The organism is Paenibacillus marinisediminis (assembly GCF_054343325.1).
Map to the genome: position 1 here is coordinate 634,386 of NZ_JBTGUH010000001.1, position 230,686 is coordinate 865,071.

The 230,686-nt window shown below is 47.5% G+C and carries 205 protein-coding genes, 7 tRNA genes, 1 pseudogene and 3 riboswitches (2 of these 216 only partly in view); of the genes and pseudogenes, 65 read left to right on the top strand and 148 right to left on the bottom strand.

Going from position 1 to position 230,686, the window contains the following annotated elements:
• The 7 genes from ACXX53_RS02850 to ACXX53_RS02880 all read right to left on the bottom strand — a co-directional run.
• A protein-coding gene (locus tag ACXX53_RS02850) for a GldG family protein (RefSeq protein WP_458567082.1) crosses the window boundary here: on the bottom strand, positions 1–214 show its 5' end (the start). It extends 1,178 nt beyond the left edge of the window; the window shows 214 of its 1,392 coding nt (coding positions 1–214); the start codon lies at positions 212–214; its stop codon lies beyond the left edge, outside the window.
• A gap of 4 nt (positions 215–218) precedes the next feature.
• Entirely contained in the window at positions 219–935 is a 717-nt protein-coding gene (locus ACXX53_RS02855) for an ABC transporter permease (RefSeq protein ID WP_458567083.1), read from the bottom strand.
• Positions 922–2,013 (bottom strand): ABC transporter ATP-binding protein, encoded by a 1,092-nt coding sequence (locus ACXX53_RS02860; protein WP_458567084.1) that lies wholly within the window; start codon positions 2,011–2,013, stop codon positions 922–924. Before ACXX53_RS02860 ends, ACXX53_RS02855 begins: the two co-directional genes overlap by 14 nt.
• 262 nt (positions 2,014–2,275) lie before the next feature.
• Positions 2,276–2,352: transfer RNA gene (locus ACXX53_RS02865), tRNA-Pro, on the bottom strand.
• 87 nt (positions 2,353–2,439) lie between these two features.
• Positions 2,440–3,084 (bottom strand): response regulator, encoded by a 645-nt coding sequence (locus ACXX53_RS02870; protein ID WP_458567085.1) that lies wholly within the window; start codon positions 3,082–3,084, stop codon positions 2,440–2,442.
• On the bottom strand, positions 3,053–3,913 hold the full coding sequence (locus tag ACXX53_RS02875; RefSeq protein WP_458567086.1) for a sensor histidine kinase: 861 nt from the start codon (positions 3,911–3,913) through the stop codon (positions 3,053–3,055). The genes ACXX53_RS02870 and ACXX53_RS02875 overlap by 32 nt, the downstream gene beginning before the upstream one ends.
• A gap of 200 nt (positions 3,914–4,113) precedes the next feature.
• Positions 4,114–5,085: an aldolase catalytic domain-containing protein gene (locus tag ACXX53_RS02880; RefSeq protein WP_458567087.1), complete on the bottom strand. Its 972-nt coding sequence runs from the start codon at positions 5,083–5,085 to the stop codon at positions 4,114–4,116.
• Positions 5,086–5,310: 225 nt separating this feature from the next.
• On the opposite strand from ACXX53_RS02880, the gene ACXX53_RS02885 reads away from it, so the two are divergent.
• The 3 genes from ACXX53_RS02885 to ACXX53_RS02895 are packed head-to-tail and all read left to right on the top strand — an operon-like array spanning position 5,311 to position 7,820.
• Complete coding sequence (locus tag ACXX53_RS02885) at positions 5,311–5,571, top strand: FeoA family protein (RefSeq protein WP_458567088.1); 261 nt, start codon at positions 5,311–5,313, stop codon at positions 5,569–5,571.
• The gene (gene feoB, locus ACXX53_RS02890) at positions 5,568–7,592 is read left to right on the top strand and encodes a ferrous iron transport protein B (protein ID WP_458567089.1); all 2,025 of its coding nucleotides are present in this window, start codon (positions 5,568–5,570) and stop codon (positions 7,590–7,592) included. The genes ACXX53_RS02885 and feoB overlap by 4 nt, the downstream gene beginning before the upstream one ends.
• 30 nt (positions 7,593–7,622) lie before the next feature.
• Positions 7,623–7,820 carry a FeoB-associated Cys-rich membrane protein gene (locus ACXX53_RS02895; RefSeq protein WP_458567090.1) on the top strand — a complete coding sequence of 66 codons (198 nt, stop codon included), beginning with the start codon at positions 7,623–7,625 and terminating at the stop codon, positions 7,818–7,820.
• Positions 7,821–7,900: 80 nt separating this feature from the next.
• Here the strand turns inward: ACXX53_RS02895 and ACXX53_RS02900 are convergent, their stop codons facing one another.
• Positions 7,901–8,797: a LysR family transcriptional regulator gene (locus ACXX53_RS02900; RefSeq protein WP_458567091.1), complete on the bottom strand. Its 897-nt coding sequence runs from the start codon at positions 8,795–8,797 to the stop codon at positions 7,901–7,903.
• Positions 8,798–9,013: 216 nt separating this feature from the next.
• Here ACXX53_RS02900 and ACXX53_RS02905 point away from each other — a divergent pair, with 216 nt between their 5' ends.
• The 3 genes and pseudogenes from ACXX53_RS02905 (at position 9,014) to ACXX53_RS02915 (ending at position 11,199) form a co-directional block, all read left to right on the top strand.
• Positions 9,014–9,994, top strand: a complete 981-nt coding sequence (locus tag ACXX53_RS02905) for a DMT family transporter (RefSeq protein WP_458567092.1) — start codon at positions 9,014–9,016, stop codon at positions 9,992–9,994.
• A gap of 302 nt (positions 9,995–10,296) precedes the next feature.
• Positions 10,297–10,479, top strand: a pseudogene (locus ACXX53_RS02910) (transposase); the annotation flags it as partial.
• Between the two features lie 36 nt (positions 10,480–10,515).
• The gene (locus ACXX53_RS02915; RefSeq protein ID WP_458567662.1) at positions 10,516–11,199 is read left to right on the top strand and encodes a transposase; all 684 of its coding nucleotides are present in this window, start codon (positions 10,516–10,518) and stop codon (positions 11,197–11,199) included.
• Between the two features lie 550 nt (positions 11,200–11,749).
• On the opposite strand, the gene ACXX53_RS02920 is transcribed toward ACXX53_RS02915, so the two are convergent.
• The 3 genes from ACXX53_RS02920 to ACXX53_RS02930 all read right to left on the bottom strand — a co-directional run bounded on the left by ACXX53_RS02920 (position 11,750) and on the right by ACXX53_RS02930 (position 15,360).
• Positions 11,750–13,264, bottom strand: a complete 1,515-nt coding sequence (locus ACXX53_RS02920; RefSeq protein WP_458567093.1) for a leucyl aminopeptidase — start codon at positions 13,262–13,264, stop codon at positions 11,750–11,752.
• A 44-nt stretch (positions 13,265–13,308) separates the two neighbouring features.
• Entirely contained in the window at positions 13,309–14,742 is a 1,434-nt protein-coding gene (locus ACXX53_RS02925) for an ATP-binding protein (protein ID WP_458567094.1), read from the bottom strand.
• A gap of 210 nt (positions 14,743–14,952) precedes the next feature.
• Entirely contained in the window at positions 14,953–15,360 is a 408-nt protein-coding gene (locus tag ACXX53_RS02930) for a hypothetical protein (RefSeq protein WP_458567095.1), read from the bottom strand.
• Positions 15,361–15,690: 330 nt separating this feature from the next.
• On the opposite strand from ACXX53_RS02930, the gene ACXX53_RS02935 reads away from it, so the two are divergent.
• Both ACXX53_RS02935 and ACXX53_RS02940 read left to right on the top strand, forming a co-directional pair.
• A complete protein-coding gene (locus ACXX53_RS02935; RefSeq protein WP_458567096.1) occupies positions 15,691–16,290 on the top strand; it encodes a DUF4912 domain-containing protein in 600 nt (199 codons plus the stop codon).
• On the top strand, positions 16,253–19,120 hold the full coding sequence (locus ACXX53_RS02940) for a 1,4-alpha-glucan branching protein domain-containing protein (protein WP_458567097.1): 2,868 nt from the start codon (positions 16,253–16,255) through the stop codon (positions 19,118–19,120). Before ACXX53_RS02935 ends, ACXX53_RS02940 begins: the two co-directional genes overlap by 38 nt.
• Positions 19,121–19,237: 117 nt before the next feature.
• On the opposite strand, the gene ACXX53_RS02945 is transcribed toward ACXX53_RS02940, so the two are convergent.
• The 8 genes from ACXX53_RS02945 to ilvB form a co-directional block, all read right to left on the bottom strand.
• Positions 19,238–19,777, bottom strand: a complete 540-nt coding sequence (locus tag ACXX53_RS02945; RefSeq protein ID WP_458567098.1) for a peroxiredoxin — start codon at positions 19,775–19,777, stop codon at positions 19,238–19,240.
• Between the two features lie 255 nt (positions 19,778–20,032).
• A complete protein-coding gene (leuB, locus tag ACXX53_RS02950) occupies positions 20,033–21,127 on the bottom strand; it encodes a 3-isopropylmalate dehydrogenase (RefSeq protein ID WP_458567099.1) in 1,095 nt (364 codons plus the stop codon).
• Positions 21,128–21,333: 206 nt separating this feature from the next.
• On the bottom strand, positions 21,334–22,371 hold the full coding sequence (mnmH, locus tag ACXX53_RS02955) for a tRNA 2-selenouridine(34) synthase MnmH (RefSeq protein ID WP_458567100.1): 1,038 nt from the start codon (positions 22,369–22,371) through the stop codon (positions 21,334–21,336).
• A gap of 208 nt (positions 22,372–22,579) precedes the next feature.
• Complete coding sequence (gene selD, locus ACXX53_RS02960; RefSeq protein ID WP_458567101.1) at positions 22,580–23,647, bottom strand: selenide, water dikinase SelD; 1,068 nt, start codon at positions 23,645–23,647, stop codon at positions 22,580–22,582.
• 205 nt (positions 23,648–23,852) lie between these two features.
• Positions 23,853–25,400, bottom strand: coding sequence for a 2-isopropylmalate synthase (locus ACXX53_RS02965; RefSeq protein WP_458567102.1), 1,548 nt, complete (start codon positions 25,398–25,400; stop codon positions 23,853–23,855).
• 118 nt (positions 25,401–25,518) lie between these two features.
• Complete coding sequence (gene ilvC / locus ACXX53_RS02970; protein ID WP_458567103.1) at positions 25,519–26,511, bottom strand: ketol-acid reductoisomerase; 993 nt, start codon at positions 26,509–26,511, stop codon at positions 25,519–25,521.
• A 143-nt stretch (positions 26,512–26,654) separates the two neighbouring features.
• Positions 26,655–27,152 carry an acetolactate synthase small subunit gene (gene ilvN, locus ACXX53_RS02975; protein ID WP_458567663.1) on the bottom strand — a complete coding sequence of 166 codons (498 nt, stop codon included), beginning with the start codon at positions 27,150–27,152 and terminating at the stop codon, positions 26,655–26,657.
• Positions 27,152–28,897 carry a biosynthetic-type acetolactate synthase large subunit gene (ilvB, locus tag ACXX53_RS02980; protein WP_458567104.1) on the bottom strand — a complete coding sequence of 582 codons (1,746 nt, stop codon included), beginning with the start codon at positions 28,895–28,897 and terminating at the stop codon, positions 27,152–27,154. Before ilvB ends, ilvN begins: the two co-directional genes overlap by 1 nt.
• Positions 28,898–29,459: 562 nt before the next feature.
• On the opposite strand from ilvB, the gene ACXX53_RS02985 reads away from it, so the two are divergent.
• Positions 29,460–29,897, top strand: a complete 438-nt coding sequence (locus ACXX53_RS02985; RefSeq protein ID WP_458567105.1) for a GNAT family N-acetyltransferase — start codon at positions 29,460–29,462, stop codon at positions 29,895–29,897.
• Positions 29,898–29,977: 80 nt separating this feature from the next.
• Here the strand turns inward: ACXX53_RS02985 and ACXX53_RS02990 are convergent, their stop codons facing one another.
• The 6 genes from ACXX53_RS02990 to ACXX53_RS03015 all read right to left on the bottom strand — a co-directional run bounded on the left by ACXX53_RS02990 (position 29,978) and on the right by ACXX53_RS03015 (position 34,556).
• Positions 29,978–30,337, bottom strand: coding sequence for a hypothetical protein (locus ACXX53_RS02990; protein ID WP_458567106.1), 360 nt, complete (start codon positions 30,335–30,337; stop codon positions 29,978–29,980).
• Between the two features lie 268 nt (positions 30,338–30,605).
• Positions 30,606–31,673: a nucleoid-associated protein gene (locus ACXX53_RS02995; RefSeq protein WP_458567107.1), complete on the bottom strand. Its 1,068-nt coding sequence runs from the start codon at positions 31,671–31,673 to the stop codon at positions 30,606–30,608.
• Positions 31,674–31,864: 191 nt separating this feature from the next.
• On the bottom strand, positions 31,865–32,224 hold the full coding sequence (gene rplT / locus ACXX53_RS03000) for a 50S ribosomal protein L20 (protein WP_458567108.1): 360 nt from the start codon (positions 32,222–32,224) through the stop codon (positions 31,865–31,867).
• Between the two features lie 77 nt (positions 32,225–32,301).
• On the bottom strand, positions 32,302–32,502 hold the full coding sequence (gene rpmI / locus ACXX53_RS03005; protein ID WP_458567109.1) for a 50S ribosomal protein L35: 201 nt from the start codon (positions 32,500–32,502) through the stop codon (positions 32,302–32,304).
• A gap of 70 nt (positions 32,503–32,572) precedes the next feature.
• Complete coding sequence (gene infC / locus ACXX53_RS03010; RefSeq protein ID WP_458567110.1) at positions 32,573–33,070, bottom strand: translation initiation factor IF-3; 498 nt, start codon at positions 33,068–33,070, stop codon at positions 32,573–32,575.
• 247 nt (positions 33,071–33,317) lie between these two features.
• A complete protein-coding gene (locus tag ACXX53_RS03015; RefSeq protein WP_458567111.1) occupies positions 33,318–34,556 on the bottom strand; it encodes a glycosyltransferase family 2 protein in 1,239 nt (412 codons plus the stop codon).
• Positions 34,557–35,302: 746 nt separating this feature from the next.
• Here ACXX53_RS03015 and ACXX53_RS03020 point away from each other — a divergent pair.
• Positions 35,303–35,833, top strand: a complete 531-nt coding sequence (locus tag ACXX53_RS03020) for a phosphatase PAP2 family protein (protein ID WP_458567664.1) — start codon at positions 35,303–35,305, stop codon at positions 35,831–35,833.
• A gap of 143 nt (positions 35,834–35,976) precedes the next feature.
• Complete coding sequence (locus tag ACXX53_RS03025; protein WP_458567665.1) at positions 35,977–37,221, top strand: MGDG synthase family glycosyltransferase; 1,245 nt, start codon at positions 35,977–35,979, stop codon at positions 37,219–37,221.
• 88 nt (positions 37,222–37,309) lie between these two features.
• On the opposite strand, the gene trmB is transcribed toward ACXX53_RS03025, so the two are convergent.
• Together trmB and ACXX53_RS03035 are read right to left on the bottom strand one after the other, a co-directional pair.
• Complete coding sequence (gene trmB, locus ACXX53_RS03030) at positions 37,310–38,032, bottom strand: tRNA (guanosine(46)-N7)-methyltransferase TrmB (RefSeq protein ID WP_458567112.1); 723 nt, start codon at positions 38,030–38,032, stop codon at positions 37,310–37,312.
• A gap of 206 nt (positions 38,033–38,238) precedes the next feature.
• Positions 38,239–38,415, bottom strand: a complete 177-nt coding sequence (locus ACXX53_RS03035; RefSeq protein WP_458567113.1) for a hypothetical protein — start codon at positions 38,413–38,415, stop codon at positions 38,239–38,241.
• Positions 38,416–38,741: 326 nt separating this feature from the next.
• Here ACXX53_RS03035 and ACXX53_RS03040 point away from each other — a divergent pair, with 326 nt between their 5' ends.
• The 3 genes from ACXX53_RS03040 to ACXX53_RS03050 all read left to right on the top strand — a co-directional run bounded on the left by ACXX53_RS03040 (position 38,742) and on the right by ACXX53_RS03050 (position 41,344).
• On the top strand, positions 38,742–39,683 hold the full coding sequence (locus ACXX53_RS03040) for a TIGR01212 family radical SAM protein (protein ID WP_458567666.1): 942 nt from the start codon (positions 38,742–38,744) through the stop codon (positions 39,681–39,683).
• Between the two features lies 1 nt (position 39,684).
• Positions 39,685–40,272, top strand: a complete 588-nt coding sequence (locus ACXX53_RS03045; protein WP_458567114.1) for a class I SAM-dependent methyltransferase — start codon at positions 39,685–39,687, stop codon at positions 40,270–40,272.
• Positions 40,273–40,375: 103 nt separating this feature from the next.
• Positions 40,376–41,344, top strand: a complete 969-nt coding sequence (locus ACXX53_RS03050; protein WP_458567115.1) for a type I phosphomannose isomerase catalytic subunit — start codon at positions 40,376–40,378, stop codon at positions 41,342–41,344.
• A gap of 384 nt (positions 41,345–41,728) precedes the next feature.
• Here the strand turns inward: ACXX53_RS03050 and ACXX53_RS03055 are convergent, their stop codons facing one another.
• Entirely contained in the window at positions 41,729–42,442 is a 714-nt protein-coding gene (locus tag ACXX53_RS03055; RefSeq protein ID WP_458567116.1) for a M50 family metallopeptidase, read from the bottom strand.
• Positions 42,443–42,622: 180 nt separating this feature from the next.
• On the opposite strand from ACXX53_RS03055, the gene ACXX53_RS03060 reads away from it, so the two are divergent.
• Positions 42,623–43,300 (top strand): TIGR00266 family protein, encoded by a 678-nt coding sequence (locus ACXX53_RS03060; RefSeq protein WP_458567117.1) that lies wholly within the window; start codon positions 42,623–42,625, stop codon positions 43,298–43,300.
• Between the two features lie 262 nt (positions 43,301–43,562).
• Here ACXX53_RS03060 and ACXX53_RS03065 read toward each other — a convergent pair whose 3' ends face one another.
• The 5 genes from ACXX53_RS03065 to helD all read right to left on the bottom strand — a co-directional run bounded on the left by ACXX53_RS03065 (position 43,563) and on the right by helD (position 50,418).
• The gene (locus ACXX53_RS03065) at positions 43,563–43,685 is read right to left on the bottom strand and encodes a hypothetical protein (RefSeq protein ID WP_458567118.1); all 123 of its coding nucleotides are present in this window, start codon (positions 43,683–43,685) and stop codon (positions 43,563–43,565) included.
• Positions 43,686–43,694: 9 nt separating this feature from the next.
• Positions 43,695–43,907 (bottom strand): NUDIX domain-containing protein, encoded by a 213-nt coding sequence (locus tag ACXX53_RS03070; protein WP_458567119.1) that lies wholly within the window; start codon positions 43,905–43,907, stop codon positions 43,695–43,697.
• 184 nt (positions 43,908–44,091) lie between these two features.
• The gene (locus ACXX53_RS03075; protein ID WP_458567120.1) at positions 44,092–45,861 is read right to left on the bottom strand and encodes a B12-binding domain-containing radical SAM protein; all 1,770 of its coding nucleotides are present in this window, start codon (positions 45,859–45,861) and stop codon (positions 44,092–44,094) included.
• A 274-nt stretch (positions 45,862–46,135) separates the two neighbouring features.
• Positions 46,136–47,974 carry a DNA helicase RecQ gene (gene recQ, locus ACXX53_RS03080; RefSeq protein ID WP_458567121.1) on the bottom strand — a complete coding sequence of 613 codons (1,839 nt, stop codon included), beginning with the start codon at positions 47,972–47,974 and terminating at the stop codon, positions 46,136–46,138.
• A gap of 95 nt (positions 47,975–48,069) precedes the next feature.
• The gene (gene helD / locus ACXX53_RS03085) at positions 48,070–50,418 is read right to left on the bottom strand and encodes an RNA polymerase recycling motor HelD (protein ID WP_458567122.1); all 2,349 of its coding nucleotides are present in this window, start codon (positions 50,416–50,418) and stop codon (positions 48,070–48,072) included.
• Positions 50,419–50,754: 336 nt separating this feature from the next.
• Here helD and ACXX53_RS03090 point away from each other — a divergent pair, with 336 nt between their 5' ends.
• Positions 50,755–51,804, top strand: coding sequence for an RluA family pseudouridine synthase (locus tag ACXX53_RS03090; protein ID WP_458567123.1), 1,050 nt, complete (start codon positions 50,755–50,757; stop codon positions 51,802–51,804).
• An 89-nt stretch (positions 51,805–51,893) separates the two neighbouring features.
• Here ACXX53_RS03090 and ACXX53_RS03095 read toward each other — a convergent pair whose 3' ends face one another.
• On the bottom strand, positions 51,894–52,613 hold the full coding sequence (locus tag ACXX53_RS03095) for an SGNH/GDSL hydrolase family protein (RefSeq protein ID WP_458567124.1): 720 nt from the start codon (positions 52,611–52,613) through the stop codon (positions 51,894–51,896).
• A 176-nt stretch (positions 52,614–52,789) separates the two neighbouring features.
• Here ACXX53_RS03095 and ACXX53_RS03100 point away from each other — a divergent pair, with 176 nt between their 5' ends.
• The 6 genes from ACXX53_RS03100 to ACXX53_RS03125 all read left to right on the top strand — a co-directional run bounded on the left by ACXX53_RS03100 (position 52,790) and on the right by ACXX53_RS03125 (position 57,125).
• Positions 52,790–53,326 carry a DUF1836 domain-containing protein gene (locus tag ACXX53_RS03100; protein WP_458567125.1) on the top strand — a complete coding sequence of 179 codons (537 nt, stop codon included), beginning with the start codon at positions 52,790–52,792 and terminating at the stop codon, positions 53,324–53,326.
• A 147-nt stretch (positions 53,327–53,473) separates the two neighbouring features.
• Entirely contained in the window at positions 53,474–54,277 is an 804-nt protein-coding gene (locus ACXX53_RS03105) for an AraC family transcriptional regulator (protein ID WP_458567126.1), read from the top strand.
• A 64-nt stretch (positions 54,278–54,341) separates the two neighbouring features.
• Positions 54,342–54,701, top strand: coding sequence for a VOC family protein (locus tag ACXX53_RS03110; protein ID WP_458567127.1), 360 nt, complete (start codon positions 54,342–54,344; stop codon positions 54,699–54,701).
• Positions 54,702–54,953: 252 nt separating this feature from the next.
• Positions 54,954–56,192 carry a GGDEF domain-containing protein gene (locus ACXX53_RS03115; RefSeq protein WP_458567128.1) on the top strand — a complete coding sequence of 413 codons (1,239 nt, stop codon included), beginning with the start codon at positions 54,954–54,956 and terminating at the stop codon, positions 56,190–56,192.
• A 28-nt stretch (positions 56,193–56,220) separates the two neighbouring features.
• Positions 56,221–56,688 (top strand): N-acetyltransferase family protein, encoded by a 468-nt coding sequence (locus ACXX53_RS03120; RefSeq protein ID WP_458567129.1) that lies wholly within the window; start codon positions 56,221–56,223, stop codon positions 56,686–56,688.
• A 74-nt stretch (positions 56,689–56,762) separates the two neighbouring features.
• Complete coding sequence (locus tag ACXX53_RS03125) at positions 56,763–57,125, top strand: YccF domain-containing protein (protein WP_458567130.1); 363 nt, start codon at positions 56,763–56,765, stop codon at positions 57,123–57,125.
• 157 nt (positions 57,126–57,282) lie between these two features.
• Here the strand turns inward: ACXX53_RS03125 and ACXX53_RS03130 are convergent, their stop codons facing one another.
• On the bottom strand, positions 57,283–57,486 hold the full coding sequence (locus ACXX53_RS03130; RefSeq protein ID WP_458567131.1) for a zinc ribbon domain-containing protein: 204 nt from the start codon (positions 57,484–57,486) through the stop codon (positions 57,283–57,285).
• Positions 57,487–58,880: 1,394 nt separating this feature from the next.
• Here ACXX53_RS03130 and ACXX53_RS03135 point away from each other — a divergent pair.
• From ACXX53_RS03135 to ACXX53_RS03145, 3 genes are all read left to right on the top strand, one after another.
• The gene (locus ACXX53_RS03135) at positions 58,881–59,870 is read left to right on the top strand and encodes a phosphotransferase enzyme family protein (protein ID WP_458567132.1); all 990 of its coding nucleotides are present in this window, start codon (positions 58,881–58,883) and stop codon (positions 59,868–59,870) included.
• Positions 59,871–60,052: 182 nt separating this feature from the next.
• Entirely contained in the window at positions 60,053–60,652 is a 600-nt protein-coding gene (locus ACXX53_RS03140) for a DUF2087 domain-containing protein (RefSeq protein WP_458567133.1), read from the top strand.
• Positions 60,649–61,389 carry a GNAT family N-acetyltransferase gene (locus ACXX53_RS03145; RefSeq protein WP_458567134.1) on the top strand — a complete coding sequence of 247 codons (741 nt, stop codon included), beginning with the start codon at positions 60,649–60,651 and terminating at the stop codon, positions 61,387–61,389. Before ACXX53_RS03140 ends, ACXX53_RS03145 begins: the two co-directional genes overlap by 4 nt.
• 93 nt (positions 61,390–61,482) lie before the next feature.
• On the opposite strand, the gene ACXX53_RS03150 is transcribed toward ACXX53_RS03145, so the two are convergent.
• Both ACXX53_RS03150 and ACXX53_RS03155 read right to left on the bottom strand, forming a co-directional pair.
• On the bottom strand, positions 61,483–62,370 hold the full coding sequence (locus ACXX53_RS03150) for an ROK family protein (RefSeq protein ID WP_458567135.1): 888 nt from the start codon (positions 62,368–62,370) through the stop codon (positions 61,483–61,485).
• A gap of 43 nt (positions 62,371–62,413) precedes the next feature.
• Positions 62,414–63,103: an N-acetylmannosamine-6-phosphate 2-epimerase gene (locus tag ACXX53_RS03155; protein ID WP_458567136.1), complete on the bottom strand. Its 690-nt coding sequence runs from the start codon at positions 63,101–63,103 to the stop codon at positions 62,414–62,416.
• Between the two features lie 342 nt (positions 63,104–63,445).
• Here ACXX53_RS03155 and ACXX53_RS03160 point away from each other — a divergent pair, with 342 nt between their 5' ends.
• The 5 genes from ACXX53_RS03160 to ACXX53_RS03180 all read left to right on the top strand — a co-directional run bounded on the left by ACXX53_RS03160 (position 63,446) and on the right by ACXX53_RS03180 (position 69,039).
• On the top strand, positions 63,446–64,702 hold the full coding sequence (locus ACXX53_RS03160; protein WP_458567137.1) for an MFS transporter: 1,257 nt from the start codon (positions 63,446–63,448) through the stop codon (positions 64,700–64,702).
• A gap of 12 nt (positions 64,703–64,714) precedes the next feature.
• On the top strand, positions 64,715–65,836 hold the full coding sequence (locus ACXX53_RS03165) for an ArsR/SmtB family transcription factor (protein ID WP_458567138.1): 1,122 nt from the start codon (positions 64,715–64,717) through the stop codon (positions 65,834–65,836).
• Between the two features lie 149 nt (positions 65,837–65,985).
• Positions 65,986–66,897: an ABC transporter permease subunit gene (locus ACXX53_RS03170; protein WP_458567139.1), complete on the top strand. Its 912-nt coding sequence runs from the start codon at positions 65,986–65,988 to the stop codon at positions 66,895–66,897.
• Between the two features lie 14 nt (positions 66,898–66,911).
• Entirely contained in the window at positions 66,912–67,814 is a 903-nt protein-coding gene (locus tag ACXX53_RS03175) for an ABC transporter permease (RefSeq protein WP_458567140.1), read from the top strand.
• Between the two features lie 187 nt (positions 67,815–68,001).
• A complete protein-coding gene (locus tag ACXX53_RS03180; protein ID WP_458567141.1) occupies positions 68,002–69,039 on the top strand; it encodes a glycoside hydrolase family 18 protein in 1,038 nt (345 codons plus the stop codon).
• 141 nt (positions 69,040–69,180) lie between these two features.
• Here ACXX53_RS03180 and ACXX53_RS03185 read toward each other — a convergent pair whose 3' ends face one another.
• The 8 genes from ACXX53_RS03185 to ACXX53_RS03220 all read right to left on the bottom strand — a co-directional run bounded on the left by ACXX53_RS03185 (position 69,181) and on the right by ACXX53_RS03220 (position 80,133).
• Complete coding sequence (locus ACXX53_RS03185) at positions 69,181–70,428, bottom strand: Gfo/Idh/MocA family protein (RefSeq protein WP_458567142.1); 1,248 nt, start codon at positions 70,426–70,428, stop codon at positions 69,181–69,183.
• A gap of 95 nt (positions 70,429–70,523) precedes the next feature.
• Positions 70,524–72,206 (bottom strand): response regulator transcription factor, encoded by a 1,683-nt coding sequence (locus ACXX53_RS03190; RefSeq protein WP_458567143.1) that lies wholly within the window; start codon positions 72,204–72,206, stop codon positions 70,524–70,526.
• Between the two features lie 13 nt (positions 72,207–72,219).
• The gene (locus ACXX53_RS03195; protein WP_458567144.1) at positions 72,220–73,953 is read right to left on the bottom strand and encodes a sensor histidine kinase; all 1,734 of its coding nucleotides are present in this window, start codon (positions 73,951–73,953) and stop codon (positions 72,220–72,222) included.
• A 38-nt stretch (positions 73,954–73,991) separates the two neighbouring features.
• Positions 73,992–74,876: a carbohydrate ABC transporter permease gene (locus ACXX53_RS03200; protein ID WP_458567145.1), complete on the bottom strand. Its 885-nt coding sequence runs from the start codon at positions 74,874–74,876 to the stop codon at positions 73,992–73,994.
• Positions 74,877–74,910: 34 nt separating this feature from the next.
• Positions 74,911–75,816, bottom strand: a complete 906-nt coding sequence (locus ACXX53_RS03205; RefSeq protein ID WP_458567146.1) for an ABC transporter permease — start codon at positions 75,814–75,816, stop codon at positions 74,911–74,913.
• 68 nt (positions 75,817–75,884) lie between these two features.
• Positions 75,885–77,558: an extracellular solute-binding protein gene (locus ACXX53_RS03210; RefSeq protein ID WP_458567147.1), complete on the bottom strand. Its 1,674-nt coding sequence runs from the start codon at positions 77,556–77,558 to the stop codon at positions 75,885–75,887.
• 181 nt (positions 77,559–77,739) lie between these two features.
• Positions 77,740–78,468 (bottom strand): HAD family hydrolase, encoded by a 729-nt coding sequence (locus tag ACXX53_RS03215; RefSeq protein ID WP_458567148.1) that lies wholly within the window; start codon positions 78,466–78,468, stop codon positions 77,740–77,742.
• Positions 78,469–78,486: 18 nt separating this feature from the next.
• The gene (locus tag ACXX53_RS03220; protein ID WP_458567149.1) at positions 78,487–80,133 is read right to left on the bottom strand and encodes a methyl-accepting chemotaxis protein; all 1,647 of its coding nucleotides are present in this window, start codon (positions 80,131–80,133) and stop codon (positions 78,487–78,489) included.
• 363 nt (positions 80,134–80,496) lie between these two features.
• Between ACXX53_RS03220 and ACXX53_RS03225 the strand changes: the two genes are divergently transcribed.
• Both ACXX53_RS03225 and ACXX53_RS03230 read left to right on the top strand, forming a co-directional pair.
• Positions 80,497–81,729 (top strand): aminopeptidase, encoded by a 1,233-nt coding sequence (locus ACXX53_RS03225; RefSeq protein ID WP_458567150.1) that lies wholly within the window; start codon positions 80,497–80,499, stop codon positions 81,727–81,729.
• Positions 81,730–81,773: 44 nt separating this feature from the next.
• Complete coding sequence (locus tag ACXX53_RS03230) at positions 81,774–82,028, top strand: YciI family protein (protein ID WP_458567151.1); 255 nt, start codon at positions 81,774–81,776, stop codon at positions 82,026–82,028.
• Between the two features lie 69 nt (positions 82,029–82,097).
• Here ACXX53_RS03230 and ACXX53_RS03235 read toward each other — a convergent pair whose 3' ends face one another.
• Positions 82,098–82,901, bottom strand: a complete 804-nt coding sequence (locus ACXX53_RS03235) for an AAA family ATPase (RefSeq protein ID WP_458567152.1) — start codon at positions 82,899–82,901, stop codon at positions 82,098–82,100.
• Between the two features lie 367 nt (positions 82,902–83,268).
• Here ACXX53_RS03235 and ACXX53_RS03240 point away from each other — a divergent pair, with 367 nt between their 5' ends.
• The gene (locus tag ACXX53_RS03240; RefSeq protein WP_458567153.1) at positions 83,269–84,786 is read left to right on the top strand and encodes a hypothetical protein; all 1,518 of its coding nucleotides are present in this window, start codon (positions 83,269–83,271) and stop codon (positions 84,784–84,786) included.
• A gap of 55 nt (positions 84,787–84,841) precedes the next feature.
• Here the strand turns inward: ACXX53_RS03240 and ACXX53_RS03245 are convergent, their stop codons facing one another.
• The 4 genes from ACXX53_RS03245 to ACXX53_RS03260 all read right to left on the bottom strand — a co-directional run bounded on the left by ACXX53_RS03245 (position 84,842) and on the right by ACXX53_RS03260 (position 88,926).
• Positions 84,842–85,714 carry a sugar phosphate isomerase/epimerase family protein gene (locus ACXX53_RS03245; RefSeq protein ID WP_458567154.1) on the bottom strand — a complete coding sequence of 291 codons (873 nt, stop codon included), beginning with the start codon at positions 85,712–85,714 and terminating at the stop codon, positions 84,842–84,844.
• A gap of 20 nt (positions 85,715–85,734) precedes the next feature.
• Positions 85,735–86,796 carry a Gfo/Idh/MocA family protein gene (locus ACXX53_RS03250; protein ID WP_458567155.1) on the bottom strand — a complete coding sequence of 354 codons (1,062 nt, stop codon included), beginning with the start codon at positions 86,794–86,796 and terminating at the stop codon, positions 85,735–85,737.
• 67 nt (positions 86,797–86,863) lie between these two features.
• On the bottom strand, positions 86,864–87,727 hold the full coding sequence (locus ACXX53_RS03255; protein WP_458567156.1) for a sugar phosphate isomerase/epimerase family protein: 864 nt from the start codon (positions 87,725–87,727) through the stop codon (positions 86,864–86,866).
• 248 nt (positions 87,728–87,975) lie between these two features.
• Entirely contained in the window at positions 87,976–88,926 is a 951-nt protein-coding gene (locus ACXX53_RS03260) for a helix-turn-helix domain-containing protein (protein ID WP_458567157.1), read from the bottom strand.
• 173 nt (positions 88,927–89,099) lie between these two features.
• Between ACXX53_RS03260 and ACXX53_RS03265 the strand changes: the two genes are divergently transcribed.
• A complete protein-coding gene (locus ACXX53_RS03265) occupies positions 89,100–89,783 on the top strand; it encodes an MOSC domain-containing protein (protein ID WP_458567158.1) in 684 nt (227 codons plus the stop codon).
• Positions 89,784–89,869: 86 nt separating this feature from the next.
• Here ACXX53_RS03265 and ACXX53_RS03270 read toward each other — a convergent pair whose 3' ends face one another.
• From ACXX53_RS03270 to cobD, 17 genes are all read right to left on the bottom strand, one after another.
• Positions 89,870–91,378 (bottom strand): MDR family MFS transporter, encoded by a 1,509-nt coding sequence (locus ACXX53_RS03270; RefSeq protein ID WP_458567159.1) that lies wholly within the window; start codon positions 91,376–91,378, stop codon positions 89,870–89,872.
• A gap of 208 nt (positions 91,379–91,586) precedes the next feature.
• The gene (locus ACXX53_RS03275) at positions 91,587–92,282 is read right to left on the bottom strand and encodes an ABC transporter permease (protein WP_458567160.1); all 696 of its coding nucleotides are present in this window, start codon (positions 92,280–92,282) and stop codon (positions 91,587–91,589) included.
• Between the two features lie 37 nt (positions 92,283–92,319).
• A complete protein-coding gene (locus ACXX53_RS03280) occupies positions 92,320–93,216 on the bottom strand; it encodes a glycine betaine ABC transporter substrate-binding protein (RefSeq protein WP_458567161.1) in 897 nt (298 codons plus the stop codon).
• Positions 93,217–93,283: 67 nt separating this feature from the next.
• Positions 93,284–93,943, bottom strand: coding sequence for an ABC transporter permease (locus ACXX53_RS03285; RefSeq protein ID WP_458567162.1), 660 nt, complete (start codon positions 93,941–93,943; stop codon positions 93,284–93,286).
• A complete protein-coding gene (locus ACXX53_RS03290; RefSeq protein WP_458567163.1) occupies positions 93,943–95,118 on the bottom strand; it encodes a betaine/proline/choline family ABC transporter ATP-binding protein in 1,176 nt (391 codons plus the stop codon). Before ACXX53_RS03290 ends, ACXX53_RS03285 begins: the two co-directional genes overlap by 1 nt.
• 109 nt (positions 95,119–95,227) lie before the next feature.
• Positions 95,228–96,319 (bottom strand): KamA family radical SAM protein, encoded by a 1,092-nt coding sequence (locus ACXX53_RS03295; protein ID WP_458567164.1) that lies wholly within the window; start codon positions 96,317–96,319, stop codon positions 95,228–95,230.
• A gap of 287 nt (positions 96,320–96,606) precedes the next feature.
• Positions 96,607–96,737, bottom strand: a riboswitch (cyclic di-AMP (ydaO/yuaA leader).
• 95 nt (positions 96,738–96,832) lie between these two features.
• Positions 96,833–98,422 (bottom strand): cobyric acid synthase, encoded by a 1,590-nt coding sequence (locus ACXX53_RS03300; RefSeq protein WP_458567165.1) that lies wholly within the window; start codon positions 98,420–98,422, stop codon positions 96,833–96,835.
• 312 nt (positions 98,423–98,734) lie between these two features.
• Positions 98,735–99,550: an adenosylcobinamide-GDP ribazoletransferase gene (gene cobS / locus ACXX53_RS03305; RefSeq protein WP_458567166.1), complete on the bottom strand. Its 816-nt coding sequence runs from the start codon at positions 99,548–99,550 to the stop codon at positions 98,735–98,737.
• Positions 99,547–100,104: a bifunctional adenosylcobinamide kinase/adenosylcobinamide-phosphate guanylyltransferase gene (gene cobU / locus ACXX53_RS03310; protein WP_458567167.1), complete on the bottom strand. Its 558-nt coding sequence runs from the start codon at positions 100,102–100,104 to the stop codon at positions 99,547–99,549. The genes cobS and cobU overlap by 4 nt, the downstream gene beginning before the upstream one ends.
• Positions 100,101–101,159: a nicotinate-nucleotide--dimethylbenzimidazole phosphoribosyltransferase gene (gene cobT, locus ACXX53_RS03315; RefSeq protein ID WP_458567168.1), complete on the bottom strand. Its 1,059-nt coding sequence runs from the start codon at positions 101,157–101,159 to the stop codon at positions 100,101–100,103. The genes cobU and cobT overlap by 4 nt, the downstream gene beginning before the upstream one ends.
• Before the next feature lie 56 nt (positions 101,160–101,215).
• Positions 101,216–102,001, bottom strand: coding sequence for an ABC transporter ATP-binding protein (locus ACXX53_RS03320; protein WP_458567169.1), 786 nt, complete (start codon positions 101,999–102,001; stop codon positions 101,216–101,218).
• Positions 102,001–103,080: a FecCD family ABC transporter permease gene (locus ACXX53_RS03325; protein ID WP_458567170.1), complete on the bottom strand. Its 1,080-nt coding sequence runs from the start codon at positions 103,078–103,080 to the stop codon at positions 102,001–102,003. The genes ACXX53_RS03320 and ACXX53_RS03325 overlap by 1 nt, the downstream gene beginning before the upstream one ends.
• 16 nt (positions 103,081–103,096) lie before the next feature.
• Complete coding sequence (locus ACXX53_RS03330; RefSeq protein WP_458567171.1) at positions 103,097–104,107, bottom strand: ABC transporter substrate-binding protein; 1,011 nt, start codon at positions 104,105–104,107, stop codon at positions 103,097–103,099.
• Positions 104,108–104,355: 248 nt separating this feature from the next.
• Positions 104,356–104,565: riboswitch (cobalamin riboswitch) on the bottom strand.
• Between the two features lie 113 nt (positions 104,566–104,678).
• On the bottom strand, positions 104,679–105,335 hold the full coding sequence (locus tag ACXX53_RS03335) for a histidine phosphatase family protein (protein WP_458567172.1): 657 nt from the start codon (positions 105,333–105,335) through the stop codon (positions 104,679–104,681).
• Positions 105,332–106,303, bottom strand: coding sequence for an adenosylcobinamide-phosphate synthase CbiB (gene cbiB, locus ACXX53_RS03340; RefSeq protein ID WP_458567173.1), 972 nt, complete (start codon positions 106,301–106,303; stop codon positions 105,332–105,334). Before cbiB ends, ACXX53_RS03335 begins: the two co-directional genes overlap by 4 nt.
• Positions 106,300–107,139 carry an adenosylcobinamide amidohydrolase gene (locus ACXX53_RS03345; protein WP_458567174.1) on the bottom strand — a complete coding sequence of 280 codons (840 nt, stop codon included), beginning with the start codon at positions 107,137–107,139 and terminating at the stop codon, positions 106,300–106,302. The genes cbiB and ACXX53_RS03345 overlap by 4 nt, the downstream gene beginning before the upstream one ends.
• A 56-nt stretch (positions 107,140–107,195) precedes the next feature.
• On the bottom strand, positions 107,196–108,302 hold the full coding sequence (cobD, locus tag ACXX53_RS03350) for a threonine-phosphate decarboxylase CobD (protein WP_458567175.1): 1,107 nt from the start codon (positions 108,300–108,302) through the stop codon (positions 107,196–107,198).
• A gap of 206 nt (positions 108,303–108,508) precedes the next feature.
• On the opposite strand from cobD, the gene ACXX53_RS03355 reads away from it, so the two are divergent.
• The 4 genes from ACXX53_RS03355 to ACXX53_RS03370 all read left to right on the top strand — a co-directional run bounded on the left by ACXX53_RS03355 (position 108,509) and on the right by ACXX53_RS03370 (position 112,112).
• Positions 108,509–108,973: a phosphatase gene (locus ACXX53_RS03355; protein WP_458567176.1), complete on the top strand. Its 465-nt coding sequence runs from the start codon at positions 108,509–108,511 to the stop codon at positions 108,971–108,973.
• 171 nt (positions 108,974–109,144) lie between these two features.
• Positions 109,145–110,149 carry a lipoate--protein ligase gene (locus tag ACXX53_RS03360; protein ID WP_458567177.1) on the top strand — a complete coding sequence of 335 codons (1,005 nt, stop codon included), beginning with the start codon at positions 109,145–109,147 and terminating at the stop codon, positions 110,147–110,149.
• A gap of 210 nt (positions 110,150–110,359) precedes the next feature.
• Entirely contained in the window at positions 110,360–111,277 is a 918-nt protein-coding gene (locus ACXX53_RS03365; protein WP_458567178.1) for a DMT family transporter, read from the top strand.
• Positions 111,278–111,302: 25 nt separating this feature from the next.
• Entirely contained in the window at positions 111,303–112,112 is an 810-nt protein-coding gene (locus ACXX53_RS03370; RefSeq protein WP_458567179.1) for a Cof-type HAD-IIB family hydrolase, read from the top strand.
• A 115-nt stretch (positions 112,113–112,227) separates the two neighbouring features.
• Here ACXX53_RS03370 and mraY read toward each other — a convergent pair whose 3' ends face one another.
• Both mraY and ACXX53_RS03380 read right to left on the bottom strand, forming a co-directional pair.
• Positions 112,228–113,181, bottom strand: a complete 954-nt coding sequence (gene mraY / locus ACXX53_RS03375) for a phospho-N-acetylmuramoyl-pentapeptide-transferase (protein WP_458567180.1) — start codon at positions 113,179–113,181, stop codon at positions 112,228–112,230.
• 182 nt (positions 113,182–113,363) lie between these two features.
• Positions 113,364–114,200 (bottom strand): MBL fold metallo-hydrolase, encoded by an 837-nt coding sequence (locus ACXX53_RS03380; protein WP_458567181.1) that lies wholly within the window; start codon positions 114,198–114,200, stop codon positions 113,364–113,366.
• 220 nt (positions 114,201–114,420) lie between these two features.
• Here ACXX53_RS03380 and ACXX53_RS03385 point away from each other — a divergent pair, with 220 nt between their 5' ends.
• Positions 114,421–115,158, top strand: a complete 738-nt coding sequence (locus ACXX53_RS03385; RefSeq protein WP_458567182.1) for a glycerophosphodiester phosphodiesterase — start codon at positions 114,421–114,423, stop codon at positions 115,156–115,158.
• Between the two features lie 1,350 nt (positions 115,159–116,508).
• Here the strand turns inward: ACXX53_RS03385 and ACXX53_RS03390 are convergent.
• The 7 genes from ACXX53_RS03390 to ACXX53_RS03420 all read right to left on the bottom strand — a co-directional run bounded on the left by ACXX53_RS03390 (position 116,509) and on the right by ACXX53_RS03420 (position 123,485).
• Complete coding sequence (locus tag ACXX53_RS03390; protein ID WP_458567183.1) at positions 116,509–117,576, bottom strand: sulfate ABC transporter substrate-binding protein; 1,068 nt, start codon at positions 117,574–117,576, stop codon at positions 116,509–116,511.
• A 54-nt stretch (positions 117,577–117,630) separates the two neighbouring features.
• The gene (locus tag ACXX53_RS03395) at positions 117,631–118,695 is read right to left on the bottom strand and encodes a sulfate/molybdate ABC transporter ATP-binding protein (protein WP_458567184.1); all 1,065 of its coding nucleotides are present in this window, start codon (positions 118,693–118,695) and stop codon (positions 117,631–117,633) included.
• Complete coding sequence (locus ACXX53_RS03400) at positions 118,685–119,530, bottom strand: sulfate ABC transporter permease (protein WP_458567185.1); 846 nt, start codon at positions 119,528–119,530, stop codon at positions 118,685–118,687. Before ACXX53_RS03400 ends, ACXX53_RS03395 begins: the two co-directional genes overlap by 11 nt.
• Positions 119,527–120,342: a sulfate ABC transporter permease subunit CysT gene (cysT, locus tag ACXX53_RS03405; protein WP_458567186.1), complete on the bottom strand. Its 816-nt coding sequence runs from the start codon at positions 120,340–120,342 to the stop codon at positions 119,527–119,529. Before cysT ends, ACXX53_RS03400 begins: the two co-directional genes overlap by 4 nt.
• Positions 120,343–120,747: 405 nt before the next feature.
• The gene (locus ACXX53_RS03410) at positions 120,748–121,353 is read right to left on the bottom strand and encodes a TetR/AcrR family transcriptional regulator (protein ID WP_458567187.1); all 606 of its coding nucleotides are present in this window, start codon (positions 121,351–121,353) and stop codon (positions 120,748–120,750) included.
• 14 nt (positions 121,354–121,367) lie between these two features.
• A complete protein-coding gene (locus tag ACXX53_RS03415) occupies positions 121,368–122,000 on the bottom strand; it encodes a YigZ family protein (RefSeq protein WP_458567667.1) in 633 nt (210 codons plus the stop codon).
• 129 nt (positions 122,001–122,129) lie between these two features.
• Positions 122,130–123,485, bottom strand: coding sequence for a glucose-6-phosphate isomerase (locus tag ACXX53_RS03420; RefSeq protein WP_458567188.1), 1,356 nt, complete (start codon positions 123,483–123,485; stop codon positions 122,130–122,132).
• Between the two features lie 366 nt (positions 123,486–123,851).
• On the opposite strand from ACXX53_RS03420, the gene ACXX53_RS03425 reads away from it, so the two are divergent.
• Complete coding sequence (locus tag ACXX53_RS03425) at positions 123,852–124,742, top strand: NAD(P)-dependent oxidoreductase (protein ID WP_458567189.1); 891 nt, start codon at positions 123,852–123,854, stop codon at positions 124,740–124,742.
• Positions 124,743–124,838: 96 nt separating this feature from the next.
• Here the strand turns inward: ACXX53_RS03425 and tkt are convergent, their stop codons facing one another.
• The 8 genes from tkt to ACXX53_RS03465 all read right to left on the bottom strand — a co-directional run bounded on the left by tkt (position 124,839) and on the right by ACXX53_RS03465 (position 133,858).
• Entirely contained in the window at positions 124,839–126,860 is a 2,022-nt protein-coding gene (gene tkt, locus ACXX53_RS03430; RefSeq protein ID WP_458567190.1) for a transketolase, read from the bottom strand.
• 225 nt (positions 126,861–127,085) lie between these two features.
• Positions 127,086–128,315 (bottom strand): sensor histidine kinase, encoded by a 1,230-nt coding sequence (locus tag ACXX53_RS03435; protein WP_458567191.1) that lies wholly within the window; start codon positions 128,313–128,315, stop codon positions 127,086–127,088.
• Between the two features lie 12 nt (positions 128,316–128,327).
• Positions 128,328–129,026: a response regulator transcription factor gene (locus tag ACXX53_RS03440; protein WP_458567192.1), complete on the bottom strand. Its 699-nt coding sequence runs from the start codon at positions 129,024–129,026 to the stop codon at positions 128,328–128,330.
• A 136-nt stretch (positions 129,027–129,162) separates the two neighbouring features.
• On the bottom strand, positions 129,163–129,657 hold the full coding sequence (locus ACXX53_RS03445; protein ID WP_458567193.1) for an acyltransferase family protein: 495 nt from the start codon (positions 129,655–129,657) through the stop codon (positions 129,163–129,165).
• Positions 129,654–130,337, bottom strand: a complete 684-nt coding sequence (locus ACXX53_RS03450) for an acyltransferase family protein (protein ID WP_458567194.1) — start codon at positions 130,335–130,337, stop codon at positions 129,654–129,656. Before ACXX53_RS03450 ends, ACXX53_RS03445 begins: the two co-directional genes overlap by 4 nt.
• 33 nt (positions 130,338–130,370) lie before the next feature.
• Complete coding sequence (locus ACXX53_RS03455; protein WP_458567195.1) at positions 130,371–131,549, bottom strand: polysaccharide deacetylase family protein; 1,179 nt, start codon at positions 131,547–131,549, stop codon at positions 130,371–130,373.
• A 208-nt stretch (positions 131,550–131,757) separates the two neighbouring features.
• Positions 131,758–132,663: a formyltetrahydrofolate deformylase gene (gene purU / locus ACXX53_RS03460; RefSeq protein ID WP_458567196.1), complete on the bottom strand. Its 906-nt coding sequence runs from the start codon at positions 132,661–132,663 to the stop codon at positions 131,758–131,760.
• 76 nt (positions 132,664–132,739) lie between these two features.
• Entirely contained in the window at positions 132,740–133,858 is a 1,119-nt protein-coding gene (locus ACXX53_RS03465) for a deoxyribonuclease IV (RefSeq protein ID WP_458567197.1), read from the bottom strand.
• Positions 133,859–133,981: 123 nt separating this feature from the next.
• On the opposite strand from ACXX53_RS03465, the gene ACXX53_RS03470 reads away from it, so the two are divergent.
• Together ACXX53_RS03470 and ACXX53_RS03475 are read left to right on the top strand one after the other, a co-directional pair.
• Positions 133,982–134,455 carry a DUF2621 family protein gene (locus ACXX53_RS03470; RefSeq protein ID WP_458567198.1) on the top strand — a complete coding sequence of 158 codons (474 nt, stop codon included), beginning with the start codon at positions 133,982–133,984 and terminating at the stop codon, positions 134,453–134,455.
• Between the two features lie 92 nt (positions 134,456–134,547).
• Positions 134,548–135,483, top strand: a complete 936-nt coding sequence (locus ACXX53_RS03475) for a TIGR01777 family oxidoreductase (RefSeq protein WP_458567199.1) — start codon at positions 134,548–134,550, stop codon at positions 135,481–135,483.
• Between the two features lie 39 nt (positions 135,484–135,522).
• Here the strand turns inward: ACXX53_RS03475 and ACXX53_RS03480 are convergent, their stop codons facing one another.
• The 10 genes from ACXX53_RS03480 to ACXX53_RS03525 form a co-directional block, all read right to left on the bottom strand.
• The gene (locus ACXX53_RS03480; RefSeq protein WP_458567200.1) at positions 135,523–137,283 is read right to left on the bottom strand and encodes a DUF6382 domain-containing protein; all 1,761 of its coding nucleotides are present in this window, start codon (positions 137,281–137,283) and stop codon (positions 135,523–135,525) included.
• Between the two features lie 46 nt (positions 137,284–137,329).
• Positions 137,330–137,839 carry an A24 family peptidase gene (locus ACXX53_RS03485; protein WP_458567201.1) on the bottom strand — a complete coding sequence of 170 codons (510 nt, stop codon included), beginning with the start codon at positions 137,837–137,839 and terminating at the stop codon, positions 137,330–137,332.
• Between the two features lie 16 nt (positions 137,840–137,855).
• Positions 137,856–138,899 carry a TadE/TadG family type IV pilus assembly protein gene (locus tag ACXX53_RS03490; RefSeq protein WP_458567202.1) on the bottom strand — a complete coding sequence of 348 codons (1,044 nt, stop codon included), beginning with the start codon at positions 138,897–138,899 and terminating at the stop codon, positions 137,856–137,858.
• Positions 138,856–141,120: an acyl-CoA cholesterol acyltransferase gene (locus ACXX53_RS03495; protein ID WP_458567203.1), complete on the bottom strand. Its 2,265-nt coding sequence runs from the start codon at positions 141,118–141,120 to the stop codon at positions 138,856–138,858. The genes ACXX53_RS03490 and ACXX53_RS03495 overlap by 44 nt, the downstream gene beginning before the upstream one ends.
• A gap of 47 nt (positions 141,121–141,167) precedes the next feature.
• Complete coding sequence (locus tag ACXX53_RS03500) at positions 141,168–141,890, bottom strand: TadE family protein (RefSeq protein ID WP_458567204.1); 723 nt, start codon at positions 141,888–141,890, stop codon at positions 141,168–141,170.
• A complete protein-coding gene (locus ACXX53_RS03505; protein WP_458567205.1) occupies positions 141,862–142,050 on the bottom strand; it encodes a Flp1 family type IVb pilin in 189 nt (62 codons plus the stop codon). Before ACXX53_RS03505 ends, ACXX53_RS03500 begins: the two co-directional genes overlap by 29 nt.
• Before the next feature lie 55 nt (positions 142,051–142,105).
• On the bottom strand, positions 142,106–142,978 hold the full coding sequence (locus ACXX53_RS03510) for a type II secretion system F family protein (RefSeq protein ID WP_458567206.1): 873 nt from the start codon (positions 142,976–142,978) through the stop codon (positions 142,106–142,108).
• Positions 142,979–143,027: 49 nt separating this feature from the next.
• Positions 143,028–143,855: a type II secretion system F family protein gene (locus ACXX53_RS03515; RefSeq protein ID WP_458567207.1), complete on the bottom strand. Its 828-nt coding sequence runs from the start codon at positions 143,853–143,855 to the stop codon at positions 143,028–143,030.
• On the bottom strand, positions 143,803–145,029 hold the full coding sequence (locus ACXX53_RS03520; RefSeq protein WP_458567668.1) for a CpaF family protein: 1,227 nt from the start codon (positions 145,027–145,029) through the stop codon (positions 143,803–143,805). The genes ACXX53_RS03515 and ACXX53_RS03520 overlap by 53 nt, the downstream gene beginning before the upstream one ends.
• Before the next feature lie 200 nt (positions 145,030–145,229).
• Complete coding sequence (locus ACXX53_RS03525; protein WP_458567208.1) at positions 145,230–146,396, bottom strand: nucleotide-binding protein; 1,167 nt, start codon at positions 146,394–146,396, stop codon at positions 145,230–145,232.
• A gap of 258 nt (positions 146,397–146,654) precedes the next feature.
• Here ACXX53_RS03525 and ACXX53_RS03530 point away from each other — a divergent pair, with 258 nt between their 5' ends.
• Positions 146,655–147,419 (top strand): thermonuclease family protein, encoded by a 765-nt coding sequence (locus tag ACXX53_RS03530; RefSeq protein WP_458567209.1) that lies wholly within the window; start codon positions 146,655–146,657, stop codon positions 147,417–147,419.
• A gap of 63 nt (positions 147,420–147,482) precedes the next feature.
• Here the strand turns inward: ACXX53_RS03530 and ACXX53_RS03535 are convergent, their stop codons facing one another.
• Both ACXX53_RS03535 and ACXX53_RS03540 read right to left on the bottom strand, forming a co-directional pair.
• The gene (locus ACXX53_RS03535) at positions 147,483–149,399 is read right to left on the bottom strand and encodes an FtsX-like permease family protein (RefSeq protein WP_458567210.1); all 1,917 of its coding nucleotides are present in this window, start codon (positions 149,397–149,399) and stop codon (positions 147,483–147,485) included.
• Positions 149,374–150,138, bottom strand: a complete 765-nt coding sequence (locus ACXX53_RS03540; RefSeq protein ID WP_458567669.1) for an ABC transporter ATP-binding protein — start codon at positions 150,136–150,138, stop codon at positions 149,374–149,376. Before ACXX53_RS03540 ends, ACXX53_RS03535 begins: the two co-directional genes overlap by 26 nt.
• A 191-nt stretch (positions 150,139–150,329) precedes the next feature.
• Here ACXX53_RS03540 and ACXX53_RS03545 point away from each other — a divergent pair, with 191 nt between their 5' ends.
• The gene (locus ACXX53_RS03545; protein WP_458567211.1) at positions 150,330–151,541 is read left to right on the top strand and encodes a NupC/NupG family nucleoside CNT transporter; all 1,212 of its coding nucleotides are present in this window, start codon (positions 150,330–150,332) and stop codon (positions 151,539–151,541) included.
• A gap of 93 nt (positions 151,542–151,634) precedes the next feature.
• Here the strand turns inward: ACXX53_RS03545 and ACXX53_RS03550 are convergent, their stop codons facing one another.
• The 3 genes from ACXX53_RS03550 to ACXX53_RS03560 all read right to left on the bottom strand — a co-directional run bounded on the left by ACXX53_RS03550 (position 151,635) and on the right by ACXX53_RS03560 (position 154,472).
• Positions 151,635–151,862, bottom strand: coding sequence for a DUF2642 domain-containing protein (locus ACXX53_RS03550; RefSeq protein ID WP_458567212.1), 228 nt, complete (start codon positions 151,860–151,862; stop codon positions 151,635–151,637).
• An 88-nt stretch (positions 151,863–151,950) separates the two neighbouring features.
• Positions 151,951–154,077 carry a methyl-accepting chemotaxis protein gene (locus ACXX53_RS03555; RefSeq protein ID WP_458567213.1) on the bottom strand — a complete coding sequence of 709 codons (2,127 nt, stop codon included), beginning with the start codon at positions 154,075–154,077 and terminating at the stop codon, positions 151,951–151,953.
• A gap of 104 nt (positions 154,078–154,181) precedes the next feature.
• Positions 154,182–154,472: a hypothetical protein gene (locus tag ACXX53_RS03560; RefSeq protein ID WP_458567214.1), complete on the bottom strand. Its 291-nt coding sequence runs from the start codon at positions 154,470–154,472 to the stop codon at positions 154,182–154,184.
• 201 nt (positions 154,473–154,673) lie between these two features.
• Positions 154,674–154,774, top strand: a riboswitch (purine riboswitch).
• A 169-nt stretch (positions 154,775–154,943) separates the two neighbouring features.
• Here ACXX53_RS03560 and ACXX53_RS03565 point away from each other — a divergent pair.
• The 5 genes from ACXX53_RS03565 (at position 154,944) to ACXX53_RS03585 (ending at position 159,876) form a co-directional block, all read left to right on the top strand.
• Positions 154,944–155,516, top strand: coding sequence for a xanthine phosphoribosyltransferase (locus ACXX53_RS03565; protein WP_458567215.1), 573 nt, complete (start codon positions 154,944–154,946; stop codon positions 155,514–155,516).
• Between the two features lie 38 nt (positions 155,517–155,554).
• Positions 155,555–156,907, top strand: a complete 1,353-nt coding sequence (locus tag ACXX53_RS03570; protein ID WP_458567216.1) for a nucleobase:cation symporter-2 family protein — start codon at positions 155,555–155,557, stop codon at positions 156,905–156,907.
• A gap of 176 nt (positions 156,908–157,083) precedes the next feature.
• Positions 157,084–158,289, top strand: coding sequence for a chromate efflux transporter (gene chrA, locus ACXX53_RS03575; protein ID WP_458567217.1), 1,206 nt, complete (start codon positions 157,084–157,086; stop codon positions 158,287–158,289).
• Between the two features lie 45 nt (positions 158,290–158,334).
• Positions 158,335–158,649 (top strand): DMT family transporter, encoded by a 315-nt coding sequence (locus tag ACXX53_RS03580; RefSeq protein ID WP_458567218.1) that lies wholly within the window; start codon positions 158,335–158,337, stop codon positions 158,647–158,649.
• Positions 158,650–158,853: 204 nt separating this feature from the next.
• Complete coding sequence (locus ACXX53_RS03585; protein ID WP_458567219.1) at positions 158,854–159,876, top strand: potassium channel family protein; 1,023 nt, start codon at positions 158,854–158,856, stop codon at positions 159,874–159,876.
• A 52-nt stretch (positions 159,877–159,928) separates the two neighbouring features.
• Here the strand turns inward: ACXX53_RS03585 and ACXX53_RS03590 are convergent, their stop codons facing one another.
• Positions 159,929–160,786 carry a VOC family protein gene (locus ACXX53_RS03590; protein WP_458567220.1) on the bottom strand — a complete coding sequence of 286 codons (858 nt, stop codon included), beginning with the start codon at positions 160,784–160,786 and terminating at the stop codon, positions 159,929–159,931.
• 159 nt (positions 160,787–160,945) lie between these two features.
• On the opposite strand from ACXX53_RS03590, the gene ACXX53_RS03595 reads away from it, so the two are divergent.
• On the top strand, positions 160,946–161,269 hold the full coding sequence (locus ACXX53_RS03595; RefSeq protein WP_458567221.1) for a winged helix-turn-helix transcriptional regulator: 324 nt from the start codon (positions 160,946–160,948) through the stop codon (positions 161,267–161,269).
• A gap of 557 nt (positions 161,270–161,826) precedes the next feature.
• Entirely contained in the window at positions 161,827–162,729 is a 903-nt protein-coding gene (locus tag ACXX53_RS03600; RefSeq protein WP_458567222.1) for a transposase, read from the top strand.
• Between the two features lie 585 nt (positions 162,730–163,314).
• Here the strand turns inward: ACXX53_RS03600 and ACXX53_RS03605 are convergent.
• The 5 genes from ACXX53_RS03605 to ACXX53_RS03625 all read right to left on the bottom strand — a co-directional run bounded on the left by ACXX53_RS03605 (position 163,315) and on the right by ACXX53_RS03625 (position 169,800).
• Positions 163,315–163,400: transfer RNA gene (locus tag ACXX53_RS03605), tRNA-Leu, on the bottom strand.
• 218 nt (positions 163,401–163,618) lie between these two features.
• Complete coding sequence (locus ACXX53_RS03610; RefSeq protein ID WP_458567223.1) at positions 163,619–165,328, bottom strand: ABC transporter substrate-binding protein; 1,710 nt, start codon at positions 165,326–165,328, stop codon at positions 163,619–163,621.
• 109 nt (positions 165,329–165,437) lie between these two features.
• Positions 165,438–166,337, bottom strand: coding sequence for a carbohydrate ABC transporter permease (locus ACXX53_RS03615; RefSeq protein WP_458567224.1), 900 nt, complete (start codon positions 166,335–166,337; stop codon positions 165,438–165,440).
• A 34-nt stretch (positions 166,338–166,371) separates the two neighbouring features.
• The gene (locus tag ACXX53_RS03620; RefSeq protein WP_458567670.1) at positions 166,372–167,256 is read right to left on the bottom strand and encodes an ABC transporter permease; all 885 of its coding nucleotides are present in this window, start codon (positions 167,254–167,256) and stop codon (positions 166,372–166,374) included.
• 309 nt (positions 167,257–167,565) lie between these two features.
• A complete protein-coding gene (locus ACXX53_RS03625) occupies positions 167,566–169,800 on the bottom strand; it encodes a helix-turn-helix domain-containing protein (protein ID WP_458567225.1) in 2,235 nt (744 codons plus the stop codon).
• Between the two features lie 268 nt (positions 169,801–170,068).
• Here ACXX53_RS03625 and ACXX53_RS03630 point away from each other — a divergent pair, with 268 nt between their 5' ends.
• The gene (locus ACXX53_RS03630; RefSeq protein ID WP_458567226.1) at positions 170,069–171,115 is read left to right on the top strand and encodes an SIS domain-containing protein; all 1,047 of its coding nucleotides are present in this window, start codon (positions 170,069–170,071) and stop codon (positions 171,113–171,115) included.
• A gap of 103 nt (positions 171,116–171,218) precedes the next feature.
• On the opposite strand, the gene ACXX53_RS03635 is transcribed toward ACXX53_RS03630, so the two are convergent.
• Both ACXX53_RS03635 and ACXX53_RS03640 read right to left on the bottom strand, forming a co-directional pair.
• Positions 171,219–172,130: a DMT family transporter gene (locus ACXX53_RS03635; protein ID WP_458567227.1), complete on the bottom strand. Its 912-nt coding sequence runs from the start codon at positions 172,128–172,130 to the stop codon at positions 171,219–171,221.
• Between the two features lie 32 nt (positions 172,131–172,162).
• Complete coding sequence (locus ACXX53_RS03640) at positions 172,163–172,480, bottom strand: thioredoxin family protein (protein WP_458567228.1); 318 nt, start codon at positions 172,478–172,480, stop codon at positions 172,163–172,165.
• Positions 172,481–172,799: 319 nt separating this feature from the next.
• Between ACXX53_RS03640 and ACXX53_RS03645 the strand changes: the two genes are divergently transcribed.
• The 4 genes from ACXX53_RS03645 (at position 172,800) to ACXX53_RS03660 (ending at position 176,252) form a co-directional block, all read left to right on the top strand.
• The gene (locus ACXX53_RS03645) at positions 172,800–173,243 is read left to right on the top strand and encodes a DUF1641 domain-containing protein (RefSeq protein WP_458567229.1); all 444 of its coding nucleotides are present in this window, start codon (positions 172,800–172,802) and stop codon (positions 173,241–173,243) included.
• A 39-nt stretch (positions 173,244–173,282) separates the two neighbouring features.
• The gene (locus ACXX53_RS03650; RefSeq protein ID WP_458567230.1) at positions 173,283–174,461 is read left to right on the top strand and encodes an NAD(P)/FAD-dependent oxidoreductase; all 1,179 of its coding nucleotides are present in this window, start codon (positions 173,283–173,285) and stop codon (positions 174,459–174,461) included.
• 98 nt (positions 174,462–174,559) lie between these two features.
• Positions 174,560–175,480: a UbiA family prenyltransferase gene (locus tag ACXX53_RS03655; protein ID WP_458567231.1), complete on the top strand. Its 921-nt coding sequence runs from the start codon at positions 174,560–174,562 to the stop codon at positions 175,478–175,480.
• 43 nt (positions 175,481–175,523) lie between these two features.
• A complete protein-coding gene (locus ACXX53_RS03660) occupies positions 175,524–176,252 on the top strand; it encodes a DUF6081 family protein (RefSeq protein ID WP_458567232.1) in 729 nt (242 codons plus the stop codon).
• A 45-nt stretch (positions 176,253–176,297) separates the two neighbouring features.
• On the opposite strand, the gene ACXX53_RS03665 is transcribed toward ACXX53_RS03660, so the two are convergent.
• The 3 genes from ACXX53_RS03665 to ACXX53_RS03675 all read right to left on the bottom strand — a co-directional run bounded on the left by ACXX53_RS03665 (position 176,298) and on the right by ACXX53_RS03675 (position 185,159).
• Positions 176,298–177,965, bottom strand: coding sequence for a DUF4091 domain-containing protein (locus tag ACXX53_RS03665; RefSeq protein WP_458567233.1), 1,668 nt, complete (start codon positions 177,963–177,965; stop codon positions 176,298–176,300).
• Between the two features lie 150 nt (positions 177,966–178,115).
• A complete protein-coding gene (locus tag ACXX53_RS03670) occupies positions 178,116–179,681 on the bottom strand; it encodes a M1 family metallopeptidase (protein WP_458567234.1) in 1,566 nt (521 codons plus the stop codon).
• Between the two features lie 180 nt (positions 179,682–179,861).
• Positions 179,862–185,159 carry a S8 family serine peptidase gene (locus ACXX53_RS03675; protein WP_458567235.1) on the bottom strand — a complete coding sequence of 1,766 codons (5,298 nt, stop codon included), beginning with the start codon at positions 185,157–185,159 and terminating at the stop codon, positions 179,862–179,864.
• Positions 185,160–185,376: 217 nt separating this feature from the next.
• Between ACXX53_RS03675 and ACXX53_RS03680 the strand changes: the two genes are divergently transcribed.
• Positions 185,377–185,505 carry a hypothetical protein gene (locus ACXX53_RS03680; protein WP_458567236.1) on the top strand — a complete coding sequence of 43 codons (129 nt, stop codon included), beginning with the start codon at positions 185,377–185,379 and terminating at the stop codon, positions 185,503–185,505.
• Between the two features lie 47 nt (positions 185,506–185,552).
• On the opposite strand, the gene ACXX53_RS03685 is transcribed toward ACXX53_RS03680, so the two are convergent.
• The 7 genes from ACXX53_RS03685 to ACXX53_RS03715 form a co-directional block, all read right to left on the bottom strand.
• Positions 185,553–185,638: transfer RNA gene (locus tag ACXX53_RS03685), tRNA-Leu, on the bottom strand.
• 28 nt (positions 185,639–185,666) lie between these two features.
• Positions 185,667–185,742 (bottom strand) — tRNA-Lys (locus tag ACXX53_RS03690).
• A gap of 51 nt (positions 185,743–185,793) precedes the next feature.
• A tRNA-Glu gene (locus tag ACXX53_RS03695) sits at positions 185,794–185,868 on the bottom strand.
• 271 nt (positions 185,869–186,139) lie between these two features.
• Positions 186,140–186,228 (bottom strand) — tRNA-Ser (locus ACXX53_RS03700).
• Positions 186,229–186,232: 4 nt separating this feature from the next.
• Positions 186,233–186,308: transfer RNA gene (locus tag ACXX53_RS03705), tRNA-Asn, on the bottom strand.
• A gap of 141 nt (positions 186,309–186,449) precedes the next feature.
• On the bottom strand, positions 186,450–187,274 hold the full coding sequence (locus tag ACXX53_RS03710) for a uroporphyrinogen-III synthase (protein ID WP_458567237.1): 825 nt from the start codon (positions 187,272–187,274) through the stop codon (positions 186,450–186,452).
• 60 nt (positions 187,275–187,334) lie between these two features.
• Positions 187,335–187,811 carry a SprT family protein gene (locus tag ACXX53_RS03715; protein WP_458567238.1) on the bottom strand — a complete coding sequence of 159 codons (477 nt, stop codon included), beginning with the start codon at positions 187,809–187,811 and terminating at the stop codon, positions 187,335–187,337.
• Between the two features lie 156 nt (positions 187,812–187,967).
• Here ACXX53_RS03715 and ACXX53_RS03720 point away from each other — a divergent pair, with 156 nt between their 5' ends.
• The gene (locus ACXX53_RS03720) at positions 187,968–188,321 is read left to right on the top strand and encodes a hydrolase/acyltransferase (RefSeq protein WP_458567239.1); all 354 of its coding nucleotides are present in this window, start codon (positions 187,968–187,970) and stop codon (positions 188,319–188,321) included.
• A 159-nt stretch (positions 188,322–188,480) separates the two neighbouring features.
• Positions 188,481–188,600: a cortex morphogenetic protein CmpA gene (cmpA, locus tag ACXX53_RS03725; protein WP_458567240.1), complete on the top strand. Its 120-nt coding sequence runs from the start codon at positions 188,481–188,483 to the stop codon at positions 188,598–188,600.
• Between the two features lie 141 nt (positions 188,601–188,741).
• Here cmpA and ACXX53_RS03730 read toward each other — a convergent pair whose 3' ends face one another.
• The 14 genes from ACXX53_RS03730 to ACXX53_RS03795 all read right to left on the bottom strand — a co-directional run bounded on the left by ACXX53_RS03730 (position 188,742) and on the right by ACXX53_RS03795 (position 212,128).
• Positions 188,742–189,116 carry a hypothetical protein gene (locus ACXX53_RS03730; protein WP_458567241.1) on the bottom strand — a complete coding sequence of 125 codons (375 nt, stop codon included), beginning with the start codon at positions 189,114–189,116 and terminating at the stop codon, positions 188,742–188,744.
• Positions 189,117–189,363: 247 nt separating this feature from the next.
• Entirely contained in the window at positions 189,364–191,598 is a 2,235-nt protein-coding gene (locus ACXX53_RS03735) for a Tex family protein (RefSeq protein WP_458567242.1), read from the bottom strand.
• A gap of 163 nt (positions 191,599–191,761) precedes the next feature.
• Entirely contained in the window at positions 191,762–192,112 is a 351-nt protein-coding gene (locus ACXX53_RS03740) for a type II toxin-antitoxin system PemK/MazF family toxin (protein ID WP_458567243.1), read from the bottom strand.
• Positions 192,113–192,115: 3 nt separating this feature from the next.
• A complete protein-coding gene (locus ACXX53_RS03745; RefSeq protein ID WP_458567244.1) occupies positions 192,116–192,397 on the bottom strand; it encodes a CopG family ribbon-helix-helix protein in 282 nt (93 codons plus the stop codon).
• A 248-nt stretch (positions 192,398–192,645) separates the two neighbouring features.
• Positions 192,646–193,842: an alanine racemase gene (gene alr, locus ACXX53_RS03750; RefSeq protein WP_458567245.1), complete on the bottom strand. Its 1,197-nt coding sequence runs from the start codon at positions 193,840–193,842 to the stop codon at positions 192,646–192,648.
• 123 nt (positions 193,843–193,965) lie between these two features.
• Positions 193,966–195,138 (bottom strand): LolA family protein, encoded by a 1,173-nt coding sequence (locus ACXX53_RS03755; protein WP_458567246.1) that lies wholly within the window; start codon positions 195,136–195,138, stop codon positions 193,966–193,968.
• 536 nt (positions 195,139–195,674) lie between these two features.
• A complete protein-coding gene (locus ACXX53_RS03760; protein ID WP_458567247.1) occupies positions 195,675–202,268 on the bottom strand; it encodes an Ig-like domain-containing protein in 6,594 nt (2,197 codons plus the stop codon).
• 325 nt (positions 202,269–202,593) lie between these two features.
• Complete coding sequence (locus tag ACXX53_RS03765) at positions 202,594–205,176, bottom strand: beta-mannosidase (protein ID WP_458567248.1); 2,583 nt, start codon at positions 205,174–205,176, stop codon at positions 202,594–202,596.
• 90 nt (positions 205,177–205,266) lie between these two features.
• Complete coding sequence (locus ACXX53_RS03770; RefSeq protein ID WP_458567249.1) at positions 205,267–206,328, bottom strand: BtaManbiosPhlase; 1,062 nt, start codon at positions 206,326–206,328, stop codon at positions 205,267–205,269.
• A gap of 42 nt (positions 206,329–206,370) precedes the next feature.
• Positions 206,371–207,318 (bottom strand): MTP-1 family protein, encoded by a 948-nt coding sequence (locus ACXX53_RS03775; RefSeq protein ID WP_458567250.1) that lies wholly within the window; start codon positions 207,316–207,318, stop codon positions 206,371–206,373.
• A gap of 85 nt (positions 207,319–207,403) precedes the next feature.
• Positions 207,404–209,035 (bottom strand): alpha-glucosidase, encoded by a 1,632-nt coding sequence (locus ACXX53_RS03780; protein ID WP_458567251.1) that lies wholly within the window; start codon positions 209,033–209,035, stop codon positions 207,404–207,406.
• Positions 209,036–209,098: 63 nt separating this feature from the next.
• A complete protein-coding gene (locus ACXX53_RS03785) occupies positions 209,099–209,938 on the bottom strand; it encodes a carbohydrate ABC transporter permease (protein WP_458567252.1) in 840 nt (279 codons plus the stop codon).
• Complete coding sequence (locus tag ACXX53_RS03790) at positions 209,925–210,803, bottom strand: carbohydrate ABC transporter permease (RefSeq protein ID WP_458567671.1); 879 nt, start codon at positions 210,801–210,803, stop codon at positions 209,925–209,927. The genes ACXX53_RS03785 and ACXX53_RS03790 overlap by 14 nt, the downstream gene beginning before the upstream one ends.
• Positions 210,803–212,128, bottom strand: coding sequence for an ABC transporter substrate-binding protein (locus ACXX53_RS03795; RefSeq protein ID WP_458567253.1), 1,326 nt, complete (start codon positions 212,126–212,128; stop codon positions 210,803–210,805). The genes ACXX53_RS03790 and ACXX53_RS03795 overlap by 1 nt, the downstream gene beginning before the upstream one ends.
• A gap of 379 nt (positions 212,129–212,507) precedes the next feature.
• On the opposite strand from ACXX53_RS03795, the gene ACXX53_RS03800 reads away from it, so the two are divergent.
• The 3 genes from ACXX53_RS03800 (at position 212,508) to ACXX53_RS03810 (ending at position 215,288) form a co-directional block, all read left to right on the top strand.
• On the top strand, positions 212,508–213,539 hold the full coding sequence (locus tag ACXX53_RS03800; protein WP_458567254.1) for a LacI family DNA-binding transcriptional regulator: 1,032 nt from the start codon (positions 212,508–212,510) through the stop codon (positions 213,537–213,539).
• A gap of 197 nt (positions 213,540–213,736) precedes the next feature.
• Positions 213,737–214,624 carry an HD-GYP domain-containing protein gene (locus ACXX53_RS03805; RefSeq protein WP_458567255.1) on the top strand — a complete coding sequence of 296 codons (888 nt, stop codon included), beginning with the start codon at positions 213,737–213,739 and terminating at the stop codon, positions 214,622–214,624.
• 349 nt (positions 214,625–214,973) lie between these two features.
• Entirely contained in the window at positions 214,974–215,288 is a 315-nt protein-coding gene (locus ACXX53_RS03810; RefSeq protein WP_458567256.1) for a hypothetical protein, read from the top strand.
• Between the two features lie 136 nt (positions 215,289–215,424).
• On the opposite strand, the gene ACXX53_RS03815 is transcribed toward ACXX53_RS03810, so the two are convergent.
• From ACXX53_RS03815 to mgrA, 6 genes are all read right to left on the bottom strand, one after another.
• Positions 215,425–216,543, bottom strand: a complete 1,119-nt coding sequence (locus tag ACXX53_RS03815; RefSeq protein ID WP_458567257.1) for a Gfo/Idh/MocA family protein — start codon at positions 216,541–216,543, stop codon at positions 215,425–215,427.
• Between the two features lie 46 nt (positions 216,544–216,589).
• Positions 216,590–217,219 (bottom strand): ThuA domain-containing protein, encoded by a 630-nt coding sequence (locus ACXX53_RS03820; RefSeq protein WP_458567258.1) that lies wholly within the window; start codon positions 217,217–217,219, stop codon positions 216,590–216,592.
• A gap of 224 nt (positions 217,220–217,443) precedes the next feature.
• Entirely contained in the window at positions 217,444–217,623 is a 180-nt protein-coding gene (locus ACXX53_RS03825; protein WP_458567259.1) for a hypothetical protein, read from the bottom strand.
• A gap of 241 nt (positions 217,624–217,864) precedes the next feature.
• Complete coding sequence (locus ACXX53_RS03830) at positions 217,865–218,542, bottom strand: tetratricopeptide repeat protein (RefSeq protein ID WP_458567260.1); 678 nt, start codon at positions 218,540–218,542, stop codon at positions 217,865–217,867.
• 65 nt (positions 218,543–218,607) lie between these two features.
• The gene (locus ACXX53_RS03835; RefSeq protein ID WP_458567672.1) at positions 218,608–219,120 is read right to left on the bottom strand and encodes a mismatch-specific DNA-glycosylase; all 513 of its coding nucleotides are present in this window, start codon (positions 219,118–219,120) and stop codon (positions 218,608–218,610) included.
• A gap of 165 nt (positions 219,121–219,285) precedes the next feature.
• Complete coding sequence (gene mgrA / locus ACXX53_RS03840) at positions 219,286–220,299, bottom strand: L-glyceraldehyde 3-phosphate reductase (RefSeq protein ID WP_458567261.1); 1,014 nt, start codon at positions 220,297–220,299, stop codon at positions 219,286–219,288.
• A gap of 279 nt (positions 220,300–220,578) precedes the next feature.
• On the opposite strand from mgrA, the gene ACXX53_RS03845 reads away from it, so the two are divergent.
• Positions 220,579–220,686, top strand: a complete 108-nt coding sequence (locus ACXX53_RS03845; protein WP_458567262.1) for a DUF6254 family protein — start codon at positions 220,579–220,581, stop codon at positions 220,684–220,686.
• Between the two features lie 153 nt (positions 220,687–220,839).
• Here the strand turns inward: ACXX53_RS03845 and ACXX53_RS03850 are convergent, their stop codons facing one another.
• From ACXX53_RS03850 to ACXX53_RS03885, 8 genes are all read right to left on the bottom strand, one after another.
• Positions 220,840–221,004: a hypothetical protein gene (locus ACXX53_RS03850; RefSeq protein WP_458567263.1), complete on the bottom strand. Its 165-nt coding sequence runs from the start codon at positions 221,002–221,004 to the stop codon at positions 220,840–220,842.
• A gap of 49 nt (positions 221,005–221,053) precedes the next feature.
• Positions 221,054–223,603 carry a transglutaminase-like domain-containing protein gene (locus tag ACXX53_RS03855; RefSeq protein ID WP_458567264.1) on the bottom strand — a complete coding sequence of 850 codons (2,550 nt, stop codon included), beginning with the start codon at positions 223,601–223,603 and terminating at the stop codon, positions 221,054–221,056.
• 221 nt (positions 223,604–223,824) lie between these two features.
• Entirely contained in the window at positions 223,825–224,385 is a 561-nt protein-coding gene (locus tag ACXX53_RS03860) for a histidine phosphatase family protein (protein WP_458567265.1), read from the bottom strand.
• Positions 224,386–224,628: 243 nt separating this feature from the next.
• Entirely contained in the window at positions 224,629–225,090 is a 462-nt protein-coding gene (locus ACXX53_RS03865) for a DIP1984 family protein (RefSeq protein WP_458567266.1), read from the bottom strand.
• Between the two features lie 65 nt (positions 225,091–225,155).
• Positions 225,156–225,368 carry a hypothetical protein gene (locus ACXX53_RS03870; protein WP_458567267.1) on the bottom strand — a complete coding sequence of 71 codons (213 nt, stop codon included), beginning with the start codon at positions 225,366–225,368 and terminating at the stop codon, positions 225,156–225,158.
• Between the two features lie 25 nt (positions 225,369–225,393).
• Positions 225,394–225,885 carry an N-acetyltransferase family protein gene (locus tag ACXX53_RS03875; protein ID WP_458567268.1) on the bottom strand — a complete coding sequence of 164 codons (492 nt, stop codon included), beginning with the start codon at positions 225,883–225,885 and terminating at the stop codon, positions 225,394–225,396.
• A 48-nt stretch (positions 225,886–225,933) separates the two neighbouring features.
• Complete coding sequence (locus ACXX53_RS03880) at positions 225,934–226,440, bottom strand: isopentenyl transferase family protein (protein ID WP_458567269.1); 507 nt, start codon at positions 226,438–226,440, stop codon at positions 225,934–225,936.
• 60 nt (positions 226,441–226,500) lie between these two features.
• A complete protein-coding gene (locus tag ACXX53_RS03885; RefSeq protein ID WP_458567270.1) occupies positions 226,501–226,980 on the bottom strand; it encodes a GyrI-like domain-containing protein in 480 nt (159 codons plus the stop codon).
• Positions 226,981–227,249: 269 nt separating this feature from the next.
• Here ACXX53_RS03885 and ACXX53_RS03890 point away from each other — a divergent pair, with 269 nt between their 5' ends.
• Both ACXX53_RS03890 and ACXX53_RS03895 read left to right on the top strand, forming a co-directional pair.
• The gene (locus ACXX53_RS03890) at positions 227,250–227,474 is read left to right on the top strand and encodes a hypothetical protein (protein ID WP_458567271.1); all 225 of its coding nucleotides are present in this window, start codon (positions 227,250–227,252) and stop codon (positions 227,472–227,474) included.
• Between the two features lie 90 nt (positions 227,475–227,564).
• On the top strand, positions 227,565–227,825 hold the full coding sequence (locus ACXX53_RS03895; protein WP_458567272.1) for a hypothetical protein: 261 nt from the start codon (positions 227,565–227,567) through the stop codon (positions 227,823–227,825).
• Between the two features lie 380 nt (positions 227,826–228,205).
• Here the strand turns inward: ACXX53_RS03895 and ACXX53_RS03900 are convergent, their stop codons facing one another.
• The 3 genes in view from ACXX53_RS03900 to ACXX53_RS03910 are tightly spaced (at most 21 nt apart) and all read right to left on the bottom strand, a layout consistent with a single transcriptional unit that may run on beyond the window.
• Positions 228,206–228,562, bottom strand: coding sequence for a Rieske (2Fe-2S) protein (locus ACXX53_RS03900; protein ID WP_458567273.1), 357 nt, complete (start codon positions 228,560–228,562; stop codon positions 228,206–228,208).
• A 21-nt stretch (positions 228,563–228,583) separates the two neighbouring features.
• Positions 228,584–229,639, bottom strand: coding sequence for an amidohydrolase family protein (locus ACXX53_RS03905; protein WP_458567274.1), 1,056 nt, complete (start codon positions 229,637–229,639; stop codon positions 228,584–228,586).
• Positions 229,640–229,654: 15 nt separating this feature from the next.
• Positions 229,655–230,686, bottom strand: the 3' portion of a protein-coding gene (locus ACXX53_RS03910; protein WP_458567673.1) for an extracellular solute-binding protein. 495 nt of this gene lie beyond the right edge of the window; only the last 1,032 of its 1,527 coding nucleotides appear in the window; its start codon lies beyond the right edge, outside the window; the stop codon is at positions 229,655–229,657.

Below are 230,686 nucleotides of genomic sequence, written 5' to 3' on the forward strand. Positions count from 1 at the left end.
CTTCTGCTGAACTCATAAACAGCTTCATCGTAATATCTTCATCCAGATTCTGCAGCGTCGTCAACGTCTGTTCTGACAAGGTAAAGCTCTTGTTTTTGGTCAAATCCCATTGAAAGCCGCTTAATGACCCTAGAAAAATAGTCGTGACGATGAAGATGCCAATGACAGCAACGGAAAATACGAGAGAATTAATTCCTCTTAATCTTTTCTTCATAGTTCTACCTCCACCGTTTCCGTTCCAGGATCTGCACGCTCAAGAAGACGAACAATGCCGACATCATGATGAAAAACAGCATATCCGCGCCGTTAATAACACCCTTCATGAATGATTCAAGTCGACGATCCAGCGCAAAATGAACGAGCAGATCATTCATTTTACCGTTGCCAAGACCAGCCGCGTAGTCCATCAGCCAGAACACCATAAGCATAACGAAGGCCGCGATTCCCCCGACCATCTGATGCTGAGATAGAGTTGAGGCGAACAATCCGACCGCTGACATGGCACAGGTAAGCAGAAACATCCCCAAGACAGAGGTCATAATAATACGAATATCCATGTCGCCGAAAAATGACATGACGATCGGATACAGCAAGCTCGTTCCAACGAGCACAGCCATCAGGACTACCGATGCCGCATACTTGCCCAGCACAATCTCGTAGATCCGCGCAGGAGATGTGAGCAGCAGCTCGTCAGTCCCTAAGCGGAATTCATCCGATATGAGCCGCATCGTCAGGAGTGGTACGACTAAAAGAAACATAAATGTCGCGTTCATCGATACAATGCGGAAGTCAACTATGGATGGCTGATACATAACAAAATTGATATAGAAAAGCAGGCTGGTTACGAACACGTAGATCGAGAGTGCGACATAAGTGGTAGGCGACACAAAATAAGCCTGCAGTTCTTTGCGAAATATGGCATTAAACCGCCTCATCATCAATCACCTCTTCTGTCGTCAAGCGCTGGAACACTTCTTCCAGACTTGTCTTCTCACTCTTCATCTCCAGAATAGGATAGCCCACTTCCGCCATCGCATAGAATAGCGATTCACGTATATCCAAGCCTTCCTTCGCTTTAACTCGTACGTGAACCGTATCACTATCAACAGCAGCATGGTCTTGGCTCGAAGCCGAAGACTCTGCTTCACTGTCTTGTTCAGGCTCGATATGATCTTGTATCTCGGTCTTATGCTGCTCTTGTTCTGTATCCTCTACCTCTGACAAGTCGTCGCTAGCTTGTGTGTGTTTATCAAAAATAACCTCTTCCACTTCCGGTATGCCGCCGATACAAGTGATCACCTGCTCCGCAGGTCCTTTTACTTCCAAGCTGACACCTGCTGCCTGTCCCATAACATCACCGAGCCGATCAGGCTTCTCATCCAGTACCAGCTTGCCTTGATTAATGATAATCACTCGATTGCACAGCGAATTAACCTCCGGAAGAATATGTGTGCTCAGCAGCACCGTATGCTGCTCACCCAGCTCCCGAATCAAATTTCTGATCTCCGAAATTTGATTCGGATCTAAGCCGGATGTCGGTTCATCCAATATCAGAAGCTCCGGCTTATGAATGATCGCTTGCGCCAGACCGAGCCGCTGTTTATAGCCCTTTGACAGACTCCGTATCAATTGGCGTTCGCGACCATGGAGGCCAAGCATATCGACCATCTCTTCGATCCTCATTTTCTGTTCACGCGCGGACACATCCCGCAGATCAGCGACGAAGCGAAGATAGGCGTGAACTGACATATCCGGATAGAGCGGAGGTGTCTCCGGTAAATATCCAATCTTGCTCCTCACCCGATGCGTATCCTCCGACATCGATATGCCATCGATGCGAATCGTTCCGCTTGTTGGCAGCAGATACCCTGTAATAAGCCGCATAGTCGTCGTCTTGCCAGCTCCGTTCGGGCCAAGGAAACCGATGATCTCTCCTCGCTCCATCGTAAAGTCGATGTTTTGAACGCCCCTTTGGTTCTCAAACCACTTGCTGACATCTTGAACTTCAAGCATAACGCTCCCCCTTCAATTGGTTAAAGTACGATCCTATGAAACGCATGTTGTCCTTTAACTAACTGTAAGCAGGAAACCCTAAAGCAACCTTAAATCAAACTTAAAATACGCTTAAAAAGCAAATAAGGAGCACCGCGCAGCAAATATATACTGGCGATCGCTCCATTTATCAACAAATCATGTATGATTATCAAAAACGAAATAACAAAAAAAACGGCTGCATCCCATTATTCATGAGAACACAGCCGTGCATTGTATTAGATGGTCGGGACGACACGATTTGAACATGCGACCCCCTGGTCCCAAACCAGGTGCTCTACCAAGCTGAGCTACGTCCCGTTCTTGCAGTTATCTTATTGAGATAACATAGATGAATATATCACAAGATATTCAGGGCTGCAATACTTTAAATGATAATAAGCTTAGTCACTGGACCAACCCATTCTCCAAGGCATATCGCGTAAGCTGTACACGGTTGTCTAAATGGAGCTTCTGCAATATATTTTTGAGATGATTCTTGACGGTATGCTCGGATAACGACAGGCGCTGCGCAATCTCTCGATTAGACTCGCCAGTTGCGACTCGCTCTAGTATTTCCTGCTCGCGAGCGGTAAGCGGCGTCGTATGATCAGAGCGCGATGCAGGCTTCATCGTAAATTCCTGCAGCAGTCGCAGCGCAAGCTCCTTCGACATCGGCGCTTCATCTATTGCCACAGCACGCAAGTACTCGTGCCAAGCAGAGGGCTGAAGGTTCTTGATCAGGTAGCCCTGCGCGCCAACCTTCAGCGCTTCGAACAGATTCGTAATATCATCTGATACCGTGACCATCACGATCTTCACCGAAGGGTACTGTTCTTTAATTTTGCGTGTCGCCTCTAATCCGCCCATGAGCGGCATCGAGATATCCATCAGGAGAAGATCAGGCATGAGCTGTCCTGTCATCGCAACAGCCTCTTCACCATTAACCGCCTCTCCCACCAGTTGAAAGGTATCATCTATCGCTAATATATCAGCCATTCCTTCACGCGCATGCGCATTGTCATCCGCAATCAAGATTCGAAAGCGTCTCATGAGGCAATTCTCCTTTGCAGATTTGAACAACGGTTTCCTGTTCTTGTCGTATGATCACCATGCTCCAACCCATATGCCGCACGCGATCACGCATCATTTTCAGACCGAACTTTCCTTTTATACTGAACGGATCATCCGTAAATCCTACTCCATTGTCCCGTATTTCGCACAAGAAGCCTTCCTCCGTACGCCGCGCATATAGCTTGACTTCTGAAGCCTGAGCATGCTTGCGAATATTCGTGAGGGCCTCGCGTATACACGAGAACAATGTGATCTTCTCCTTCATCATTAGCCATTCATCGTCAAGCTGCCAGTTCACATCGGGCTCCCATTCTGCTTCTTGCTTAATATCAGCTATCATCTGATGCAACGCGCTAGCCCATGAGAAGCTCGCTTCATCCGGATGATGATGGAGGCTGGTTATCGCTTGTCTTACGTCATCATGCACATGCCGCACGGTTTGACGAAGCCTTTCCAGCTGCTGTGCGTAGTCATCGCCAGATGAAGCCTCCAGCCTGTCGATCTTGACCGACAGTAAAAATAAAGATTGCGCGATGCCATCATGCAGCTCCTGAGCCAGACGCTCTCGTTCCTCCAACGCGGCTTTATTGCGCTGCTCACGTCCCAGCTTCCGTTGCACCTCATCAAGCAGCGCGAATAGCTTTTTATGCATGATCAGCGATACAAGGAATACAATCACAGGGGCAAGAAAATTCCCCATATCCATCGATATATACGGAAGCAAGAACGCATGCCGAATGTATTCCCATAGCCCGATCGTAATAGTAGGTGTCCATAGAATCAGCCGCTTAATATTTCGATCACTCATGTCAATTCACCGTCTACTCTCCCTATATGTAAATAACATGAAACTTTCATCAGCTATATATCTCATAATAAACAATAGATGGCTTTATTCCAATATCATCCTGAAAATATAATCCGTTAGAACAGCTTCTATCGAATAATCTTCTAACGTTAAAAACAGCCTTCCTCTAGTTGAGAAAGGCTGTTTACATGTTGTTATGATCATTTATTTGGCTTCTTTATCGCGAAGTTAACCTCAGGTGTCATGAACTTATCGTAGAAATCGGTGAATTTATCACGATCAGGCGATGCGAGCAGCGCCATTGCAGAACGAGGATGCTCATCCAGCGTACCTGTGATCAGATAAGGGATCAGGTAGCCCCATTCCCACTTCTCACGCATTGGAATCATATGCTTCTCCAAGAAGCCCAATACCGCGCGCAAAGAGAATTTGCTGTTCTTCAGATGTGTCAGCAGCGCTTCAGTCGGACAGTTGCCTGCGCCGCGGCCCATACCGTAAACAGATGCATCCAGGAGCTCAACGCCTTTCTCAGCAGCAACCAGTGTATTAGAGAAAGCAAGCTGCATATTGTTATGGGTATGTACACCCAGACGCTTGTTAGGAAGATGCTCTTGAAACTTGTTAACGAGGAACATAAAGTCATTGTGATCCAGACTGCCATAAGAGTCCACGATATAAACGATATCTACCGGACTTTCCTTAATCATCTGGAAAGCTTCATTTAGATCGTTTTCCATAACGTTCGACAAAGCCATAATGTTCAGCGTTGTTTCGTATCCGCGGTCATGGAACAGCTGAATCAGATCCAGCGCTTTATCCACATCTTTAATGTAACAAGCTACACGGATCAAGTCGAGCATGCTCTCACTGCGAGGCTGGACATCATTCTCATCCACACGACCGATATCAACTAGCGCTGACAGCTTGGTAGTACCCTTCTGCGGAATGACCTTACGCAAGAACTCATCATCCAAGAAACGCCATGGGCCAGCTCCTTCGGAACCTGGCAGCAACTTCGGCGAGTTCTTGTAACCGACTTCCATGTAGTCGACGCCAGCTTCATTTAAAGCTGCATACAGATCTTGTACAAATTCAACACTAAAGTCCCAGTTATTTACTAGCCCGCCATCGCGAATCGTACAGTCGACAATTTTACAATGATTCGTTTTCATTCCGCTCTCTCCCTCTACGCAATTTTTCTCTCCATTCTACTGGATAAAGATGCATAAAGCAAAGTAAAGATGTTAAAATTTCGTGGATATTGGCAACTGGTTAATTAGTTTAACATTTTCCAGCACTATATGTGAATAATATCACTAGATTTTTATTCTGTTTGACTGTAGCATTAATAGATGTATAATTGATAAAGATTATCATTATGAATTGAGGGATTCGTCGTGAACGATATATCGGCACAGTCATGCCCACTACAATCATTATGCTGTTTACTACCAGGTCAGGACGCATGTATCACTGATCTATCTAAGACACATAAAGCAGTTTGTCACCGTCTCCTCGACCTCGGAGTTACAGAAGGAACGCATGTACAACTGAAACGAACAAGCCTCTTTGGCGGACCCTTAATGCTGGAAGCGAACGGTCAACTATTCGGACTTCGCCGGCGTGAAGCATTGCGTATCGGGGTGGTAATCGGATGACAACTTGGGACACCGCCCTGTTAGGCAACCCTAACACAGGCAAGACCTCTCTATTTAATGCACTAACGAAGTCGTATGAATATGTAGGCAACTGGACCGGCGTTACTGTAGAGAAAAAAGTCGGATTGCTTCGCAATCAGGCCTCCTCATTAGTAGACCTGCCGGGTATTTATTCGCTGCAGCCAGTGTCTAAAGACGAAAGTGTCGCAGTTCATTATCTGATGAGTGAGAGGCCTGACGCTATTCTCAATGTCATCGACGCTTCACAATTAGAACGCAATCTGTACCTGACGGTACAGTTACTTGAATACGGAGCGCCATTGTTGATCGCTCTGAATATGAATGATGTGGCTGAAGGGCGCGGTATTACTATTGATATAGACAAGCTCTCAGCCGCACTCGGAGTTCCTGCATGGAGAGTAAATGCACGTCGGAACCAAGGCATTAAGGAATTGCTTGCGAATATGGAACCGCAAGCAATTCATCAACAGCCGCGCACCGAAATATCCTTAGATTATGGCCCAACTACGGAGGCGGCCATTGCATCTCTTATCGAGCTGCTGCCGAACACGGGAGACATTCCCGCGCGGTGGGTCGCGCTTCAATATTTAGAGAGCAATGAGCCAGTTCAGCAATGGGCTCATCAAATTAGCCGCGATGCTGAAGCGATGCGGCTTATCTATAAGGAAACGGAAGCGAAGCTGCAGGCGGAAGGAAGCGCGCTGCATCTTCCGCAGCATATACGCTCCGTTCGCATGGCTTTCATCAGGAATGCCGTACAGTTAAGCAGCACAACTCGCGAGCATTCTAGCGTTACGATCACGGACCGAATTGACAGTATCGTTACAAACCGATGGTTAGGCATTCCGATCTTTATCATCGTTATGTTTCTAATGTTCAAGGTTACTTTTGAATGGATCGGAACACCTCTCTCCGATCTGCTTGACGGATTTATCGGAGGAACCTTTACCGAATGGGTATCCACAGCACTAGACAGCATTGGAGCTTCGCCCTTTACACACTCATTGCTGGAAGACGGCATCATTGCCGGTGTCGGTGGAGTACTCGTATTCGTACCACAAATCCTGGCATTATTTTTATTCATTTCATTTATAGAAGATTCAGGTTATATGGCTCGCGTCACGATTGTAATGGATCGACTGATGGAAATGGTCGGCTTGAACGGCAAAGCGTTCATTCCCTTCATTATCGGCTTCGGGTGCAATGTCCCGGGAATTATGGCCGCACGTACGATGGAACAGCCGAAGGAACGACTTATTACGACCTTGCTTGTTCCCTTCATGTCCTGTTCCGCCAGATTGCCGGTGTACGCGTTATTCGCTGGTGTCTTTTTCAAAGGCAATGAAGCCATTGTTGTACTTTCACTCTATTTGCTTGGCGTAGTACTCACTATACTTCTGGCAAAGCTGTTCTCATCTCGCATGCTGAAGGATGAAGAGAGCGTGTTCGTTGTTGAACTGCCTCCATACCGATTTCCACAATGGCAAACCCTGCTCCTCAGCACATGGGAAAAAGGGAAAGGCTTTGTACGTAAAGCTGGAACGTTTATTTTGGGCGGATCCGTACTCATCTGGCTGCTGTCATATGCAGGACCAGGCGGATTGAATGTAGATATGGACGATAGCTTCCTGGCCATGATCGGCGGAATAGTCGCGCCTCTGCTTGCTCCACTGGGATTCGGCACATGGCAAGCTGGAGCTGCGCTCGTTACTGGCTTCATGGCCAAAGAAGTTGTCGTTTCAACGATGAACATCATCTATCACGCTCCAGACACAGCGATGCTGCAAGCTCAAATCGCACAAGCATTCACACCACTATCAGCATACGCCTTTTGCGTGTTCGTGCTGCTGTATATTCCATGCTTGGCGACCGTTGGAATTATTCGTCGGGAGACATCATCCTGGAAATGGACCTTCTTCTCGATGGGATACGCACTCGTCACCGCGTATGTTATTGCGCTAATCGTATATTGGGGTGGCAAACTGTTAGGCTTTGCATAATGAGAGCAAACGGAAAGGAAGTGTTTCGCAATGTCATGGATAGAAATTATTCTTGTCGGCGGTATCTTCGCGTATGCCATATGGGCGGTTGTGCGCCAAGTTCGCAAGAGCAAGCAAGGAGCATGCGCTTCCTGCGCCCTGAATAAGAGCTGCTCTAGCGGCTGCGGTACAACAGACTATACTCATATGAAATCAGCGCTTGCAAACAAACAGCCTGATATAAAATAGACAATTATTTACATTTTATATGTAGTAAAATGCCTGATTGAATTCCTACACAGGAATATCAATCAGGCATTTCTGTATGGTTATGTATTCTCTCCGGCTATTCGCCGTTCTCTGATTTCAGCAATCGTCTGCAGGAACTTCCGCTCTGCCTCCCCCATATAAGCGTCTATGCGGCGGATATACACCACACTCACGGCTTGATACGGTTTAGGTATCGGGAACAGCCGCACAGCCCCTTCACGTTCCAGTTTATCGACTGCCGCTCGCGGGACAAGCGTGATGCCAAGCCCTGCCACAACGGTACCGAGTATCGTCTCAAGTGTACCGAATTCCATCACCTTATGCGGGGCAATTCGTTCGGCTTGCATCCACAGCTGCAGCTTTGCTCGATAGCCGCATCCCTTTGGAAACACGAGCAACGGCAGATGGAGCAGTTCCTCTCCTGAACGTGCCCGCAGCGATTCCTCTCGATTCGTCCCACATACTAGTACCAGTTCCTCTTCGAATACGGGGACTTGATCAATCTGCGGTGTAACGACAGGACCGGTTACAAACGCCCCGTCCAGCTTCCAACCCAATACATCCTCTGTCAGCTTCTCAGTTACGCCCGTTAGGAGTGATAGATCAACCTTGGTGTTGCGTCGGTGAAACAGCGATAGAATATCAGGTAAATCAACGACTGTTTCTACTGAACCGATTAGAAGTTGACCTGCGGGATCATTCTCGTTCTGAAACGCCTTGCGCATCTCGTTCATAAGCTTCATCATCTGATCCCCGTACATCATAAGCTTGCGCCCTTCTGCATTCAACGTCATTCCTCGGCGATGGCGATGAAACAATGGATGGCCGATCTCTTGCTCTAGTGACCGAATGCGTGCAGTCACATTGGATTGCACATAGCCTAATTCTTCAGCAGCACGGCTCACACTGCCGTGCTCAGCTACAGACATGAATATGTGAATATCACTAAAATCCATACCTTATCCCCAATTCTGTTACACCTAGTTTAGATATCATTTTTATTGATATCTTAAATCACTTTCAATTGTTTTACAAGATATCTGGAAAGGGATATGATGATCTCTGTCATCTGACAATGAATAGCCGCTGTTCGTGCATCGATGCCATGATCAAACATCCGGTTCACGATCCGAACTAATCATCATAGAGAGATCATCATAGGAGTGAGTAAGGTGAGTAAATCGAATTTATGGCTGGGAGCACTGCTAAGCTTCTTCGCCGCAGCGGCATGGGGCGCAATGTTTCCAGTTGCAGAGAACGCATTGAAGCATATTGATCCTTTTTGGTTCAGTTCCCTGCGTTACGGTACTGTTGCATTGCTGTTATGCATTATACTGCTAGTCAAGGAAGGACGCCGCGCTTTTCGATTTGAGGGCAGAGGCTTCAAGCTTTGGATCTTCGGAACTTTCGCATTCACTGTTTATAATTTCTTCGTATTCTGGGGTCAACAGCAAATGGGCAAATCAGGCGTGCTGTTAGCTTCCATCATGGAATCTTTCATGCCGATGCTTGTCATCCTGCTGATGTGGGTCATCACTAGAAAGCCGCCGAAACTCGCTACACTGGCTTGTGTAATAGTTGCGTTCATCGGTGTAATATTCGTTGTGACTAAAGGGGATTTTAGCTTGTTTACGAGCAGCGAATTCGAAGCAATCCCGCTTCTGTCTGTGTTCATTGGAGTCGTCGGCTGGGTGTTCTATTCAGTGGGAAGCGGACAGTTTAGAGGCTGGTCTGCGCTTCGTTACTCAACTCTTACTTGTATCTTGGGGTCTGCAACATCCGTGATAATTACCGGGGGCATGACGATAAGCGGATCTTTATCCGTTCCGACCATGACGCAGCTGCAGCCTATTATCCCGCATATGCTATTTATGATCGTAATCGCTGGATTAGCCGCGCTTCTCGCGTGGATGAGAGGGATGGAGCTGCTCTCGCCTGAAAATGGCATGCTGTTTATTAACTTTGTGCCTGCAACGACATTTTTCATCTCCGTTCTACAAGGCTATCAAGTATCCGCAGCTGAGTGGTTTGGTACTACGCTCATTCTCATTGCGCTCGTAGTTAACAATATGCTTAACCGTCGTACATCGCAAGCCTCTGCTCGCGTTCAAAAAGCTGTAAAAGCAGCTTCCGTTACGAGTACCGTTCATTAATACCACTTTTAATACATAAGCTCATTCAGCGTTCAGACTGAATGGGCTTTTCATTTTTCAAGTGATCTCTCTTCCATGGCCATTCATTCACCTTCGCTCCCGCTCCTTCTCCTTCGCTATATCCCCCTCTCAACTCCGTCTGACTGCTCTCCCCTTCGCTCAGAATTCGGTCGCAACTGACAATCGTCGTAATAAGAATAAACATTGTAAATTTTACATTTATTGATTGATTATAGAACATTTGTTTGGTATAATTTTCTTGTATTTAAGAACAAACATTCGCTTACGTAGGAGGGCTAGTCATGGAATATTGCGGTTCATGGGATACGCTAGAGGAACTATCGCATCATTTTTCCGATGAACAGACTTGTGTCTCCTATTTATATAAGATTAAGTGGCCGCAAGGGTTCAGATGCCCCAGATGCCAATATTCACACGCCTATGTCATTAGCACACGACGACTTCCGCTGTATGAGTGCAGTGCCTGCCACCACCAAACCTCTCTCACAGCAGACACTATTATGGAAAATAGTCGAACTCCATTGGTAAAATGGATCACCACCATCTGGTTGGTATCTCAGCATCATATGACCATCAATGCAGTTCAGCTTAGCTCTATCATTCAAGTTACATATAAGACCGCTTGGTCTATGCTCCATAAAGTTAGATCCGTTATTAGCGCGATTGATTCAGACTCTCCATTGGAGGGAACCGTTCAAGGCGTCGTAGAGTACCATGCTAAGCCCCCGTTTAGAGCACTATATGAGCTTAGTTCACGCGAGATCCCCCTTATTGTCGCCGCATCCGTCTCATTAGATGAAGAGATCATCAACCTTAAGATCAAGAAAGTTGATCGTCAGCTGCTTATCAGCAAGTCTTTGCACCCTGCAGCATGCAGCCAATTCATTGAGCGTCACACCTGTGCAAATGTTGAGGAAATAACAATTATCAAACAGCCCTTCAGAACAATTCAATTTGCCTACTTAAAAAAGCAATTCCAGCGTGCCCGCAGATGGATGATTGATACTTTTCACGGTATCGGACCAACATATTTGCAACGCTATTTAGATGAATTCTGCTTTCGATCCAATGCAATTTCTGAACATTTTTCGGCGTGGGAGCTCTTAATGAGCATGTCTTTGTCTGCTCGCTATGGTTCCATTTCCAGACGCAAACTATCTTCCACTCTTCAACTTGCCGCATAAACTTATTACTCTAATAATTTCGGGATCATCTTCAGGGAGCATAACATCTATTATTTAGTGCACCCATCTCCTTCATCGTGGATCACTTGTTAAATAACATTTAATAGATTGATATTTTTCGAGCTGTCCTTTACTTGCACAAGCATCATTTCCTATAGGTAAAATTTCCGAGAATACGCCGTATTCGGCACCTGAGCCTTGGGGAGAATAGTTCGATACTTTCTGAGACACATACCACCTACGTAGCTGCATGTTGTTCCGTATCCCACTCACGTCTCTAATCCCGAACGCACTAGCCTGTCCTGAGCCTTGGGGAGATTAGACCGATACTCTCTGAGACATATACCACCTACGTAGCTGAACGACTTTTCCGTATCCCACTCACGTCCCTCATCCCGAACGCACTAACCTGTCCTGAGCCTTGGGGAGATTAGACCGATACTCTCTGAGACATATACTGCTGGTTCAACTGCAATAAAAAAGAGGCCCGCCCCCGTATTGTCATATCCATGACATAGGGGACGTTCCTCTTGTATGCTTCCAATCTATACTATGACGGCATAACTGCTTCTGCAATCGTACGTACCATTACACCCGTCGCACCCTTTGGATCAACACCACGAGGCTTGCTCAAAAATGCGGTGCCCGCGATATCCAGGTGAACCCAAGGCACTTCGTCCGCAAATGTGCCGACAAAAAGTCCAGCTGTAATCATACCGCCTCCGCGGCCGCAGCTGTTGCGCACATCTGCAACATCGCTTTTCAGCAGCTCCCAATATTCTGGATGCGATGGCATCTGCCACAGGTATTCGCCTGTACGTTTTGATGCTGCAATAAGTTCCGCCATCAACTCATCATTATTTGTTAATGCCGCAGTCGTTACATCGGCGAAAGCGACAACCGCTGCGCCTGTCAACGTTGCCACATCGATCAACTTAGCAGCGCCTTGCTCCTTAGCGTAGGTCATTCCGTCAGCCAGTACCAGACGACCTTCAGCATCTGTATTCAATACTTCCATTGTTCGACCGCTATAAGTAGTCAGCACATCTCCTGGCTTCATGGCAGAGGAAGAAGGCATATTTTCTGCCGAAGGTACGACACATACAACGTTCGCTTGCGGACGAAGCTGACCGATAACAGCCATCGCTCCAAGAACAGTCGCTGCACCGCCCATATCACAGATCATTTCATCCATGCCTGCCGCTGTCTTCAACGAGATACCACCAGTGTCAAACGTTATTCCTTTACCAACAAGACCAAGTACATCTTCCCACTGCTCTTTTCCTTGGTACTTAAGAACGATCATACGAGGTGGGTTAGCGCTGCCCTTGCCTACTCCTAGCAAGCCGCCCATACCTTTCGCTTCAATCTCCTTCTCATCCAAAACATGAGCTTCGAAGCCATATGTTTCAGCCAAAGACATGGCATAGTCTGCTAAAGTACTAGGAACTAGTACGTTGCCAGGCAGATTCGTCAGATCACGAGCGATTGTTGTGCCGATCGCAAATGCCTGACCATTCTCAGCGCCTTTCTGCCAATGTTCTGCTTCCAATCCCTCTCCAATTAGCGCAAGAGATTCTACTGCATAAACTGGATTCGCATCCTTCTTATATGTAACTCGCTGATAGGCTCCCAGCATAAAGCCTTCTACCATAGCATGTGATAACGTTTTAACATCATTTAAGTCTGTCATGCCAAGAAGTTCATTTGGAATTACTGCTGCAACTCGCTTCACTTCAAGCTTAATCGCTTTCTTAGCTGCATTCGCCATCATCACACGAAGATCGTTAGCTGTAAGCTGACCTTCCTTCCGTCCAACGGCGATAATATACTTTACGTTCCCTTCACGAACAGGCACTACATGAATGCTGTTCGCACCTGCCTCATACAAACCTGTATGTACGGCATCCTCAATAGATGTGCTGCCTGGCACAGCATAGGCGCTCTGTTCCCATTCAGACTTGGAAGCTATAACGATAAGCGCTTCTGCTTCCACTTGCATGGCGCTTTGAGCGGATGCTTGTACTGTCAACTCACGAAGCCATTGTGTATTGGTCAGATTCATGGTCACTCATCCTTCTATAATTAGAGTAAAATAACTATCGCTGATTATATCACACTCGCGAGAGCTATCGGTAACCGGATTACGAATTCTGTCCACTCACCTTGCTTGGAATTCACCTCTATTGTGCCGCCGTGATTGCGAATGATCTGGTAGCTGACGGATAATCCCAGGCCAGTACCATCATCCTTCGTCGTAAAAAATGGATCAAACAATCGTTCCAATGTTCGATCATCCATGCCTTTACCGTTATCTCGAATTGAAACGGCTGCATATTTACCCTCGAGCTTCGCACTAATCTCAATCAGGCCCGCTCGCGTGTTGCGCATTTCTACAAGGGCGTCGATCGCATTGCGAATCATGTTTAGAAAGACCTGCTTGATCTGTTTAACATCAATGGATACGAGAATGGAGCTGTCTGAAGCTTGCTCTTCCAGCGAGATAACGCATCCTTTCATAAGCGCTTCGCTCTCTGTAAGCATGATAACTTCTCGAATCAGCGAGGTAATAGGTACTACTGAAGTAAAAGGCGCGGTTGGTTTAGAAGAATTAAGAAACTCATAAATAATATCGTTAGCTCGATCAATCTCGGCTAAAATGATGCGGGCATATTCATCCTTACCAAGCTGCATGAGATGAGGTCTAAGCAGTTGGATAAACCCGCGTATTGAAGTTAGTGGGTTGCGGATCTCATGCGCAATCGCAGCGGCAATCTTGCCGAGTATTGCGAGCTTGTCATTCTGTACTGCAGAATGTTCAATTCTTTTGAAATCCGATACATCCTTGATACTGTATAAATAATTGCCATCCATCTGATCTCCATAAGTAAAGGTTACAACATATGTATGACCCTGCTTATCGGTAACTTCATGGTACCGTTTCCGCAGCACAATAGTCTCACGATAAATTCGCAGAATAATTTTGCGCTTATCGCGAGCAAGTAAAGGATGTCGCAGCAAATCCAACAATGTACAGCCAACCAATTCTTTGCGAGCTACTTGAAGAATCTTGGCTGTCTCCACATTAATAAAGGACAAAAATCCTTCCTCACTAAATAATACAATTGCGCTGTCCATCTGCTGCAGTACATTTTCATAGTTATTGCGTGGGTCTTGTCTTAACAAGATGCTATGAGCTGACTGCAGTAAAGGATCACGAAATGAATGAAGTGCCAGTTCCTCCCCCTCCTTACTATCCTGTTCCGCAGCAATCACGGACAAGCTTTCCATTAAATAAGCGAGTGAACGATGAGACATAATCATCGCCTCGTTTATTTCAACGTGTGATATCATCATATACATCGTTTCTTCATGGAGACACATTATGTCGTAAGGTTGTTGTTGAATGACGCACTTGGCATTGTTCTTGGCTTGCGCTAGATCATCAGCATGTCCAGTTAACATAAACTTTCGAAGATGACGAATATAGCTTTGCTTCCACTCTAGTTGCAATTTTCGATGATCGGCGATAAGACCATTCAAAATGTATCACCCCATTGCAGTATCTGCCTGCAATTTGCAATCGTTTGTGAAAAATTATCATATTCACAAATATGTCAAATACATTAATTGGTAGTTACTATCATAAAAATTACACCTTACAAAATCAAGATGAATTAATGTCGAATATTAGCAAAAAAAAGGGAAAACGCTAAAAGTAATCTAAATTTAATTATGCACGAGCTTAAACATTCATTTTTGTTTCATGATCTGAGCTTTTCTTCTGCTCATTAACGCTAAGCGGCGTTTAAGCTGCATCTCCCATTGCAAATCTCCCCACTGCTTTGCTAAGGCAAGCAGGTCAAGGGCAGAGTCAATCTGGCTGCGCACAAGGTCCAATGGATCTTCATTTTCATTGTTTATGCAATTTTCCAGCAAACGACTATCGTCCTGAGTCACATATTCCTGAAAGTCGATCTCCTCTACTCCATCGATTTGCGCATACTCCGTTAGTATTGAGTATTCATTTTCTACAAGATAATGGACTTCAATTCGTTGACAGACCGGACACAGCAACAGGGGAACATTATGAATCCTTGTCCGATAGTGTTGTAAACTGCCTTGAGTGCCAATCATACTTGCCCCGCAGCAAAAGCTCATGTTCTCCCTCCTTAATGATTGATGGTATCGTTTGTATTGTCACAAATCGCTCAAGCGTTTTCTTGAGGTTCATGTGTTGATGCATATTCGATTATGGCATGACTGATTCCTTTATTTTGAAGAAAATGGAGACTAAAGTCTTATTCTAGATTTTATTATTATGTACTTTTTATCATATATTATCAAATAGAATCATAGTGTTCTTGGATATCTTTATCTCTGCAATTCGTTAGACATATAACCCAATTATACAGGATATGATGATAGGAGAGGATAATTCAATCAATAGTATTATAGGAAAGCTCAGCCTATCGCAGAAAGGAGCCCCTTATGATTCGGCAATCAGCATACTTAGCGGCATGGCCTTATCGCTATAATCATTCCTTTATTCATTTAATGGTACAAACCCCCTATACACTCTTCGCATACTGGGAACTGCATGAAAGACGCAAGCAACTGATCGCCGAGCATTATCGCTCCCATTGGAATGACTTGACGAAACAAGTTCGATTGCTTCAATATCGTCAAGCCCATGAACACGCCTTGCCTGTTCACTACTCCGATACAACAGTAGACGAGCAGGGCTCATGGTACTTCCGCAACGTAAATCCGAGCGCATCCTATCGAGTTGAGTACGGAATCATGAATCCTGATTACCAGTTCATATCACTGCTTCGATCAGAAGTATCACAGGTACCTCGCAATGAGCCTGTTAACTCTGAAACTCAGTTGCTTCAAGATAACCTTGAATCCTATACCTCCATCAGTGCCATATCCCATTTCTCCGATGAAATGAGCGAATCGTATTCGCCATTTGAACAATTTTCAACCTATACACTGTATTCTGTTGTGAATCCGCTTCTTCATTTCCCATATCAAAAGGAGTCGAAACATGACAACCCCATTAAACGACAAAACATTCCCTATTAAAAGAGGATATGCTTCATTCATATTGCACGCACATTTGCCTTATGTCAGACATAAGGACGAAGCAGGAAAATTAGAAGAACGCTGGTTCTTTGAAGCGATGACCGAAACTTACATACCGCTGATCGATATGTTCAAACGGCTTAAACGAGAAGGAATACCGTTTCGTATAACCATGACACTGTCACCTACCTTGCTTGCATTGATGGAGGATTCACTGCTGAAGGAGCGGTATGAACAGCATCTGTTAAGTAATATTCATCTAACAACCCTTGAAGTAGAACGTTTAAATGATTGTCCGGAGCAGAAGCAAGTTGCTGCTATGTATAGGGATCGTTGGCAACAGTGGCTGTGTCATTATCGAAACTGGGATCGTGATATGATTGGGCAGTTTCGCCAATATCAAGAATTAGGATTCCTTGAACTCATGACCTGTGCTGCGACTCATGCTTATTTGCCTTTCATATACAATGAAAAGCTTGTTGAGGCACAAATAGAAATTGGCGTTCGAGAGCATGAACGGCATTTTGGAGTGCGGCCGCGCGGCATCTGGCTGCCAGAGTGCGGGTATACACCGCACTTGACGCCTCTGCTGCGCAAGAGCGGGCTCAGCTACTTTATTGTTGATATGCATGGCATCACAGATGCTGACCCCGCTCCACTGGCAAGCACACTTCGTCCCATACTCGTAGACGAACGCACATATGCCTTCGGCCGTGATCTCGAATCATCACGGCAGGTGTGGGATTCGTCCTGCGGCTATCCTGGCCATCCCGACTATCGCGAGTATTACCGCGATATCGGATACGATCTCGGCTGGCATGACGAAGCCGAGTGGAACTACATTAAGCCGTATGTGCTGCGTGATGGAACGCGCGTAAATACAGGTCTGAAGTATTACCGCGTAACGGGCCAGAAGGATCATAAAGCTTGGTATGACGAAGACCGGGCACGGTTACGCGCGCGGGTGCATGCAAGGCATTTCATAAACAGCAGACTGAACCAAATTGACACCTACTGGGGGCTGCACCCAGATTGCGAAAAACCGCCGTTGATCGTGTCCCCGTATGACGCGGAGTTGTTTGGACACTGGTGGTTCGAAGGGCCGCTCTGGATTGAAATGCTATTCCGCGAGCTTCATGCTGATCAGGGGGCTTGGAGCGATCGCCTTGAATACATAACGCCGTCGGATTATATCGAACGATATCCAGATGCGGAAAGAGCCCATCTACCGGCAGGCAGCTGGGGGCGAGGCGGATATTCGGAAGTGTGGCTTATGCAGCGCAACGATTGGATCTATAAGCATCTCCATCAGGCTGAGGACCGGTTAATAAATACGCTGAACGAAGCCGCGCCTCCCAAGTGGGGATTCACAGAAGTGCATGAGCGTATCTGCAATCAAGCGGTTCGCGAGCTTATGCTGGCGGAGAGCAGCGATTGGGCGTTTATCATGGAAGCCGACACTGTTCCTAGTTATGCTATGGAACGTACCAAGGAGCATATTATGCGCTGCCACACCCTGCTTGATATGCTGGAGCAGCGAGTATACGACGAAGAGCAGCTTAATTGTATGGAAGCAGAATACCCATGCTTCCCTAATATAGATTATCGCCTTCTACTATTAGGAGAATCGACTTCAGAATCAGGCAATTCTATGCCCAAAGCGGCGATTAAGCGAGTATTGATGCTGGCATGGGAATACCCGCCACTTGTGATTGGCGGACTTTCACGCGCCGTTTACGAGCTGTCGCGCCATCTCGCAGCTAAGCAGTGCGAGGTTCACGTCATGACAAGAGATGTCCCTGGCAGTCCCCCTTATGAAGTCATGGACGGGGTTCATATTTACCGTGTTCCTGTACCGAAGTCTGAAACCCCCATCGGCTTTATGGATTGGGTATTGCAGATGAATATCGCCATGATCGATGGTGTAGAAGCACTAATGAACAATAACGGTGTACAGTTCGATTTCGTACATGCCCATGATTGGCTCGTGTATATCGCAGCAAAGGAATTGAAGCATACCTATAATCTGCCGCTTATTACTACGATTCACGCGACGGAGTACGGCCGCAATCTCGGCGAGGTTCATACCGATCTGCAGCATCGTATTCATGATCTGGAAAGCGAGCTCGTTCGCGAATCCGAACATATCATCGTCTGCAGTCATGCTATGGTGCGAGAAGTGAATCAGCTCTTCGATGTACCTCTGTCGCGAGTGACGATGATACCGAATGGAGTAGAATGCGCTGAATCTGCTCCTAGCCCTCTACATCATGCTGCAGATGACGGGCCTGTACTTTTTTGTATCGGCAGGTTGGTCTATGAAAAGGGCATCCACGTCTTGCTTCACGCTCTTCCGCTTATTAGGCAGACCATGAAGCATGCCCGTCTGATTATAGCTGGTGCGGGGCCTATGGCATCACAATTAAAGGCCATCATTCATGAATTAATGCTTGACGACTGCGTTCATCTCATAGGCTTCGTCGATAGTGACATTCGAGATAAGCTATTCCAGGTAACGGACGTTTGCGTGTTCCCAAGCTTGTATGAACCATTTGGCATCGTAGCCTTGGAGGCTATGGGAGCAGGCATTCCTGTCGTCGTATCAGACACTGGCGGACTAGCTGAAATCATTGATCACGATCGCGATGGTTATAAGACACCGCCAGGCGATGTGGAGTCTCTTGCATGGCACACAGTGGATCTGCTGCGCGACCGCGACAAAGCCCAGCGCTTCTCACTGGCGGCAGCACGCAAGGTTCGTTCAAAATACGACTGGAACACGATTGCCGTATCAACACGAAAAATATACGAAGAAGTGATCGCTCGATGATTAGTCATAACAGAAGCCCCGCTCGGATATCGTATCCTCAGCGGGGCTTCTGCTGTTGTTGACTCGAGCTTATACAGCTCTATATTTAGTGATTACACACAGTGAATTCGTCTAATCTTACAGGTTCTTGTCGCCTGGTTTCCAGTTGATTGGGCACAATCCGCCGGATTGCAGAGCTTGAAGAACGCGAAGTGTTTCATCAACACTGCGACCAATGTTGTTGTGGTTAACAACTTGGTATTTCAATTCGCCTTCTGGATCGATGATGAACAAGCCGCGAAGCGCAACACCGTCTTCTTCGATCAATACGCCGTATTCACGAGCAACGTTCTTCGTGATATCGGAAGCAAGCGGGAAGTTCAATTTGCCAAGGCCGCCATCTTCTTTAGCTGTGTTGATCCATGCTTTATGGCTGTGTACGGAGTCAATGGATACACCCAGTACTTCAGTGTTCAGCTTGCTGAACTCACCTGCTGCTGCGCTCATAGCTGTGATTTCAGTTGGGCAAACAAATGTAAAGTCGAGTGGATAGAAGAACAGGATCAACCATTTACCACGATAATCGGACAATTGTGCTGCGCCGAATCCTTGTCCATCACCTGTTGCTGTTTCCATGTTGAAATCTGGAGCTTGTCTTCCTACTAAACGTTCTGCCATTTTAATAAATCCTCCTTATATATGTGTGTAGTCATTCTTGTGATTATATGTCGAGTTGATCATAGTCTTGATGAATCAGCTCACATATAGAATGGTATCACTGCACAATAATGATGTCAAGATTAAAGCAATTATTTATTTAGATTTATTATAAATTGTGTCGAATTTGTTGCGAATGATTCTCAACTAGAACAAAACATAACAATGGCCGATGTCCCCGTTTCCCGACATCGGCCATTATAAAGGCTTCATGTATTAAGCTGTAACTGCTTGCTTGCTAAGCGCCGCCACGATCAAATCACCCATCGCACTCGTGCCGATTGCATTGGAGCGATCGACAGCTATGTCACTGGTGCGGTGACCCGCATCAAGCACTTCTTTTACCGCATTCTCTATGGCATCCGCCGCTTCCGCATAATCAAACGTTAAGCGATACATATGCGCTACTGATAGAATAGTTGCGATAGGGTTCGCGATGCCTTGGCCCGCAATATCCGGCGCTGAGCCATGGACAGGCTCGTATAAACCGAAGCTTCCCTCTCCTAGAGATGCGGAAGCCAGCATCCCGATCGAGCCCGTCAGCATTGCCGCTTCATCGCTCAATATGTCACCGAACATATTTTCCGTAACAATAACGTCAAAGCTGGACGGACGACGCAGCAATTGCATCGCGCAGTTGTCCACGAGCACATGCTCCAGCTCTACATCCGGATAATCCGGTGCTACACGAATAACCGTTTCGCGCCAGAGGCGGGATGTTTCGAGCACATTCGCTTTATCCACCGAAGCAAGCTTCTTGCGGCGCTTCTGAGCGATCTCGAACGCTTGACGAACAATGCGTTCAACCTCTTGCACGTTATACACGCAAGTGTCAACCGCTTCCTCGCCATGCGCTCCTTGTCGGCGCAGCTTGTCTCCGAAGTAGATGCCGCCGGTCAGCTCACGCACGACGATAAGATCGGTGCCTTCCAGCACTTCCGGCTTCAATGTCGAGGCATCCTTCAGGCAATCAAACACGACAGCCGGTCGGATATTGGAGAACAAGCCAAGCGCCTTGCGAATGCCAAGCAGGCCTGTTTCAGGGCGAAGCTCCTTCGGATTCGTATCCCACTTCGGACCGCCAACTGCTCCAAGCAGCACTGCATCAGCGCGCTGGCACATCTCAAGCGTATCCTGCGGAAGCGGCGTTCCCTTCTCATCGATTGCGATTCCGCCAAACAAGCCACGCTCAAATTCAAAGGACAATCCGAACAGCTCTTCTGTTTTTTTCATCACTTTTATCGCTTCCGCGACCACTTCCGGACCGATCCCGTCACCCGCGATTACTGCAATCTGTTTAACCTCTGACATCTATAGCCCTCCTCGTTCGATCTCTATTACTCCTGTTGTAACATACGAATACACGGTTTGACCAAGATATAAAATCTATGATTTTTATAGGTAATAACTATAACCACACTCTTATCAATCTCATATTCGTTAATTCTCTCAGCAAAAAGACCCTGCATCATGCAATAGGGTCAGTCCCCTATTACGATGTGCAAGGTCCATTATCGTTAAGCGTATTTCTTAATCTTAAGTTGTTCCCGAATTATATGATCTGCTTCAACCACATTGCTGGCGTTGATCTCGATTGCATCCTGCTCATACTTCAGAGCAGCATGTTCATAACGAGGATCATAATAATGCTCCAGCATAAGCGCGACAGCTGCCTCATATTGTTCAAGATTTAGCGACTCTCGAATCTGCTGTGCTACCGGAGTATGCAATCGGCGATGAATTCGCTCGAAAGCTGCAATAATCTCATTCTTATGCTGTGTCGGGTCATAGTCCTTCAACAGATTGCGAACTCGCTCTTCCGTCGGCATGTTGATCTGAATGACTCTGCCCCGCTGCTTCGCCTCCATCAGGAAGTTAGGAAGCATTACTTTGCCAAGACGGCGGCTCTCTCCTTCCAGCATGATGTACGGCGCATGTCCCAGTTTAAGCTCATCCAGCCGCTCAACCAGCAGAGCGTCGAACATCTTCTGATTGCGCGGCGCCAAGCCAATATGCCCGAAGATCGAACCGCGATGAGCTGCGAGTCCTTCCAGATCCAACACAGGATATCCATCCTGCGCAAGCCCCGTCAGAAGTTCTGTCTTCCCTGTCCCTGTATGGCCGGCGATAACTATGCAAGGAGCTTCAAGCACATAATGCTCCAGTCGATCCTGTACCCATTGACGGTAATTGCGTATTCCCCCATTCAAGCGAAAAACCTTCATTCCCATCAACGTCATCACCGTTGCCATCGTTCGACTTCGCATACCTCCACGCCAGCAATAGATGACGATCGGTCCTTTCAGCTCACGGAACTGCTTATATAGAGCAGGGAGCTTAGCCGATGCAATCTCCAAGCCTCTTTCCTTAGCCGCTTCAACACTCACTTGCTTATATATGGTCCCTACTTCGCTGCGTTCATCGTCACTGAAGAGAGGAATATTGATGCTTCCTGGAATATGAAACTCCTCAAATTCTCCCGAAGAACGAACATCCACTAGGGTTCCTTGTTCATTGCGGAGAGCAAGACACTGCTCAAGTGTAATATCATGCATGTCTATCACCTCATGTTTGAATCGAAACTGTTATTAGTACTAGATTAACTGATATTTCCCCATTGTTCCACATTAATCGCCATTACATAACCAAACGCTTCAGAATACAATGTTCTGCATATGATGACAAGCCGGCGCTCACATTCAACAACAAAGAATCCACGCTCTAGAAGAGCGTGGATCTATGAATGCTATGGTTAAGCACGAATTATCCTACTTGCCCGCCTTCAACTTTAATCATGCCCGGATGATCAGCAACCGCTGTGCCGATAACGGATGCTTCAACTCCGGCAGATATCAGGCGATCGAGCAAGCCTGCTTCATCTTCTGGATGAACCGCAATCAACAAACCGCCAGAGGTTGTCGCATCGCACAGCATCCAACGCGCGATCTGATCCAGCCGCTCATCAAACTCAATGCTGTCCTGAACGTGCTTGAAGTTATTTTTCGTACCGCCTGGAACTGCGCCTTGCTCTGCCAATTCGCGAACCCGTCCCAAGAACGGAACCTTTTCAGCTTCAATATCCAGCCCTACGCCGCTGCCTTTAGCCATCTCCATAGCATGACCCATCAAACCAAAGCCAGTTACATCCGTACAGCCATGAACGCGATAATCAGCCATTACTTCAGCAGCAGTCTTATTGAGCGTCGACATCACTTGCGTCACACGATCGATCTCTGCATCAGTCAGCAGCCCATTCTTTAAGGCTGTAGTCGAAATGCCAACTCCAATCGGCTTGGTCAGAATCAAACGATCTCCAGCCTGAGCTCCCGCATTCTTGCGGACGCGCTCTGGATGAACCAAGCCAGTTACCGCAAGGCCGAACTTCGGCTCCGGATCATCGATGGAGTGCCCGCCCACGAGCGTAGCACCCGCTTCGCGCACTTTATCAGCCGCGCCGCGCAATATATCTGCCAGAATCGACTTGTCCAGCGTAGAGATCGGGAACGCCACGATATTCAACACCGTCAGCGGCTTGCCTCCCATAGCGTATACATCGCTGAGCGCATTCGCAGCCGCAACCTGGCCAAATGAATAGGGATCGTCCACAATCGGTGTAAAGAAATCGACGGTCTGTACTAGCGCCATCTCATCATTTAGTCGATACACGCCTGCATCATCACTAGTCTCGAGTCCTACGAGCAGGTCGGGGTGAGGCTCGCTCTGCGGCAGCTCCTTCAACACCTGCATCAGATCAGCGGGGCCGATCTTGCAGCCGCAGCCGCCTTTATGAGATAGAGAGGTTAATCTAACATTTGCTTTATGTTCCAACACCAATCACCAATCCTTTGCTCTATATGCGTGATTCAGCCCCTTAGGCAATCAACACATATTAATCCTACAGTCTACCTTACTGCTTTCCCTCGAATGAATCAAGTTGAATATAACGAAGAAACCGCTTGTGATCTATCCATTGCAAAAAAGACTGCACACTCCGTCATGTAAGACAGAACGTACAGTCTCTTCACTTATATGGGCACTATATAAGGCTCATCTTATCACGTCGACCAGTAGAACTCTTCCGCTTCTCAATCAGACGATTCAACGCATCAACGTATGCGCGAGCGCTCGCCTCAATAATATCGGTGCTGACACCTCGACCGCGTTCGGACAATCCATTCTGATCAAGGACGACATGCACTTCACCCAAGGCATCCTTGCCGTGAGTAACCGACTTGATGGAGTAATCGCTTAATTCAACAGCTTCGTTAGAAGCCTGATCGATTGCATTATAGATCGCATCTACAGAGCCGTTGCCTTCTGCCGACCCTTGCAGCACATTGCCTTCCAGTGTCAGTAAGCGTACGGAACCCGTAGGAACAGACTGGTTGGAATAAGAAACATGCATAAATTCCAGCTTGAACACTTCCGGTGTATCGATTAGCTTCTCTTCAATCATCGCTAGAATGTCTTCGTTCGATACTTCCTTCTTCTTATCCGCCAAGTCTTTAAATTTGGCAAATGCCACGTTAAGCTGTTCTTCATTCAGCTCATAGCCAAGGTCAATCAGCTTCTCGCGGAACGCATGGCGGCCGGAATGCTTGCCAAGTACGAGCTTGCTTTCTTTCAGACCTATCGTCTCCGGAGACATAATCTCATAGGTCGTCTTCTCCTTCAGCATGCCGTCTTGATGGATACCGGACTCATGCGCGAACGCGTTAGCGCCGACGATAGCCTTGTTACCCGGCACAACCATGCCTGTCAGCTTGCTGACCATGCGGCTCGTGCGCGCGATCTCGGAGAGCACGAGCGTCGTCTTCGCTTGGAAGAACTCTTGTCTCGTTTCAAGCGCCATCGCCACTTCCTCAAGCGCTGTATTACCTGCGCGCTCGCCGATTCCATTGATCGTGCCTTCGATCTGATCCGCGCCATTCATAATGGCAGCGAGCGCATTGGCTGTTGCCATACCCAAGTCATCGTGACAGTGAGCGCTCAATTGGATCTTCTCAATTCCGGGCACCGTTTCTTTCAGCATTTTAAATATGTTCCCGTACTCATATGGAGTCAGGAAGCCGACCGTATCCGGAATGTTAACGACAGTAGCTCCCGACTTAATCGCCATATCGGTCACTTCGCAGAGGAAGTCGAGCTCTGTGCGTCCTGCATCTTCCGGCGAGAATTCGATCTTGCTGAAATACTTCTTCGCGTACTTAATGGCTGCTGCCGCTGCTTCGAGCATCTCCTCTTTCGTCATCCGCAGCTTATGCTTGCGATGGATCGGTGATGATGCCAGGAACAGATGCAAGCTCGGGTCTTGAGCGCCCTTCAGCGCTTCATAAGCAGCATCGATATCCTGTGTCCGTGAACGGGCTAGCGCAACTACCGAAGCCTGCTTAACCGCTCTCGCTACTGCATTGACTGATGCCAAGTCTCCAGGTGAAGCGGCAGGGAAGCCTGCTTCGATGCGGTCAATGCCGAGTCGCTCTAGCTGATGAGCAATCTCCAGCTTCTCTCTCGTATTCAGGTTCACGCCCGGGGATTGCTCGCCGTCACGCAGAGTCGTATCAAACAAATATATTTTACGCATCCCGTACCTCCTCAATGTCGTCGTGTCTCCGATAATAAAAAACGCCCACCCGCCTTACGACGGGCGGACGCAGTACGCAATCGCCTCACTAAACTATGCTCTGAGCACCGTTCAACGATTACTTCTTAATCCAGTGCATCATTTCACGCAATTGGCCGCCGACCACTTCGATCGGATGATTAGCTTCGTTGCGACGAGTTGCCGTCAGGAATGCACGGTTAGCTTGGTTTTCTAAGATGAAGTCGCGAGCGAATTTACCTTGCTGAATGTCGGAAAGCACTTCTTTCATCGCCTTCTTCGTCTCATCTGTTACGATGCGAGGACCTGTTACATAGTCGCCGTATTCCGCAGTATTACTGATGGAATCGCGCATTGTAGCAAGACCGCCTTCATACATCAAGTCAACGATGAGCTTAAGCTCATGCAAGCACTCGAAGTATGCCATTTCTGGAGCGTAGCCTGCTTCTGTCAATGTCTCGAAGCCTGCTTTAACGAGCGCGCTCATGCCGCCGCACAATACCGCTTGCTCACCGAACAAGTCCGTTTCTGTTTCTTCCTTGAAGGAAGTTTCGATAACGCCTGCGCGAGTACAGCCGATACCTTTTGCATAAGCGAGACCGATTGCCTTCGCGTTGCCAGTTGCATCCTGCTCGATCGCGATCAGACCAGGAACGCCGAAGCCTTCCACATAAGTGCGGCGTACAAGATGACCTGGGGACTTAGGCGCTACGAGCAATACGTCATTGTCCTTAGGTGCGATGATCTGACCAAAGTGAACGTTGAAACCGTGGGAGAACATCAACGCAGCGCCTTTTTTCAAGTTAGGTGCGATCTCATTGTTATATACTGATGCTTGAGTTTCATCAGGCATCAGGATTTGTACAACGTCCGCGCGGCTTGTCGCATCAGCAACAGACATGACTTCAAAGCCATCTTGGCGTGCTTTCTCTGCGGATTTACCTTCACGAAGACCGATGATAACTTGAAGACCGCTGTCACGCAAGTTTTGCGCTTGAGCATGTCCTTGGCTTCCGTAGCCGATTACTGCGATTGTTTTGTTTTGCAATACTCCGAAGTCTGCGTCTTTTTCATAGTACATTGTAACTGCCATACGTATGATTCCTCCTCATATTAGTTCCATTATAGTAGATGTATTGCTGATCCCCAGATGAATGCGGGTGTGTGAAGAGGCAATTCCGCTTGCCCCTTCATACACCCCCTCATCTGGAGGGTGGTTATTGCATATATGCGTTATTACTTCGCATCCGTTATCGAGCCGCGAATCATAGCCGTAATGCCTGTTCGGCTGATCTCGCGAATGCCATACGGCTTCAGCAGCTCAATCATCGCTTCAATCTTAGGTGAATCCCCAACAACCTGCACAACCAGCGTTGTCGGACCGATATCGACGATCGAAGCTCGGAACGTCTCGACGATACCGATGATCTCGGGACGTTCCTTATGATCAGCTTTAACCTTGATCAAGGCTAATTCACGGCCTACCATGGACTGTGAGCTTAAGTTAATGACTTTTATAACATCTATAATCTTGTACAGCTGCTTCTCGATCTGCTCCAGTGTATGATCGTCTCCTGATGTAACAATCACCATGCGAGACAATCCAACCTCTTCAGAAGCTCCGACTGTAATACTCTCAATATTAAACCCGCGGCGTCCGAACAAGCCGGACACACGTTGGAGGACACCGGGCTGATCATTCACAATAACGGCGATGGTATGTTTTGTTGTCATCATTCGCTATCCCCCATTATCATCTGATCTATTGTGCTGCCTGCCGTAACCATCGGATACACATTCTCATGCTTGGCTACGACGAACTCAACAACGGCTGGCCCTGGCGTGTTCATCGCCTCTTCCCATGCTTGGCGCGCCTCTTCCTTATTCGTGGCGCGGAAGCCGCGTACACCGTATGCTTCAGCGAGCTTCACAAAGTCCGGACTGCCTGCAAGATCGATGTGGCTGTAGCGATTATCATATATAAGCTCCTGCCACTGACGCACCATGCCGAGTACTTGGTTGTTAATGATAACCACCTTAACCGGAATGTTGTTGATCGCGCAGATCGCCAGCTCTTGCGCGCACATCTGCATGCCTCCGTCGCCGTTCACAGAAACGACTACGCGATCCGGCTTCGCCATCTGAGCGCCGATGGCAGCCGGGAAGCCGAAGCCCATCGTGCCAAGTCCGCCTGATGTAATAAAGGAGCGCGGATGATTGAAGCCATAATACTGGGCTGTCCACATCTGATGTTGACCAACGTCCGTCGTTACGATGGCTTCACCCTTCGTCATATCGTGGATCATCTGAATAACCCATTGCGGCTTCAGCACTTCATCCGAATCGATGTAGCGAAGCGGCTTCTCCGCCTTCCATTGCTGGATCAGTCTTCGCCACGCTTCCGCTTTATCGGTGTGCTTCACTGCAGTATTGACTTGTTGCAAAGTCGTGCGGATGTCGCCAACGATAGGGATATCCGTCGGAACGTTCTTGCCGATCTCCGCTGGATCAATGTCAATGTGCACTACCTTAGCATTTGGTGCAAAACCATTCAAGTTGCCTGTTACGCGATCGTCGAATCTCGCTCCGATGTTGATCAGCAGATCTGACTCTTGAATTCCCATGTTAGCCGTGTAGGTACCATGCATACCGGGCATTCCCATCCACAGCTCATGACCGCTTGGAAAACCGCCTAGTCCAAGCAATGTCGTTGTTACCGGAATTCCCGTCTTCTTCACGAACTCCAACAGTTCTTCATGAGCGCCGGAGTGTACAATTCCTCCGCCAGCCAATATTACTGGCCGTTCCGCGTGTTTGATCGCCTTCAGCATCTTATCCACTTGATGCTTATTCGGCTGAACTGTCGGGTTATAGCCTCGGAGATTGACTTTATCAACTGGCTTGAACTTGACTTTAGCAGCGGACACATCTTTCGGAATGTCGATAAGTACAGGACCCTTACGACCCGTATTCGCAATGTGGAACGCTTCATGAATGACTCTTGGCAAGTCTGCAGCGTCTCGAACCAAATAACTGTGCTTCGTAATCGGCAGCGTTATGCCTGTAATATCCGCTTCTTGGAAAGCATCGGTTCCGATGAGTGACGTTGCCACATTGCCTGTGATAACTACGAGCGGTATAGAGTCCATGTAGGCGGTCGCGATGCCTGTCACGAGGTTCGTCGCACCTGGTCCCGATGTCGCGATGCAGACACCGACTTTGCCGCTTGCGCGAGCATAGCCATCTGCCGCATGTATTGCTCCCTGTTCGTGACGTGTCAGCAAGTGATTAAAGTCGTCGAATCCGTGCATCGCGTCATAAATGTACAGCACTGCTCCACCTGGATAACCGAAGACGCACTCTACACCTTCCAACAACAAGCTGCGGAGCAAGATTTCTGAGCCTGTAATGACCTCAGGCTTTGACCATTTCTCTCGTAATTCTTCTTTTGATCGCATTGTCGTTTGATGTGCGCTCATTCGCCATCCTCCTTTATATCTTGATCAAGCTAACAAAAAAACCTTTCGCCCTGCACAGCCATTCCAATAGAATGCTGAATAGGGACGAAAGGTTGATCTTCCGTGGTACCACCCGATTTCACTTCACATTTCGCAATGCGAAGCCTCCGGAAGTATGCGCACTGCATACTTCGACGCCTAACGCGCGTCTGACGATTCTTCCTAATTCGATGTGTAGGATCAAAGAACGCTAATGGTTGGATCTTCGTCATCGTTTCAGAAGAACAGCTCCGAGGTGAGCTCGATCATAGGGGTATTGGCGTCGGTTTCAGCTGATCTCCGCACGCTCTCTGTTCAAAAGAGCCCTAAGTCTTCGTCCTCTTCATAGCCGTTGGATAATATTGCTGTTCGTGTTACCGAATGTTTAGGAACATTATAGTCCGACACTTTAACCGAGTCAATAGGTCGTTTTTAAAATATTGTTGTTCCAATTGCATGCGCTTCTTCATACGATATCCCAACATAGATGCTGTAAAGCCATCCCAGATATGTGATATTAGGCTTACAATCCGGAGGAATGACTATGCTTCGGCTTCGGGATCCGAAACTAGATGACCGTGATATTCTGCAGTTGGTTACCACGGAATTGATACCCAAATCGAACAATATGATCCATGGCGAACAAGTGAAACATGATCTGCCAATCCGATTAAAGCGCGGCATTACCTTTGTAGAAACCGACAAGCATGATCGTGTAATTGGCTTCGTTCACATCCTTGTCATACAACATAAATTAATTATTGACCTGATCGCTGTCAAGCATGATTCGAAGCGAAAGGGCATTGGAACCCGATTGCTTGCACATGCAGAATCTGCGGGTCGCAAGAGTTATTGCCAGTCAGCGATTCTGTTGTTCGACCTCGGGAATGAACAGGCTCGTCTATTCTACGAGCGCGCGGGATATTACGTGACCGGTTATCTGCCTGACTTTAAATGCTATGAAATGGAAAAAATCTTGTGACATGTATGTATGCCCGGAGTCCCCAGCTCCGGGCTGCGTGCTCGCTCTCGTATCCTCATACGACCTGCTGATTTCTATTTTTATTCGCGAAAGCAGCCAAATGGCCCACACCCGCACCCGCATCCGCCGCCGAATCCACCACCAAATCCTCCACCGAAGCCGTTATCGAAGCCGCCGAAACCACCGGATCCAAACGGTCCGCCGCCAAATCCGCCAAAGCCAAATGAACCGCTAGCTAGCGTACCTATAGCTAGTAAGTCGAATAGCGCAAGCGCTAGTAACGCTCTCGTCCCAGCGCCTTTACTCGTTCTTTGTTCCAAGATAAGCCTATTCCCAGATACTTCAAGAAGTCTGCCTGTTACAACAGATCCGTCCTTGCGAACTGCACGGATATGCTCGCCTACCCACTTTGCGGCCTGTTCTTTCGATACCCTGCGCATGAGAACCACCCCTTCAACATACGTACCCTATACAATATGTCCGCTCTACTCTATCTGATTGTATGAATATCCTATCATTTTACAAACTAAACTAGGGTCTGCAGTTGATCATCCTATGCTCCACAATGCGCTAAAGCGTTCGCCATTTCGAGCCATAATTATTTATCACTGGTCAATTAATAGAGAAAGCAGCAAATCCGATAGATTAAACAAAAAGACCGCTCGCTGCTTCGCGAACGGTCTATTCATGATTAGCGGGCATCCCTCGCTATTCTTCCTCGTTGAAATATACCTTGTAATAATACATCTGGCGCTCTTCGTCATAGCCTCGCTCCAGATAAGGGAAGGCTTCCTCATTCTTCAGCTTCAATTCAATGCCTGTATCGGTGCGGATATTGTTCTGAATCGTTCGCTTCACCTTCTTTAACGCTACCTGCGAGATCGGCATCGCATCGAATGGAGGCAGGTCGTTCACTTCCTCGTACGTCTCCTTATACGCCTTGAACATTTCTTTGTGCTCTGGACGCTCTGGGAGTACGGTCTCGACGAAGGCTTCCGGCTCAAACGTGTCATTCTTCGCAAAGTACTCCATCGTGCTGCTAATGAACTCCAGCTTCTCCTTCTTCTCCGGCTGCTCGGCCGCTGGCGCGATAACACTGTCATAGAACTCGCTGCACATTTGAATCGCCGCATCTGTATAATAATGCTCGTCCTCTACCAGCTTCAGCTGCAGGAAGTCCTCCTTCCAATACTGCGCCTCTTCATTGGCTCGGCTGCCTGTGTCCACGATACATACTCGGAAGCCAGAATCCGCGTAAATATTGAAGATCAAACACCCTTTGTCCAGCTTCTTAATGTTCACGCCTTCTTGAACAGATACCCCCAGCTCGTTCTCCGATTGCTGCTTCACCTGCAGGAACGTATCTTTATTCTCCGACTTAAAGATACCGATGGCATCGACGCTGAAGTTTCCATACAACACATTCGTAAAGTGCGCGACATAGAGATCACCCGGCTTAATCTGCGGGTGTGTTGACTGGGCATATAAGTGATTCAGGATGTGAACCGATTGCTCATGAAAGGATTGCGGCTGATAAAATATTCGACTTGCAAATGTATACACTTCATTGAGTTGAAGATCCGCCTCATGATGGAATTGATTAAAGACATCAAACTTGAATGGACGGACGAAATAATGAGTCAGCGCTTGGCGCAGCACCTCATCATCCGACACATCGCTCAATTGCTGTGATACCACAACGCCCTCATCTCGCGCTGCGCTTCCTACCTTATGAATTACAAGCTGATGAATGTTTATTTGAGATACATCGATCACGGCTTACTCCCTCTCTGCAGCAACTATTCGTATTAGAATTGTAATTTACATATAGGCACAGGTCAATTCGTAATCCTTAACCGGACTAAGCGAATAAAACACAAATGCGCCCTATAGATTAACGCTGGTTCATCTCCAACGCTCATTCCATAAGGCGCACGCTATTGCAACACGGTTCAGAAGACTCTGAGTTACGCGTTAACTTTCTCTTTTGCTACTGCTGCAAGGGAGTTGAACGCATTGATATCGTTCACTGCCAGATCAGCAAGCATCTTGCGGTTGATGTTAACATCAGCCAATTTCAGGCCATGCATGAATTTGCTGTAAGACAAACCGTTCATGCGAGCTGCTGCGTTGATACGAGCGATCCACAGTTTGCGGAAGTCGCGCTTCTTTGTACGGCGATCACGGTATGCATAAAGCAAGGATTTCATTACTTGCTGGTTAGCTGTTTTAAACAAACGGTGTTTGGAGCCAAAGTAACCTTTAGCCAATTTCAATACTTTTTTATGACGACGACGTGTTGTAAATCCGCCTTTAACTCGTGCCATGTCGAATACCTCCCAATCGATTCGTGTCCGTATAGTAGTACCGCATGCTCAACATACGGCATGTTAGTTTGAATAAATTACTTCAGGTTTGCCAATTGTTGCTTAATGCGGCGTACATCGCCAGCTGCCATTACAGGGTTGCCTGCAAGAACACGCTTCGTACGCTGGGATTTGTGCGACAACAGGTGGTTTCTGCCTGCTTTATAGCGGCGAACTTTACCGGAACCTGTAATTTTGAAGCGGCCTTTCAAGCTGCTGTGTGTTTTCATTTTAGGCATAATCATGTCCTCCTCGATATTGAATGTCCCCGCTTACCCTTATCTCGTCGGTAAGCATATGCACCTCAACTTAATTCGTCTTCGGTGCCAGAATCATTATCATGCTGCGGCCTTCCAGCTTCGGTTGACGCTCAACCGAGCACAGCTCAGCCGCTTCCGCTTTCACACGTTCCAGGACGCGTTTACCGATCTCCGCATGTGTGATCTCACGACCGCGGAAACGAACGGAGCATTTTACTTTGTCACCGTCGCGTAAGAACTTTACAACATTACGAAACTTCGTTTGGTAGTCGTGTTCCTCGATATTGGCACGGAACCACACTTCCTTGACATCGACAACCTTCTGGTTCTTACGAGCCTCTTTCTCCTTCTTCTGCTGCTCGTAACGGAACTTTCCGTAGTCCATAATGCGGCATACCGGCGGTTTAGCCTGCGGAGCCACATTAACTAGATCCAAATTGGCATCGAAAGCCATCTGCAGTGCTTCACGGAATGGTGTAATACCAATCTGTTCTCCGTTAGCTCCAACCAAGCGAACTTCCTTCGCACGAATCTCTTCATTGATCAAATGTTCCTTGCTAATGACGTAGCACCTCCAACTTCAATTTCCCCTTCTCATCAAAAAAGGGATGTCGGCTACAAAAGAGCCCACATCCCTCACAAAGTTTCACGTGTGAGAACCGCATGGAGCGGTTATATCCGGAACCAGCCAACATAAGTCGGTCAGGTGAGAAGCGGGCGCTTCTGCTTAGAATTAACATACTCAAGTACTATATCATATGCTCTCCAGCAATGTCAACTGCGGATTCAAAGTTTTATCCCTGCTTACCGTGAACTTCTTCAAGGCGCACAACGCGCGAGTGCTCGGTATGGCTCCACACTTTGTTGTTCTGCGTGAAGAACGCATAGAACGTGATTGGAAACCATGACAGCAGATAGATCGGGAAAGTAACCAGTGACGCATAAATCTTCCATGAACGAACGCCTTCCAGTACAAGCGCCAGTACGAACAAGCCTCCTGACAGCACAAGAGAGGCAACCGCGAGCCACGCAGGGATAAATTCATACAAGGTTGGGAAGTTCGGGCCGTTTAAGAATACCGCGTCCACCCAAATGTATACGGACAACAACAACGTCAGCAGAACGGTGTAAACATTGGTCGTGTACAGCGCTGTATCGAACTTCGCCAGGTTGCGCTCCTTAAGGCTCTGCCAGAGCAACGGGAAGAAGTAACGGCGAGCTACTGTGAAGTGACCTTGCATCCAACGCAAGCGCTGACGAGCGGAAGCCTTGAACGTAAGCGGCTTCTCGTCATATACGCGAGCGCGATAGCTGAATACCGGGTTAACGCCGTGCTTGACACAGCGAACCGTAAACTCCAAGTCTTCAACGAGGCTTGTTGCGCCCCAGCCCATTTCTTTCAACAACTCAGTCTCGAAGCACATGCCTGTACCGCCAAGGAAGTTCGCTAACTTCAGATTCGTACGTGCCAGCTGCCACAAGCGGTTGCAGTACCAGTAAGTTACTCCATACGCAGCCGTAACCCAAGAATCTGTTGGGTTCTTCGTGTCGATATAACCTTGAATGACGCGAGCGCCGGAGCACAGCTCATTGTTCATGTGGCGCAGGAAGTCGTCACCGATCAGGTTGTCCGCATCCAGCATCACGACAGAGTCGTATTGCTTCGGCATCTCCCACAGCTTGCTCAGCATCCACTCGATAGCAAAGCCCTTACCGCGCTGATTCGGATTATGACGCTCGCAAGCATTCCAGCCATGAGCGCGGACGATGTCCGCTGTCTTATCTGTGCAATTGTCACAGATCACGAACACGTCATACATGTCCTGCGGATAATCCAGATGCTTCAGGTTATCCATTAACGCATCGATTACTTTTTCTTCGTTATGTGCAGCAACGAGAACTGCAAATGTGTTTTTTGGTTCGTATTGTGTATAGTGCTTCTTGCGATAAATGCCGACCAGCGATAAAGAGAACTGATACACCCCTATTGCCGCCAGCAGCACTTGCAAAGCAACTAGCCATTTGTCCATCATTAGTTGATGTCCCCCTTTATGATATACCCCTTGGAACATAGACCTGTCATCTTTCTATGTGTGATCAGGACCAGAGCCGCCCTATATATGAGCTATGTTTTATCTATTATCTATTATCAGCTTCAAAATAAAACGGTCGAACACGATTTTCTATCTTTTAGCCGCATTTGTCAAAACCTTTTATTGGCTTTCAGAGCGTTTTTACTGCTTCCTCCTCATTAAACTCGAACAAAACAGCACGATATTGAGCAATAAAGCTCCAGTTCGTTAAGTTTTCATTCATTTTCGTCTTTTTTGCGGCTAAAGACCCCCTTTACGCTATTCTTGTCAGATAATTGTACGGAATCACATACAGGCTCTTGGCTTACAAAATCTAACGAAACAGGTTAGTCAAAGGTTTCAACCACCTCTTACTTGCTTATCCATATATAGGATACGAACCATTCTTGGTCGGTGTACGAAGCAGTTGGACAGGGCATATTTTTTCCAAATAGGGAGTAAATCATACAAAATGTTTGGAAGTTGATTCTGAAGTCCCTGTTGTGCAGGGTGCAAATTTTTCAATAATATTAATGTGAAACCGAAGTGAATTGCCTCAGAATAGTATATTGCCTCATCCAAGGTTTAAGGTAAAATGAAGATAAGGGTCTCATTTAAATAAAATTCACAATTCCCTCAACTTCTGATAATGTTACGTTGATACGATATAGAGAGATTCCCGCATAAACGGAGGGATAACGATGGCCATGACCCGTTTCATCTCGCGGCTCGGACAGCGAGAACGTCAATTTTTCTTATGGATCAATCATCGATTAAATAACCGGTTCATGAATATTGTCTTGTATACGCTGACACATCTTGGAGGCGCAACCTTCACGATAATCTTCACCGTTCTGCTCGGGCTGCTGGCCCCGGAACCTTGGAGCACGATCGGCTGGCAGGCCTTGGTTGCTCTAGGAGTAAGCCATCTTCCTGTGGCGCTGATCAAGAAGCTGTATCCAAGAGTTCGACCGCACCTAGCGCTGCCAAATATTCGTACGTTCAGGAAGCCGCTCGTCGATCATTCATTCCCGTCAGGACATACTACGGCTATATTTTCGATAACAGTTCCTATCATGCTAGCTTGCCCGATCTTAATCTGGCTGCTGCTGCCAATTGCACTTATTGTTGCATTATCTCGTATGTATCTAGGACTGCATTATCCTTCTGATTGCCTGGCAGGCGCTGCACTCGGTACGCTGTCTGCGGTCGGAACCGTAGTACTCTGGCCTGTTTGACCATTAACAGTTCATTATTCTTGGTAAACGTACTAAGCGCTGAGTTAAAGTACCATAATATCATGAAGAAGGTGACGATCATGCAGAACGATGCTCCCTCTCCCTCTGAGGCAGAGGAACTAAGTACGCATGAACAAGCGGGAATTCATAAGAAACGCATTTTATTGTTGTCAGAACGCTTTGGTGCAGGTCATACTCAAGCCGCACACGCTCTTGCTGTCAGCTTGCGCAAGCTCTCGCCCCATGTACAGACCAGGGTGATGGAGCTCGGCAGTTTCTTAAACCCTAAGACAGCACCGCTAATAATTGAAGCCTACAGAAAAACGGTAAGCATACAGCCTAAGCTGGTCGGTTTCATGTATAAGACTCAATATAAGCGCTCGATCAATCCACTGACTTCAATGGCGCTTCATCGCCTGTTTTATACGCACGCGATGTCTGTCATGCGGCAATTAAGACCTGATATGATCGTATGTACGCACCCTATTCCGAATGCAGTCGTGGCACGTCTACGTCGCCACGGTTTGAAGGTGCCGCTCTATACGCTAATAACGGATTATGATGCGCACGGCTCTTGGGTAAGCCCTGGAGTATCCAAATACTTAGTCTCAACTCCCGAAGTACGTAATAAGCTGATTGGACACGGTGTAACGACTGATCTTATCCATGTAACGGGAATTCCGGTACATCCCAAGTTCTCTGACAAGCACGATCTCTACTCCAAATTGATCATTCGGGAACAGTACGGCTTGAGGGAAATGCCTACCATACTCGTTATGGGCGGTGGATGGGGATTGATGGATTCGGAGCAAACCAATGAGCTTCTAACGCGCTGGAGCAATGAGATTCAATTCATCTTCTGTATCGGCAATAATGAGAAGTTGCATCGGAGACTGCTTCTCAATCCACGCTATCGACACCCGAACGTGCATATCATAGGATACACGAACGAGATCGATAAGCTGATGGATGTATCCGATCTGCTGATAACGAAGCCTGGCGGCATGACATGTACAGAAGCGCTTGCGAAGGGCATTCCGATGCTGTTCTACAGTCCGCTTCCTGGTCAAGAAGAAGAGAACAGTCTCTACTTTACGACTAAGGGATATGCCGAAGCGATTACTTCACCGATCACCATAACTCACTGGATGAACATGCTCATCCATAATTACGATGAGGTAAGCAGTCGCAGACGTCAGTATGAACAGAATGCGGCTCGTTATGATCAATGGGCCTGCGCGGAAACGATTCTTCAAGCGTTGGGTATGCAGATTTCGTACAATTTTAAGCAAAATGACCCTGTTGATATAGTCAAGGTTGTTGACGAGATGGAAAACAGCGTTGAACGCGAGCACAATCAAGACAATCCTGAGGGCGATCCTCGTTAGATGAATACAAACGCTGCTTAGCACAAAAATGGTTCTATCCACGAGCATTCGCTCTGCAGATAGAACCATTTATGCATTCCCTATTGGATTAATATCTACGGCGCGCCTTCGCCTTCTCTTCCTCGTATGACCGTAGGGCTTCAGACCCCATAAGCACCTCTACTCGATGGATATTCATCCCTCTACCCACAAACTTCTGCTCATATTCCGTCATCACATGTTCTTGATTGATCTCATCGCGATGCAAGTTAAGCGAAATATTTCTCATCTGCAGGCCGAGCTCAGCAAAGCTGTTCAACGAGAATTCGAATAGCGTTTCCGAATCCGTCTTCAGATGAATTTCTCCTTGTTCATTCATGATACGGCCGTACTTCTCCACGAAACGCGGATGAGTCAATCTGCGGCGAGCATGCTTCTTCTTCGGCCATGGATCACTAAAGTTCAGATAAATCCGATCCAGTTCCCCAGCCGCAAAAATAGATTCTATAAATTCAATATTCGCACGAACCAATCGAAGATTGGCAGGATGCTGAAGTCCGCTGCCCGATGGATCACCCAGTTGGAGCGCCTTCTCAGCAGCGCGAGCAATTAATTCATCGTACATATCGATGCCGATGAAGTTTACGTTTGGATATTTCAAGCTCATTTCACTAATAAATTGTCCCTTACCCATACCGAATTCCACATAAATTGGGCGATCGTTGCCAAACAACTGCTTCCACTGTCCTTTATGGGCTTCCGGCTCGAGCACGACAAGCGTAGACAATTGCTCCAATTGCTCGCGCGCGCCCTTCTTGCCGCGTAAACGCATAATGATGCCTCCAATGTACATATGGTATAAAGCTCTATCATGTAAATATTAAATCTGCTAGGCATGCTATTATTGCATGTCCCAAACCATTATTGTGCCGAATCTACGTTAAAATGTAAAGCGCGAAAAAAAGGAATGCCAATCGCATTATCTGCGCTGGACACTCCTTTTGAATGTGCATATAATCATTTGATTAAAATACTGAATTATCGTTCTGCTGCTTCCAGCTTGCGGTCAATGGCATCCAGAAGCTTGCGCGTTGCGCTCGGCTTCACTTCCAAGTTCGCGTTAAAGCGTTGTCCGGATAATGCCATTGCTTCCTTCACTGTTAATTCAACCGTTATCTTGTCCTCGCCGCGAGGAACCGTTAAACTGGACTTCATCATCCATCACCTCACTAGTCATCTGTACCTTCTGTTCCAAGTATGGCTGTGTCTAATGTGGGTTTGCGATTATGTCGAGTTAGAAGAGCTGAGCGTGCATCAAATAAAGTAAATGTTTACTGGAATAATATAACATATGATGTAAGGTATTTCAAGCTAAACTTCGCTTTTGACGCGGATTCTGCTACAATAAGAACGGTGTTTCAACCGACTCATGATTAGCAACAAATCAAGATTTCAAACAATAAATCACGCTATGCTGAAAGGGCTTGCTGCAATTGAAATATAATCAACATGTTCCCGCCATCGGCGGGTCTGATGCTCCTATATCCGAACAGCCTCTCCTCTGGGGAGACAAGCGTTTTCACACATGGAATGTAGAAATGCGCGAGCAGTTCGGCGAAAAAGTATTCAAGGTCATGCTCGATGCCGGATTCACCTGTCCCAATCGAGACGGTCGGATCGCGATCGGCGGCTGCACCTTCTGCAGCGCGCGCGGATCAGGCGACTTCGCTGGTCGACGCCGCGATGACCTCGTCACGCAATTCAATACGATTCGCGATAAACAGCACGCGAAATGGCCGAATGCGAAGTACATCGGCTACTTCCAAGCTTATACCAATACGTATGCGCCAGTGGAGACGCTGCGTGAATATTTTGAAGTGATTCTGGAGCAGCCAGGCGTAGTCGGGCTGTCGATCGCTACGCGCCCGGATTGCCTGCCGGATGATGTCGTCGAGTATTTGGCAGAATTAAATAAGCGCACTTATCTGTGGGTCGAGATGGGCTTGCAGACGATTCACGACTCTACTTCTGATCTGATTAACCGTGCGCATGACTCCGCCTGCTACGTTGAGGCGGTAGAGAAGCTGCGCAAGCATAATATTCGAGTCTGTACGCACATCATCTATGGACTTCCGCAGGAAACCCATGAGATGATGATAGAGACCGCACAGGCGGTTGCCCGCATGGATGTGCAGGGCATCAAGCTTCATCTGCTTCACCTAATGAAGAAGACCCCGATGGTCAAACAGTATGATGCAGGACTGCTTCGCTTCTTGGAGCAGGATGAATACGTGAAGCTTATCGTTGATTCGCTCGAGATCCTGCCGCCGGAGATGATCGTACACCGTGTAACGGGCGATGCGCCGCGCGATCTGTTGATCGGACCTCTCTGGAGCTTGAAGAAGTGGGAAGTGCTGAACGCGATAGATGCGGAGCTGAAGCGCCGCAATACATGGCAGGGCAAGTTCTGGAGGGGGAAGTAACATGGGCTTCCTCTCCGTGCTGAGCTATGCCCAGCAGATCGTAAAGGAGCGCGTCCACCCCGGCGACCTCGCGGTGGACGCTACGATGGGGACGGGCGTGGACACGCTGTACCTCGCCCGTCTCGTGGGCGAACGCGGCCAAGTCGCCGCGTTCGACATTCAGGCGCAGGCGGCGGAGCTTACCCGCCGGCGCCTGATCGACGCGCTCGGCCCGGATGCAGCCGCGCGCGTCGATCTTCGCATCGCGAGCCACGCTGCGATGCAGGAGGCGCTCCCGCCGGCGTGGCGCGGGCAGACGGCTGCCGTCATGTTCAACCTCGGCTATCTGCCTGTGGCAGAGGCCGATAAGGCGGTCATGACGGAGCCGTCCACGACGCTCGAGGCGCTCGAGGGGGCGCTTGCTTTGCTGCGCCCAGGCGGCGTGCTGAGCGTCGTGCTGTACCCGGGCCACGAGGGCGGCGATCGCGAAGCGGCGGCCGTCGAAGCCTGGGCCGCCGGGCTGCCTGCGCACGTCGGGCAGGCAGTCGTGTACCGCATGCTGCAGCGCCCGCATGCGCCATATGTCATCGGCGTCGAGAAGCGCCGCTAGACCACAGCTTTGATTTATCAAGTACCGCTCTTACATGTTGCGGTTGCTTTTTAAATAAGATACAGCAAGAAGAGACTAGAAGAATCGCATGGGAGTGAAGAGCATGACAACACCATACCCTCTGAAATTTCAACCTGTATTCCAAGAACGCGTCTGGGGTGGACGCGCACTCGAGCAGTTCGGACTTGAGCTGCCAGAAGGTCATATCGGCGAAGGCTGGATGATCGGCGACCATCCGAACGGCACGACGAAAGTCGTAAACGGCGAGTTTGCTGGCAAAGGACTTGACGAAGTACGCGAGGCAATTGGCAAAGAGTGGTTCGGCACTAAGGGCTTCTCTGAGAAAAATGGCCGTTTCCCGCTTCTTATCAAGCTGCTCGATTGCAATGATGACTTGTCCGTACAAGTGCACCCGACTGACGACTATGCTGGTTTGCCTACAGGCGAGCTCGGCAAGACGGAAATGTGGTACGTGCTTGATGCGAAGCCGGGCGCTAAGCTGATCTACGGTCTGAAGGACGGCGTAGATCGCGCAGCAATGGCTCAAGCGATCGAAGAAGGACGTATCATGGAAGTACTGCAAGAAGTTCCTGTACAAGCAGGCGACTCCCTGTACATTCCAGCAGGCACTGTGCATGCATTGTGCGCTGGCGTCGTTGTAGCAGAGATTCAACAGAACTCCGATACAACTTACCGCTTGTATGATTACAACCGCCCTGGCTTGGATGGCAAGCCTCGTGCGCTGCATGTCGAGGATTCCTTGAATGTCACTGCCTATGAAGGCGCTGGCGCAACTCGCATGACGACAGATCACGCGAAGCCTAACGAATGGCTTCAGCTTGCGGAGTCCCCTTACTTCATCGTAGAAAAAGGGATCGTTCGTGCTCCTTGGGAGCTCGCAACTACTCCAGAAAGCTTCGTCATTCTTGTCATTTGCGAAGGAACAGGCTCACTGAAATGGGCTGACGGCTCCATCGATCTTAACGCAGGCGAATGCTTGTTGCTCCCTGCTAACCTAGGAGCATATACACTTGACGGCAACTGCACCGTGCTGCGTTCTGTAGCACCTTAACTCATACCGCAATCACAACAAGAGCTTGCCCTATAGATGGACAAGCTCTTGTTTATTTATTCCGATCATTGCTCCCCCGTACAGCTATCACGTTCCAATCACCAACGCTCAGGGTCGCTCCAACTAGCTAACCCGGTTTTTACCCGTTACAGCCCGCGCCACACTCAACTCGACACTCGTAACCGGCTAAAAACCTCTTACGTGCTCCATTCACCAATCGCTCAAGGACGCTCCAACTAGCTAACTCGGTTTTTACCCGTTACAGCTCGCGCCACTCGCACCTCGACACTCCCTAACGGGCTATAACCCTCTTACGCACACCATTCACCAACCACTCACGACCGTTTCCATACACTCAGCCGAGCACACCTTAGCCTCGGTCGATTACATGCTTCTTCTGCGCTTCCCGCCAGACCGCGTGGCGTAGCCCGCCTTGCCGCCCCTTCCCAAGAACGATCGCATCGACATGCGCGCGCAGACTAACGCGATAGCGACGAAGAGCAGCGCCCATACGATGGAGTGCACTCCGGTCGCGTTGTACAGATTCGCTGCGTCGCCTGCTTGCAGCGGCTGCGTGACCGAAGCCGCCAATATGGTGAGCGTGCTAATAACCGACTCGACCATCAAGATGAAGGCAATCAGCAAATAGTACCCCTGTCTCAGCCATTCCCATGGCACCAAGTAGGCAATCACATTGATAACAATGAAGCCAATGCACCAGAGCACACCGAATTCATTGCGCACAAAGAATACAACACTCACAAGCGTCACCAGCGTCACAGCAATCAACCCAATCTTCAGCTGATTCCGTCGGTAGAGCGCAAACATAAGAGACGCGAACAACGCAGAAGTTGTATAACCGGCAAGTGCGATCGGTATAAATTTCCACGAATCCGTCACCGTCGAATATGTCACCCCGCTGTAATCCGCAAACAAGTGAATGTACATCACCTTGCCAGATAATACAAGCGTCATCAACGCATGACCAAATTCATGAATCATCGTATCTACATTGCGAAAAAATGATGAATAAGGTATCCATCTCGTCAATACCGCCGCAACAACAATAAAGATCAACGTCTTTAGCCATTTATTCAAAATACATCCCCCCATTCATCGCAACAGTCCATTTTGTTCAGCCTGCTATTCTTTCGGAAAATGAATACCAATTGCCTATTTATACGTATATTTCAATTAGAACTAACATCCATATATATCCATCATTGAAAAATCTGCTCGACATTCATCACGGGCAGTATATGACAAGGAGTCGATCATATGCAATATGAAATTTTGCACAAAGGCGCATTCCCCCTGCTTCAAGTTAAGATGAGCCCAGGTGAGAGCATTAAAGCCGAATCCGGAGCAATGGTATCCATGACACCCAATATTGACCTCAGAGGCAGCGTCGAGGGCGGAATTCTCAAGGGCATCGGGCGAATGCTCGGCGGCGAAAAGTTTTTCTTTCAAGAGCTAACCGCTCAGAACAGAGATGGCGAAGTCACTCTTGCCCCCACTTCCCTTGGAGACATCGTTGCAGTAGAGCTTGACGGTTCTTACTCACTATATGTGCAGAAAGACGGCTTTCTAGCAGCGACGAGAGGTATAGAAGTATCCACTAAAATGCAAAATTTAGCAAAAGGCTTCTTGTCAGGTGAAGGCTTCTTCATCATCGAGATCAGCGGCAGAGGCACCGTGTTCCTCTCTTCGTTCGGCGCGATCGAGACGAAGCAAGTTCGAGCAGGTGAAGAGCTTATCGTGGACAATGGCCATCTCGTAGCTTGGTCAAGCAACATGTCCTATCAGATTGAGCGAGCATCTAAAGGGTGGGTATCCACGTTCACAAGCGGCGAGGTGGCGGTATGCCGATTCCGCGGCCCTGGCACAATCATGATTCAAACGCGCAACCCGCGCAGTATCGGAGTATGGTTAGGTCAATTCGTTCCGAAGTCTTAACCGGTCACATCATACAACATCACTACACCGCTATCCCGTAAGCTGACTTTCCCTTGATTAGACGTGATCATGAATCTTGATTACGCCAGAACAAATGAAAACTGCTGCTCTTACACGTTACCAAAGCCTATGTCCTTCAATCGCTTGTAAGAGCTGGCGGTTTCCCATCATCCGTTGGGATACTTGGGCTTATTGAACACCTGATCAACAAAAGGAGTTACAGCCGTACGCTCTATCTCCCCCAAGTCTATCCACCTCGCGCCTAACGAATCTTGGCCATCGCATCCATTTTCAAGTTAAATGCTTCACACTCCAGCTCGACGTCATAAATGATTCCAATGTGATGCAGTTCCTCTAGCTCATTATCTTGATACGGAGCGATCATGGTGTAAGATCATGCGTCTCTAATCGTACCACGTATATCGGTGATCCCCGTTTCTTCCTCAAACTCTCTTAACAAAGTCTGATAGGGCTCTTCTCCAAATTCAACTGTTCCACCAGGCAGATCCCATTTTCCCTTATGAGGTCCTCTGCCTTTCTGAATTAATAGAATCTTGCCATCCCTTATTAGCACGCCGTATATCCCAAGATGAGTGTATTTCTGCAATCAAACCACTCCTATCTATGAAAATGAGCACCTTGATCCCTCCCCCCCTGAACAAAAGGGATAATGGTCAGATACTCGTAGAGATACTCTCTGCTCTGGTTGGCTATTCATCTCACCAGCATGTAAAAAAGGGATGCCCCCTCCGTCAGTTATCATAACTTACGCTTACGGGACATCCCTATCATTATGCTTGCGCGTGCAGCAGCACGTTCTCTGGTACGAAGAACAGTAACGGCTTCTCATCGTCGGTCTGCTGGAACAGCACGATGACAATCGTCGCTTCTTGGGAGCCGCCCTCTGACGCGATCCAACGCTGCGGATCGAACGACAGACGCTCGACTACCGCATGCTTATGCAGCTCCTTCTCGCTTAAGCATAGCTCCGCAAACGCTGCTGAGATACGCTCAGGATGCTCTGCCGCAGCACGCAGCGCCGCTGCAGACTCTTCCTTCGACAACCCGGCTTCCCACCAGATCTTGCGCGGCTTGTACTTGTGGTTGCGGAAGTAGTCAAGCTTCATCATTCCTAACGCTACTTCCGGACGCTCCACGCCATGCGCTGATAAGAATCCTTCCAGACGCACAAATAGATCTTCAAGCTGATGGCCAATCTTCTGCCATCCATTGGCTTCCCAATAGTCGCCGAAGGCTTGGAAGAAGTCAAATGGCGAACCAAACTCCCGCTCCATCAGATGCTCCATCGTCCAATCCAGCCGATGAGAGTTCCAGTATTTCTCGAGCACATCCTCCAGCCGCTTTAAGCGGATGACGTCTTGGAACGGCATCATGTCGTTATACAACATTTCATACGGCGCTTGGTCCATGTACACATAGCCGTACTTATCGGCGTCCAGTCTTAAGCCTGTGCCGCGCAGCAGCTTGAGGAAGCCAAGCTGCAGCTCTTCTGGACGCAGCGCGAATACGTCATTGAACGTCTTACGGAACGTATCATAATCCTCATGCGGCAGCCCCGCGATCAAGTCGAGATGCTGATCGATCTTGCCGCCCTCCTTCACCATGTTTACGGTACGAGACAGCTTGGTAAAGTTCTGGCGGCGCTTCACCGCTTCATTTGTCGGGTCATTCGTGGACTGAACCCCGATCTCGAAGCGGAATACACCTGGTGGCGCGTTGTCCGTTAAGAATTGCAGCACCTCCGGTCGCATGATGTCAGCCGTGATCTCAAACTGAAAGACACATCCTTGGTGGTTATCAATCAGGAACTGGAATATTTCCAGCGCATAATCTCGTTTAATGTTGAATGTGCGATCGACGAACTTAATGAGCTTGGCTCCATTTTCAATCAAATACAGAATGTCTGCCTTCGTCCGCTCGATATCAAAGTAGCGCACCCCTACTTCGATGCTGGATAAACAAAATTGACAGCTGAACGGACAGCCTCTGCTCGTCTCAAAATACACCACTCGCTTGCCCAGCTCCGGAATATCGGATGCGAAGCGGTAAGGTGTAGGAATCGCATTGAGATCAAGCTTAGGACGTCCTGGATTAATGATAACCTCTCCCGAGGGCTTACGGTACGCCACACCGAACACGTAGTGGTACTTCTGATCGCCGTCAATCTCTCTCAGCAGGTGAAGCAGCGTTTCCTCGCCTTCTCCCATTACGATAAAGTCAACGTCAGTCAGCCGCTCCATCCATTCTGCCGTGTCATAGGATACCTCTGGGCCGCCTAATATGATCTTCAGCTCAGGCTGCACTTTGCGCAGCATGCTTACGACCTTAATCGTTTCTTCAATGTTCCAAATGTAACAAGAGAATCCGATCACATCCGCTTGATGCTGATACAGATCCGATACAATGTTCATCACGGGATCCTTAATGGTATATTCCGTTAGCTCCACATCGTACTCCGGCTCACAAAACGCCTTTAAGCAGCGTATGGCGAGGGAGGTGTGGATATATTTTGCATTTAGAGTAGTAAGTACAACTTTCATAAGTTCTCCTTTCCGAACAGCAATACAGCCATTACCCATTATAACCATTTGCCCAGCTATTTTCGACAACTCCGATGATAAAGAGTTCACAAAGTCAATTAACTTTGTCACGTTATACAGAAAATAAAAATAAAAAAAGCCAGACGTTGATTTCGAATATCAGCGCCCAGCTTCTTGTCGGTTATGAATGATTTTTCATAATTGTACAACTATTTTCGACATTTTTCAATATATTTCTGCAAATTCCATTCATGAATTTATCGACATCAACTGTTTATTCCTGCCATTCAAGTCGTTCATCCATCTCATCAACTGTATCCGACATCTCGCGGAACAGCTTGAGGAACGGCAGTCCGAACTTGCGGATCTTCGCTTCGCCGACACCTTTAACTCGCAAGAACTCGGCTTCCGTCGTCGGACGGAGCGCCGCCATCTCGCGCAGCGTGCTGTCGTTGAACACGATATATGGAGGAACGTTCTCGCGGAGCGCGATATCGCGGCGCAGCAGACGCAGCTGCTCGAATATCGTCTCGTCTACGGCGGCGGCCGTTTGCGGCTTAAGTGAGTGAGCTACCTTCTGGAATACCTGCTGCTGTCCCTTAAGGACTTCCGCAGCTGGAGGCAGCAGGCGAACGAGCGGATATTGCCCTTCACTAAGCGCAAGATATCCATCCGCGATCAGCACGTAGATCAGATCCGCGATCGCTTTCTCTGTTAGATGGCGCATCTCTCCATGTGTAGACAAGCTATCAAACCCGTATTGGATCACCTTTTTGTTCCGCGACCCTTTCAATACTGACGCTACCATCGATACACCAAAGCGTTCTCGCATGCGATAGATACAGGAAAATATCTTCTGAGCCTCAATCGTGATGTCGATCGATTCCCGCTCATCCTTACAGTTGCCGCAGCTGCCGCACGGCTCGCCGCCATGCTCTCCGAAGTAGCGCAGCATGTACAGCTGCAGGCACTCCGGCGTATAGCAATAATCGATCATCGATTGCAGCTTCTTATACTCGTGCGCCTTGCGTTCCGGCAGCGCTTCACTCTGCTCGATGAAGAACTTCTGTGTCTGGATGTCCTGCGCATGGAACAGCAGCACACATTCACTCGCTTCACCGTCACGACCCGCGCGACCCGCTTCTTGAACATAGGCTTCCATATGCTTCGGCATATTGTAATGCAGCACGTAGCGCACGTTGGACTTGTCGATCCCCATGCCGAAGGCGTTTGTCGCGACGATGACGCGAATATTATCATACAGGAACGCTTCCTGCATGCTCGCGCGCTCTTCGTCTGACAGGCCGGCATGGTAGCGCCCGGCTTGGATGCCCGCCTTGACGAGCATCTCATGGAGATCCTCGACCTCGCGCCGCGTCGAGGCATAGATAACACCGGCTTCATTCAAGCGGTCTCGCACATAGTTCAGGGTAAATTCGCGGCGGTTCTCCCCGCGAAGCACGGTAAATGCGAGATTCTCCCGCTTGAAGCCGGTAATGACAAGCTCCGGCTGCTGCAGCTCCAGCAGCCGGACCATGTCCTCCGTCACTTCCGGCGTAGCCGTCGCCGTGAAGGCGGCCATCAGCGGGCGCTCGCCATACTCCTGCGCCGCCAAGCCTCGGACGAACGGCGCAATCGCGCGATAGCTAGGGCGGAAGTCATGCCCCCACTGCGAGACGCAGTGCGCCTCGTCCACTGCGACGAACGCGATGCGCAGCGATTGCGCGCGCTCGCGGAACCAATCGCTCTCTAGCCGCTCAGGGGCTACATACAACAGCTTCAGCTGCCCTTGCTCGGCACGGCGCAGAATGCGCCCCACCTCCTGGGCATCCTGCGTGCTGTTGATGTAGCCCGCTTCAACGCCCAAGCTGTGCAGCGCATCCACCTGGTCCTTCATCAGCGAGATGAGCGGCGAGATCACGAGCGTGAGCCCATGCTGCAGCAAGGCTGGCACCTGATAGCATATCGACTTGCCCCCGCCGGTTGGCATAATGCCGACCGTATCTCTCCGCGCTAACAAATGATCAATGATTCGCGTCTGTCCTTCGCGAAAGTCATCATATCCATATATTCGTTTCAGCGTCTCGCGCGCTGCTGACATCGTTAAAGCCATTCAATCATCTTCCCCTCTGCCACTCCCGTGACTCCATCCTTCTACTGATTATATCACGATGCGCAACTGATGCGCGGAATGACACGTACACCCGATTACCCTTCAGAGTCGAAGAAATCGTATCTCTCCTTAGGCACACTTCCTAGAAGCGGCGTGGGCTCTCCCACCGTATACAGATGGAGCTCATGCATCGCCCGCGTGCATGCTGTGTAGAAGAGCTTGCGTTCGCTCTCTCTTCCATATCGGTCTGCGGAAGCATCGTATATAATGACCGCATCGAATTCCACACCTTTGGCAAGGTAGGACGGGATGACCAAGATGCCCTGCTCATAGGAGACGGTCTCCTTATCAATCAAGCGCACGGCTATATGCTGTCGCAGCGCTTCATGCGCCGATCGGCTCTCCGCCGCCGTCTTCGTGATGACCGCAATCGAGCGATGCCCCTCCTGCTGCAGCCCGCGAATGCGATCAGCAATCCGTTCTATTAACTCGGCTTCATCTGCAGCCTTCGTTAAGGTCGGCTTGCTTCCTTCGCGTTGGAACGGTTCAATCTCCTCGCCGTTCGGCATGAAGCTGCGCGTAAATTCAATGATTGGCCGCGTCGAACGATAGCTTCGCGTCAGCACATACGTTTCCGATTCAGCCGCTTCAAACAGTGCAGGCAGCGCGCTCAATCCATTGCCCGCACCCGTGTGCGTGAAGATCGCCTGATTCATATCGCCTAGCACCGTCATTTTCGCGCGCGGGAACATCTTCTTCAGATAGGCAAACTGGTAAGGTGAATAATCTTGACCTTCATCTATAAATAGATGGCGAATGTCGCCATTAATCTGCAGTCCTTCGATCTGTCCTTTTAAGTCCAGATATGGCGTTGCGTCCTCGTACGCCAGCTCACGACGATCCAGCCGCTGCACGGTCTGCTCGGCTATGCTCAACCATGCCGCGGGCAGCTTGTCGCCCAACGCTTGCAGGGGATTCGCAAACAATTGGCGATAGATCGCTGGAATATCGACGAACTGCAGCTTCTTAATCATTTGCCGCAGCGGCTTGAACTCGCCTTGCACAATTCTCCGGGCCAGCAGATTCCGCTCGGAATCATAGTCGTCAAATGATTCCTCCGAGTATTTCCCTTTGCGCTGCAGCTCTTTATGAGCCCAATCGTAATCTTCATTATCGAGAAGCTCCAGCTCCTCATCAACCCAAGCCTTTCTCATTTCCAATCGAGACAGGGCTTTGAGCTCTTTAAGCAGCCACTCCTTCAGCATCTCAATACGATTCGGGAGGGAGAAGGAGGTATCGAATTGATAGAACTGCTCCCGTATACGGTCCGCTGTGATGATGGCCGCTCCTCTAAACTTAATCGATTTGAACAGCATGCCGCTCTCCCCTAGAGAGTTCGCATATTGACGAATGACACTCATGAAATCAAGAGAAGACTTAGCCGTGATCGCGGCCATCCGCATCTCATATCCAGGCTCATCGAACGCTGTATGCTCATATTCCAATAAGCTGAATGGATCCTCGAGGGTGAAATTATCGCTCAATCGATGCTCCAGATATTCTTGGTACGTCACCTGCTGCATATTTTCTTCTCCAAGCTCAGGCAGTACGGTCGATACGTAATGGTTAAACATTGGATTGGGTGAAAATAATACGACATGCTCAGCGCTCAGCACACCTCGAAAACGATACAGCAGATACGCGACACGCTGCAGCGCAGCCGAAGTCTTGCCGCTTCCAGCCGCTCCCTGCACTACGAGCAGCTTGCTGTGCTCATTGCGAATGATGCGGTTCTGATCTCGCTGGATCGTCGCAACAATGCTTCTCATTTGCGCGTCAGCTTGCTTGCCAAGCACTTCCTTCAACAGCTCGTCACCGATCGTAACTCCCGTATCGAACATACTTCGAATCTGTCCATCACGTATAATGAATTGGCGCTTTAACTCCATTTCCCCGTGAATCGTACCGTTCGGGGTTTCATACTGCGCCTGGCCCGGAGGGTAGTCATAGTAAAGGCTCGAAACAGGCGCGCGCCAATCATAGATTAGAAAGCTCATGCCATCTGCGTCAAGCAGGGAAGCAATGCCTAAATAGACTTGTTCCGTCGAGCTTTCGCCCTCTTCTACAAAGTCAATTCGACCAAAGTACGGAGACTGCTTTAATCGCGTTAACGTCTTCATCTGCTTATAGGCATGTCTATGGCTGCGTTCCCGCTCAGAGAGCAGCTCAGCTTGCTGCTTGATACTGGCTGCCGTTTCAATCGCTTCATTCTCATCTTCTAAGTTAACCGTCACATCTTCCCAGAACTCCTTGCGAATGTCGACGACCTCGCCTTTCAAACTGCCAACTTGCTGCTGCAGGTGATCAATTCGTCCGTCAATCTCCACAATAACGCGGTCAACACGCTCCTGCTCTTCCTGCCACTGCTGATGCTCTGTACTCATGACACCGCCCCTTATCTTATTAAAATGCGTTCTACAAAACGTTTGACATGTTCATTGAACTGTGATATTATATAATTAGGATAAGACTGTTTGTTAACGTATCACGGCAGATGAACATTCCTATTTTATCACAAATTAACCTGAACGACAATGCGAATACGACACATAACACGGAGGCGTCTCGAACGTCTCCGTTTTTGTTGCGATATTAGAGTGTATAAGTTCTCATCCCACTTCATAACCGAGCGCTAGCTGAAGGGAATCCGCCATGGCGAAGCTTGGGCAATAATGTTAGGATAGAACTAGCTATGAATAGAGAGGATCGAACAAGAACCTATGAACGATAAGCCCTACTCCAAACGTACATCCCGCCACCATTTTCGCAATGGAAGCACTGGAGCTGCAAGCAGCAAGCCTAGCCCATCCACTGCTTCACGCCATTCGGAAATTACGAAGAAATTGAAGACAAAGGATACTACGCCCGTTAGAACTCCTAAGCCGGTACAACAACCCAAGGTGTATACGGTTAATGAGCCTTCTGAGCTTCTGAGCTTTCTGCTGAATACGATTACGAATCGCGGTCGCAATTCAATCAAGTCTCTGCTCTCACACGGACAGGTATTAGTCAACGATCGCGTTGAAACAGCATACAATTATCCGCTGCAGCCTGGTCAGTCTGTCACGATCCGCAAAGAAAGAGCGGCTGACATCCCCGTGATGTCAGGGCTTCGTATCCTGCACGAAGATGATGATCTTATCGTCATCCATAAGGACGCCGGGTTACTCTCTATCTCGGGCGCGCAGGATGAGGAATTGACGGCCTACCGTCAGTTGATGACTCATGTGCGGCTCGCTGATCCGAAGAATCGGATCTTTGTCGTGCACCGTCTTGATCGCGATACGTCTGGAGTGATGATGTTTGCCAAGAGCGAACATGTGCAGCAGCAGCTGCAGAACTCTTGGAAAGAGTTCGTCCAGAAACGCCTATATGTCGCCCTCGTAGAAGGTGCGGTGAAGAAAACGGAGGGAACGATATCCTCCTGGCTGAAGGAAACAAAGACGCTGAAGATGTATTCCAGCCCGTTTCCGAATGACGGCCAGCATGCTGTTACCCACTTTAAGCTGCTGGAATCCAGCCGCTTCTATTCCTTGCTGGAGGTTGAGCTGGAGACAGGACGCAAGAATCAGATTCGAGTTCACATGTCGGATATCGGGCATCCTATCGTCGGCGATAAGAAATACGGCTCTAAGTCGAAGCCTATCGGCCGTATGGGGCTTCACGCTCGAGTTCTCACCTTCACGCATCCTACGACTGGCAAGCTGATGCACTTTGAGACGGAGATTCCTAAGAAATTCACGAATCTGATTCACGGTGCCTCTAACTAAACGCAATGAACGTACACATACAAAGCGCTGGATAGGCAGATACCGCCCGTCCAGCGCTTTATTATTTGCAACGTATGATGTCGTATTCATCAAACTGTTCGAAGCAAGGAAGTATAGTTCTTTTCCATATCATGGAGCAGCTTGTCGGCAATCAGCTGATGCCCTTGCTCGTTAGGATGAATGCCGTCCTCACAGATGAATTGACGGTAATCGTTCGTGCTGAGAAAGGCGCCCCTCACATCGATCCACTTTACCTTCATCTCCTGCGCAACCTGCATAATCGCAGAGTTATAACGTTCATGCCACCAGTAGATACGGTTGACCGTACCCAGCCATGAAAGTATATTTCGCTCGGAAGCCTCATCATTTTTACTTATCCATTTGAAATATTTATCCGCGTCCAGCGGCGGGAGTGTCATGAGTACTGGAACAATCCCCTCTTCTCTAACCTTCTGAACCATCTCTTGCAGGGTTGATATGAATTGATTCAATGTCGTATTAGGCGTGTATTCGCCTCCAGGATTCTGTGCGATCGCATCCCAGTTGAAGTCGCAATCGTTGCCGCCGAATTCCAGAACAACGATGTCCGGCCGCTTGTTCAGTACATCACGTTCCAATGTCGCCTGCCCCTTCGTGATGACTGAGCCGAATCTGCCCGCATTATGAATAATGCCCTTGAATCGCTGCTGTACGAGCTGCGCAAAGCTATTTTTGAGAACCGAGTATTTCCCTTTATCTTGATCATATATGACGCCCTTGGCGATAGAATCTCCGAACAATACGATGTTATAGCAATCCTTCTTATCCATCACTCAACCTCCTATAGAATACGACAAAGCTCGTATGTAGTTTTCATTACTACTTGTTAAGTTAACTACATTATATCACGAGTTTTCGACATGTAAATATTGAAGTTCAAGGTTATTTTGCTGTTGTATCGGTATCTATATTCATTGTAAGATAGGTGTGAAAGGGAGGGCTCGCATTGGATCAGCCAGTAAACCCATTATTGAAGCTAATTATGGAGCAGACCGACATTGAGACGTCTGATATTCCAAAGATTGATTTATATATGGACCAGGTGATCACGTTATTTGAGAACGCATTGGGTTCGAGTAAGCGCAATCTGGAAGACAAGCTTCTGACCAAGACGATGATCAACAACTATACGAAGGATAAGATTCTTTTACCCGCCAAGAATAAGAAGTACACACCTGAGCATATTGTTCAGATGGCGCTTATTTATCACCTGAAGCAATCGCTGTCGATTGGCGATATTAAGAGCCTGTTTCAAGAGAAGCTGCATCAGCAGGATGTAGACATCTGGAACGTGTACGAGGAATTTCTTGAGTGGAAGAAGGCACAGTCACAGGGCATCGAGTCGCAGATCGAAACGCTGCTCGATACGAATGTAACGGAGCTTAATCAGAACGAGCATACACTGCTCACGATTCTGTCGCTCATTCATCAAGCGAATACGTACAAGCGGTTGGCTGAGAAGATGATTGATCAGTTAACCTAAGCGCAATCCGGCAGTTGGAACGTCACCTACGTGCGTTTCGACTGTCGGATTGTCTATTTTTCCCACAAACTTTATAATAGATAAAGTAGTTAAGTTCCCATATTACTTCGTGCCCGTAGTGCATCTATACATAGGGAGTTATGCTTAATGGACAAGAGATCGTTCATGAACGAAAGTCATGTAAAGGCCGCTGAGCAAGCTATCGATTATATGAAGAAGCATCTCGACGAAGAAGTTACTTCTGAACAGCTCGCAGCGCATGTTGGATACAGCCCTTATCATTTTTCAAGAATATTCAAGCAGGTCACCGGCATATCCCCGCGTCAATATCTGGCCGCACTCCGGATGGAGTCCGGGAAGTCCGTGCTGTTAAGAGAACCATCGCTGCTGATGAAGATACTGCTGTCTATCGGCTTTCGGAGCGCTGGGTCATTCCATACCCGCTTCAAACAATATGTCGGACTCTCACCTAAGAAGTTTCAAACGACCTCATCCTCATTAGTCCAGCATATGAACCAATATGAGCATCTGAAGCTTGCCTTCGATGAGCTCATCCATTCTCGTCTACCTATTATTCATTGCAGGATCGAAGCGCCGCTGTCATTTAACGGCATTATATTTGTCGGACTGTTTCCGCGTCCGATTCCGGATCAGAAGCCTATCGTCGGCACCGCGATCAACCTACGAGAGCGAACGTGTCAGCTCAGGAACATTCCGACCGGAACTTATTATGTTCTAGCAGCCGGTATTCCGTGGAGCTTGAACCCGAAGGATTATTTCACGCTCGACAAATCGCTGCGCGGTATATATGAATCTGCTCTTCAAGTGGACGATGCCACTGAGTTTCAGATCAGCATCACGTTAAGAGAGCCCCTTCCTACTGATCCGCCGATCGTCGTAAATTTACCGCTGCTCTTATTTGAGAAGTCCAGCCGCAAACGAGCAAACTAGAAGAATTTATTTCCAATAGATTCATTTATAATAAATGCATGATTAAGATAGGAGGTTATACCTAATGCCGAATCTATGCGTCATATCCATTAATGTGCCTGATATGGAGGCAGCGCTTCAATTTTACTGTGAGAAGTTGGGCTTTGAAGTTTCAAAAGTATATGACGAGTGCATCATCAGCTTGAAGCATGAAGGAATTCCGATTATATTAAATAAGGTGGAGCGTGCTACTACCACACAATATCCGCTCGAAGCGCAGGTTGTGATGGGGATCCAAACGCTTAATCTACTCGAAACACTTGCTGAATATAAGGAGCTGGGCATCGATATCATATACGATACTCCTCTCGATTGTCCTCCAGGCAAGTATTCCGCAATTCGTGACCCCTTCGGTAATGTTATTGAGATACTGGAATTTAAATAATTGCGCTATCAGCCGATATGCCTCCGCCGAGGATATCGGCTTTTTTATTTATGAAATTGGTTTGTTAAATAATAGGTAATTTCTCCTTTACATAAGAGCCGGGACTATATAGAATTAGGCGTAATGCACCATTCAGATCGTCACAGTACCTACCTCATCGGCACAGCACTTCAAGATTCATACACGAATAATTGACGTTAATAAATTGATGATCATTTTGAACAGCATACATATGCTAGGGAGCTGCAGCACATGAACCTGAAAGCACTATTGGCTACGTCTTTCTTATCGATTCCAAAACAATTGAAAGAAGAATTCAGCCACGAATTATTCAAGAAGAATGTATGGATCGGCAAGTTTCTGCTGCCGCTTATCGCGTTGTATGAGCTTTATAATATTCTATACCTTGTGTTTGTTAGAACCGACCGCATCAACAGCTTCCCTGGCAATGCCTATCTAACACTGTACGTGCTGTTATTTACCATAAGCATCATCTTCTTGATCATTGCTCATTCCATAAGCAAGCGTAACATAACAAGCAGCCCAATCATGAGAAGCTTTGCGGTTATCTTTGTTTCATTTTTAGCTTTATGGGGGACAAGCATTACACTGCTTGATTTAAGAAATACGGATAGTGTTCACGTGTACCTTATTATTACGATTTCAATAGCGGCTACCATCTATATAAGACCACGGTCAGCTATTCTATTATTTACGATCAATCAAGCTATCCTATGGAACTTCTTCGAAACGTTTCAGCGAGTTGATGCAGACAACTCTGGCAATTATATCAACACAACTTTTGCCGTCCTTATCGCGATATCGATCTCTATATCTCGTTATTACAATATGACTGTAGAATTCAATAATAGGCAGATCATTATTAAACAGAATAACAAGCTGGATAGGCTGAATCAGGAGCTTCAAAAATTAGCCGTTACAGACCCGCTGTCCGACTTATATAATCGAAGATTTCTAGATGCTGCATTACTAAAAGAGTGGGAGAAATGCAGATCCGACTGTTCTCCGATCACTGTGCTCATGATTGATATCGATAATTTCAAAACATTTAATGATTATTATGGGCATAAAGCAGGCGATGGCTGTATCGAGCAAGTAGCTGAAGTAATGTTAAAATGTACGGAAGGTTTATCGGCATGTTCATTTCGCTATGGCGGTGAAGAATTTACAATACTGCTGACTGAGCTCAATTCAGAACAGGCATATCAGGTTGCTGAACTGATTCGCACAGAAGTCCATCAATTGAAGATCATGAATCAGACTAAGACACCTTCTGCATATGTAACGATAAGTACAGGCATGTATCATGGTATTCCGGCAAGCGATCTGGAACCTGATGATCTGCTCAAGATGGCGGATGCCGCCCTCTACGAGGCTAAAGCACGCGGCAAGAATCAGGTGGTCATGTATAATGAAGAAGATATTAACATGCATAACAGATGTAAAGAAATAATAGCAGCCACCACATAAATAAAAAGATGTTCTCGAAGGAGCCTACATGAATATTCGATTAGCGCACACCTATGATATTCCTTCAATTAAAGAGCTCTATCTTGAGCTGATAGCAGATATGACGGAGCTTCAACCAAGCTATTTGAGCCCTGCTGCACAGGACGATGCGTTTATTGCCAATATGATCATTGCGGAAAATGCATCATTTCTATTATTAGAAGATTCAGAGCGCATCATCGGCTTTGTCCTTGTCCAGGAACTTGATACCCCGAGCCATGATCAGGCCACGTATCAGCGTTATGCTTATTTGACCGATCTCGTTATTACGAATCGTTATCGGAGTCAAGGTCTTGGCACACATCTGCTTGAAGCTGCCAAGCAATGGGCTAAGCGGCGCAATCTAGATTATATCGAGTTAGATGTGCTGTCAGAGAATACCCCAGCGATACAGTTATACGAGAGATATAGCTTTACAGAAACGATGCGAACCATGCGCTGCTCATTAGATACTTGACGGTGTTCCCTGTGAAGAGTACCCTATTTTCATGAGATATAGATAGCACATATATAATACTAGGGGTGAATATTGTGAGTTGTTTGGGTAATATTATCTGGTTTATATTCGGAGGGCTATTTAACTCTTTAGGCTGGCTGCTAATCGGCTGCCTTTGGAGCATCACGATCATTGGTCTTCCTATCGGCTTGCAATGCTTTAAGTTGGCTAAGCTTCAGCTTGCTCCCTTTGGCAAAGAAATCGTTACGGTCAACGATAGCACTGGCAGCCTTCTTCTCAACATATTATGGCTTGTATTCGGCGGCTTGGTGCTCGCGATTGCAAATTTGGTCAGCGCCTTCTTCTTGACGATCACCATTATCGGCTTCCCATTCGCATTGCAATCATTGAAGCTTGCTAAACTATCTCTAATGCCTTTCGGCAAGGAAGTAAGATAGAATTGAATTTCTTACATTTACACCACCTTATTCAGCAATCCGCTGTAATGGGGTGGTTTTTAATATGTCCACAATAAACAATAAAGGCCGCAAGCTATAAGCCCACGGCCTTCTACTAATCGCAGAGCACAGTTCTCTGCCCTACCTGATCGTCAGATTAACCAAAGAATAGATCGAGAATATTGCTGCCTGTAGATGATTTTTTGTTATAAAATTCGGAGTAGCCGCAGTTTCTGCAAGACACAACTACAAACTGATTATGTTGAATATCAAACATCTTCGATAATCCCGTCCCTGTCATCGCCACTTCTTTCTGATCCGCATCCGGACATCCACACTTAATACAGCCTGGTCTGTTCATTACCAATCACTCCTAAGTTGATTTATAATCTTGTATACGATTGTATGGCCACAGCGTTCCATAATATAGGATCTTTGTTACAACTATTTGCAACAAAAGAGACGCCGGTTCAAGCGAAGCTTAAAGTTTATCCGGCAATATTGCCTCTTTGTGAACACCTTTTGACCGCACTCCCATGGGCTCAGGTCGTGTTCACTTCTAGTTTCCTTCGTATCGCTTGTTCCTCTCTCGGCTACATATCTCTCCGCAACACATCTGGCTACTCTCCCACTCGCTCAGGTCTTGTTCACTTCTAGTTCCCTTCGTATCACTAGTTCCTCTCTCGGCTACATATCTCTCCTCAGCACATCTGGCTATTCTCCCACTCGCTCAGGTCGTGTTCACTTCTAGTTTCCTTCGTATCGCTTGTTCCTCTCTCGGCTACATATCTCTCCGCAACACATCTGGCTACTCTCCCACTCGCTCAGGTCTTGTTCACTTCTAGTTCCCTTCGTATCACTAGTTCCTCTCTCGGCTACATATCTCTCCTCAGCACATCTGGCTATTCTCCCACTCGCTCAGGTCGTGTTCACTTCTAGTTTCCTTCGTATCGCTAGTTCCTCTCTCGGCTACATATCTCTCCTCAGCACATCTGGCTACTCTCCCACTCGCTCAGGATATCCATCCTACAATGGACTTCACCGAGTCACCCTACTCTTTGCTGCTAAGTGTGTAATCTTTCTTCTTCCTGACTCAATGGGATAATGGTCAAACGCACCCAGGACATATCCATCCTACAACGGACTATACCGAGTCACCCATCCTTCGCTGCTGAATGAGTAACCTTTCTTCTTCCTGATTCAAAGGGATAATGGTCAAACGCACCCAGGACATATCCATCCTACAACGGACTATACCGAGTCACCCATCCTTCGCTGCTGAATGAGTAACCTTTCTTCTTCCTGACTCTACGGGATAATGGTCAAACGCACCCAGGACATATCCATCCTACAACGGACTATGTCGAGACACATCCTTCGCTGCTAAGCCAGTAACCTTCCATCTTCCTGATTCAAAGGGATAATGGTCAAACACTCTCTAGGATATATCTCATCAAGTCCACCTCAACAGCTAATCAAAAAGACTCTCCCTACAGTTAACTAGCAATCCGTCACTAACTCCCCCCCAACTACTATGGAAAAAATTCGTATAAGTTATTCTCTCTACTTACAAAAGTAAGATTTCGTTATATGTTAGATCTTGGCACAATGCCAATGCCATAACCATACCTTAGCTTCGAGAAGGGAGTGACGCTATTTTGAAGAAGAATGGGTTTCAATCTAGCACACCAGAGAGAGGTCAAGCTTCATAACAGCATGCTGTCCTCTCGCATGGTAATGGGAGGAAGATGAGCCATGATGAATTTAAAAACGATGGTCACAGGACTATCCAACGACACAGTCGCGTTAAACCTGATCAAGCATTGGAGCCATGACGATGGCACCCTGCGCTTCTGGCGCGCCAGCACGAATTTTGTGTATGTATTTGAACAGCAGCAGCAAAGGTACTTTCTAAGGTTCTCGTCCGAGCAGGATCACTCGATCGAACAGATACAAGCTGAACTAGATTATTTGCTGCATCTAGATAAACATGGTTATCCGTGTGCCCAGCCTATTAGCTCCATCAACGGAAAATGGATTGAAACAGTCAGCACGGAAGCTGGAACTTATTTCGGTGTCGTATTCAGTCAAGCCCATGGCAGACCATTGGACGCTGCGACGATCACAGTTGAGCAGGCAACCCTATGGGGAGCATCACTTGCTTCTCTACATGCCATATCTCAATCTTATGAGCCTTCCAACATAAGACGCAGAAGCGTGGATGACGTACTTCAAGCCGTACAACATATTCTGCTTCAACACCCTTCAGAACAGGAAGCGATGCGAGAATTAGAGGATTTGCGTGATTCGCTGCACTCATTGCCGGTGTCGAGGGAATGTTATGGACTCATTCACTATGACTTTGAGCTCGATAATGTACTATGGAATGAGCAGGCTCACCGATACGAAGTTATCGACTTCGACGATTCGATGTATCATTGGTTCGGGATGGATATTGTATCCGCGATTCGCGATCTAACGGATCTAACGGGAGCTAATGATCCGGCTGCACAGGAGAAGATCGATTATTTTCTGCAGGGATATCGTTCAATATTGCCGTTGACGGAAGATACTCTGCGGCAGTTCCCTCTATTTCAGAGATTCGAAGCCTTGTTTGGATTCTCCAGACTGTTATGGGCGCTAGAGAATAGTAACATCGAAGCTGACGCAGTACCCGAGTGGTATGAAGGATTAAAGACTAAACTAGAGCATTACCGTGATACGACTCGACTTAGATTTAGCTAAAAAAACGTTAAGTTACGAAAGAAACTGTCCTGTATGATGTTATTCATCATAAGCTGGGCAGTTTTTTATGTTCAATTACACCCACAACCAGTTGACAATCATTTCCTAATGATTTAATATCTATTTTAACAAACATCTAATTAGATATTCGTTAAATTACATCTAAGGAGTGAATTCCACTCATGCAAATGGATAAGGTTGTCGCATACCACAAGGCAATGGCCGATCCAACACGAATCAAGATGCTCATTCTACTGGCTGACGGAGAATTAAACGGACAAGTGTTGGCTGAGAAGCTCTGCGTAACCCCTGCAACGATCACACATCATGCCGCAAAATTACGTGCTGCGAGCTTGATCAACGAACGCAGAGATAAGAACACAATCTACTTTTCACTGAATCATTATTTTATAAAGAATAGCGCCAACGGGGCACTAAATTTAATTTACAAACATAACAAAGGAGAACCAGAGCTTATGGATGATACGAATGAACGAATAAAGCAATCCGTGATCAAGAACTTCTATACAACAGATGGGAAGCTCAAGAATGTGCCTAGTCAGTTGAAGAAGAAGCTGATCGTACTAGAACACATGGTCTCTCAACTGGAAATGGGCAGAACGTATACCGAGAAGGAAGTTAATGAGTTCATCAAGCAGTATCACGCGGACTTCGCGACCATACGCAGAGAATTCATCATGCATCAGTTCATGTTCCGTGAGAAAGAAGTATACGAGTTGAACCCACGAGAAATGTGGGCGCAATGGGAGACGCTGACATGAGCAACGACATCGTGCACATCACGGAAGAAGAGTTGGACTACACGATCATTTTCAAAGAAATCGCAGCTAAAGGAAAGGCTTATATCGCTATCGCTAAGTGCTCAATTGAAGATCGAAACCTCGTCATAGACCAAGCAGTACGAGACTTACGATTGGCTGGCGCGAACAGCATCTATCTGACGATTAAAGATGAACGCATCGAACCTGGCTCCGACATGATCAGCACGATAGATTATTCGTTCCTATATGACAGCGACATGGACTATTTAAGTAAGGATCTATCTCAATTTGAGGTCACCCATTGCTCAACGTGCGGCATTTCAATCGAAGAGTTAACGGATCATAATAAGGAGCGGTATATAGAGCTGGATAATGAATGCTTCTATCATGTGCCGAATTCGGCAACATGTGACGATCAGGATACAGCCAGAATGATGAGCGATTCTCAAATTCACGCAGGATTGCTTATGTTTAACGGTGAGCCTGTCGGAATAGTCGAAATCTCCTATAAGGATCATAAAGCTGTGCTTAGCTCGATTGGAATCACATCTCCGTACCGCGGTAAAGGATTAGGCACTGCAGCGTTAGAATATATACTGGCATCTGTACAATCAGCGGGATATAACAAGTTAAGCCTGACTGTATCTTCAGCTAATCCTGCGGCTTACCGACTCTATCTCAAATTCGGATTCTATAAGACCCATACTGTTTCTAAATGGTACCGATTAGAGCCATGAGTCTCCGCTTCATCATGTCAGACTAAAGCAGCAAGCAAACTAAAGGGACTACCCTTTTAGCATATTGCTAATAGGATAGTCCCTCTCTAATAATCATATCTCGTCTCGCAAAAATAACGACACAGCTCCTAACACACCCGCCTTGTTGCCAAGTGATGCTCTTAGCAGCTTCACATCCCGGAAGCTCTCCATAACAAGCAACTTCATTCTCGCTTCTATCATGCGAACAAGCTCTTCCTGCTCCATTACACCGCCGCCAACAACGATGGCCGACGGATTGAAGATATGAACAAGTGAAGCTAGGCCAATAGCCACTTCATCCATCCACCGATCCAAAACCTGCTGCAGCTGCTCGTTACCCTGGTCAATTTTATGAAATAGAATTCTTCCATTTACACACTCGGGATCCACATGCGCGGCCTGCTGCACCAAAGCAGTTGTTGACGCAAAGGCTTCATAGTAAGGCTTCCTGCCTGTTGTCGTATGATCCGTCAATGGATGAGTAAAGATATGACCAAACTCAGCCGCTACGCCATTGGCACCCTTGTATATTTTCCGATTGATCACGATGGCGCCGCCGATCCCTGTCCCAAACGTTAGACATAAGAAATCATCGAATGCTTTAGCCGCGCCGAAGTGCGCTTCCCCTAAAGCAGCTGCGTTCACATCATTTTCTACCTTAACAGGCTTGTTGAATTTCGCCTCAACGATTTCTTTAATCTTCATCCCCGTATATCCGGGTATATTCTCGTTCGCGTAAACTATGTAACCTTCCTCAGCGTTCACCTGACCGGCGGTGCTGATCGCGATTGCATCGTAATCTTGATATGTCGCAATCTGTTCCAGAAGCTTGTCGATGACACGCTGCCCACCTTTATGGCTCTCTGTTTCATACTCTGAGAACTGTTCTATATTCCCTCGTTCGTCACAGATACAGATCTTGGTGTTCGTTCCGCCGATATCAACGGCTACCCATTTCATAATCTCATTTCTCCTCTCCTCATCATGAGAGATGTGCTGCAGCTTAATGAATAGCCTGAATGAATCTCTTCGTAATCTCCATCGGTCTTGTAATAGCCGAGCCCACAACTGCTGAGTGTGCGCCCAGTTCAAACATCTTCCTTAATTGTTCCGGAGTAGTAATGCCTCCTTCTGCGATAAAAGGAATGGAAAGGGAATGGATTATTCTCTCTGCCATTTCATAATCAGGCAGGGCTCTCCCTTTAGTGGCAGCGGTATATCCACTTAAAGTTGTGCCCACACAATCAAATCCGAGCTCCACTGCATGAGCCGCTTCTTCGTAAGTGGAGCAGTCCGCCATAAATAATTGATCCTTGTACTTCCACTTCAATTCAGGAAATAACTCGGTTATCGTAGAGCCATCCGGCCTAATTCGATCTGTAGCATCCATCGCGATAATATCAACGCCCTCGTGATACAGCGCATCGACTTCCTTAGCAGTTGGCGTAATAAACACATCGCAGTTACCATACACCTGCTTGATGATCCCGATGATCGGCAAATCAACCTGCTTCTTGATCTCTTGAATATCTTCAACGCTGTTCGCTCGTATGCCTGCCGCTCCACCCAGCTTAGCCGCATAAGCCATTCTTCCCATGATAAACGAGCTATGCAAGGGTTCCTCAGGCAATGCCTGACAGGAAACAATTAATTTCTTCTCTATCTTCTTCAATACTTGACAGCTTGTCGTCATATAATTACATCTCCACTATATGATTATTTTTATTCTCTTAATGCACCTGCCGCAATGCCATGTGGAAGGCGTGCCTACATGCGCATTCATTTCTTCTTGATAAGTATGAATAAAAGTATTTCAACTATTAAACCATTGCCTAATTAAATTATATGCGAGCGCTATCAAAATGCAATCAAAAATAGAAATATTCTTTATTTTGATGAACAAAAGTGGAAAATACATTCACAACATTTCTATCAGTATAGATACTCACCCAACTATAGACATACATCTAATTAAATGATTGACACGCATCTAATATAATGTTTTACTTACATCTAGAAAGGTGGTTAGATGATCATGGAACAAAGCTTAGTAAAAGGAAAATCATACAAGGATCTATTAACACAGCGCCAATACTTAAAGATGATCGGCGCTAATGTAGTGAATCGTTTTGGGGACTCCATCGATATGATTGCATTCTCCTTAATGGTGTATCAGATTACAGGCTCCGCATCATGGGTTGCACTCGTGTTTGGCATTAATGCTTTACCTACCATATTGTTTCAGCCTTTCGCCGGCGCCATTGTTGAGGGGTTGAACAAGAAGTATACGATGGTGATCTGCGATATCGGCCGCGGCGTCGTTGTCGGATTAACTGCCTTATTGCTCTTAGCTGGTATTCTCAGCCCTTGGATACTGCTCCTGCTCACTTTCATCAACTCCACCCTAGAATCCTTCCGCATCCCTGCCGGTCTCGCTGTTGTTCCAAAGATTCTGGACAAAGAATACTACACACATGGATTATCCCTTAACTCAACCTTGAGCAAGACGATCGAAATTGTTGGCTTGGCTGCTGCCGGCGCTATTATTGGCTTGTTCGGAATAGGAACTGCGATCCTGATCGACGCCATCACCTTCTTCACATCTGCAATCATCATTCTATTCATTCGTACGCCTGCAGAAGAACGAAAATCTATCAGCATTGATATGAAATCATATATCAACACTTTGGCTGACGGATTTGCGTATTTGAAGCAAGCACGGGTTGTATTCGCTATATGCCTCCTCGGCGGTCTAATTAATCTAGCTCTCATTCCCATTAGCTCGATGTCAGCTCCTTACACCACGGGGGTGCTCGGACTCAGTTCAATCGGAATGTCCGTTGGAGGCATAGGAACAACTGCAGGATTCGGAATAGGGGCTTTCCTATATCCATTCCTAAAAAAGCATTATACGGGACGCACTCTATTTATCTTCGGCGGAGCAATGGTCGGACTTTGCTATTTGTTATGGGTAGTTATCCCCTATATCAATCAGAATGAAATGTTGACCTATGTGCTGCTCGCATTATCGATGTTCTTGTTTGGCTTATTTGCATCCTTTATCTTGTCCGTCATTCAAGTATCCTTTATGCAGCATATCGAAGAGGCTTATATCTCTAGGGTCGGCGCAATATTCAATGCTATAGCCAACTCGACTGCTCCGTTAGGTTCCTTGCTAGTGGCAGGCTCCATGATATTCATGTCTTTGCCTCAGCTGTTTGCTGTGGTAGGCATTTTTACAATTGCCCTGTTTATTGGTATGCTTTCTATTAAAGTACTAAAGCAGTTGTAAAGGAGCTTGTGTATGAAAATTACAGTGCTGCAGCAACCCAATACATTAGTTGAATGCGTTGAACTGCTCTATCGATATACGAATCATGATGAACATCGAAAGCTTAAAGAAAACTTTGTTCACAAATACAATCTGGATGAAACGGATCTTAACGAACCATTTGCACACATTATTGCGCTTGGAGAGCATGTTTATCACAATCTGGATGTGCCCCAAGATCGAATTGACTATTTCTTCACAGAGAAAGGTCATGCGAAATGGACAATAGCCCATCTGCTCCTCATGAATAAGCACCATCTGAATGTGCTCAATTCGGAAGAACAGATCAAACAGATCCGATCGCTTACCAAACAAGATGTGTTGACACCATACGCAAAATGTCTGGTAGATACTATTTCAGGAGTCGGCGGCAGTACCTCACTTCCTGACATCAAGAGCGAAGCAGACCTGTTCCATGTAATTGAATCCTTAGAGCTCGAAGCTCAGGACAAATGGCTCTGCATGCTCATCTATCAGAACTTTGAACGCTATCTCAAAGAGCTGTTAGCTATTCTGGAGCAGGCGATTATGCTGTACGAACAGAAGCTGTCTGCTCTGCAGCCGATGCTGTCGGAATTCTATACCACTTACCATAAAATCGCTCAGCATAACCCAGAAAGCTTGCTGCAGGAAAACTTTCATATCAAACTGGGGCCAATTGAACATATATATGTGATCCCGTATATTATGGGCTGCAATATGCTGACAAGCATGAATCCGGAAGGTCAAGAGGAATCTGATACGGATTACCTATTCTTAGGCGTGCTGTTTGAGCATCTCGCCGCGTCGGTAGAACATGTGGTAAGTGACGAGAAGCTCTGCAAGATGCTGAAATCGTTAAGCGATACGAGCAAATTTGCGATCCTCAAGTCGATTCGCAACAACTCGGCCTATGGACAGGAGCTGGCAGAGCGTCTTAATCTGACAACCGCCACCATTTCTCATCATATGAATTCGTTGATCAACAGCGGCTTTATTACAATCGAGAAACAAGCGAACCGTATCTACTATCAGATGGATATGCATCGAGTTAAACAGTTTATTGAACAACTGCAAACAAGCTTGTTGAACCCTGATGAACCGAGCAAAGGTTAATGGATTCAGACCAAGAAAAAGAAAAAGTCATCCTGTGGGATGGCTTTTTTATTGAAATAGTTTACATATTATTGTCACTGGATTATTACTATATTTACCAGTATAATCTATTGAAATACAATATTTCCCCAATAACACAGGAGGATTCGATGGAACTCAGAAAACAAATGCTAAAATCACTCTTCATTAGCATGCTTTCATTTATACTCGTTATCTTAATTGTGTTGTTCCCCCGTGATATGGCCGTTAAGATTCAAGGATACGGCTTTGTTGCTGACGAGTATAAAGTAAACATCGAGGATTATACCAACAACATCGTCGCTTTCTTCAGTGATGTCTTGGAGAATAAAAGTCTAGGAAAGCTTGCTCATACTGAAATAACGACGGAATCGATCATTTGGTCCGCTTTCCAAAAAAGCATACTCATTATATTATTCGCACTTATAATTGGATATCTGCTAGGCGTATGGAAAGGCATAGTAGATTATAAGCTATCGAAGACAAAGTTCAATGTATTCGGCAATTGGTTCACCTGGTTCTTTCAGTCGATACCAGACTTTCTGCTTATATTGCTGATCCAATGGTTTCTGATCAAAAAGGTGCGTGTGATCCCTTTCTTCGCTCAGGGTGAGTGGTATGATTTCATCCTGCCATCCATCTTGGTTGCCATCTATCCTGTCATATATATCGCTAGAATTACGAGCGCGTCGCTCGCCACCCAGGAAGGTCAACTATACATACTGGTTGCGCGCGCTAAAGGGATATCTGAATTTCTCATCTTGTACAAGCATATGTTAGCCAACTGTTTCTCCACGATTCTAACTCATCTATCACCATTATTTGTTTATATTCTATCTAACCTGCTGATGGTTGAGTACTTTACCAACTATCCGGGTCTTGCATATCGGATGTTCCGAGCTCTTGATTACAGCAGCTCTTTCGGCACAGGAACCAATTATAACCCAGGCATGATTATCGGCATTTCATTTTGCTTTATGGTCCTAATACTGTTTGTACAACTCATTAGCCAAGCAGCCAAGCGCTTCGTAGGTCCAAGATAAAGGAGGCGTCAGAGATGAAAAATGTGACATTATGGATCGGTGGAGCGATGCTTGCGCTTCTAGTGTTTGTGATGTTTGCAGGTCCTTACTTGCCATTTGTCGATCGCGAGCTGACACCGGAAAAGCACCGTTGGACGGCAGACGATCATTTAATGCTTCCGCCTTATCCGCCTTCTGAGCTGAACCCGATTGGTTCAGACGCGGAAGGGGTAGACAATCTAAGCAAGCTTATTGTTGGGACCAAAGAAACCGTATTTATCATATTTGCTGTAGCACTGGTTCGATACCTGATCGCAGTTCCATTAGGGTTATTGTCCTATCGCAATAAAGGCCCATTTCATTTCATAACGTCAGGCATGAATCAATTCTTCTCTTATTTGCCTACTATTTTTTCAGCTATTCTATTAATTAATTTACCATTCTTGTTGTTGTCACCTAACCGACTGCTGTGGGTTATCTTCATTCTAGCGCTGCTTGAAGTTGGACGAGTTGCCTATATTGTGCAGCAGCAGGCGCATCATGTGTCGCTGCAGCCGTTTGTTGAAGCAGGTGTCGTACTCGGATTAAGCAATTCCCGGATGGCTAGAAGCTATTACCTGCCTGCGCTTGGCCCGGAGTTAATCGTTAACTTTTGCGTCGATTTAGGTAAGGTCACCCTGCTGATTGGACAACTCGGCGTGCTCGGCATCTTCCTTACGCATGAATGGGTTGAAGTTTACGTTATGTCGATGCAGTTCTTAAACACTAGCAACAACTGGGTATCTCTATTAGCAGAAAATAGAAGAGATATATTCCTAAGTAAATTCGAATTCATCTTCTACCCAGCGGTTGCCATCATGTACACGATTCTAACCTTTAACGTGCTAGGAGAAGGGCTTCGCAAGCATTTTAACAGCAAACTGAAAAGTTATGTATAAGCGCAGACTATCCGCCCTTGAACGAGGGCGGATTTCCGTAAATAACCAGAAACACTTTCCATAATTGTATACCCTAACTGTTAAACAAATGATATAATGCCACTAGCGATATGTAATCGCTTCATTTTTCAACACTAGTGTTACCGTTAACTCATCACTACATTACGAAATGAGAGGTCAAAAGAATATGAATACGAACAGCCCTATTCTCGCTGGATATGCCGGTGATTCTATTCTCCCACAAGTAACGGCTGAAGACGCAGCTAAGCTAACTCACCTGAACGTTGCATTTGGTCACGTTAAGAACGATCGAATCTCGATCGAGCACCTAGCTAACTTGAAAGAACTGGCCGTTCTTAAGTCTCATAATCCGAACTTGCAAATTCTGTTGTCTGTCGGCGGCTGGAGCGCTGGCGGCTTCTCTGAAGCAGCTTCGACTCCGGAAGGAAGACAGAGCTTTGCCGAATCCGCACTAGAAGTGCTGAAGGCTGCTCCATTTGACGGAATTGATCTGGACTGGGAGTACCCTTGCTATGCTGTAGCAGGCATCGCTTCCAGCCCGGATGACAAGCAGAACTTCACAGCATTGTTGAAGCTTCTTCGTGAAACATTAGATCGTCAAGGTCAAGAAGATGGACGCCACTATCTGCTGACGATCGCTGCCGGTGCAGATCAATACTACATTGATGGTACAGAAATGGACGTTATTGCACAGTATCTGGACTTTATTCAATTGATGACTTATGATATGCGCGGCGGCTTCCAGACGCTGACTGGTCATCATACGAACCTGTATTCATCTACAGGCGATCTGTTCCGCATCAGCGTTGACGCATCGGTTCGTCTATTCATCAACGCAGGTGTACCTCGTGAGAAGATTGTTATTGGCGCTGCATTCTACTCTAGAATGTGGAAGGATGTTCCGAACCTGAACAATGGCTATTTGCAAATGACAGCTTCATCAGGCGGTTACGGACCAGACTATACTAAGCTTGATGCTGATTACATCAACAAGAACGGATTCGTTCGTCACTGGGATGACGAAGCGAAGGCTCCTTATCTCTATGACGGCAGCTCATTCATCACATACGATGATCCCGAGTCACTGACTCATAAGTGCAACTACATCAAAGAGCATGGCCTCGGCGGCATTATGTTCTGGGAATACACATGTGACGGCACACATACATTGCTCGAAGCGATGTACCAAGCCTATAAGAAGTAGGTTCTCATTGGACCGACAGCTCCCTTCTGGTGGACTGTCGGTTTTTTGCTGCATATGTAAACTCAGAAACAGCACCATCAATACAAAAAAGACTGCTCCTCGATTCAATATCGAAAAGCAGTCGTTCTGCTACCTATTCCGTTATTCCCCTATACGGATCGGCTGTCCACCGTTCAATCTGGATTGCTCTGCAGCAAATGCCATCAAATGACTTTGCAAGGATGCTGTCGCGGAAGTCAATCCTTGAGCAGGATGAAGCTCAAAGCTTCTGACATCCTTCAAGAACGTGCTAACCATCCGTTCATCGCCGCCTCCATGTCCGTCACCCTTCGTATTGCACTGAATGTCCAGCTTCTCCCCTGTCGCATATCGATATAAGGTGAAGGAGCCTTCATCCATATCTCCGATAATCTCGCCTCTTGTCCCCATGATCTGAACGCGGCGGGTTCCACTCTGTGTCAGTCCTGACATGATGAAGGAGGCATTCGCGCCGTTCGCAAATTCCATATTGACGATCTGATGATCGACAACATTATTATCGCAGCGATAGACACAACGACCGAACGGTCCTTCCTGAATAGCCTTCAGGATACCCTCCTGAGACAGATCATTTGTCATATATCGCGCCCATGGATGGTCTGGAGGCTGAATATACATCTTCAACGCGGAAAACGGACACTCCTTCTCAACTTCACAGCCATTAATGCAGCGGTCAACGGATCCTTCAGGAGCGTTCTCAGCTCGGAAATGCATCAGGTTGCCGTATGAGCTTACACTTGTGCACGGCTGCCCCATCAGCCAAGATATCAGATCAAGGTCGTGGCATGACTTCGCTAATATCATTGGGCTCGTTTCATCCGAATTACGCCAATTCCCGCGAACATAGCTGTGTGCCATATGTAGGAAGCCCACATTCTCCGTTAATTGAATGGTTGCTACTGTACCCAGCTCTCCATCCTCTATGCATCTCTTTATCCCTGACCAGAAAGGAGCATATCTCAGTACATGACTGACAACCAGCAGCCTTTCATGCTCATGCGATGCCTGTTCCAGACGAATGCATTCATCCTTCGAAGGCGACATCGGCTTCTCCAGCAGGACATGATAACCTAGCTCCATGGCTTTCATAGCCGGCACATAATGCATATGATCAAGTGTACTAACAATCATTACATCGGCCATCCGTCCACGATCGAATGCTTTCTCCCATGAATCATATACATATTCGGGAGCAATATTGTGAATGCTCGCAAACTGATTTCTTCGTTCCTCGTCAGGCTCAGCCACAGCGACAAATTCTAATTCATTCGGAAATTTTTCTGCATACGGCCCATAAATATAACGTCCTCTACTGCCGATCCCTAGAATAACTGCTGTTATCTTTTTCAATTCTGCTCCTCCTTACCGAGTTCACTGTGCATACTACTATTCTAGTAAAACACTTATACGGGATAAAGAGACTGCTGCTGACATTTGATATACATTTATTGACCTTGATGCTGCGCCTCCGAACGTACCCCTCTATATTCCTGTGGAGTCATTCCGTTTTGCTTCTTGAAGAAGCGAATGAACGCAAGCGCGGAGTTATAGCCAAGCGCAGAGGCTACTTCATTCACTTTCTTGGATGTATTCAAGAGCATTTCCTTCGCGGCTAAGGTTCGGTAATCCGTGATATATTTAGACAGGCCAATCCCCGTGATCTGTTTGTACAATCTGGACAAGTAAGATGGATTTAGGCCTACATAATCTGCAAGCGCATTCAAAGAAATGTCTGATGCTATATTCTCTTCGATGTAACTATGGACCTTCGTCACCACTTCAGTCGGCGAATGTGTGGCATTAGATGCATTCCATTCCAACAAACAATCAGCCAACTGCCAAAAATATTGCGTAAGATCCGACCAAGAGGCCGAATCGCTGGGCTGAAACAAACTATCCAGATCCAGCAGACTATTGACATAATCGCGGAGATCCCGATGCTTATTGATATAGAACAAAAATACAGCAGACAGTGAATGGTACAATTCTGCCTTCCGCTCATAAGATGCCATCGGATCACTCCAGATGGCTGTCAATTCGACAAACAGCTTATTGAATTGTTCCCGATGATTGTTCTCCAGACAGGTCATCAACAATTGAACACGCGTATGAAAAAACACATCATGATCGGTACCCGTACTAACGCTCTCTATTTCTTTACGAATGTCCTCATCGGTCATAATAACCTCGCTGGACCAGCCGTAACCGTAAACAAAACCATACTTAATCGATTGAAATTTATCGGATAGATGATCCCATGGCAGCCACTCGCTTCCAAGAACAAAAGAAACAGACAGCCCGAGCATTCTCTTACAAGTTCCTTGTACGGTCGCAAGAATGCTGCTTGCAGAGCGGTGAGCTCGAGTCCATTCCAACGAGCCATCGTCTCCATTAAGCTGCACTTTGCTAATAGGTTGAATAAGCCAGACGATCTTAGACAAATCGTATACACAGGAATAGCAGCGTACTTGCCCAGACAAATATTCGTCGGCTATATTTTGAAAAGCATAAGTTAGAAGGGCTTTATCAGCCGTCGTAAACTTCTCTTTCCAGACGTCTACTCTGCCAAGCAGCAAGTAGACCGGCATCTCCGCATCCAATGGAATATGAATCTCGGTAAATGCTTCCTTCAATTGATCTTTCGTCACATGCTTGCCTTGAAGCAAGCTCCACATATACTCTTTCTGCAGTGAAGGCAGCGCCAGCCTCATATTGGAATGCGCTTGAGCGATAATCTTCTGCTGTACATTTTCCTCTTCAAGCTTTTCAATCGCTCGCTCAACAGTCTCGATAATTTTCTCGTCACTTTCTACTTTCAATATGTACTCAAAGCCGCCGTAGGTAAGAGCGCTTCTAGCATATTGAAAATCATTATACCCAGTCAGGAAAATGACCTTACACGAAGGCCATCGGGATTTGATCTCCCTCAGCAATTCAATCCCTTCGAGGCCAGGCATCTTGATATCGGAAATGACGATGTCTACCTTATTCTGATTCATAATTTCTAACGCTTCTTCGCCTGAATAAGCCTTCAATACATCGAGACTCAGATGATCGGTTTGCTCGAACAGCTCAAGAAGGCCGTCGACGATAATCGGTAGATCGTCAACGAGCAGTAAACGGTACATGTTGGTTCCCCCTTTAGCTCACGCTAAGATTAATGGTTACCTTCATTCCTCCTAGAACAGAACGTGATATCGATACTCCATAATCCTCTCCATAACGAAGCTGTACTCTGCGATGAACATTTATGAGTCCTGTCGTCTCTTCAATACGATTAGCAGATTGCCGCAGACGATCATTAAGCTTCTCTATTTCCTCATCACTTACGCTGTCACCATTATCCTCAACATAAATGGATAGAACGTCTCCCTTTTGATCACTATGGACCCATAGCTCTCCTTTTCGAACCATATTGCCCAGCGAATGCGCATAAGCGTTTTCAATAATAGGCTGCAATATGAGTCGTGGAACGATCATCTCGGGGACATCTCCCTCAAATTGAACATGAATGCGTTCACCGTAACAGATCTTTTGCATTTCTACATACGTGCGAGAATGCTCTACCTCAAGCGAAAGCGGTATTTCGTCCTCGGCGTTTCGTGTTATAAATTGAAAATACTGTCCGATATAGAGGCAGAATTGATATGCTTTCTCCTTCTGTTTCTCGGACTTAATTAGACGGCATAACACAAAGAAGCAATTGTATAAGAAATGAGGATTGATCTGCGACTGCAATCGTTTCAGCTCTGAACGCTGGTTACGAATTTGCTGCTCATAATTTTCCTCGATTAGCGTCTTTAAAGAACGAACGGTATTGTTAAAGGCATGATATAAATAGCCGAACTCATCATGTCCCCGATCAATCGGGATTAATTCCAGCTTATTCTGTTGGACGCGTCTGAACGAATGAACCAGCTGCATAAGCGGTCGATAGATAAGCCGCAACAAAAAGTATGAGAAGAAAAAGACAATGAACACAGCGAGTGCACATGCTAACCAAAACCAGAAACGATACTTTTCCAGTGGACCTAAAATATTCGATTCCGGAATACACGTTACAGAATACGAATTCCATAGCTTGGAATACTTATAGACGGTCAAGTATCTATTTCCATCATACTCCAATGTTTCGTATCCCTCAACGGATTCGGCGGTTTGTTTCTCCATGGCAAAGCTCTTCATTTCCTCAAGCAGTCCTTCATCAGAGCCGCTAACGATCTCCCAATCTTGATCCAGATTGAGAAGCGCACTCTGACCGCCTCGTGTGCCAATGATCTGAGCCAGTGTCTCTTTAATCTTGTTAGTAGACAGTTCAACCCCTACGATGTATATGGGCTTCCGTGACGTATGGGCAGGGTACTGCATGCTGATAAACAACCGATCGTTCCAGTATATAAACGGTTCTTCATACAGCTTCGTGCTCTGCTGCATCGCGCGATATTCTTCACTATCAACAGAAGTTTCGTAATTCAGGCTGTAGATTGTACGCTCGATGAGCGGTACGTATGCCTTCGCTTCCTTGATGAAGGGACTTGAGTTCTTCATCAGATCCAGACGCTTTTGAATGTCTAGTATTTTGAGCGTGCGTTCGTATGGACTCATGTCATTGCCTGTAGTAGCAATCTCCATCAGATCATCGTCCATGACGTAGTTCGGCAAATAGCGGCTGATCCGATCCGCTTCCTTCTCCAACGAACCCAGATAGAACCGAGTCGTGTTCAAGATAGAATCTGAAATTTCCTTGCGTATGTATTTCGAGCCTTGGTCGTTGATCGTCCACGTAATGACCATAAGAGGCAGCAAGGCAGCCAGAAAGGCCGCCATAATCTTCTTAAATATAGAGGAATCGCGAAAAAAGATGTGACTTTTCATCGTAAGTTCTCCTGCGATAATGTAATAAAACCCCTATATTATTCTTTGACACTCCCCATCACAATTCCTTTAATGAAGAACTTCTGCAGGAACGGATAAACGATTAGGATTGGGAATGCAGCTACAAAGATTTGCGCCGCTCTGCTCGTACGGTCGGACAGCTGAAGCATCAACTCAGCATTCTCTGCTTTGATAAATCGGAAATCCAAGTTGATAATAATGGTCTGCAAGAAGGTTTGCAGCGGATAATTATCGGGATGGTTCATATAGATCATGCCGTCGAACCAGCTGTTCCAATGACCCACCACTGTAAAGAGGCCTGTCGTCGCCAGTGCTGGCAGGGACAATGGCACATAGATTTTCCACAATGTTTTAAAATGCCCCGCGCCGTCAATTCTAGAGGATTCCTCCAGCTCCTTCGGCAGATTGCGATAGAAGTTAAGAAGCAATATGATATTGAATACCTGAACTGCTCCTGGCAGTACCAGCGCCCAGATCGTATCAATCATTCCCAACGACTTAATGGTCAGGTACGTCGGAACAAGTCCGCCATTGAACAATATTGTAAATACGAATATCCAGGCATACAACGTACGCATTCGAAGCTGTTTATTATCCTTAGATAATGGGTAGGCGGTTATAATCGTCAGCAGCATACTAAGCGATGTTCCTAATATTACCCGTTGAATCGATACCCAGAATGCACGCAGGTATTCGGGTTTACCAAACACATTTTCATACGCTGCTGTTGTGAATTCTATCGGCCATAGTAAAACCTGGCCCGAAGCAGCTGCAGATCCTGAACTGAAAGAGATTGCCAATATATGAATTAGAGGCGTTAGGCATAAAAAGGATACCCCCCCTAAAAATATGTAATTGCATACGAGAAACAGCTTTCTACTCCATGTTTTGTTCGAAACCATGCTGTGGCCTCCTTCTGAATTAGTCGCAACACGATTAGAAGATGCGATAATTCGCTACACGATAAGCTAAGAAATACGAGATCGACATGAATATAAACGAAACGACTGACTTCAACAGCCCTACGGCTGTAGCTAAGCCAAACTGCGACTGCTCAATACCCAACCGATAGACGAAAGTATCGATAATATCCCCGCTTTCATACACGGTAGGACTGTAGAGGTTGAAGATCTGATCGAAGCCGGCATTGAGAACATTCCCGATATTCAAGGTAAGCATTAAGACAATGATCGGCATCATGCCTGGCAACGTCACATGCAAGGTCTGTTTGAAGCGTCCAGCCCCATCGATCTCTGCGGCTTCATATAGTGATGGGTTAATGCCGGTAAGTGCGGCCAGATAGACAATCGTGCCGAAGCCAAACTCCTTCCAAACGTCAGATATCACCATGACGTACGGGAACCAATCGTTATCGCCCAAGAAGAATATCGGATCTATACCGAACAGGCCGAGTGCTTGGTTCAAAATACCAGAAGAAGGAGATAGAATATCGATCAATATACCGCTTAACAATACCCAAGATAAAAAGTGAGGTAAATAAACTAGCGTCTGAAACGTTCTTTTTACCCATTCTTTTCGTATCTCGTTTAGCAGAATCGCAATCGTGATTGGCACAACGAGTCCAGCAATAATTTTCATAGCAGCAATATATACGGTATTGAAAAATATCTGCCCGATATCGGGATACTGAAGCAAGAATTCAAAGTTTTTCCACCCGACAAAGGGTGAACCGAACAAGCCTTTATTCGGTACATATTTCTGAAAGGCCATGATAATACCAGCCATCGGAATATAGCTGAATATGAAGATCATGACCAATCCCGGAATTAACATCACATGAAGCGGCCATTCCTTCTTCCACATCCGTTTCAAAGCATGCATGCTGATCACCTCTCTGGAATAGAAAGAGGGATTGCTATTGCTCCAACCCCTCCACATTACTAGTTCATTTATTTGACACTAGCGTACCATTCGTTCACTTCTTTAGTAATTTCGTCTCCGCCAAGCTTCTTCCAATCTTCTACGAATTTATCGAATTCATCAACCGAAACTTGGTTCATAATAATCTTGTTGAACACTTCATCGCGCTTCTTGTTCAGAATCTCTTGGCGCTCAACCATACCAGGAGTCGGTGCTCCATAGAATTTATTTTGAAGGAAACGGTTCTCCTCCTTGACCTTCGGAATATGCGAGGATGCGCCATTTGGTCCGGAGATCAGGTATTCCCACCACATGCTCGTATCGCCATCAACATATTTCATCGCACGAGCATAGCGAGTTTTTTGATCCTTGGTCTTCAAGATGCTCTCGTCGCGATTCGCAATTGCCTCCGGCAGAATTACACCGTTGTCATCGAATTGACTGCCAACTCGAAGCGGGCTAAGCAGCCAGTAGTTGCTGCCTTTCTCCACACGGTCTTTACCGAATTCATATACCTTCTGTTCTTCTGTCGGATTGCTTTCAACAACGATGTATTGATTCAACAGCTTAATGACGCCCTCAGGATGCTTTGCATCCTTCGCGATGACATAATATTCATCAGCGCCTAATCCGATCTGCGTGCTTGCGCCTTTGTCGTCAATCGAAGGGATCGGGAATACGCCCCATTCTTGAACGACTTTTCCGTCCTTTACAGCGCCTTTAACAAGCTGTGCCGGTGTCCAGAAAGCGCCGTATACCATACCGATGTTGCCGTTATATACGAGCTCAGCTTCTTTTTCTACATCCTTAACGGCAAATTCAGGGTCAATCAGACCTCGCTTGAACATATCCTGCAGTGCAGCTAGAGCATTCTTCATTTCCGGCTGGATATCGCTGTTCATTAATCCGCCTTTGCCATCATCAAGCCACATGTTAATATAAGCGTGGTAGCTGTTCATGAAACCAATAAGTCCAGTTACACCTGTATTTTGATCGAATGGATTCTTACTGACCGCCAATCCGTACGATTTGCCTGTACCGCCTGGATCTTTGGTTGCAAACGCTTCCGCAATTTTGAGCAAGTCATCCATTGTTTTAGGCTCTGACAGCCCCAGTTGTTTCATCCAATCGGTACGAATATAAATATACTGCATGTTGTAAGGATTATAAGATCTCGGAATTCCCATCAACTTGCCATCGAACGTAGCCGACTTCAACTGCATACCGCCGTCCATCGACATGAACTTCTTCGTTTGTTCTGTGGCATATTGATCATATACTTCGGTGATATCCATGATCATATCGTTTTCCGTAAGCTCTTTTAATTGAGTAGCATTGACTGGGAAGAAGTCAGGCAGATCATTGGAAGCGATCGCCATCTTCACTTTCTCATTGAACTGACTGCTGTCGGCTATCCACTTATTTGTAATCTTTACACCGATGTCTTTCTCGTACGCATCATATACGGCGTTCTTCTCAAAGCTCTCACCTGGGTCAAACTTTAAATATTGGTCACTTGGAGAAACCGTCGATACTTCAATTACTCCTGTGTCTTTTTCGTCTTTTGTTTCTGTTTGAGACGACTTCGTTTCTGACTGCTTCTCTCCTTCTGGCGTCTTAGACTCTGTCGATTGTCCACATGCTGTCATGGCTAAGCTGAGTACCAGTGTGCAGATTAGAAGCATACTCCACTTTCTCTTCATATAACCCCTCCGTCATGTTTCGTAATAAGCAGCATATTTGGTATCACTGCTTTACTTCACATCTTAAGTATAGAAATGAAAGGGCTATCATTCCATATACTAGTCTTTACTTTCATATACACCTCTTGACTATCGACGCAATATCGATGGGATGGCTTCATCTATCCGCCGATAGATTGAATTAGCCGCCTAGCAGAATGCGGCGTATCTCCTCATAGCTCTTAGCTGCGTACTGCGGCTTATAATCCGATTCCGGTTCAACCTGCCGATGATTAAACCAGATCATGGTCCAGCCTGTACCCTTCGTACCCATCACATCATTGCGCCAGGAATCCCCCACATAGATGCTGTTGGATGCTGATACCCCTGTTTTCTCATTTACATGGGCAAATAACCGTACATCAGGCTTATCCCACCCTACAGCTCCAGACACAAATATTCGCTCGAGAGGTATGCGCTTGTCCAGCGACATGGCGCTGATCTTCTTGAATTGATGTTCTTCCAAGCCGTTTGTAATGATGCCAACGACATATCCCGCAGCCATCAGTTGATCGATCAGTTCCTCAGCGCCTTCGAACATCTCAATATCGTACTGTCTGCCGATATAATCGTCCTGAAGCCTACGAGCCTGTTCATCATCAATCTCAATGCCAAACTCCTTCAGTGTCAGGATGAATCGGCTTACACGGATATCCTCTAGAGCTTCTATATTATCTTCGGAAAATGAGCCTTCCTGCTGCGCGGACAAGATATCGCTGTAATATCGAAAGCGATGATAGATCTCTTCATATGGATAATCCTCTGGCAGCTTCAACACCTCGCGCAAGGTGTGACGCAGCGGTCCCATATGGTCATACAACGTATCATCTACATCAAAAAAGACACCTTTTATTGCATGTTCACTATTCACATTGCACCTTCTTCCTAACTAGTCAAAACCTTTACCGTTACTGTTTTGATAATCCACGATAGCATTCAGCAGCTGGTCGATATAATATACTACTTCCTTCGAAGCTTGCTCAATCTGAAGCATATGCTCCTCTACCAGCCCCATATGGCCTGCCGCATATGCCTCAACAGCCGCGCGCGCATGTTGGTGAAGCTTCTGATGCGGTTGATCAAGCGACTGGAAGGCAGGCTTCATCCCGAAACGCGACATCGAATCCGCATCAAAATACCATTTACCAAGGCGGCATTCATGGTGAGAAGTAACTTGTTCCGGCGTAACCTTCTCATAGCCTAGCAGCATATTGTAGATCCGCCATTTCCACAGAATATGATCGGACTTTGCTAGCTGCAGCAGCGCAATCATCGGCATCCCTGTTTGACTTGTAAACATTGAATTTCTAAACTGTTCTGTCGTCTTACTGAGCTCATGCACAGCTGTACCGGTTGAGTTCGCGAGATCAGATACTTGATCCGTTACTTCGGCCATCTCCATGACTTGACTTGATGCTTCTTCAACCGATGCATGCTGTTCTTCGGTTATAGCTGCGATAGATGAAGTAGCCGTCCCGATGTTGATCATCTGATCGGTAAACGAGTTCAGAATGGACACAGCTTCATCCGCTTCACTTACCCCCTTCTGAATGACACTGGAAGCGGACTCGATCGATACCGATACATCTGAAGTAAAACGATTAATTCTCTTTACTTGATTATGCGCTTCCTGAAGCGACTCTTTCGTGGAATGGGCCAATTTACGAATTTCAGTGGCAACAACTGCAAACCCTCTGCCTTCTTCTCCTGCTCTAGAAGCTTCTATGGATGCATTAAGCGCAAGTAAGTGCGTCTGATTCGCAATGCCGTCAACCATTTCTACTACGTTCTCTATCTCTTCAAGGCCTTCTCTTAGCTCATTAAAATGATTCATGATCTGATCGATCGTCACACTAGAATGAATAATCTCTTCCAGTGCCTTCGTGATCACTTGCTTGCCGCGATCCATATACTTAACCGCATCATCTGTTCGATCTGCTGCGAGCGCCGCATTACTTGCTACTTCTTTAATAGAAGCTGACAACTCTTCCGAAGCAGCCGCAACGTTATGAGATAAGCTTCGTTGGTACTCCATCTTCTTCAGCAGTTCACGGATATAGCTGATCTCGCTGTTCTTATCTAAGAGCTCAACGATCCCCTCTGAGGCTGTTATCATCATACTGCTCATATATTCATCTGCCAGCATCTCCAACTCTAATCCAGCCGCCTTCTGCAGACCATTCATGAGCGAATTAGATTTGCTTGTAAACAGGTTATGCTTGTGCGTTATCACTTTGATATAGGAATAGTGCAATTCATTCAGGATCGCGATAGCTTGTCCGAGCGCTAGTCCACTTGCATGCAGCAGCTTATAGAAGCCGGATGCCTTACGATTAAACTGTTCATTCCGCTCTTCTAGAAAAAAAGACTTCGTATGTTCTTGAAACGCCTTCTCTGATATGCTTCCTGACCCAGCGGCTTGATTAATCTGCTTATAACAGGAGTCAACCGCCTCTTGAATCGAGCTGTTCATCTGATTGTACCATGCTCCCAGTTGTTTCAGTTCTGTCTCTGTCAATAGATGTAAGTTTGGCATATCGTTGTCTCTCCCTTTGGATGCTGTACATCGGTTGTCCATATGAGACGCCTCAGACGCATCATGATGTTATTCATTCCAATATAGCAATTCACCAAGGATTATGTAAGCGCTTATTTATGTTCATATTTTCAGTTATAATATATTACTGCCGATTCGATTCAATAATAGAACTCCACCGTAATTTTCACATAGTTGGATACAATATTCAGGTAAGACTGCAGCGCTTCCACTACGTGCCGCAGATTATCACTGCGTCTCTGCTAAACGTACTCAATATGTTTCATTAGAAGACGGACAAATGAATTCAAATAAGCTACAATAAGGAAGTAACAAATATTTCAAGAAAATGGTGATGACTTAATGAATTTATTCGAACAACAGTTAGACAAGTATGCAGATCTGATTGTTAAGGTAGGCATTAACGTACAACAGGGTCAAGCCGTATTCATTACAAGCTCGATCCAGATGGCTCCGCTTGCACGACTGGTCGCAGGCAAAGCCTATGAAGCTGGTGCAGGCAATGTTCACGTCGACTGGAATGACGAAACGCTCACTCGCCTCAAATACGACAAAGCAGATGCTAACGTGTTTACTACATACCCCGAATATGAAGCATTAAAACGCAATACTTTCGTTGAAGCCGGAGCAGCATTCATCTCCATCGTTTCCGAGAGTCCGGATCTATTGAAAGGCGTAGACTCCAACCGCATCAGCAATTTCCAAAAAGCAGCCGGCAAAGCACTGGAGAACTATCGCAAAGCTGCTCAATCCAACAAGGTGAGCTGGACAGTCGTTGCCGGCGCAGGCAAGGATTGGGCTAAGAAGGTATTTCCTGATGCTGCTCCTGAAGAAGCCGTTCAGCAGCTCTGGAACGCAATCTTCGAGGCGGTCCGCTTAAACAGCTCTGATCCTGTTCAAGCTTGGAATGAGCATAATGCGAATCTGCATAAGAAGGTTGAAGTGCTCAACAACAAGCATTTCCGCAAGCTGCACTACACTGCTCCTGGCACAGATCTGACCATTGAGCTTAATGATAAACATCTGTGGGTCGGTGCGAGCAGCACGAACATTAACGATGTTCAATTTATGGCGAATATGCCAACAGAAGAAGTGTTTACGGTTCCGCAGAAAGATGGTGTTAACGGATATGTTTCCAGCACGAAGCCGCTCAGCTATAGCGGCAACATTATTGATAAGTTTAAGATTACGTTCGAGAACGGCCGCATCGTGAAGGTGGAAGCGGAAGAAGGCCAAGAAATCCTAGAGAAGCTGGTTGAGACTGATGAAGGGTCCCATTACCTGGGTGAGGTTGCCCTCGTTCCGCATCATTCCCCGATCTCGGAATCGAACATCTTGTTCTTCAATACGCTGTTTGACGAGAACGCCTCGAATCACCTTGCGATCGGCAGCGGTTATGCGTTCAATATTGAAGGCGGCACGACCATGTCCAAGGAAGAGCTCGATGCGAACGGTGTAAACATCAGCATGACGCACGTAGACTTTATGATCGGTTCAGGCGAGATGGACATTGACGGTATTCTTGAAGACGGATCATCCGTACCGATCTTTAGAAACGGCAACTGGGCGATCTAATTCTTAACGACGGATCTAATCTTGGATATGGAGGAGAAGTGTTCATGGCATATTTCGCAGCGATACTGAATATGAAGGATGTATCCAAGAACTTGGTCTTTCGTCAGAACCATCTAGATTACCTGGAGAAGCTGAGAGAACAAGGCAAAGTACATTTAAAGGGTCCATTCAAGGATGGTTCTGGCGGTATGGTCATTTATGTGGCCGATTCGTTTGAAGAAGCAAAGGCAATAGCGGAGAACGATCCTTATGTTGTAGAAGGCGTGCGTGATCTGGATCTGCGCGAGTGGGGTATATAATTGAAGTAAGCCTTAGAACAAGCAGCCGCGGCATACAATGCCCGGCTGCTTGTCTGTTTATCTAATCGGTTAGAGATGCCGTAAATATCGTTCTGGATTCTGAAGGAACGCCTTGGTCAGCTGTACATGCTCCAGCTCCTCATAGACAGCGCGCTCTACGGGAACTGCGTCGAAGTTATAGATTGCCGCTCCTGGGAACGCCATCAGAATAGGTGAATGGGTCACTATGATAAACTGACTATTCTGCTCCACCATTTCCTTCAGCATCGAAATGAAGGTTAACTGCTTCATGGGCGAGAGCGGTGTCTCTGGCTCATCAAGCAGGTACAATCCACCGGGCACAAAGCGAGAATGGAATAGCTTGAAGAAGCTTTCTCCATGGGATCTGGCATCCAGATCTTCTCCATAGTAGCTCTCGATCGCATGAATGGAATTCGTATACGCCATCTTCGCTTGATTCTGCGCGAAGATCGAACGGTCCTTATACTCCTCCTCCACTTCTTCCAATCGGTCCAGCATTTCTTGACGGGTCTGAGACATTCGGCGCGCGAAGTTAATAAAGTCTTCCGATCGCAAGAAGAAGCCCTTCTTCGTCTTTACCTTCCACTCCAGCTTCATGGTGCTTGCCAGATCACGTGCAGGCTGAAGCGTCGGATCGGAATTTACACTTTCAGCACCAACCGTGATGGAGCCGACCGCGGCTGCTATCCCTTCAAGCACCGTCGACTTGCCGGAACCATTTTCCCCGACAAATATCGTTACAGGTGAATCGAACGTCAAATGGTCAAGCTGCTGAATTACTGGAAGTGTAAAAGGATATTGACCTGCCAAGCGCGCAAAAGGCGCGTTAAAGCGTATCGATTTCAGGTTCACGAGCATTTCCTCTCCTATTCCATAGTCACTGAGATTAGCTTAACATAATAAGGTAGGTTTCGTACTCAATTCATTCCTAGCTCCAAAATATACAAGCATCAAAGCGTGGCTGTGGAACATCGAATACGATACAATGATGAAGCACGAAATAGAGGTTTCATTGAACTGTAATCTATTGAAAATCTAATGCGGCTCTTTCTGTATTTGAAAATAGGGATACACAACAATTACAATAGAATTACAACATGACAATCCTGTAAGTTGTATGTAAGAGACATCGATAGAATCGGAACGGGAACTTCGGTAAGCTGTTTGTAAAGGGCAGTTCATCTTATTCCTGTCCATTCGTTCGAAGAGGAGATTAGGCATGATCAAGACAATGCTAACTAAATACGGCACACGTCTATACGCTGCTATAGCAGTCATTGCAATTGTATTTGTATTTATGATCGCGGGATTTATCGGCACCCTGGCTGCAGATTCCAGAGACAGCAAGTATCAGCTGTCACCTCTCAGCTATGACATTCAAGCTCGCTGGGAACAGGAGACCAACACCTTACAGGCTACTGCAGAAGTGACGTTCACGAACTCGTATCCTGATGCGCTCTCCGAGCTTGTCTTTCACTGGCACGGCGATTCGACCAGCAATGTTGCGACACAGACGCAACAAGCCAGAAGCGTCAATGAACAATGGGCTAAGTCACTCGGTGCAGATCATCCTATGCCGGAATCGGATTGGCTGGGCGGAATCAAGACGAAAAGTGTGACAACGAAGAACGGCGATGCACTTGTGTTCGAGCATCAAGCTCAAGCGCTCACGATAAAGCTGCCAAAGCCGCTCAATACTGGAGACAGCATTACCATTAAGATAAACTATGGGGTGGAATATCCGTACGGCGCGAATCTCCTGATGCGTAGTGAAAGCATAACCGGGGGAACATGGTGGACTCCGCAATTAGCGGTATATGATCCTTTGTACCATGCCTGGAACCGTACTCCCTATGATGCTAATTACCGCAGCGATTTCTATAGTATGGCCGATTATAATGTGAAGCTGGAGCTTCCAGCGGAATGGAATGTGATCACGAATGGAGATCATACGCATACATCGATCAAAGAAGATAAACAGATCGTGTCTACAGTTGCCCACGGTGTACGCGAAATGGTGTGGTATGGCGGAGATCTGGAGGAAGTAGGATCGATTAAGCTGGACAGCGGTCTCATCATTCGCTTGTACCGTCAAGACTCATCCGCTGTTCGCCACGATGGACTCCAGCCATTATCGACAGAAGCGGGACAGCAGCTTCTCAGTCAAGCCGCTGCCGCAGCAGAATGGATGACGGAGAAGATCGGACGTCTGCCGTATCCGGAAATTAAATTAGTAGAGGCCCCGTATACGGGAATAACGCAAAGCATGGACGGCATCATGATGTTCAGCCGCAAGCAGGACGGAACCATAGATGAAAGCTCAATCTATCGGATGCTTGCATCACAGTGGGTCCAGCATGCTGTTGGCTCCAACCCGCAGACCGACGGCTTTTTGAGCACTGGATTATCTGAGTATATGGCTTCGCGTTATACCGAAGAAGTACTTCAGAAGCCATGGAGCTCACCAGATATGAAGCAGATGGTGCCGCAGACGCTGCCTGCTGCTGCTCCAGCACAGAAGCTGGGGCCAGAAGCTGAGCTTCATTATCGCTTGTATGGGTCAAGCGCACTGCATCAGTGGACATCCCAATTCGGCACGGAAGCGTTCGATCAAGCACTTCAGCAATTCTATGATAGGTATAAAGGGAAGATGGCTTCAACAAAAGGCTTCATTAATATTGTCCAACAAACATGCGGAGAAGATGCTGCTCAAGCATTGTCCAAATTGCTATTCTAAATGTATAAAGGGGTATTCTGCCGTCCATTCCTGAACGGAGAATACCCCTCTTTCATTATCTGTATTGTTTAATGAACTTTACAGCCTTCATAATATCTTCACCAGGCGAATCGCCTACTTCACGCTCAATCGTCAAGTAGCCTGTGTATCCGATATCTTGCAGCGCCTTGAAGTAAAGATCGAAGTCGACTCCGCCTTCTCCGAGCGGAACTTCCTTAAACGGACCATCAGTCGCCATCTCAGCAATCTTCTCATGGGACATCGGCTCATATCCGATCATGCCGTAAACATCACGAGGATCAACATCAACCAGCTTAACGCCGTCCTTCACATGAGTATGCACGATATAGTCCTTTAACAGATACACGCCTTTTGCCGGATCATCGCCAGTTACCATCACCATATTCGCTGGGTCGAAGTTAACCGCCATTCCTGTACCGGTCAAGGAATCCAAAAATTCCTTCAGATGCTCAGCTATCTCTGGGCCTGTTTCAATCGCGAAGTGGCCGCCTACGCTATTCGCATATTGGCTAAGCGCCTCACAAGCTTCCTGCATCACAGTATATATTTCGCTGCCCTTCTCAGGAATGAGACCGATATGAGTCGTCACGATATTCGTGCCGAGATCAAGAGCCAGATCGAGAATACGCTTCGACTTCTCGATTCTCTCCGGGTTCGCTGCACGCTCCTGGAAGCCGTGACCGCCCATATCACCGCACAATGCGGATACTTCGAGACCAAGCTCATCGATGTAGGCTTTCAGCTCTTTGCGCTGTTCAGCTGACAGATTGTCTGGGTCCATTTCCCCTCTAGTTGCATAGATCTGAACGCCTTCAGCACCTGCTTCTTTCGCTTTCAGAAGCGCTTCGCGAACCGGCAAACGAAAGCTGTCTGTGATAACGCCAATCTTGTTCGTCAATTTATCCATGGATTGATTCGCACCCTCTCTTATTCGTATACAACCTCGCGGCCAGTTGCACTGGATTCGTAGATACCGCACAGCATCTTCATCATCTCAACGCCGTCTTCAACCGGACAGATCGTATCTGCCTTACCTAAGGCGCAGTTTACGAATGCTTCCACCTCGTTGTAGAAGCCTTGTTGGAATTCGAAAGAACGGTGATCGATCTGCGGAGTCATGTTCAGAATCGTGTTGTACTTCTCGCCCACGATCAGCAATTCTGGCTCCAGCTCAGCTCCACCTTTGTCTCCGTACAATTTAACCGCTATCTCGTCCTGCTTAGCATGCAAGGAGAAGCTCACATCTACCATCAAGGAAGCGCCGTTCTCGAAACGAATGATGGCATTCGCCAGATCCTCTACTGTGTTATGATCCGCATCATAGTCAGCTGCTTTGTAGATTGAATAGTTCTCAATATTTTTACGGTTGCCGAGCTTGTTGTAGGCGTTACCGGATACCGATACTACTTTTGGCTTGCCCATCATATACCAGCAGATGTCGATAACGTGTACGCCAAGGTCAATCAGAGGGCCGCCGCCGGAACGCTCGATATCACTGAACCAGCCGCCTGGGTTACCGATCTTGCGCAGGCAAGAAGCCTTAGCGAAGTAGATCTCACCCAAGTCGCCATTATCGATGAATTTGCGAAGCACGCGAGCGTTCATTGCATGACGGCGAACATAGCCGACTTGCAACGTCTTATCGGAAGCGCGAACCGCTTCTTGCATAGCAAGAGCTTCTTCAACCGTACGGCACATCGGCTTCTCAACCAGTACATGCTTGCCCGCTTTGATCGCATCGATGCTGATCGATGCGTGCGAGTTGTTCCAAGTACAGATGCTGACCGCTTCAACATCAGGATTAGCCAGCAATTCATGATAATCCGTATATACCAGCTTAGCGCCATATTTCTCTGCTTTATCCTTAGCGCGCTGCTCGTTTAAATCACACACCGCGATAAGCTCAACTTCTGGATTCCTCGCATAGCTATCCAAGTGGGATTGGGAGATCGATCCTGCTCCGATAACGCCGACCTTCAGCTTTCTCATTATGATTTCCTCCTCTATGTAAGCCGTTAACGGCTTTAAGTACGACTATTGTTAGGATCGCTGCTGCTTAAGCTTCTTCCCACATTCTACGCGCGTTCGCAAGCGCGATTCGCGTGCCTTTCAAGCAATCTTCCATTCCTTCGAACTCAATCGACAAGAATCCGTCATAACCGGATTGCTTCACATAGCGAACAATCTCGTGTAATTGAAGATCTCCTTGGCCTACAATCGCACCGCGCACATACTGACCGTGCACCGATTGGAACCATCCCTCGCCAGGATTCTGTTGTGAAGGACGAACATAGAAGTCTTTCAAATGCACCATAGAAGCGTACGGCAAATTGTTCTGAACCGCGAACAACGAAGGCTCATCCACGCAGATGAAGTTGCCTACATCAAGTGTCGTGCGGAAGTTCGGACGATCAACCGCAATCACGAGGCGGCGCACTCGCTCACTTGCTTGCATATAAAAACCGTGGTTCTCTACACTTGTCGTAATCCCATAAGCTTGCGCATGATCGGCAATGCGTTGGCACGCCTCCACGAGCTTAGGCAGATCCTGTTCGAAGTATTCGGTACCCATTTCAGCAAGCGGACGAGAAGCAACATCATGCCGCATACGCTTAACACCAAGACGATGTGCTGCATCTACATGTTTCTTGACGCGCTCTACCTCTGCTTCGAAGGCCTCGTCGCTCAAGCCGGCAAAGTTCGCGCCAATGCAGTAATTGGACAGTTCAATTCCGAGCGAGGCTGCTTTCTCGCGAATCTGATCCGCAAGCTCCGGTGTTTCAGTCAAGTTAAAGCCTAACTCAACGATCTCCGCGTGTTCTGCTCCCTGCTCCTTCAACCATTCCAACACTTGAAACAGATCCATTCGACCATCGTTCATCGCACCATACAAACTGTAAACACTCACACCTAATTTCATCTGGCACACTCCATTTCCCATCAATGATGCCAACTGTTCGGCTAACCGAATAGCTGACGTTTACAGGCTTCTTATTAGTTGAATCTCCTCCATTATAATTGGTAACCGCTTACGCTCATTGGACTATGTTCCACAAATGTTGGACTATCTTACACGCTTTCCTATAACTTATGGAGATGTGCAATTAACGCATATGAAAAAGCAATCCCAACTGCAAATGTATACGCATCGGGATTGCTCTTGGCTGTTTAAGGTTGTATAGAGGAAGCTTGCTTCTTATAAAGAGTCGGGGCTACGCCCGTCTGGCGTTTGAATACACGTGAGAAGTAGGCATGGTCATTAAAGCCGACTCCATAGCTAATATCGGTAACGGACATATCGCTCTTCAGCAGCAGCTCCGCTGCTTTATGGACGCGATATTCAATCAGATAGTCACCGTATGTTTTGCCCGTAAAGCGCTTGAACAGCTGACAGAAGTAGCTCTTGGATATACTAAACTCACGGCAGACGGTCTCCAATCGAAGCTCTTCAGCATGGTGATCCTGTACGTATTTGATAGCAGAGAGCATCAACTCGCGATACTTCTCCACTCGCTCATCTTCGTCTTTCAGCTTTCCCGCTTGCTTCGCTTGTTCACGAATAATAATAGAAAGCAATTTTAATAGGTCGGCACGCAGTACGAGTTCATAATAGCGCTTGGCTGACTGGAATTCATTCAGCATCCCCTGCAGCAGTCGTGTAACTTCCATATCAGCCTCGCCTATTAATGCGATCTTCGGATTTACATTCCGTTCATCCTGCATAAATGGATGGAGATACAGCGCATCAAAGCTTTCATCTCCTTCATTCACGGCTTGATATCCTTCATATACGAACTGAGGCATGAACTCTAATCCTATGACATGGAAGCCCTTCTCTAGTATCGGATCTACCCGATGAACGGTGTAAGGCGGAATAACAAACAAGTTTCCTTTCACCATTCTGTACGCGTGGTTATTGATGGTGTGCATGAATTCACCCTTCACCACGTACCAGATCTGAATATAATCATGAGCATGGTCATTAATGCTTACCCCGTTGCGCTTCCAATCGTATATCTTAAACGGCATGGCTGTACCAATCTCACGATCCGCACGAAAGAATACGACATGATCGGGCAAGGAATGACGGGACCGCTCGCTTTTATCAGAGTAAGACATGCAGATCCCCCTCCTTACTGTCCTCTCTACTATTAACATCACAAGCTATATTAACTAAACTATACTATAGGAATCGGAAGTTGACCAATTATATAATAGTAAATATGAATATACATATTACTATTTACGAAAATGCGATGACATCATGATTTTGAGCAAGGAGGTATAAGGACTTGAGGGCACATATTGCATCACTTCACGTCGGCAAGCCGGCCGAGTCGTTCACTTATAACGGCAAGCCTGTCCTAACGGGCATGGTTAAAGATCTCGTGATTGTTCCCATTATGCTAACTCCGCTTGGCTTCGAAGGTGATGGACAAGCAGATCAGAAACACCACGGTGGACCAGATAAAGCAGTATGCGTATTTGCGGAAGAACACTATACCTACTGGAGCGAGGAGATAGGCCGCCCACTTCCCTCATCTGCGTTCGGAGAAAATCTGACCACGAGCGGCTTAGTAGAAAGCGATGTTCATATCGGCGATACATTTCGTATTGGAGAAGCGGTTGTTCAGGTGAGCCAGCCTCGTCAGCCCTGCTTCAAGCTTGCGGCGCGATACGACCACAAGGAGCTGCCGATTTGGATGCAGAATACCGGGTATACCGGGTATTATCTGCGAGTGCTTGAGCCGGGACGGGTAACCGTTGGCGACCCGATTGAGCTTCTATCACGTGAGCCCTCTGCGCTCAGCATCCAATATGCGAATGAGGTCATGCATCAGAAGCTTCATGGCGCTGAGGGCATTGAACGGCTGCTGGCCGTGCCAGCGCTGTCCAGCAGCTGGCGCGCCTCCCTGAGCAAGCGTCTGCTTGGCGCGCAGGAGAGCACGGATGCCCGCATAAAAGGCAGCGAATAGCAGAAGCTGCCATAGCAAAGAGACTTCCCTTATCCAGTGCTGGACACGTTGCCGTGCCGTCCATAGATAAGGGAAGTCTCTTCTGTTTATTCTTTATGCTGTTCAGGCTTAGCCGCACGGTCAGCGGAGCTGCTTGAGGATACTTGCACGGCTGCTCCCTTATCCGTTTGAGCAGCATAACCTTTGAGCTGAAGCGCAATCGGGATCGCGATCAAGGCAAGCAGGAAGCCGATGAAGTTAACGTCATTAATCCCTTGAGCATAGGCCTCCAATTGAACAGTTGCCTGATCAACTGCTCCGCCCTGCGACAATACCTCTATATGATGCATCGTTCTGGATACAAGGATTGAGGAGAACATGCTGATAGACAGCGCAGCTAATCCTTGGCGCAGCCAGCTATTGATTGAAGAGCCATATCCCGTCCATTCCCGCCGAATGGCACTCATACCTGCATTAACAGACGGCGTGTTCGCTAACGCGATACCGATGTTTCGGAATATGAGCCAGAATATGATAGCGGCATGCGACGTATTCACGTGCAAGTGGCTCATCGCAAAAGAACTGATCGCGATCAAGGCAAGGCCGAGCGAAATCATCCTGGCTGGTCCGAAACGGACATACCATCTGCCTGTGAATGGGATGACCATTGCCATCAGCAGCGATGCGGGGAGCATAATAAGACCTGCTGTTAAGGTCGATGCTTTTTGTACATTTTGCAGAAACAGAGGTGTTATTAAGGATCCTGAATACAAGCTGATCGTAATAATGCTCACAAGAATCATCGAATACGCAAACTGTCTCGACTGGAACACTTTAAACTGCAGCAATGGGTACTTTTGGCGCAGCGAGCGGAATATGAACAGTCCGATGATCGCTCCACCGATCACAATACATCCGATTGTCTTCCATCCTAGCCATCCCCATGTCTGGGTATTACCGATGGCATACAGCAGCAGAATACTTCCGCTCACTACCATCAAGAAGCCCAGCTTATCGAAGCCTGTCTGTCCGCCAACCTTATACATCGGAATAAATTTAATAACTGCCCAGATCGCGGCTAATCCGATCGGGATGTTAATCCAGAACAGCCATTGCCAGTTGAACACGTGAGTGAGCCAACCTGCAAGAGTAGGTCCAATGGCTGGCGCCAGCATTGCGGACAAGCTCCATATACTGATACCGAATGCCTGCTGCGACTTCGGAATGACCTGGTATACGATCGACATGGTCGTTGGCATAATAATGCCGCTGAACGAGCCTTGCAGTACCCGGAATAAGATCAAGCTCGTTTCATTCCAAGCTAAGGCGCACAAGCAGGAGGAAACTACGAACCCCATCAAGGCAAAGAGATACAAACGCTTTGTGCTGAATCGATTCCCTAGAAATCCAATGGCCGGTGCAACTGTACCCGTTGCTAACAGAAAGCCCGTCATTACCCATTGAATCGAAGTCAGAGTAACATCAAATTGCTCCATTAGCACCGGCAATGCGACCGTCACCATATTCGTGCTAAGAACAGCTAGAAAGTTACCAAAAAATATAGCAAACATCATGCTCCAAAATTTAGATTTCGACAATGCTGAGGCATCGCTCATTCAATTTCCACCATTCCTTACCATAAAATTTAATAAATTAACATAAATTCGCTTTAATAGAATACATCTTTTATTTTTATGTGTCAATTGTTACATATATTCCCCAGTGGATTGTAGCTCCACATGTTTACGGATCAAAAAAAGCTCAGGCTGCCTATTCTAGGCTTCCCTGAGCTTCCTTTTGCATACTAAGCTACCATTATAGATCTTATCTAGAAGGGGATACCCTCTTCACTCCGTTCTTCTTTGATTTGCGCTCATCGAACTTCAAGCGGCGCTGGAAATATCCCAGCACGATATCTGCAAAGATCGCAAGCGCAGCAGCAGGTATTGCCCCTGCATAGAGGCGAAGCGGATTCTGATTGTTGATGCCCGCATATATTTCGCGGCCAAGCCCTTCTCCGCCAACGAGCGGAGCAATCGTCACGACTCCAATCGCGATGACTGCGGCAATGCGCAGCCCGGTCATAATATAAGTCAAGGCTAGCGGGAATCGCACTTTGAGCAGCAGCTGCAGCGGATTCATGCCGATGCCGCGTCCCGCTTCAATGTAGCTGGGATTTACCTGCTTCAAGCCCACATAAGTGTTGCGCACGATCGGGTTCAAGGAGTAGAACAGCAAACCGACCGTCACTGTTGTCTGTCCCAAGCCTAGCACCAACATGAGCAGGACGAGCAACGCTAAGCTGGGGATAACCTGCAGCACGCTCGTAATCGCAAGAATAATCTTCGCCAAGGTTTCATTTTTAGAGCAGATGATTCCGAGCGGAATCCCGATCACAATCGCCAGCCCAACACCGCCTAGCACCATCAATACATGTGATATAAAATACTCCCAGAGCATATCTGAATTTCGGCTCATATAGGACAGCAAATCTACAATTGACCATTCATAATCGCCCATATAGTCCTCCCTTCCGGCATTGTATCTGCCGATTGAATTATTTGCTTAATAAACCCTTGTCACGCAGATATTGCTGCGCAACCTCGCGTTCACTCTTCTTCTCGATATCTACCTGATAGTTAAGATTAATCATGGTTTCTGCATCTAAAGTACCCACTAATTCCTGAATGGCCGCTTCTACTTCAGGATGCTTTTCGATCACATCGTTGCGTATGACTGGGGATGCATCATATGGAGGGAAAAAGTGCTTATCATCCTCTAGCGTTTGCAGATGATAGGCCTTAAGACGAGAATCCGTGGAATAAGCTAATACAATATCAACCTGATCATTGCCTACCGCCTGATACACTAAACTCTGTTCCATTGGGAATTCCTTCCCAAACTTAAAATCATATGCTTTCTGAAAAGCAGGGTAACCATCATTCGAACGCTCAAGCCACGTCGTATCCACACCTAGACGCAAGCTGTCCGCATCTTTCGCTACATCCGATATAGTCTTATAGCCCTTCTCCTGCGCGAGATCTTCTCGCACTGTGAATGCGTACGTATTCTCGAAGCCGAGTGAGTCCATCCATGTAAAATCATAATATTTGTCGAATCCCTGCTGCGCCTGCTCCAGTACACGCGCGCGATCCTTCGTTTCTTCTATCGGAAAATAGTTGTTGAATATTTCTCCGCTGTAGAGCGTTGCAATCTGAATATCATTGCGTTTCATCGCATTAATAATGACTGGACTAGCAGCCAAGTCAGGAATAATCTTAGCTTTCAATTCTGTCCGATCTTCGATCAGCGCCTTGTACATCTCTGCAATGATCTTCGACTCGGTATAGGTTTGGGTGCCGATGACAAGCTCAGAACTCGATCCGCAGCCTGTGAGCACCGTCATCATCATCAACAGCATGGTTAATCCAAATGCTATTCGTTTATGCTTCATCGTTATCTTCCTCCTTATCCAGACTAGCTCCGGCAATCCGCCTATCTGCCCATTTGCCTAGAACGTATTAAGCAGCAACAGAGCTCGTTCTGCCATAACGTCGTGTCAGCACACGCTCCAACCAGCCGAGCAGCATATCTGCCGCAAATGCTAACAGAATAGCTCCTACAGCGCCTGTGACGATCAACTCCACCTTGTTGACACCGAGGCCGGCAACGATCAACTGCCCTAGCCCGCCGGCGCCGATGAGTGTCGCCAATGTCGCCCAGCTAATAATGTAGACGGTTGTGATGCGGATTCCCGACATCATGTACGGAAGAGATAAAGGGAGTTGAATACGCAAGATGCGCTGGATCGTGCTGTAGCCCATGCCGCGCGCAGACTCTAATACGCTCGCGTCCACCGACTGAAACCCGTCATAGGTGTTGCGAAGAATCGGCATGATGGAATAGAGAAACAGGGCAACTATCGTAGGTTTCATACCAATGCCAAGCAGTGGGATCAAGATAGCGAGCAGCGCCAAGCTTGGAATCGTCTGCAATAGATTGGCCAAGAAGAATACGATACTGTTAATCCATTTGAAGCGGTTATACACTAACAGAATGCCGAGCGGAATGGATACGATACATCCAAGCAATACAGATATGAACGTGATCGTCAGATGCTCCTGCAATGCTATCAATATGTCTCCGCCGCGCTCTTGCAAGAAAGTGAATAGCTCGTTCATTACTTCGCCTCCTCTCCGAGGCTCTTGCCGTATTGATCAATGAGAGCCGGGTACACTTCGTTCAGATGGCTGACGATACTGCCCCGTGTCAGCAGTCCTGCCAAGCGTCCTGTTTCATCTACTACAGCTAGGTTCGATAAGCGATGATTCGTCATCATCTCAACAGCTTCAGGCAGTGAAGTTCCAGGAGCAACTTGGTACCCAATCGGACGCATCACATCCTGAACCGTCTTCTCCTCCCCGCCGAATTCACTTAGAACGCGATAAATAGAAACAATTCCAAGCAGCTTGCGGTAGCGGTCTACTACGAACAGGGTATCCACTCGGCGCGCTTCCATAATCTTGATCGCTTCCGCCAAGCCTCGAGTCGGATAGATCGTCGCGGGCTGTGTGACCATTACATCGTCAACCACAGTCATTTGCACAGGCTCGCCTTGAACGGTATCTTCGATCTGTTTCTGTCCGATAAATGTACGAACAAAGTCATTTGCAGGATAGCGGAGTATTGTCTCCGGCGATCCAGACTGTACAATCTCCCCATCCTTCATGAGAATGATCGTATCGGCTAACTTAATCGCTTCATTCATATCATGCGTTACAAATATGATCGTCTTATGCAACTCTTCCTGAAGGCGAACGAGCTCATCCTGCAGCTGCTCGCGGCTGATCGGATCAAGCGCGCTGAACGGCTCATCCATCAAAATAATATCCGGGTCCGCAGCCAATGCGCGGATAACACCGATCCGCTGCTGCTGCCCGCCGCTTAGTTCAGAAGGATATCGATCACGATAAACTTCTGGATCCAGATTGACCATGCTCAATAATTCATCTACACGCTGATCTATCTTGCCTGGATTCCACTTCATTAGATTAGGGACAACGGCGACATTTTTAGCGATTGTCATATGGGGGAACAAACCAACACTTTGGATGACGTAACCGATTCGGCGTCTAAGCTCAACCGGGTTCTGAGTGGAGATATCTTCACCATTTATCAGGATGGTTCCACTGGAGGGGGTAATCAGGCTGTTGATATGCTTCATCATCGTTGATTTACCACAGCCGCTCGGCCCAATAAGTACAGTTAACTCCCCTCTATTAATCGTCAGATTAATATCTTTGAGAGACTGAAAGCCGTCTTCATAAATCTTATTTACATTCTTAAATTCAATCATAATCCTCTCACCTCTACTTTTATTGATCAGTGTTTATCCAATAGTTTCCATAAAACGTTCTCCTGCCAAGTTAATCACTACAGGACTCTTTCTAGATATTCCATCTCGATTATAAGTACCGTTCATGACCTGGTAGATCATCAAACCATGAAGCACCTTCCGGGCAATCCAGCGTCATAAACTTCCCATAATTTCCGTTCTTCGATTGATGAAACTTCAAATAGGCTTTGCCATCTTCGATCGCCAATATCTCAATCTTGCCGGACGCATGACTCATGGACAATCTAACCCGCTTACCAAGCCCCGAGGTCCGTGCCTTCGCCTGCTCGACAATTTCATATGCACGATGCAAGGACAAGACAAAATCAGAATTGCCCGCAACTGGACGATTGATAAAAAAGTAATACGGTGTAACACCAGCCCATGATAATTGGTCAAGCAGTTCACTCAACACCGCTGGATCATCATTAATCCCCTTTAATACAGGCGTTTGATTCACCACGATAACACCAGCGCTATGGAGTGCATCAAAGGCTCGCTTCGCTTCAAGAGTAATCTCTCGCGGATGGTTGATATGCGCCATCACATAGATCCGCTGATCTACACTCGAATTCTCACGGAACACCTGAAGCAGCTCTTCATCTTCATAGATCCGCATCGGATTAAACACCGGCAGCTTGGAGCCGAATCGCACAATCTTCACGTGCTCGATACTGCGAAGACGTTCCAATATCTCACGAATCTTCTTCGTAGAGAGAATAAGGCTATCACCGCCCGTGAGCAGCACATTGTTGATCTCAGGATGCTGTTCGATGTAAGCTAGGCCCGGCTCTACATTCAATGAAGCCTCATTCACATCATTGCGGAACAAGCGTTTACGGAAGCAATAACGACAGTAAGCGCCGCACACCTCCGATACAATGAGAAGCGCCGTTGTTCCATACTTGTGCTGACATCCAGGTGCTACATAATTGGCATGCTCATCAGATGCATCCCAACGTCCATACTCCAACAGCTCTCCTTCATTCGGAATGACGAGCTTGCGGATAGGATCATGTTCATCGTTCCAATCAATCAGGCCAAGGTAGTAATCATTCACACGGAACACGAATTTCTCCGTGATCTGTTTGAGCTTAGCGCGTTCTTCCTCGGGAATAGCAGTAATTCGATCAATCTGCGTAATGTACTTTGGTTGCGGCATTACGATCGCCCCTTTACTCAAGAATTGGCTTACTCAGTCCTTCTCTTTCAAGTGATGTGCGGATCATCATGATGATCGGTGATTGGATTCAGTCTAGATGCGTCTTGACTGAGACGGGGGGGGGGAAAATGGTTCTTTCTTGCTTGCAGAAGATAATACTGTTGCGGGTCAATAAAAAAGACCCCAACACAAATAATGACTCATCGGTCATTGTTGTGAAATAGGGTCAGCAAAAAAATAAAAACCCGAATAAAGATTCGGGTCATGGTGATATGTTCATAATGGTGATGTGACCCATCTCCTGCAAACGAGGTTAGCTGACGGACTCGGAAAAGATGGTTTCCTACGCATTGCTGCGACTAGCCCCACTGATTGGTTCCCCCGCTTCCCATCGCTGGGAATTAAGCGTACTTCTATGCTATATGAATATTGACATATTGTCAACATGATTACCACTCAATATTTTCCAGAAACGCAAAATGTGAGCACCACAACTGATGTATGATGTTTCCGTTAGTCATGAGGAGTGATTCCTGCAATATCGTAAAGAAGCTCCATTCGCAGATGCTCGCGCACTGTATCAGCCAGCCTGTCAAAAGCCTCTTCTTGTCGATTCACGAAGCTAAAACAGCTATTGAGCGGCAATAAACCCTTCTCTTCCCTCAGCTGATTAAGCCATGCACGGCGAAAATGATCATTATGAAATATACCGTGCACATACGTTCCCCATGCTTTCCCATCTATCGAGGCAAAGCCATCGCCAAAGGCTTCTCCGGCGCCTTGAAGCATGAACATAGGACCCATGGCTTTCTCGCTCACATTTACCGTTGAACGCCCCATATGAATTTCATAGCCTGCTATCTTCAACCCCTCTAAGTGTTCCTTGTCGGTTAGATTTCGACTTACCTCGCCAGACACACGCTCAATCTTCTTCTCCGCGTAGAAGCACGTCTCTATCGGCAGATAACTCAAGCCCTTAACGACCGTCCCCGGTTCTGTCTCAGCACCATCTGGATCACTTATTAGATTGCCTAGCATTTGATAGCCACCGCAGATTCCGACCAGCTTCGCACTGCGGTGAACCTGTACCTCAATCGCCTGCTGTATCCCCGTTTCTCGCAAGAAATGCAGATCCTCAATAGTGCTCTTCGTTCCTGGCAGGATAATAGCATCAGGTGTGCCAAGATCTGAAGCTTGCTCCACATATCGAATTCGCACGTCAGGTTCAGCCATGAGCGGATCCATATCTGTAAAATTAGAAATGCGAGGATAACGAATCACAGCAATATCTAGCTCATAGCTATCTGACTCGCTGTTAGAAATGTGCTTATTCATCTGCTCCAGTACGACAGAATCCTCAGCTTCTATATTCAGATTGCGCACATAAGGCAGCACTCCAAGTACTGGCTTGCCTGTCCGTTCCTCCAACCAGTCTAGACCAGGCTGGAGAAGAGCAACATCACCGCGAAACTTGTTGATGATAAAGCCCTTAACTCGATCCCGCTCATCAGGCTCCAGCAGCTCTAAAGTACCAACAATAGAAGCAAACACCCCGCCGCGGTCAATGTCTGCGACAAGAATAACCGGCGCTTCCGCCCATGCAGCCATATTCATATTCACGATATCGTTGTGCTTCAAATTAATCTCTGCTGGACTTCCCGCTCCTTCCATCACCACTACGTCATACTCCGACTTCAAGCGGTTAACGGATTCCGTCACCATCACCCGAGCCTCCGGCAAAAATTGACGACGATAATCCATCGCGCTCATATGCTGATAAGGCTTGCCATGCACAACAATCTGCGAATGCATATCATGAGTCGGCTTAATCAGCATTGGATTCATATCCGTCGTGGCAGCTATGCCGCACGCTTCCGCCTGAACCCCCTGCGCACGGCCTATCTCTTTGCCATCCAGCGTCACATATGAATTCAAGGCCATATTCTGCGACTTAAACGGCGCCACCTTTAGCCCGTCCTGCTTGAAGATGCGGCACAGCGCTGTCGTCACAACGGACTTGCCCACATCCGAGGCCGTCCCTTGCAGCATAATCGCTCGCCCTATCCCATTTGATTCCTCCACTATAAACCAACCACCCTTCATCGAGATGTGTCTCTATCCACGCCATTTGACCGTTATCCCATTAGCTCAGTAAGCATCTGAGTAAACGGGATAGTGAACACTGAGTCATTGGGATAATAGGCAGACACTCTTTTATAGGCACTAGCAAGGCAATGCTTAATGGCTCTATTTCTAATAAAATCGCAGAAATATAACATATCATTTCAAAAAAAAGCAGAAATTCCGAGCATCCTATTCATACGTCCATCTTGAAAAAGATGTATGTTTTGAATTGATGCTCATCTGTTCTGCTCTCATCCGAGTGGTTCAAAATACCTGCCTCGTTCAATCTCATTATATTAATGGATATATAGCGACCTGAATCGTCAAGAGAAGGGTCAGCACCAGCTCACAAATCGCTCCGTACGTATCTCCAGTAAGTCCGCCTAGCTTGTGTACAATTGCGCGTGCCAGTACATACGCAAGCAGAGCAGCCAGCAGCAGCATACCTGCTGTATAACCAAGCACAAACCATATATTATGGAGCGTTTCAGGTCCTGTTACCCACAACTCAGCCGTCAGCAGCAGAACGGACAACAAGAAGCTCATTACCGCCGCTCTGATCACATGCCTAGTACTTAAACCCTGAAACAGCGAGCCAAGTCCAGACTCTGATGCACGAGCGTAAGGCTGCGCAGCAATCGCCCACACCATCACATAGCGGCTGAAGATAAACGGCAGTACAACAGCAATGCTCCATCGTTGCTGCTCCATCAAGCTTGCAATTAACGACCATTGCCAGAGCAGAATGATGACGCAAGCTATGACCCCCATCGCTCCCACTCGGCTATCCTTCATGATCTCCAGCATCCGCTCACGCGAGCGATGGCTTAGTATGCCGTCGGCGGTATCCATGAGCCCGTCAAGGTGCAGCCCACCCGTCATCGCAAGCATGACGAGTACGGTCAGTACGGCTGCGGGCATCACAGGCAGCACCTGCATGAGCAGCCAGCCGCTGCCCCATGATACGAGGCCGACAAGCACACCAGCGAAAGGAAAGAATAAGGTGCTGCGCTTCAGTACCTCATTCGTAAACGGCACCTCTACAGGTATCGGCACTCGAGTCAGAAATTGCACTGCGGCAATCAAAGCCTGCCTAAACTGAGTCATAGCTCCACCATCCGACTCTTCAATTCAATAGGAATGCCGGCTGTCACCAAATAAACTTCCTCTGCCATTCCGGCCATTCGCTGATTCAATCGGCCGGCTGCGTCACGAAATACCCGCCCAAGCTTATAGGCGGGAACGACTCCGTTTCCTACTTCATTGGTCACCATGACCAGCGTCCCGTTATAATTCGCAGCAGCCTCAGCCAACTGCTGAATTCGCCGCTCCACTCTAGCTGTGGAATCAGGCTCGTTCTCAGCAGCTAACAGCTCATTGGACAGCCATACCGTTAAACAATCGACCATGACCGATGGAGCCGTACAAGCAGCGAGCTGCTCCGGCAGATTCAACGGCCACTCGGCTGTATCCCAACGATAAGCCGCGGCGTTGCGTTCCGCTTGATGAAGATGAATGCGCTCCTTCATCTCCTCATCCAGCGCCTCGGCTGTTGCCACATATAAACAGCCTTCCGGCGAGCGCTTGCGCATCAATCGCTCCGCGAATGAGCTCTTGCCGCTGCGAGCGCCGCCCGTTACCAGGATGATGCGCCCGCTCATTGCGCCTCGTCCTTGCCCGATACGCCAGCTTGGGCGAAAGTCGCCATCTCGCGCATAATTCGGCAAGCCGCATCAACGAGTTGGAACATCAGCACAGCGCCGGTGCCCTCTCCCAGCCGCATGCCAAGGTGCAAGGTCGGCGTAAGCTTTACCGCTTGCAGCAGCGCGCGGTGGCCATGCTCATCTGATAGATGAGAGCCGATCATATAGCCCTGTGCAGCTGGCGCAAGCTTTGCAGCCACTAAAGCGGCAGCAGTGGAGATAAAGCCATCGATGACGACAGGCTTGCCATTCATCGCCGCTCCGAGAATGACGCCGACCAATCCAGCGATTTCCAAGCCGCCGACTTTCGCCAGCACATCCAACGCATCATCCTTCTGCGGCTGATTCACCTCTAACGCGCGGCGCACTACACTACATTTATGCTTCCATTGGTCATCATTGATGCCGGTGCCGCGGCCAACCGTCTCTTCCGGCGGCATTTCCGCAAATACGCTCATCAAGGCAGCGCTCGCGGTCGTATTGCCGATTCCCATCTCGCCGGTTGCGAACATGCTGTAGCCTTGCTTCACCATGTCTGTAACGAGATCGATGCCCACTTGTACAGCTGCCAACGCCTCGTCACGCGACATTGCAGGACCCTTAGCCATGTTATCCGTACCGTGCTTCACCTTGCGATTGATGAGCTTCTCATGGACAAGCTCTGCGTTGACGCCAACATCTACGCATACCACATCTGCGCCAGCTTCACGCGCTAGAACGTTAACCGCTGCGCCGCCATGAATAAAGTTAAGAACCATCTGCGGTGTCACTTCAGCAGGGAAAGCGCTGACGCCCTCTTCGCACACACCGTGATCGCCTGCCATCACAATGACTGCTTTCTTCTCAAATGCAGGCATCGCTTCCCCCGTAATCTCAGCCAGCTGCTTCGACAGCACTTCCAGCATTCCTAAGCTGCCAGGAGGCTTCGTCAACTGGTTCTGGTGGTTCATTGCCGCTTGACCGGCCTCCTTATTAAGCGGTGCGATTGAATTAGTCCATGGGTATTTGTTCATGTCATCATCTCCATATGTTGTCGTTTAATAATCGTCATTTCATGATGTGCTGCCGTTCATTTCCGATGCCCCATTAATACTTGCGGACGGCCGCTTTCCGGATGAGGAACAATAACGGTATCAGTCTGAAAAATGCGGCTGATCAGTTGAGGCGTCATGATCTCCTCAGGCGTTCCATCTCCAATAATAGCTCCTTCATTCATTACAATAATTCGATCACAGTACAAGGATGCTAGATTCAAATCATGCAGCACGGACACGATCGTCAGCCCGCATTTTTGTTGCCATTCACGCATTACGTCCATGAATTGCACTTGATAGTGAATGTCAAGATAGGTTGTCGGTTCATCCAGCAGCACGAGGCTTGGCGACTGAGCCATAAGCTTGCCCAATGCTGCGCGCTGCCGCTGCCCTCCGCTTAACTGATTCAACTGTCGATCCGCGATATCCGACAGCTGCAGCTGTTCCATAATCTGATCTACAAACGGACCGCTATCCTCACGTTCACTGCCAAACCAAGACTGGTAAGGAAAACGCCCCATCTCTACGATATCTCTTACTGTAAAATGAACTTCTGGCAGCACCTCCTGCTGGTGAACGGCCATTAATCGCGATAGCTGCTTGCGGCTATAATCTTGTATCGAGGTACCATTAAACTTAATGCTGCCGCGCTTAACTGACTCCGCACGAGAAAGGAGGGATAGAAGAGTAGACTTGCCGCTGCCATTGGGACCGATGATCCCGATCCACTCTCCCAGATGAACTTGAAGGGATATATCATGGAGCACAGCTTGATTGCCATAAGCATGAAATACTCCATTTACATCCAATACGATCGCCATTACAATTTCCCTCCTCGTTTCAGCCTCTTGTTGCGAATTAATAGATAGGCAAAGAACGGCGCTCCTACAAACGCTGTAACGACCCCAAGCGGAATCTCTGTCGGTGCAAGCAAGGAACGCGCAATCGTATCCGCCCACATGACATATAACGCGCCGCCAATCGCTGACATAGGCATCAGCAATCTATAATCAGGTCCAACTACTAATCTAAGCATATGCGGGACAACCAATCCTACAAAGCCAATGACTCCTGACACAGACACCGCTCCCGCTGTGAGAAAGGTCGCTGTAAGCAATACAATCCACTTCGTTCGTTCCACATGAAGGCCCAGATGCGCGGCCTGACGTTCACCTAGAGCCAACAGGTTCAAAGGGCGCACGTAAGCCAGCAAAATGATAAAGCTGATAAGGAAGAACGGCGCGATTACCGCGACATAACTCCATCCTCGCAGCGCGAGGCTCCCCATCGTCCAAAATAAAATCTCATTTACCGTTTGCTCAGACATCGCCACTAAAAATGACACGATCGCACCGAGAAATGCCTGCATGACGACACCGGACAAGATAAGGGTCTCAATCGGCAATTTCCCGTTCGTTCTGGCCATCCGAAGCACAACCAGCAAGGTCAACATCCCAGTCACGAAGGCAACCACAGGAATGGACCATTGGCCGAGCAGGCTATATTGCAGTCCGAAGTAAATGAGCATAGCCGCGCCGACAGATGCACCCGAGGATACACCCAGTGTATACGGGTCTGCCAGCGGATTGCGCAGAACACCTTGAAAGGCGGTTCCTGCAACTCCTAACGAAGCTCCAACGAGCATTGCCAATACGACACGCGGGAATCGCACATTCATCATGATCTGAGCGGAAGCATCATCCCAACTAACGGGAATGAGATCTCCTACGAAAGGAATATGATGCAGCAGAATCAACGCAATCTCGCGAAATGGCATTTTTACTGACCCGATAGCTAGACAACCAATAACGGACAAGAGGAGGAGCGTAATGCCCGCTCCCCCTGCCATGATGCTGTTTCGCCGCAAGCGGCGCGATGTTGTTGTGCTGTTGGGTGTCATCGTTACCACATCCAATCTATTTTACGAGATCCGGGTAGATCGCTTTCGCAACTTCCTTCAAGCCGTCAGCCAAGCGCGGTCCCGGACGACTAATAATATTCGTATCAATGCCAACCACTTGCTTGTCTTGAATAGCCTTGATGTTGGCCCAACCACTGCGGTTAGTAATGATCTCCTCAAGCGGCTTCTTGGAATCAAAATCAACCATACCGTCAGCGTACAGAATGACGTCAGGATTGCCTTTGATCACATTTTCCTCGTTCAGCTGAATCCAACCTGGTTCACTTGCTGCCACATTTACGCCGCCAGCAATTTCAATCACTTCGTTCATGAATTCGCCTGAACCGACCGTCCAGCCCGGAGCAAACTCAATGTATACTTTCTTCTTCTCCTTAACATCCTTTACTGCTGTTTGAACTTCGTCCCGCACCTGCTTCATATGGTCGACAACAGCCTTGGCTTGTTCTTGATGGTCTGTAATCAAGCCATACTGTTCAATGCAGGCGATCACATCATTGTAAGTCTTAGGTTCTACCTTGAAGATCTTGATGCCAAGGTCACGGAACTTTTTAACCGCTTCCTCACTCATGGATACACCTGTAAATACGATATCCGGCTTAGCCGCAATAATGGCCTCTTCGTTAGGCTTCGTAATGTCGCCCATCTTCGGCTTAGTCAGCGCCGCTTCCGGGTAGTCATCATAATCGGATACGCCAACGATTTCGGTATCCAGGCCAATCGCAAATAAGGATTCTGTCTCGGCAGGCGATACGGACACGATTCGCTCAGGCGCTTTCTCAAATATGAACTCTTCACCTGTAGCGTCCTTCACCGTCAATGGGTAAGTTGTCTTCAGAGCGTCAGGAGTTTTTTGTTCCTGCTGCGGTTGTTGCGTTGTCTCTTGTTTGCCGCTTGTTTCATTCGGAGCTTTCCCTTCCGTTGCTCCGCACGCTGCCAATGTCACGGCCAGCACGAGTGTCATCAGCACGCCTAGCGAGCGGTTCCACCATGTCTTCACGTCGTTCATCCTCCCCTTCTATAGTCCATATTCTGCTGCGCATGGCAAGCTACGGACCAACGTATCCGGTTCGATAAGATTGTGTACTCAACGTTCTCCATATAAACATGAAAAGATCCCTGCCTCGCGCTAGGCGAAACAGGGATCATCGTCATCCAATGGATTGCCGGTGCGTCAATGACTGATTCTCTCAACTGAGCAAGAGAGTTCCATGGCGCAAGAGCGGCTGGTTGACGTATTCCTTTCCGCGAAGGATACTTGTCGTCTCGATTCAGGCAGGTCTCCTGACTAACGGGATGCTGCTATGCGCTCGCCTTCCCATCTCAGCTTAGGAGACAGTGGCACAAGAGCGCATCACCCGATTCACAGTGGCGGGACCGTGCCGGATTTACACCGGCTTCCCTTTTCACTTTCTTCCGACAGCATGAAGCTTGCCGAACAGAAAGACCTGAATACGTATATATACGATTGTCCGTACTTGATATGAACTAAGGTATGATTATAGGCTATATAAATCTCCTTAGCAAGTATATCTTGTAAAATGTTTGGCTGCAGGACATGGGCGAGCCGCTCACAGCGATTAGCGCGTGAGCGGTTCGGTGCGCAAGAAGCGATAGCGCTTGCCCTGCCGCTGAGCGACGATGACGAAGCCGCCTCCCGTAGGGGCGGGCACGTCCCAGAATGACGCCGCCGGCCATGCCAAGCTGTGCAGGCGGCGAACGACCCCGCCGTGCGTCACGATGAGCACGGCGATCGGCGGCCGCGCGCGGCGACCCTGGCGTGGTCGCGGCGCGTGGTGGAGGCGGGCGCGCTCCAGTATGGCGCGCCAAGCCTCCTCGGTCCTGGCTGCGAATTGCTGCCAGGACTCGCCGCCTGGCGGGATGACGGCTGTCATGTCATCCAGCCAGGCGCAGTATTGGGCGTCCGCCTGCAGGTCCGCATAGGTGAGGCCCTCCCAGCGGCCGAAATCCAGCTCGCGCAGGCGGGCGTCCACCACCGCGCGCGGCGGTGCGGTGCGCGGCGAGACGCGCTCGAGCGTCGCAATGCAGCGGCGCATATCGCTCGCGAACGCGAGCGGGCGCTCTGCGGCAAGGCGCCGCCGCGCGGGGGCGAGCGCTGCCCGCGCCTCCGGCAGCAGCGCCGCGTCGGTGCGGCTCACGTAGCGCCGCTCCGCGTTCTCGCGCGTCACGCCGTGGCGCAGCACCGCGATGCGCACCACTTGCGCGCGCCGGCTCACAGCAGCCACCCGCCGCGCGCAAGCAGCACGGCGAGGCCCGCTGCCGCGAACAGCAGCGACGAGCCGCGCAGCAGTCGGCATGCCGCAGGGATATGGCGTGCCGCTAGCGTCTCAACGGGCTCACCCATATAGGCGCGCAGACTGCGTACGCCTTTGTACACATTGTAGCCCCCGAGACGCACATGCAGCGCGCCCGCTGTCGCTGCTTCCGGCCAGCCGCTGTTCGGGCTTGGATGCTTTCCTGCATCGCGCAGCGCCATGCGCAGCGCGCCCTTGGCATCCCCTGCCCGGAACAACCAAGCGGCTAGCGCTATAAGTACCGCTGTCAGCCGTGCGGGAATCCAGTTCGCGATATCATCCAGGCGCGCCGAGGCATAGCCGAGGTTCTGGTACTTCTCATTCTTGTACCCTACCATCGAATCGAGTGTATTGACCGCGCGGTAAGCCATCGCGAGCGGCGCGCCGCCGATCAGCGCATAAAATAGCGGCGAGATCACCGCATCAACAATATTCTCCGCCACTGTCTCTACTGTGGCCCGCACTACCTCCGGCTCGTCCAGCTCCGCTGTATCACGACCGACGATCATCCCAACTTCACGGCGAGCGCCTTCCATATCGCCTTCCGCAAGCCGGCGGTATACCGCCATGCCCGCATCCTGAAGGCCCTTAACTGCTATCGTCGTGCCGATCAGCAAAGCTTCGACACCCCACGCGAGCCACGGATGCACAGCATGAAGCCCCCACAGCGCCAGCCACGTCAGTCCAAAAGCACCGCCCGCTATAACTAGCGGCAGCAGCGCACCCAGTGGCTTGAGCGCGGATTCGCTTGGCGCAATGCGCCGCACCAAGCGCTCCATCCCCGTGATCCCCCGTCCCATCAGGATGACGGGGTGCGGGATCCACCTAGGATCGCCGACGATACGGTCCCATACATATGCGGCTATCCAGATCCAAGCAGCGCTGTTCATCGTTCACCACCGCTGCCTTCATTACCTGGCTTCCGCTCCTCCGCCCGCGGAAACAGCTCTGCATCCTCTTCGAACTGAGTGGCTGCCGCTTCCTTCACCGTTCTATATACGAGCATGCCGAGCGCATTCCCTAACGTCGTCGCTACGCCTGCATACTGATGCTCCGACGTATATCTGCCGCAGTTATGTACCGCTATCGCAATCGCATCCGTCGTCGTTCCTGTCGCAGACAGCCCTGTCTCTCGGTCTAGGATGCCGAGATCCTGCAGAGCGGCTGTCTTCGCCTCCGTAATCGTGATCAGCGCGTTGAATATCGCGCTCTCATGCACTAGCCCATCCAGCACGATCATAATGTTAATCGTGCCTGGCGTGTGCTGCTTCCCCCCGCTTTGCTGCTGATGTTCTCGTCCATGTACCTGGTCCTGCGGAGTTACATAAGCAGAATACGTCTCCCGCTCCACTCCAGCGCGCGCAGCATTAGACGTTCCTGCAGATGCACAGCATAAGATTGAGAATTGATCACCTTCAAGTTCATCGACAGACATATGCGTTACTTTAGCTGCGGTTATCAGCCCAACAGTTTCGTTCGGCACGTACCCCCACTGCTCACACCGGTTTTGCATATGCTGCACGGGATCACTGCAATCGAAAAAGCGATCCACCATATAATTGACGATTCTCGTACCAGTGGAATGACCTCCGCGATATACCGCGCTGCTGTATATCTTTACCTTCTCTGTCCATTCAACGGATGCATGGGAATCACGCCATACCACACGCACGCCTGGCAAATGCTCTGCATCATAACATTTCGTTCCGTTCCGATAAGGCTGCACTCCTCTTCCCCCTTAAATGCATTTTGAGCAAGTTTCTTCGGCTATTCTTCTGTAGACTAGCCTTCCATCTCGAACACCTGTCGCATCGTACGGATCAGCTGCGCATTAGCTGCTCGATCTTTTACCGCTAAGCGAAAATGCCCTTCCGACAAGCCATTGTACATCGCACAGCTGCGGATCAGCACTCCACGCTGTCCAAGAGCAGTCTGAAGAGAGCCGGCTGTCCACGGTGCCGACACTTTACATAATAAATAATTCACCTCGCTCGGCCACACCCGCAGTCCGAGCTGCTTCAGCTGCCTGCTCAGCCATTGGCGTTCTGAAGCGATAAGTTCGCGCGTATGCTGTTCGTATGCCGTTAGTTCAGCATCGTCATCGAACATGGCTTCACCCGCCGCTAGAGCTAAACCGTTAACACTCCAAGCCACTTGCTTGCCCGTCATCGCCTTAATCCGATCAGGACCAGCGATCGCATAACCGAGGCGAAGGCCGGGAATAGCATAGAATTTAGTCAAGGAACGAAATACAACCAGATTCGAAAACTTCGTCACCATGGAGAGTACAGATCGTTCCTCACCATCAGCAAGAAAATCAATAAAGGCCTCATCCACTGCCAGCACCGTTCCACAACGCTCAGCTGCTTCAACTGTCCGCTGCACTGTATTAGCATCATACAAGACACCCGTAGGATTATTCGGATGGCCGATAAAGCACAGATCCACTTCCGCCATAAGCCCTTCCAATTGCTCAGCCGACACACGGTAATCGTCGTTGGGATTCCCTACCAAGGATATGACCTCGGCGCCATATTGACGCGACAAGCCTGCATACTCGGAGAAACAAGGCTCTACAATACCTACTTTCGCAGGTCGCACTGCTAGCAGCAGCAGTGCCATACATTCCGCCGCTCCGTTTCCGATCAAGAGAGAAGCAGCGTCCACTCCAAGTCGAGCCGCTAATTTCTGCTTTAAATCGCGATGCCCAGGGTCAGGATAGCGTATGATCCACTTGATCGCTTCGTTCATTACACGGAGCACTTGCGAAGGAGGACCAAGCGGATTAATATTTGCGCTGTAATCGAGGAACCGCTCCTCTCTTCCGCCGTATGCCGACGCAGCGCTCCATATATCGCCGCCATGCCCATAGCGTTCCAAATCATTCATACTGCTGTCCACCTCTTCTTCGCTTCACGTTATATGTCACCGTTATTCTAAGCTGAACCTGGCTCGATTTCAACGAAATGCCGAAAAACATTGGTCAATTACACACTGTATCCGTCCTGACGGTTCATGTATAATGAGCGTTAATATTTGATATGATTACTGGACTATTGATCGGATTGTGTCCGATTGTGCAAGGAGGGACCGCGATGTCGGTACACCAGAAAACTTCTTGGGCGTCGCTCTCGGCAGCTATAGTTGTGACGATATATTACGCGGTCGTTCTGATATTTACGTTTAAAGGAAATCTTGGCCTTTACAGCACAGAGATGATGGCGCTGGCGCGTAACATATTTGGGATTGCCATCGTTTTTCAAGCAGTTATGTACTTTATCAATTTCGTGTCAAAGGATGAACCCGAGGATAAAGAGATTGCCCGCGATGTTTCCATGCGCGCGAATAAAACAGCCCTCACCTTTCTAGTCTTCATGGTAGCCAGCTGCGCTTTCTATCTCATTTACGTGTCAGACACTCAGACACCGCTTCTGAACCCGCTTATTAGCGCACATTTGTTGGTCAGTATATTGCTCGCTGCCTGGATCGTAAAGCATATTGCGGAGTTAGTCGTTTACCATCGTTCTTATTCCATGACGAGAATTGACAAGTATTCTTAACAGCCTTTCATGTAAGCGATTACTTTATAGTTTTCCAGCAATTAACAGCACAGCAAGTTCAGAGGCTCCCCTCTGGCTGCTGTGTTTTTTCATATCCTGCTTGATGACATCCTTTTCCTTTTGGGCGCAAATCGTTTACAATAAAGAGACTGCATATAGGGAGGTTCAACTATGAAATTTATAGATAATCAAGGGATTACGGATCCGCGAATCAATCTCGCGATTGAAGAGTTCGTATTGAAGCATCTGCCGATGGATGAAGATAGCTATTTGCTGTTTTATATAAACGAGCCATCCATTATTATTGGACGTAATCAGAACACGATCGAGGAGATCAATGCCGATTATGTGAAAGACCAAAACATTCATATCGTTCGACGCTTGTCCGGCGGAGGCGCTGTCTATCATGACCTCGGCAACCTGAATTTCAGCTTCTTGACGAAGGATGACGGCGAATCGTTCCATAACTTCCGCAAATTCACGCAACCTGTTATCGATACACTTCAAGGCATGGGTGTTAATGCGGAATTGACGGGACGCAATGATATTCAGGTCGGCGAGCAGAAAATATCCGGCAACGCTCAATTCTCCACCCGCGGCCGCATGTTCAGTCATGGTACATTGCTGTTCGATTCTAAAATGGACAATGTCGCATCTGCGCTCAAAGTGAAACAGATGAAGATTGAATCGAAGAGCACTAAGTCCGTACGCGCGCGCGTAGCTAATATTGCTGAGTTCCTCAGTGAACCGATGACGATTGAGCAGTTCCGCGCAACCATTCTGCGTCATGTATTCGGTATGGAGCCTGATCAAGTGCCGCAGTACAAGCTGACCGAGCAGGATTGGGAGAAGATCCATGCAATCTCCGAAGAAAGATACCAGAATTGGGATTGGAACTACGGGCATTCACCAAAGTTCAACGTTCAGAACGCCAAGAAGTTCCCTGCTGGCATCGTAGATATTCGATTGGATGTAAAGGACGGCCGCATTGAAGGCGCTAAAATATTCGGCGATTTCTTCGGTATCGGAGAAATAAGCGATGTTGAAGCGAAGCTTGCAGGAGTTCGCTACAATGAGCAAGCGCTGCAGGAAGCACTGGCTGAGATTGATGTTAAACATTATCTTGGCAATATCGATCGCGAAGATTTCGTACAACTGCTCCTTCTACAAATCTAAACCGCGTTACTCAAGGCTCTATTCCACTTCTGGCTTGCCAAGGTTGGACTAGAGCTTTTTAATACTCTTTTTCACATGCTCATGAAGCTGCTTTTCTTTACTTCATGACTGTAGTGTCCAACTTTTCCTTGTCACCTTCCTCGCTTGTCCGATACAATATTATGAATAGTATGAATTTGTAAGTTTATTGATAAGGGAGTCAACATCATCATGAAACGTTCGTGGATTGCCGACCTCTGCTTATTGTTCATCGCCTTAATCTGGGGGTCTACTTTCATCGTAGTACAAGCTGCAGTACAGATCCTGCCGCCTCTTTCCTTCAACGCTGTCCGCTTTCTTGGTGCGGCGTGCTTATTCATTCTTTTCATATTGATCTCAGATCGCAGCCTTAAGCGATTTAAGAACCGAAGGCTGCTGCTGCACGGCAGCATTCTAGGTGTCATACTGTTTGGAGGCTATGCCTTCCAGACAATCGGACTGCTGCACACAACAACGACCAATACCGGCTTTATTACTGGTTTATCTGTCGTTCTCGTACCCTTCTTCACGATGTTGATGAAGCGAAGCAAGCTTGCTATTCAAACCTGGACCGCTGCTGCCATTGCCTTATTCGGTTTATATCTGCTAACATTCAATGGAGCAAACATGTCTTGGAATAAAGGGGACATGCTTGTATTCCTTTGCTCCATCTGCTTCGCCCTGCAGATTGCCGTAACTGATAGATTCGCCAGCCTGCACGACACGCTAACGCTCGTAACGGTCCAGCTTGGTACCGTTGGCATACTCGCAACGATCGGCGCGCTTCTCTTCGAACCGCTACAGTCGCCTAGCGCCTTACTGCAATCCATGTCTGAACCACTTGTCTTAGGCGCTTTGCTCGTATCGATCGGATTGTCCACAGCATTTGCTTTTCTGGCGCAAACGTGGGCACAGCAATATACCTCTCCATCCAGAGTGGCGATCATTTATGCCATGGAACCTGTATTTGCTGCGATTACAGGAGTAACTTTTGCCAATGAGCAGCTCGGAGCGTATGCTCTGGCTGGTTGCGCGTTAATCTTTGTCAGTATGGTCACTGCAGAATTGAAATGGAAGCCAAGTAAGGTACAATTAGATACAGAGAGATAAAGATACGCATAAGGAGAGAATCGATATGAATTACAAATTAATCGCAATTGACGTAGATGATACGTTGATCACAGATGAAAAAGTAGTAACAGAAGGAACAAAACGAGCTTTGGAGCAGGCAATAGCACAAGGCACACACGTTACGCTCGCTACTGGACGCATGTATGCCTCTGCCCGCAAGATCGCAATGCAAACAGGCTTGAATGTCCCGCTTATTACTTACCAAGGCTCCTTGATCAAAAATATTATGGACGGCGAAGTATTATACGAGTGCGCCGTACCGGATTCAGCTGCTCGCAAGCTGCTGCAGTACTGCGAGGAGATCGGATTGCACCTGCAGTTGTACATTAACGACGAGCTGTATGCCCGCGAGGACAATGAGCAGCTTCAAGGATATGTCGGGCTTAACAACATCCCGTACAAGATTGAGCCTGACTTAGACAAACTGCTAGCTACACCGTCTACGAAGATGCTAATGATTGATACGCCGGAGCGTTTGGATGAGCTGACACCAGCGATTCGTGAGCTGCTTGGACCAGAGGTCCATATTACGAAGTCGAAGCCGCATTTCCTCGAGGTAACTCATCGTGACGGAACCAAGGGTAACGCACTTCGCTTCTTAGCTAAGCACTTTGGCTGCTCCCTGGAGGAAACGATCGGTATCGGTGATTCCTGGAACGACCATGATCTGATCGAGACAGCTGGTCTTGGTGTTGCTATGGCTAATGCCGTACCATCCCTGAAGGAGACTGCAGATTATGTTACGCTCTCCAACAATGAAGAAGGCGTACGTCATGTAATTGAGAAGTTCGTATTGCAATCGAACCCATCCTAATAGCGCATCAACTATCCGCAACTATAACAATAAGCCTGAACAGCTGGACGGGAAAGTCCAATGTTCAGGCTTATTTATTGTGATAGCTGCAATTCGCTGTACCCTAGCTTCCATTTTATTGGAACATATACCAGATCAAATAACTCAGCAGCACACACACCCAAGAAATAAATCCAAAGATGACAACGATCTTATTCTCACTCCACCCATACTTCAAGCTAAAGTGAAAATGAATCGGCGCCATGCGGAATATGCGCAGCTTCGTCCGCTTGTAATACCAAACCTGTAAGATGACCGACAACTGTTCGGCAAAATAAACGAGGAACAATATTGGTATGAGCAGCTCTACCTTTTCAATTACCGCAAGAAAGGACAGAGACCCTCCGATAGCAAGTGAACCTGTATCCCCCATGAAGGCTCTGGCAGGATGAATATTGTAGATGAACAATCCGAGCAGGCATGCAATCATCACCAACGAGAAGATCTTTACCTCGTTATGGTCAGAGATAAGGAAGAAGAACAAATAAGTAGGTATCGCAACATTGATCAGGAGACCGTCCAAGCCGTCTGTAAAATTAATCGCGTTAGCTGAACCTACGATAAACAGCATCATGATCACGACATATAAAAAGATCGGCAGCTCCATCACCAATGTCTGGCCTATCATAATCTCGGATGTGATTCCGAACTGCGTCATCAATATGTATAAGAGCACGGCTGTGAAGCTGAATTGAAACAGGAGCTTCATTTTCCCTGAGATGCCAGAAGGATCTTGAAACACCGCCTTCTTCACATCATCCATAAAGCCGATTGCGCTAAATAAGATAAAGGTAGCTGCTATAAACAACATAAGCGGCTGCGGATGAGTGATGACAGAAGTGATAACTCCAACGAGCAAAATAATTCCCGCCATCAAAGGAGTTCCGCGTTTTGCCTGATGATCAGGCGGAAGCTCGACACGAATCGGCTGCGTCAGCTTCAGCGTCCGAAGTCCCCATATGAGAAGCGGCATTAACGCTGCAACGAGCAGGAAAGAAAGACTAGATACTCCGAATATAACTGAATTCATCACATATTCTCCCCAGTGAATAATGATTTACCATATGTTATGTTCTAATCGGTCATCTTATTAAGTATTTTTCCATTTTTTAATGCATCGATATTTCTGTACATATACTGATTCGCAGCAAGTCATGCATTTCCTTCATAGTTTGAACATTTTTTTGCAGCGTTACTTCCAGCGTACATGAATCAGACCTCGATAGTTAAGCCTGCATATGACAATTGCACGCTATCTGGCAGCAAGTAAGGATCTCGAATATCCACCCCATGTGACATATGGGTAAATACAGTCCTCACAGGCTGTACCTCTTGAATCAATGCTAATCCTTCCATCATGTCATAAACCGATCGAGTTTCATATGGGTATGGCTCATGATAGAAACTGGTGCCCAGGATCAATACATCGAGTCTCTTGAAATGTTCCAATTCGTCCGCGCCCAAACCGATCGCATCTGACGCATATAACCAACTAAATGAATGACTTCCCTCGGAAGTTCGGACAGGCTCCGGTCGTTCCAATCGGTACGCATAAGAATATCCGTTCTTGCCGTGATTGACCCGAATCGGTGTTATCAACCATTCATCCCACTGCCATTTGTCTTGGATCGAAATGAATTGGATGTGACGTTCAACCCATGGATATATGCGTTTGATCAGATCCAGCACCTCTTGCGGCGCTATAACATTCCCTCTGCACTTTGTCCATCTGCAGACGTCCGCATATGCTGGTATCCCTGCGATATGATCATGATGAGCATGAGTGATCAATATATCCGGCATGAAGCGCAGACCCGTCATTTCCATTTGCAGTGTCCAATCAGGACCGCAATCGATTAACAGCCGCTTATCACCTTTGTATAAGAGGACGGAAGAGCGCAGTCTGCGATTAACTCCTGTCGCGCGCGCTTCATTGCAGATTTCGCATTCACAATATACGCGTGGCACCCCTAATGAATCTCCTGTTCCTAAAAATGTACACCGCCAACGATCACCCGTTTCAAATAGTGAAATCGATGATAATTTCATTTTTGCCACTTCCTATTCAGTCCAACTTTTGGTACATTCTGAATGAAACATATTTCGTTTACGCATTCATCTTGTTTGTACTATAATGAGTCATAAGCGTCATGTGGACAATATCATGTTAGCATTAATCATACGCCTTATTCATCAAACAGATATAAATAATAGGGGTTAGACTCATATTAATTGATTTATTATCCTATCCGCAAAGGGGCAGGTACATATGGAGTTCAATACCCAATCCAACAATGTTGAAATTGTTGCACATCGCGGCTATGCCGCACTCTTTCCTGAGAACACGATGGTAGCGTTCCGGCGTGCGCTGGAGCTTGGGGCTGATTCGATTGAATTGGACATTCACTACTCAAAAGAGGGTATTCCTGTCGTTATTCACGATGATACGCTTGATCGTACGACAAACATGACAGGAAGCATCCGCAAGCTGTCGCTTCAAGATATTCGACAGGCTGATGCGGGAATCAAGTTCAATCCTGAGTTTGCCGGCAGCCAAGTCCCGCTTCTTGAAGAAGCGTTGGACCTATGTTCCGGGCGAGCAGGCTTGCAGCTCGAATTGAAGGAAACGATAACCGAAAGTGAAGGCCGGGCTCTGCTTCATCTGTTGAAGGTTCATGATATGCTCGAGCATACGATGATTATTTCCTTTATTTTTAATAATCTGACGTTAATGCGTGAGCTTCACCCTCACATTGAGCTGGGCTTCCTAACCGATAAGCGCGTATCTTTGGAGCCATTGCACCAATTAGGCCATGCAACCTGCTGCTTCAGCAGTTCACTCGTTATGAATCATCCCGATATGCTGGCGGAAGCAACCTCGCTTGGAATCGATCGGGCGGTATGGACTATACGCGATGAGGAGATGGCCATTAAGCTCTACAAGCTCGGCATACGTCGCTTAACCTCAGATATCCCGTTAACACAAGAAATGTTTACCTCTATCTGATCATAACACAATAAGCCAGCGGCCCCCGTGCTGCTGGCTTTCTTAATATTGATGCTCTGTTTAACAACATCGGCCCTCCCAACGAAAGCCCCTCGCTGCCAACACAATCTTGCTTATGCCAAATAACACCCGATCAACTTCTAACTCTTCTAAACTTTCTTAAGCCGCTACATAATAATACTCCCCTTCTACCGCCATCTGGCTATTATCCCAACCTCTCAGGTGCTCTCACCATTCTGAGTCGATGGGATAATGCTCGAACGCTTTCGCCTGACCACTAATCCCTTCTTCCGCCATCTCGCTACTATCCCAACCTCTCAGGTGCTCATACCATTCTGAGTCATTGGGATAATACTCAAATGCTTCGACTGACCACTACCTCTTCTACCGCCGTCTGGCTATTATCCCAACCTCTCAGGTACTCTCACCATTCTGAGTCATTGGGATAATACTCAAATGCTTCGACTGACCACTATCCCTTCTACCGCCATCTGGCTATTATCCCAACCTCTCAGGTGCTCTCACCATTCTGAGCCAATGGGATAATACTCGAATGCTTTGCCTGACCACTATCCCTTCTGCCGCCATCTGGCTATTATCCCAATCTCTCAGGTGCTCGCACCATTCTGAGTCAATGGGATAATACTCAAATGCTTCGCCTGACCACTATCCCTTCTACCGCCATTTCGGTATTATCCCAACCTCTCAGGTGCTCATACCATTCTGAGTCAATGGGATAATGCTCGAACGCTTCAACAGACCACTATCTCTTCTACCGCCATCTGGCTATTATCCCAACCTCTCAGGTACTCTCACCATTCTGAGTCAATGGGATATTGCTCGAATGCTTCGCCTGACCACTATCCCTTCTACCGCCATCTGGCTATTATCCCAACCTCTCAGGTGCTCTCACCATTCTGAGCCAATGGGATAATACTCGAATGCTTTGCCTGACCACTATCCCTTCTACCGCCATCTCGCTATTATCCCAACCTCTCAGGTACTCTCACCATTCTGAGTCATTGGGATAATACTCAAACGCTTCGCCTGGCCATTATCCCTTCTACCGTCATCTCGGTATTATCCCACCCCCTCAGGCGTTCAACCTATTCTGAGTCAATGGGATAATGCTCGAACGCTTCAACAGACCACTATCTCTTCTACCGCCATTTCGCTATTATCCCAATCTCTCCGGTGCTCGCACCATTCTGAGCCAATGGGATAGTGCTCGAATGCTCACCCCCATAATGAGTCTACGAAATAATGATCAGCAACCAAGACACATACTCAGCAAAATAAAGAAACACCGCATGCCCTCCCTCAAGGACACACGGCGCATCATCCATTCTGCTATAATCCCGCCAATACTTGATACCAGATCCCGCGCTTACTGTACAGCAGTTCGCGGACATGCTTCCAACCACCCATGTCCTCGATCGTAAATACACCTTCATCTACCGCTTTCGTCTCGATGCCAGGCAATGGAATAACAGGGCGGAATCCTGATTCATGCCACAGCTTCTGCGCTGGCTCACTGCGTAAGAATTCTACGAAGGCGGCAGCCGCTTCACGGGTCCCATGCTTATCGACGTATCGATCAACGACGACGACTGGATTCTCTATCAGAATTGTATGCTTAGGCACCACGATCTCGTAGTGCACGCCTTGCTTTTGACGCGCTATCAATTCATTTTCATACGTTATGATCGCATCTCCAACACCGTATTCGAAGGCAGCCATCGAAGCTCTGCCGCTCTTATCCATCGATATTACGCGTTGATGAACGGCTGAGAGCAGCTCTTTGGCATATGATGCGGCATCGACGCCTTTTTCCTTCGCCATGAGCAAGCCAGCGCCATAGATCGCGTTAATGTCCCACTGCGCCCCGCCAGACGTCTTGGGATTAGGGTACAGCACATCCACATGAGGCTGAGTAAGGTCGCTCCAATCTCGAATGCCATGCGGATTGCCTTCTCTCGTGCCGATAACGACGATGGAACGGGTCACCATACCTGCATACGGATCTCGCTGCTTCCAATCCGCTGGTACTAAATCAGCTGCAACCAACTTATCCACATCGCCTTCCATCGCGAACAACGCCACATCCGCTTCCATCCCTCCGGCTATTGAACGCGCCTGTGTTCCAGAAGCCTCGTACGATTGCTGGATGTTCAGAGTCTGGCCAGTCTGCGCTTGCCATTGCTGCTGAAATTCAGGGATGATTCGTTGCAGCGCATCCTTGGCTACCGAATAAGCTCCTATAACCAAGGTTTGTGTTCGGTCTGATGCCATGCCCGCAGAAGCATTCGTGTTTACAGATGCACTAGGCTGCCTTACACAGGCGTTTAGTAGAAGTACCAATAAGGCGATCATAATTAAGACTGCCCCACTCCTCCTCGATCGCAGCCATAGATTCATGCGCTCCAACTCCTTTATTTCACCTGTAAGAATGACAAGTCATTCAAATACCGGCTAAATGTATATGGGCGCAGGATCATTCTTGAGGGCATTCTCCAGCATCCAATGATCATGTTCATGGAACAAATAAATGCGATGCACAAGTACCTGAACTTGCTCACCCGGAGTTAAGGAAGGACTCTCCAGCGAACGATACGTTTTAAGACGCAGGTCACCGACCTCCACTTCGACAAGCCACTCACTGCCACGAAAATGAAGTGCCTTTACTACTCCCTGCTCACTTGCAGATGGCAATCTAAGTTCTCCGGGCTTTCCAATTTCGATATACTCCGGCCGAATCAGCGCTTTGCTGGATGTCCACACAGCCGCATTCTCAAACCCTTTGAGCAAATGAATATCTGAAACGATCGTCGACTCTCCGATAAATGATGCAACAAAAGGGGTCTCAGGGTGCTTATAAATATCCCAAGGTGTCCCTTTCTGCTCCATATACCCTTGCTGTATAATCATGATCTCATCTGCGACTTCAATCGCTTCATCCTGATCATGAGTAACGAATATCGAGGTAATGCCAACCTGCTCAATGAGCTGACGCAGCCAACTGCGCAGTTCTTGGCGAATCTTAGCGTCAATAGCCGCAAAGGGCTCATCAAGCAATAGCAGCTGCGGTTCTGGCGCTAAAGCACGCGCGAAGGCGACTCGCTGCCGCTGTCCTCCGGACAACTGATGAGGGTAGCGCTTCTCGATGTCCTTCAATCCAGTAAGCTCCAGCAGTTCCTTTACACGCGCTTTAATTCGCGCCTTTGACCATTTTTTCACTTTCAGGCCAAATGCGATATTATCGAACACCGTCATATGCTTAAACAGCGCATAATGCTGGAATACGAATCCGATGCCGCGCTCTTGAGGCGGCACCGTGTTCATCACACGCCCTTTAAACCGAATCTCTCCGCTGTCCGGCTGTTCTAGCCCAGCCAGCATGCGCAGCAGAGACGTCTTACCACCGCCACTTGGACCGAGCAGCCCTATCAGTTTGCCTGCTTCGATGTTGAAGCTCACATCCTTAACTGCTTGATAGGGTCCAAACCATTTATTCAGCTTTTGAACCTCAATGTGCATGATCAGGCCCTCCTTTTCGTCTCTTCGCCCATTCCATGACTAGAAGCAGCGAGATTGAGATGATGGCAAGCACAACAGCTAGACTGTTAGCTGCTGCTATATTAAAATTGTCCACATCCTGATAAACAAGCGTGGTCATCGTCTGTGTTTTGTTCATAATATTGCCTGATACGACAAGTACTGCGCCAAATTCACCAAGTGAACGAGCTACTGTCAGCACAATACCGTAAATAACGCCCCATTGAATAGAAGGCCAAGTTACTCTCCAAAATGTAGTCCACGAATACGCCCCCATCATATAGGCCGCTTCCTCTTGCTGAGTTCCTATTTCCTGAAGTACAGGCACTACCTCGCGAACCATCAATGGAAAGGTTACAAACAGTGTAGCTAATACCATACTCGGAAATGCATAAACGATAGGGAAGCCTGCCTCAGATAGCAGCGCTCCAAGAACCGTATGCGGCCCGAGCAGCAGCACAATCATGAAGCCGCCTATCACGGGCGATACTGCGAAAGGCAGGTCGATGATACTGTTCATCCATTTTCGAAGAAACCGACTTAGCCACCCGCCTCTAACTACCAGCAGTGCCGTACATACGCCAAATAGCGTGTTCAGTCCCGTAACCACAAGTACAACTGCGGCTGTCATCCACATGGCATGCAGCGCCTCTGTGCGAAGCAATGCATTTATGATCGTTTGGAAGCCATCTTGGAATGCTCCATAGAGCATTTGCAATAATGGGCTGACGAGAAGCAGGACAAATATAAGGTAGGTTGCCAAGATAAGGAGCTTGCCTATAGAAGAGGGTTTGCTTGGATTGGGGTCAGATGTCATGTGCGATTCCCCCAAGATTGTACGGAATGAACGAACCATAGGATGAGAAATGACATCGTCAGCAGAATTACCGAGATCGCGGCTGCCCCCTGCGGATTGCCGCTTTCAATCTCACCGAATATATATACGGAGGCTACTAAGGTCTTGCCGGGAATATTGCCAGCTATCAGCACAACCGCTCCAAATTCAGCTATAGCTCGAGAAAATGCCAGCATGCTGCCGCTCACGATGCCAGGTCTCATTTGCGGGAGCAGCACCTGCATAAAGGTACGCCATTTGGAAGCGCCTAAGGTAAGAGCTGCTTCTTCTTGAGATCTGTCTCTTTCCTCGAGAAGCGGTTGAATCGCACGTATGACAAATGGAAACGTGACGAACACCATCGCAACCACAATTGCAGGCTTATCGAATACTATTCGCCATCCAAGCTGATCTGCCCAATGGCCCACTATGCTGCTAGGTCCAAGCAGCAGCAAGATCATCAATCCGCCAACAGCCGTTGGAAGCGCAAATGGAAGATCTACTAAGCTGTTCAACAGCACACGACCTGGGAAACGATAGCGATGCAGCACCCAAGCGCATATTGTCCCTAGTACAGCATTAATAAGTGCCGCGATCACTGCCAGCTTGAAAGTTAGCCATACGGATTGCCACGCAATGGGCTCAAAAACGCTGTCCCAAAATGTAGTCCATCCCTCTGACCATGCATGAACATAGATGCCTGCAATCGGCAGGACAATCAAGATTACGATATATAGCAATAACGTGGTTCGAAACCCCCACATTGCTCCTTTATGCCGAAATATCGCATTCATCGCAGTTGTCCCCTCCTCCTCCATATATGATTATTCCAAGCAATTTACTTGGTGTTATGTTACTAGATATCTCCATTATTTGTCAATAACACAAATGTACCATTGAATATAGGCGTTAACATACATTTCAGGTGATACAATTCAAAATTCCTTATGCAACCTATTCGAAATGCTTATATTTGGTTCATATGTACAGGTACAATTGCGGAAATTTAATGTTACTGATGAACTGAACCACTTGAACGTGATCGTCGCGTAACATTAATGCCCCATTAGGTCATTCGACAGAGTTCTATCATTATCGCTTTAGCACATTAGTCCCATGACTCATTACACCTGCAGCGCTGTTCTTTACTAAAGAAAAAAGACGTCAAAAGACGCCTTTTTTTCATAACATATGGGAATTCATGCAGTCTGAGCAGCTTCATCAACTGCTTTTCGACAGAGGAAGCGAACGTGAGCGGAAGCTGCTGGCTTGACTTCTTCAAAGCTGACTTGATCCTGAATGTAATAAGAAATGAAGCCGTGCATGGCCAAGAACAGGGTGCGAGGTATGTTGTGCCGGTCTTGATCATTCGATAAATAAGTACTGAGCGATTGACGGACAATCGTTGAAAATGTCTCAAGGCATCGGCCTTGTTCAGCACGAGCATACGCTAGCAGCTCTTCATCGCGAGTCATAAACATAATCTCATAATGATGCGGGTTGTTTAACCCGTAGCTAATAAATTCAAGCATGACTTGTTCAAGCTTCGACATTCCATCGTGCTGCGATTGATGAAGCACTCGTTCAAACAGACGCCCCAGCTTGCAGAAATCTTCCTGCACAATAGCATAGAACAGCTCTGCCTTATCTTTAAAATGATAATAAAGCGAACCATGACTGTATCCTAACTGCTGACCTATACTGCGCATCGATATGGAACGATAGCCCTTCGTGACGAACAGATGCCTCGCTACCTCCAGAATGCGCTCTCGCGACAATTCCTGTTCTACGGCTTTTCTTGGCATAGCGCTTCTTCTCCTTATTCTCCTTCAATATGATATTCTGAATCTTCCTTTTGAATCACCGCTTGCCCCTGAGTCAAGTCGGTTATCCAAGCAATAAAGGCATCGCTTTCAGACACTACCGGCAAACTAACTAGCGTAACCTTGTCGGTAAATTGTGTCTCCCCCATTCGCGTACCTCTATTTCTTAGCTCATTCTCCAGCTTGCCTAACCAAGTGTAATCCACTTCGATCGTCACTTTCTGGTGAAGCACCTTCTCAATAGCGCCAGCACCTTCAATAGCGGCCACAGCCCCATCTGTGTATGCTCGGATTAACCCTCCCGCTCCGAGCATGATCCCGCCAAAATAACGCGTAACGACGATCGCGACGTTCTTCAGGCCTTGATTCTTAATCACTTCCAAGATTGGCTTTCCGGCAGTGCCGCTCGGTTCGCCGTCATCAGAGGCCTTTTGAATCTCATTTCGTTCGCCTATACAGTAAGCTGAACAATTATGAGTGGCGTTCCAATGCTTCTTCTTGATTTCTTCAATAAAAGCGATTGCGTCTTCTTCTGTTTGAACAGGCTTTGCATAACCAATAAAGCGAGATTTTTTGATGACGATTTCTTTGCTGCCGAACTCTCGCACCGTCTTATATCTTTCCAACAAGTGTTTCACCTTCCAAGATTGCCAAGAAAGCAGCTTCTCATCATAGAGAAACTGCTTCCAGCGGCAATTTGTATATCTAAGCTGTTTGATTTGCCGTCAAACTAACGTTCATAATATGAACCTAAAGCCTTATTTCGACAAACGAGATTCCAATTCTGCTTTCTCTTTCTCGTAGCCAGGCTTGCCAAGTAAAGCGAACATGTTCTTCTTGTAAGCTTCAACTCCCGGTTGGTCGAAAGGATTGACTCCGAGCAGATAGCCGCTGATACCGCAAGCTTTCTCGAAGAAGGTAACCAAGTATCCGAAGGAGTATGGTGTCATGTCTGGAATCGTCACGATCAGGTTCGGTACTTGACCGTCTGTATGTGCGAGCATAGTGCCTTGGAATGCCTTTTTGTTAACGAAATCCATCGTTTTGCCAGCCAAGAAGTTCAAGCCATCCAGATCAGCTGGATCCTCATTAATTGTAATTTGGTTCTTCACTTCTTCAACTTGAATGACCGTTTCAAACAGGTTGCGTGCGCCCTCCTGAACGAATTGGCCCATAGAGTGCAAGTCAGTTGAGAAATCAACGGAAGCTGGGTACAAGCCTTTGAAGTCTTTACCTTCACTCTCGCCGAACAACTGCTTCCACCACTCCGAAACATAGTGCAATGAAGGCTCATAGTTGACGAGAATCTCAATAGCTTTGCCTTTGCGATACAGCGCATTGCGTACTGCAGCGTATTGGTAGCTCATGTTCTCTGCTACATTCGGATTGCTGTATTCCTTAGCAGCGTCTGCAGCACCTTGCATCATGTCATCAATGTTGATGCCTGCTGTCGCAATTGGCAGCAAACCAACTGCTGTGAGAACAGAATAACGGCCGCCTACATCGTCTGGAATGATGAACGTTTCGTAGCCTTCTTCTGTTGAAAGCTTCTTAAGCGCGCCCTTCTCACGGTCTGTTGTTGCATAGATCCGTTTCTTCGCTTCTTCCTTGCCATATTTCTTCTCAAGCGCTTCCTTGAAGATACGGAATGCGATTGCCGGCTCTGTCGTCGTACCAGACTTCGAAATAACATTCACGGAGAAGTCCTTGCCTTCAATAAGCTCAAGCAGGTGAGAAACATATGTAGAACTGATGTTGTTGCCTGCGAAATAGATTTCTGGAGTCTTGCGTTTATCCTTAGGCAGCATGTTGTAGAAGGAATGTCCCAACATCTCGATTGCTGCGCGAGCGCCCAGGTAAGAACCGCCGATACCGATAACGATCAATACATCGGAGTTCGCTTGAATGTTCGCTGCCGCTTGCTTAATGCGAGCGAATTCTTCTTTATCATAGTTAGTTGGAAGGTCAATCCAACCCAAGTAATCGGAGCCTGCTCCGCTCTTATTATGTAGTTGCTCATGAGCCAATCGGATTGGCTCTGCCAAGTAGTCGATTTCATGTTGTCCAACAAAAGTCAAAGCTTTGCTATAATCGAAGTGCACTTTTTTAGTCATTGTACACCCTCCTCTGCTGAAATGAAGTGCTGTGATACATGGAAATGGTTTACTTTTCCACTTTAATCCATGAAAATAGTTATAAACTTAGGATACTGGATTTCACTAGTAAAAACAAGCGAACCCCCTGCTTGAAAGGGGTTACACGGCAAAACTAATTTGTTGAACTCGATAAAAATTCCATATAAATGCGCTATCACCTCCACTTTCCACCATAAGTTTTGACATCTCTTATGATTCCACTACATCAGAACCTTATCCCAATCATTGCCTGCGTTGGTGGATGTAATTATGCTACAATAAGCGATGTAAACAAGCTCTTTATATGTCTAACATGCACGATATCATACAAGAGGTGAACCCGATATGAAGAAAGTAGCATTACTTGGACTAGGAACGATGGGCTATCCGATGGCTCTCAATTTGTTAACTAAAGGATTCGAGCTTACGGTTTATAACCGCACTGCTGCTAAAGGAGAGCCGCTTGCTGCGCAAGGCGCGAAGCTGGTTCATACTCCCGGCGAGGCTGCTGCCTCCGTTGATGTCGTGATCACAATGGTGAGCGATGATCATTCCATCCATTGCATATATGATGGTGAAGACGGTATTCTCGCAGCTCTGAAGCCTGGTACGATCGTCATCGACAGCAGTACGATCTCGCCTTCGCTGGCGAAGAAGCTGGCAGAGGATTGCGCGGCTCGCGGCGCCAAGTTCCTTGATGCTCCCGTAACCGGAAGCAAGCCTGCCGCAGAAGCCGGCACACTGCTCTTCATGGTTGGCGGCGAAGCTGAGGTGCTCGAAGCAGCCATGCCAGTATTCAAAGCGATGGGCACACGCATCGTGCATATGGGAGCGAACGGCAGCGGCGCAATAACAAAGCTCGCGCACAATACGATTGTCGGCATTAATAATATTGCGCTGGCGGAAGGCTTCTCCATCGTTTCCAAGGCGGATGTTAACCCAACCGCATTCCTCGAGGTTGTGCAAAATGGCAGCGCAGGCAGCAAAGCAGCCGATCTGAAAGGCCAGAAGATTATTGACGGCAACTTCGACAATCAGTTCTCGCTCCAATTGATGCTGAAGGACTTGAAGCTCGCTTCCGTGCTGACCGATTCCATGCAGCTGCCAACACCGCTGCTCGAGCAGGCTAAGAGCACGTTCCAGATGGGACAGACCCAAGGCTACGGTCCAGAGGATCTATGCTCTGTGGTCAAGATCTACGAGCAGTGGATCGGACATGCTATCCAACCAAAGTAAGCAGACATAAGGGCACTTTGTATAAATTGATGCAACAAAGCCCGCTGCAGCTATACAGCTGAACAGCGGGCTTTGTTATGTCTTGATGCGTTTATATTAGAGCAGCGCTTTAACGCGCTTCACTACATTCTCAACGGTGAATCCGTATTCGCTCATAACGCGATCTCCAGGCGCCGATGCACCGAATGTGGAAATGCCGAGCACGCTGCCTTGGTCGCCGACATAGCGATCCCAGCCGAACGGATGCGCCATTTCAATCGCGAGACGCGCCTTCACATCTGGAAGGAGCACAGAATCCTTATAATCCTGCGGCTGCTTATCGAACAGATCCCAGCTCGGCATGCTGATGACGCGAACATGGATGCCTTCTTCAGCCAGCGCCGCTTGCGCGCGGACAGCGAGCTGTACTTCGGAGCCAGTAGCGATCAGCTGTGCTTGAGGCTTGCCGTTCTGCGCTTCGGACACCACATAAGCGCCGCGAGCTATGCCCTCGCGAGCATGCTCTTGCGAAGCAGCAAGGATCGGCAGGTTCTGACGTGTCAGAACGAGCACGACAGGATTGTTCTTGTTCTGCATCGCATAGGCCCATGCAGCGGAAGTTTCATTGCCGTCCGCTGGACGAATGACGGTCACGTTCGGAATGATCCGCACAGATGCCAATTGCTCGATCGGCTCATGCGTAGGACCGTCCTCACCGACAGCGATGCTGTCATGTGTCAGCACATACGTGACAGGCAGACCTTGAATAGCGGACAAGCGCACTGCTGGACGCAAGTAATCGGTAAACACGAAGAACGTTCCGCCAAATACCTTCACGCCGCCGTGCAGCATCATGCCGTTCATCGCTGCAGCCATCGCGAACTCGCGCACGCCGAAGTAAATGTTGCGGCCGTCGTATTGACCTGGCTGGAAGTTCGTCAAGCCGTTCATGTGAGTCATCGTCGAGCTCTCGAGGTCAGCGGATCCGCCTGTTAAGAACGGAATATGCTTCGCCAAGCCATTCAGAGCGTTACCGGAAGCAACACGTGTCGATAGAGCTTTATCCTCGACAGAATACGACGGCAACGATGCATCCCAATCTGCAGGCAGATTGCCGCTGACAGCTGTCTTGAACTGCTCAGCCAGCACTGGGTACGCCACTGTGTATTGAGCCACCATCGCATCCCAAGCTTTATTAGCTTCGATACCCTTTTGCTTCGCGTTCTGCTCGAAATGAGCATATACTTCATCCGGTACATGGAAGTCAGCTTCGAATGTCCACTTGTAGTTTTCTTTCGTCAGCTTTGCTTCTTCTGAACCAAGCGGAGAACCGTGAGTACCGCCATGTCCGCCCTTGCCTTGCTTGTTCGGGCTGCCGTAGCCGATAACCGTCTTCACTTCGATCAAAGTTGGCTTGTTCGACTCAGCCTTCCCTGCTTCAACCGCTGCTGCGATCGCAGCCAAGTCGTTGCCGTCTTCAACCAACAGCGTATGCCATCCATATGCGTCAAAGCGCTGGCGTACATTCTCGCTAAAAGACAGGTTTGCTTCACCGTCAAGCGTGATATCGTTAGAATCATAGAGGACGATCATCTTGCCCAGCTTCATGTGGGCAGCCATAGAAGCAGCTTCATGAGATACGCCTTCCATCAGGTCGCCATCACCGCAGATAACAAATGTATGATGATCAATTACATTAAAGCCTTCACGATTATATGTAGCTCCCATTTGAGCTTCTGCCATAGCCATACCTACCGCCATTGCAATACCTTGTCCAAGCGGTCCTGTAGTGGCATCAACACCGGCTGTATGTCCGAATTCCGGATGACCAGGCGTCTTGCTTCCCCATTGACGGAACTGCTTAATCTCTTCCATTGGTAGGTCATAGCCGCTAAGATGCAGCAAGCTATAGAGAAGCATGGAGCCATGACCAGCAGACAATACGAAACGATCGCGATTGATCCATGTCGGATTAACCGGGTTGTGCGTCATTTCCTTTGCAAATAAATGATAACCCATCGGTGCCGCTCCCATTGGCATGCCCGGATGGCCGGATTTCGCTTTCTCGATTGCATCAATTGCCAGCGTCCGAATAGTAGCAATGGACAAGGAATCAATATTAGAAGATGTTACAGTCATTGATGATTTCCTCCCTCTCTAGTCGCTGGAGGCAGACTCGTTCAAGACAGTCTACTCGAGCTTGTTTATGTCATTTTGCATTATTGTACCACTAGTTATACAGGAGCGCTACTTGACTATATGCGAATTTCTCTGAATAATCACGATGCAGACGGTTCACTCGGTATCTTCCTCACTTTAACGCGTAACATCGAGCTTAGACCATGGGTTTCGCTATCATCGCTATCATCGTTTCAACGGCAAGCTCGTCTCAAATGTAGTGTGTCGCTGATTGCTATACACGGTTATCTGTCCGCCAAGAGCTTGAATGATACTTTTCGTAATCGCAAGTCCAAGTCCGGTTCCGCCCGTCGTCACCTGCCGCGACGAATCTACTCGGTAGAAGCGGTCGAATACATAAGGTATATCCCGTACCGGAATAGGCGGACCATAGTTCGTCACCTTCACGGTCGCTCGATCTGCGTCTGCCTCTAGATAGATATCGATAATCTTACCAACATGTCCATATCGAACAGCGTTGGACATTAGATTGCTGAAGGCGCGAACGAGCTGATCTCCGTCTACAATCACTTTGACAGGTTCATCAGGTGCATGAATGCGGCACGTCATATCCGCTTCTTCCAGCACCGGAACGAATTCATCCGCTAATTGCTGCATGAAGTCTACCAAGTCAAGCTCAGCAAGCATAAGCGGCATACCGTTATTTATTCTCGTATATTCAAATAAATCATCGATCAGCTTCTTCAAGCGCAATGATTTCTCATAGGCGATGTTCACATAATAGCGAAGCTCTACCTCGTCTTGATAACGATCCTTCTCGATCAATTCCAGAAAGCCTAGAATAGACGTCAACGGCGTGCGCAGATCATGCGACACACCGGTAATCAAGTCATTCTTTGTCTTCTCTGCATTGCGTTCTTCCTCAATCGATCGACTTAGCTGCGCACTCATCTTATTGATATGGTCTGCGACTTCTCCCAACTCACTAAGCTCCCGAACTGGGATCGTATGTTCGAAGTTTCCAGTCGCAATCTCCTGTAAGCCCTGCTTAATCTCGAGCATATAGCTGTTCAGCTCCGCTACCGCCTCGTTCACCTGCTGGGCAAGCGCGCCAAGCTCATGGGAAGACTTAGAAGACACATTTGACAGCATACGTCCTGATGCCAGTTCTTGAACAACCTGTTCGATCCTATGAATATAACGGACCATCGGCAGACTTAACCAATAGAAGCTGGCAGTGAATACGATGGTTCCGAAGATAATCATAATTGCGGTTGAACCAATATTGTTAATTATCCAATGCATTGGCGTCGTGAATGCTGGAATACCTGTCAATAATAATCTCGCAGCTATTATATTCCCGAGCAGCAATACTAGGGCTGTTATAGCCAGACTGCCAATAAATGCCGCTAGAAACTTCCATCTTATACTAAAACTCCATTTATTCGAATTCATCTATTGCTCTCCTTAGGAAGATTCGAGCTTATAGCCGATTCCCCACACCGTCTTAATGAATCTCGGATTCTGGCTATCCCTCTCAATCTTCTCCCGAAGCTTGCGAATATGTACCATCACCGTATTTTTCGATTCCATAAACGGCTCATTCCATACTTCCTCATAGATGCGATCCATGCTTAACACGATACCTTTATTCTCAGCAAGCAGCTTCAATATAGCAAACTCTCTCGGCGTCAGCTTCACTTCTTTCTCATCTACCATAACCTTATGCGTGCTAAAATTGATAATCAGATCATCAATCTGGACTTCATTCTCTTTAAGCGGAGCTGCAGAATTGAATTGCATATATCTGCGCAGATGTGACTTCACTCTCGCCACAAGCACCAGCGGGTTAAACGGCTTCGTCACATAATCGTCCGCACCGATGCTTAGTCCTGCGATCTTATCAATATCCTGACTCTTTGCAGATAGCATGATGATTGGGATATTGTTCTGCTCCCTGATCTTCATGCAGGCCTGAATACCATCCATCTCAGGCATCATTACATCTAATATGATGAGATCAACAGAATGAGCTTGCAGCTGCTTCAGCGCTTCCAAGCCGTTCGCGGCTCTGAGTAGCTGATAGCCTTCATTTTTCAGATAGATCTCGATCAGCTCTACAATCTCTTTCTCATCATCCACCAGCAGTATTGTTTCCCTTGACATGAGGCATACTCCTTTGACCTATTCTGTTCCAACCACCAAGCATCATGGGAAATAAACCCACGATCACAATACCCTCATCATATCATCCGATGGCTGGTATGTCTTGGTCAAAAGAGCTCATCACACCTATAAAAGCTTACAAATGTCGGCCATCTGTTGCTTGATTCGAAATAGAGCTGTGGTGCTGATGGACTGAAGGACGCTTCGCGTTCGAGCCAAAGAAGATCCAGGACATTGGGAGCCTCCTGGATAAGTAGGCAACGATGAGCCACGTTAGCCCTAAAGCCACTGCGAAGCCGCCCGCGATCCAGAGCGGATACAGCCATGGTGAGCCCCCGTGCCAAGGAAGCTTGCGATAGATAAACAACAGCACCGGATGCAGCAGGTAGACTCCAAATGATACTTCCCCAAGGTTATGCATCAGCTTGACCCATATCTCCTTACCGCGGCGATGAATAAGAGATGAGGCCTGAAATAGCACGAGACAAGACAGCAAGCTCTGCAGCTTAAACAAGGCTTCATAGATAAGCGTGTTCATGACGAGCATCTCCAAATGAGTCATATACCACGCCTGAACATGTGTTAGAGTAACGACTGCCCAACCTATCCACAGCAGCCTATTCCATTTCATGTATCGACGGTCGGCAGCAGGATTGAACAAAGATTCGAGCCAAGCTCTACATCTCTCCCAATGGATCCCGAGGAAGCACCGAGCATCCAGATGCTCATATAAGAGAGAAAGATGCTTCCCGTTCGAGGAAGCTGCCATTCATATTTATTCAGCAGAACGAAAGCCCACTGCAGCAGCAGCCCGATCCAGATGCTGTATTTCACAAACGTCCGTGAACGAGAGAGCAGTAGATGAATTGGAAACAGCAAATAGAATTGTACGATGATGACAATGTAATATAAATGCGTGTAAGCAGTTCCTGTGAGCAATTCTTCCCCAAGCAGACGAAGCTGGGCCCAGCTCAGGCCGAAGTCGCCGCGAATAGTTTGGACGAGTACGAAGTAGCAGAGCGAGGCCATGAAGTACGGAACCAGTATGTATTTCAAGCGCTTATAGTAGAAGGACATGATCTGTGCAGGCTTTAGCCCTCTATGAGCATAATTATAAAATAGTACAAATGCGGTTAAGCAAATGAAGGACGGAACGGCAAACTTCGCAGCGATGTTGAGAAACACATAGATGTAATATAGATCAGAGGTCTTTGCGGCAGCAACCGGCTGGGACGTAGAATGAATGAGTATAACTGCCATAATCGCCATTGCTCGATAGATCGATAAAAAGTCAACTTTCTCTTTTTCCATTAAATAAACAGCTCCATCCATCATTAACCTTACTTACACTTTTTTCATGAGATGAACGGTCTTCGTGTCTTTGTCCCATTGCACGTCGATATCGAACATCCTGCTGAGCTCTCCCAGCGGATACATCATCGTACCCTTGATCTTGCACGGCTGCGCTTCAACGAAACGGATATCCTTGCCATCCATCTGAATGCGAACCATTTCTTTGTTGTCTTCATTTCCATGCAAGGCCGCTACCAGTTGCTCTGGCGTCTTCTCCATCGTCCCCATGTTGAAGCGAAATGCATTGTGATCCGCTCTAGTCGTCATGCCTGCTCGAATCGTAAATGACAGCTTGATCTCCAGTTCATTTAACACATCAAACACATCTTTATTGGATACGCCATAAGGGAAAGCGATGATGCCCATCGTGTTGCCCAGCTCTTCGTGCAAGCGCTGCTCTGCGGTGCTCAGATCAAGCCTCACGCGCTTCAAGTATTCATCCTTTGTCTCGACACGCTTCTCATCAGGAAGATACAGTTCCCCAGACAGCATCGCTGCTTTCTTGCCCTTCTTATTGATCTCCTTATACTGATGTGAATTATAGGTATGGCTGTAGAAGCTCATGCCGGCTTGCTTCATTTCTCTCATCTGATCCCAGGTCATCTTCTTGATTCCTGTCTGCTGATCAATAGCAGATACGATCACAAAGTTGGTTGCAGGATACCCATACTCCTTCAGAATCGGAAAAGCGTACGTATAGAAGCTCTCATATCCATCATCAAATGTAATCATCACTGCGTTATCCGGAACTTCCGCCCCTTCCGTCATGTAGCTGACATACTCCTCCATACTGATGACATGAAATCCCTTGGTGCGAAGCAATTCCATTTGCTGCTTGAATGAATCGACAGACAGCACTCCTTTGGCTGTTGGCTCCAGCTCCAGATGATGATACATGAGCACTGCGACTTGATCCTTGTAATATGTGTTCTCTTCAAGCTGCGCGATCGAAGTCTTAACCTCGAGACCAAGCTCCTGCTCAATAAACTCTTCCGATACCATGAGAAGATTATGATGAAGCTGTATTGTATCTGGATCTTTCGGAAGTACAGTTCCATTTACAGAGACGGTTATGTCTTTCGGAATGATTTGTACACAGCCTTGCAGCAACAGGACGCAAATCACACAAATGAGCAGCTTCTTTATGTTCTGAATCCGATATTTCATCATACGTAACTTCCTCCTCAGTTTGGCTTACATGCCTTATGAGGAGATTATAATCGGGCGTTCTTAACAATTAAGGCACCATTTGTTTAGCAAATGCTTATGTATATCTGAATTAAATCGAAGGGCGAGTTAAGAGAATGTTAAGATTTAATAAAAAAAACCTCTGCAACCGCGCCTTCACACGATGTACAGAGGTTCATTTATCCACGTATTAGTTAAATACGACCGTCTTGTTCTGATGCACCAAGACACGATCTTCAACATGCCAGTGTACTGCACGCGACAGCACTTCGCGCTCGATCGTCCGACCGATTCGCTTCAGCTCGTTAACATCAGCGCGATGCGTAACGCGACCGACGTCCTGCTCGATAATCGGACCGCCGTCAAGCTCTTCCGTTACGTAATGCGCCGTCGCTCCAATAAGCTTCACCCCGCGATTATAGGCTTGATGATACGGCTTGCCGCCAACGAATGCCGGCAGGAAGGAGTGGTGGATGTTAATGATCTGGTTGCGATACTGCTCAATGAATCGCGGCGAAATAATCTGCATATACCGAGCAAGTATAATCACATCCGCGTGCCCTGCCACCAGCTCGACCTGACGGCGTTCTGCTTCCGCCTTCGTATCAGCCGTGACGGGAACATGATGATATGGAATGCCGAATGATTCGACGTATTCACGCATATCATTGTGATTGCTGACGACCATCGCAATATCAGCGTCCAGATCGCCTGATTGCCACTGCCACATGAGCTCAAGCAGACAATGGTCTTCCTTCGACACGAAGATAGCTAAACGCTTCTTCTTGCTGACTCGAGCAATACGCCATGTCATCTCAAACGATTCAGCAATGCTGGCGAAGTCCTGCCTCACTTGCGGCAATCTTTCATGAAGCTGCTCCAGATCGAACTCAATGCGCATAAAGAACATGCCGCCGTCTGGATCCATTGTATATTGATCGGATTGTACAATATTCGCTCCATTTTCATATAAGAAGCGTGATACTGCAGCAACAATTCCAGCCCGATCGGGACATGAAATGAGCATGCGTGCTCTGTTGATTGACGCGCGATCGGCTTCCTGCCGAGCCTGTGCCATAGTATGTTGGTGTGTCATAGTAGTATCCTCCACTCCCTAATATCTCTCTATATCGATCAGAAGCGAGTATAAAGCTTACATCGCAGGTTCTGATCTATCGGATGTCTTTACCGGCAAACCATGCGATAAGCCGTTGATTAATTTGATCTTCTCTCAGATCCGGCAGCACTTGCGCTCCAATGATTTGGTCATAAAGGCGCTCCAACGGCTCACGCGGATCAGCCTTCTTAGCCTTGGCATCATTCTTCAATACATTCCATGTATCCAAGACGTAATCACGGCGATCTACGTTTTCACCAGCGAAGAAATGCTCCAGACGTTCTACATCTTCCAAGAAACCTTCACCGAAGCGTCCCTTTACGTCACCACGAAGCAATGCGATTTCGATCTCATACATCGGGAACTGCTTCTTGGCATCCTTCCCAATCCAAGGTGTTTCCAGAATAAACGGTCTTCCCTGCAGCGCTTCGTGGTTCACGACCCCGCGAATACCGTTGTAGCCAATATATCCGGAGCCTACAGGAGTGTGTCGGTCTTTGCCTGCTCCAGTAGGGTTTTTGCTGTCATTGAGATGCACAACCGCTATTCGATCCAGGCCGACTACACGGTCAAACTGTTCAAGCACGCCATCCAGGTTGTTTACGATATCATATCCAGCATCGTGAATATGACAAGTATCCATGCACACGGATAGACGATTGTTCAATTCCACCTTGTCTATAATAGAGGCAATCTCTTCAAAGCTGCGGCCGATCTCCGTGCCTTTGCCTGCCATCGTCTCCAGCGCAATGCTGACATCTGTATCATTCGTGTTGCTGAGGACCTCATTCAATCCTTCTGCGATCCGATTAATACCGAACTCTGCATCTTTATCCGTATACGCGCCTGGATGCAGCACGATCTGCTTCACGCCGATGTAATGGGTACGGCGAATCTCTTCCTGCAGGAAGTTCACCGCCAACTCAAACGTGTCAGGCTTGTACGATCCCAGATTAATGATGTATGGCGCATGCACGACGATCTCATCGATGCCCTGCTCTGCCATCAATTGCTTGCCTTCTTCGATAAATAACGTATCTATTGGTTTACGGCGAGTGTTCTGCGGCGCCCCGGTATATATCATAAATGTGCTGGATCCGTAGGTTGCGGCTTCTTTCGCGGCTGTTACCAATCCTTTGTCTGAGAACGAGACATGTGATCCGATTTTTAGCATAATACAACTCCTTCAGGTTAATTCTCCTTATTTTACAGGTAATATCGAAATAAATCTAGGAATGAGGTATAATTTGTTATAGACACGCTAGAAAATTAAGGTAATTATGCTGAGGTGATCGAGATGAATCTAGGTCTAAACCTTTTTCCACTTGCTGACAGTTCTCCTCCGAACTGGTTTATGAATTCCATCGCCGTATGGACTTTCATCATGCTCGGTTTCATGAGCATCGGTGGATACTTTATGTTTCGCAAATTTTTAAAGGTACTGCCTAAGAAAGACGGCATGTCCAAGCTTGACTGGCAGAACTATTGGGTAGATCGGAGCCGCCCGCTGTGGACGCAAGATTCCAAGGACTTCTTACAGATTCTGGTCAACCCTGTTCCTAAAGCTTTTCGAGATATTGCTAAGCATTCGATCGCAGCCCAGATTGGACAGATCGCTGTAGAAAGCGGTTCCAACGAGGTCACGCGTGAGCACTGCATCGAAGGATATATCAAAGCTACACCTCGTACAGATCATGCCTTTCTTATAAAACACTTGAAGCGGAATCAAATTGACTACTCACCATACGCGCACCTGCTGAACACAGATTAATGATCGCCATCCGTTATTCCCCTCATAGCTGCACCTTCCCATCATTTGAGCAGGGGTGTCGGGTTTGAATAAGTTATCAGGGAGGAATCTGGATGAAGATGCTTATATGCGGAGGTACAGGATTAGTAGGACATTCGCTTGCGCACTTTTGGCTTAACGAAGGTCATGAAGTGGTCATCGTGACACGTTCCAAGAGTGCGCCGAGACGGGATTTCCCGAACAAGCAGCCGTTATATGCAAGCTGGGCAGATCTAAGAGCCAACACGGGTCCGTGTAAAAATATTGACGTTGTCGTTAATCTCGCTGGAGAAACCATCAATCAGCGATGGACGGAATCCGCACGAAATCGCATCACAGCATCTCGTGTTGTGCCTGCCAGACGGCTTCAGGATTGGGCTAGTTCTCAGAATAAGAAGCTGCCGCTATTTATTAGCGCTTCCGGCATTTCGATTTACGGCACTTCTTATACTGGTGTATTTGACGAATCCAGCGCTGCGGAAGGCGAAGACTTCCTATCCCATGTAGTCAAGCAATGGGAAGAGAGTGCTGATCTCATTCCAGCAGAACGGCATATTAAGCTTCGCATCGCACCCGTGTTAACCAACACAGCTGGAGCATTTCCGCCCATGCTGCTGCCCTTCAAGCTGTTCTTCGGGGGGCCCATCGGCAGCGGCAAGCAGCCCTTCTCTTGGATTCATATCGATGACTTGGTGCGCATGATCGACTTTATTGTCATGGATTCTACGATCGATGGCATTGTGAATGCTTCATCCCCAGAGACGGTCACAAATGAACAATTTGGCCGTACTCTCGGTAAGGTTTACAACCGCCCTTTCTGGTTTCGAGTTCCAGCTTGGGTGCTTAAGATCGTATTTGGTGAAATGTCCACCCTATTGCTAGAGGGACAACGCGTTTATCCCGCCAAGGCGCTGGAACATGGCTTCACATTCCAATATGGTACAGTTGAGAACGCTCTGCGCGCTCTCCGTCATGACCGAATAGCAAAGAAAGAGGCACCCGTCCTTTAAGGCGGCGCCTCTTTCTTTGCTATTCAGCTTGAGTACCGTTCACTCCATCAAAGAGAAGCGATACTCCGTCTGGGCTAGCTTTAAGATATCCCCAGTCTGCAAAGCCGCTTTCTTGTATGGAATAAGAAGCTCGCCTTGCAGCTCTGTACCGTTCTTCGAACCAAGGTCCTGCACCCAATACTGTCCTTCCTCATGTCGAATCTCGCAATGCAGCTTAGATATGCCCGGCTCTAGTATGGACAGGTGAACCCCATTTTCCGCTCGACCAATAATGCAGGGATTATTTACGATATCATAGCACTCCATTGATCTTGAACCGCCTATACGTTCCAAGACCGGGCGAGTATGTCTTGCGGCTGAAGCATTTCCATCAAGCAGTGTAGTCATATCTTGACCTCCTGCGTTAAGCATCGTCGTATGATCCGTAAGTTGATCATAATACCCATCAACACTGTTCCGATTGAAAGAATAATGATCTGCAGCAGCAACTGCGACCTCAGCTTCTATCATGCCTGAGTTATGCATGTATGAAATGCGAGCGCGCTCCTCTCTCTCCGGAAATGGAACGGACTGAATAGGACTTGAATGTTCGATTGGTGAGGTGGATGGTCTTCTGCTTTGAGCGGAAGCTGTCTGCTTATTTGCATAAGACTCTGAGTAACGCCATGTGGTCGGCGGATCGGGAGAGGCTTCTGTGATGGATGAGGGGGGCTCCGTTCTATTGTGCGAATTATTCTTCATATGCTGAACCCATTGAAGGATCAAGCCTCTGTACCATGCATAGCCGCATACGATGCCAATAACGGTAAACAAGATGCTGACCGCTAGCCCCAGCATCCCCTGACTTCGACCGTATCCAAGCTTCCAGCCGAACGCAGCAATAAGGATCGCTGCGCCAACTGAAATAATCCACGATTGAGGTTGAGATTGGGATGGTGAGCGGGAATGCGAGTGCAGCCTGCTGTATTCATGATCTGATTCAACTTCTTCATCACGGTTATGATCATATGAAGCGTCACTCTCCCCCCATGCCGTTTCCCTCAGCCAATCCCTTTCGCTAGCAGCCCGCGCGTCTTTGCGCGATTGCGAGGGATGAACTTGATTATCTGACATCGTCTCTACCATTGATCCATGCGATGAAATCAAATAATCATTTCCAGAATGAGCATGGGGTGCTGCCGCAGCCGCTGACACATCGATTCCTCCATACTGCTTGGCAGTCTGTTGAGGAACAATTAGAGCTTGCACATACTGTCTCAGCTCAGTAAAGGAGGCATCCTCACGGTAAAGCATACGAATCAGACCTTGAAATCCATCGCTCTTCCAATCCTTCACATCGCTCGATAAACGAATCGCAATCCGCTGTAGATTCTTGATCACAGCTCGCGGATGCAAAGAATCCAACGTCGGGATATAAGGTATGTATAAAGTGCCCTCGCTTATTCCACCTTCAATAAACAGCACATCCTCATGAATAAGAAGCTGATTGGGCTGCATCATGTAATTCTGGCAATCTTCAACTGTACGTATTAACTGTAGAAGCCATTCATAATATTGAAGCTCAGTGACCGTTTCTACTGCGAGAAGCGGCATGAGAAGCCGTTTACCGCTTAAGTCGTAATAGAACACAGCTTCCTCATTTATAATACTGACATCCAGCTTCAGCAGATGCGGGACGGCATGCTGCTGAAGCATGCGAATCGGATGGGGGTCCAAATGTTCTGCTTGTACAGCTTCATCGCGATAGAGCTTCAGCTTCAGCTTACCATCATGAATATAATCAGCACGGTATCCGTGCATCTGGTCTCCTCCTTCATTCGACAGATGCTTCTCCTTATCATATGAATCAAACCGAATAATTTGAGAAATAAACAAATACCGCGGCGGGAACGACAGCGATCATGAAAGGAAATGTAGAGGGCTTGTGCAAGATCAATCGAAATGCGGTAATGGACTTTGAACCAGCCAGCAAGCAAACGGATTGCAGGAAGCGGCGTCCAAACGAACGGTAGTGAAATAATAATAATCCGCCTGCGATTATTCCTCCCAGCAGGATGCTCCCTATCAGGGTCTGCCACACGTAATGACTGCCCATCCAACCCCCAAGCGCGGCAAACAGCTTGACATCTCCTCCGCCGATCGCTCTCAAGAGATATAATATAAACGTCGGTACGAAACCCACCAGCATCCCCTGTGAGCTGTAGACTAAGCCTTCCCAACCATTCAATATCGTATGGAGAAGCAATCCTGCCCCCAGCGCCGAGACGGTTAAGAGATTAGGAATTGTCTTCGTGCGTATATCAGTAACTAAAGCCGCAAGGAGCAGCGCTGCTCCAGCACCTTCGGTCAGTAGCATTTCATATGCCTCCTCATTATCGCTTATAATCATCATCACTATGAGCTCCAACGCCGTCTCCAACCATAAAATGGCGGTCTACAGAGCGGCCATCCTCGGCGATGACCTCTAGTCGCCATAATCCTTCTGTCGTATGGCCCGATACTACCCATTCCCAGGAAACGAAACCTTCACTGTCTGTCATCTTCCACACTAAGCCTTGGGCTACACTTTCGCCGCTCTTGTAATACACCTTGAGCTTTAGCATTTCGTTCGGAGCGCCCTTAGCGACCAACCTCGCTTTACCCCAAGGCTTCAACGGCTTAGGCTCAATGCTAATAATCTCTAATGGCGGCTTCTCTGTTACGGTTCCGCCATCATTTCCGCTCGCAGCAGGACCATCACCTACCCAGACTCGCTCGGACGCCCTTGCCGTAAGTGTTATCGTAGTCATCAATAGCGGGACTCTCATAGGAAGATCATACTCTACCTGCAGCGCGATATAGGGGTCGCGCTTCTCTATAAGATCAGGCAGCTTCAGGTGAGTTAAGCGAATTCGATCTGACTGCAGCACCTGCTTCACACCGTACCTATCCAATAACGGCTGGAATACATACTGACCCGCAGCCGCTTGCGCCTGCTCACCTGCAGATTCCGCTGCTCCTCCAGCCCATTTTCCAGCGTCAACAATCCAATCGGACGCGGGCGAAGGCAGCGTCTTCGCAAACTCTTGGGTGAATTGCTCTACTGTAAGCCTCATCCATTGAGCCGGCGGCTTAGACATTGCAGATCCCACAGTTCCTGATGGATCATCAGATTGGAACTTCATCGCAGCCAGCGATACAGGGTACATATGCGCTGCCACCTGTCTTACGGTTTGCGTCGCTGCGGATTGCAGTGCTGTCGATATGACAGCCGCTTGAATGAGATAAACGAAGAATACGAACAGCAGCATAATCAATGGGAGAAGGACCGCGGCTTCCAATACAATACTGCCTTCGACCGAGCGAATGATAGGCAGCCTACTTGTCCTGATTCTAGTATGAATACGCTGATAGCTGATCGACTTCATAGTATCCATTTCTCACCTTTCCCCCTAACAATCCGGCATGGCCAAGCGCTGTCATCACTCCTGGCAGAAACCACAGCTTCATACGAGCCTTCATCTGAATTTGTGCATACGTCCCTCGTTCAGCAGGATTAATTCCCGTGTTGTAGTATATAAGGGCAAGCATCCGAAGCGACATTTCTTGTTTATCCCCGTGCATCATCATAAAGAGACGCAAGAAGTCGCTGTATGATAACGTAATGCTGGAAACGTATTTGGATAACGGGACAGTATTCGTTGTAACGAGATCAATCAGATCCTTCGCAGCCATCGTTAATCCATATACGATAGCCGCAGCAAGGATGACTAGCGGATGAACTAGACCCGCGTATTCCACGAACCCTTCCATCGTACGAATCGCCAGCCTCATCGCAAATATCTCGCCATATGCTGCCGCAATATTGCCCGCGGGATTCTGGAATCCGTACATGATATACTCCAGCTCTTGGTTGCTGATATCGAGAGCTGAGGCTAACTCTTGTGAAGGTGATCCTGTCTGAAAGAGAGTCTGCAAATGATTCGGATCGAAGCTCGTAAAGTACAAGAATGCGTACTCATTGCGATACATACGGTCTCTGGCATCTGTTGCAAGATCACCAAGCTGGGTGAACAATTCGGTCATTCCCTTCATGGCTTCCGCATTAGCCTCTTCGGCGTCTCCGCTTATAGCAAGCCCATTCTCCCCCCGAGACAATGTGGAATGATTGAAAGCTCGCAGAGCTTCTGCCTTCGAACTAACATCATCAAAATTTTGTTGATGTTCTTGAAGTGCAGTCAGATTCGCTAACATCTCCATTAATCCGCTAAGCTCTCTTAGCTGCTGACGAGCTTCCTGCTCGTACCTGCGCTTCTCGCTATCCGTTTCTGTCAGCTTATCAAGCATCCCCTGCCGTTCTGTCAGAACATTAGCAGGGAGCTGAATATACGCAGCTTCATATCGTCGCCACGCTTGCCACGTCTCCGTGATCGAGCTGGCAGCGCTGGCAATTGATTCGCTGCCGCTTAAGACAGAGCTGACCTTGCTCTTAAACCGCGCCGCGTCTCGCTCGATTATAGTTAAGAGCTGACTCTGCCGTTGAAGCTCTTGATCATATTCATCAAAGAAAGATTCGGGCAGCACAAGCGAATCAATAGAGCCGTTGATGCCTTTAATGACTTCGGTATCAACCGAGTCGTTGACAGTCCCGGGAACCTTAGCGTCAGCCGTATGATCATAGCCTTGGTAAGAGCTCGCACTTTCAGTTCGCGCTTTCTGAATGGCATCCTGCATACGTTTGTTGAACTGTCTCGCTTGTACAACTGCCTGCTCAGCCTTCTCAATGAGCTGCGAATGCTTCATTGCTGCCTGTTGGATCTGCTCGTAATATCGATTGCTGAACATGAAGGCTTCCGTTTCGTATTGAGCAATTTCGAAGGAATATAGCTTCTCTTCGCTTTCAAGCTCAGCGTCATCCCTAATCATACGTCGGTAGTCTTCATACATTCGAACAATATCCGATGCGCTGTTTATACTGCCTGTCGAGATACTGCTCCATAACTGATCCACCTCGCCTATAAGACGAGGGATATCCGCACGGCCTGCGCGGTCTCGCGCTTCCTGCTGCATGCGCAGCGCCTCTTCCAATGCACGGTTGCGCTTATCATAATCCTTCGATATCGTGTTCAACAGATCAGCTGTTTGTGCAGCTTCCTTCATCGGATCAGCGACAGGCTTCATCTTATTAATAAGTTCATAAGTAATCTGAATAGGAGCTTTGTACTTCATATCCTCCAGTACTTGATGTTCAAATTCCTCCAACAATCCAATTGGACGTTCGATGCTTGAGTTATGATTTTCAATCTGCAGATTAATCCACGAGAGACTGTCAGAACTCTTTGGAGTGTGGTCCATCATCACATACTCCGTAATGAGTGCGGGATCAGTCTGCCCGTATGCAAACAGTCCATATTGCTGCTGGAGCTTAGGGTCGTACGCGGAGAGAATAGAGCGTGCAGCAGTTTGCCCTAGTGTTTCTGAGCGAAGCTCCATCGCTGCAATTCGCGCATAGTCAATGAACACGGCCATCATCGTAAAGATGATCATAACGACAAAGATGAGAAAGATTGAAACTGCACCGCGCTCATCTGTTAGACGCTTGACTGATTGCGCTCTAGGAGCTCCCCTGTGAGCGAACCTATGGCTTTCTCGTTTCACATGTATTCCTCCAATTCTCGCCTGCCGAGGAGTTAATCCGTCATGAACTACGGCTGCTGCTTCTCCTTCAGCACTTCACCAGCTGCTTGAGGGCTAGCACCAAGCGGTTTTATAGCTTGAAGCTTAGCTGTCATATAACGAACCAGCTCTACTGTTCTTATGAACTCAGCCGGTTCGACAATTGCACTGACTGCCTTTCCTTCCGCACGTACGTCAACTCCGGTCATATTTGCAATCATGGAGCTCCGTGCGCTATGACTCATCGAGACTGTTATCAAACGTTCAATCCAATGGTTATCGTACTGAAGCTCGCCAGATAGCGGCGGCAAGACAAAGGAAGCGCCGGATGCCAGCTTACGAACGGGCAAGCTGTCGGATGATGATTGGTTCGCAGGTACGTTCAGACGATAATCCTGTTCATTACCGAATCCGCCAAATAGCTGATCCAGCATCTGATCAGACAATGCTCGCCAATACAAGTCATCATATTGATGCGGCGCAAACGCCCCTGTGCCAGGATCCTTGCTGCTGTTATTCCATACGACAGCTGATCGCTCCGCTGCAAATGCTGCGGCATGAGAGGTTAGCACCTTCATATAGATCATCATCCCAAAGAACATGAAAACGCACGTACATAGCAGGATCAGAGGAAAAACGAGAGAAGCCTCAATCGCCGCGCTGCCTCGATCTTGCAGCATCAGCTTTCGAGCAGCCAACAACACTTGGCGGCATGAACGGGGTTTATGGAAGAACTTTATCTTTTTGTTCATTGGCTTTCTTAATGATATCGCTCAGCATCTTCGTTATTTCGGTGCGAAAGGTTAGTGCCAATATGAGCAGGATAGCTACAATAACTACGATTTCGATTACGCCAATTCCGTCTTCATCCTTCCAAAGCTTGTACATCTGCGATTGAACAAGTGTCAGCATATTAAATCCTCCCTAATAGTTGGTACTAACTGTATCTCAACATGGACAACATGGACTACATCATCAAAAATGCCGGTCCTCCAACAATAATAAGAACGACGAGAAACATAAGCATTACCGGAAATATGAGCTTCGTGGAAGCTTCTTCTCCTCGTTTGCGCGCAACAGCCTTGCGCTTCTCCCACAGCTGGCGTCCTAAATCCTCCATAGCCAGCACAAATGACTCTCCGCCTCTACGCTGATTCATCAGCAATGTTGTCGCAAACATGGACACCTCCTGCACAGCACAGCGTTTAGCGAATTGCTCCAGCGCTTGTGCGAATGCGTATCCATGCTGCATATCCTTCATCATTCGCTCCAGCTCGTGATACAGCGGATGCTCAAGCTGCTCTGCTTTGCGCTGCAGGCAGGTTTGCAGCGCCTTCTGCACCGTCTCACCCGCTTGCACTAACAGCGTCAGCTTGCTTAGGAGCTCAGGAAGCTCAAGCTGCATATCTTGCTTCCGCTTCTCCGCCCGCCCTATTGTTTCTTTAACGCGGGCTAATGCAAGGACGATGCCCAGCAAGCTTCCGGTCAGCATATTGACTGCTGTCCCTTCTGTGACAGCTGCCCAGATGAAACCGAAAAGAACGCCTGCCGCCAGCATAAAAGCTAATTCGGCCATAAACAGCCGAAATCGGTTATACGCATGTGCTGGACCGTGCAACTGCAGCAACGCCTGTCGGACAGGCATCAGCAGCGGATGCGTATCGAACGTTTGCTGATACGGCTTCAACAGTTCTAGAAAAGCTGGCAGCCACGGCTTCAGCTTCCCGACATTTTCCTTATTCATCAAGTCCAGATGCAATTCCGCCTTGAATCGATTCACGAGCCAGATAGCGGCAGCTCCACCTGCAGCCTGCAATAACCATAACCACGTCGGCAGCACAATCTACACTCCTTCTTGTGAACCAGTGGGCCTTATATACCGAAAGAATTCACACTCGAATGTTCATCATCCTCTTCATCAGCCAGAGCGCGGCCAGGAGCAGCAAAAATGCAGCAGTCGCGATCAAACGCCCAACTCCGCTGTACAGCATCATCATAAAGTCCGGCGCAGTTACGTTCATGAAGGCGATAAATAGAAAAGGGGCAACCATCATCGCTTTCATCTCTAAGCGCTTCTGAGCGATAAGTACATCAATTTCCTGAACGATCTCCATCTTCTCGCTAATAACGGATGCCGTTCTCCTTACGACTTCAATGACATCGCCGCCCATTCGTTTGCAGGTCACCAGCACATCCGCAAAGCTCGAGATATCATCCTGTTTGGCGCGTCTGCTGAAATCAAGCACTGCCGTTTCCATCGGCTCGCCGTTGTCTACTCGGGAGCGGATGATTCGCAGCTCACGAATAACATCAACATCGGTTCCTGGATACAGCAGCTGTAAGTCGGCAATAGCTTCTTTAAAAGCATTCTCTAGGGACCGTCCTGCGGAGAGTGAAGAGCTTATCGCATACAGCGCTTGCTTGAATTGAATCGTTAATTGGCTTCTTCTGCGTTCCAGCAGCGATGTACGCCTCATCTTCGGATACGCGAAACCGGCACTGCCAATAATACAAACTCCCAGCCAATGCTGATAAAATAAGTACCCTACTAATCCCATCATGCTTACACCGAGAGTTACTGCTAATACATACTGTTTCAGCGATAAAGTATAGCTCATATAGTCAGGCAATCCGCGATCTGCTGCCGCATGAACTGTTGATCTGCTAGCCATACGCCTCACTTCGCGGACGAATGGAATCATCTTCTTCTCGCCCATGTTCTCCCTCCCAGCTCAGCCCTGCCATTGCCAGCTTCCACTGATTATTCAGTTGGAACCTCGGCTCCAATCGTCCGCATATCTTCCCTTCTGCTTCCCCTTGCTCCGTAAACAAATACAACGGAGACAAGAGAACCTCACCTCCTTCAACACCAACGATTTCGCAGATCTCCATCACTTTGCGCGAACCGTCGCGCAGCCGCGCAAGGTGCACAACGATATCTAGGGCAGATGCGATCTGCTGACGAATCACGATCAGCGGCAGCGCTGCCGCGTTGAGCGCCATCGTCTCCAAGCGGCTCATCATATCCTTGGCGCTGTTACTGTGCCCTGTTGATAAAGAACCCTCATGGCCGGTATTCATAGCCTGCAGCATGTCCAACACCTCGCCGCCCCTTACCTCGCCAATAACGATTCGATTCGGCCTCATACGGAGCGAGGCGCGAATCAGATCTCTCATTGCAAGTGCTCCTTTGCCCTCGGAATTCGCATTCCTCGTCTCCAGCGAAACGAGATTCGGCACCGTATGAATCTGCAGCTCCGCCGCGTCTTCGATCGTAATGACGCGCTCATCCTGCGGAATATATTGAGACAACGCATTTAAAAAGGTTGTCTTGCCTGAGCCGGTTCCGCCGCTAATAAAAATGTTGTACTTTGCCTGAACCAAGAGCTTCAAGAGGTGAGCCGCTTCGTTATGAATAGCGCCGCGTTCAACCAAGTCCTCCATCGTCATCGGCTTGGCAGGGAATTTGCGAATCGTAACAGTTGGACCCTTTAGCGCAATGGGCGGCAGCACCACATGTACGCGCGATCCATCCTTCAATCGAGCATCTACAATCGGAGAGGATTCATTAACGATCCGATTCACCTGCGAAACAATCGATTGAATCACATCTCCCAGCTTCTCTGGGCTCTCAAACTGGATGGAGCAGCGCTGCATTTCTCCTTCGCGTTCGATAAATATTTCACTGTGGCTGTTGATCATGATCTCGGTGATGCTCGGATCATCGACCAGCGGCTGCAGCGCATCGAAGCCACGAAAAGAATGGAATATGCGCAGCACGAGCGTCTCCAGCTGCTTGGATGTGAATCGGTTGATGCCGGAAACTGCGAACAGCTTCTCTTCGATCCGCTGAAGCAGCTCACCATCTTCGAGCTCTTCTTCCCATTCCATCTGATCGCGCACCTGCTTACGAATCGTTTGATACAATTGATCCGGATCAGTCTGTCCAGATTCGCCAATGCGCTGCTTGCCTGCATTCAGCTTGCTGCGATCCTGTACCTGCCTCGCCTCAGGCAAGTCCCATCGCACAAGATCTTCAGCTCTTGAGCCTGCTTCGGCTGAAGGCAGAATCAAGCTTGTTACCTTGCGCATCATACAGCCCTCTCGTGCAATCTGCCGTTGCCCAACCAAGGCAGCTCAGCCGCTGCCCATTCTTCGAAAGCAGCCTGAAACACGGCCGACCCGAACCACTGCTCCGCTCGATGGAATTGCTTCCATTGAGGGATGTAAGGCAAGAATCCGCTAATCCCTAGATCCAGCCTGCACCATCGATTCTGAATCGCCCCCATGTAACGGTTTACGAGCAGATGCGTGCGGGAACAGAAGGCTGAATAGGGGATGCTATTCTCACGCTTTATGCGATTCCAGCAATGCACCGTCTTGTTCAGATGTGGAAGGTCGTCAAGTATAAGCCATACAACATCATGAGAGATCTTAATTGCCGCATCCAGAAACGGACATCCATCAGATGCATCGATCAGGATAAGGTCATAACGTTTAGTCCCCATTAACCACTCGATTACGGCCTTCAGTTCACGTTCACTGAACTCTGACCATTCCTCGGCCCTGATATAAGGATCGAACGTTTCTGCACGGAGTGAGGTCACTGGCACAGTAAATGAATCGAGCGGAATATCCCGCTTGCCTCCAGCATCACGGCGAAGATAATACAGCAGCTGCGAGAAGCTGTTGGATGCTCGCGGAATATGAGCCCCTTCTGGGTACAGCAGCGTCCATTCCGGATACAAGCCTACATTCCAATAAAATACGCGCAAGCCATTAGCCGCTGCATATCGAGCCAATTGAAACGATATCGTCGTCTTCCCGCTTCCGCCGCCTGCAGAGCACACGGTCAGCACTTTAGCGCCTTGCTTGAAGCTGGCAGCCGTTAGTGCTGATGCAGCGCTCAGCTCCGCAGAACCGATCTTCCACAGCTGTTCAAACAGCTGCGCAAGCGGTTGAAAGATACAAACATGGTTCTCCTCATACACCTCCACATCGGTCAAATATATCCGTTTAGCACCTGCAAACCATGACTCCGATGAATCATTCAACACCGCTTCCCATTCCTTGCTCACCATGAATACATGCGCGTCAGGATTCAGACGACTATAATGCTGCAGAGTATCGATCTGGGAAAATACTCGCAGCTGAACGTGATCCGCATACGAACCATTCCTCCAATAATCACTAAAGCGTTCCGCCAAGCGCTTGTCTGGCAGAGCTAAGATCCAATCTTGCTTCATTCCGTGAATCACGCAGCACGCAGCTCCTTTCTATTTCTCATCAGCAGCAGTAAACGCAAAAAACCGCCACGACCTCGGCTTCCCAAATGGGATCCGATATCGTGACGGTGCTTCCGTCAGTTCATATTGAAGTTATTAAGAAATGTACCATATTTTTACTTGAATAGCAACTGCTTAGGTGCAAACTTTTGAAGCCGTACTTCTACAGGCTACTTGCTTCTACGCGAGTTCCTTGCCATAATAAGGGTCGGAAGGAGAGAATGAATCAACATGTACAGCAATACCCGATCACATCATAGTAAGACCATACCAGCAATCAACCGACTTCTGCTCTCGGTTGCTGTCCTGCTGTTGGGCTTGGCCGTCCTCAGCGGATGCCAAACCACAGGCACTAGCACGAAGGGCGACCCTTTTCTTGCAGCAATCATGGCTAACTATCCCGATCTAGAAGGGCATCCATATGAAATCGATTCTGTGAAGCGCGTCGTGGACGGAGACACCTTCGAGACTGAATCAGGCAACAAGGTTCGACTTATCGGCGTTAATACTCCCGAGGTTCATGGCAAAGTTGAGTATTTCGGCAAAGAAGCCAGCCAATATACGAAAGAGCATTTGACGAACCAGAAAGTTTACCTGTTTCAAGACACAGGCGACACCGACCGCTACGGCAGACTGCTGCGTTATGTGTTCATCGATCAGGACCCTGTCATGTACAATGACCGACTTGTTCAGGAGGGCTACGCCAATACGATGAGCATCTCACCAAATGTGATGTATGCGGATCATTTTGTTAAGCTGGAACGCGAAGCGCGCAACCAGAACAAGGGGCTATGGGCCGACGCATCGGCCGACACATCCGATTACAACCAGCCATCGGGCTGTGCGAAGCCAAAGATTAAAGGCAATATCAACTCCAAAAAGGATAGGATATATCACGTGCCTGGCGGTGAAAGCTACGAGCAAACGACGGCTGAGAAAATGTTCTGCAATGTAGAAGAAGCAGAAGCGGCCGGTTTTCGCAAGGCTGCACGTTAAACGGCCTAGTGCGACACTCAGCGCTCCTGCTCATTCTAGATAGCGGCTATCTTACGATCCGCATCAATTCACCGCTGCACGCAGATGATTGATATATCGCCAACGAATAACCAAGAAGTAAATGATCTGGGCAATCGTAAAGCCCGCCAGCACCTTGATCGTTTCTCCAACGATGGACAATTCGATCAAGCTTTGAAGCGCTGTAAAGGCAAACACACTGTGAATAATCGCAACCACAATCGGAATAAAGAACAGCAGCAGCAGCTGTGATGTTGCGATCTTGCGCAATTCCTTATCCTTAAGCCCGATCTTCCCGATCGCTTTATAATGAGCTTTATCCTGCTCAAGATCAGAGTACAAACGGAAGTACAGGAAGCTTCCCGCTGCGATAAAGAATACAGCGCCTACCAATAGTGCAGACATCATCATAATGCTGTACAACTGCCGCTGCATGGACGCCACCTCAGGGAGAGAGCTGAAACTGTATAATGGAGCCTCTCCTTTGAGATCGGAATCGTAATAAGCATCCATTTGCTTATCATACAGCTTAGACAACTCCGTGCCGATCCCCTTGGCATCCTCCCATTTCTTCACCTTATAACCGGTGACAACGTTCGCTTCAGAACTGCCTTTCAGACTGTTATACACATCGTCACTGACAATGGTTGCATTATGCATCGTCCTATAATCAGCAACCAAGCCCTCTGCTACTCCGTTAATCTTAATGGTGATACCTTGTTCTTTAAAGTTGGCCGTTCGATCAGGCTTTTTCTCCTTATCATAGTATAAGGGGTGCACAATTAATCTTGCTTCATTGCCGGTAAGCTCCTGCGTAGGATAATTGAACAGAGCCGCCAGCTTGTTATAGGTTGAATTGCTGATGAGAGTAATCTCGTTATCATTCTCAGGTAGCTTGAGATCCAACATTTCGTATGTTATCTTATCATACGCGACCTGCTTATCCTTCAACTCCTGCTCCAATGTACTAAGATGCTCTGCCTCCAACTTATTGCCAGAATGAGATACGTAATTGAATGTGAATGGATAATCATAATCGAGCTGTTTATAGTAAACTCCGAAAGAAGACAATGTGCCGAGCGCGCAGAAAGCGACCGTCGAAACGATACATACCATAAAGAACATACGCGCATTATCCTTCATTCGATAGGACAGGTCCGATAAGGTTAAGATATTCGTCTTCCGCCAGAAGAAGGAGCGGTTGCGCTTTAGCATATTAATGATAAACACACTTAGCTGTGAAAATAAAAAATACGTGCCAATTATCGTCATCACGATAACCGGGATCATAAGCAGTCCAATCGTTGCCGGGACGGCTGTAGCAGCTAATACATAGCTTCCAATCAGCAGCACAGCGGCAAGCAGCGATAGCAAGATAGAGGCCTTAGGCTCCGGCTTCGGCTTATTCGTGCCCTGCAGCAGTTGAATGACCTTCCGCTTACTGACCATAAATCTGGTTAAGAAGGAGATCACCATAAATAAAATGAAGAAGGAACCAATTGTCAACCAGAACGCCTTGGGCGCAACATAGAACGGTAGACGAACATCCATCACGTTAGAACCGATCATCAACGCTAACTTAGAGCCTATCAGCCCCGCTCCAATCCCCGTTAAGATTGCGGCTAAACCAATAATCATATTTTCCAAAAATATAAGTCTATTCATCTGGCGATGGGACATGCCTTGAATCATTAACACTCCGAATTCATGCTGGCGCGTCTTGAGAAACGCACTGACAGAATACAAGATGAAGAAGAACGAGAATACATACACGATCCACTGCGCGCTGCTCATCGCCGTAACTGCGACCTGCTGAATCAAGCCCGCTTTCATATCAGGATGAAACGCAATAACCGAATAGATGAAGAAGATCATCACGGAAAATGCGCTGCTCAAGAAGTATGCCGCATACGTTCGCTTATTGCGAAAGACATTTCTAGTAGCGAACTGTCGAAAGTTCACGCTCGTCACCTCCAAGCATCGCGAGAGAATCCATGATGTGTTGGTACAGCAATTGGCGATTGCCGCTAGATACGATCTCGTTATACAGCTCTCCATCCTTGATGAAGATGACGCGGTCACAGTAAGAAGCCGCGTACGCATCGTGCGTCACCATCATCATCGTCGTCCCGTCCACTTTGTTAATTTGCTCAAGCGTCTCCATCACATCGCGAGATGACTTGGAATCCAAATTCCCCGTAGGCTCGTCTGCCAGCAGCAGCTTAGGCGCATGAATGATCGCGCGCGCTATTGCGCATCTTTGCATCTGACCGCCGGATATTTCGTAAGTGCGCTTGCTCAAGATCTCCTTAATCCCTAAGCGTTCAGCTAATTCGTGAGCATCCGTTCTCATCTTGTTCACACTTACGCCCTCCAATGTGAGAGGCAGCACGATATTTTCCTCAACCGTGAGTGTATTCAGCAGATTAAAATGCTGAAATACAAAGCCCAGCTCCCGTCGGCGGAATGATGCAAGCTTCTCCTTCGACAATTGATGGGGGCTCGTACCGTTAATCAGCACCTCTCCCGATGTAGGGGAGTCAATAGTCGCAACCATGTTCAGAAGTGTCGTTTTTCCGCTTCCCGACGGACCCATGATCGCTACAAACTCACCTTTCTGTATCGATAGCTGAATTCCCTTGAGAACAGGTGTATTCACTTTACCTTCATACGTCTTGACCAGATTTCTGATCTTTAGCATCTCCACTTGCGTTCATCTCCTCGAACTGTTTCTAACAACAGATTAGCGCAAATGGATATAAAATGAATTGGATTATCCTTTCATTACCCTTTCAATAATGTCACCTCGATGAAGGATGCATAAGGCAACCCATCATCCCTAATACTACCTTCATATGACAATTTATTGGAAGTTCGGAAAGGAGTACACCAATGAACTACGTTTTTGGGATACTGGGTATTGTTGTTCTACTCGGCATCGCCTTCTTGTTCTCAGAGAAGAAGCGCGGCATCAACTGGAGGACAGTAGGCGGCGCGCTGCTCATTCAGCTTGCATTCGGATTCATCGTACTGAGATGGTCTACAGGCCGAGCCATATTGAACGGCATATCTAAAGGTGTCGACAAAATCATCAGCTATGCGAATGAAGGAGTCAAGTTTGTATTCGGCTCAGCGATACCTGTAGATGGATTCGTATTCGCCTTTCAGGTGTTGACAATCATCATCTTCTTCTCTGCGCTGATCTCGGTCCTTTACTATTTGCACATCATGACATGGGTCATTCGCTTCATTGGCGGGGGCTTAAGCAAATTCTTAAAGACGAGTAAGGCCGAATCCCTCTCAGCCACGGCTAATATTTTCGTGGGTCAGGTAGAGGCTCCGCTCGTAGTTCGCCCTTATCTGAATTCGATGACGCGATCCGAGATCTTTACGGTCATGACAGGCGGAATGGCTTCGGTATCCGGTTCGGTGCTGGCGGGATACGCATTGATGGGCGTACCGCTCGAATACTTGATTGCAGCCAGCTTTATGTCTGCGCCAGCGGGCCTGCTCGTTTCGAAGCTGTTAATTCCCGAGACAGAGAAGCATGAGGAGCAGAATATCGAGGTTGAAGAAGTCAGCAAGTCAGCCAACGTCGTTGATGCAGCGGCAGGCGGGGCAGTAGATGGACTTCAGATTGCACTGGCTGTAGGCGCAACCCTTATTGCCTTTATCGGCTTGATAGCCTTGCTCAACGGTATACTTGGAGGCATAGGCGGATGGTTTGGTCATCCTGAATTTTCATTACAGGGCATACTGGGTCTAATCTTCTCGCCGATCGCCTACATAATCGGTGTTCCATTGAACGAAGCTTCTATAGCAGGCAGCTTGATTGGCCAGAAAATAATCCTGAATGAGTTCGTAGCCTTCTCAAGCTTGGCTCAGCTTAAAGATGCGATCACACCTCGCACGCTCATGATTACGAGCTTCGCATTGTGCGGATTCGCGAACTTGGGCTCGATTGCGATTCAGATCAGCGGTCTGTCATCCATGGCGCCTGACCGCAGAAAGCTGATTACACAGCTTGGCTTCCGATCCGTTCTGGCTGGAACGATTGCCAACCTGCTGAGCGCTTCGATTGCCGGCATGTTCTATGTCCTGTGACGGGCATGTCCAACTCAGCCTTTTCTTAAGCGCAGCACATAAACGCCCGCATGCTTCACAAAGAAGCTGCGGGCGTTATTCATCAATCATTTTTTATTCTGCGATATTCCATACCCTATGTTTATTTCGAAAAAGTAAGGTGTTATCACCTTCTTTGAGCACCACATGATCCGGATTGCGAGCCCGTGCATTATGGCGAAACGCGCCGCGAAGCCTATTCATCGCGGCTTTCTGAATCGTTCCGGCTTGCAGGGATTGCATGACATAGGGATCTTCCGGATATACCATGTGTGCAGCCAATATCGACTGTCTCTGATTCAACACTTCTCCACCTTCCCTATTTAATGGCGGTTCACTTCATTCTTATGAATGGTGATCGCCGATTATGAAGGGACAAGTGCAATTAAACTTAATCGAAGCGGAAGTGTGTTAACGATTCCTTCAATTGTGTAGAGACATCTTCCAGCTGCTGCGACAATTCCACAAGTCGTGAGGAGATATGAAGCTGTTCACCGCTCAAGGATGCCACTTCTTCCGATGTAGCAGAAGCTTCCTCCGCAACAGCGCTGACATTAGACATCGCTTCTACTAACGTGAATTGTGCTTGATGAAGCTGCTCGATCGACCCTGTCACGTGCTCCAGATTGCCAATCATTCCGCTCATCTGAGTGCGCACCTGTCCAAAGATGCTGTCCGTTTCCTTAACAGATTCGGTTTGCTTCTCAAATATCGGGAATACCGAGGACAACGCTTCAATCGTTTCGTTTATTTCTTGCTGAATGCGCTCGGTTATCTGATTAACAACGTCAATCGATTGATGCGATTGATCCGCCAAATTACGAATTTCATCCGCAACGACCATAAAGCCTTTACCAGCCGCGCCTGCTCTCGCTGCCTCTATTGTCGCGTTCAGAGACAGAATATTCGTTTGCTTCGTCATGTTGTTCAACACGTCCATGATCTTGCGAATCGAAGCTGCGCTATCGCTTAATTGATTTACTCGTTCCGCCAGTGAACGCATCAAGCTGCCGGTCGACGAAGTGCGATCCATGAGCTCGTTCATATTCGATGCTCCAAGCGAACTGGAATGATCTACTTCCTGAGCAGACGAGTCCATAATCTTGTTCGCATCCAGCACCTTCTGCATCTGCGAAGCCATATGAGTCGTCAGATCATTGCCGCGTTCCGCTTCAACCGCTAGACTTGTAGCGCCCTTCGCGATCTCTTCCGTTGCGACTGCAATTTCTTTGGCTGAGATAGCTGTCGATTTAGATGCCTCTGATAGAGAAGACGCCGTCTCAAGTACGGATCTCGCGCTATTCTCCGTCTGCTTCACGAGACTGGATATTTGCTCCATCATCGTATTAAATGCCCCGGACAGTTCGCCAATCTCATCCTTTGACTTCACTTCTGCGCGAACTGAAAGTCGACCTTCTGCTCCTTCCTTCATCAAGCCGCTGATCGTCTTCAGCGGTTTCGACACCATTCGTATAATCAGTGAACCGATGACTAATGCCAAAATAGTAGCAACCGCAATACTGATAAATGTAACGATTAGAATCATATTGGCATCCTTATAGAGCTCTTTCTCTGGAATAGAACCAAGCAGGAGCCAATGACTGCCCTTCACCTCATGATACACATTAAGTACGGCTTCGCCTTCATCTGATTTTGTTTTTTCAGAGCCAGTCCAGGTCTGATTATCTGCCACAGGCTCTGGCATAAGCCAGCTAGGTACTGTCTTCGATAAATTCACGCGATCAGGTGAGTATATGTATTGTCCTTTATCATTAATAAGTTGAAGTGTTGAACCCTCTCCAGTGTTAATCCCAAACAGCAAGCGTTCGAGTGCGGAATACTTAATCTCGACAACGACGATACAATCTCCCATTGTGGAAGACGTGTTCTTCATCGATCGTGCAAGTGCGAAGGTGGCTGACTTCGTGCCGTCAATTCCATTCACCATTGTTGGAATCCACAACACATCGCCGCTTAAGTTCTTCGCCTCTTCATACCAAGCATTCTGAGCAAGGTCCTTCGTAATATCCTGCTTACCTTGTGTAGCGGTAAAGGTTGGCTGCTCCGTATCCAGCGGGATGAGATACAAGTTTTCAATTAGATCGTTACCCATCGTATAGTTTTGGAGTGACTGATGTAATTCGCTTACCCCTTGGAAATACTCAAACGATTCTTTATCTGAATAATTGACCTGAGATAACAGCGTTGATACGTTCTTATCAAACATAACTTGCAGGCTTAGCTTATTGTACTGGTCTAGCATCATGTCAACCTTCTCAGCGCCTTGAATCATCGTTTGATAAGTTGATTCTGTCACTTTATGCTCTATTGCCGACTTGGAAACCGAGTACGAAATCATCCCTACCGTAAATACAAAAAAGATGATGCTGACGACAAAAATGGTGAATAACTTGCCTCCGATTGATCGAATTGGACTCTTAATCGTTTTCAAGTTTGAAAACTTCAAGTTTGAAAACGTTTTCTTATTCAACAACTTCTCGCGAATACCGCGGTTCATGATTGTCCATCTCCCTTTTCTACGCTAATAGGTTGTCTACGTGATAACAATAACTATGCCCTCGTTATCTCAACAAGGGCAATCGTTTTCCCAACACTTGAGGTTCAAGTCAGTTCCCGGTCAAATGCCTCCACGACATGCAGATCCACAACTTCAATCTCTCGGTAAAATTGAAAATCGGGATGCTCCTCCACCAGCTTCTCCCGTGCTGCTATCTTCAGATCAGACATATCCATCGACTCATCTGATCCGATCACGATTTGGTCCACACGTTCTTTCTCACTGTAATCAAAATCAATTGTTCGGCACGTCACATCCACAATATGTAAATAGCGACCAGGATGATAGCTGACATGCTTAAAAGACTTTGAAATTGCGCTATAAGCTACTTCCAAAGTTATTCCACTCTCCTTGCTTCAGCTTCGATAATATTAATATCGGTAATCAGACCTATTTTCAAAAGACCTTTTCAGAACTAAATCTTCAAAATGTATTTTTTTTTAGGAATTACGGTCTAGTATCTCATGAATTTCCTCATGAAACCTCTATCTTCACCTTTCAATATCGGTTATACTGAATAGGTCTTATTGAACCCGAATATTCATTCTTAATATTCTCGTATATATGCAGGAATTGGCCTGCATGTCTCTACCAGATCACCGTAAATGATCGGACTACGGGAGCAATTCCATTTTACGCTAGAAATATGAAGTGGAGAAAGTTCATGCTTATCGTATGAACTCGTCTTCATGATTCTCTGTTTATGGAATAGACTTCTATAGCCCGATGTGGTCAGTACCTCTATAGGTTGCTGCCCCTCGGGTTTTATTTATTTTCAAATAACTAATAGGTGGGGACAACACAACATGCAGATGCTAAAAGACAAAATTATGAATGAAGGTATCGTATTGAAAGATACCGTACTCAAAGTAGATTCCTTTCTCAATCACCAAATGGATCCTGTTCTTATGCTGGAAATGGGTCGCGAATTCGCGAAACGCTTTGCAGATTGCAATATTACCAAGGTATTGACGATCGAATCCTCTGGAATTGCTCCTGGACTTATGGCTGCCATGGAACTGAATGTTCCACTTGTGTTCGCGCGTAAACAGAAGTCTTTAACGCTGACAGAGGATCTGATTGTAACGAAAGTGCATTCCTTTACAAAGGGAGTCACGAATGATGTGACGGTTTCGCGCAAATATGTAACGGCGGATGACACAGTGCTTGTTATTGATGATTTCTTAGCTAATGGTGAAGCAGCATTCGGTCTCGCTCACATCGTAGAGCAGGTTGGAGGCAAGGTAGCCGGTATCGGCATCGTGATCGAGAAGTCGTTCCAGCCAGGAAGAGCTAATCTGGATAAAGCAGGCTATCGCGTAGAATCTCTTGCGCGTATTCAATCATTTGAGGGCGGCAAAGTTCACTTTATCGATTAAAAGATAGTTTTAGATATTTCTAGGGGGATTATGCAGCCATGTCATCCAATGAACGTGTGTTTCAACGCAATCGCCATCCGTTTAAGACGTTCTCACTCGGATTGCAGCATGTATTGGCGATGTATGCCGGAGCCGTCATCGTACCGTTGATCGTAGGGGGTAAACTCGGATTTACACAGGAACAGTTAACGTATCTCGTCGCCATTGACTTGTTGATGTGCGGTGTTGCTACGCTGCTGCAGGTTTGGAAAAATAAATGGTTTGGTATCGGTATGCCCGTAGTGCTGGGATGCGCTTTCCAAGCGGTTATTCCCATGATCACGATCGGTACTGATTACGGTATTTCCTATATTTACGGTGCAATTATCGCTTCTGGCGTGTTCATCTTCTTATTCGGCGGATTGTTTGGCAAGCTGATTCGATTCTTTCCTCCAGTCGTTACAGGTTCTGTTGTTACGATTATCGGGTTGACGTTGATTCCAGTTGCATTTACTGACTTAGGCGGCGGTAATAAAGACGCATTAGATTTCGGAAGTCCTGAGAACCTGCTTCTCGGCTTCGGCGTGCTCATCTTCGTCATTTTGATGAATCGATTCTCAAAAGGCTTCTTGCGTTCCGTATCTATACTGATCGGACTGATCTTGGGCACGGTTGCGGCATATTTCATGGGCATGCTTGATATGAATAAAGTAGCTGATGCTGAAGTATTCCATATGGTGAAGCCGTTCTTCTTTGGTACTCCTGAATTTGCATTAACACCAATTCTGACGATGATTATCGTGGCGATCGTGAGTGTGGCTGAATCAACAGGCGTGTTTATGGCGCTCGGAAAAATATTAGATCGTGAAGTAACTTCCAAAGATCTGGCGCGCGGATATCGCGCTGAAGGATTAGCGATCACACTCGGCGGTATATTCAATGCCTTCCCTTATACCACATACTCGCAGAACGTTGGTCTGCTTCAAATGAGCCGCATCAAAACCCGTGACGTGATCGTAGTCGCGGGCGGTCTGCTCATATTGCTCGGCTTCGTACCGAAGATCGCAGCATTAGCGACGCTGATTCCTCCATCTGTGTTGGGTGGAGCGATGGTAGCGATGTTCGGGATGGTCGTTTCTTCTGGATTGCGCATGCTAGGTTCTGAAGTCGATCTGAACCGACACGAGAACTTGTTTATTATCGCTTGCTCCGTAGGTATGGGTCTTGGTGTTACAACGGTTCCAGAATTGGTCGCGAAGCTGCCTGCTACTTTGCAGATCCTGACAGGCAATGGAATCGTTGCAGGTACCTTCACTGCTATTCTGCTGAACATCGTGTTTAACGGAGTCGGCAACGGAAAGCAGAGCCAATCGGCTAAGCAAGAAGCGGACCGTGGGGCAGGAGCAGCTTAATCCTCCTGCATTAACGTAAATAGGCATCATTCAGCAGCAGTTCATAGGGGTAACCTTAAGGCTGCTGTTTTTCTATATTGACCGCTCCTTTACAAACTATTAAAGTAAGGATGGTTCATCTTCTATTATGATGGTAGTTGGATAATTATTAGCTGGATACAAGGAGTTGATCAATTGTGTCATCCTCAGCCAATCCTCCAACTATACGTCGAGGAGCTGTATTATTAGAATTATTTCGTGTATCGCTGCGGCTCGGACTGACTTCTTTCGGCGGTCCGACTGCACATCTTGGATATTTTCATGAAGCCTATATTCGAAGGCGGCAATGGCTCGATGAGAAGGCATATGCGGAGCTGGTCGCGCTGTGCCAGTTCCTGCCGGGGCCGGCCAGCAGTCAGGTCGGCATCGGCATCGGCCTGCTGCGCGGCGGCATCCTGGGCGGCATTGTGGCCTGGCTAGGCTTCACGATGCCGTCCGTCATCGCGCTGGCAGCATTCGCCTGGCTGCTGCAGGGCGCGGATGTTAGCGCGGCGGGCTGGCTCCACGGCCTGAAGATTGTGGCCGTGGCGATCGTGGCCCATGCGGTGCTCGGCATGGGCCAGAAGCTTGCCGCGGGGCGCGCCCGCGCCAGCATCGCCGTCGGCGCCGCTTCGCTTGCGCTGCTATGGCAGGCCGTTTATGCACAGCTCGCGATTATTATCGCGGCTGGCTTGCTTGGCCTGCTGCTGTTCCGCAAGCAAGCGGCGCAGGAGGCGCCGACGCTAGCGATGCCAGTCAGCCGGCGCACAGCTTACGGCTGCCTCGCGCTGTTCGCGGCGCTGCTTGCCGCGCTGCCTATAGCGGGAGCGCTCTATCCAGAGAGCCTGATCGCGATGGCGGACAGCTTCTATCGCTCCGGCTCGCTCGTGTTCGGCGGCGGTCACGTCGTGCTGCCGCTGCTCGAGCGCGAATTCGTGCCAACAGGCTGGATCGACGCGGAGCAATTTCTGGCTGGCTACGCCGCTGCGCAGGCGGTACCCGGCCCATTGTTCACCTTCGCCAGCTATATCGGCATGGCGGCTAGAGGCTTTGGCGGCGCCATCGTCGCCACCATCGCAATCTTCCTGCCAGCGTTCCTGCTCGTCGCAGGCGCGCTGCCGTTCTGGAACACCATCCGCGGCAATGCGCGGATGCAGCAGGCCATGACCGCGATCAATGCGGTGGTCGTTGGCATCCTGCTCGCCGCCTTGTACGATCCGCTGTTTACAACAGCCGTACAAGGCGCCGCTGACTTTTCACTCGCAGCAGTGCTGTTCGTGCTACTCGTGTACTGGAAACTGCCGCCATGGCTTATCGTGCTGCTTGGCGCGCTCAGCGGCACACTTATGTCCTGGTGGGCCTAATTCACGGCCCCCTAATTCATTTAACTGCTAAGGAGATACCAAGCTATGTCTTATGTTTGGCTTTCGATTGCCATCGCGAGTGAAGTATTCGGAAGCTCAATGTTGAAGTATACGAACGGCTTCACCCGCTTCCTTCCTTCAATAGGAGTTGTCATCGGTTACGGACTCGCTTTCTATTCTTTATCGTTAGCACTGCGATCTATCCCGCTTAGCTCCGCTTATGCGATCTGGTCAGGTGTCGGTACGTTAGCAACCGCGTTTATCGGCTTCCTGCTGTTCAAGGAGCAGATCACATGGACAGGTGTGCTTGGCATCCTGTTCATTATTGGCGGGGTTGTACTCTTAAATTTGTCGAAGTAATAAAAACACGACAAGAACCTTCATCACACTGGTCGCAGCAGTGTCGAAGGTTCTTGTTTTTATACCAATATTTTACATTAAGATAAAACTATTTGCTACTTCATCAAGCCTTTATCCGTATTGTTTATGTGTTCACCTTATTTCAGCATAATAACTGAAACCTTTAACAAATAAGCATACTGACATTAGGAGGTAACTATTACTTTGATTTATTTCTTACGCCGTCTATCTATTCAGATGCTAAAGATTGAAAACTGGGCGCTGGCTATATTCACACTGCTATTCCTTTTCATAAGCGCTTCAGCTGCATATTTGCTGGAGCCTGAAACATATGGAACCTGGTTTACCGCACTCTACTGGGTTCTAACCACGATGGCTACAGTCGGCTATGGCGACTATTCTCCTCATACCACAGCAGGAATGGCGCTAACCATTTTCATCTATATATTCGGCATCGGTCTGTTGAGCTTGATTATCGGAAAGATCATCGATGGATTAAACAAATTTCATAAGCGAAGGGAGTCAGGCAGATTGCAGTACCTAGGCAAGAATCACATTGTCATTATTAATTGGAGTAAAAAGGCCCAGTATGCCGTTGAAGAACTGTTGGAAAATGATCCCAAGATCGAAATTGTCATCATCGATGACTCCGACAAGCATCCATACATGCACTCAAATGTACAATTTGTAAGCGGAGATCCAACCTCAGAAAGCACGCTCCTCAAAGCTAACATCGATAAAGCAAGGTCGGCCATTTTGTTTGCTGACGCCCGAATTGACGACCCCTCTCTTATGGATGGCAAGTCATTATTAATCGCTTCCGGTATTGAGAGCATAGCTCCTGAGGTGCATACCACAGTTGAAATTATGCAGGAGAAACATATAAAAACCTTTCTTCACATCCAAGTGAATGAGTTCATTCTTTCCTATAATGCTGTGTCGCGTCTTGCCGCTCGCTCAGCGCTTCGTGAAGGGAACATCGACATTATCACTCAACTGTTAAGTAAGCGGAATGGATCTAATATTTATTATGTTCCTAAAAAGAGTGAATGGAAGACTTATCAAGATGCATTTCATCATTTGCTGTTGCAAGGTGCTACACTCATATCAGATCGTAATGATATGACGATTAACTGCAAGCTGAATGAAATCATTCCACATGATGCTAGACTTTACGTCGTATGTGATCCTGAAGTTCATCAAAAAATTATTGCAAACGAAAGTTAAAACCACAAGCCCCTCACTGATGTTGATCAGGAGGGGCTAAGTTAATTAACCATTAAGATTGAGTTATATGAAGAGCAATCCGATTATGAGATGGGTCACTCGTATACAGCACTCCATCCACTTCTTCGAAATTAATATTCTTTACCACCAATGATTGAATTACTCGTTGCTTATAGGACTCAGATGGAATCGCAATCGAATATTCCTTCATTCCTGCACTTCGCGCATCCGGTGCAGGAGCCCCTTCTCCATTCCAGGTATTCAAACCAATGTGGTGATGGTATTTGCCGGAAGAGAGGAACAGTGCTTGTGAGCCGTATTCGCATACAACTTCATAACCAAGCATCTCAGTATAAAATTCTTTCGCCTCCTGCAGATTAGAAACATGTAAGTGAATATGCCCCATTAAAGTACCGGCTGGCATTCCTGTCCACTTCTCACCATTTCCAGCAGCCAGTACCCCATGTGCGTTCAACGGATCAGTTGTCATCAACACCTGATTATTATTCCAGGTCCAAGTCTCGGATGGACGATCGATATATACTTCAATGCCATTGTCATCAGGATCAGAAAAATAAAGTGCTTCACTCACAGTGTGATCCGCTGCACCGATTCCTATCTGCTTCTCTGCCAAGTGTTCAAGGAACTTTCCTAGATCTGCTCGTGTCGGCAGCAATATAGCAAAGTGGTATAATCCAGACGTTCTTGGCTGCTTCGGTTTCACGCCTTGCGGCTGCTCAAGGATGATAAGCGGCGTTATGCCATCGGCTGTTAGAACGACTCTGCTTTCCTCCCGCTTCAAAACCTTAAATCCTAATAAATCAACATAAAATGCAATCGACTTCTCAAGCTGACTAACCTGCAGTGTTATATCCCGAATATATAAATTCGGATGTGAATGGAATCCCACCTTAGCACCTCTTCTCCTCGTGTACTTAACAAAAGCTAATTACTTTATGTAAGTTAGTATAAGATCGTATATTTTGTTTGTCAAGACACTTACTATAAAATGTTTATGGCTTTACTTTTTATTAGTTCAATATATAATAAGAACAAAGAGGTGAGGAACATGAATCAATCACAGCTATGTCCCCGTTTTGAGAAAGCGGTTGGCATCATCAGTCAGCGCTGGACAGCACTTATCGTCTATCAGTTGCTTAACAGCGGTCCTCAACGCTTCAGTGAGATCGAAGCTGCAATAACTATTAGCGGCAAAGTATTGTCTGAACGACTGAAGGAACTTGAACTAAAAGGAATCGTTAAGCGTGATGTATATCCGGAAACTCCCGTTAGAATTGAGTATTCACTTACCGATAAGGGATTATCATTAAAGCCTTTATTAATTGAAATCGAGAAATGGTCCAAAGAGTGGATCTCACCGGATGAAATTTAATTTAGCTGGAATAACTGCCTATAGATAAAGAGGCTTGCCTCATAATCAGCTCAACTGGTTAAGGGGACAAGCCTCTTGTCATTTTTGACCATTCTCCCTTTCGCTCAGACAGCATGCACCTCACGCTCTTCATACCAGCTTCGCTCTACATTCAACTATTGGCATGTCTCTTCCAAGCTCTTTTGACCATTCTCCCTTTCGCTCAGACAGCATGCACCTCACACTCTTCTTACCAACTTTGCTCTGCATTCACCCATTGGCATGTCTCTTCCATGCTCTTTTGACCATTCTCCCTTTCGCTCAGTCTGCATGCACTCACACTCTCCATACCAGCTTCGCACTGCATTCACCCATTGGTATGTCCATACCAAGATCATTTGACCATTCTCCCTTTCGCTCAGGATTCAGCACGTCTGATTACTTCGAATATAGCCATCCGCAAATGCTGCAATGCAAAAATAACATAAAAATGGTTGATAAGAGAACATTTGTTTGGTATAATTTAACTATAAAGCAGGGACATTCATCCATCTTCTGATGTTTGGGAGGTTCTATTTATGGAGAACTGGAACTCGTGGAATACACTTGAGGAGCTATCTCTTCATTTTTCGGACGAACAAGTTTGTGTTTCCTACTTATATAATTTGAAATGGCCGCATGGATTTGAATGCCCCCGTTGCCAACATTCGCACGCTTATGTCATTAATACCAGGCGGCTCCCGCTGTATGAATGCAGTGCATGCCATCATCAAACATCACTCACGGCTGACACTATTATGGAGAATAGCCGCACCCCATTGCAGAAATGGATCACTGCCATATGGCTAGTTTCTCAGCACAATGTTAATATCAACGCCATCAAGCTGCGCTCAATTATCCAAGTTACTTATAAAACAGCTTGGTCTATTCTTCATAAGATCCGATCTGTTATCAGTGCTATAGACGTGGATTCTCCATTAGAACATAACGTTCAAGGAATTGTAGAATATCACTGCAAGCCTCTCTTTCGTTCAACGCTGGAGCTTCTTCCATACGAGCATCCGCTTATTGTTGCTGCGACCATTAGCTCAAACGATCAAATCATTCGCCTCAAGATAAAGACCGTCAATCGACAACACCTTTATGGTAGAAATCTACACCCTATTGCTTGCAGCCATTTCATTGATCTGCATACTTGTACAGAGGCGTCTAGTATCTCGATTATTTCACATCTATACCGAGCACAGAAATTTCATACACTGAAGAGAGCTTTTAAACAAGCTCGTAGTTGGATGATTGATACATTTCACGGAATTGGGATCAAGTATTTGCAACGCTATTTGGATGAATTCTGCTTTCGCTCCAATGCAAGATCGGAGCATTATTCTGCATGGGAACTCTTAATCCGCTCATCCATGTCCAATCGCTATCGTTCATTATTAAGACAAAACACGATTTCCTCTCAATATTTAGCAGCGTAATTACCGTAACCCGAATCAAATATGATCTATTAATTGTTGGTTCGCACGCTAATGCGCAATCATTCGTTAATAGTTGATCATGTTAACCTTACAGGCAGGCAGTCTTATGTACCAGGTTAACGTTTTTTCGCCGTCACCTTTCTTACAATTACAGGATTTGAAACTATGAATGTATAGTGAACACTGCATATATTGCTTCTGAGACAATGGGATAATGGTCAAATGCTTTCTCAGACATACTACTTCTTCTCCCGAAACTGACTACTTATTCTGCTAAATACTAGTTCACAGGCCTTGAGTTCATACCTGACTTCAGGGGATAATGGTCAAATGCCTTCTCAGACATACTCCTTCTTCTCCCGAGACAGAGTACTTATTCTGCTGAATACTAGCTCGCAGGCCTTGAGTTCATACCTGACTTCAGGGGATAATGGTCAAACGCCTTCTCAGACATATGTAGTTCATAACTGTTTATTTTTCCCTACTATTATATTGGGTTACTATTTACGATAAATCTGCTGGCGCAATTATCGATGAACACGCAAAAAAACTCTTGCTGCGCAAGAGTTCTGATTGATAAGTTTATGGTGCGGTAGAGAGGACTCGAACCTCCACGAGCGTACGCCCACTACCCCCTCAAGATAGCGTGTCTGCCATTCCACCACTACCGCACGTTTAAATATCAAAAAAGTGACTACTCGATTAATATAACATTATTATAGTCGATTGTAAAGTTTATTTACATCAGTTCACTGTTGGAACAATAATACAACGATCAAGCCCGAGGTCGTGGATTGGCATCGCTGTTTCTTGAAGCTAGACAGCTATGTCATTTTTACGACCCCGGGCAGAATAGATTGAGCTTACCGTTGCATAGCTCGAATTACGATCATTTTATTGTCAGAGCTTTTTGATAGATCTCAATATACTTATCGGTTTGTAGACCATCAAAGCCCTTTACATAAGCGTCCCACTCTTTCTCAATATCTTTGGAGCCAGTAATAAATTGCGCCATATTCGACTTCACATAATCAATGATCGTCGTTTTTAGCTGTGCTGCAATCTCTGCATCTTCAAGAGCAATAAATATACTGTTAGGATACTTTTCCTTTGAATGATAAGGCACGTATTTCTTCGACTCCATTTGCAGACGGGTGCCATAACCGCCTTCTGCTAACGGATCTTGAGGCGCAACCCATGAATCGCGATAAGCATACGTGCGGAGAGAAGGACCAATCTGCTCCCAGCCATCATTATGAGTCGGTTTCTTCTCTTGCTGTATAAACGCATATTTAGCCTGTTGGCCGTTAATGTCCTTTTCGCCTGGCTCCGCCTTCTTCCAACCCTTTCCTTCCGGACCGTTTTCCTGAAGTACAATCGCTTCCTCGGTGAACAAATAATCAGCTAAGCGAATAGCGGCAATCTGCTGCTCCTTCGTTGCCTTGTTCGTGATCGCAAATTGCGAACTTCCGATCCCTGCAAAGTTAAGCGACTGCTGAACGCCGTTTGGACCTTTTAGCGGCGCAATCGTCACATAATCTTTATGACGCGGCTGCTTATCCGACATATCGTATGCATAGCTTATTAACGCTGACGTAAGAGCACCCATCACATTGTCCGGCTCGCGGTTAGCTAACTGCTGAATGGCATCAGCATTCTGAGTGAATGCCGCAGGATCGATCAAGCCTTCAGCGTATAATTTGTTAAGATAGAGCAGTCCTTGCTTCCACTCTTCCTTGTTCGCCACCAGATCGACCTTGCCATCCCTCACCATAAGGAATGTTCCCGCATTCTTCTCCGTATAATCATCCACTATAAAGGAGTTCATCAAGAATGCAGAGATGTTGCCTACCCACATCTCGTCTGAACCAGTCAGCGGTATCTCATCCTGCTTGTTATTGCCGTTCGGATCTTTCTCTTTAAATGCCTTGAGAACCTGATAGAACTCTTCTGTTGTTGTTGGTATCGGAAGGTTCAGCTTATCCAGCCATGCCTTATTGATCCACAACTTCAAGGCATTATCACAATGGAAGCATTCATTCACTTGAGGCAGAGCATAGATGTTGCCATCCGGCGCTGTGATCGATTGCTTGAGGTAAGAGATGTCCTCAATCGCCTTCTTGATATTCGGGGCATACTGATCAATCAGATCATTTAACGGGATAAATACCCCCTGTTTGCCATACTTCATCTGTTCTTCCTTCGTTAGACCTCCCTGCAGGATTACTTCAGGATAATCCCCGCTTGCCAGCATAAGCTGTTTTCGGTCATTTAACGCATTTCCCGGAACGAGATCCCATTCGATCTTGATGTTTGTCTTCTCTTCCAAAAACTTGGTATAGGTGTTCGTCTCCATATTTTCAATAGTCGAAAGCTGTGGCGCAAACATCTTGATTGTCATCTGTTTATTCACGATTGGGTACGATCCGACTGGAGTGAATAGCTCTTCCTTGACCTCAGTCTTAACCTTGTCTCCATCTTTCTGACTTACAACAGGCGGCTCCTTCGCTACATCAGGATTGCATGCCGTTAGGACGAGCACACTGCATAATACGATACCAAGTATCCCTGCAAATGTTCTACTCCATTTCTTCCCCATTCTGACGACTCCTCTCAACATTAGATCATTGCTCTAAGCTTCACAACTAATTCATACATGTTGCCTTAGTGTGGTACCCATTCCCACCTCCAACCTATAATCGATCTCATCAGCCTTTCAAGGATCCGATCATAACTCCCTTAACAAAATGCTTCTGTACAAACGGATAAATGATCAGCACTGGCGCGCTGGCCACGACAATCAATGAATATTTCAGCAGATCTTTAAGCCCCTGCTGTGCAAGCACCTGATCTGCATTCGCCAGCATCGTAGCGTCAACCGTATTCATAATTAAGATGTTTCGCAGCACAATCTGCAGCGGAAACAGATTCTGTGATCGTAAAAAGATCAGCGCATCAAAATAAGCATTCCAATGCCCTACCGCATACATCAAGGTCATTACAGCTAATATCGGCTTCGATAAAGGCAGCACGACACTCGTCATGAAGCGAATATCACCGCATCCATCCAGTTCTGCTGCTTCTGCCAGCTCATCAGGAATCGTCGTTTGGAAAAATGTCCGCGCAATAATGACCTGAAATACAGCCATCGCACCTGGAAGGATCATAGCCCAGCGGGTATCCAGCAGATGCAAATTTTTCACAACTAAGTAAAAAGGAATTAATCCGCCATCAAAGAGCATCGTAATGACCAGCAATACCATAACCACATGGCGTCCGTAAAATGTCTTTCGCGACAACGGGTAAGCCAGCATCACAGTCAGTACAACATTAAGCATCGTTCCGACCGCAGTATAGAAGAGCGAATTCGCATAGCCTGTACCAATCTGAGGATTCTGGAATACGGCTTTGTAGCCTGCAAATGTCATATCGATTGGAAAGATCCATACTTTACCCGAAACCACTGCCTGCGGCGAGCTAAGCGATGAACTAACGATATACAGCAATGGGAGCAAAATGATGATCAAAATAATCGTCAAGAAAATATAGATCAGCGTGACGAGGATTCGATCCGCCGGAGATTCCTGAATGGTAGATGATCTTGCCATAAGGGACCCCTTTCACCTATAAGATGGTATGGACTTACCACAAGCTCGTGCTGGACAGTTTACGAGCAATGTAGTTCACAGATACGAGCAAGATGAGATTAACAACAGAGTTGAAAAAGCCGATGGCTGCTGAAAAGCTGAAGCTAGAGCCTAGCAGGCCAACCTTGTATACGTAAGTAGAGATGACTTCTGAGGTGCTTAAATTGAGGGGATTCTGCATCAGATATATTTTCTCAAAGCCCAGTTTCATGATGTTTCCCAGGTTCAAGATCAACAAGATGACGGACACCGGTATGAGGGTTGGAATGTCGACGTTAATGATCTTCTGTAAACGTGATGCCCCGTCGACCTTGGCAGCCTCGTACAGTTCTGGATTGACTCCAGCAAGTGCAGCAATATATATGATTGCGCCGTAACCCGTATGCTGCCAGACGTCTGACCACACATAGATTGATTTGAACAGACTCGGCATGCCCATGAAGTTTGTATTTTCCATACCGAAAAATTGAAACAGCTTACTGATAATGCCTACATTCGGAGTGAGATTCACGATGATGATCGACACCATAATTACGGTTGAGATGAAATAAGGCGCATAGGATACCATCTGCACGCTCTTCTTGAACAAGCCGTTTCGGATCTCATTGAGGGCAAGCGCTAACAGTATAGGTGCTGGAAATCCTACCAGCAATCCATATACACTAATCCCCAGCGTGTTCTTGATATACAGCCAGAAGTTAGGTGAAGCGAAAAATTGATTGAAGTACTTCATGCCAACCCATGGACTTGACCATATCCCTTGGATGACATTGTAATCTTTGAAAGCGATTACGATTCCACCCATAGGAATGTACTTGAAAACGATCAAGTAAACGAGAGGCAGGGAGATGACCAGATACAATTGCCAGTGCCGTCTCATTCGGATCCATGCAGACTTCCTTGCCGACCTCTTTACCGAGGAATCCGTCGGTAACCTGTGTGCACCTGCTGCATTCGCTTGCTTAGACATGGCTGACTCTCCTTTCTTCGATGGGCCCTACTTGTCAGCGGTATCTTGATGTAAGTCTATAGCCGCCAGCACACTACCGACAAGAAACAATAATTAACGGATGAACTATTTTCGTATTGAGGGAATGGAGCATAAAAAAGCAGTGCTGGACTCAATCAGCACTGCTAGTTACGAGCAATATTAAGGTATCATATACAGCTTTCTTAGAATAAACCATTTTCAACTGTTCAGTCGTCGCGCTTCGTCCATGCGATATTCTCCAGGTGAATAACCTGTCACCTTCTTAAAGACGCGGCCGAACGAAATGGCACTCGTGTACCCTACCTGTTCAGCGATAGTCTGAACCGGAATCTGGGTCTCCCTCAACAGACGCTTAGCTTCCTGAAGCCGAATCTCGATCAGAAAATCTACGAATTTCTGACCGGTATGCTCCTTAAATAATCGGCTCACATATTTGGCATTAATATTGAATTCATCGCTTAGCCACTCTAATGACATGTTCGGACTATTGAAATTGTGTTCAATAAAACTGCGCATATTCCGAATCATTGCCGCATGCTGCAGCTTGCTCTGGTCAGCCTCTAGAGCCAAAGCAAGTTCATCAAGTACTTCCGCGATGTCATGTTGCATCTGATCTAAGGAATGAAAGGTGTCAATGATCACACTCAACTGTTCCATGCCTGAGTGCTGCCAGATCTCCTTCACCTCTGAGGGCAGATGCGCTGCTTCACGATCCAGATGATAGATGAAATAATTCATGATGCTTATAATCTCATCCTTCGTCAGCAAGCCTTGCTTAAATTGAGTAAAGAGCGCATCATACTTCTCCTTCCAGCCTTCCTCCTGCATTCGGAACGACTGTACAATCGAGCGAATAGCTACAAGATGCGAGTATACTTCCGCCTGCCCTTGTCTGGATATATCCTCGCGAATTATAATACGGTTATCGCCTAGCACCATCTTATAATTGAGCACTTCCTGCGCACTCCTGTATGAGCGCGCGATGTCTGATAGCTGATGAGCTGGCTCGCCAATTCCTATCGTAACGGTGAATTTTAAATTCTGCTCCGTCCACGCCCGTACACTGTCCGCCATGTGCAGCAGCGATTGGGAGTCAAACATGACATCCTCATCGCGAATAAACACCAGTGTGCTCAATTGCGAAGCTGAAATCCATTCCGACCATTGCTTCACTTCTGACCTAGACGCAATATCTTGAATGAGGCTGTGTAATGCAAATTTAAATAAATGCTGATCCTTACGTGAAAATTGATTGCAGAATTCCCCATACTTATCGATCTCGACGATAAATATCGAAATCCGGCTTGTAGGCTCAGGAAGCTGTAAACGTATCGCTTCCTGCTCCCATTGTTCACTCGTAAGCGTAGTTCCATCTTCGATTAATTGATGAAATAGATGTCGCGTTCGCAGATGCAGATCCTCTCGATACTGCTGCTGGAACTGCCGCGCTTGCTCCATGACGTTATCGATAGCCGATTCGATAAATGCAAATTCATCCATTCGTCCTCGCTTCGTACCGCTAGCTAGCGGCAGCATATAGCTGCTGAACCGGGCTGCCATCTGCTCTACCGGTCGTGAATTGCGCCTAGTAATAAACACTATCCAGATCAAGCCTAACACAACCATCGTCAAACCGATGATCGACCATACATTATACAGCATGGACACGATATTCATCATTCCGCCTCGCACAAATCCGCTCTCAAACTGCCATTCGGTATATCCAGAGGTATAGTCCGTAGTCAGGCTGGATTCTTCTATATGGATATCATGGCTAAACATCGCTTGCCCTGATTTATCCCGAACTTGAATAAAGCTGTAGTTCGGATCGTGCATATCGGTAGTCATTCGCCGCAAGCTGTCTGCGGCTACGTTCACGACAATCATCCCTTCATTATTCACCATGAAGGGAGCACCTCTGACTAGGCTCACAACCTGTTTCCCGCCTACCATCGGAAATTGCACAAAGGTCCTTAGATTTGTCCATTTTACAGAAGTAGAGTCCTTGGATTGTTCAATGAATACCTTATCCGGATAAGTGCTGATATAATCTCTTGTTGCATTGCTTAGAACATAGCTGTCTGAAAGACGGACAAGATAGATGGAATCAATAATAGGATAGTAGCTGATCATATCATTCATCTTCTTAACCGCACGGATATCGACATAGGCCTCTTTCTGTTCCGTTTGCGCGAAAAAATCGTGCAGATCTCGGTTATTAATAATCTCCTGCAGCACCATATTATCAATTGCCTTGAGCGAGGTATCCATTAGTCTCATGGCCTGCAGGGAAAGCTGCTTATTGGCTTTCATCGCTTCTGTGCGGCCCTGTTCACTTATCAATTGAAAGCTTACGAAGAAGGTAAACGATATGACGACTATAAAGATAGGCATATAAGAAAGCAGCAGCCTGTTAAACCACGATTTGCTCATCCCCATACCTCGCTTCCTGTGATTTGGATAGATCTATCCAAATGTTGGAACATGCATTCATCTCGATTTTATGGGTTACACATCTGTTACGCAATACAAACTTACTTATATGTATTTATTTGGATGTATAGTGGAGTGCTCGGTGAAGTTACAACAATCCTTACGAATTCCTTTAAAATGATTGATTCAATCATTTTTATGATGTATTATTTCATTATAATGATTGCAAGCTATGTAATTATCATTTTCCTATATGAGGAGGCCTCCAATGAAGTCTTTAACGTATACTGAAACGAAACAGCAGTACAGCGCTTTACAACAAACTTACGACTACATGATGTCCAAGCGGGATGAGCTACAAGCCTTTTTCAAGTCCCTGTCTATTACTTCCGTTACCTTTACAGGCTGCGGCTCCAGTTACACCTTAAGTGAAGCAGCGGCATTCTCTGTTCGCAAGCGAGCAGGCATGCCAGCCGCTGCGCTTGCAGGCGGCGATCTTATGCTTAACTACAAGCAATATGGCGCGATGCTGAATAATACCCTGCTCATCGCACCTTCTCGCTCTGGCAGCACGAGCGAGGTTGTCCAAGCTGTAGATGCGCTAAAGCAGGAGCAGTCGATTCCTGTGCTGGCATTGTCCTGCGTATCAGATTCACCGCTATCGAAGAAAGCGGACTTCTCGCTTGAGTTGCCATGGGCATTCGATCACAGCGTCTGTCAAACACGCACGGTAACCAACCTCTACACCGCTAACCTGATGATTGCTGCCTTTATCGGCAACGATGAACGTTTAATTGCGGATATTGGAACCGCTATTCGTCAAGGAGAAACGTATATGGAGCGTGTGGAAACCGCTCTCGCACAGGCAGCCGATACGGACTGGTCGCATGCCGTTCTGCTCGCAGACGGCGAGCTCCAAGGACTCGCTGCCGAAGGAGCCATCGCATTAACAGAGATTGCGAAGGTGCAAGCGCACGCCTACCATCTGCTCGATGTACGCCACGGACCGATGGTAACGATCGGCCCGAACACGCTTGTCATCGCGGTCCTCACAAGCGAAGGCACTGAATATCAGCATAAGCTGATGCAGGATATTAAAGCCCGCGGAGCATTGGTTATCGCCTTTGGCGATCGCTCCAGCGTCGTTCCTGCGGAAGTCGTTGACCTTGCTGTTATCGCTGAGAGCGAGCTTGATATCGCGGCACAAGGAATTCCATTCATGTTCATCCCGCAGATCGTTGCTCTTGCCAGCGCCAAGCGCCAAGGCATCAACCCGGATCAACCGGACGGACTTACCGCTTGGGTAAAGCTGTAAGCTCCTCCTTCTTGAACATAGCAAAGGGCTGTTCCCTAGGTCACTCAGACCTTAGGGAACAGCCCTTATCCATTCAACACGACAGCTTCAATAGCTTCTGTCGTTAAGCATTATAACCGAGCTCTTCTTGCAGCTTAACATCCTTCCTCTTCCCCGAGTAGTTCACGAAATAGATGCTAATGATGATCAGGATCAAACCGAGTAGAAGCGTATACGTGAACGGCTCATCCAAGAAGATCGTGCTCGTTAACACCGCAATAAGGGGTACGAGAAACGTAAACGATGCGACCTTACTCGCTTCGCCCGTGCTGACAAGCTTATAATAGATAACAAACGCAATAGGAATACCTAGCGTCGCACCAAAGCCTAAGCCGAGCAAGTAAGAACTGTTCCATACGATATCGGACCAACTCTCAGCACCGGTGCCAATTCCCGTCAATATAGCCCCGCCTATCAAAAATTGAAAAGCTACCATCCACATCGGATCTACCTTTGCGCTCTCTTTTTTCACATAGATAACACCCAACGCCCAGCTTAAAGCTGTCAATAGCGCCAAGATTACGCCGATGAACGATATCTCGCCTGTTATTCCATTAGAGCTGACCGTCATTATGCCAAGAAAGCCGACAATGAGGCCTGCAAGCTTAATGACCGACATCCTTTCCCCCAGCCACATCCAGGCAAATAAACCGATCAACACTGGCTGAAAGTATACGATGACCGAGAACAATCCGCCCGGTAAGTATAGTAATCCAATACTTTGAAGTCCATAAAACAATACAGCGTTGAACAGGGCGGAAATAACGTACCGAAACCAATTCTCACGCCATTTCAGCTTATCCCAATGCGGTATCAAAAATAAAGACAACAGCAGCCCTCCAAACAGCGATCGCATCCCTGCAAATAGAATAGGAGGAGTATAATCCAAAGCTACCTTGTATATGGGCCAGCTCAATCCCCAGATCAGAACGAGGCAGCCAATAGCTGCTGCCGTTTTCATTGAAGCCTTACTCACGCATAACCCCCGCATTCCGGATGAAATTCAATTTATGATAGCGTACCTAGAAATTCTCTAATCTGATTAGGTGTCTTTGTGAACTTGCTGTGCAGATGTCCAACCTTCTGACCGTTCTTATAGATAATTAGACTCGGTATACCTCTAACCTCATTCGCTTCCGCAATATGCTGGTACTGCTCAGCATCGATCTCGAGCCACGTCTTATCAGCATGCTCGGCGGTAATATCGCCAATAAAGCGATCAAGATTTTTACAATCCGGGCACCATGTCGTAGTGAATTTCAAAATGGTGTAGCCTTCCTGCGCAATTTGGGTCTGATACTGTTGTTCAGAGCTTACTTTTTCCATTGTTATCATCCTCGCTAATGTTCATGTGGTTATATTTCATTATATAGTAATTCATCTCGTAAATGCTTGATTCACACCTATTTCCTACAGCGCTGTTACAAAATTCACAATTTTTCAACATTTTATGTTCAAAAGTTAACTTTCCCCTCTGTAATTATTTCAATATGTATTTTATAATTAGTTTTATTAAGTGATAATTGTTATTAATTGAGGATGATATTCACTAAGCTCTATTTCAAGTTATGAACTTGTATGAAGGCAGAAGTTAATCTGCCCCCTAGAATCAAGCAGAAATGCTAACTGTAAAGGAGAACTGGATATGTCAGAAACAAACACACAAATCAACGCTGAACATGAAGTGCTGCCGGTATCCGCTAATCAAGATAAACTTGATATTCTGGATCAGCTGATGAAGCCGGAAGTTCAGGAATCACTAACTGTATTGGTAGAGCAGCTGCCTAAGCTGACCGAGCTGGTCAATGTACTGACAAAGTCATATGATTTCGTACAAGCTGTAGCAACTGACGATATCTTAAAGAATGACACGGTCGGCGCGATTAAGGAGCTTGCAGGCCCTGTTACAGATACGGTTAAGAATATCGCGGCGACAGCTATAGAAGCGAAGGATCGCGCTGAAGCAAGTCAAGAAGCGATCGGTCTCTTTGGTCTATTAAAAATGATGAAGGATCCACAAACGCAGAAGATGTTCCGTTTCGCTAACGCTTATCTTCAAATCTCAAGTGAACGAGCTAATCAAAAATAGTTCCATATTCATGGAATAAGTAAGGACGGAGGATAAACTATGTCTAAACATATTGTCATCTTAGGTGCAGGCTATGGCGGACTTCTAGCTGCATTGAATGTTCGTAAATATTACAGCAAGGCCGAAGCGCAAGTAACGGTCATCAATCAATACCCGACGCATCAGATTATTACGGAATTGCATCGCCTGGCAGCAGGCAGCGTTGCGGAGAAAGCTGTTGCTATGCCGTTAGAGAAGCTGTTCAAAGGCCAAGATATCCATTTGCGCATCGCTACGGTAGAGTCATTCAATGTTAATGAGAAGCAAGTGAAATTGTCGGACGGTTCTTTCATGAACTATGACGCTTTAGTAGTTGCATTAGGAAGCAAGACTGCATACTTCAACATTCCAGGCCTTGAAGAAAACAGCATGGTGCTGAAGTCGGCAGACGATGCGAACAAGATCCATCAGCATATCCAAGACCGTCTTCAAACTTATGCGAAGTCGAAAAATGAAGCTGATGCAACCATCTTAATCGGCGGCGGTGGCTTGACAGGTGTCGAGCTCGTCGGTGAAATTGCAGACAAGATGCCTGCGTGGGCTAAGACCTACGGCATCGATCCCGCTGAGATCAAGCTGATTCTCGTAGAGGCAGGGCCTAAGATTCTGCCTGTGCTCCCAGAACATCTGATTGCTCGCGCAACAGAGAGTCTTGAAGCCCGCGGCGTGAAGTTTTTGACGGGCGTTGCGGTTACGAATGTTGCAGGAAACGTCGTTGACTTGAAGGACGGTTCACAAGTCGTAACGAATACCTTCGTATGGACTGGCGGCGTTCAAGGCAACCCGCTCGTTGGCGAATCGGGTCTTGAAATGAACCGCGGACGCGCATCCGTGAATGAGCACCTTCAATCCGTGTCCCATCCTGACGTATTCGTGGCTGGCGACAGCGCCGTATTCTTCGCTCCAGACGGCCGTCCTTATCCGCCAACGGCTCAGATCGCATGGCAGATGGGTGAGTTGATCGGCTACAATCTGTACGCGTACCTTGAACATAAGAATATGGAAGCGTTCAGTCCTATCAACTCCGGTACGCTTGCCAGCCTCGGCCGCAAAGATGCTGTAGCTACTATTGGCGCGAACAATATTTCGCTTAAAGGTATGCCTGCTACCATGATGAAGGAAGCAAGTAATATTCGTTATTTGTCCCATATTAAGGCGCTATTTGCCTTAGCTTATTAATTCATAGCTATGTTAAAACTCCACTCCCAGCCCATACTTTTGGTTGGGAGTGAAGTGTTTAGAGATTCATTTTCCAGTATTGTGGAGGGAACATCCGCATGAACAAATTGCAGCTATTTATGAAAGCGTCGCGGGTACAGGTTGTCCCGATCATGCTCATCCCTGTCATTCTGGGAGCATTAGGCGCTTATGTATGGGAGGGCGTATTTCATCCCCTTCTGCTATTGATCACCTTGCTGGGTTCGGCGGCCGCGCATCTATTTTCCAACATGATCAATGATCTATGGGATTATCGCAGCGGTGTGGATATAGCAGCTAAAGAAACGGCTGGAACCATATCTACGAATTCAGGGTTTCTCGCAAACGGCACGATGAGTGAGCGCACCTTCGCTATTATTACGTGGGCACTGTTCGGATTTGGTATGTTGTGCGCCATTATTTTAAGTATCATCAGTGGATGGTGGGCGTTTGTGCTTGGCTTATTGGGCGGATTAATTGCTTATTTCTACGTTGGACCGCCGCTTCGCTTCGGTTATCGGGGCAAGGGCTACAGCGAGATTGCCATTCTACTTTCATTCGGGGTACTCCCTATCGCGGGTTCCTACTACGTGCAGACGAGCCATTTTGACTACCGGGCTATATTGCTGTCGTTGCCGATTGGTCTCTTGACTACGCTTATTCTATTCAATCATCACTTCCTGCATTGGCAGGCGGATAAGCAATCAGGCAAGAATACGCTGGTCGTCGTATGGGGCGAAGAACGAGCGCTCAAGTTCTCGAAGCTTCTGCTCTTCCTCGCGTACGGCAGTTTAGTCCTGTGTGTTGTTCTCGGTATTCTGCCGTTGTACGCACTCATCGCAGTTATCACAGTAATACCACTCTATCAAACCTATGGCAGAGTTCGTACGAGCGGACAAGCTCACGCCTTCCTGCCATTGATGAAATCGTCACTTCAAGCTACGATACGCTGTGGAGCGATCATGATGCTTTCACTTATCATACAAGGTCTTATTCAATAAGCTAATTCATTGTCATATCACAACGTAGAAGGAGTTATAGACTATGGAAAAACAGATCATATTAGGCGACTTTGATACCATCCTGAATGAAGGGCATGTGTGGAAGATGGGCGGCTTCAAGCTTCCAGACGGCTCATTCTGGGAATATCGCGAGCCGAATGCGACCGTTATTGTACGCAACGGAATCCTCTATGTACGCGCTCCGCTCAGCCGTCAGAACCATCAGGTTCAGATTCTGGATAACGCGAAGCATATGTACTACTCTGTCGAGGACATTCAAGTGCCGGAGCAGGGCGAGATCAGCTTCGAGCTTGATATTCGCGCAAGAACACAGAACACGGTTCCGAACGACCTGTACGATGGCTATGTATCGCTGAACCTGCTCGATTTCTCGACAGGCGGCGCGCTCGATTTCTTCGCTGGCCGAGATAAATATGCGAGCGTGTATGCAGTGTTGCCATTCCCAGGTGTGCAAGTTCCGGAAACCAATAAGACGAGATACTTCTGCATCTTTAAAGAAGATACGAACTTCAAGGCTGGCGAATTCAACAACTACCGCATTACGTATAACCGCGAGAACGATGAGATCGTGTTCTACGTAAACGGCGAGGAAGTGCGCCGCGAGAAGAACGTGCCGATCAAGTTCAACAAGTTCACAGTTGCGCTTGGTATTATGACGGAGAAAGATTTAACGCCGGAAGGCAGTGTATCCGTGCATGGTCAAACCGTAACCGCTGAATATTCGCCTGTAAAGATCACAATTAACGAATAAGACGCAAAAGGGGCTTGCTAGCAGCAAGCCCCTTTTTCATTTCCGTTATGAAATTAGTATGTGCTTGATTGCGCTATTAATAGCCTCTCGCCGCTGCAGCAGCCACGCCGCCTCATGCGGATACTGCTTGAACGTGATTGGCTGCTCAGCGCCCGCTTCGATCAGCTCAAGCACTGCATCGCGGCCAATCAACCCTTCGAGAAGCTGCATCGCGCGAATATCCTGCATCACTTCGCGCATTAATGCTAAGCGCATCGAGCCAACAGGCCCTTCCTTGCCCGGGTACACGAGATATGGATCTCCTGAAGGAAATGCGCGATCCGCATCCGTTGTACGATATGGATCAATCGGTCTGCGGGAGTATTGAGAAAACCAGAAGTTGTATCCCCAATGAAGAAAGCCTTGCAGCTCATATTTGTACATCTGCAAGCCTAGTATTCGCGCTCGAGCCGACGGCATGCAATAGAAGCGATTGGATACATCGAGATACTGTCCCGTGCAGTAATACGTCCATAATGGCTTCACATCGTGCGTCAGGAACGGCTCGATATGATCGCTAGACGGTATCGGCGTAGGAACTAAGCCTCGCTCATAGAAGTCATAGTCTGACAATGCATCGATAATCAGAATATCTTCCCCCAAGCCTTCCTGCAGCAATCGTTTTGCATGCTCGTAGAACGATATATGCTCCAGGATCGGCTCATCCGAGACGTGGAAGTAGCAGTGATCCACGATGCCCTTTGCCTCAATCCAAGCCCGCAGTTCTGGCAGGAACTGTTTTAGAAAATGGGCGTATTCCTCCCCTGTCGTGTCGGTATCCCAGCCAAACAACCGCTCCAACTCCCCCTCTTTCCAGCCTACTATCTTAGGAGCATGCTTCGCACCCCATTGTGTGAATAGGTGAGAAAACTCAATATATTTCACGCCGGCTGCTAGGCATACATCGACCCAGCGATCCAGCTCATCAAACGAGAAGCTATACTGTCCAGGAGCAGACACTTCGACTTCGATCAGTTGAACTGTCGGTCGTTCTCCCCTGACCTCCGTGTCCAGCGGAGGGGTAAATAACGGCGTTAGAATCATATTCATTCCATGCTCTACCGCAGTTTCAATATATGCCTGCACAAGTGTCCAATAAGCCTCGCTAAACACAGGCACTTGATAGTACGTCGCGATACAATCGGTGTGGAGCCATTCGGTATGGATAATTGTCTGTTCCGGGAGCGCGGCAGCGATGACCTCAAGCGAGAATATCTTCTCGCCAATTAATCCCTGTGATTCAGAAATTAATTGCACCTTAAGCTCATGCTTGCCAGGCTCTGTTCGTTTATCCGTCTTCACCGTGATCCAGATCGATCTCCATTGATTCGGCAGCGCCAGAAATGAACCGCCTTCTTGCTCCGTATAGAGCGGATCTGGGTATAGACCTGGAGTTGTCCGCAATAGATTGTCATCATGACCAGCGTGTATGGGATACTCCGATGGCACTACTCCGACGGCATACGATGAGAATGAGGCTTCAAGATCGGTCGCCACATTCACCCTCAAGTCCTTCAATGCATATGGCGCCTTATAAGCAAGTTGAAATGAATAGGCTTCATTCAGCAAGGTGCTGCCTTGTTCATGAGCTTTGTCCTGTAGTTCTTCATCTGGAAATACTTTGGCTAGCGAGGAAAGCAGTATGAGCTCCCATTGTCCTGCCTTATTGGCCATGCGATTATCGCTCCTTATCGGTCATTTCTTCATCCTACAAGAGTTATCGATAGTTCCCGGCTGTAAAAGAAGCATATTCGATTGATACGATGATTACAACACTCGAAGCTAAAGGCGAAGCATAAAAGTGAACCGATGCTGCGGCAATGTCTAGAATTGAATCCAGTCCTTGAAGTAGGAGTCATCTTTCATACCGAAGTAGCTCTTGATAAATCGAACAAACTCTTTCGTATCCACCTGCTTATATTTATAGTAATCGAAGTAGGTTTTTGCAAAGGACATGCCATCAATGCCGTATCTGTCAAATAATTTCTTCAGCTTCGCTGCCGGCTGTCCATAATACTTAAATCCTATATCAGTAGATTGTATTTCTAATACAGGCGTATTCGAATACCCTCTCTTCGACTTCGTAAATAATTCGGCTCGCGTAAAATCATTAAAGAACAATGAAGTAACAAGCTCTGTCATTCCTTCATCAACCCAGCCATCGTAATAGGGATCGTTGCTCACCATTCCGTAGAACCACTGATGCGCAATCTCATGAACTAACGCAATCGTGGTCTGGTCTCCCCATCCTCGGTTGACAGTTACAATTCCGGGATACTCCATCGAGTGATGATCGCCCAGCACAACATCAAGCTGTTTGTGAGGATAAGGACCGATCTTCTCATTCAAGAAGCGCAAAGCTCGATCCGCAACAGGCAACAAGTCCTCCATCAACTGCTTATCGGAATCTTTTCCCCATATTCGAATCTCGGTATCGTCTACTAGCTTCGTGGTAGAGATCGAGCCTATCGCTATCATAATCGTAAATTCTTTAATGCCTTTTGCCTTAAGGCGTCCTGAAGAAATGATTGTATTCGAATCGTCATCAGAGGAAGTCATAATCTGATAACCATCCGGCAGTTCATATTGCAGAGTATAATCACTGAAATCCGTATGATAGGTTTCAGATATATACTTATACGGTTGCTTGTTCCAGCCATTCACATAGGTAGCGAGCATAGGATGCCATTGAGTTAGCTGGTATTCCGTACTTGTTCTCAGCAAACGAATCCCTTCCGTTGAAGGTTTAAATTCATAGATGACTTCAACTTCTGCTTGACCCTTCGGTGATAAGCCTTTCTTCAGCGGAATGGACAGCGTATCTCCTTCTAATGAATAGAGGTTACTCTTTCCATTTACACGCACATCTATCATCTTAAATTTAGCGTCATGGCGATATACACCTAAGTACTTAGCATCCGTAAATACGTTCGGGATCATATAAAACACAAGCTTATCCCACTTATCCGCTGACACATTCGAAACCTTAATCTTAGCGTTGACGTTGAATTGTCCATGCTTCTCCATCTTCAAGTTCAGATCATAGGATGCTTGGCTGCCGTTAGCTATGTATTGGGGTTTATAACTCTTCAGATCGCCAAGGCTTCTTAATGACTTCTGTGCTTCACCGACAACTACTGCGTCAGCGAAGTCAGCTGAATGGGTAGCAATTGTTTGTTCTGCGGATTCTGACTGAACAACCTCGTTGCTCCTATTCAGTGATGAAGTACTAACGTCGGGCGAGGAATCGACAGCGAACCACACGACGAACAATAGGACCAGCCCAAGACCAAATATCAATATATTGCGAGTAAATTTACCAGCCTGCACTTTCTCTTCTCTACTTATCTTGAGCTTCGTTATAACCGTCATAAAGCGCTTTAGTTTCAACGTCATCCCCCCATAAGATTCATGAATCGGCATCAGGTTATCACATTGTTGTCTTACATCCGAATACCATATATGGTAATAAATAGATTATCCCCTAATCCGATGACTAACTCAAGATCAAATATAGAAAAGCTGCCTGGCTCTTTCGCGCCGGCAGCTTTTCTGTTGCTTACCCAATTATTACTTAACGAAATCTTTAAACACTCTGTATACCACTACTGCGGCTTCAGCACGAGTAGTGAAGTCTTGAGCAGCAAATTTCCCTGCTCCCTTACCTTTCATAATACCTAATCCTACAACGTGAGCAGCTTCTTCTTTCGCCCAAGCTTGAATCAGGTCCTTGTCAGTGAATTGGGACAGAGCATTATTCGTTTCCTTCGTTTGACCTAAATGTTTCAACACTCTGGACAGGATAACTGCCATTTCAGCGCGTGAAATATTTTTGTTAGGTGCAAAGGATTCATCGGAGTAACCCTTGATGAAGCCGGCAGCAACAGCTGTCTGAACTGCTTCATAGTACCAGCTTCCTTCTTGCACATCGCTAAACGTCACTTTGTTAGCCTTGTCTGGTTGCAGTTCCAATGCACGAACCAATAAAGCAACGAATTCTGCTCTAGTCACTTGCTGGCTAGGTGCATATTGAGTAGCGCTGCGGCCATTGACGATATCTTTAGCTGCCAATACTTCGATTTCATTTATAGCCCAAGGATATTTTACTTTGGTCACATCTGCAAAGCTTATATCCTTACCCATGAACATGTATCGGCTGAAGCTCTTAAGCTGAACAACTACTTTGCCGTCAACGATGCGGCCATTGCGTTGGCCTATCTTGCCGTCTTCCTCAATCTTGAAGAGGCTTAGCTTCTCTGGGTTAAGATTACCTACAGCCAAAGACTCTAACGGAATAGAAACGTCTACTGCTGCTTTAAACGTAGGATTCGGAATAACCTTTCCATTCTTATCCAACACCAAGATGTCGAAGTATACTCCGTACGGCTTCATCTCAGAACCAAGCTTCAAGCTCTTAATGAGTTCAGCAGTATCAATGTCCTTAGCGATTCTCACTTCAACATATGCTGCGCCTTCTGAAGTAATGGCGTTAGCAGGGATGTTAATTGTTAAGCCATTCTTGAAGGTAATCGTTGTTGGCTCATTCGCCTTGATCTCCTTCTTCACGACATTGTCTGAAGATGTAGTAGGTGGGACGACAACCGAGTTATCAGGGTAGTATACTGGTTTGACTGTTACATTAACTGATGTTTCAAGGTCTGCGTACGTTACCGTTATAACAGTATTACCTTGTTTTTTGGCTTGGACTAGACCTTTATCGATAGATACTACATTGTAATCGCCAACAAGATAGTCTGCATCATAAGTTACATCGGTTACCGATCCGTCTGTACCCTTATACTTTACAGACAGCTTTTTCGATTCTGCCACAGTCAAGGTTAAGCTTTGCGGATCTACTGACAATTCGCCTTTCTCCACAATTGGTGCCTTGTTCACAGTAATTGCTACAGTTTGAGTTAATCCTTCATATGTGACTTCTACTATGGTTTGACCTTCTGCTATTGCTGTAACTTCGCCGGATTCACTTACTGTTGCAATCCCCTCGTCCTTTACAGCATATCCAGCTCGCGCGGACACATCCGTCAAGGATCCGTCTGTATCCTTGTACGTAGCAGTCAGCTTCTTCGTTTCCTTTTCAATCAATGTTAAGCTTTGCGGATCTACGGACAATTCGCCTTTCTCCACAATTGGTGCCTTGTTCACCGTGATTGCCACAGATTGAGTTAATCCTTCATATGTGACTTCTACTACAGTTTGACCTTCCTGCTTACCTAGTATCAGCCCCTTATCGACAGTGGCAATGTTGTAGTCATCTACAAGATACTCAGCTGTTTCTGATACATCAGTGGTCAATCCATCTAATCCCTTGTACATTACAGCCAGTTGTTTCGAGTCTCCACTATTCAATATTACAGCTTGTGGATTGACTTGAAGCTCTGGTCTATGGTTTACGGATACCGTGACACTAGGATTAATATACAAGTCAACAAGCGGATTACCGTTCGCATCCATCAAAACAAGATTGCGAATCTCAAAAGGATACTTTCCATACATAGCGCTTGGGAAAGTGAAAGTAGCTAATGTGCCAGATCCCACATAACCATCTGCTCCTTGCAAGCTTATATAATATCCATGTCTAATCTTGCCCTCGACATCATTATATACTGCGTCAGAGACCGTAAGTGGAACGTTCGGATCATACACAGATTGATGAACGGTCAGTTCCGGGCTAGGAGCTATCAAGACATTAGATAAAGCATCATCGTACAACAAATCAAATTTAGCTGAATAAACAGCATCCGTTACATCAAATGCTACATCTAGCTTGATATCATCTTTCTCATAAATGGATCCGGATTGTACCATAGGGGTGACAATATTCGCCCACTCGTAATACGTAACAATTTGAGCTGGTTCAAAAACATTGTTTAGCGCTAAGTCGATAGCATATATTTCAAACTCATTTTCACCAACTGTAACAGGTACATCAATTGTAAAATGTCCATTCTCATCGATGATGGCGTCTACCCACTGCCATTCATTATCGAAATATACTGCAGCTACTTGTACAACATCACTTATACTTGCTCTACCTGGGCCAACCAGTATGTCGATGAGCAGATCAGAAGTCACTTGACCAGAAATGGTCCCAGTTAATTTTGATCTGTCTACAACGATATTAGGCTCGTCTAATACAATCTCAGGAGCATTTGTATCAATGATGAACGCTGTATTAGATGAGGCTACATTTTGGGCATCATCTGCATTATTGCCTACAAACGCTGCCATAACATAGACCCCATCAGGCAATCCTGATCCATTCCATGGTTTCGTCAAACTATAACTACCAGGAGCAATTCCATTTGTGACTTCAAGTAGTGACCCTAACCATTCATCATTAGCATCAAATATATCTAATGAGAAATACTTCGTAGGAGCAGTGATTGTAAAGGAAATTTTAGTATTATCTTTCAAACCATCTTTATTTGGCGAGAAGATGTTTGGTTCTAATTTAAGATCCTTTACAACATCAACAGCTGGAGATTCGCCTGCATACAGTGCAACGGGAATCTGAATAACATGACCACTCGCTTCAGTTAATACGATCTCGCCTTCATAGCGAGTTTTTACCGCATCCGCATCAACTGCCACGTTTAGAGTCAATGATTGTTCCCCACCAGCTGCAACTTGAACTGTATTTGCACTCATGGAAGATACACCAGGAGCGTCACCATACCATTTAAGTTCAATGTCATATTGAGAATTTTGATTGATAATATCTTGTACAACGATATTGGCTTCTGCAGTTTCTCCTAAGCTAACATACCCGAATGATACGCTGCCTGAATAATACGTTAACACTTCATTGTTTTTTAATGAATCAGTAGTATCTTCAACCTTAGCAATCGCTCTAGCACTTAAAATTTTCTCGAAGTCAATACGTCCTGCACCCTGATCCATATGAGTATATCGATCATTATTGCGATCCTTGAGCTTCACGGTATTGTTCATAAGTAGAGCTTTGAGTTCATATTGATCGAGCGTGTTGTACTTTTCTTTCAGAAGTGCCATAGCGCCTGCAATATGAGGAGCAGCCATACTCGTACCGTTCATTGAAGTATACCAACCTATATACTCTGGAACACTTGACACGATCCCCATTCCCGGAGCTGAAATATCAGGCTTGATAGAGAAGGAAGGTTTGGATGGTCCTCGTGAGCTGAAAGAACCCATAATATCTTCTTCGATGGTTGAACCAAAGCTAACATTTACCGGGTTTAAAGCAAGCTCTTCTTTGATCTTATCTCCGTATCCGCCAGACAGGGCGTATACTGGGATATCAACACCATTACCAAGCGTGCCACTCTCAAGCGGATGAGGTACATTGTTATAGATTATCGCTGCAATTGCTCCCGAATTGGCTGCGTTTACCGCTTTATCCTCGAAAGATAATTCACCGCGCTTAATGAATGCGATCTTTCCATCCAGCTTTTTATCAGTATAATCTCCAACCTTACCTAATCCTACATCTACCAATTCATAGGATCCTGTAAGTGTCTCAATACCCTTAGACTTATCAAACAGGTCCATATAGAATTCAGCATCATCCAGTTCCTTCACGATAACAATCGGTGTCTGAAGAGGAGGCTTAGAAGCTCCCACAGTAATAGCTAGCTCTGCAGAGCCTGGATTACCAACTGTTTCTGGATCTGGACCTGTATTGCCGCTTGATACAACGGCAATTACTCCCGCTTTAACAGCGTTATTAATGGCAACTGAATTCGCAGCCTTTTCATTACTGCCAGGCGATCCTAACGATAAGTTGATAACATCCATACCATCTATTACAGCTTGCTCGATGCCAGAAAGGACACTTGTCGAAGTACCGGATCCATATGGCCCCAATACTCTATAGGCGTAGATTGTAGACTTAGGAGCAATACCCTTAATAGGTTCGAAGTTAGAAACGCCCACTCCGCGAGCTCCTATTGTACCAGCAACGTGTGTTCCATGCTCAGTCCAATATGTATCACCGCGATCATTAACTTCAGGAAGTTTGGGATTCAATAATAATGCATCCTGATAGTCTTTTGGAGTTGTCTCATAAGGAATTGGGTCATTGTCAATAAAGTCATAGCCCCACTTTTCTGCAGGAATTGCGTCGTGGAGTTCAGGATGATCATTGGCTATTCCTGTGTCAAGAACTCCAACTTTGATCCCCTCCCCTTCAATATCAAGATCCCACATCTTTGGTGTACCGATATGGGGAGCACTTCTTACCATCATCGGTGATACTTCAATATTACTAGTAGCATATACTATGTCGTTCGGGTAAACTGCCTTCACTCCAGGAATGTTCAGTAAGCTTTCGACCTTATTAGCTTCAATCTCCAAGGAGAACCCATTAAATACATTGGAGTATTCACGGTCGATCTTAACACCCAATGTCTTCATGGCATGTTTCTTGAAGCTAAGCTGTTCTGCCTTAACCTTCACATGTTGTGGCTCAGCAGCATCATTGAACAGTTGTTTCCGATGCGATGCTTCATACACCTTAACAGGCTCCTCTTTAAGTTCGACGATTACGGAGATCCGTTCCGAACTATCTGAAAGAGGCACATAATTTTGCGGTTGAATAGTTGAAGAAGCTGAAGAATCAACCTTCTCAAGTATTCCATTAGCTTTGTGCAACTTGTTCGACTTAGCCTGTTGGCTTCCTCTAACAAGCTGTTTGTTCTGAGCCAGATCCGTTAAATCAATTTCTGTAGCTTCACGCTCAAACTTTGAAACTAGCTTTTTCCCTGTGTCTGCTAGCAGAGACTGACTCTCAGTTGCCCCGACAGTAGGAAGAATTAAAGAAAAGACTAACAAGAAGCTTAGAACACTTGCAATAATCCTTCTGCTCAAAATGTCATCCCCTTCATAATGATTTTGTATTCATATGGAAGTTCAAACATGATGTCACACGATATAACAATTCGATGTTTTCCTATATTTCCCTCTCAAAACAAGGTTCAAATTACAAATTTTATATTATTTATTTTCTTAAAGGAAAAACTGTATTAAAAAAGCCCAAGTTCAACTGGATTCACCAGTCCCTCTTGGGCTCTTTATCTATATTTATATGAGATTACAAATAGTTGCCTTTCACGAAGCGGCAATCGCTGATATAGCGGCAGGCGCGAATCTGGATCAAACGTTTGCTGAACTGCAGCAGGAGCTAGATCGAGTGAATCTATTTTTTCGAAATTAAATGCAAAAAATCCTTGCGCTTCCGCAAGGATGATCATTCGTAAGTTATGGTGCGGTAGAGAGGACTCGAACCTCCACGAGCGTACGCCCACTACCCCCTCAAGATAGCGTGTCTGCCATTCCACCACTACCGCACATATAAGGATACCAGATAAATAATACTGGTGAGCCATGAAGGACTCGAACCTTCGACACCCTGATTAAAAGTCAGGTGCTCTACCAACTGAGCTAATGGCTCATGATGCTGAAACTCTGATGCTAGTACACGTCCACTATACAGCTAGAGTATTGGTGACCCGTAGGGGATTCGAACCCCTGTTACCTCCGTGAAAGGGAGGTGTCTTAACCCCTTGACCAACGGGCCGCAATTTCATCAATGTTCCGTCACCTCATCGGCGACATTTAAGAGTATATCAAACAGAGATGAAGTTGGCAACCCCTTTTTTTATCCTTTTTCAGCCAAGTTTTAAAAGGGATCACGGGGATGTTCGAACAACAATTATCATCTCCTCAGCGGACATTTTTCATACTTAATTAATGACCCCGAGGCGATCTTGAGCTTGATTGCGTGATGAATTCAAAAAACAAAAAAATCCCTCGCGGGATTTTCAAAAAAAGATCAAGTTAAAGTTAAATGGCGGAGAAAGGGGGATTCGAACCCCCGCGGCTGTTACACCCTAACGCTTTAGCAAAGCGCCCCCTTCGGCCTCTTGGGTATCTCTCCATAGTGGCTCCCCGAACAGGACTCGAACCTGTGACAACTCGATTAACAGTCGAGTGCTCTACCGACTGAGCTATCAGGGAATGACAAGTTCTAATTTACCATGAACAATTAACGATGTCAAGTATCCCATCAAGAGTACGGCAAAAATCTCTTGTGAAGATTGCGCAGGCGCGTTGCCAAGCTTAGGCGGCATAAGCTCTCAATCGAGCAGGAGCAAGCCGTTAGCCTTGCTCCTGTTGATACCAGCGCGAGAGCGCGACGATGAGCGCTCCCATGCGCTCCTCCTGCGGCACAAGAATGCGCGCCACGCCTTCGTCGCTAAGAGCGGCGGCAGTAACCTTGCCGACCGCAGCGGCGAGTGTGCGCCCTTCGAAGATGCCGCGCAGCTCTGCCGCGAGCCCCTGTTCCTCCGCATAGCGGAACAGGTTGCGAGCTTGCGGGGCGCTCGTGATCGCCACCGCGTCGATCTCGCCCGCGAGCAGCTCACGCAGAAGCTGCTCGCTGTCCTCCGGCGGCGGCGCGGTATGGCGATACGGCAGCAGCTCCATCACGCTCGCGCCGAGAGCCTGCGCGCAGCGCACAAGCGCGGGCGCGGGATCGCCGTGCAGCTGCAGCGCGAGCCGCTTGCCACGCCAGGCATCGCTGCCAAGCGCCTCCATCGCGCGCACGAGGCCTAGCGTCGAGCCGTCGTCGTCGCGCACATCCGGCGTGATGACCAGCTTACGCAGGGCATTCACCGTCTTATAGCCGCGCGCGGCATGCTTGAGCTCGCTAAGCCTTAGCAGCAGCTCGTCGAGCTTACCGGCTTCACGAGCCGCCTCAATCAATTGATTGACGCCCATCCCGGTCGTCCAGATCACCCAATCCAGCGGCTGTTGAAGCAGCTTGTCGACTTCACTGTCCAGATGCTCGAACTCTTCGAGCATCGTCCCCTGCATAGGTCGAATCAACGGTATTCCACCCTGCTTCTGTACGAGTATGGACATCTCTTCCGCCTTGCGCGGTCCGGTTATTGCAATGACTTTGCCCTCCAGCTTATTTGCCATTCCCATACCTCCCAAGAGATCATTTCAAGTACGTTCTCCGCTACAAACAGCAATAAACACCTAAACAAGCGCCTCCTGCTTCAGCTTGCCCCTGCATACACCGCATGCATATTTTCGAATATCGACTTTACGTTTACGCATATACTTCTGACCGCATGCATGGCATACAAGCTGGTAGCGATACGGCTCAGATCGCTTACGCTGCTGATCCGGCATCGACTTGCAATATCTCGAGCCGCCAACAGCAGCCAGCAGCTGCTTGAAGTCGGCATCCCGATGCTGATACCCCCTGCCTGCCAAATGAAGATGATAGTGGCACAGCTCATGCTTAATGATCTTCTCCACTTCTTCTGCTCCATTGATAGCATACTGCTTCGGATTAATCTCTATGTCATGGGACTTCAATAAATAACGACCACCCGTTGTAGACAAGCGAGCATTCCAACGCGCCTTATGTCGGAACGGTCTTCTGAAATCACGCATCGACACTCGCTCAATCCAACGCTGAAGTTCCTCATTAGTCACGTTTTTTTCCATATGAATCGCCTTTCTATCCACCAGTCTAGTATGACTATTGTATATTGAATCTACTTGAATTTGTACTTGAACTCCTTTACACTGTCAAGAGAATCAATGATGAATCCATAGAAGGCCTTACATAGCAGGTTCTGAATATAGAGGAGTGGATTACGAATGTCCAAGATGCGCTATATCATCTTTAAACACGATACCGAGTTCGAATATGTTGAAATGCCTGCGGATTACGCCTATCAGCTTAGCGCGCTTAATCTCCGTTTGAATAAAGAAATCGGCAAGCTGACGGCACCTAATGTACCTAAATTGCCAGTGGCCGTCGCCGAATGCGACGGGTTGGAGCTGCTGCGCGAGCAGGAACAGATCATTAGCGGTCTCGATTATATGAATAGACTGGAACGCGCGTTTAGCAGCATCCGTGAAACAGAGTACCCTCTTATCGCTCTCCTGACTGAGATTCGCGCTTTGTTGGCTCAGCTTGAGCAATGGTATGAGGAAGAAGCAGAGCTTTAAGCCTCGCACTTTGTTTCCAACGATGAGAGCACCCTTACTAGTATCAACTACGATCTAGTTATGGGTGCTTTTTTATTCGGACCTGCACCTCTATAAACCTCCGCCCATATGATAGCGATACAACGAGTATACCGTCTCCACCAGAAGGAGGTAACCCCAATGCCGCAATGGTTGAGCAATCAATTGATGCGCGCCTTCCAGAAGAAGGATCGGCGACAAATTAAATTATTGAATGAGTGCTGGTTTTTTTATCGTTCGAATCCGCAAACTCGCTATTAGGTGGCAAAGACTCTATCGCAAGCACCTGACTCGCAGCCACGCCTTGTCCATGACGCCTAAGGACCCTAACCATCCGAGCAACTCAGATTAATCCTCGCTTCTCGATCAAACTACACAATAAATCCCGTCCTCAACTCTCGATTAAGGGCGGGATTTTTTCATTTTGCGCTTCTTTTTGTGCACATTAGATTTATTTCGCAATACCCCAACTGGAGCAGTCGCAACTCCTCCTACAACCGTAGGTTCAGCCTGAGCGTTCTCCCTCGCCTTCTCCGCCTTAGCTAAATATAATGATGCTAAGCCTATGACACTGCTGAGAATATTGACATAAACAGAAAGTATAGCTAAATCATCTGATGTAATATTCTCTTCCGGAAATATATTACTTGCAGGATCCGTATTTACTGTTGTCTTTGCTGGATTATCATTTTTTTGATTTTTATTATTGCTTGGCGGCTCCGTTTTCACTGCTTTCTCTGCTGACTTGTCATTTTTTTTATGCTGAGACTCATTCATAGTGACTTCCCCGTAATATTACATCTTGGCGAGCAAGGTCTGTTCCCTGCAGCAAAGAGCCGCGCGCTAGTATCTGCTTATTTGCTGTCATTCGCATCACTCCCTATACAAAATGCAGGGCAACTACTCCCGCCTATCCTGTAGCATATGAAGGCGGGTGCGGATGCGTATGGATGAATGCCCAACGACTAAGTGGTTGCACATGACAACAAATAAGCCGAGTGCAGTCTCGCACTCGGCTTATCCATTAAGCGTTATTCGGTTTGCGCATCGTCAAGCCGACTCTGCCCTTCTTCAGATCTACATTGAGCACCCACACAGTTACGTTGTCTCCAACCGCTACCACATCAAGCGGGTGCTTGACGAATCGATCGCTTAGCTGCGAGATATGCACCAAGCCATCGTTCTTGATGCCAATATCGATGAACGCTCCAAAGTCGATTACGTTGCGCACTGTGCCTTGAAGCTCCATCCCCGGCTTCAAGTCCTCGATCTGCAGGACGTCCGTCCGGAAGATCGGCGGCGGAAGCTCTTCACGCGGATCTCGTCCTGGTCGAAGCAGGCTGTCGATAATATCTTTCAAGGTCGGAACACCTACCTCAAGCTCGCCTGCCATCTCAGCAACATCGATCGTCGACAGCTGAGACACGAGCTCAGGAGTTTCGATCGCCGATTCCTTTAAACCTAATTGTGTCAGCAAACGCTCTACCACGCTGTATGATTCCGGATGTATCGGTGTCTTGTCCAGCATTCGCTTGCCTTCCATTACACGCAGGAAACCAATGGACTGTTCATAAGCCTTTGGACCAAGGCGCGGAACCTTCTGCAGCTGCTTGCGATCGAGAAACTTGCCATTCTCTTCTCGGTATTTCACGATATTTTTCGCTAAAGTCGCGTTAATGCCCGATACGTAGGAGAGTAGAGAAGGCGAAGCTGTATTCACATCTACGCCAACATGGTTAACGGCGGATTCAACAACCGCCCCCAAGCTCTCTTCCAAGCGTTTCTGTGCGACATCGTGCTGATATTGGCCAACGCCGATCGCTTTCGGTTCTATCTTAACCAGTTCAGCAAGCGGATCCTGCATCCGGCGAGCAATGGATGCAGCGCTCCGTTCAGCTACGTCCAGATCCGGGAACTCCTCTTGCGCCAGCTTGGACGCAGAGTACACGCTCGCTCCCGCTTCATTCACGATGACATACTTCAGTTCCTGCCCAGTGACAGTCTTGCGCTTGCCGATCCAATCCGCGACAAATTGCTCCGTCTCGCGGGAAGCGGTCCCGTTCCCGATCACGACAAGCTCGACACCGTGACGATCCGCAAGCTCCGTGAACTTGCGCTCCGCTTCAACTACTTTATTGTTCGGCGGTGTCGGATAGGTTACCGCCACTTCAAGCAGCTTACCGGTATCATCGACAACTGACAGCTTGCAGCCTGTACGGTAAGCCGGGTCGACTCCGAGCACCGTTTTGCCCTTCACTGGCGGCTGCAGCAGCAAGCTGCGCAGATTAAGAGCGAACACCTGAATGGCCTGCTCTTCGGCCTTCTCTGTGAGCTCCCCGCGCACATCGCGCTCAATGGATGGCGCTAGCAGGCGCTTGTACGCATCCTCAACCGTAGTCGCTAGAAGATCGCGCACTACGGATGGATAATGAATCCATTTACGTTCCATATATGCAGTGATCTTGTCAATAGTCACATCCAGATATACCTTCAGTATCTCTTCACGCTCACCGCGATTAATGGCAAGGATTCGATGCGAGGGCAGCCGCTTTACAGGCTCTGTATAAGCGTAGTACATCTCGTAGACGGATTCCTCTTCGCTGTCCTTCGCCTCTGTCCGCAGCACTCCTTGATCGTATGTAAATTGGCGCACCCATTTTCGAACGTTAGGATCGTCTGCCATCAGCTCCGCAATGATGTCCAGAGCGCCCTGCACCGCCTGCTCAGCGGTCTCAACGCCCTTGTCCGCATCGACGTACTTCGCGCCTTCCGTCTCCGCACTGCCAGACTTCGGTTCACTCAATATCCACTCTGCGAGCGGTTCTAGTCCGCGCTCCTTCGCTACACTGGCACGGGTCTTGCGCTTCTGGCGATAAGGTCGATACAGGTCCTCGACCTCTTGAAGCTTAACGGCCTTTACAATGGACTGCTTCAGCGATTCTGTCAGCTTGCCCTGCTCCGCAATGAGCCGCAGCACTTCACGCTTTCGCACTTCCAGGCCGCGCATATAGCCTAGGCGCTCTTCAAGAGCACGCAGCTGGTTCTCGTCCAGCTCACCGGTCATCTCTTTACGATAACGCGCAATAAACGGGATCGTATTCCCCTCATCCAGCAGCTGAACCGTACGTTCAACCTGCCCTTTGCCAAGAGACAGCTCCGCCACAAGCTGCTTCAGCAGACGCTCCGCTTCTCCTGCTTGTGACTGCTCTAAGTAGCTATCTAGAGAAGTCATGTCCAATACTTCATCAAGTGCGCTCATGTAGGTCCCCTTTTCCTCGTAGTTGCTGTCAACTATCGTATACTTCTTTCTATTGTCGCAAACTTTCGGCACAATTTCCACTCTTTGAATGCGGTAGAATCGACATCAATTCCGAATACGAAAAAACCGCCGGACATCTCCCAGCGGTCTTCAAATCGTACTTTTAAAAATCAATTAAGCCGATGCTAATCTGCAGTGCATCATCCACCTTACGCATCGTTTCTTCATCCAGATGCGTAATCTTGTCTGTCAGTCGCTGCTTATCAATCGTCCGGATCTGTTCCAGCAGAATAACCGAATCCCGATCGAACTCATGACTTGCGGCATCGATTTCTACATGTGTTGGCAGCTTCGCTTTCTGTATCTGAGCAGTTATAGCCGCTACGATAACCGTAGGGCTAAAGCGATTGCCAATGTCATTCTGAATGACGAGAACAGGACGGACTCCGCCTTGTTCCGATCCGACAACAGGAGATAAATCGGCAAAAAACACGTCGCCGCGCTTTACGATCAATGTTTACACCCCGCTTACTAAACGGCCGACAGTGCCATTCGCGTCCTCTTCAGCATAGAAAGCCTCGGATGCCATTGTCAAATTGATCTTCGCCATTTCCATATAACCGCGCTGCATCGAATCCCGAATATGGCGTTTCTTCCGGTCAGTTAAATATAATTTCATTGCTTGTCGAATAAATTCGCTGCGATTGGAGTTCTCCATAGCAACGATGCCGTCCACTTCTTGAAGTAATTGGTCGGGCAAGCTGATCATTATCCTTTTGGTGTTCTGAATATTAGCCACCTGTCCTCGCACCTCCAAAACCTTTGCTGCCTAGTATCCATTATGTCGATCCAGTAGTAAATTTATACAGAATCATATATATGCTGCGTAAAGATGAAGTATGTTGCTCATCCATACAGCGATGTGTTCATACCTGCTCCTACCGCATGGGTAAGTGTGCTTATTCTCTATCCCCATTATTCGTGATAAGAATTCATATTCCTTCCTCCTATCACATAATCAACGCAGGGAATTTATGGGAATACGTACTAATTCCACAATGGATTAACAGTACTGCATATTTGTTCATCTTCGATATAGACACGCGGTACACGATGTGCAAGCATGCACGCGACTTCATAATGGATCGTTCCGAGCTTGTCGGCAAGCTCATCGATTCGAATGGAGGCATCCCCCTGTGTCCCGATGAGTACGACTTCTTCCCCGACGGTCACGCTTGCGGCCTCTTCACCTAGTGGCAAGAGCGATACCATGCACTGATCCATGCAGATCCGTCCAACGACGGGAACACGCTTACCTCGAATCAGCACTTCCACAGACCCGCTCATCATTCGTGAATAACCGTCCGCATAGCCGATTGGAATCGTCGCGATCCATTCCGCATCTCCTGTATGATAATGCGCCCCGTAGCTGATAGCTTCATGGGCAGGCATTTTCTTGGCGTGTATTACCTTTGTCTTCAATGATAGTATAGGCTGCAGCTCGATCCGCTGTTGATCTACTTCCGTAGATGGATATAGTCCATATAAGCTGACGCCAACACGAATCATATCATAACCATACTCCAATAGATCGATTGCTGCTGCGCTGTTGCTCACATGTACAATTGCTGGACGCAAACTAGCTGCATCCAGTGCCTCCACAACAGCACGAAAGCGTGAATGCTGCATCGTTGTATAGCTCTTATCTGCCTCATCGGCGCAAGCGAAGTGAGTAAACAATCCTTCGACTTCTACACCTTCTATAGCCGATAGCCGTCTCACATAAGCGACAGCTTCTTCAACCGATCGAATTCCGAGCCTTCCCATACCAGAATCGATCTTAACATGTACCTTGAGCTTGCGTCCACTGTGGTTTGCTGACAATCCAGGTGCAAGTTGTTCCAGTGCCTCTATGACTTCCAATGAATACACATTCAACGTTATATCATGGCAAAATGCCGTCGGAATTCCTTCCGGCGGCGTATAGCCAAGTACTAATATAGGGGTGTTATTGCCAGACTGTCTTATTTGAATTGCTTCATCTAAAAAGGCTACGTTTAGGTAATCTGCACCTTCTTCAGCAGCAACTCTCGACACAGTTACAGCACCATGGCCATACCCATTGGCTTTGACACATACGCTAAGCTTAACTTGTGCCGGAGCTGCTTGACGAAATGCTCGTATATTATGACGCAGCTTATTTATATCAATCTCAGCGCGCGTTGGCCGAAAATATGCTTCCATGCCTGTCACCTTCTCCGTTCCCTTCTCTTCCGATCAGACCACAACAAATCTATGTTAATGCTCATCAGGAAGACTGTCAACGAAGATGTAAGAAATTGGTGGAAACGCGCGCTGACTGCTATATTATTTTCCAGGCTGCTCAACCATGGATTGGGCAATCTTCACCATTTCGGAATCAGGGAGGTCATTCGTAGTCAGACGATACTTCACACCATCTTCCATCCAAGTGAGTGTCTTCTGCTCTTCACCTACCAATTGTCCTACAGTGAAGCCCAGATCCAATCCACGTCCCCAGATAACGCCTGTTTCGATTTCCTTCGGTCTTGATTCCATAATGGTGTAATTATAAGCTCCAGTGTAGCGCAGCAATACGGCGTGATTCTCATTTTCCGGAACTTCATAATTGTCCTTCAACACTACACCCTCAGGCGTGTAGGTCGGTGTGATCATACCGAATGGTCCCATATCCATCGTATTTTGCTCTTTACCTTGTGAATCTTTACCGTCTGCAGGACCATTCTGATTGTCGGCCGGATCTGCTTTCTTATCCGTTCCCTCCGGCTGCTCTGGAACAGTCGTTGGAGCCGCATTATTCTTCGCGTCTTCACTTTCGGTCACTTGCTTGATCGGATCCGGCATAATCTCAGCTGGATCAATATTAGCGCTGGCTGACATGTTGCGTTGCATGTCGAAGGCATCCTTATCGAAACGCTTATCGAATTCAAACTGGGAGAACTTCATCTCCAATACGACTCTCGATTCCGCATCCGTCACTTGTACATGCTTAGGCTTATAGTCGCTGGAATTCAGCCAGATCTTCTGCTTCACCAGCGAATCCGTCTGATAATTAGCAGCCACCTCGAAGATATAGCTGTCGCCTTCCTTCAAGAACTGGCGGTTGTTGTCCGACAAGATGCTGTGCACCAACGTCTGATACAGGTACACTTGCCCTTGATTGTCCGGCCAATCGCTCTGGAAACGGAAGCTCTTCTTCAAGCTAGGTGTCAGTACGAACACGCCTTCATCGTTGCGAAGCACAATTTGCTTCACATCTTTCTTCGCGTTGGTCAGCTCGATACGGTAATAGGAAGGGTCCTGATACCACACCTCCACCTGATATTCCAACGGTTGCTGGCCTGAGTACAGAATCATCGTGCCGATTCCTGCGTAGCTCTCCAGCTTATTCATCTTCTGGTCCAACTCCTTGACCACTGAAGCAGCGTCTTTCTGACCGCAACCGGCCATAAAGATCGCGAAGCTCATCATAATGGTCAACACCCATGTGAAACGTCGCATGAGATCATCCCCTCTGACATGTTAAATTCTTCGCCAATTGTTCGGCTTCATCACTGATAACATGTCTATGAGGGTACTTGGACAATTATGCAAACAAGCCTGACAAGCGTGACGAGCTTTATTTTATCGGGAATATATTATTGAAGCAGTTGGCTTGAACGGACACAGGGGCCGCTATTTCATGATTTTGAGGTGTTTTTTGAGGGTTTGCGGACACAGATGACGCTATTTGCTTCAAAACCAGCACTAAACGGCTTTTTCGGGTCAAATAACGGCTCTACGGTCCGCTAGTATGGCGAATTAGTGGTGTTTGCTGCAAATAGCGGCTCGTGTGTCCGTTCCCACCCCTGTAGATAGTAGTTAGCTATCGATTTTATCGACGAAGTCTCAGACGCCACAACCACATCGGAGAGCCGAAAAAAAGGGGCTTTCCCAGGTAGAAAAAATCCACTTTGGGACAGCCCCTTATTGGCTTGCAAATTACCTAGTTGAAGTTCACTTCATATGACCACTGATTCTCGCTCAGCCTCACCTAATCACTTGCCGAGATTGTTTCCAAAGAGTGAGAGCTTGCTCAACAGATTGTAGGCAACCTGCACACTCTCCGCTCTCGTAGCAATACCCTTCGGCGCGAATACACCTTCGCTTCGCCCCTTCAGAAGACCGAGCGCACTCGCTCCGGCGATTGCTTCTTGGGACCATGAAGATGCCTTATGGAGATCCTTAAAGCCATTCGCTCCCGGCGCCGCTTGGACGCTCTGTTCTGTCGCATATTCATAGGCGCGAACGAGCATAACTGCCATCTCCTCGCGTGTAATCGAAGCTTCAGGCTTGAACAGCGTCGCGCTGACGCCGTTCACGATACCAGCTTCAGCCGCTGCATAGATAGCGTCGGCATACCATGCCGTTTCCGGTACATCTGTAAAGCCTGCAGTACCATGTCCTTCAAGACCCAGCACACGAACGAGCATCGAGATAAATTCAGCTCTCGTAACAGTAGCGGTTGGTGCGAATGCGGTTGAACTTACACCTTTAACAAGCTGCTTCGCGGAAAGCTCTTTAATGACGTCCTCAGCCCAGAAACCAGCTGGAATGTCACTATAATGCTTGTTGTATTCGAGTACTACGTAGTTTCCTGGATGATCAATATTTGCAACAATCTTAGAATCCGAGACCGTGCCGCCGATATAGCGCAGCTCGCCATCAGTTAGAATTTCATATACGCCTGCCAGCTTCGGATTAATTGACGAATCAACAGCCAGCTCAATCTTCATAGATGGCTTATAAGCTACAACTTCTTGGCTCGCTCCACCTTCCACTGCTCGTGTTAGCTGTATGCTAAACAGCTGACCTGCCGCGCGCAGCTCTGCATGAGTTTCACGAGCCAGCTTATCTACCTGCTTCTTCGTACCCTCAGCAGCTGCTTCCTTATAGCTTAAAGTAAGAATCCCTTTGTTGGCTGGATCACTGATCAAGGAATAAGGAATCGTCAGCTTGATCTGCTGCATCACGATTTGAAGCGACTTTCCATTCAGAATGCTTGCCGCATCAGATGGAAGCTGGATAAACTGTACAGGCTTATCGATGTACAGAATCGCCATTCCGTTCTGAATCGATTCACGCAGTTGATCAGATGTAATGACCAATGTATCCTCGTTCTCTGCTGGCGGTTTAACAATCGGGTCGCTTGAACCCGGATCGACAACCGGAACAGCCTTTATGGTGAAAGTTCGCTCACCGTACACACTTTCTACTACACTTGTCGCCCGTACCGTCACCGTACCTGGACGAAGGGCTGTCAATAATCCACTCTCGCTAATCGATGCAGCACCAGCAACCGAATCATTTTGAATTGACCAAGTGACGTCCTTACTATAGGCCTGCTCTGGCAGTACCTCCGCGGTCAGCTGCATGCTCTGCCCTGTATATAGGCTGGAATCCTTTGAATGAATATTAACCATCTCCGGTAGAATCACGCTGCCTGCAGTCACGTGAATCGTGCTCTCACCATATACACTGTCCACAACACTTGTCGCACGCACGACGGCAGTTCCTTCATGCAGCGCTGTTACAAGCCCATCCTGGCTTACCATAACCGCGGCTTCAGGAGATGAATCAACGACGGACCAAGTTAGACTCTTATCGACTGTTTCAATAGGCAGGACGGTTGCTTGAAGCTGTGCACTTTCTCCTACACCTAGAGTGACCTGCGGCTGATCCATGATGACTTCTGTCGGTAACGGAGGCTCTGGATCGACAACCGGAACATCCTTTATGGTGAAAGTTCGCTCACCGTACACACTTTCTACTACACTCGTTGCCCGTACCATCACAGTCCCCGGACGAAGTGCTGTTAACAACCCGTTCTCGCTAATCGATGCAGCACCAGCAACCGAATCATTTTGAATTGACCAAGTCACGTCCTTGCTATAGGCCTGCTCTGGCAGTACCTCCGCGGTTAGCTGCATGCTCTGCCCTGTATATAGGCTGGAATCCTTTGAATGAATATTAACCATCTCCGGTAGAATCACGCTGTCTGCAGTCACGTGAATCGTGCTCTCGCCATATACACTGTCCACAACACTTGTCGCACGCACGACGGCAGTTCCTTCATGCAGCGCTGTTACAAGCCCATCCTGGCTTACCATAACCGCGGCTTCAGGAGATGAATCAACGACGGACCAAGTTAGACTCTTATCGGCTGTTTCAATAGGCAGGACGGTTGCTTGAAGCTGTGCACTTTCTCCTACACCTAGAGTGACCTGCGGCTGATCCATGATGACTTCTGTCGGTAACGGTGCGTCTTTCTTATGCAGTGTAAATTGATCGACAACGCGTCCTCCAACCGTCTTCGTGATGAAGTTCAGTTGATCGCCATTAATTTCGACGGATGAATACATCTGCGTCTTCTCTTCATCATAGATGTCGATCCAAGGTCTATTCGTTAGGGAATAGAACTTAGGTCCTGTGGACCCTCCGACAACATATGTGGTTCCTTTGCCTTGTTCAACCTTCTGACCGTCCTTCATCTGGTTTCTCAAGTAAATATGATCATGTCCGTTTAGAACGAGATCAACCCCGCCGGCTTCCAATATAGGAGCCCAGTAATTGCGGACGGTATCAGAATCGTAAATGCTGCCATAAGGACCGCGGTGGAAGAACGCAATCTTCCAGCTCTTATCGTTGTTCGCCAGATCCGCCTTCAACCATTCCGCTTGCTCTTGGAGCTGCCCTTCACTGTTGAGTACAACAAAATGAGCATCCTCATAGTCGAAGGAGAAGTTGCTGCCCTTTAACGAATCCAATCCATTGCCCGGTTGGTTAAAATGAGCATTGAAATCACTGTTGCCATTCTGCATAGCCTCATGGTTCCCGATAGCCGCGACAAATGTCGTATTCATCAGCTCCTGTTGGGCTGCGTTGAACCACATATTCCATTCGGCTTCCTTGAACCCGCTGTCTACCATGTCTCCAATATGCAGCATAAATTGCGCATCTGGATGCTCTGCAACTGCTGTTTTCACAGTGTTGCCCCACAGATTGTAGCCTGCTTGATCTGTCGCTTGTGAGTCCGCAAAGAACAGGAATTTGAATGGTTCATCCGTACGACTATCGGTCTGGAATGTTCCTTGAACACTATAATTTCCATTACCGTCACCTACACGGTACATATAGGCTGTGCCTGGCTCAAGCCCTGCAGCAGCAGCCTTATGGACACGGACGGTGCCGAGGTCCTGCGTGCTGTACAAGCTGCTCGAGCCTGTGAATTGCAGCGTTTGCGGCGAATTAAAGCCTGTGAATTCGGACTGCTTCTCGATCTCTACTACAGATCCGATCGTTGTCGGATTAGTCTGCCAGGTGAAGCCTCGAGATGTGGAAGGATCCTGCCCCATCGTTACGACGACATTGGATGGGATTGGAGCTCCAGCATGACCGGATACGGTAAATGTCTCGACACGGCTGTAAGCAGAACCAAGCTTAGCTTGCAACTGATATTTCTTCGGGGTTTTCGTAAGAGCATCCGTCGTTAAGATCCCCTGTGCATCAGTACTGCCAATCTCCGCTCCATCAGCGATTATCTTGGCCTCTTCGACAGGCTGCCCTTGTTCATCGCTTACCTTGAATTCAGTAAGGTAGCCCTGAACGATACCGTCTTTATTCCACGTTAATTGCAGCTTATTCTTAATGTCCGATCGAATAGGGAGCCCGAAGAACGGGAACACCGTCTCGCCTGCATTCGTAAATTCAATCGAGCCGGATTTAAAGCTAAGTGTATGCGTTCCTTCAGCTTCAGGCTTCACTCGATATTGGATGTGAGCAAGAATGTCCTGATCTGTTAATGCTGACGAACTTAACTGGCTTAGCTGAATGGTAGCTATTCCATTTGCTTCATCCACTTCAGAATTCAATTGTCCATCGGTTAGTTTATCTCCTGCAATGACTTGCAGGCTATTGACGAGCTTCGGATCGAACGCTAACGATAGGCTGGCGTTCTTTATAACTGAAGCATTTTTCGCCGTAATATCCACAGCATACGTTTCACCGGCATATAGCGTTGTCGGCGTCGTATATTCGATCTTGGCAGCGCCCGTATCCACCTGGAACGTCCATTGTTTAGTCGTTTGGTTACCCGATAAGTCCTTCACTTGAACCTTCACTTGATGAACACCGTCTGCGAGCGGCACCGTCGGCGTATAATGAATACGACCTTCAGGCGGATAGAGTGTATGCTGAACCCGTATGCCATCTACATACATACGTATGGAAGCAGGATCGATGAGTGTGTTGCCCGGATTCTGCGCATGGTCATATCCGTAGTCTTCAGCATTTACCGATATAACAGGTTTATTGTTCTTAACCGTTAAGCCTTCGGCTGGCGAGATGTTCTTGATAACAGGCGGATCCAAATCATCATTAGCTGGTCCATAGAGAGCTCGAATCTGATCTACGTATATGGTGCCTGCATCTTTCTTCGCAGCGGAAGGCTCCATGTAACGAACAGGCATATCCATAGAGAGCGGCAATGTTCTGCCCTTAGGAACCGTTGCTTCAAGGTATCTCCAGCCTTTGAAGTCAACTCCCGTCTTTTCATCTGTAAAATCAATCGGTATCGTGCCCTTCGGATCTCGAAGCTGAGCGCGCAGCCAATGCTTGTTGCCGTCTCCGTATACCCACATGCTAATCTTCTCAGGATAGCCTGGAATCTGAATATTCATAGATGAATCTTTCGTCTGAAGATAGGCTCCGGAGGTGCCCGACTTACCTATGAAGTCATAATCCAGCTTTAAAGCGCCATTGCCGAAGCGAATGAACTCTTCATTCGTGGATTCGATGCTTGCGACTGACTTCACGTAATTAGCACCTTCTGTAGTCTTGTATTTGTCCAGCCCATTCTCAAAATCTTCTAAAATTACAGGAGGGACGCCTACATTCGCATCCATACTTGTCGATATCCCCTTATAACTGACGGTGATTTTCCCACTCAGGTCAGTGCCGTTGGCAGCGGTAAACACCCCGTCAGCATCGATAGTACCAATAGCTGGATCAGCACTCCATTGAAGTAGCTTGTTGTCCGCTTGGATAATCTGGCCGTCTCTCAGCGCCATAACAGAGAGCTTTTCTGATTTTCCCGACTCAAATGTTTTTAACTCATGGGGGAATCGAAGCTCTGTGAGCTGATCGACGACTTCAATCTGAGCCGTACCTGATATTCCTCCTGCTGCTGCCGTGATCGTTCCAGTGCCTGGACTTAAACTTGCAGTTAACTGTCCGGTCACAGGATCAATCGTTCCGATCGACGAATCAACCGACCATACAGGTGCATCCGAGATCGACGCAGGGTGAAGATTAGCATCGACCCCCGCAGCTGAGAACGTGACAGAAGTCGTTCCGGCCAGAACTCGTTCTAAGTTTGGCTTAACGACGAGAGCAGTCGCAGGGCCTTCTGCCGCTTTATTCACGAGCAATAGACCGTTAGCTGTCGAACGCTCGCTACCATCAGAAGGGCTATTTACGACCTTCCGAGCCGTTTCACCAGCTGGACGAATGACCATAGTAGATGAACCGCCGCCATCCAGATTCAAGGCATTAACGACACCCATATCCTTCATAAGCTGTCCCAGCTGCTGCAGAGTAACCCCTTCGCTATAGCCAGGCTGTCTGCCATCGATCTCGAAGAGAATGATCTTGCCATCCGCTTTCGTACCGATCGCAGTGCGAGGAGCTAGTGTTTTGTCGCCGTTGGGCTGTACCTCACCATCTACAACTAAGATGGTGCTCCCGCCTATCGCCATGGTCACATCTTCCCAACCAGAGCTAAGCTGAAAGCTTGCTGTCACTTGATCGCCAACCTCGAGGCCGGACAGCAGCTGACGAGCGGTTCCTGATGCGGACAAGATGACTTGACCCGCTGCGAGCGGAGTATTCCCTTTGTCTTTATGTATCTGAGCAACCTCGAGTACCATGGTATGTCCACTCTTGATATCACCGCTAATCATATTCAAGACGACTTCGTCACCGAGATTATTCGTATCCGTCGAGGTATTATAATCGAAAGTATACAGGTTTAAGCTGTCATTGCCGCGCGGACGGTTAATATGAGTAATCGAACTGCTTACACCATCAATAGTGATCGTCCGTGTTAATTGAGGACTCCTGGAATACATCGTGGATCCATCCTCTTTAATGGCAAAGGCATTCCAGTCAGCAGGGGGACTGATAAGAATTCGACCATCTCCCATAAAGAAGCCTAGAGGAACGCCATTGGACATATCATAGAAATCGCCATTAATTGCGGCAATTACTTTGTTGCCAGGTTGATCAGCATCGGTTGCCATTTTGCTGACTCCAGTCATCCCGAACACCTTATGATTCGTTAGGCCTGGCTGGAGCTCTAAAGCTGGATTCTTAGGGTCAAATTCAACAACCGCAGCTTTTTGAAATCCGTTCACGTCTTTCATACTATACTTGTGATAGGAAGCGCCTGGTCCAATCTCTGAGCTCCTTTCATCTAGAATTGACGCAGGGGTGGAAGAGGTGTCAGCATAAGCCTGACCGATCGGGGCTAAGACTGATGTTATCAATAGCACTGATAAGAACAGACTAATCTTACGTTGAAGTCTACTATTCATTGTTCATCTTTCCTCCTTGGGTTAATAGATTCAGGATCGTACCCCTGTCTAGTAAATGGAGTATTGCAAACAATTTAAGAATAGAGCCTTAGTGTAAACAGAGGTTGCTTTAAATTTAAGATAATTGTAAATGAAACAATTTACATGAAGCGTCGGTCTCAATTCTATGAGTGTCGTAAAATGGGGTGAAGGAGTACTTTCTTCCTCTCGCGGAAGTGCAATGGGACTAAAATAAAAAACCTCCAACGCCTCTTGTATGAGGTATTGGAGGTTCCGAATTCCTATAGCGCTGCTAGACTTTCAAGAGAAGCTTGCAGCTATATTCTTACTTGGTGTTCAGCGCAGATACTCGAAGACTGTCCCAAGGAATCAGATCGCCATTCGGATGAGAGATCCGAATGACTCGATCCTGACCAGGGAGTAGATCGAAGAAATTGTCCTCGATCACAACCCAAGGAGAATCCAGCTCAATCTTCACCATGCGCGCGAATCGATCAGTACGAATCCGAAGCGTACCTGAACATGCTTCCTGTTCGGACACCTCAACTTGCAGCTGAGCTGTCTCCAAGATCATTTCCCGTTGATCACGCATATAATAGAAGTTATCCTCGGTTAGTCCTGAAGCAGAACGCATGACGATGACAACCTTGGTCGGCTCCTCACCTGCCAAGATATCCGCTTCCTGCAGCTCCTCAATCATCTGTTTACTGTTAGGAGCAATATTCACTTCATAGAGGCGTCGACTTGCCAATCCTCCATCCATACGATAGACAAGCAGTTCAATGGAGTCGTTATAAGCTTCCAGCTTGTCATTCAGCACCCACAGCTTCAGATTGCTTCCTGCATCGTGATCGATCGTCAGCAGCACTGGCGCAAAGAATTTGCGCGAGTAATGATAAGCAGCCTTAGGCAGCCCGTAATAATCGATTACGGACCAGCTCGTCCCAGGCCAGCAGTCATTCAACTGCCAGTACAAGGCTCCGCTCGTCTCCGGCTTGTTGCGGCGGTAATGCTCGATACCGTACTTCAAGCCCTCAGCCTGAGTCAGCATCGAGTAATTCATATACTCCTCGATGTCACGAGGGACTCCCGTGTAGCCTTCCATCAGAAGCACACCCTTTGGATGATGGATGTCCTTATTGCGATACATCATCTCTTCACTGCCAAAGACGAATTCACGTTCCGGAATATTGCGCTGCAACGTATATCGATTCGAGGAGGCATGCATCCCGAATTCACTTGCGAACTTGGTCGTGTCTCCTTTGAATTTCTTAAACGACAAGCCTTCCACGCTGTAATCCTGCAGCTGCGGCTCGCCGAACTGACGAGGCTCGATGTTGCCGTGCCATACCTGCCAGTTATGCGTGTCGCCTACATCGCGAGAATTATGATCGTTGCCGCCATATGGCGAGCTCGGCCAGAACAAACGTGAAGGATCAAGCTGCTCAAGCAGAGCAGGCATCATCTCATGATAGATCTTCTCTCCATAGAACGGATGCGGAATCTCACCGCTCGCATGCAGCGCTTCGTACAGCCAATCGTTCTCGTTGTTGCCGCACCATAACGCAAGACAAGTGCGGCTGCGGAGCCGTTTTACAACCGCTTCAATCTCACGGCGCACATTGTCCATGAAGTTGCGGTTGTAGTCAGGATACAGCGCGCAGGCGAACATGAAGTCCTGCCACACGAGGAGACCGAGACGATCGCACTCGTCATAGAAGATGTCGCGCTCATAGATGCCGCCGCCCCATACGCGCAGCATGTTCATATTCGCGGCCTTCGACATCTCGATCAGGTTCGTGTAGCGTTGATCAGGCACAGCTGCAATGAAGCTGTCGATCGGGATCCAGTTCGCGCCCTTGGCGAACAGCTTCACACCGTTCAAGACGAAGGTGAAGGCATGCTCCCCCTTCTCGTCGTGAAGCTGGAGCTCTACAGTGCGGATGCCAAGCTGCTGCTCATATTCATCCAGCAGCACATCTCCGGCGAGCAGCGAGATGCGCAGGCGATATAGATACGGATCGCCTAAGTCGTGGGTCCACCACAGCTGCGGGTTCAGAACCTTGAGCTGCAGCTCGCTGCTCAAGGCGAATGCGCTGCGGGCTCCGTCCTGTACATACGCGGCGGAGCCCTCTAACGGAGCGGTCTGGCGCGCGACAGCACGCCCGTCCGCATCCAGCAGCTCCGCGCACACCGAATACCCGTGTGCGCGGCTGCGCTCATACGTGCGGATGTCCACTGTGACATCCACCACGGCTTCCTTCGCCTCGGCCGCAATCGCAGCCGTGCGTGCAAACACATGGTCCACATGAGCGCGACTGCGCTTCACCAGGTGGACCTCACGCCAGATGCCCGCGCACACGAGGCGCGGGCCCCAATCCCACCCGAAATGGCTCTGTGCCTTACGGGTCCAGACCCGCTTCTTGCTGAAGCCCGACCATACATACTGCTTCTTGCTCTCCGCATGAAGCGCAACAGGGTCGATCTTCACCGCCAGCACATTCTTGCCGCGCTTCAGCTCGCGCGTTACTTCAAACGTATGACCGATGAACATATTATCGGTCGAACCCAGCTCGACCCCGTTCAGATACACGGTCGCGAACGTGTCGAGCCCGTCAAACACAAGCTCCATACGCTCGTTCACCTCGAGCGTATCGTCCCAGGTGAAGGTCGTGCGGTACCACCAGACCTTCTCTTCCACCCAACGGCACTTCTGATCGTTATGACCGAAGAACGGATCATCGATAATGCCGCGTTCGATTAAGGTGGAATGAACATCTCCCGGCACCTTTGTCGTCATCCAGAAATAATCGATATAGTCTGGCGACGCGATTTCCAGATCCCGCGCTTCCCCGACGTTATAATCCTTTAGCTTCCAGTTGTCAGATAGCAATAGCTTCAACTTCATACTCTCCTTCTTATGATGCAAATAAGATTACTGCCGCGCATACTAACAAGAAAGCCAAAGTCCCTTCCGACTTTGGCTTTCCCGTTATCTTTAAACGTACTTTAAGCTGTCCAATATTTCTTTCACGCTTAATTCCGCACATGCCATTGAAGTGTCGGCTACGCCGTAGTACATCTTCACGATATCGCCTTCTACAAGCGCGCCGCAAGAGAATACAACATCTCCGAAGAAGCCGTTCTTCTCATAATCCGCCTCCGGCTCCAATACCGGATGTTCAGAACGTGCAATAACCTTCGACGGATCGTTCAAGTCGAACAGCACAGCGCCCATGCAGTAGCGGTGCTCAAGCGTCGCACCGTGATAGAGTTCGAGCCATCCTTTTTCAGTCTTGAATGGAACCGCTCCGCCGCCCATACGGCCGCTGTCCCACATTCCCTCACGCAGGCCGATAACATGCTTATGATTGCCCCAGTAGAGCAGATTGTCGGACTCGGCAATCCAGATCTCAGGGTTACCGATGCTCTTCATCGTCGGACGATGCAGCGCGTAGTATTTGCCGTTCGCTTTCTCAGGGAAGATGAGCACATCCTTGTTATCAGGACCGAAGATCATGCCATGATGAGTCGTATTCACGAAGTCTTTCGTGGACACCATTGACTCGCCAACACCGACTGGGGATACTGCTGAGAAATAGATATAGTACGTATCATCAATTTGCGTTACGCGCGGATCCTCAATCCCGAACGTCTCCAACTCATTCGATGGGAAGATAAACGGCTTCTCATCAATCGTAAAGTTGTGACCATCCTTGCTGCGCGCAATGCGGATATAAGAGATAGAAGTCAGGTATTCAAACGTTGCGCTCTTCGCTACATTACGAATGACACGCGGATCAGAGAAATCATAACGCTCATCGTCTGTACGAAGCTCAATGATGTCCAGCTCATTCGTCTTCGGATTGTACACAGGCGCCTTAACAATCATCGGGTCAAGGCTAATTGGACGCTCCGCTACGCGAAGCAGCAGCAGCACTTCGCCATTATAAGAAGCTACACCCGCGTTGAAAGCGCCAATAACTTCAAAGTCATCACGATGAGGCTTTACATCTGCCGGTGTAATAATGGGATTCTCTTCATATCTATAAATGTTCATCATGTTAGCTCCTTAGATGTAAAAAAATCTAGTAAAAAAGCATTATGCCTGCTCGAATGATAAAAATGGATCTTGAATCGTCATACGGTGAGCTTCTGCATCACTGATACCGCAATAGATTGTAGCTGTGCCATCATGGCGACGAACTATTCCGCCGCTGAATACGACATCGACCAGATCAGGTCGCTTTGTTGCACCAGGTAGAAATTTGTCACGAATCGAGATCAACTGAATATTGCTGTGCTCGCCTGTTTGTGGATTGAATGCAAACACGCCAGGGTAGTAGTGGCGATCTCCCGCAGTATCGAAGCATGCGATATGTCCGAGCACGCCGATTAGACCATTCGCAAGCAGATGCGCTTCATTGGCGCCGCCCCACTCTTCGTCCGTGAATTGGCCTTCAAGCAGCGGCGCATCATTAATGATCTCGATGCTAAGATCCTCCAAGCGCTCTACTCGTGTAAAGCCGATCTTGCCGCGGCCGCCCTTGTCGCCCTGTGGACGAGTGAATACACCGATACTTCCATCTTGAAGCTCAACCAAGCGAAGGTCTTTCATGCCGTCCGGACCTGTAAAGAATGGCTTCAGCTCTTGAATGGCAGCGCCTTTGTAGAATACCGTGCGCCACATCAATGCGTTCTCCATCGTTGGATGCGGATAGATCTGTACGCCGCCGACAATCAGCTCGCCACGAATACGCGTGAAGAAAGGATCCTGCAATTCGAAGGTAGGTGCTCCTTCGCGCGGTACCCAAGCTCCGTCACGTTCAACGAAGAAGAATACTTCAGAATGTTCGCTGTCGCGAGATTCCACGCGTCCCGCAATAACCAGTTCACCTTGATCCAGGAAAGGTGCCGTGATGTTGTAAACATCTTTATCGCCTACACCTGTAAAGTTTAGCTTCTCAGCATCCTTCGCCATTGGGCTGAGAGCCATATATTCTTGAAGAAGCGTTTCACATGTCTTTACACCGCTGTTCGTTAACTTCAAATGGATTGCCCCCCATGCTCATTGTTCATTTTCATCACTATTCGATCATCGTATATATAAACTCTCATCACGATTGGAACTATACTCAATTAACCCATACTGCTGCTTCATAAGGTGCCAAGGAATAGACATTCGCAGCGGCCGTTTTCGCTGCTTGGCAGCTTGAACAATCCGGTTGCCGATTGTATGTGGAACCAACAGGAACCTCTGCAGGTTTCTCTCCGAAGTTTAGTAAAATCAACGCCTTCGAATTGCCTGCCTGACGTTCATATACCAGAACATTCTCGGATCGGCTCCAGTTTACATATTGTCCTTGATGCAGAGCGGGGTTCTCCTTGCGCAGCCGCAACAGAGCTTGGTAGAAGCTATATATCGAATCCGCTCGCCCCCGCTGGGCTTCCACGTTCAAGCGCTCTACCTCTGGCCCCATCGAGATCCAAGGCTCACTTGTAGAGAACCCGCCGTATTCGTCTCCGTTCCATTGCATAGGCGTTCGCGATTTGTCACGGCACTTCTCGTTCGCTTCCGCGAGCGCGATCCCTTTAGGCTTGCCGCTGTCGAGTGCCAGCTGATAAGCTGTTAAGCCCTGAACATCACGCATATCCGCGATTCGCGGTGCAACATAATCCCGCATGCCGACTTCATCGCCATAGTAGATGAACGGCACTCCCTTTGCAGTCAGCATCAGCGCAGCCATAAGCTTGGCACGCTTCTCTTCCAGCTCCTCATCCCCATCGCCAAAGCGCGAGATGAAGCGAGCCATATCATGACTGCCGAAGAAGAGCGTTGGAATCTGATCCTTCGCATGGAGCTGCTCCATCCGTTCGAGCTCTTCCATAAAGCGCTCTGGCTTATACGATGCCTGGCTGCCTAGATTGAAGTTGAATACGACATCCAGCATACCGCTGCCGCTGTATCGCTTCAGCTGTTCCATATCCTCGGAGCCAACTTCACCAACCATAAACTTGCCTTCACGATCATGGACATACGCGCATATATCAGCTATTGCGTCAAGTATCCCGTTCTGATCTTTATCATACAGATGCTCCTGCTCATGCTTATCCGAGTTATACGGATTGTCAGGATAGTCATCTGATACTTTCAAGAAGTTAATAACATCCAAGCGGAAGCCGTCCACGCCTTTATCCAGCCAGAAGCCCATAACGTCTTTCATAGCTGCTCGAACTTCCGGATTCGCCCAGTTCAAGTCCACTTGTTCTTTGGCAAATGCGTGATAGTAATACTGTTCCGTAGCTTCGTCATACTCCCAAGCCGACCCGCCAAAGAAGGACTCCCAGTTGTTCGGCGCCTCTCTTTCAACGGGATCTTTCCATATATACCAGTCGCGTTTCGGATTCTCACGGGATGACTTCGATTGCTGAAACCAAGGATGAGCTGCGGAGGTATGATTAAGCACCAGATCGACGATAACCTTGATCCCAAGACGCCGCGCTTCTTGTATGAAGGCATCGAATTGCTCCATCGTCCCATAATCAGGATCAATCGCATAATAGTCAGCGATATCATAGCCGTTATCTACCTTTGGCGACTTGTAAAATGGCGTCAGCCATACTCCGTCGACTCCGAGCTTTACCAATTCAGGAAGCTTGGATGTAATTCCGGGGAAATCGCCGATCCCGTCGCCATTGCCATCACAGAAACTCGGCATGTAGATCTCGTACCATACCGCTTGCTGCCACCATGCCGCAGTTGTCATGCAAGTCTTCCTCCTAAATATATCGCCTGTTCGGCCACTGACCGGAACAGGCGGTACATGTTCTTATTTCAAGCTGAATTGCATACCTTCCTTGAACTTCTTACCGAAGATCAAGAACAGAATAAGAATAGGCAATGTCAGCAGCGTGGATGCTGCATACAATGGTCCAGGGTATCCACCGTAAGGACCGAACATCTGTGACAAGAGTACGTTCAATGTCAACATGCTGTCGCTTTGCACCGCGATCATATCCCATAGGAGCTCAGTCCAGCGTTCCATCAACAGGAACAGGAAGATAACGGTTGTAATGGACTTCGACATCGGCATCATAATCTTATACAGAATCTTAAAGTCTGAAGCTCCATCGAGCTTAGCCGCTTCAATAAATACCGTTGGTATTGCTTTAAAGAAGTTCGTGTACATAAATATCGCCCACAAACTGACTGCCTTCGGAATGATCAAGCCCCAGTACGAATCGTACAGTCCAAGCTTCTGAATGATCAGGAAGTTCGGAATGAGCAAGATAATCGCCGGGAAGAACATATGGAACATGACGAAGTTGTTAATGGTATCGCGGCCTTTGAATTTAAGCTTCGATAACGCATAAGCAACCATGATCCCGAAGATCATCATCAATGCCGTGGAGGCCACGGAGACGATCACACTGTTGAAGAATGAATTGATCCATGGGCGTGCGATTCCAGCTTCTCCGCCTGTAAACAACCACTCATAAGACTTTAGCGTAAAGTCAGTCGGTATAAGCTTCTTATCTACAATTGACCAATCAGCAAACGAGTTTAATACCATATACAGATACGGGTAGACCATGACCAGGAGCAGCAAGGACGCAACGATATAGCGAACCGTCAGACGTGTTTTATTGTTTTGCTTAGACCCAACCATTTCGCTTACCCCACATTTCAAGGAATTTTCTAATGAAGAAGATGGAAATGAACGTCACCACAGAAGCCATGAGCGCTATAGCGGATGCATAACCAGTCTGCAGATTCGTAAAGGCTTGACTATAGATCTCCATCTGCCACGTATTCGTAGCATAGTTTGGCCCACCGCCTGTAAGCTGGTAAATCTCCGTAAAGATACCGAATGTTACACCGAAGGACAGAATCAACGTTGTATACATGGCAGGGTACAGAAGCGGAAGTGTAATCTTCCAGAAGCGCTGACGATCCGTTACACCATCGATAGCAGCCGCTTCGTATACTTCTTTATCAATGCTCTCAAGTCCTGAAGTCAGAATAAGCGCATAGTAGCCTGTAAATTTCCATGCAATGATTAGCGCGACAATAAATAGCGCCGAAAACGGAGTTCCGAGCCAATCAATATCGAGTCCAAAGTTATTGCGCAAGAATACGTTGATCGGGCTGTTGTAAGACAAGAAGCCCTGAGCAATCAAGGAAGCAACAACGCCGGAAGACATATACGGCAAGAAGAACCCGATCAGATACAAGCTGCGAAACTTTGGTAAGCCCTGAACCAGTACCGCAACACCGAGTGACATGATCGTAACGAGCGGTACGAATACAAGCATGAATTTGTACGTAACCCAGAATGCCGCTTGAACGCCTGGTGAGCTTAAGGCTTTCGTAAAGTTTTGTAACCCAACGAAATCATAGGTCGGTGAAATCATGTCCCAGTTGGTAAAGGAAAGATAGAACGAATAGAGCAGTGGCAACAAAAAGAATACGATCGAGAAAATAAGGTATGGACTGGCGAAGAGCCAGCCCAACTTATTATTGTTTTTTTCTATCATGATTGAAGTTCCTTTTCAATCGCCTTCTTCATGTTCTCCCAACCTGTTTTTGGATCAATTTCACCGCGTACGACCTTATTGAACGCTTCTGCTCCAATAATGGTTTGCAGTTCATTGTACTTAGGGTTGTCCATCATAGGCACACCAAGTGGAACGGATTCCGCATATGGACGCAGTTCAGGATTTTTATCCAAGATAGCTTGGAATTCAGGCAATGTCGTCAAGTCATCGCGTGCAGGAGGCAGGTTTGTTGTTTCAAACCATTTCACATCGTTCTTCGCGTCAGAGTATACCCACTTCAGGAAGTCCGCGCCTGCTTCTTGTTCTTCCTTCGGAACACTGGAGAACATGACTAAGCCCTTAGCGTCAGCATATGTCTTAGCCTGGGATGGATCCATTCCATCTGGTACTGGAGGCAAGGACAATGTGTATGTTTCACCATATTTCAACTCAGGATATTTCTCTTTCCAGAAGCTGAACGCCCATGGTCCAACGTCTGTGAACAGACCTACACCTGTTTCAAATGGATCGGTTACATTCTTTGCAAGAATTGCATTTTCTTTTTGCAGATCAGCTACAAACTCTAACATTTTGATACCAGCTTCATCATCAGCAACGAATTTGTCGCCTTCGATAAATTTGTTGCCGTCAGACGCTGCGTCGTACATGATAAAGAAGTCGAACCAACGCTTCCAAGCAGTTGGATCAGCTAGATCCGCACCTTTACCCCATACGAACTTGTCAGGATATTTTGCTTTCAGTTTCTTCGCTACATCAAGCACTTCACTGTACGTCTTAGGCGGTTCGTTATATCCAAGCTCCTTCAGAATATCCAAACGCCATCCAATCAGCATTGGATTCGAATAGATCGGCAGCAAGTATTGATGTCCGTCACTAAATTTCCAAGGTTTAATCGTTTCCGTCATGTGGCGGCTATCCACAATATCTTTGAATTGCGGCATTTCCTCGAGCGGCACAAGCGCTTTACTGTTTGCGAGCTGCGCTGCGAATCCGCGGTTGATGTTCTCAGAAATGGTAGGTGCATTACCGCTTGCAATTGCAGCCTGAATGCTTGCCTCTGAACTTGGTGTTTCTTTAATCGCGCTTACATTAACTTTCACGTTTGGATTAACTGCTTCATAGGCCTTAGCCATTTCCGTCCAGAACACTTGCTGCGGCGGGTTTGGAGCTGCCCAGAATTCAACTACAATTTTTCCGTCTTCTGTCTTTGGCCCCTTGGCAGCATCATTACCTGTCGAGCAACCCGCTAATACTGAGAACAGCATAGTGAGCGAAAGTAACAAAGCCATTTTCTTCTTCATGATGAAGTTCCTCCTGTGATGAGAATAATCTAGGTAATTCAATTAGTAACGTTACTTATTTCTCATTAACATTACTAGATATGATTACAAAACACTTGAAAGCGTTTGTAATCACATTATTAAACTTTTTATGCCGATTGTCAACAATGTTTATATTGAAAGAAACAATTACCAACCTTACAAGTAACGTGAATTCACACTTTACTAACTCCGTTTGTAACGTTACAATTATTTTTAAGGAATTAGTTTTGTAATGTACGAATATCTGGCATAATGTTAGTAGTATGTCATGCATACAGTTCATTTATCCCAAAACATTGTACGAACTCTCCAAGAACGCCTAATATTCCTAGTTCTCGTTAAAAGGAGTACTCTATAGATGAAACCAAAAGTAACAATGCAAGATATCGCAGATCATCTTGGAATTTCTAAAAATTCTGTTTCGCAAGCGCTATCAGGGAAGGACGGCGTGTCTGAAGAGACTCGCAGGCTAATCTATGAGGCCGCTGAGCAGATGGGGTATACGTATTCAAAAGGACGCCGCAAACGTATAATCGAATCGGAGCCTAGCAGAGGCACAGGGAACATTGCGCTGATTGCGTCAGACTTCGCTTTTTCTCAGAAGAGCTTCTTTGGTGAGATCTACTTAGCGATTGAGCGTGAAGCCTCTAACCGCGGCAGTAAATTGCTCATCCAGTCCATTACACAAGAGATGATGCAGAATCGGATCATGCCCTCCTTCATCGCGGATCATCAGGTGGATGGAATTCTGATCTTATCCCATATTGATACTTCATATACCAATGAAGTGATTGCGACTGGAATTCCGACCGTGCTCATTGATCATCATCATCCTGATGTGCATGCCGATTGTCTCTTAATAAATAATCGTTTTAGTGCTTATGAAGCTATCTCTCATCTTGTACAGTTAGGGCATAAGCAGATTGGATTCGTAGGGAACATTCAATTCTCCCCCAGTTATTATGAGCGATTGGATGGCTTTCGATTAGCGATGTATAACTACGGCTTGACTGTACGCGAGGAATGGATTCTGAAGCATGCCGAGGAGAACCAAGTTACGATTCTGTCTGCGATGCAAGCCTTAAAGGAGCAGCCTACCGCTTGGTTCTGTGTCAATGACGGGCTTGGCTTCCTCGTTAACTCTACCCTGCAGCAATTGGGGTACAGAATCCCTGCCGATATCTCCATCTGCAGCTTCGATAATGGCCAACTGTCACAATTAGCTGTTCCGAGTACGACTACGATGGATGTAGATCTGACGCTGTACGGGAGGAAAGCGGTCGAACAGCTATTCTGGCGCATGAAGCATCGCGAAGAACCATTTATGGAGATTCTCTTGCCGACTAAGTTGATCAAGCGTGAGTCTACGGCTGTATGTACAACTTCATAAACAACATGCTATTAGGGCTGCTTACAGAAAAAAATGTTCTGTGTGCAGCCCTTTTGAATACAGCTTCTGACTGTAACATTCATGACATAACACCGTATCTTTGTGACCTTAATTATATTCATTTTAGATCGTTACATGCCGATAATAATAGTAAAGCCGTTATCAATTGTTATAGCGTAGATAAGGAGGTCTCACTCATGTCTGATCTTAATGGGAATATAACGGCCCAAACAGTTGATGTCTCTTCTGATTTCTCACAGCGTTATAACGCAGCTGCACATGCTTTTAAAGGTATATTCGAACGGGTGCAAGCGAAACAAGACATTCCAGTCATGGAGATTCGTCAAATTATTAATTCTCTCATACAGGACATAGATGTTCATTCCAACTTGCTGTTTATACTCAAAAGATCCGAGGATCCCAGTCTATACATGTATGAGCACAGCGTCAGTGTTGGAACACTAGCTTACATAATGGCAAAATGGATGGGTACTCCTTCAAGTGAAAGAATGCAGGTCGCCTTAGCGGGAATATTGATGGATATTGGGAAGACGAGGCTCGATCCGAAGATCTTGTGGGAATCTGGAAAGCTGACGCCTAGTGAGTATGAAGATATGAAGCAGCATACAACTTATGGCTATGAGCAGTTGAAGCATATTCCTGGACTATCACAAGGCGTGGCGCTGGCAGCGCTTCAGCATCATGAGCGAGAAGATGGGAGCGGATATCCACTAGGCATTACCGGTGCCCAGATGCATCCTTACAGCAAGATCGTCGCGGTGATCGATATGTATCATGCCATGTGTTCTGAACGGTTGCATCAGAAAGCGGAATCCCCATTTTTAGTCATTGATAAACTGATTGAATATGGCTTTGGCAAGCTGGATCCTAAGGCTGTACTTGTATTCTCCAATGCAGTTGCCCGATTATCTGTCGGAAGCAACGTCATCTTAAACGATGGAACGGTAGGCAAAGTAGTCATGCTGAATCCCTACTACCCCACTCGTCCAATGATTGAAGTGGATCGCACGTTCATTAATCTAAATGATCAGCGAGATCGATGGATCGACAAGGTCATGTTCTAATACAAGATACTATTGATATACCCATAAACACAGCAATTTAGGACTTTCGTCCTTAAGCAGCTGTGTTTTTATGTGTTATGCCCCTGCAAATTCTTCTGAGCCCATATACTCATAGCAACTATATGAACATTTCCGTATGATGATGCAAGCCTCTTATATCAGTTCCAACCTGAACAGTTCTCCGCTTTACATTTATCCCCTTTAAAGTAAACCAACGTTATTAGTTACAAACACGTACAATGTTACTAGTTATAATCACCTGTAAAGTTAGGTTTTAAGAAAAGAACATTCACCATTTGAGATAAAATTATTGTATAATTCTTTTATAAATTTACCTTTGGAGTGCACTATGAAATCTTATCGACCTACTAAAGAACTATCTCACGAAAGCCAACTTACAGAAATTAACAGCCCTGAAGACCCACATGACGATCCCGCTGCTAAATGTATCCTCTCTATTGAAGATCTGATCAAGGCTTGCATCGATCAGAACAAGCTAATCCGCCTTCTCATTAATAAGGGAAGAGGAACTAAATTGTCTTTGCCTGGACGAATTGTTGGCTATGACAGCGAGACTCAAGTTATCAATGTATACCATGTAGATGAGAAACAGGTCTATAGCTTTTCTATTAATGAGGTTGAGGATCTTATCCCATTCTCCTAACTCCAACAGCCAATATAGCCGCTGCGGCTCGGCTCCTGACATTGCCGGACTGCAGCGGCTATATTCCATTCTCATAAGTTGATCTTAGCTTCTAGGTATTGGCGAAAGCTCACCGGTAGGTGAAGGTTGAGCCTTCCTACAGTACGCTATCTGGAGCAGCACCAAAGAGTGCCGGGCGTTCACAGCGGGACTTCATCTCATAATGGGTTCCCGATGAAGATGCAATATGGAAGCCGTGCATCGCTTCAAGCACGTGATTAGCCAACTGGCCATTTGCTCGATGCGGCGCCCCTGCACGAATAGCGCGCGCCATATCGATGAGACCGATTCCGCGAGAGTTGTCCGCATATCCATAGACGAGCGGGATCTCTTCCCAGTCCGCCGCTCCCAGCCGCTTCAGGTACACAGGTCCGCCAAAGGAGTTCGGATCCGGAACACGAAGCGTGCCATGTGTTCCGTAAATCTCGATTGGCGGAAGATCGCTTCCTGCCGGGATATCGAAGCTGGTAACGAGCGTGGCGATAGCCCCTTCCTCGAAGTCCAGTACACCGGCAATATGAGTCGGAACTTCTACCTCAATCGTTTGCCCGCTCAACGGCTCGCTTGTTATCGTCCGCTGAGGTGATGTAATCTGCGCCGAGCCGGTTACGCGCCGAATCGGTCCAAGCAGAGCGACAAGCGCGGTCAGATAGTACGGACCCATGTCAAACATCGGGCCGCCCCCGCGCTTATAGTAGAATTCAGGCGCAGGATGCCAGCTTTCATGACCGCCGCACAGCATGAAGCCAGACGCGGCGATCGGCTTGCCGATGACGCCATCCTCGATCAGCTTCAAGCAGGTCTGAATGCCTCCGCCTAGGAATGTGTCAGGCGCACCGCCAATAAGCAAGTTCTTCGCTTCAGCAAGCTCCAGCATTCGCTTGCCGTCTTCAAGCTCAACGGCAAAGGGCTTCTCGACATAGACATGCTTGCCCGCCTCCAGCGCACGAATGTTGACCTCCGCATGCGCGGCAGGAATCGTCAGGTTAATAATGATATCTATATCTTCATCACTCAGCATCTCTTCGACGGTTAATGCTCGGGGAATGCCGTGCTTCGCCGCTTTAAGCTGCGCCCGTTCCAGGTCTAGATCCGCGCAAGCTGCCAGTTCAACCTCTGCACAGCGCTGTAAGTTATGACAGTATATATCGCTAATGTTACCGCATCCAATAATCCCTGCGCGCAATGGTTCAACTTTACGATTGTTGTCCGTCATTTCTTGTGTCCTCCTCTTGCTCCCTAATTTATGCTTTTGCAGCTTCTTATTTCGCGGCCCACTTCATGCCGCGTCTCATCATGCCAAGCGTTTCCGGCATCGCAACAATATCCGCCTGATGGCCTAACGAGCAATAGAATACTTTGCCCGCTCCATACTGCTTCGTCCACGCAACAGGCATGTGCACATGGCCATGGAACACCGTATCCGCCAATACATGAATGGCAGGGTCCACATGCATATAATACTGTTCTGACACGACAGTGAAATCCTGCATTCCAGCTGTGATCTCATGCTCGTGATCCTTAATATGTACCTGATATACGACACCGTCATTGCCCGGATGCGCTACCCATTGACCGCCAACCATATACTGATACTCCGTCTCCTTGCGGAACGAATCGCCCATGCCTCCATGGCAGCCTGCAATTCCTACACCATGCTCGTGAACGGCACGCAGCAGCGGCTCCAATTGATCGGATGCAATCTCCCCCATCGTCCAGCATGGGACGATTAGATTCATACTGGACAAGTCTTCAGTCTTGAAGCTATCCAATGTATTCGATATATGAACTTCAAAGCCTTCTTCTTGCAGCACTCCTGCGAGCAACTCCGCAACCTCCTGCGGCTGGTGTCCATCCCAGCCTCCTTGAACGATTAATGCATGCTTCTTCATCGCTATTCGCTCCTCTTCTCGAATGTCTAAGTTGATCCTGCCGAAATCTCATTTTTCAGCACTAATGCGAGAGAACGCTATATTGTCCCCATCCCTATTTCTAAACCTAAATACGGACTACTGAATCATAAGATGGAAGCAATAAGAACCTCCTCTAATAGATATACAAGATAAACACAAAAAATCCTTTGAACCTACGATTCAAAGGATGAGGGAATGACTATTTATTTTACATCCGCAGCATGTACGGATGACTCGTGTGATTGTGTGTGCAGCTCTTTAATCATATGGTTGAGTAAATATTGCTCCTGATGCGTCAACCCCTGTTGGTTATCCTGCATCAAATATTGATGGATATGCCGTTTCATCAGTTCCTGGCGACGCGCTGTCTCGGATAAATGCATTTTATCGCTCCTTGTTTGTCATGAGATCCAGATTGAACGTTTATTAGTATAACGAACAGCGCGAATTTGCGAAAATAAGAAATGACAGCAGGATTCATCATTTTCGGTCTTTAGGCTTCATCTGGAATACTGATCACAAGGATATGAATATATACTGCTTCATCCTTGCATATTCTATCCAACCCCTTGAAGAAAACGCTTCATCAAGTGGAAGTGTGAACTTTTATCTACAATATCTTAACTAACCTGCTGTTAACAACTTGATGCGGCTCTTAATCATCCAAGCGCGCTCTTTGCGTTTTACATATTTCGGTGAAGAACGGTAGATTCGTATCGTTTCTTCCCAAGCATCCTTCGCATCTTTCTTGCGTCCGATCTCTGCATACAAGATACCCATCCGATAGTACCCTTCACAGGACGAAGAATGAATGCCGCCGAACTCTTCCAATAGAGCAATCGCCTTCTGCTTGTCTATAGCTGCATAGTGCTTCGCAAGCCGCAAATAGGGCTGACCATACTTTACTCGCGGATTAATCTGCAGTGCGTAGCGAATCGCAGCTTCGCCGCGCTCCGTCTCACCTGTATACAGATAACAGGTACCAAGGTCGTCCCAATACTCAGCAGATTGATCCATTCGATCCTGCAGCGGCTCCAGCCACTTGCGGGCTTCACTATAATGACGACGTTCAATCAGAAGATGGGCCAGCTCCAGCTTGGCAGACGTATCGTGCGGGTTCGCACTAAGCCCCTGGTTGAGCTTCGATATCCGCTGCATACGCCGAATAGGACGCATCATACTTGGTGATAAGCCTATAAAACGACGATCTATGAAATATAAGATGAGAAGCATTACGATAATAGCTATTAATGGATTGCCAAAGAACCACCACAGAAAGGAAAACCCCAAAAATTTCGACAAGCTCGATCACCTCTTCAATTTTCGTTACGCACACTATACCATGTTTTAGAGTTCATGTCCTACCACTACTTGTTATGTCGTAAGTCTTGCGCCAGCTCCTTGTAGATGGATATCACATCTTCCAGCTTCATTCTCACGAGACCGCTCGAAGAAGGAGCCACGAACTCTTTAACCCCTGCAACTACAGAATCGGGCTGGAATCCCCATGCTGCGTGACGATTGCCGCTGAATGCCTCGTACACCCCTTTTCCTACAAAGCACACTCTCTCTGGGCGAAACAGCTCTATCTTTCGTCTGAGCTCTCGGCTTCCTTCCGCATACTCCTCTGAGGTTATCTCGGCGGCAGTTCTCGTCGGCCGTGGTACGATATTCGTGAAGCCGATCCCCTGGGCTAATAAATCCTGATCTTCATCCGCACTGTAACGCCGCTCCGTTATGCCTGATTGCTCCAGAATCGTCCAGAAGCGGTTGCGGGCATTCGCATAATGATGACCTGTTTCTCCAGATCGAATACTTGGATTATAACCGACAAACATTAATTTCATATTAAGCGCGATATGATCCGGTATAGGTTGAATGCTATCCATCATGCGCACCCCTTCTCACTAAAGATTCTATTTCTATTATTACCTGAAATGAGCTGCAGGAAGCAACTTCATATGTACATCATAGTGATGTTCCGACGCTAATAAAAGAAGTCTCCCCTGTAAACACCCAGAGGAGACTTCACTATTCGTATATGGTTAGTCTGCCAAGATCTGCTCAATCTCGTTCAGTTCCTGCTCATCAAAGCTCAGGTTATCAAGCGCCTTTACATTCTCCTCGATCTGACTCACTCGGCTTGCGCCGATGAGAGCCGATGTTACTCGACCACCACGGAGCACCCATGCAAGCGACATCTGTGCCAGCGATTGACCGCGGCGATGTGCAAGCTCATTCAGCTCGCGCACCTTGTGAATGACCTTCTCATTGACGTCCTTCTCTTGTAAGGCACCGCTCGTCTTATGCGCGCGTGAATCTTCTGGAATCCCGTTTAGATAGCGATTCGTCAACAGCCCTTGCTGCAGCGGACAGAACGCGATACTGCCTGCGCCGTTGTCCTCCAGCACGTCCTGTAAACCGTTCTCGATCCAGCGATTCAGCATAGAATAGCTAGGCTGATGGATGAGCAGCGGTGTTCCCAGATCCTTCAGAATGCGTATGGCATCTGCCGTCTGTTCCGCACTATAGCTGGATATTCCAATATAAAGTGCTTTACCTTGACGAACAATCTGATCCAGAGCACCCATTGTTTCTTCCAGCGGCGTATCCGGATCGGGACGGTGTGAGTAGAATATATCCACATAATCAAGCCCCATGCGCTTCAAGCTTTGATCCAAGCTCGCCACCAAATATTTCTTAGATCCCCACTCGCCGTACGGCCCTTCCCACATATGATACCCAGCTTTACTTGAGATAATCATCTGGTCGCGGTAAGGTTTAAAGTCGGTTTGGAGTATTCTGCCGAACATTTCTTCAGCAGATCCTGGAGGTGGACCGTAATTGTTAGCCAAGTCAAAATGAGTAATTCCCAAATCAAATGCGCGGCGCAGCATCGCACGGCCATTCTCGTATGTATCGACTCCGCCGAAGTTGTGCCATAGGCCAAGTGAAATAGCTGGAAGCTTCAGCCCAGACTTGCCGCAACGATTATAAATCATATGATCATATCGTTTGGGATTGGCTGAATAATCATGCGGATAGCCTATTGGATTCATATAGATCGCTCCTCTACTTTATGAATTATTCCATTCATAATACTATATAACATCTTGAATGTATTATATTACACTGAGTAAGCGATAGCATCTACGGCATATCGAATAGAATGTGAATGATTTTCGATCATGATCCCTCTGTCTCGGATAGCTGTAATCAGGACCAAACTTTTGTGAGGATAGAGCTCAGGCAACCAGACCACTATAAGCATACATTCTCGGCGCTGGTTCGCCCTCAGCCGTCAGGAATGATGCAGATGAGCAAAGGAGAAATGCCTAATGTCTATTCCTAAGAACCGTCGCGATAATGCGAACAAGATTCGTAAGCAAACTCCTCATCCGCACGGAAAGATCAAGTCGTTCCGTGAGCTTGCGGACGAAGTGTAAGGAATAACAGTATCGCTTGCTCTCTTTAGCTTGCCCAGCTTCACACAAAATAACAGTCGGCCGAGCTGCCTGAAGCAGCATAGCCGACTGTTAGTCCATTCTTATTGCAGCGCGTGATCAATCTGGCGCATATGCATCTGATCACACCGCCCCTTAGTTATAGATCACATACAGCTGTACAAGTCCGTATGTAAAGCTGGGTATACTTATTAGAAACATTGCGATGACACCTGCTTTACGTTTCCTTACATCTTCCTTATCATCTGAGCCCAAATAATCCAGCAGGTCTGCCGCACAACCGAAGGCGAAGCTTAGCAAAAATACGCCCAGTATACCATTGATATTATCAATTCAATGTTGTTCCGTTCTACTTCTTCAGATTCTTCAGAAGCATATCGCCGATCCCGACATTGTACCCAGACCATCCGTAAGTCGCAGTTAGCTCTTCCTCCACAATCACGGCCAATGGGAGCTTCTTAACCGTAATATCAAAGCCATCGTAAAGTGGATCGATATCATCGTCGCTCGCACCTACAACAAGCTGGATATGCGGAACCTCCTTCAACGTTTTCATAAGGGTAGGGTCATTCTGATCCTGAGCATCTTTCAAGATAAGTACAGTCGCAGGCTTCAGCGAATTGAACTTGTCCTTCGATTCGATGATCTCATTCAGCAGATGCTCGGTTGGTTCAGCGCTGACATCCAGCCAGGATACAATATTGCGGCTCGGATTCAAGAGCTCGGACAACTTAACGGAGTTCCCGTCCAACGTCTTAAGCTCATAATCCCTCACTGGCACCGCTTTCGTCAGTCCTTTAACTTCCGCCAGCTCAATGGATAACGCCTTGTGTTCGTTCGCTTCCAATTGGACATGATACAGTTTATTATGCAGCGTCCCATCCGCTTGACGATCAGCTGTAATCACGCGATATGTGCCCGGCTTCAGCTCAAAGCGAATCTCGTCACCAGACCAAGCGCTGTCTTCAAAGTTCAAGGTTGTGAAGTGTCCTTCCTCGAGAATGGCGACTGAGTAGTTACGATAATAATCGAAGCTGACATCGCTTGCCTTCTTCAACGTTAACGATGCTGATCTAGAATACGCCTCATTCGGGCATGTTGGAACGATAACCCAAGCGCCGTTACTCCAATACTCGACGACATCGTCAGCCTTTTCAATTCTTGCTGGTATGCCTAATGTTCTCATAATGGATACGCAGAGCAGCTTCTTCGACAAAATGCTGCCAGCCTTCAACGCAAGCAAGCCTGCAGGAGAAGCGCTTAACGTCTCATATTCAAGCTCATTGCACGTCTTGATCGCCGAATCTACGTAGCGGTAAATCGACTGCGGATCAGCTCTAAACGAACGCTGCTGCTCTTCCGAGATGGCTTCTAGTATAGCTGAACGGTATGAACTGATCACCTCATACGCGATGCGCGGGCACAGCAGATAGGCTGTAAATATATCGTTGTCGTATGCTTGAAGATATGGCATAGCTGCTATTAAATGATCTCTAAGGATCAGATTCGTAATATCAGTCAGATCCTTCTTGTTCAAGGACTGCAACAACGCTATCTTATAGGCAAGATGCTCATTCGTCGTCTCATCTTCTAAGAAAGCGATGATCTCAGCATAATTGCCTCGCGATTGCTCCAACAGTGCCGCTGCATCAGCGGCGTACTCACCGTACTTCGCCGCATAATCTGTTGCCCGTTCCCCATTGCAGAATGTAGCCTCATAAACCTTCCGCTTGCTCTCTGCTTCTTGGCTGCGCCGTTTCTGCTCATGCTCAACTTCGGTTGACAGCTCCGGTTCGTCTTCCACTCCACCTACAGGCGGAACAAGTGTAAGATCAACGATCGATGTCGGCACTCGATGGCACTCATCAAGTACAAGCTCGATGCTGTCTGCCTTCCGAGTGTCCATTTTCTCCATGACATAGTGACGTTCATTATGCGCGAATACAACTATATCTCCGTATCCGGTTCTAAAGCTTACCTCACCTGCTTCATTCGTCTTCAGGATGGCAAGCGAAAATAATTCTGCGTAGTTCATGATCTCGAAGCGAACGTTGACGCCTTCTACAGGATCGCCTGCTGCATCCACGACACGCACGGATATCACCTTCGTATCCGCATAGCGATCCAGAATCGTGATCTCTGTTAATCTGGAAGACTGTGCAACGATTTCATCTCTTTCTACGAGATCGGAGAATGCCTTGCTGTGAATGTGCATTCCCTTCGATGCAGCAAGCCTGAACCAGCCTGTATTCAAGCGCATCTCCGGTTCGCATGCGCCGAGGAACTGCCATCTGCCGTCGATCCACACTTCTACCCAAGCATGGTTATCGTCACAATGAGTCCATCTAGGGGCATAGCATTGTCTTGCCGGGATACCGACGCTTCGCAAGGCTGCAACCGCAAGGGTAGACTCTTCTCCGCATCTGCCGTACGCATTTCTCAAGATTGTAAATGGAGACGCTGTACGGATATCCGTGCTCTGATAGGTCGCCTTCTCCAAGCACCAGTAGTTAACGGCTATCGTTGCCTCATGGATGTCCATCTCTTTGATCGTCGGGTATATTTCCTCAAAGAATAGTTCTCGGTAGAAATCCACATTTTCATTGTTGATCCGGTATTGTAGAACATAGTTCAAGAACATCGAATCTTCGATATCTTTGCCCCATGGCATGATCGATCTTACCTTCAGTGCATGTCGAACAAATTTCAAAAATAAATCGCCATCATAATTCGCCATGTCGCTGATCGGCATATGCGCGTACAAATACTGCATACAAACCTTTTCTTCAGCTGTGCATGTGTCGAGTACATCAAATAGCTCTTGCTCACGTTCCCCTGCAAGCAGCTTCATCTGTTCAAATTTGAGTGATAGTTCCTTTTGTTGTGCAGTTGTTAGCATATTATCTCCTATTGTTCACTAAGAAGTTGGTATTGCTGTTACTCTCACGACATAAAACGCTTCCACGTTGATTAACTTTAACCCTTATCGTCTATCATTTCAATGACGAAATGCTGACTAAAGTTCGAAATGATCCGCATGAGACAGTACCTGATCAAAAGTAAAAAGCAGCGGGGTTCACTCCCCACTGCTTGATTGCAAATATGGAGTTGGCCGCTTCTCTAATCATTCCACAGCCTAGTAACTTGGTTCAACACATGACCTTCAAACTCCAGCTTATAGATATCTGGCATCGTCATAGACTTCCAGAATTCGAAATCATATGCCTGATTATAATAGTTCATCATCAGCGTCATAATATCTCCGTGCGTCCCTATCACGATGCTCTTGCCTCTATGTTCATCCAATAGATGATCCATTACCATCACTGCTCGCTGCTGAGCATCGCTGCTTGATTCTCCGCCATCGAATGCAAAGCTTCTGTCCGTATATAACTTGCGTTTTGCTTCTAAAAAATGAATATCCATGAACTGTCCCATCGTTCGTTCTCTCAGATCCTCGAACATTTCGATGCTTGCGCCGCATGCATCCGCCAGATTCTGAATCGTTAGAACGGCCCTCTCGTAGGGGCTCGAGACGAATAGATCAATATTCTCTTTCATAAGTATCGACTTGATGGTAAGAGCGTCAGCTAATCCGCGATCTGTTAACCCGCGCGTCCGCTCCTTGCCCTCAACGAACAGAGACTCAGCGTGTCTCACAACGTATACGATCGTATTCACTTGGCGACCTCCTGCCTTAACGATAGTAGCCATATAATCCCCATTCCCACCCTCGCCAGACCAATAAATCAGCACGTGGTAATAACAATAAGCTGTTAATATTACTTATGTGCGTAAGCACTCTTGTAACATTACTGGGCTAAAGTGTCATAATTGTTTGACATGGCCCCGCGTCTCTCCTATGAGATCCAACATGCCCGTTGGGTGGTTGTGCTCGCTTCTATTGGTTGACTACCTACACGGCTACTCTTCTATCAGATCTGTCGTCCAATTCAGTTGTTGAATCTTAAAGTCTAACTCTCTGTATGACTTGGATAGATCGTCGACCTGCTTCTGAATGCTTGCGACATCAATCGTTCTATAGTATTTAACTTCTGATCGGGTGTACCGATCCTGCTTAATCGTTGCCTGTTCCAAGAGATCATGTAAGATTTTGCGCTGCTGCATAAGCTTATCTCGTTCTGCCAGAGCATCAGCGATGCTTAGCTCGTCATTGAATGCGGTCAGTGCATTCGACTTATTAATCTTTCGAATCCAGCTGGTCAGTTCGTTGACTGTACACTCAAGCTCAGTGATCAAGGCATTAGGCTCTTCTGCGGGAACCTCCCCTTCTTGAACCTTGACAACTCTCTCTAATCTTTGCTTAATCTGGGCAATCTTCTTTTGACAATCCGCGCGTAGAACTAACGCTTCTGCAAGCTTCATGCATTACCCCTCCTATGAATAGCCGTACTTCATGAACAAGGAATCGCTAGTCTCCCAGCGCGATCTTATTCATCTGAGAACTTTAACCCTCTCGCTGCCAGAGCTTGGCGAAGCAGTTCAACCGCCTTGGGACCGATGCCATGCAATTGCTTGAGCTCTGACTCGCGAATCTGTGATAGCTGCTCCAGACTACTGAGTCCTGAGTTCGAGAGCGCGCGCAGCGCGGGCTTCGCCAAGCCATGCGGGAGGTCATTTTCCTGATTCAGCTTATGCTTCATTCCTGTCATAACCTCTTCCCTTTCGCTAGAGCTTGGTTACCATCGTAATGGATGTGCCGACCATACCCACTTCTTGAAATCCGAAGCGCTGATACAGCTTAACCGCCGCCAGATTATCTGGTGCTACGCTCAACGACAGTTCCTTAACTCCCTGCACCTTCAGCTCTTGGATTAGCCGCTGCATCAGAGCAGTTCCAATCCCGCATCCTCTATATTCCGGCAATAATGCCATACCTAGTTCGGGTACATCGTCAGCGACATAACCAAAACCTTGGTTATCCTCCGTAAAATACCGCGCGGTAATAGACCCAACAGGCTGGTCCTCATCATTGACTGCTATGTAGCCCAGATCTCCTTCTCTTCCCCACCCATCCATATACTTTGATATATAAGGATCGTTAAGTATATCTCGGCTAAATGGTTCCTGGCCTTCTGAAACGTGCATGGATTCATACAGCATATCCCACAAAAAAGGTACGTCCTCAGTAGTTACTGGTCTAATCGAATATGATTTCACAATGATCACCTTCTCATTTCTGCATCCAACTGCTTAGCGGGCACACCATTATGGAATGGCCTTCATCAAGTCTTTATTATGCTTCAGCAGCACAACCTTTTCCTGATAACGCTCTAGCAGCTGCATAATCTTCTCTTTATCTACTTTATCGTATTTATGATTCCATTGAAGCATTTTCCAGAGCCCATTGAGAGTCTGCTTGTAATTGGATCGCTCGATTCGAAGCCGTTGCTTCACGAACCGCTTCACGATTCTAACATCTCTAATATAGACTGGCGTATCGATATAGATGATTAGATCCGCTTCTTCCAAGCTCGTCGCAACCCATTTATAGTAGACGCCTTCGACGACCCAGCTCTGCTGCGATACGATGTTGGACAGCATCTCATCTCTGATTTCAGGCGGATTCTTGCCGGAAAATTCAACGGAACTGCTCCACATGACGTTATCCAGCTCATATACGGGTAGTCCCAGTTCCTTAGATAACATCATAGCGGATGTTGTCTTCCCGCTTCCTGTTGCGCCTATAATATGCACTCGCTGAGGTGGTGTCATGCTCGACTCCTTATCCTATTTGCGTATTGATTTTGCACTGCACCCTGCTATAAATAGAAATCATTTCTTCTGTATCGGAATTAAGATCTCAACAAACTCTTCTTCACCATTTTCTTCATAGTAAAATATCTCGATCGGGCAAGAGTTATCAAGAAACTTCTGTCTATATCCGTTCTCGTTCATCCATTCGAATATTTTCGTATATGCTTCACCTATGGACTTGTTCGTGCAGTTCACCTTTGCATACTCCATGGCAGGCAGCTTGAAGCCTATCATTCCCTCCGGCACGGAGTTCAGATCTTCTACTTCAAGGCATGCAAAATAAGTCGCGAAGATTCCATTGCACATATAAGGGGAGAATAGGACTTGTTTATCCACCGCATTCGGTATCTCATCTCGGCGATCTTTGAACTGTTTCTGGATCAGAATCGCTGCATCGGGAAATGATTGCGGAAAATTAGCTGTAATACTCTGCCCAACCAATTGAACCTCTCTCGTCGTAATCTCACAATGCATATGCGCCATGTTCTTCGTCACCATATTATCATCCCTCTCCCTTATCATATAGAAGATCAACTCTCGACTCTTATCTATTCGATAACCCCGATAGTATTCCTTTCTAATAATTCCATAATTATGTTAATGTTGATCAACATGGTCATATGACGAAATCTCTTAGGTACAGTCTGCTTATCCAGTGATCGAACCATAAGCGAACAACCATGCAGTTCTCAAGCGGACCGTACGGACGTTATTTGCGCGAAAATGGGGGGGCATATGCGGTTTAGCGGACCGTAGAGCCGTTATTTGTGGTTGAAGCAGCTGATTACAGCGGATTGTTCACACATAACGGATCGTGTGTCCGTGTGACCTGCCAAATGGGCCACTTTCAAGCAAATAAGGGCTCCTGTGTCCGCGAGCAGGCTGCGACGATTTCGCACAACTGGGCAACCGGCAACCTAGGCAATCGCACAGGTCGCGAGCGGACCGTACGGACGTTATTTGCGCCAAAATGGGGGGCATTTGCGGTTTAGCGGACCGTAGGGCCGTTATTTGTGGTTGAAGCGGCTGATTTGGGCTGATTGTTCACAAATAACGGATCGTGTGTCCGTGTAACCTTCCAAATGGGCCATTTTCAAGCAAATAAGGGCTCCTGTGTCCGCGAGCAGGCTGCGACGATAATGCACAACTGGGCAATCGGCAAACCAGACAGCAGCACAATTCGCGAGCGGACCGTACGGACGTTATTTGCACGAAAATGGGGGATATTAGCTGGTTGGCGGACTGTAGAGCCGTTATTTGCGGTTGAAGCAGCTGATTACAGCGGATTGTTCACACATAACGGATCGTATGTCCGCTTAGCCTGCCGAATGGGCCACTTTTAAGCAAATAAGGGCTCCTGTGTCCGCGAGCAGGCTGCGACGATTACGCACAACTGGGCAATCGGCAAACCAGGCAGCCGCACAAGTCGCGAACGGACCGTACGGACGTTATTTGCGCCAAAATGGGGGCTATTCGCAGTTTGGCGGACCGTAGGGCCGTTATTTGTGGTTTGTGCAGCTGATTACAGCGGATTGTTCACAAATAACGGATCGTGTGTCCGTGTAACCTGCCAAATGGGCCACTTTCAAGCAAATAAGGGCTCCTGTGTCCGCGTGCAAGCTGCGTCCGGCCCCCTCACAGCAGCGTAAAAGGCCGCCCCCGAATAGAAGACCTACTCGAGAGCAGCCCTTCATCAAGCTGGCTCGTGATGAGACTATGGAATTCATTTTCCGAATATAACGCCGATCTTGCCGTCCCGTACCTCAACCTCGTACGTCTTGACCCGTACCCTGTCGCTGAATAAGGACTTCCCCGTCTTGATGTCGAATTCCCAGCCGTGCCAAGGGCAGCGGACAATCTCGCCCTTTCGAGCGTAATCATATTCGTACACAGAAGAAGGAAGATTCGTTCCCGACACATAGCCAGTGCAGAGAGGAGCGCCTTGGTGAGGACAATAATTGTTCAGCGCAAAATACTCCCCGTCGATGCGATAGATACCGATCTCTCTGCCTTCCACCTGAACGACTACACGTCCGCCCTCCGGGATATCAGCCTCATTCAGCACCATATGAACCGCCATATTAGCCCTTCGCCTCCGGCATTAGAGATTGTACAGCTTCTTCGCGTTTTCATAGAATACCTTGCGTCTTCCTTCCGGCCTCATCTTGCGCAGGATCTGATCTGGCGCGTCGAAGTCCCAATGCGGATAGTCGCTGGAATAGAGCAGAATATTCTCCGCGTCGAACATATTGAACAGATCGATCAGATGCTGCGGATTATCCGGTTCCTCAATCGGCTGCGTCGTGAGGTAGCAGTGATCGCGAACATATTCGCTCGGCAGCCTCTTCAGCCACGGAACCGTGGAGCGCAGCGCCTTATAATTTTTGTCCAGCCGCCACATGAGCGGCGGGAGCCACGCCACACCACCTTCGACCAGCACCATTTTCAGGCGCGGGTACTTGACGAACACGCCTTCGGTCACGATGCTCACCAGATGCGCCATAAACATCTGCGCGAGGCAGGTATGCCACTCGATGTACCTCGCGGGGTAACCGGCGGCGGTCGGCGCCGTTGAGCTTCCGCCTCCCTCCGCGCCCGGATGAATCGCGATGGGTAGACCGTTGCGTTCAGCCGCCTCATAGATCGGATGGTAGAACCGATGTCCAAGCGGCATGCGGGCCGCGCTGGAGATAATCACCTCCACGACGTCGGGGTGACCGCCGACCCGGTCAATCTCGCGCGCTGCCTGCGCCGGATCGAGCGTGGAGACGGCGATCGCTCCCTTGAACGCAGGGTGCTTGCCAAGCCACTCCGCGATCAGAAAGTCGTTATACGCGGAGCAGATCGCCGCCGCATAATCAGGATCATGCGTTGACGATATGTTGTAGACAACTCCCGTCAGAATCGCATACTCCAGATTGTATTTCTCTATGAGCTGCTTGATCATCAGGTCAGGGTCTGACCCCGCCCTGCCCCCGCCTGGAGGTATGGCGTCCTTCTTCATCACTCCGATCGGAGAGTAATACCCCGATCCCGAATATCCGATACCGGATGCTGCAACACGTGAGCGCCACGGCTCCGGCAGATACGGCACCAGAGCCGAATCCTCCTGCTCATTATGGATATCGGCATCGATGATCTTGAAAACTTCCGTCAACGTACTCCCTCCCAACTATTTGCCGCCATATGTCCGTGTATAAGCTGTGTTGTACATGTTCAGCAATTCATCAGAGCCGAGCTTCTTCGCTTGATCGATAAATTCTTGATACGTCTTATCATTAATTGGCACCTTGCCCGTTACGAATTCTGTCAGCTTCTGCTCTAGGAATTTGTTCAAGTTCGTCAGCTTCGACTTCTCAAGCTCCAGCTCTTCATCCGTCTTCACGATCTGCTTCGGCGCTGGAATGATGTACTCAGCGTATCTTGCATTGATATCCTTGCTCTTATCGCTCAGGCCGCGTTCCCATACTTCACGGGATCTGGCGTTATCCAAGGTGATCATGTCATACCATACGCCCCAATCCTTGCGCAGCACGGTGAATGGAGAAGTTCCGAATTCCTTCATATAGACCGGCTTGCCGTCCTCCATCGTATATGTCTTGCCTTCAATACCCAGCGAAAGGTATTTCGAGCCTTCATCGCTTACCAGATAGTCGAGGAACTGAACAGCCCGATCCTTATCCTTCACCTTCGCTGAGATCGAGCGGCCTACTGCGCCTACGACCGGACGCGAGAACTGATAATTCTTAATGCCGTTAGCCGCAAATTGCGGGATAGCATCCAGTTCAAAGTCGGCTGTCCCAGCCTTGTGAGCCTTCGCGGTAAGCGATTCCAGATCCGCCTTCCAGAAATAAGTGACAAGCGACTTGCCTGTTAGAATGCGTTCTTCCCACTGGGCTTGCGTGATCAGCGAATATTCTGGATCTAGCAGCTTCTCCGTGTACAGCTTATTCAAGAATAAGAGAGAATCCTTGTAGCCGTCATGGTATGGCGCGAACGCGTATTTGTCTGTCGTCGGATCGATATTATAGAATCCGTGAATACCCGTAAATATTCTTCCGAACGTAGTATAGATCCCCGTATCGCCCACTATAGCATTCGCCGTAAGCGGATAGGAATTCGGCTCCTTCTCCTTGAACTGCTTCAGGAACTGATAGAATTCATCCAGCGTCGTCGGCGCCTTCAAGCCGTACTTCGTCATCAG

Coding starts and splice junctions, on each gene's coding strand:
- ACXX53_RS02855 (WP_458567083.1), bottom strand. CDS start 935: ATGAGGCGGTTTAATGCCATATTTCGCAAAGAACTGCAGGCTTATTTT.
- ACXX53_RS02860 (WP_458567084.1), bottom strand. CDS start 2,013: ATGCTTGAAGTTCAAGATGTCAGCAAGTGGTTTGAGAACCAAAGGGGC.
- ACXX53_RS02870 (WP_458567085.1), bottom strand. CDS start 3,084: ATGAGACGCTTTCGAATCTTGATTGCGGATGACAATGCGCATGCGCGT.
- ACXX53_RS02875 (WP_458567086.1), bottom strand. CDS start 3,913: ATGAGTGATCGAAATATTAAGCGGCTGATTCTATGGACACCTACTATT.
- ACXX53_RS02880 (WP_458567087.1), bottom strand. CDS start 5,085: ATGAAAACGAATCATTGTAAAATTGTCGACTGTACGATTCGCGATGGC.
- feoB (WP_458567089.1), top strand. CDS start 5,568: ATGACAACTTGGGACACCGCCCTGTTAGGCAACCCTAACACAGGCAAG.
- ACXX53_RS02895 (WP_458567090.1), top strand. CDS start 7,623: ATGTCATGGATAGAAATTATTCTTGTCGGCGGTATCTTCGCGTATGCC.
- ACXX53_RS02900 (WP_458567091.1), bottom strand. CDS start 8,797: ATGGATTTTAGTGATATTCACATATTCATGTCTGTAGCTGAGCACGGC.
- ACXX53_RS02915 (WP_458567662.1), top strand. CDS start 10,516: ATGGAAAATAGTCGAACTCCATTGGTAAAATGGATCACCACCATCTGG.
- ACXX53_RS02920 (WP_458567093.1), bottom strand. CDS start 13,264: ATGAATCTGACCAATACACAATGGCTTCGTGAGTTGACAGTACAAGCA.
- ACXX53_RS02930 (WP_458567095.1), bottom strand. CDS start 15,360: ATGAGCTTTTGCTGCGGGGCAAGTATGATTGGCACTCAAGGCAGTTTA.
- ACXX53_RS02935 (WP_458567096.1), top strand. CDS start 15,691: ATGATTCGGCAATCAGCATACTTAGCGGCATGGCCTTATCGCTATAAT.
- ACXX53_RS02940 (WP_458567097.1), top strand. CDS start 16,253: ATGACAACCCCATTAAACGACAAAACATTCCCTATTAAAAGAGGATAT.
- ACXX53_RS02945 (WP_458567098.1), bottom strand. CDS start 19,777: ATGGCAGAACGTTTAGTAGGAAGACAAGCTCCAGATTTCAACATGGAA.
- leuB (WP_458567099.1), bottom strand. CDS start 21,127: ATGTCAGAGGTTAAACAGATTGCAGTAATCGCGGGTGACGGGATCGGT.
- mnmH (WP_458567100.1), bottom strand. CDS start 22,371: ATGCATGATATTACACTTGAGCAGTGTCTTGCTCTCCGCAATGAACAA.
- ACXX53_RS02965 (WP_458567102.1), bottom strand. CDS start 25,400: ATGCGTAAAATATATTTGTTTGATACGACTCTGCGTGACGGCGAGCAA.
- ilvC (WP_458567103.1), bottom strand. CDS start 26,511: ATGGCAGTTACAATGTACTATGAAAAAGACGCAGACTTCGGAGTATTG.
- ilvN (WP_458567663.1), bottom strand. CDS start 27,152: ATGACAACAAAACATACCATCGCCGTTATTGTGAATGATCAGCCCGGT.
- ilvB (WP_458567104.1), bottom strand. CDS start 28,897: ATGAGCGCACATCAAACGACAATGCGATCAAAAGAAGAATTACGAGAG.
- ACXX53_RS02985 (WP_458567105.1), top strand. CDS start 29,460: ATGCTTCGGCTTCGGGATCCGAAACTAGATGACCGTGATATTCTGCAG.
- ACXX53_RS02990 (WP_458567106.1), bottom strand. CDS start 30,337: ATGCGCAGGGTATCGAAAGAACAGGCCGCAAAGTGGGTAGGCGAGCAT.
- rplT (WP_458567108.1), bottom strand. CDS start 32,224: ATGGCACGAGTTAAAGGCGGATTTACAACACGTCGTCGTCATAAAAAA.
- rpmI (WP_458567109.1), bottom strand. CDS start 32,502: ATGCCTAAAATGAAAACACACAGCAGCTTGAAAGGCCGCTTCAAAATT.
- ACXX53_RS03015 (WP_458567111.1), bottom strand. CDS start 34,556: ATGATGGACAAATGGCTAGTTGCTTTGCAAGTGCTGCTGGCGGCAATA.
- ACXX53_RS03020 (WP_458567664.1), top strand. CDS start 35,303: ATGACCCGTTTCATCTCGCGGCTCGGACAGCGAGAACGTCAATTTTTC.
- trmB (WP_458567112.1), bottom strand. CDS start 38,032: ATGCGTTTACGCGGCAAGAAGGGCGCGCGCGAGCAATTGGAGCAATTG.
- ACXX53_RS03035 (WP_458567113.1), bottom strand. CDS start 38,415: ATGAAGTCCAGTTTAACGGTTCCTCGCGGCGAGGACAAGATAACGGTT.
- ACXX53_RS03045 (WP_458567114.1), top strand. CDS start 39,685: ATGGGCTTCCTCTCCGTGCTGAGCTATGCCCAGCAGATCGTAAAGGAG.
- ACXX53_RS03050 (WP_458567115.1), top strand. CDS start 40,376: ATGACAACACCATACCCTCTGAAATTTCAACCTGTATTCCAAGAACGC.
- ACXX53_RS03060 (WP_458567117.1), top strand. CDS start 42,623: ATGCAATATGAAATTTTGCACAAAGGCGCATTCCCCCTGCTTCAAGTT.
- ACXX53_RS03065 (WP_458567118.1), bottom strand. CDS start 43,685: ATGATCGCTCCGTATCAAGATAATGAGCTAGAGGAACTGCATCACATT.
- ACXX53_RS03075 (WP_458567120.1), bottom strand. CDS start 45,861: ATGAAAGTTGTACTTACTACTCTAAATGCAAAATATATCCACACCTCC.
- recQ (WP_458567121.1), bottom strand. CDS start 47,974: ATGGCTTTAACGATGTCAGCAGCGCGCGAGACGCTGAAACGAATATAT.
- helD (WP_458567122.1), bottom strand. CDS start 50,418: ATGAGTACAGAGCATCAGCAGTGGCAGGAAGAGCAGGAGCGTGTTGAC.
- ACXX53_RS03090 (WP_458567123.1), top strand. CDS start 50,755: ATGAACGATAAGCCCTACTCCAAACGTACATCCCGCCACCATTTTCGC.
- ACXX53_RS03095 (WP_458567124.1), bottom strand. CDS start 52,613: ATGGATAAGAAGGATTGCTATAACATCGTATTGTTCGGAGATTCTATC.
- ACXX53_RS03105 (WP_458567126.1), top strand. CDS start 53,474: ATGGACAAGAGATCGTTCATGAACGAAAGTCATGTAAAGGCCGCTGAG.
- ACXX53_RS03110 (WP_458567127.1), top strand. CDS start 54,342: ATGCCGAATCTATGCGTCATATCCATTAATGTGCCTGATATGGAGGCA.
- ACXX53_RS03115 (WP_458567128.1), top strand. CDS start 54,954: ATGAACCTGAAAGCACTATTGGCTACGTCTTTCTTATCGATTCCAAAA.
- ACXX53_RS03120 (WP_458567129.1), top strand. CDS start 56,221: ATGAATATTCGATTAGCGCACACCTATGATATTCCTTCAATTAAAGAG.
- ACXX53_RS03130 (WP_458567131.1), bottom strand. CDS start 57,486: ATGAACAGACCAGGCTGTATTAAGTGTGGATGTCCGGATGCGGATCAG.
- ACXX53_RS03135 (WP_458567132.1), top strand. CDS start 58,881: ATGATGAATTTAAAAACGATGGTCACAGGACTATCCAACGACACAGTC.
- ACXX53_RS03140 (WP_458567133.1), top strand. CDS start 60,053: ATGCAAATGGATAAGGTTGTCGCATACCACAAGGCAATGGCCGATCCA.
- ACXX53_RS03145 (WP_458567134.1), top strand. CDS start 60,649: ATGAGCAACGACATCGTGCACATCACGGAAGAAGAGTTGGACTACACG.
- ACXX53_RS03150 (WP_458567135.1), bottom strand. CDS start 62,370: ATGAAATGGGTAGCCGTTGATATCGGCGGAACGAACACCAAGATCTGT.
- ACXX53_RS03155 (WP_458567136.1), bottom strand. CDS start 63,103: ATGACGACAAGCTGTCAAGTATTGAAGAAGATAGAGAAGAAATTAATT.
- ACXX53_RS03160 (WP_458567137.1), top strand. CDS start 63,446: ATGGAACAAAGCTTAGTAAAAGGAAAATCATACAAGGATCTATTAACA.
- ACXX53_RS03165 (WP_458567138.1), top strand. CDS start 64,715: ATGAAAATTACAGTGCTGCAGCAACCCAATACATTAGTTGAATGCGTT.
- ACXX53_RS03170 (WP_458567139.1), top strand. CDS start 65,986: ATGGAACTCAGAAAACAAATGCTAAAATCACTCTTCATTAGCATGCTT.
- ACXX53_RS03175 (WP_458567140.1), top strand. CDS start 66,912: ATGAAAAATGTGACATTATGGATCGGTGGAGCGATGCTTGCGCTTCTA.
- ACXX53_RS03180 (WP_458567141.1), top strand. CDS start 68,002: ATGAATACGAACAGCCCTATTCTCGCTGGATATGCCGGTGATTCTATT.
- ACXX53_RS03190 (WP_458567143.1), bottom strand. CDS start 72,206: ATGTACCGTTTACTGCTCGTTGACGATCTACCGATTATCGTCGACGGC.
- ACXX53_RS03195 (WP_458567144.1), bottom strand. CDS start 73,953: ATGAAAAGTCACATCTTTTTTCGCGATTCCTCTATATTTAAGAAGATT.
- ACXX53_RS03200 (WP_458567145.1), bottom strand. CDS start 74,876: ATGGTTTCGAACAAAACATGGAGTAGAAAGCTGTTTCTCGTATGCAAT.
- ACXX53_RS03205 (WP_458567146.1), bottom strand. CDS start 75,816: ATGCATGCTTTGAAACGGATGTGGAAGAAGGAATGGCCGCTTCATGTG.
- ACXX53_RS03210 (WP_458567147.1), bottom strand. CDS start 77,558: ATGAAGAGAAAGTGGAGTATGCTTCTAATCTGCACACTGGTACTCAGC.
- ACXX53_RS03220 (WP_458567149.1), bottom strand. CDS start 80,133: ATGCCAAACTTACATCTATTGACAGAGACAGAACTGAAACAACTGGGA.
- ACXX53_RS03225 (WP_458567150.1), top strand. CDS start 80,497: ATGAATTTATTCGAACAACAGTTAGACAAGTATGCAGATCTGATTGTT.
- ACXX53_RS03230 (WP_458567151.1), top strand. CDS start 81,774: ATGGCATATTTCGCAGCGATACTGAATATGAAGGATGTATCCAAGAAC.
- ACXX53_RS03240 (WP_458567153.1), top strand. CDS start 83,269: ATGATCAAGACAATGCTAACTAAATACGGCACACGTCTATACGCTGCT.
- ACXX53_RS03245 (WP_458567154.1), bottom strand. CDS start 85,714: ATGGATAAATTGACGAACAAGATTGGCGTTATCACAGACAGCTTTCGT.
- ACXX53_RS03250 (WP_458567155.1), bottom strand. CDS start 86,796: ATGAGAAAGCTGAAGGTCGGCGTTATCGGAGCAGGATCGATCTCCCAA.
- ACXX53_RS03255 (WP_458567156.1), bottom strand. CDS start 87,727: ATGAAATTAGGTGTGAGTGTTTACAGTTTGTATGGTGCGATGAACGAT.
- ACXX53_RS03260 (WP_458567157.1), bottom strand. CDS start 88,926: ATGTCTTACTCTGATAAAAGCGAGCGGTCCCGTCATTCCTTGCCCGAT.
- ACXX53_RS03270 (WP_458567159.1), bottom strand. CDS start 91,378: ATGAGCGATGCCTCAGCATTGTCGAAATCTAAATTTTGGAGCATGATG.
- ACXX53_RS03275 (WP_458567160.1), bottom strand. CDS start 92,282: ATGGGCGATTATGAATGGTCAATTGTAGATTTGCTGTCCTATATGAGC.
- ACXX53_RS03280 (WP_458567161.1), bottom strand. CDS start 93,216: ATGAAGCATAAACGAATAGCATTTGGATTAACCATGCTGTTGATGATG.
- ACXX53_RS03285 (WP_458567162.1), bottom strand. CDS start 93,943: ATGAACGAGCTATTCACTTTCTTGCAAGAGCGCGGCGGAGACATATTG.
- ACXX53_RS03290 (WP_458567163.1), bottom strand. CDS start 95,118: ATGATTGAATTTAAGAATGTAAATAAGATTTATGAAGACGGCTTTCAG.
- ACXX53_RS03295 (WP_458567164.1), bottom strand. CDS start 96,319: ATGCCGCAACCAAAGTACATTACGCAGATTGATCGAATTACTGCTATT.
- ACXX53_RS03300 (WP_458567165.1), bottom strand. CDS start 98,422: ATGAAGGGTGGTTGGTTTATAGTGGAGGAATCAAATGGGATAGGGCGA.
- cobS (WP_458567166.1), bottom strand. CDS start 99,550: ATGACTCAGTTTAGGCAGGCTTTGATTGCCGCAGTGCAATTTCTGACT.
- cobU (WP_458567167.1), bottom strand. CDS start 100,104: ATGAGCGGGCGCATCATCCTGGTAACGGGCGGCGCTCGCAGCGGCAAG.
- cobT (WP_458567168.1), bottom strand. CDS start 101,159: ATGAACAAATACCCATGGACTAATTCAATCGCACCGCTTAATAAGGAG.
- ACXX53_RS03320 (WP_458567169.1), bottom strand. CDS start 102,001: ATGGCGATCGTATTGGATGTAAATGGAGTATTTCATGCTTATGGCAAT.
- ACXX53_RS03325 (WP_458567170.1), bottom strand. CDS start 103,080: ATGACACCCAACAGCACAACAACATCGCGCCGCTTGCGGCGAAACAGC.
- ACXX53_RS03330 (WP_458567171.1), bottom strand. CDS start 104,107: ATGAACGACGTGAAGACATGGTGGAACCGCTCGCTAGGCGTGCTGATG.
- cbiB (WP_458567173.1), bottom strand. CDS start 106,303: ATGAACAGCGCTGCTTGGATCTGGATAGCCGCATATGTATGGGACCGT.
- cobD (WP_458567175.1), bottom strand. CDS start 108,302: ATGAATGATTTGGAACGCTATGGGCATGGCGGCGATATATGGAGCGCT.
- ACXX53_RS03355 (WP_458567176.1), top strand. CDS start 108,509: ATGTCGGTACACCAGAAAACTTCTTGGGCGTCGCTCTCGGCAGCTATA.
- ACXX53_RS03360 (WP_458567177.1), top strand. CDS start 109,145: ATGAAATTTATAGATAATCAAGGGATTACGGATCCGCGAATCAATCTC.
- ACXX53_RS03365 (WP_458567178.1), top strand. CDS start 110,360: ATGAAACGTTCGTGGATTGCCGACCTCTGCTTATTGTTCATCGCCTTA.
- ACXX53_RS03370 (WP_458567179.1), top strand. CDS start 111,303: ATGAATTACAAATTAATCGCAATTGACGTAGATGATACGTTGATCACA.
- mraY (WP_458567180.1), bottom strand. CDS start 113,181: ATGAATTCAGTTATATTCGGAGTATCTAGTCTTTCTTTCCTGCTCGTT.
- ACXX53_RS03380 (WP_458567181.1), bottom strand. CDS start 114,200: ATGAAATTATCATCGATTTCACTATTTGAAACGGGTGATCGTTGGCGG.
- ACXX53_RS03385 (WP_458567182.1), top strand. CDS start 114,421: ATGGAGTTCAATACCCAATCCAACAATGTTGAAATTGTTGCACATCGC.
- ACXX53_RS03390 (WP_458567183.1), bottom strand. CDS start 117,576: ATGAATCTATGGCTGCGATCGAGGAGGAGTGGGGCAGTCTTAATTATG.
- ACXX53_RS03395 (WP_458567184.1), bottom strand. CDS start 118,695: ATGCACATTGAGGTTCAAAAGCTGAATAAATGGTTTGGACCCTATCAA.
- ACXX53_RS03400 (WP_458567185.1), bottom strand. CDS start 119,530: ATGACATCTGACCCCAATCCAAGCAAACCCTCTTCTATAGGCAAGCTC.
- cysT (WP_458567186.1), bottom strand. CDS start 120,342: ATGAATGCGATATTTCGGCATAAAGGAGCAATGTGGGGGTTTCGAACC.
- ACXX53_RS03410 (WP_458567187.1), bottom strand. CDS start 121,353: ATGCCAAGAAAAGCCGTAGAACAGGAATTGTCGCGAGAGCGCATTCTG.
- ACXX53_RS03420 (WP_458567188.1), bottom strand. CDS start 123,485: ATGACTAAAAAAGTGCACTTCGATTATAGCAAAGCTTTGACTTTTGTT.
- ACXX53_RS03425 (WP_458567189.1), top strand. CDS start 123,852: ATGAAGAAAGTAGCATTACTTGGACTAGGAACGATGGGCTATCCGATG.
- tkt (WP_458567190.1), bottom strand. CDS start 126,860: ATGACTGTAACATCTTCTAATATTGATTCCTTGTCCATTGCTACTATT.
- ACXX53_RS03435 (WP_458567191.1), bottom strand. CDS start 128,315: ATGAATTCGAATAAATGGAGTTTTAGTATAAGATGGAAGTTTCTAGCG.
- ACXX53_RS03440 (WP_458567192.1), bottom strand. CDS start 129,026: ATGTCAAGGGAAACAATACTGCTGGTGGATGATGAGAAAGAGATTGTA.
- ACXX53_RS03445 (WP_458567193.1), bottom strand. CDS start 129,657: ATGAAATGGAATAGGCTGCTGTGGATAGGTTGGGCAGTCGTTACTCTA.
- ACXX53_RS03450 (WP_458567194.1), bottom strand. CDS start 130,337: ATGGAAAAAGAGAAAGTTGACTTTTTATCGATCTATCGAGCAATGGCG.
- ACXX53_RS03455 (WP_458567195.1), bottom strand. CDS start 131,549: ATGATGAAATATCGGATTCAGAACATAAAGAAGCTGCTCATTTGTGTG.
- purU (WP_458567196.1), bottom strand. CDS start 132,663: ATGACACACCAACATACTATGGCACAGGCTCGGCAGGAAGCCGATCGC.
- ACXX53_RS03465 (WP_458567197.1), bottom strand. CDS start 133,858: ATGCTAAAAATCGGATCACATGTCTCGTTCTCAGACAAAGGATTGGTA.
- ACXX53_RS03470 (WP_458567198.1), top strand. CDS start 133,982: ATGAATCTAGGTCTAAACCTTTTTCCACTTGCTGACAGTTCTCCTCCG.
- ACXX53_RS03475 (WP_458567199.1), top strand. CDS start 134,548: ATGAAGATGCTTATATGCGGAGGTACAGGATTAGTAGGACATTCGCTT.
- ACXX53_RS03480 (WP_458567200.1), bottom strand. CDS start 137,283: ATGCACGGATACCGTGCTGATTATATTCATGATGGTAAGCTGAAGCTG.
- ACXX53_RS03485 (WP_458567201.1), bottom strand. CDS start 137,839: ATGCTACTGACCGAAGGTGCTGGAGCAGCGCTGCTCCTTGCGGCTTTA.
- ACXX53_RS03490 (WP_458567202.1), bottom strand. CDS start 138,899: ATGGATACTATGAAGTCGATCAGCTATCAGCGTATTCATACTAGAATC.
- ACXX53_RS03500 (WP_458567204.1), bottom strand. CDS start 141,890: ATGAACAAAAAGATAAAGTTCTTCCATAAACCCCGTTCATGCCGCCAA.
- ACXX53_RS03505 (WP_458567205.1), bottom strand. CDS start 142,050: ATGCTGACACTTGTTCAATCGCAGATGTACAAGCTTTGGAAGGATGAA.
- ACXX53_RS03515 (WP_458567207.1), bottom strand. CDS start 143,855: ATGGGCGAGAAGAAGATGATTCCATTCGTCCGCGAAGTGAGGCGTATG.
- ACXX53_RS03520 (WP_458567668.1), bottom strand. CDS start 145,029: ATGGAATGGGAAGAAGAGCTCGAAGATGGTGAGCTGCTTCAGCGGATC.
- ACXX53_RS03530 (WP_458567209.1), top strand. CDS start 146,655: ATGTACAGCAATACCCGATCACATCATAGTAAGACCATACCAGCAATC.
- ACXX53_RS03540 (WP_458567669.1), bottom strand. CDS start 150,138: ATGCTAAAGATCAGAAATCTGGTCAAGACGTATGAAGGTAAAGTGAAT.
- ACXX53_RS03545 (WP_458567211.1), top strand. CDS start 150,330: ATGAACTACGTTTTTGGGATACTGGGTATTGTTGTTCTACTCGGCATC.
- ACXX53_RS03555 (WP_458567213.1), bottom strand. CDS start 154,077: ATGAACCGCGGTATTCGCGAGAAGTTGTTGAATAAGAAAACGTTTTCA.
- ACXX53_RS03565 (WP_458567215.1), top strand. CDS start 154,944: ATGCAGATGCTAAAAGACAAAATTATGAATGAAGGTATCGTATTGAAA.
- ACXX53_RS03570 (WP_458567216.1), top strand. CDS start 155,555: ATGTCATCCAATGAACGTGTGTTTCAACGCAATCGCCATCCGTTTAAG.
- ACXX53_RS03580 (WP_458567218.1), top strand. CDS start 158,335: ATGTCTTATGTTTGGCTTTCGATTGCCATCGCGAGTGAAGTATTCGGA.
- ACXX53_RS03595 (WP_458567221.1), top strand. CDS start 160,946: ATGAATCAATCACAGCTATGTCCCCGTTTTGAGAAAGCGGTTGGCATC.
- ACXX53_RS03600 (WP_458567222.1), top strand. CDS start 161,827: ATGGAGAACTGGAACTCGTGGAATACACTTGAGGAGCTATCTCTTCAT.
- ACXX53_RS03610 (WP_458567223.1), bottom strand. CDS start 165,328: ATGGGGAAGAAATGGAGTAGAACATTTGCAGGGATACTTGGTATCGTA.
- ACXX53_RS03615 (WP_458567224.1), bottom strand. CDS start 166,337: ATGGCAAGATCATCTACCATTCAGGAATCTCCGGCGGATCGAATCCTC.
- ACXX53_RS03620 (WP_458567670.1), bottom strand. CDS start 167,256: ATGAGACGGCACTGGCAATTGTATCTGGTCATCTCCCTGCCTCTCGTT.
- ACXX53_RS03625 (WP_458567225.1), bottom strand. CDS start 169,800: ATGAGCAAATCGTGGTTTAACAGGCTGCTGCTTTCTTATATGCCTATC.
- ACXX53_RS03630 (WP_458567226.1), top strand. CDS start 170,069: ATGAAGTCTTTAACGTATACTGAAACGAAACAGCAGTACAGCGCTTTA.
- ACXX53_RS03640 (WP_458567228.1), bottom strand. CDS start 172,480: ATGGAAAAAGTAAGCTCTGAACAACAGTATCAGACCCAAATTGCGCAG.
- ACXX53_RS03645 (WP_458567229.1), top strand. CDS start 172,800: ATGTCAGAAACAAACACACAAATCAACGCTGAACATGAAGTGCTGCCG.
- ACXX53_RS03650 (WP_458567230.1), top strand. CDS start 173,283: ATGTCTAAACATATTGTCATCTTAGGTGCAGGCTATGGCGGACTTCTA.
- ACXX53_RS03655 (WP_458567231.1), top strand. CDS start 174,560: ATGAACAAATTGCAGCTATTTATGAAAGCGTCGCGGGTACAGGTTGTC.
- ACXX53_RS03660 (WP_458567232.1), top strand. CDS start 175,524: ATGGAAAAACAGATCATATTAGGCGACTTTGATACCATCCTGAATGAA.
- ACXX53_RS03665 (WP_458567233.1), bottom strand. CDS start 177,965: ATGGCCAATAAGGCAGGACAATGGGAGCTCATACTGCTTTCCTCGCTA.
- ACXX53_RS03680 (WP_458567236.1), top strand. CDS start 185,377: ATGAGATTACAAATAGTTGCCTTTCACGAAGCGGCAATCGCTGATATA.
- ACXX53_RS03710 (WP_458567237.1), bottom strand. CDS start 187,274: ATGGCAAATAAGCTGGAGGGCAAAGTCATTGCAATAACCGGACCGCGC.
- ACXX53_RS03715 (WP_458567238.1), bottom strand. CDS start 187,811: ATGGAAAAAAACGTGACTAATGAGGAACTTCAGCGTTGGATTGAGCGA.
- ACXX53_RS03720 (WP_458567239.1), top strand. CDS start 187,968: ATGTCCAAGATGCGCTATATCATCTTTAAACACGATACCGAGTTCGAA.
- cmpA (WP_458567240.1), top strand. CDS start 188,481: ATGCCGCAATGGTTGAGCAATCAATTGATGCGCGCCTTCCAGAAGAAG.
- ACXX53_RS03730 (WP_458567241.1), bottom strand. CDS start 189,116: ATGAATGAGTCTCAGCATAAAAAAAATGACAAGTCAGCAGAGAAAGCA.
- ACXX53_RS03735 (WP_458567242.1), bottom strand. CDS start 191,598: ATGAGCGCACTTGATGAAGTATTGGACATGACTTCTCTAGATAGCTAC.
- alr (WP_458567245.1), bottom strand. CDS start 193,842: ATGGAAGCATATTTTCGGCCAACGCGCGCTGAGATTGATATAAATAAG.
- ACXX53_RS03755 (WP_458567246.1), bottom strand. CDS start 195,138: ATGCGACGTTTCACATGGGTGTTGACCATTATGATGAGCTTCGCGATC.
- ACXX53_RS03760 (WP_458567247.1), bottom strand. CDS start 202,268: ATGAATAGTAGACTTCAACGTAAGATTAGTCTGTTCTTATCAGTGCTA.
- ACXX53_RS03765 (WP_458567248.1), bottom strand. CDS start 205,176: ATGAAGTTGAAGCTATTGCTATCTGACAACTGGAAGCTAAAGGATTAT.
- ACXX53_RS03770 (WP_458567249.1), bottom strand. CDS start 206,328: ATGAACATTTATAGATATGAAGAGAATCCCATTATTACACCGGCAGAT.
- ACXX53_RS03780 (WP_458567251.1), bottom strand. CDS start 209,035: ATGACAACTGCGGCATGGTGGCAGCAAGCGGTATGGTACGAGATCTAC.
- ACXX53_RS03785 (WP_458567252.1), bottom strand. CDS start 209,938: ATGGTTGGGTCTAAGCAAAACAATAAAACACGTCTGACGGTTCGCTAT.
- ACXX53_RS03795 (WP_458567253.1), bottom strand. CDS start 212,128: ATGAAGAAGAAAATGGCTTTGTTACTTTCGCTCACTATGCTGTTCTCA.
- ACXX53_RS03800 (WP_458567254.1), top strand. CDS start 212,508: ATGAAACCAAAAGTAACAATGCAAGATATCGCAGATCATCTTGGAATT.
- ACXX53_RS03805 (WP_458567255.1), top strand. CDS start 213,737: ATGTCTGATCTTAATGGGAATATAACGGCCCAAACAGTTGATGTCTCT.
- ACXX53_RS03810 (WP_458567256.1), top strand. CDS start 214,974: ATGAAATCTTATCGACCTACTAAAGAACTATCTCACGAAAGCCAACTT.
- ACXX53_RS03815 (WP_458567257.1), bottom strand. CDS start 216,543: ATGACGGACAACAATCGTAAAGTTGAACCATTGCGCGCAGGGATTATT.
- ACXX53_RS03820 (WP_458567258.1), bottom strand. CDS start 217,219: ATGAAGAAGCATGCATTAATCGTTCAAGGAGGCTGGGATGGACACCAG.
- ACXX53_RS03825 (WP_458567259.1), bottom strand. CDS start 217,623: ATGCATTTATCCGAGACAGCGCGTCGCCAGGAACTGATGAAACGGCAT.
- mgrA (WP_458567261.1), bottom strand. CDS start 220,299: ATGAATCCAATAGGCTATCCGCATGATTATTCAGCCAATCCCAAACGA.
- ACXX53_RS03845 (WP_458567262.1), top strand. CDS start 220,579: ATGTCTATTCCTAAGAACCGTCGCGATAATGCGAACAAGATTCGTAAG.
- ACXX53_RS03855 (WP_458567264.1), bottom strand. CDS start 223,603: ATGCTAACAACTGCACAACAAAAGGAACTATCACTCAAATTTGAACAG.
- ACXX53_RS03865 (WP_458567266.1), bottom strand. CDS start 225,090: ATGAAGCTTGCAGAAGCGTTAGTTCTACGCGCGGATTGTCAAAAGAAG.
- ACXX53_RS03870 (WP_458567267.1), bottom strand. CDS start 225,368: ATGAAGCATAAGCTGAATCAGGAAAATGACCTCCCGCATGGCTTGGCG.
- ACXX53_RS03880 (WP_458567269.1), bottom strand. CDS start 226,440: ATGACACCACCTCAGCGAGTGCATATTATAGGCGCAACAGGAAGCGGG.
- ACXX53_RS03885 (WP_458567270.1), bottom strand. CDS start 226,980: ATGGTGACGAAGAACATGGCGCATATGCATTGTGAGATTACGACGAGA.
- ACXX53_RS03895 (WP_458567272.1), top strand. CDS start 227,565: ATGGGCCATTTTCAAGCAAATAAGGGCTCCTGTGTCCGCGAGCAGGCT.
- ACXX53_RS03900 (WP_458567273.1), bottom strand. CDS start 228,562: ATGGCGGTTCATATGGTGCTGAATGAGGCTGATATCCCGGAGGGCGGA.